The sequence below is a fragment of the Xanthomonas vasicola pv. musacearum NCPPB 4379 genome, from assembly GCF_000277895.2.
GTDB classification, from domain to species: Bacteria; Pseudomonadota; Gammaproteobacteria; order Xanthomonadales; family Xanthomonadaceae; genus Xanthomonas; species Xanthomonas vasicola.
Map to the genome: position 1 here is coordinate 2016897 of NZ_CP034655.1, position 230686 is coordinate 2247582.

Below are 230686 nucleotides of genomic sequence, written 5' to 3' on the forward strand. Positions count from 1 at the left end.
TGGCGTCGGCGACACCGTTACCGTGCGTCGTATCGAAACGCCGGTGGTGCGCATTACTGCGATTCGCGGCACGACCGTGGCGCTGCCACTGGATGCCGAACGCAATACTGCAGGCGCTGCGTTGATGTCGCTGCGTGCCGCCTTGCAGCTGCCTTACGGGTTTGAAATCGAGATCGACAAAGGCATTGCGCTGAGCTCGGGCATGGGGGGATCGGCTGCGTCGTGCGTGGCGGCCTTGGTCGCGGCGAACGCGCTGCTGGCATCGCCGCTGGATCACCACCAGCTCTACCAATACGCGCTCGATGGCGAAGCGGTGGCTAGCGGCAGCCGACATGGCGACAACCTGGGGCCGTTATTTTTAGGCGGTCTGGTGCTGTGCACGCTGGAGCGTCTGGTGCCGATCAGCGTCCCCGCAGCGTGGCATAGCCTGCTGGTGCATCCGGATGCAGTGCTGGAAACGCGACGCGCGCGCGAAGCGTTGGCCGGCAATTATCAGTTGCGCGAATTCGTCGCGCAGAGCACCAATCTGGCATTGGTGTTGGCCGGTTGCCATGCAGGCGATGCAGACCTGGTGCGTGCGGGCTTGCGCGATGTGCTGATCGAACCGCGCCGCGCCCCGTTGATTGCCGGATTTGCCGATGCCAAGCAGGCAGCGCTGGACCATAACGCACTCGGTGCCAGCATTTCCGGCGCAGGGCCCAGCGTGTTTGCCTGGTTCGAATCGCGCGCCGCAGCAGACGCCGCGGCACCGGCAGTGCAGGCCGGGTTTACTGCCGCAGGGTTCGATAGCCAGGCGTGGGTGTCGCCGATCGCAAGTCCTGCGGCACGGTTGCTCGGATGAATCAGCACGCACGCAATGGCAAGGCACCGCAGGCAACGCGCTACATGTATGGCCTGCAGCGCGCCACACGCTGTTTAGTCGACGACGACTTCGCTGATCTGCATCACCGGGGTCAGGTCGGTGTAGTTGGGGATGTCGCCCAGGATCTCCGCCGCGTGCGGGCCGAAGCTGGCGTTGAAGGTTTCCACCGACTCGCAAAAGATATGGCACATGCCGATAAAGGCCGGGGTGCTGCCGGCTTCGCCGCCGCTGATGCCCTTGTCCACGGTGTATTTCAAACAGGCCGCGCCCATGCGCGCGCTCACCAGCGGCATGTGCTTGTCGCGGTAGTAGCTGTGATCGAAGCGGGCGCTGTCGCGGTAGGGGTACATCACGCTGACTTTGATCATCTGCCGACTCCGCGGAAAGGTGCGCGCAGCATAGCCCCGCGCCGCCGACCATGCGCCGCCACTCGGCGGAATATCGTTGCGCCGCGCGCCCCGGCCGCCCCAAGCGCCGCACACTTTTCCACGGGCAACGCCCAGCCTTCGCTTGATCTGGAGTCACGCTGATGTTTATTTCCACCCGTGGCGGTGCGCCCGCCGTAAGCCTGAGCCAGGCCATTGCCGCCGGGCTGGCGCCCGATGGCGGCCTCTACGTGCCGCAGACCCTCCCGTCCGCGCGTGCGCTGGTTGCGGGCGCCAGCCTGGCCGACACCGCCACCGTGCTGCTGCAGCCGTTTTTCGAAGGCGATGCGCTGGCGGCCGAGCTGCCAGCCATCTGCGCTGAAGCCTTCGACTTTCCTGCGCCGTTGGTGGCGCTGGGCACGCCGGGCGACTACGCGCTGGAGCTGTTTCATGGCCCCACCGCCGCGTTCAAGGACTTCGGTGCGCGCTTTCTGGCGGCCTGCCTGACCCGCTTGCGCCGCGCCGAAGACCGCCCGCTCACCATCCTGGTCGCAACCTCCGGCGACACCGGTGCCGCCGTGGCCGCCGCGTTCCATCGCCAGCCCGGTCTGCGCGTGGTGGTGCTGTATCCGGACGGCCGCGTTTCTCCGCGGCAGGCGCATCAGTTGGGGTGTTTCGGCGACAACATCCAGGCCTTACGTGTGGCCGGCTCGTTCGACGACTGCCAGGCGATGGTCAAGCAGGCCTTGAACGATGCCGCGTTGCAAACGCAGGTTCCGCTCAGTTCGGCCAATAGCATCAGCCTGGGCCGGCTGCTGCCGCAGATGAGTTATTACGCGCACGCCGCGCTGCAGCACCGTGCGGCGTCGGCCGACGTGCTCAATCTGGTGGTGCCGGCCGGCAATCTGGGCAACGGGTTGGCAGCGATCATTGCGCGCGCGCTCGGGGTGCCGTTGGGCCGCATTGCGCTGGCGTCCAACGCCAACCATGTGTTGCCGGATTACTTTGCTGGCAACGCGTACGTGCCGCAGCCCAGCGTGGCGACGCTGGCCAATGCGATGGACGTGGGCGCGCCAAGCAATTTCGAACGCTTGCGCTGGCTTTACAACGGCGACGATGCTGCCTTGCGTGAGCAATTCCGTGTGTTGTCGGTGGACGATGCGGCGATTCGCCACACCGTGCAGCAGCGCTTCGCGCGCTATGGCGAGGTGCATTGCCCGCACACCGCCACCGCGGTGCATGTACTCAAACAATTGCGTGCCGAGGGCGCGGAGGGCGGCACTGGCGATTGGGCGGTGGCGGCCACGGCGCATCCGGCCAAGTTCGAGGGCGTGGTGGAACCGTTGATCGGCCGCGCGGTGGAAGTTCCGCCAGCGCTGGCGGAACTGCTGCAGCGTCCGGCGCATGCCGAAGCACTGGCGCCAGACTACGCGGCCTTCCGCCAGCGCCTGCTTGCGGATGCGGCCTGACCCAACGCGTTCAGGCACTCGGGGTTGGAAAGTGGCCCGCATGGGGTTATTTCTAGGTGGGTGCGGCCCCGCTGTGGCGCCGCGTCTGCTGTGGGTTGTTGCATGTCTTATCGAATGATTGCCGTTGCCGCCGCTTTATGCGGGTGGGCAGCGGCTGGTGCGGCCAGTGCGGCCGATACCTTGTCTGCGTCTCCGGTGTCGCCATTGGGCACGCCGCGTGTGGGTCTGGTCGAGGCACTGGCGCGGCAGGCGCCGTCGCTGGACCGTCAGGTGTTGGCCCTGGCCACCGAAGCGCTGCAATGTGCCCGGCAGCGTCAGCAGGTGGATGCCGAGCGCGTGCTCAGCGTCATCGACTACAGCCGCCCCTCGACCGAGCGCCGCTTATGGGTGTTCGACTTGGACAAGCAGCGTCTGTTGTTTCGGGAATGGGTCGCGCACGGACGTAATACCGGGGAGAACCTGGCGGCGAAGTTCTCCAATAACGATGGCAGCTTCCAGTCCAGCCTGGGCGCCTTCACCGCGCAGGAGTCGTACACCGGCCAGAACGGCTACTCGTTGCGGCTCAAGGGCCTGGAGCCGGGTTTCAACGACCACGCGCGCGACCGCGCCATCGTTATCCACGGTGCCCCCTATGTGAGCGAAGCCATTATCCGCACCCAGGGTCGGCTCGGCCGCAGCCTTGGCTGCCCAGCCGTGCGGCCAGCCGTGGCCAAACAGTTGATCGACACCTTGCGCGACGGTGCGTTTGTGTTTGTTTATTACCCAGACCGGGCCTGGTTGCGGCAATCGCAGTTGTTGAGTGGCGGCTGCGGTGGGGCGGTTGCGCGTGCGGTGGCTGGGCGGTGAGTGGTTGCGGGCGAGCGACCCAATCAACTGCTCCGACAAGCACGCACTGACGCATCAATCAATCCACCAATCAACTGCCAAACCTCACACCGTATCGCCGGCCAGTCTGCGTAAAGCGGCGTAATCCAGGATCTGCACCAGGTGCAGTTGCGGCAGCGCAATCAGCTGCTGTTGCCGCAGTTTGGTGAAAGTGCGGCTCACTGTTTCCACGGTCAGCCCCAGATGGTCGGCGATATCGCTGCGGCTCATCGGCAGCGCCACGGTGTCGCCGCTGGCGCCAGGCTGGGTGGAGCGGGTGGCAAGCCGCAGCAGGAAATGCGCCAGCCGTTCGCTGGGTTGCAGGCGTGCCAGCAGCAGGCCGGTGTCCTGGGCGGCGGCCAATTCCATGCTGGCCCGTTGCAGCAGCTTGCGTTCCAGTTGCGGGTAGCGCTCGCGCAGCTGGCGCATTTGCGCCATCGGCGTGCGGCACACGCGGCTGTCGACGATGGCTTCGATATCGTGGCGGTGCTGCGCGGTTTCAGTGAGGCCGACGTAGCCGCCGGGCAGCACGAAGCCGGTGATCTGGCGGCGTCCGTCGGCCAGCGTGCGCACCATGCGCAACGCGCCGGAGGTCACGGTATAGACGTTGTGCCGGGTCTCGCCCGCACGCACCAGGCTGCTACCAGGCGTGTAGGCCGCCGTGTGGGTGACCTGATCCAGCGCGTCCATTTCCTGCGTCGACAGCGCAGCGCAAATAGCCCGGCCGCGCACCGCGCACAGCGCGCAATCGGAGCTTGGCGTGCCCCTGGCGGATGCCGCGCCGGGCGCGGGGCAGGTCACGCTGGGGTCGGAAAGCTGCCGGTACATGGGCCACGCACTGGTGGGACGCATTGAATGATACGCCATGCGGTCAGTGCGGCCGGCAGCCGGTAGAATTGTGCGTTCGCCACATTGCCCTGCAGGAGTTTCGCTCGTGATCAAGCCCCGTACGCCGCCCGGCATCATGGAATTGCTGCCGCGTGAGCAGATCGCGTTCCAGCGCATGCTGGACGTCATCCGCCGCAACTACGAGCGGTTCGGGTTCCTGCCGATTGAAACTCCGGTGTTCGAGCTATCGGATGTGCTGCTGACCAAATCCGGCGGCGAGACAGAGCGCCAGGTGTATTTCGTGCAGTCCACCGGTGCGCTGGCCAATGCTGCTGCGGCCGCCGATGAGGGCGCCGAGAACGGTGGCCTGCCCGAGCTCGCACTGCGCTTCGACCTGACGGTTCCGCTGGCGCGCTACGTCGCCGAGCACGAGCACGATTTGAGCTTCCCGTTCCGTCGCTACCAGATGCAGCGCGTGTATCGTGGCGAGCGCGCGCAGCGTGGGCGCTTCCGCGAGTTCTACCAGTGCGACATCGACGTCATCGGCAAGGATGCACTGAGCATCCGTTACGACGCCGAAGTGCTGGCGGTGATCCATGCCGTGTTCGCGGAGTTGGGCATCGGCGACTTCAGGGTGCAGTTGAACAACCGCAAGTTGCTGCGCGGCTTTTTCGAAAGCCTGGGCGTGGCCGAAGGCGAATTGCAGCTGGCCGTGTTGCGCGAAGTCGACAAGATCGACAAGCGCGGCGCCGATTATGTGCGCGACACGCTGGTGGGCGAGGGCTTCGGCATTGCTGCCGAGCAGGTGGCCAAGATTCTCGCCTTCGTGGCGGTGCGCTCTGAGGGGCATGCCGATGCGCTGGCGCAGTTGCAGGCGTTGGAAGCGTCTGTCGGCGCCAGCGCGACGCTGGGCGAGGGCATCGCCGAGTTGCGCGAAGTACTGGAGCTGGTCAAGGCGCTGGGCGTGCCGGAGAGCGCGTACTGCCTGAATTTCTCCATCGCGCGCGGGCTGGATTACTACACCGGCACCGTCTATGAGACCACGCTGACCGACCACCCGCAGATCGGCTCGATCTGCTCGGGCGGCCGTTACGAGAGCCTGGCCAGCCACTACACCAAGTCCAAATTGCCCGGCGTGGGCATCTCGATCGGCCTGACCCGGCTGTTCTGGCAGCTGCGCGAGGCCGGCCTGATCCAGGGCATTGCCGAAAGCAGCGTGCAGGCGATGGTGGCGCTGATGGACGAGACCCGCCTGGACGATGCGCTGGATATCGCGCGCCGGCTGCGCATCGGCGGCATCAACACCGAAGTGCAGATGGAGCCGAAGAAGGTCGGTAAGCAGTTCCAGTACGCTGCCCGCGCGGGCATCCGCTTCGTGGTGCTGGCCGGCGACGACGAACTGGCGCGCGGCGTGGTGGCGGTGAAGGACTTGGTACGCGAGCAGCAGTTCGACGTCGCTCGCGACGAGCTGGCGAGTACCTTGCAGGTGGAGTTGGAACAGGCCAAGGCGATGCTGGTGGCCGGGGCACCCAAGGGCGTTTGACGCCGCAGGCCGAAGGCGCCTGCAGGTCTGGCGATCATCTGCCGCCGCTAGCCACGCGCCGCCGCGCACAGCGCGCCCACTGACATCTGGATGTCAGTGGGCGTTTTCGTAATGGCACGCGCGCAAACAGTCACCGTATGAATGCTTCGGTTCGGTCAACTTGTCTCCTCGCCGCCGTTGCGCTAATGTACTAACACGCTATTACATTAATGCAATGAAACAACGACCTGCCCCCCGCGAAAGTACCGACGTTACCGCCTCGCTCACGATGCTGGCCGATGCGCTGGCTCGCCTCAACGCGCCCGGCGCGGTCGAGGCGTTTCTGCGCGACCTGTGTACGCCCGCCGAGCTGGAAGCCATGGCCGACCGCTGGCGGGTGGTGCCGCTGCTGGTCAAGGGCGTGCCGTATCGCGAAATTCACGAGCTGACCCAGGTCAGCGTGACCACCATCGGGCGCGTTGCGCGCACCCTGGACCACGGTGCCGGCGGCTACGCCACGGCCCTGCGCGAGCAGTCTTCGCGCCCTGACGAATCCCACTGAGAGAACAAGATGAGTGCTTCCACGGCAGCGCCGGCACGTGACCGGTTGCGTATCGCCATCCAGAAGAGCGGCCGTCTGGCCGAGCCGGCGCGCAGCCTGCTGGCCGCCTGCGGGCTGAGCTGGCGGCAGAGCCGCGACAAGCTGTTCTGCTACGGCGAATCGTTGCCGGTGGACCTGCTGCTGGTGCGCGACGACGACATCCCTGGCCTGATCGCCGATGGCGTTTGCGACCTGGGTATCGTCGGCCAGAACGAACTGGAAGAGCAGGCCGCAGAGCGCCGCCGCAATGGCTTGCCAGCCGCCTATCACGCGCTGCGTGGAGTTGGTTTCGGTCAATGCCGCCTGATGCTGGCAGTGCCGGAAGAATGGGACTGGCAGGGCGTGGCGCAACTGGCCGGCAAGCGCATCGCCACCAGCTACCCGGCGATCCTGGCCGATTGGCTGGAGCGCCAGGGCATCGATGCGGCGGTGGTGGAGTTGTCCGGTTCGGTGGAGATCGCACCGCGCCTGGGCACCGCCGATCTGATCTGCGATCTGGTTTCCAGCGGCGCCACCTTGGCCGCCAACCAGCTCAAGCCGGTTGAACTGGTGATGGAAAGCGAAGCGGTGCTGGCCGGCGCAGTGCGCGCGCCGGCCGATGCGCGCGCCGGCCTGCTGGCAATGCTGCTGCGGCGCATGGACGGCGTGCTCAAGCTGCGCGACAGCAAGCTGCTGATGTTCCGCGCCGAACAGGACGATGTGGATGCGTTGCGGCGCCTGCTGCCGGATGCCGACCCGCTGGTGCAGCTGCCCGACGATGGCAATGGCGCGTTGCGTTTGCAGACGATGTGCCACGGCGCGGTGACCTGGCAACGCTTGGAAGAACTCGAACGCGCAGGTGCGCAAGGCCTGATGGTGTTGACGGTGGAGCGCTCGCTGGCATGAAAATTCTTGATTGGTCCCAACTCGACAGCGCCGCTCGGACCGACGCGTTGACCCGCCCGGTGCAGACCGTGGCCGCACAAACGCGCGATGCGGTCGCCGCGTTGATTGCCGACGTACGCACGCGCGGCGATGCGGCGTTGCGCGAGATCACTGCGCGCTTCGATGGCGTGTCGCTGGAGAGCTTCGCCGTGAGCGAAGCCGACTTCGCCGCCGCCGAAGCCGCTGTGGCGCCGGAATTGCGCCAGGCCATGCAGGATGCGGTGGCACGCATCGACACCTTCCACCGCGCCGGCATGAGTGAAGGTTATGCGGTGGAAACCGCACCGGGCGTGGTGTGCGAAAAGATCGTGCGGCCGATCGGTCGTGTCGGTTTATACGTGCCGGCCGGCAGCGCGCCGCTGCCGTCCACTGCATTGATGCTCGGCGTGCCGGCGCGCCTGGCCGGTTGTCGCGAGGTGGTGTTGTGCACGCCGCCGCGCAAAGACGGCAGCGTGGATCCGGCAGTGCTGGTGGCCGCGCAGCTCACCGGCGTGCGCCGTGTGTTCAAGCTCGGCGGCGCGCAGGCGATTGCGGCGATGGCATATGGCACTGAATCGGTGCCGAGCTGCGACAAGCTGTTTGGCCCGGGCAATAGTTATGTCACCGAAGCCAAGCAGCAGGTGGCGCAATCCGGGGCTGCGGCGATCGACATGCCGGCCGGCCCGTCGGAGGTCTTGGTGATTGCCGATGCTGGCGCACAACCGTCTTTCGTCGCTGCCGACCTGCTGTCGCAGGCCGAACACGGCCCGGATTCGCAGGTGTTGTTGCTTTCCGACAGCGATGCGTTGATCGATGCCGTGCAGGTGCAATTGGAGGTACAGCTGGCGCAACTGTCGCGTGCCGACATCGCGCGCCAGGCGCTGGCGCAATCGCGCTTGATCAAGGTGCAGACGCTGGATAAAGCGTTTGCGATCAGCAACCGCTATGCACCCGAGCACCTGATTCTTGCGCTGCGCGAACCGCGCGCGTGGCTAGCCCAGGTGGAAGCGGCAGGCTCGGTATTTCTCGGCGATTACACGCCGGAAGCACTCGGCGATTACTGCAGCGGCACCAACCACGTGTTGCCGACCAGCGGTGCGGCGCGCGCGTACAGCGGTGTTAGCGTGGCCAGTTTCCAGAACATGGTGAGCGTGCAGGCGGCCAGCAAGGCCGGCATCGATGGCATCGGCGAATGCGCGTTGATTCTTGCGCGGGCAGAAGGGCTAGACGCACACGCCAATGCAGTGGCGCTGCGCATGGGAGTGGCAGCATGAGCACGTCATCGATTCTGGATCTGGTACGCGAAGATCTGCGCGCATTCGCGGGGTATGCGTCGGCGCGCACCAGCGCATTAAAGGGCGATGTGTGGCTCAACGCCAACGAGTCGGCGTGGGGCAATCCGGCCGACCCAAGCGCCAGCACACGGCGCTATCCCGACCCGCAACCCAAGGGCCTGCGCAGTGCGCTGGCGGCGCTGTACGGCTGCGCGCCGGAGCAGCTGCTGATTGGCCGCGGCAGTGACGAGGCGATCGATCTGCTGGTGCGTGGCCTGTGCGTGCCAGAGCGCGACGCGGTGCTGGTCACGCCGCCGGTATTCGGCATGTACGCTGTGTGCGCGCGGCTGCAGAATGCGCCACTGGTGGAGGTGCCGCTGGTCGATGGGCCTGATGGTTTCCACGCGGACATCCCGGCAATTGTGTCAGCGGCCTCGGCGTCGAACGCCAAGCTGGTGTTCCTGTGCTCGCCGTCTAATCCAGCCGGTTCGACGATCGCACTGGACCAGATCGAACACGCGCTGCAGGCATTGCAGGGCAAGGCGCTGGTGGTGGTGGACGAGGCTTACGGTGAATTTTCTGATGTGCCGTCGGCAGTCGGTCTGCTGGCGCGTTACGACAATCTCGCTGTGCTGCGCACGCTTTCCAAGGCGCATGCCTTGGCGGCTGCGCGTATCGGCACGCTGATTGCCAATGCTGAGCTGATTGCCTTGCTGCGCCGCTGCCAAGCGCCGTATCCGGTGCCGACGCCCTGCGCGGCGATGGCCGAGCAGGCGTTGTCTGCGCCAGCGCTGGAGGTGACCCGCCGGCGTATCGCCGAGGTACGCAGTGAACGCGAGCGCGTGCACAAGGCGCTTGTGCAGCTGACCGGTGTGCGACAGGTCTATCGCTCGCAAGGCAACTTCCTGCTGGTGCGTTTCGACGATGCCGAAGCAGCCTTCCAGGCATTGCTGGAGGCCGGTGTGGTGGTGCGCGATCAACGCGCAGTGCCGCGCTTGCCCGACGCCTTGCGCATCACCTTGGGCACACATGAACAGAACGAGCGCGTACTGAGCGCGCTGCAACGCACACAGGAGGCCGCCGCATGACCCCGATTCTCTTCGTCGACCGTGATGGCACGCTGATCACCGAGCCGGCCGACTACCAGATCGATGCGTACGAGAAACTACGCTTCGTCGATCACGTGATTCCGGCGATGCTCAAGCTGCGTGATGCCGGCTACCAGTTCGTCATCGTCAGCAACCAGGATGGGCTGGGCAGCGAGAGCTTCCCACGCGCCTCCTTCGATGGCCCGAATAACCTGATGCTGCAGATCTTCGCCAGCCAGGGCATCGAATTCCGCGAAGTGCTGATCGATTGCAGCTGGCCATCCGACAACGCACCCACGCGCAAGCCCGGCGTCGGCTTGATGGTGCCCTATTTGCAGGACCGCACTATCGACTGGGCGCGCTCAGCGATGGTCGGCGACCGCATGACCGACATCCAGTTCGCGCAGAACCTCAATATCCGCGGTTTTCAACTGCGCACAGACGAGTTCGGCGGCGAGTGGGACTGGCCCGGCATCGCCCACGAGCTGGCCGATGCGCCACGCCGCGCGCTAGTCCAGCGCAACACCAAGGAAACCAAGATCCGCGTCGAACTGGATCTGGATCGTATCGCCGAGCCCAAAACCGCCACCGGCCTGCCGTTCTTCGACCACATGCTGGAACAGATCGGCAAGCATGGCGGTTTTGCGCTGGACATCCGTGCCGAAGGCGATCTGCATATCGATGAGCACCACACCATCGAAGATACCGGCTTGGCCTTAGGTCAGGCGTTGCGCGAAGCGCTGGGCGACAAGCGCGGTATCGGCCGCTACGGGTTCGATCCGGAAAGCAGCCCGTGGCAGGTTGCCGGCGACACGGCGCAACATGGCTTCACGTTGCCGATGGACGAAACCATCGCCAGTGCTGCGCTGGACTTCAGCGGCCGGCCGTATTTCGTCTTCGATGGCGACTTCAAGCGCGAGCGCGTCGGCGACATGCCCACCGAACTGGTGCCGCATTTCTTCCGCTCGATCTGCGATGCGTCGGGTCTGAATCTGCATCTGAGCGTGCGCGGCGAGAACGATCACCACAAGGTGGAGGCCTGCTTCAAGGCGTTGGCGCGTGCATTGCGTCAAGCGATTCGCCGCGAGGGCACCGCGTTGCCCACGACCAAGGGCGCGCTATGACCGATGTTGCGCTGATCGATGCTGGCGGCGCCAATCTGGGCTCGGTGCGCTATGCATTGGAACGGTTGAGCGTTGAGGCACGCGTGGTGCGCGATGCGGCCGGCTTGCAGGGCGCGCAGCGGGTGATACTACCCGGTGTTGGTGCTGCGCCAGAGGCGATGTCGCGTTTACGCGCGCAGGGCTTGGTCGAGCCGTTGCGCGAGCTGCAGGTGCCGTTGATCGGCATCTGCTTAGGGATGCAGTTATTGTTCGAACATTCCGAAGAAGGCGATGTCGAGTGTCTGGGTCTGTTGTCGGGCATCGTGCGCCACATGACGCCCGCGCTTGGCATTCGGGTGCCGCATATGGGCTGGAATCAGCTGGTGACGATGCGCGAATCCGCATTGCTGGCTGGCCTGCCGGAGCGCGCCAGTGCCTACTTCGTGCATGGCTACGCTGCGCCGGTCACGCCCGACACGGTAGCCGCTTGCGATCACGGCGGGTTGTTCACTGCCGTTGTGCAGAACGGCCTGCGCTGCGGCGCTCAATTCCACCCTGAGCGCTCGGCCGACACCGGTGCACGCATCCTGCGCAATTTTCTTGAGATGAGCTTCCCATGAGTTTCACGGTTTACCCGGCGCTGGATATCCGTAACGGCCGCGTGGTGCGCCTGCTGCAAGGCGATTACGCACGCGAAACGCAGTACGGCGACGACGTGCTGCCGCGCGCGCAGGCGTTTGCGGATGCCGGCGCACAGTGGATGCATCTGGTCGATCTGGATGCGGCGAAAGCGGGCGGCTACACACTGGCCACCACACTTGGCGAGATTGCGCGCACCACCGGCTTGCAGGTGCAGACCGGCGGTGGTGTGCGGTCGCGCGACGATGTAGCGCGCATTCTGGGTGCGGGCGCCGCACGCGTGGTGATCGGCTCGCTGGCGGTACGCGACAGCGAGATGGTGATTGGTTGGCTGCGGGAATTTGGTGCGGATCGCCTGACGATTGCACTAGACACGCGCCAGGATGCATCTGGCATCTGGCAATTGCCGGTGCATGGCTGGACCGAAACCGCAGACGCCACGTTGGACCAGTTGGCGGTGCGTTACGCGCGGGCCGGTCTGCAACATCTTCTCTGCACCGACATTGCCCGCGATGGCATGTTGTCCGGCCCCAACATGGCGCTGTACGCGCACTTGCGTTCGCTGACGCCGCAGCTGCAGGTGCAGGTCTCCGGTGGCGCGCGCAATCTGGCCGATGTCGCCGCTGCCAAGGCCGCAGGTTGCGCCGGCATCGTGCTCGGTAAGGCATTGCTCGAAGTGCATCTGAATCTTAACCAGGCACTGGCATGCTGAGCCGTCGCATCATTCCGTGCCTGGACGTGCGCGACGGCCGCGTGGTCAAGGGAGTCAAGTTCCGCGCCCACATCGACATGGGCGATATCGTCGAACTGGCATTGCGCTACCGCGCGCAGGGCGCCGACGAACTGGTGTTCTACGACATTGGCGCCAGCCCTGAGGGGCGTTCGGTCGACTACACCTGGGTCGAGCGGGTGGCGCGCTTGATCGATATCCCGTTCTGTGTCGCCGGAGGTATTGGCGATGTGGAAACGGCGCGTGCGGTGCTACACGCCGGTGCCGACAAGATATCGATCAACTCGCCCGCGTTGGGCCGCGCGCAATTGATCTCCGAACTGGCCGATGCCTTCGGCGTGCAATGCGTGGTGGTCGGCATCGATTCGATTCGCGAGGACGATGGCGAGTGGCGCGTGCGCCGCTACACCGGCGATCCGAGCAAGACCCAGGCGCTGCCGATGCGCACGCTGGATTGGGTGGCCGAAGCGCAGCGGCTGGGCGCAGGCGAAATCGTGCTCAATTGCATGGACAACGACGGCGTGCGCCGCGGATACGACATCGCTCAGCTGCGGCAGGTGCGCGCGTTATGCCGCGTGCCGTTGATCGCTTCCGGCGGTGCTGGCGAGATGCAGCACTTTGCCGATGTGTTCGACCAGGCCGATGTGGATGGCGCACTGGCGGCCAGTGTATTTCATAGCGGTGCGATTCCGATTCCGGAACTCAAGCAATTCTTGCGCGCGCAGCAGATCGAGGTACGCGATGGGCAGTAACGAAGTGGCAACGGGCGACGCGCTCGCTGCGCTGGAGTGGAGCAAGGGCGACGGCCTGTTGCCGGTGATCGTGCAGGACGCCGACAACCTGCGCGTGCTGATGCTGGGCTACATGAATGCCGAAGCGTTGGCAGTGACCCAACAGCGCGGCGAGGTCACCTTTTTCAGCCGCAGCAAGCAGCGCTTGTGGACCAAGGGCGAGAGCTCGGGAAACGTGTTGCGCGTGGTGTCGATCGAGATTGATTGCGATGCCGACACACTGCTGGTGCAGGCGCGCCCGCATGGGCCGACCTGTCATCTGGGCCGCACCAGCTGTTTTGCCAGTGCGCCCGGGCAGTTCCTGGGTAGCCTGGATGCGTTGGTGGCCGAGCGCGAGCGCGAACGCCCGCACGGTAGCTACACCACCAAGCTGTTCGAGCAAGGCATTCGCCGCATCGCGCAGAAGGTGGGCGAGGAGGGCGTGGAAACAGCGCTGGCTGGTGTAGTGCAGGGCGATGGCGATTTGCTCGGCGAATCGGCCGATCTGCTGTATCACCTGATCGTGCTGCTGCACGCACGTGGGCTGGGTCTTGGCGATGCGGTCGCGTTGCTGGAATCGCGGCACAAGTAACTGGGTCGTATAGGAGCGCACCTGGGCGCGACGGGGCGTTCCCAATAACGCCCGTCGCGCCCGGGTGCGATCATACGGATGTGTGTCGCCATGTCTTCCGACCTTCGTACGTGCGCTGTGCGCGATGGCATGTACAATTTCCGCTGGTCTTCGCGCGGGAAAATGCATGCAACCTCGCTTCGTTTTGTTGGCACTGGGCCTGCTCGCGGGAAGCGCATACGCGCGCGACACCACGGTCGATGGCGTCGTCTATGAAGAGCGCGACGGGCGCGCCGGCCGCAGCGCCGATGAGCCGGGCATTGCCGATGTGGCTGTCTCAAATGGCGAGCAAATCGTGCGCACCGATGCGCAGGGCCGCTACCGCCTGCCGGTGCGCGATGGGCAGACGGTATTCGTGATCAAACCGGGCGACCGCCGCTTTGTGCCAGCCGCCGACGGCTTGCCGGCGTTTTGGCGCCACTACGAACCCAGCGGTTCTGCAAAACACAAATACCCCGCTATTGCAGCAACTGGCCGCAGCACGGGTAACTGGGATTTCGCGTTGACGCCGCGCGCCAGCGCCGCGGCCGATGGTTTTCAGATGCTGGTGTTTGCCGACAGCCAGACCGCCAGCCTTGCCGAGGTTGGCTACTACCAGCGCGATATTGTGGCACCGATCATCGGCAAGACCACGGCGCGGCTGGGCACGACGCTGGGCGATATTGTCAGCGACGATCTGAGCCTGTATCCGGCCTTGAACAAGGTCACCACGCAGCTGGGTGTGCCGTGGTTCCATGTGCCGGGCAATCACGATCTCAACCTGGACGCGCACGACGATGCGCAGTCGCTCGACAGCTGGCACGCGGTTTACGGCCCCGATACCTACGCGGTGGAAGAAGCCAACGCCAGCTTCGTGTTTCTGGACGATGTGATCTACACGCCCGGCGGTAAACAGGCCTATATCGGTGGCCTGCGCGACGATCAATTCGCGTTCCTGCAGAATTATCTGGCGCAGCTGCCACGCGACCGGCTATTGGTGCTGGGCATGCATATCCACCTGTTCGATGCAGTGCCGGGGCAGGAAACCTTTCGGCACGTCGATCGCCGCCGCCTGTTCGCATTGCTGAAAGAGTTTCCGCATGTGTTGGTGCTCAGTGGCCATAGCCATACCCAGCGCCAGGTGGAGCATGGTGCGGACGAAGGCTGGCAGGGCGCACGCCCGCTGCACGAATACAACGTGGGCGCGGCTTGCGGTGCGTTCTGGTCGGGTGCCAAGGACGCCGACGGCATTCCGGATGCGACCATGAGCGACGGCACTCCCAATGGCTATGCGGTGCTGCAGGTTGCCCCCAGCGGCGACTACACGCTGGCCTATCACGCCGCGCGCGCGGCCGATGATGCGCAGTTGCTGCTGCATGCGCCCAAGGTGCTGCGCAAAGGTGCGTATGCGGCGTGGGGCATCTACGCCAATGTGTTCATGGGCCAGGCCGACACCGTCGTTGAGATGCGCATCGACAACGGCGCCTGGCAGCCGATGAAGCGCGTAGAGCGCGCCGATCCGCGCGTGCTGGCAGAGAACGTGCGCGACGATGCGGCCGATGCGCTGCGCGGTTACGATCGCTCGCCGGAGGCCACGCCGTCGACGCATCTCTGGCGCGGCGCATTGCCGACCACGCTGGCAGTGGGCGAGCACACCGTCGAGGTGCGTGCGACCCTGCCGACCGGGCAGTACAACGCTAGCAAGGTATATCGCCTGCAAGCTGCTGAGCCGTAAGGCACATAACAGCGATGGTCGCCTAATGCCCTTCTTCCACCGGAAGAAGCTGCCGTGAAGGGGCGGATAAGGGGGCACGCAATGCTGACATCATCCAATCCCTCGGGCACCTCGCGCCAATGAGAATCTAGAGCACGCCAAACGATTGCTCGTTACGTTGTAGCCGCTCTTGTTGCAGCGGCAGTGGGCCGTGTCTTCGTGATATCCAGCACGGGCGGATGCGTTGCTGCGGCCTCGCAGCGTCAAAGCATTACGTCAGCTGCGCCGCTTCCTCCCGATCGCCACACACACAAACGCCTCCACAAGGGAGGCGTTTTGGGATCCGGGCTGGCAGGCGTTGGCGCGCTGGCGAAGATCGGTGCTGGCTGGCGAGTTGCTGGCTGGCCGGGCGAGTCTAGCGATACCGCGCCGATATTGACGAAATGAGAATTAGTCTCATAAATTCACTGTGGTTATCGAGTGGATGCGGCAGGCACGCGTGGCGGCCTGGACGGCGAGCTCTCTGCTTCCGTTGCCTTTGAGCGCTTCGCATCATCTACCGCTGCATCGGTCGGTTGGGTGACTGGATCGACGTCCGGGTCAGCGTCAGCATCCACGTCCACAGGCGGATACGGGTACGCAACCGCCGGCCCGAGATGCACGCCCGCGCGCCAACGTGCCAGTACCGGCGCGATGCGTTTGCCCAGCGACTGCTGCGGCAACGACGGCAACTCGCCTTCCTGTTGCTCGCGTGCGTTGATGGCGGCTTTGGCGATGTCGAATGCGGCCAGCGGGTCGTCGCTCTGGTTCATCGCATCGATCAACCACGCCTGCCCGAAGTAGGTGGCGTTGGACGTGTTGCCGCAGCCAAACGAGGGCCGGTCGGCACGCGCGGCGGTGAGGATCAACGTCTGCGGCGAGCGCAGCGCGGGAATAAAGCCGCCCGAATAGCAGGCCGACAACACGATGATGCGCTTGTCGATGCCTGCATCGTCCAGCGCCGCACGCAGATCCTGCGGGCTGATGAAATCCTCTTCTTTGGTGTCCACCCGCACGTACAGGTTGTGGTCTTCGGTACCGTGGGTGGTGACGAACAGCAGCAGCGCATCTTCCTTGCGATCCATGCGCTTGCCGATCGCAGCCAGCGTGTCGTACAGATTGTCGTAGGTCGCCAACGGCGCGTACGGATGCTCGCCTAGGTTGTCCGGGTTGTTGACCAAGGTGACCACGCGCCCACGCGCATCGAAACGCTGCTCGAACAGCTGCTTGAGGTACAGCGTCTCGTTGCGAAACACATCGTCGCTGGCGTCGCCAGCAAAGCCGACCACGTATAGATCGGTGAGGCCAGGGCGCTGCGGCTGAAGTGCTTTCAATGCGTGCGCAAGCGCGGCCTGATCGACCGGATCCACCGCGTCCTGGCTCGCTGCGGCCTGCGCCGGCAATGCAGCTCCGGCATCCGAATGGCAGCCGGCAATCAGCGCAACGACAACGATCAGCAGCGAGAATCGCCGCAACAAGGCACTCGGTCCAAAGGGAAAATGCAGCGACATGAAAAACGCCGAGAGCTAGGGAGACGGGGTGAGCAGCTGCGCGCGGTGATTGCAACGCAGACCAGCATCCCGTCAGGGAGATGCAGATAACGCGTGTGTCGCCGCAACGTACCACCGGCTCACGTAGCGCCAAGATCAGTTAACACAACGACTAAGCGACCAGTTACGCAGCCGTCATGCGGGCGAGGTCGGCGCTCGCCGCGGCGTACACCACGCGTACGCTGCGGCTTCTCCACGCCGTCCACGTCCACCTGACGACTGCACGCCACGTTTTAGTAACCTAGACAAACATCGACCGCGTTCACCAACAGGGAGCGCGGTCGCCTGGCTAAGCGTGCTTAAAACACCAGCTGGCTAAAGCTTTCCACGCGCTGATGGCTGCCGACATCATCGGCCGAACGCGGGGTGGGGTAGTCCTCCCGGCGGTCCAGCAGCGCGGTGCGCATCCCGGTACGCTTGGCTGCATCGAGCTCTTCGATCACATCTGACAGGAACAGGATCTCCGACGGCGGGACACCGATGCGCTCGGCAATCCGGCGGTAACTGGCGGCTTCGCGCTTGGAGCCAACTTCGGTATCGAACCAGTCGGTTACCAGTCCGCTCAAATCGCCGGCATCGCTGTGTGCGAAAAACAACTTCTGCGCCGGCACCGAGCCGGACGAATACACGTACAGCGGAATGCCCGCCGCGTGCCACGCCTTCAGCTGGATCGCTGCATCGGCATACATATGCGCGGTGAAGTCTGCAGTCTTGTAGCCGTCGCCCCAGATCAAGCCCTGCAAGGCCTTGAGCGCGGTGTGCTTGCGGTCCTCGTCGATCCAGGTCTGCAGCGTGGTGATCAGCACCTCGTCCGGCACGTCCTCGCCGATTTCATCGGCTACCTGGTTGAGCCAGTGGCGCACCTGCGGATGATTGCCGTGCTCGCGCACGTAAGCGGGCACGGCGCGGCGCGCATACGGGAACAACACATCCTTGACGAACGAAATGCTGCTGGTCGTACCTTCGATATCGGTGAGGATCGCTTGCGGTCGTGTCATCGTCAGCTGGCCTTGTGAGGTTTCTCGGGGGCGTAGCGGGGGAATTGTTTGGCGATTTCGGTGCCGGTGAAATGACCGACCCAGCCGTCCGGCTCGGTGAAGAAACGGATCGCCACGAAGTGCGGCTCCGGCCCCATGTCGAACCAATGCAGGGTGCTGTCGGGCACGGCGATCAGATCGTCCTTGACGCATTCGATCTCATAAACCTTGGCGTCCACGTGCAGCGTGAACAGGCCCGAGCCGGCGACGAAGAACCGCACTTCGTCTTCCTTGTGGAAGTGCTCGTCCAGAAACTTGGCGCGCATTTCTTCGCGCTTGGGGTTGTCCGGCGCGATGCTCACCACGTCCACGGTCTTGAAGCCGCGCTCGGCGCTGATGCGGTCGATGTCGGCGCGGTAGGCATCCATCACCTGCTCGGGCGTGGCGCCGGGTTCGACCGGCGCGCTGGCGTGCCAGCGTTCGAAGGTCACGCCAATCTTCTTCAACTCGGTGGCGATCGCATCGCCATCGCGGCTATCGAATTGGGGTGTGGCGGGATTGGTGTCGGCGAAGATACGCAGTCGGCTCATGGCGGTCTGGCTCACGAATGGGGGACAGGCAATACTCAGCGCGTGCCGCGCAGTTTCAGCAGTTCGAGTTCGCAATGCAGCAGGAATTCGAACGCTTCCAGATGACGACGTGCCTCGGCCATGTTGCGGCCCCAGGCATACAGGCCGTGTCCTTCGATGAGATACCCCCACATGCTCCGTTTGTCCAGCAAGGCTTCGACCTGCGCGGCCAGCACCTGCATGTCCTGGGTGTTGGCGAACACCGGCACCTCCACCGCAGTTTCATGGGTGGTGTTGCCTTCGAAGGCCTTGAGCAGTTCGTAGCCTTCCAGCCGGATCACGCCGCTGCCTGCATACAGGCGCGAGGCAACCGTCTGCACCGGCGAGTGCGTATGCAGCACGCAACCGATCTCCGGAAACCGGCGATACAGCTGGGTGTGCAGCAGGGTCTCGGCAGACGGGCGCAACGGGCGGCCAACGGCCAAACCGTCGAAGTCCACCACCATGATGTCTTCTTCGACCAAGCGACCCTTGTCGCGGCCAGAGACGGTAATGGCGGCGTGCTGTTCGTCCAGACGATGAGAAAAGTTGCTGCTGGTCGCAGGTGTCCAGCCGGCATGCGCCAGCTCTCGGATATTGGCGATCAGCACGTGCGCCAGTTCGTGCAGACGCGCGGCGCTATAGGGCAGGGGGGCAGTAGTCGCATTCATGGACCTATTCTACTGCGCCCCCGGTGTACGGGCAGGTGCAGCGCAGCAGGTCGTTTCCTGCCGCGCCTGACCGCAGACCATGCGGCGGCTCAGCGGCCGTCGCGCAGACGGCTGTGGCGGTAGCCGTAGCCGAAGTAGATCACCAGCCCCACCAGCGTCCACAGGCCCATCAGCATCCAGTTGTGCAACGTCATCGCCGACAGCAGCGCAAGACAGCTCAACACGCCAGCACTGCAAATCAACCAGGCGGCCGGCATGCGGAACGGACGCGGCAGTTCCGGGTGGGTGCGACGCAGGATCAACACGCCGGCGCAGACCGCCGCGAAGGCGATCAGCGTGCCCATCGACGTCAGTTCGCCTAGCACATCCAGCGGGAAGACCGCTGCCAGCAGCGCGATGCCCACACCGGTGATGACGGTATTGATATGCGGGGTGCGGTACTTGGGATGGATGCGGGTGAAGATCGACGGCAGCAGCCCGTCGCGCGCGATGATCATGAAGATGCGCGGCTGCCCGATGATCATCACCAGCACCACCGACGACAAGCCGATCAACGCGCCCACTTCCACGATCACGCGCAGCCAGGCCAGCTGCGGATGCGCTGCGACCGCGGTGACCACCGGTTCGTCGGTGCCGAGCAAGGTATACGGCAGCAGCCCGGTCATCACCGCCGCCATGGAGATGTAGAGCACGGTGCAGATCACCAGCGACAGGATCATGCCGATCGGCAGATCGCGTTGCGGGCGGTGCGATTCCTGCGCCGCCACCGACACCGCTTCGAAGCCGATATAGGCAAAGAACACCATCGCCGCGCCGCGCAGCACGCCTTCCATGCCGTATTTGCCGGGGCCTTCGTTGGCCGGAATGAATGGGTGCCAATTGGCCGTGTCCACGTATTTCCAGCCCACTGCGATCACCAGCAGAATCAGGCCGGTCTTGAGGATCACCATGGCCATATTCATCGCCGACGACTTGCGGATGCCGACATAGCAGAGCCAGGTCAGCAGCAGCACGATGCTGGCCGCAGGCAGGTTGGCGATCGCGCCGGTGGGTTGCAGCTTGCCGTCGAGCGGCGCGCTGACGAACGCGGCCGGCAGGTGGATGCCGAAGTGTTCGAGCAGGCTCAGGAAATAGCCGGTCCAGCTCACCGCCACTGCCGAGGCAGACATGCCGTATTCCAGCACCAGCATCCAGCCGATAAACCACGCAGCCAGCTCGCCGAAGGTGGCGTAGGTGTAGCTGTAGGCGCTGCCGGAGACAGGCACCATCGCGGCGAATTCGGCGTAGGCCATTGCGCAGAACGCGCAGCACACAGCCGCAAGCAAAAACGAGAGCATGATCGCCGGGCCGGCATGGTCGGCCGCAGCCTGGCCGGTGATGACGAAAATACCGCCGCCGATCACTGCGCCGATGCCCAGGGCAGTCAGCCCCCAGGGGCCGAGCGCGCGTTGCAGGCCCAGCCCGTCGGCCGCCTCATGGCTGGCGTGCGGGTGTTTGGTGGCCCAAAGTTGTTTGAACATGAAGCGGTTCCGGCTTGGCGCTAAGCGCGATCATTTAACAAGAAGACCAGCGTCGCGCGCCGGTCTTGAGAGAAGGTTAGGCCCGTTTCGCGAGGCGACTGTGGTGGATGCCGTAGCCGAAGTAGATACACAGGCCAATCACGGTCCAGCCCACAAACACCTTCCAGTGTTCCTGGAACGCCTGGAAGAACAGGAATAGGCAGGCCAGCGCGCCCAATGGGCAGATCACCATCGCCAGCGGCACCCGGAACGGGCGCGGCAGATCGGGCTTGGTGAAACGCAGCACCATCACCCCGGCGCACACAGTGGCGAAGGCGAGCAGGGTGCCCATCGAGACGAGTTCGCCCAGCACGTTCAACGGGATCACTCCTGCCAGCAGCGCGGCAACCACGCCGACGAAAAGCGTGCCGACGTATGGCGTACGGAATTTCGGGTGCACCTTGCCGAACAGCTTGGGCATCAACCCATCCTTGGCCATGGTGTAGAAAATGCGTGGCTGCGCCATCAGCATCACCAGCACCACCGAGGACAAACCGGCGATTGCCCCAATTTCCACCGCAGTCTTCAGCCAGGTCAGTTGCGGGTGGGCTTCCAGCGCGGTGGCCACCGGCTTGGCGGTGCCCAACTGGGTGTACGGCAGCAAGCCAGTCAACACCGCGCAGACGATGATGTAGATGACGGTGCAAATGGCCAGCGACACCAGGATGCCAATTGGCATGTTCTTCTGCGGATCCTTGGTTTCGCCGGCGGAGGTCGAGACCGCGTCGAAGCCAATGTAGGAGAAGAACACGATGGACGCGGCACGGAACACCCCGTCCCAGCCGAACTGGCCCGGACCGGTGTTTTCCGGGACGAAGGGGTGCCAATTCGCCGGGTCGATATAGGAAATGCCGAAACCAACGAACAGGCAGATCACCACGACCTTGATCGCTACCACAATCGCATTAGCAAACGCCGACTGGGTGACGCCGATGTAGCACAGGATGCTCACTGCGCCGACGATCAGCACCGCCGGCAGGTTGACCAGATTCCCGGAACTGACGAAGCCATGTCCGTCCCAGGCAAGCGGCGCACCCGCCAACTCTGCGGGGAATGGCAGCCCCAGGGTGCCAGTGATGAAGCTGATCAGGTAGGCAGACCAGCCCACTGCAACACTGGAGCCGGCGAATAGGTATTCCAGCACCAGACACCAGCCGATGAACCAGGCGATGCCTTCGCCCAGCGTGGCGTATGAATACGAATAGGCGCTGCCGGAGACCGGCATCATTGCGGCAAATTCGGCGTAGCACAGGCCCGCAAAGGCGCAGGCGATACCGGCAAACACGAACGACAGCATCACTGCGGGGCCGGCGTGATTGGCCGCAGCCTGGCCGGTCAGCACGAAAATGCCGGCGCCGATCACCGCGCCGATGCCGAGCATGATCAGGTGTTTGGCTGTGAGAGTCCGTTGTAGCGTGGCTTCGCCTCGTAGGCTGCCTTCCACCGGTTCGCCCGCATCGACATGGCCCGCGGTTTCGATCGGTTTGACCCTCAACAGAGACTTCAGCATTCGGTACATCCCTAAGTGGCAAAGCTAGGCGCAGACGCCCGGACGAAGGTGGTGTGGCGCATCCGGCGGGACAGGCAAGCGGCCTACCTTGCCAAAGCTACACGCTCACGACAAGCACGTACGCAGCATGAATGGCGATAATGGCCGCTTGGCCCGCACTGGGCGACCGAGATCGAGAGATGGTGGATGCAACCCTGCGGCAGCAATTGGCCGCGTACCGCCTGCGTTGGCCGGACGAAGCCGCACTGGCCGAGCAGTTCGCGCAATTGCTGGACGATGCCACCGATCCGTTCGTGCGTGAGCGTGTCGAAGGTCATTTCACCGGGTCGGCCTGGGTGGTGAGCGCCGACGGCACACGCACCTTGCTGACCCACCACCGCAAGCTGCAGCGCTGGCTGCAGCTGGGCGGCCATGCCGACGGCGACCGCGATCTGGCGCAGGTGGCGTTACGCGAGGCGGAGGAGGAATCCGGTCTCAGCGGATTGCGGCTGGCTGATGGGGCGTTATTCGATCTGGACCGTCACTGGATTCCGGCACGCGGCGAGGTGGCGGGGCATTGGCACTTTGATGCGCGTTACGTGGTGGTGGCCGGTGCGGACGAGGCCTTCGAAGTTAGTGAGGAATCGCTGGCATTGGCATGGCGTTCGATCAGCGAATTGCTCGCCGAACCTGAGCTGGATCCGTCGCTGCGGCGGATGGCAGAGAAGTGGCTGGAGAGCCGAAAGTAGCGATTCGGGATTTCGGATTGGCAGAAGCGATGGGCCGGCGCCTATCCACATGGCCAGGCCGCACGTTCCCGCCCTTTAGCGCAGCGAACCGGTGAACCCACCGGTTCGCTGCGCTGTTACGAATCCCGATTCCCCAATCCCGGTCAATAAAGAACCCGCGTCCGCAAGGTGCCGGTGATCTGACCCAGGCCGTCTTTCAATATTGCAGCAAGTTCTTCGCTGGCGCTGACATCAATCACCACGTAGCCCACCTTGGGATCGGTGCGCAGGAACTGGCCGTCGATGTTGACGTTATGGCGCGAGAACAGTTCGTTGATCTGCGACAGCACGCCCGGCACGTTGCGATGGATGTGCAGCAGACGCAGGCTGTCGGGGTGCTCGGGCAAGGTGACCTCAGGGAAGTTCACTGCCGACAAGGTGCTGCCGTTGTCGCTGTAGCGCACCAGTTTGGCAGCCACTTCAATGCCGATATTGTCCTGCGCTTCCAGCGTGCTGCCGCCCACGTGTGGGGTCAGGATCACGTTGTCGTGCGCGGTGAGCGGCGATTCGAATGCATCGCCATTGCCCTTGGGCTCGATCGGGAACACATCCACCGCCGCGCCGCCAATCTGGCCGGAGGTGAGCGCTGCATCCAGCGCGTCGATGTCGATGACAGTGCCGCGCGAGGCGTTGATCAGATGCGCGCCGTGCTTCATGCGGGCGATTTCTGCCGCGCCGATCATGTCCTTGGTGGACGGCGTTTCCGGTACGTGCAAGGTCACCACGTCTGCGCGCGCCAGCAGGTCGCCCAGATCGATCGCGGCACGCGCGTTGCCGAGCGACAGCTTGGTTTCGATGTCGTGGAAGATCACCTGCATGCCCAGCGATTCGGCCAGCACGCCGACCTGGGTGCCGATATGGCCGTAGCCGACGATACCCAGCACCTTGCCGCGCGTTTCATGGCTGCCGGCGGCCGATTTGGACCAGCCACCGCGATGGCATTGGGCATTCTTTTGCGGGATGCCACGCAGCAACAGGATCGCTTCGGCGATGACCAGTTCGGCCACGCTGCGGGTATTGGAGTAGGGCGCGTTGAACACCGGAATGCCGGCCAGTTCGGCCGCGTCCAGATCCACTTGGTTGGTGCCGATGCAGAAGCAGCCGACCGCGATCAGACGCTTGGCGTGCGCCAGCACCTCGGCGCTCAGCTGGGTGCGCGAGCGGATGCCCACGATATGCGCGTCGGCGATGCGCGCTTTGAGCTCGTCTTCCGGCAGCGATTTGGCGTGCAGCTCGATCTGCGAATAACCGGCGGCGCGGAACACATCCACGGCGGTCGGGCTGACGCCTTCCAGCAACAGCACGCGGATGTCCTGCTTGGGAAACGAGGTTTTCTTCGGCGACATGGGGGAGCGCAACGCAGCAATCGGGTCGGCAACTATGCCAGATGGGGTGCGCGATTGGGTGGTCGCAACGCAGTGTTCGCACTGGCGAAGCCCTTGCGGCGCAACGGTTTCAGCTGAATCCAACGCTGCGTTGGCCATGATCGCGCGGGCTGGACGGGGCAGGCTGGCGCTGGCACGCTGTGCGGTTCCTACCGCAGCGCCGCGTGCCATGACCGATCCCCGCATCCTTTCGTTGCAACAGGCCGTGCCTGCGTTGCGTTTGAAGACCGAGCCGGCCGACCTGGAGCATTACGGCCGCGACTGGACACGGCGCTGGACGCCCAGCCCGCTCGCAATCGCCTTGCCCGGCTCGGTGGACGAAGTGCAAGCGGTCATGCGTTGGGCAAATGCGCAAGGCGTGGCGGTGGTGCCCTCGGGCGGGCGCACGGGGTTATCGGGCGGCGCAGTGGCGGCCAATGGCGAGCTGGTGCTGAGCCTGGAGCGCTTGAACAAGCCGCTGGATTTCAACGCAGTGGATCGCACGCTCACCGTGCAGGCCGGCATGCCGCTGGAAGCGGTGCACAACGCCGCACGCGAGCATGGCTTGGTATATCCGGTGGATTTTGCGGCGCGGGGTTCGTGTTCGATCGGCGGCAATATCGCCACCAATGCCGGCGGCATTCGGGTGATCCGCTACGGCAATACGCGCGAATGGGTGGCCGGGTTGAAGGTGGTCACTGGTGGCGGCGAGCTGCTCGAACTCAACAACGCGCTGGTGAAGAATTCCAGCGGCTACGACTTCCGCCATCTGCTGATCGGCTCCGAAGGCACGCTCGGCATCGTGGTCGAAGCCACGCTGCGGTTGACCGACCCGCCGCCGCCCAGCAACGTGATGCTGCTGGCGCTGCCCTCGTTTGAAGTGCTCATGCAGGTGTTCGCCGCGTTCCGCGCGCAGCTGCGCCTGGAAGCCTTCGAATTCTTCACCGATCGCGCGTTGCAGCATGTGCTTGCGCACGGCGCGCAGGCGCCGTTCGCCGAGGTTCACCCGTATTACGTGCTCACCGAATTCACTGCCGGCGACGAGGTGCAGGAGGCTGCCGCGATGGCGGCTTTCGAGACCTGCATGGAGCAGGGCTGGGTCAGCGATGGCGTGATCAGCCAGAGCGATGCGCAGGCCGCGCAACTGTGGCGTCTGCGCGAAGGCATCACCGAAGCGCTGGCGCGCTACACGCCGTACAAGAACGATGTGTCTGTGCGTATCTCGGCAATGCCCGCATTCCTGGCCGAAACCCAGGCCTTGCTCAGCGAGGCCTACCCGCACTTCGATGTGGTGTGGTTCGGGCATATCGGCGACGGCAATCTGCACATCAACGTGCTCAAACCCGATGGCACCAGCCAGGCCGATTTCGTTGCAGCCTGCGATCAGGTGACCAAGTTGCTGGCGCAGGCCCTGCAGCGTTTCGACGGCAGCATTTCCGCCGAGCACGGCATCGGTCTGGTCAAGAAGGCGTACCTGTGGAGTACGCGCTCTGCCGAGGAAATCGCCTTGATGCGCGGCATCAAACATGTGCTCGATCCCCATCTTTTGCTGAATCCCGGCAAGCTGTTCGAGATGGGCGAGGTGCCTGCTGCTACGCCCGCCGGTTAGTCTTCTAGTACCTTCACGGAATAGATCAGCCCATGATGCGCTCCCTGGTGTTTTGCGCTTTGACGCTGCTGCCGCTGGCAGCAGCCGCATCCAGTCTGGCCGGTACCTCGGCAGGCGCATCGTCGGCCGGTTCGTCCAATTCCTCCGGCAGCAGTTCCGGCGACGACAAAGTGGTGGCCGACGCCCGCGAAGATGCGGCTGGTTTTGTTGCCAGCGATGGCGTCATCCGCGGTGCGCGTCTGGAAGCGGCGTTGCTGCAGTTGCGTAGCCGTAGCGATGCGGCGCGGCTGTCCAGCGACCTGGAACTGGCGCAGTCCATCCTGGCCCAGTGAGTCTGCGCCGGCGGTGCAGTTGGCTGCTGCTGGCCGCCTTGATCGCACCGCAGGCGCAGGCCGAACTATTGGTTGAGGTTGTTTCGTCGGACTTGCCTTCGCCGGAGATCCAAGCAAGTAACGCGCTGGTGCAGCAGGTCGCACAGCGACTGCCGCAGGGCTGGACGCAGCAGCTGACTGCGCCGATCCAGTTGCAATGGCGCACCGATCTGCCAGCGCGGGTACATGGTCGTGCAATCGGCAATCGCATCCTGCTTGATCGTGCGCTGCTGCAGGCGTGGAGCGCGCAGCCCGAAGACGCACGTGCCGATCGCAACGCAGCTGCTACGCGCGCAGCGATGGCAGCACTGATACACGAACTGGCGCATGTGCTCGACCGCGGCGCACACAGCGCGTTATCGCGCGATCCGCGCCTGCGCGATCTTGCCGGTTGGCAGGTGCGGCCGTGGAGCGTGGGGCGCAGCGAAAACCAGTTCAGCGACCGCAGCCCGGACGATTACGAACGCCGCAGCCCGGCCGAGTTCGTGGCGGTCAATCTTGAGCATTACGTACTGGATGCCGACTATGCCTGCCGACGTCCTGCGCTGGCGGCCTGGTTTGCGCAGCGTATTGGTACGCCGCAGGGCGCTGTGCCATGCGAGACCGCGCTGCCGTATTTGCAGGCCGACAACGACGCCGGTGTGATGTCGTTGCTGACGCTGGAGCCGGCACGCGTGTACGCGGTGGACTATCTGCTCGCCGAGGGCAACGAGCAACCGATGAGCCGCTGGGGCCATAGCATGCTGCGGCTGGTGATCTGTGCCCCCGGCCGTGCACCGGGCCCTGCGTGCCGGCTGGATCTGCAGTACCACCGCGTGCTGTCGTTCCGTGCGTTCGTGGGCGATGTGCAGATTTCCAGCTGGCGTGGGCTTACCGGTTCGTATCCATCGCGGCTGTTCGTGCTGCCGTTGAATCAGGTCGTCGACGAATACACCAAAGTGGAACTGCGCGCCTTGTCGTCGGTGCCGCTGACCCTGAAACCCGATGAGATTTCTGCGCTGCTGACGCGTGCCGCGCAAGTGCACTGGAGTTACGACGGGCGCTATTACTTCATCGGCAACAACTGCGCGGTGGAAACCTACAAGTTGCTGCACGATGGCGTGCCACGTCTGGCTGCAGCCAATTTGTCGTCGATCACCCCGCGCGGGGTGCGGCAACGCCTGCAGCGCGCGGGTGTCGCCGATACGCGGGTGCTGGACGATCCTGCACAGGCGATCCGCCAAGGCTATTACTTCGAATCGGCGGCTGCGCATTACCAGGCCATGTTCGATGTGCTTCGACGCGGCATCGCAGTGCCGCAAACGAGTGTCGCGCAGTGGCTGGATGCTGCGCCTGCTGCACGGGCGCAATGGTTTGATCGTGGTGGTCTGCGCGAAATTGCTGCGGCCTTGTTGCTGGAACAGGCGGCATTGCGCCGTCAGGAATTGCTGGCGCGCGATGCACTCAAGCGCCTGCTGCAACCGGGCATGGTTGCACGCGACACGGTGCAGGGTCAGCTGCAATCGCTGTTTGCGCGGGAAGCGCAACTCAGCCACCCGGCACTACTGTTGGGTAGCGCTGGGTACGGCTTGCCGCAGGCAGACGAGCAGCAGCAGCTAACTGCGCGCGTGGCGCAGGAAAGCGAGGTGCTGGTCGGTGGCTGGAAGCAGCTGCAGGTGCTTGGGCGCCAGCAATTGCCGGCCGATGTGCGCATTGGATTGGAGCGGGGCGAGGCGAATGTGGAGCGTTTGCGCGCGCGCCTGCGTGTGCTTGCGCTAGGTGATGCGGCTGCCGCCAACGTGCAATCGGGTATGCGCGTACCTTTGCGGGTGCAGTAGCGAGCTGGGTTACGCGGATGGCTGCGTGTACGAGCCTCCCTCGCGCCTGGGCGACAAGGCGCTGCTTGCGCGCCACTGGCGCCGCGTGCCCTGGAGCGCCCTCGCTTCTAGTGAGCCGGCGCGCAGGGGATGAGGATACAAGACGAAGCCCTTGTGTCGTTCCAAATGCACGAGGCTTCGCCCGCACCCTCATCCGGCGCTACGCGCCACCTTCTCCCGAGGGAAAAGGTATCCATCCACATGCCTCAGCCGGCTGGTTGCAGATCCGCTTGCTTCGCATACTGACGCAGCCATTGGCTGACATGCGCGTCGTTGCGGTACTGCTGCATTAACTTGGCCAGCCGCGCAGGTGCCGGTGTGCAGAACTGCGCCACCGCCACTTCGATTTCATGACGGCGGTCGGCGTCATAGGGTTCCTCGCCAGCGAAGTGCTCGCAGGTGTCGTAGTCGTCCACGAGCTTGCGCACATCCTCCGGCATGCCGCACAGGCCTGCCAAATGCTGCAGCCATTCGTCTTCCACCTTGGGGTCGGTACAGGCCACCGGCGCAGGCGTTGCGGCCTGCGTTGGTGCCTGTTGCGCGCTGCAAGCCACCAGCACACCCAAGGTCATGACAACGGCGAGTCAATGCATCAGTCGGCGCGGCCGGCAAATTCGCCCGTGGTGGTGTTGACCAGCACGCGTTCGCCGTTGGTGATGTACTCGGGCACCATGATTTCCATGCCGGTGTTGAGCTTGGCCGGCTTGGGCCGCTTGGTAGCGGTGCCGCCCTTCAATTCCGGCGGGGTCTCCACCACTTCCAGCGTCACCGTCTGCGGCAGTTGCACAGCTACCGGCTGGTCGTCGATCACTTGTACATAGATGCCGGTCAGGCCATCGGTGATGTAGCCGGCGTCGGTGCCGATCACGTCCGCATCCAGCGTGTACGGGGTGAAATCTTCGTCGTCCATGAACACGAACGCTTCGCCGTCCTTGTACGAGAACGTCGAGAGCCGGCGCAGCAGTTCGACTTCCGGCAGGTTGTCGTCGGCATCGAAGCTGGCGTCGGTTTTCACCCCGCCTGGCACGCTGTACATGATGAAACGGAAGCGCACATTGCCGCCGCGGCCCTGCGGCGAGCTGCGCTCGATGTCGCGGATCTTGTAAATGCCGCCGTTGTATTCGACGACGTTGCCCTTCTTGATGTCGTTAGCTTTCATGGGAATCGGGAGTTGGGAATGGGGAATTGGAAAAGCCGGGGCCGGGGTAGCAGGAGCGGGGCGCCGTTGCGATTCCGCATTCCCGATTCCCCATTCACCGCTACTTAGGCGCCAGACGCACGCCGCCGTCCAGGCGAATCACTTCGCCGTTGAGATAGCGGTTGCGCAGGATGAAGGCGACGGTGTCGGCGTACTCGTCGGGCTGGCCCAGGCGTGAGGGGAACGGGATGGAGGCGGCCAGCGATTGCTGCACGGTCTCGGGCATGCCGTCGACCATCGGAGTCCAGAACACGCCCGGTGCAATCGTCATTACGCGGATGCCGAAGCGCGCAAGTTCGCGCGCCATCGGCAAGGTCATGCCGACCACGCCGCCCTTGCTGGCGGCGTAGGCCGCCTGGCCGATCTGGCCCTCGAACGCCGCCACCGAGGCGGTGTTGACGATCACACCACGCTCGCCGTCGTCGCCGGCGGCGTTGTGTTGCATCACATCGGCCGCGGCCTTGGCCACATTGAAGCTGCCGACCAGATTCACCAGTACGGTGTTGCGGAAGGTGGCCAACGGCATTGGCGCTTGCTTGCCCAGCACGCGGCCGGCGCCCAGGATGCCGGCGCAATTCACCACCAGGTTGAGCCCGCCCAGCGCCTGTGCAGCCTGCGCCACATTGGCCGCCACCTGCGCTTCGTCGGTGACATCGGTGGCAACGTAATGTGCGTTGCCTGCACCGAGCAGCGCCAGCGCTGCGTCGGCGTTGTCGGCGTTGACGTCGAACAACGCGACCTTGCCGCCGTCGGCAACGAGACGCTGCGCAACAGCTAGACCAAGGCCGGACACGCCGCCGGTAACGATGGCAAGGACAGAAGATGGCTGCATGCGGTAATTCCCTGAAAAGCGTTGAAGGCCGATGGAGACCGGCGAGCGAACGATCGGCGAAGCGGTCGGCAATTCTAGCCGAAGCCCTTGCGTGATCGCGGTTGACGGCAATGCAGCATTGCTAGGACAAGTGAAGCCTCAGCCAGCCGCAGCCAGCGCCTTGCCGACCTTGCTGCCGGTGTCGCGGCCGAGCAGCTGTGCCAGCCAGCGGCCGGTGCGGGCGAGAGCGGGCAGATCGATGCCAGTGGGCATGCCCAACCCCTGCAACAGGTACACCACGTCTTCGCTGGCCACGTTGCCACTGGCGCCCTTGGCATACGGGCAGCCGCCCGCACCGGACACGGCCGCATCGACCACGCGCACGCCTTGCTCCAGACAGGCCGCGATATTGGCCAATGCTTGGCCGTAGGTGTCGTGGAAATGCACTGCCAACGCCTGCATCGGCACTGCCTGCGCCACCGCGGCCAGCATCTGGCGCGCCTTGACCGGCGTGCCCACGCCAATGGTGTCGCCCAGCGAGATTTCATAGCAGCCGAGCGCATGCAGACGTTGCGCGACGTCGACCACGTCGGCCACTGGCACCTCGCCCTGATACGGGCAGCCCAGCACGGTGGACACATAGCCGCGCACGCGCACGCCATCGAGCGCAGCTTGCTGCAGGATCGGCCGAAACCGGTCGATCGATTCATCGATACCGGCATTGGTATTGGTGCGATTAAACGCCTCCGAGGCCGCGGTAAACACCGCCACTTCCTGCGCACCGGCGGCGCGCGCGCGCGCATAGCCCTGCAGGTTCGGCACCAGCACCGGATAGGCGATGCCGGGCGCCTGCGTAATGCCGGCAAACACCTCGGCAGCGTCGGCCAGCTGCGGCACCCAGCGTGGGCTGACGAAGCTGGTCGCCTCGATGGTGCGCAGCCCGCTGGCCGTGAGTTGATCGATCAATCCGATCTTGTCGGCAGTGGCGATCGGTTGTGCTTCGTTCTGCAGGCCATCGCGCGGGCCGACTTCGACAATGCGGACGAAGTCGCTCATGCGCTCACATCACCAGGCGCATCAGTAGGCGCAGCCATTGCCGCAACGCCAAACGCGGCGGCTGCGGCATGCGCGCAGAAAGCAACCAGGGACATTGGACAGGTACTCATGTGGGAAGGTGGCAGACCGCTTCGCAATTGTTGCCGTCGGGGTCGAGCACGAAGGCGCTGTGATAGCTTGCGTGGTAATGCGGGCGCAGGCCGGGTGCGCCGTGATCGCGGCCACCGGCAGCCAGCGCAGCACGATGAAACGCATCCACGCTGGCGCGGTCAGCCGCTGTCAGCGCCACATGGGTGGTGCCTGGCGTCTGCACGTCGGAACCCAGCCATAGAAATGGGCGCTCGGTGCCGAAGCCGGCATGCGCGCGGCCGCCGGTTTGTGCGGCAGTCAGCTCCACTAGCGACGCGATGCCCAGGGGCGCAAGCGCGGCCTGATAGAACGCGGTGCTGGCGCGCAGGTCGCTGCATGCCAGGCCAATGTGGTCGATCGCGCTCATGTCATGCTCTCCGGCACCCAGGCGGCGCTGCGCTTGTCGAGAAATGCACCCAGGCCTTCCTGGCCTTCGGGCGAGACGCGCAAGCGGGCGATCAACGCCGCGTTGGCGGCATCGATGGCATCGCGGTCGGCGGGCGGCAGTACCGAGCGCACCAGCGCTTTGGCACTGCTGGAGGCTAGCGGCGCTGCAGCCAGCAGCAGGCGAACCTGGCGCTCCACGGCGATATCCAACTGATCGGCGCCCACCAGTTGATGCAGCAGTCCCAGCAACTGTGCGGTGCCGGCATCGAAGATCTCGGCGGTGGCAAACCAACGCCGCGCCTGGCGCGCACCAATCGCCGCGACCACATGGGGTGAAATGACCGCCGGCAGCAAGCCCAGCCTGCTCTCGGTCAGGCCGAAGCGCGCCTCGGTGCAGCCGATGGCGATATCGCAACACGCGACCAAACCGACACCGCCGCCGAAGGCTGCGCCGTTGACCCGTGCGATGGTCGGCTTGGGCAATTCATCCAGGATGCGCATCAGCTGCGCCAGCGCCAGCGCATCGGCGGCATTGTCGGCTTCGCTGGCGGTCGCCATGCCACGCATCCAATTCAGGTCTGCACCGGCCGAAAAGGCAGCGCCGTCACCGGTCAGCACGACCACGCGGATCTGTGGTGCCTGGCCAGCCTGGCGTAACGCCTCAGTTAGCGCTGCGATCAGCGCCGCGTCGAACGCGTTGTGCACCGCCGGGCGATGCAATCGCAAGGTGCGGACCGCACCCTGGTCCTCCACGATCAAGCCAGTCTCCTGCATTGCGAAGAAGTCCATGAATGGGATGCGAACCATGATAGCGGGCCGGCCCGCCGGAGCCATGATGCGGTGCGTCGATGCTAGAATTGAGAACCATTCCTAACAATCAGGCCGTCTTTGTGACGCTGTCCGACATGCCTTTGCATCGTGCCGCCATCGTGGACTCCGTGGAGGATCGACTCCCCAACGACACGATTGCCCGGCGCTTGCGGGAGTTGGGGTTTGTTGCAGGCGAGGAAGTGACGGTGCTGGCCACCGGGCCGGTCGGGCGCGAACCGTTGTTGGTGCAGGTCGGCTATACGCGGTTCGCCCTGCGACGCAGCGAGGCCGCGCGCGTGCAGGTGCGCGAAGCGGGAGTGTCGGCATGAGCGCGGCAGCGGTTCCCTTGCGCCTGGCGCTAGTGGGTAACCCCAACAGCGGCAAGACTGCGCTGTTCAATCAGTTGACCGGCAGCCGGCAGAAGGTGGCCAATTACACCGGCGTTACTGTCGAGCGTAAGGAAGGGCACTTCCGTGCGCCGTCGGGGCGCGATTTCGCGGTGCTGGATCTGCCCGGCGCCTACAGCCTGCAACCGGCGAGCCTGGACGAGGCGATCACCCGCGACCTGTGCCGTGGCTTTTATCCAGGCGAGCCGGCACCGGACGTGCTGGTCTACGTGATGGACGCGACCAATCTGCGCCTGCATCTGCGCTTTGCGCTGGAGCTGCGCGAACTCGGCCGGCCGATGATCGTGGCGCTGAATATGATGGACGCCGCACAGCGCCGCGGCATCGTCATCGACCTGTCGGCGCTGGAGCAGGCGCTCGGCGTGCCGGTGATCGAAACGGTGGCGGTGCGTCGCGGCGGTGCCAAAGTGTTGGTTGAACGGCTCGATACGCAGGCCGCACGCCTGGCAGCGCCCACCGCCAGCCCACCAGCCGACGGCAACTACCACGCGTTGGTGCGGCAGATCCTCAGCGCAGCCGTGACCATGCCCACCCGCACCTCGCGCGTGGACGATGCGCTGGACCGCTGGTTGCTGCATCCGCTCTGGGGTTTGGTCACGCTGGCGGTGGTGATGTTCCTGATCTTCCAGGCGGTGTATGCCTGGGCTGCACCAGTGATGGAGATGATCGACGGCGGCACCGCCGCGCTGGGCCAGTGGGTCGGCGCCACCTTGCCAGAAGGTCCGCTCAATAGCCTGCTCAAGGACGGCGTCATCGCTGGCCTTGGCGGGGTAATCGTGTTCCTGCCGCAGATCCTGATCCTGTTCGCCTTCATCCTGGCGTTGGAAGAATCCGGCTACCTGCCGCGCGCCGCCTTCTTGCTCGATCGCATGATGTCTGCGGCCGGCCTGTCGGGGCGCTCGTTCATTCCGCTGCTGTCGAGCTTTGCCTGTGCGGTGCCGGGCATCATGTCAACGCGCAGCATCCAGGACCCGCGCGACCGGCTCGCGACCATCATGGTCGCGCCGTTGATGACCTGTTCGGCGCGGCTGCCGGTGTACGCATTGCTGATCGGTGCCTTCATTCCGCAGAAGACGGTGTGGGGCATCTTCAATCAGCAGGGGTTGGTGCTGTTCGGGTTATATGCCGCGGCCATCCTCAGTGCGCTGCTGGTGTCGTGGACGATGAAGAAGTGGCGGCGCGACAAGAGCGAGCATCCGCTGATGCTGGAACTGCCGTCCTACCGGGTGCCGCAGCTGCGCGATCTGGCGCTCGGCCTGTGGGAGCGTGCGTGGATCTTCCTCAAGCGCGTGGGCGGCATCATCCTGGCGCTGACCATCCTGCTGTGGTTTTTGCTGTCGTTCCCGGCGGCGCCGGCCAATGCCACCTTGCCGCCGATCGACTACAGCTTCGCAGGTCGCATCGGCCATGCAATGGCGGTGTTCTTCGCACCGCTGGGCTTCAACTGGCAGATCTGCATTGCGCTGATTCCCGGCCTGGCCGCACGCGAAGTAGCGGTTGCTTCGCTGGCCACGGTCTACGCGCTGTCGGCTGCTGACGACGATGCGGCGGCACAGGCATTGTCGCCGCTGATCAGCGATGGGTGGTCGCTGGCCACCGCGCTGTCGTTGCTGGTCTGGTACATCTACGCACCGATGTGCATCTCCACATTGGCCACGATCAAGCGCGAAACCAACTCGTGGAAGCAGATGAGCATCAGCGCGGTGTACCTGTTCGCGCTGGCCTACCTGGCCTCGCTGGTGACCTACCAGCTGGCCGTACTGCTGGGAGCCGGCTGAGGTGACGCTTTCGCTCGCACTGCAATACCTGGTGATCGCCATCGCCGTGCTGGTCAGCCTGTGGGTGGTGATGAAGAAGCAGTTTCCAGGCGTGCTGCATCGTTTGCGCGGTGCGCTTGCACTTGGTCTGTTGCGCAGCGGACGACCAGCATGGATGCGGATGATTGGGCGTCGCGTTGCACCGCCCGCCACACAAAATGCATCGGCTTGCGGCGGTTGCGACAGCTGCGGCCCGACACCGCCGCGTCGTCACTGATACTTGTAGCGTCAGCTACACTTGCGCGGCCGCAGGACGCGGCGGAACAGGGGGCGGTGACGCGTTTGTAGGTGTTGTAGGTGCTGTTGGCGGTGCTGGCCACCGTTGCGGGTGTCTATAACCACGGTGGCAAGGCGCTCGACGACAAGCAGGTGCGCGATTTCTATGCCGCGCACGACAAGGCGATGTTGGGTCAGGAAGGCGAGGCGCTGTGCGCCATGGCCGCTCCGGACTTCGAAATGGTTGTGCTGTACCGCATGGATTCGCATCAGAAGCGGGAGACCACCAGTCGCGAGAAATACTGCAACTCCAACGGAGAATGGGCGCAGGTGCTGCGGCAGGTGAGCCGCGTGGCGAATCCGGAAGAGTTGATCGACTAAAAGCAGTCGATCACCAAGATTGACATTGCCGCGGACGAACAATCGGCCATGGTCGAAACGCGCGCCACGCTCGGTCTGCCCGGCTTGCGCGTGACCTTCCGCACCCGCGACAAGGTGATCCGCAAGCGCTGGAAGAGGCTGATAGCCCGTAGCGAAGGCACCGTCTGAGTTGGCCCGGCGTATCAATGAGCAGCAAACAAATCTGTCGGACAGGCTGGTGTAGGCGCAGTTGATGCTGGGTGCGACACGCGTCAGTGGTCCAGTTCGGTTTCCGTATGCTGTCCACGCCAGCCTGACAACCGCTCGCTGCATTGTGTTCGCCGCTCGATATAGCGGCGGTAAGCCAGGCAAGCGGCGTGAAGTCCGTCGCTGCACTGCACAGCGCCGCAGCCACTGGCGTTCGCTATGCTTGTGCCATGACAACCTCCTTTCAGATCTCCCGACGTGCGCAGGCGCTGACCAGTTCGGCGATTCGCGAAATCCTTAAAGTGACCGAGCGGCCGGAGGTGATTTCCTTCGCCGGCGGGTTACCGTCGCCAGCCACGTTCCCGGTGGAGCGCATGCGCGCGGCCAGCGACCAGGTGCTGCGCGATGCGCCACAGGCGGCGCTGCAATACGGCCCCACCGAAGGCTATGCGCCGCTGCGCGAGTGGGTGGCTGCGCGGCTGAGTCGCGATGGCGCCAGCATCCGGCCGAGCCAGGTGCTGATCACCACTGGTTCGCAGCAGGGCCTGGACCTGCTCGGCAAGGTCTTCATCGACGAAGGCAGCAAGGTGCTGGTGGAGACGCCGAGCTATCTGGGTGCATTGCAGGCGTTTTCGTTGTTCCAGCCGGCGTTTGTCGGCATGCCCTCGGACGAGGACGGTGTGGTGGTGGACACGCTGGATGCGGCGCTGCTGGCCGATGCACGGTTTCTGTATTGCCTGCCGAATTTTCAGAACCCCACTGGCCGGCGCTTGCCGGTGGCGCGCCGCCAGGCGTTGGTGGCGCGCGCGGCCGAGGCGGGCGTGCCGATCGTCGAAGATGATCCGTACGGCGAGCTGTACTACAGCGGGCAGCCGTTGCCGAGTTTGCTGTCGATGAACCCGGAAGGCGTCATCTACATGGGCTCGTTTTCCAAGGTGCTCGCCCCCGGTTTGCGGCTGGGCTATGTGGTGGCACCCGAAGCGGTGCTGGGCAAGCTGATCCAGGCCAAGCAGGCGGCCGATCTGCACACACCATCTTTCACGCAGCGCGTGGTGTACCAGACGCTGCAGGACGATTTTCTCGAGACCCATATTCCGCAGATCCGTGCGTTGTATGCGCGCCAATGCAGCCTGATGCTGGAGGCGCTGGATCGGCATTTCCCGGCGCAGGTGCACTGGAATCGCCCGGAAGGCGGCATGTTCCTGTGGGTGACGCTGCCACCTGGGCTGGATGGCACCGCATTGTTGGCGCGGGCCATTGCGCGCAATGTCGCCTTCGTGCCGGGCGCGCCGTTCTACGCGACGTTGCCGCAGGCCAATACGCTGCGCTTGTCGTTTGTCACCGTGCCCGGCGAGAAGATCGATGCCGGTATCCAGGTGCTGGGCGAGCTGCTGCGTGAGGCGCTGGACGAATTGCCAGGGCAGGGCGCGTGACAGTGGCGACGACGGAGCAGGGCGCGCCGATCGCGATCAAGATCGATAGCGTTGCCATCGGCCGTGTGCGCGACTTCACCCGCCCCGGTAGCCGCAGTGCGATCGATAAGCGCGCGCTGCAGGGTGCGGTGCAGGTCGGCATCGAAGGCCTGGAAGGCGACGAGCAAGGCGACCTGCGCGTGCATGGTGGGCCGGACAAGGCCATCCATCATTATCCGCGCGATCACTACGCTGCCTGGCGCAATGAGCTCGGTACGCACGCGTTGCTAGAAGCTGCCGGCGCCTTCGGCGAAAACCTCAGCAGTGTCGGCCTGACCGAAGCCGACGTCTGTCTCGGCGACCGCTTCGCGTTGGGCACCGCCGTGGTGGAAGTGTCGCAGTTGAGGCAACCGTGCTGGAAACTCTCGGACCGCTTCGGTGTGCGCGAACTGGCGCGGCGTGTGCAGGAAACCGGCCGCACCGGTTGGTACTACCGCGTACTGCAGCCGGGCAGCGTTGCGGCCGGCGACCTGCTGGCCCTGCAGGCGCGCCCGCATCCGCAGTGGCCGCTGTCGCGCCTGCAACAGGTGTTGTACGCGCGCCAGGTCGATGTCTCCGCCGTCACTGCAGTGCTGCAGCTGCCGCTGGTGCCATCGTGGCGCACGCTGTTCGAACGCCGCCTGCAGCGCACCGAAGTGGAGGGCTGGAGCAAACGGCCAGATGGCCTCAGCGATTAAGCGCGATCAGCACGCCTGCTGCGTCACCATCGGACGCGTGGTCGTGTTGCAAATCCTCGTGTGCCAGGCTTGCAGTGAGGCTGCTCTTCGGTGATTGCACCCGCTGAGGCCTGTTCGCGCGTTTGATGGACTTTCCAAAGCCAACTGGCACTAAGGCTGTTCCGTTGCCAAGCGCGCGCACTATTGCTCAATGTCGGCATGCGTAACTCGTACGTCTGCGGTTCGCTGCTCCGTCAGCACCCATCCCAGAACCGCTCGCTTCATCTTATTCCCGCTGCGAAAGCCACTAACAACGCAACCCTGCAACGGCGCGTCGCGCGCAGGGCACCACCGCGGCGACGAATCTCCAATCGCAACGCCTCAATCCCGGCTATCGTGTATCACCTACACCGCCAAGCCAGCCTGCCGCCATGACAACCTCTGCTGTGAAAGTTCTGATCCACGGCGCCTCCGGGCGGATGGGCAAGGCGCTGCTGCGATTGGCTGCCGAAGACGAGAGCTTGCAGGTGGTCGGCGCCGTGGTGGGCCGCTCGCCATCGCAACGCGTCATCGATGGGGTACCGTTCTTCGCTGCCAGCGAACTCGGCGGCGCGCCTGCGTTCGATGTGGCCATCGACTTCAGCTTGCCGCAGGGCTTCGCGCCGATCCTGACGCTGTGCGCGCAGCGCGGTAAGCCGCTGGTGTCCGGCACCACCGGGCTGGACGAGGCGCAGCGCGTGGCACTGCGCGATGCGGCCCAACAGATTCCGTTGGTGTGGGCGTCCAACTTCAGTCTCGGCGTGGCCGTGCTGACCGAGCTGGTGGAGCGCGCCGCCGGCACCTTGCCGGGGTGGGATTGCGACATCATCGAGGCACATCACGTGCACAAGCAGGACGCGCCCTCCGGAACCGCGTTGACGCTGGGCGAGGCGGCCACCGGTAGCGGCGCGCAGCCGCGCTATGTGAGCCTGCGTGCCGGCGACATCGTCGGCGAACACACCGTGCAGTTCACCGGGTTGGGGGAGAGGGTCGAACTGGTGCATCGCGCGACCAACCGCGACATCTTCGCGCGCGGTGCCTTGCATGTCGCCAAGCGACTGATCGGCAAGCCGGCCGGCAGTTACCGCGTGCGCGATCTGGTGCTGTAAGCCGTCGCGCCACCGCGCATGAACGGTGGCCGCACGTCGCGGCCTATTCATGCCCCAGCATTGATACCGGTGCTGCATCGAACGCTCTTCAGGCTGGCATGCCGGGGCAGTTGCCTTTACAATTCTCGCTTGCCCGAACCAGCGTCGGACCGGTCCCCAGCACCGCGTCCGCGCTTTGCTGCAACCGGAATTTGGCCGGAAGCGCATCGGAGTCCCAGGCAGCCAGAGCGAGACCCCACGTGACCCAACCCGCAATCCTTGTCCTCGAAGACGGCACCGTGTTCGAGGGCGAATCCGTAGGCGCCAACGGGCTTTCCGTCGGCGAAGTGGTGTTCAACACCGCCATGACCGGCTATCAGGAAGTCCTGACCGATCCCTCCTACGCCCGCCAGATGGTCACGCTGACCTATCCGCATATCGGCAACACCGGCTTCACCGATCAGGACGACGAGGCCCGCAAGATCTGGGCCGCCGGCCTGATCGTGCGTGATGTGCCGCGCCGCCCCAGCAACTGGCGCAGCCAGGTGGCCTTGCCGGAATGGCTGCAGGCCCGCGGTGTGGTCGCCATCTCCGGCATCGACACCCGTAAGCTGACCCGCCTGCTGCGGCAGAAGGGCGCCCAGAACGGTGCGCTGATGGCCGGCGAGATCGACGTCGAAAAAGCACTGGAAGCCGCGCGCAAGTTCCCCGGCCTGAAAGGCATGGATCTGGCTAAGGTGGTCTCGACCGAGAGCACTTACAGCTGGCAGGAAGGCCAGCTGGATCTGAACGCCGATGCGTTCGTGCAGGCCGAGCTGAAATACAAGGTTGTGGCCTATGACTACGGCGTAAAGCTCAACATCCTGCGCATGCTGGCCGAGCGCGGCTGCGACGTCACTGTGGTGCCGGCGCGCACGCCGGTGGCCGAGGTGATGGCGCTGCAACCCGATGGCGTGTTCCTGTCCAACGGCCCGGGTGACCCGGAGCCGTGCGACTACGCGATCGATGCGATCAAGCAACTGATCGCGCAGAAGGTGCCGACCTTCGGCATCTGCCTGGGCCATCAGTTGCTGGCGCTGGCCAGCGGCGCCAAGACGCTCAAGATGGCCACCGGCCATCACGGTGCCAACCATCCGGTGCAGGATCTGGACGGCGGCCGGGTGATGATCACCTCGCAGAACCACGGCTTTGCGGTGGATGAAAGCACGTTGCCGGCCAATGTACGGGTGACCCATCGGTCGCTGTTCGACGGCACCAACCAGGGCATTGCGCTGACCGACGCACCGGCGTTCTCGTTCCAGGGCCATCCGGAAGCCTCGCCAGGCCCGCGCGACGTGGGGCCGTTGTTTGATCGGTTCGTGGCGTTGATGGCCAAGGATGCCAACCGCGCATGAGCGGCCGTCTGATAGGCGTGCTGATCATCCTGGCGGGCGCCGCGCTGGCGTATTGGGGCGTATGGACGCCCCTGGAGCAGGCGCAGGCCGGCGCCGCGTCGATCACCCTGCCTGGCGGCATCAAACTGGCCTTGTTGGTGCCGATGTGTGTGGTGTTCGGCTTCGGCTATGCGATCGGTGGTGGGCGTTTTCATCAGTCCATGCACAACACCGACCCGGACAAGGTGCGCCGCTGGGGCAAGACGTCCGGCTTCGGCTGGGTGCTGATACTGATCAGTTTCGCTGCCGCGTTCGGGCTGCATCAGTGGATGCAGCGCGGCCTGCATGCCTGGGTTATGGGTCAGCGGGATGACCTCGGCATTCGGCTCCGTGGAGTCGAGCAATCCTCATGCTGCGTTGCGATCTGATCGCCGCGGCCACTCTTTACGCACCTGCGGCTTGCCGCATGTATTCAATCGGGTAATGAAATGCCAAAGCGCACCGACCTAAAAACCATCCTGATCATCGGCGCCGGCCCGATCGTCATCGGCCAGGCCTGCGAGTTCGACTACTCGGGCGCGCAGGCGTGCAAGGCGCTGCGTGACGAGGGCTACCGCGTGGTGCTGGTCAACAGCAACCCGGCCACCATCATGACCGACCCGAACATGGCCGATGCCGTGTATATCGAGCCGATCAACTGGCAGACGGTCGAAAAGATCATCGCCAAGGAAAGGCCCGACGCGCTGCTGCCGACCATGGGCGGTCAGACCGCGCTGAACTGCGCGCTGGATCTGGCCGACCACGGCGTGCTGGAGAAGTACAACGTCGAGCTGATCGGCGCCAAGCGCGAAGCGATCCGCATGGCCGAAGACCGCGAGCTGTTCCGCGTGGCGATGGGCGAGATCGGCCTGGATTGCCCCAAGGCCGCGGTGGCCCACACCCTCGAAGAAGCGCTGGAAATCCAGACCCGCGTCGGCTACCCGACCATCATCCGCCCCAGCTTCACCCTCGGCGGTAGCGGGGGCGGCATCGCCTACAACCGCGAAGAGCTGATCGACATCGTGGGCCGCGGCCTGGAACTGTCGCCGACCACCGAAGTGCTGGTGGAAGAATCGGTGTTGGGCTGGAAAGAATTCGAGATGGAAGTGGTGCGCGACACCGCGGACAACTGCATCATCGTGTGCGCGATCGAAAACCTTGACCCGATGGGCGTGCACACCGGCGACTCGATCACCGTGGCACCGGCGCAGACGCTCACCGACAAGGAATATCAGCGCCTGCGCGATGCCTCGATCGCGGTGCTGCGCAAGATCGGTGTGGATACCGGCGGCTCGAACGTGCAGTTCGGCATCAGCCCGACCACCGGCCGCGTCGTGGTCATCGAAATGAATCCGCGCGTGTCGCGTTCGTCGGCGCTGGCCTCCAAGGCCACCGGCTTCCCGATCGCCAAGGTTGCCGCCAAGCTGGCGGTGGGCTACACGCTGGACGAATTGAAGAACGAAATCACCGGTGGTCTGACCCCGGCCTCGTTCGAGCCGTCGATCGATTATGTGGTCACCAAGATTCCGCGCTTTGCGTTCGAAAAGTTCCCGCAGGCCGATGCGCGTCTGACCACGCAGATGAAGTCGGTGGGCGAGGTGATGGCGATGGGCCGCACCTTCCAGGAATCGCTGCAGAAAGCGCTGCGTGGCCTGGAAACCGGCAAGATCGGCCTGGACCCGAGCGGTCTGGATCTGAGCAGCGAAGATGATATCGCCACGCTCAAGCGCGAGCTCAAGGCGCCGGGCCCGGAGCGTCTGTTCTACGTGGCCGATGCGTTCCGCGCCGGCATGACGGTGGCCGATGTGTACGCGCTGTCGTTCATTGACCCCTGGTTCCTGGACCAGATCGAAGAAATCATCAGCCACGAACAGCAGCTGGCCGACGACGGCATGGCCGCGCTGGATGCACCGCGTCTGCGCATGCTCAAGCGTGCCGGTTTCTCCGATGCGCGTCTGGCCGAGCTGATCGGCAGCAACGAAGAGTCTGTGCGCACGTTGCGCCGTGCGCTGAAGGTGCGCCCGGTTTACAAGCGCGTGGATTCGTGCGCTGCCGAATTCGCCACCAGCACCGCCTACATGTATTCGACCTACGAGGACGAATGCGAAGCGCTGCCGACCGATCGCGACAAGATCATGATTCTTGGCGGTGGCCCCAACCGCATCGGCCAGGGCATCGAGTTCGATTACTGCTGTGTGCATGCGGCGCTGGCGCTGCGCGATGATGGTTTTGAAACCATCATGGTCAACTGCAACCCGGAAACCGTCTCCACCGATTACGACACCTCCGACCGTCTGTATTTCGAGCCGCTGACGCTGGAAGACGTGCTGGAAATTGTCGAGCTGGAAAAACCCAAGGGGGTGATCGTGCAGTACGGCGGCCAGACTCCGCTGAAGCTGGCGCGTGCGCTGGAAGCCAACGGTGTGCCGGTGATCGGCACCTCGCCGGATTCGATCGATCTGGCCGAAGACCGCGAGCGATTCCAGCAGCTGGTCGACAAGCTGGGCCTGAAGCAGCCGCCGAACCGCATCGCGCGTAACTCCGAAGAAGCCTTGGTGCTGGCGCGCGAAATCGGCTACCCGCTGGTGGTGCGCCCGAGCTACGTGCTGGGCGGCCGCGCGATGGAAATCGTGTACGGCGAATCCGACCTGGCGCGCTACGTGCGCGATGCGGTGAAGGTCTCCAACGACTCGCCGGTGCTGCTGGACCGCTTCCTAGACAACGCCGTTGAAGTGGACGTGGACATCATTGCCGACAAGGACGGCAACGTGCTGATCGGCGGGGTGATGGAACACATCGAAGAAGCCGGCGTGCATTCGGGCGATTCGTCGTGCTCGCTGCCGCCGTATTCGCTCTCGCCCGAAACCCAGGCCGAGCTGCGCCGTCAGGTGGTGATGCTGGCCGAAGGGTTGAACGTGGTCGGCCTGATGAATACCCAGTTCGCGGTGCAGGTCAACGAGGCCGGCGACGACATCGTGTATCTGCTGGAAGTAAATCCACGTGCCTCGCGCACGGTGCCGTTCGTGTCCAAGGCGATCGGCATCCCGCTGGCCAAGATTGCCGCACGTTGCATGGCCGGCAAGACGCTGGCCGAGCAGGGCGCCACCACGGAAATCGTGCCGGACTATTATTCGGTGAAGGAAGCGATCTTCCCGTTCGCCAAGTTCCAGGGCGTGGACCCGATCCTCGGGCCGGAGATGCGCTCCACCGGTGAAGTGATGGGTGTGGGCCGCAGCTTCAGCGCCGCGTTTGCGCGCGCGCAGGAAGCCGGCGGCATCAAGGCGCCGCCGCTGGGCAAGGCGTTCGTATCGGTGCGTGACCCGGACAAGCAACGCGTGCTGCCGGTGGCGCAGGCGCTGGTGGAGCGCGGCTTTACGCTGGTGGCTACGCGCGGCACCGGTGCCTGGCTGCAGCAGAACGGGCTGAGCTGCGAGATCGTCAACAAGGTGGCCGAAGGCCGCCCGCACATCGTCGATTCGATCAAGAATGGCGAGATCGTCTACATCGTCAATACCACCGAAGGGCGCGCCGCCATCTCCGATTCGTTCTCGATCCGGCGTGAAGCGCTGCAGCACCGCGTGACCTATTCGACAACTGTCGCTGGCGCAAAGGCGCTGGTGCATTCGCTGGAATTCCGCGGCACCGGCCCTGTGTGGTCGCTGCAGGAACTGCACAAGGAGCTGGAAGCATGAGAGCACCCATGACATCGAAGGGCGCGTTGCGCCTGCGCGAAGAGCTGGAACAACTGAAGTCGGTCAAGCGCCCGGAGGTGATCAATGCGATCGCCGAAGCGCGTGCGCACGGCGACCTGAAGGAAAACGCCGAGTATCACGCCGCGCGCGAGCAGCAGAGCTTCATCGAAGGCCGCATCAAGCAGCTCGAAGGCGAGCTTTCGCATGCCGAAATCATCGACATTACCAAGTTGTCGGCAGGCAACAAGATCGTGTTCGGCGCCACGGTGACGCTGGCGGATACCGAGACCGACGAAGAGAAGCGTTACCAAATCGTTGGCGATCTGGAAGCGGACATCAAGATGGGCCTGATCGCGATTTCCTCGCCGCTGGCGCGTGCGCTGATCGGCAAGTTGGAAGGCGATTCGGTCACCATTGATGCACCGGCCGGCCAGCGCGAGTACGAAGTCGTCAGCGTCGCCTACCTGGACTGACCGGCATCACCGCGCGATGACCACTGCAACGCTGCTGCTGCCGGAAAAACGCCGATTGCCTGGAACCCTGGGCGAGACGGCGGTGGCGCGTGCGCTTGCGCGCGCCGACCAGCACACCGCCGATGCCGGCGAAGTGGCGCAATTGCAGCGCCATTTCAGCCTGACGCCATCGCATTGGCCGGTGGCGGCGTTGACCCGGCAACTGGATGCCGGCGATGCCGCCGGCGCCACCTGGGTGCGCGCCGACCCGGCCTATGTGGTGCCGGACATGCAGGGCGCGCGGTTGATGGGCTACGGCGAGGCGCTCGGCCCCAATGCCGAGGATCTGGCGGTGCTGCTGCCGATCCTCAAGCCGATGTTCGGCGATGCGGGATTTCTGCTGGATGCGCCTACGCCATCGCGCTGGTATCTGCGCCTGTCGCCGGATGCGAAATTGCCGGAGTTCGCGCCGCCGGATGTCGCGATCGGCGACGACCTGTTCGAGCATCTGCCGGCCGGCGACAGCGGCCGCCGCTGGCGTGCACTGCTGACCGAAGCGCAGGTGCTGCTGCATCAGCATCCCTGGAACGAAGGTCGCGTGGCCAGCGGCAAGCCGGCGATCAATTCCTTGTGGTTCTGGGGTGGCGGTGTGCTGCCGCATGCGGTGACTTCGCCGCATCGCCAGGTGCGCAGCCGCGAATCGCTGCTGCGTGCGTTGGCGTTGGCGGCAGGTGCCGACGCGCAGGGCGAACAACGCGTCGATGCGCTGGTGGATCTGCGTCATCTGCGTTCGCTGCAGCAGGTCAGCGACGATGCGGTGGCACCGCTTCTTGCGGCGATGGCGCGCGGCGAACTGGATCGGCTGGTGCTGGATTTCCAGGACGGTGAAAGCGTGTCGCTCACGCATGCACAGCGCTGGCGTTTCTGGCGCAAGCCGCGGGTACAGCTGGCGCAATGACGTCGAGTCCACGGATCGTCCGGCGCCCGTCCGGGCAGGCCGGCAGTTGGCCCGATACTATGTTGCCGCTGCTGCGCCGCATCTATGCCGCGCGCGGCGTCACCGACGCACAAGGCGCGCAGCCGCGACTGGGCCAGTTGTTGTCGCCCGAGCTATTGCACAACAGTGGCGTGGCCGCCGAGCTGCTGGCCGATGCGATCGCGCAGCAGCGACGCATTCTGGTGGTCGGCGATTTCGATTGCGATGGTGCAACCGCTTGCGCAGTCGGTGTGCGCGGCTTGCGCATGCTCGGCGCGCTGGACGTCCATCACGCGGTGCCCAATCGCATGGTGCACGGCTATGGCTTGTCGCCTGCGTTGGTCGACGAACTGGCCGCGTTGCAGCCGGACGTGCTGGTCACCGTCGATCACGGCATCGCTTGCCATGCCGGCGTGGCCGCAGCCAAGGCGCGCGGCTGGACAGTGTTGGTCACCGACCACCATCTGCCTGGCGAGGTGTTACCGCCGGCCGACGCGATCGTCGACCCGAATCTGGCCGAAGACACCTTCCCGAGCAAGACGCTGGCCGGGGTCGGGGTGATCTTTTACGTGTTGTTGGCGCTGCGAAAAGCGTTGCGCGCACGCGGTGCGTTTGCAGAACGCGTCGAACCGGATCTGTCGGTGTTGCTGGATCTGGTCGCAGTCGGCACCGTCGCCGATCTGGTGCCGCTGGACACCAATAATCGTGCGCTGGTGTCGGCTGGCCTGCGTCGTCTGCGCGAGGGCAAGGGCTGCATCGGGTTGCGCGCCTTGATCGATGCCAGCGGCCGTGATGTGGCGAGACTGAGCGCCAGCGATATCGGGTTTGCGCTGGGGCCGCGGTTGAACGCGGCCGGCCGGCTCGAAGACATGGCGCTGGGCATCGAACTGTTGCTCAGCGAAGACTGGAGCCAGGCGCGCGAGATCGCCGGCACGCTGGAAGAAATCAATGCCGAGCGCCGCGCGGTGCAGCAGTTGATGACCGACGATGCCGAGCAAGCCGTTACCAAGGTGGTGCTGGATGCGGACGGCGCATTGCCGATGGCTGCATGCCTGTTCGATGCCGAATGGCACCCGGGCGTGATCGGTCTGGTGGCATCCAAACTCAAAGACCGCCTGCATCGTCCGGTGATCGCGCTGGCACCGGCCGAGCCGGGCAGCAGTCAGTTGCGTGGCTCGGCGCGGTCGATTCCTGGCCTGCATATCCGCGATGTGCTGGCGGCCGTGGATGCGCGGCATCCCGGGTTGATCCAGAGGTTCGGCGGCCATGCGATGGCAGCCGGGTTGAGCATCGATCATGCGGCGTTGGCCACGTTCGAGCAGGCCTTCCATGCGCAGGTCATGGCGATGGTGGACGCTTCGCTGCTGCACGCCGAATTGCACAGCGACGGCGAACTGGCCGCGCACGAACTCGATCACGTGCACGCCGAAGCGCTACGCGTGGCCGGGCCGTGGGGGCAGGGTTTTCCCGAGCCGTTATTCGATGGTCAGTTTGAGGTGCTGCAGCACCGGGTGCTCAAGGAGCGCCACCTCAAATTGACCCTGCGGTGCGCCGGACGCGCCGAGCCGCTCAATGCCATCCACTTCAACGGCTGGCGCGGCAGCGAACCCGCGCGCTCGGTGCGGCTGGCGTATCGGCTGGTCGCAGACGACTATCGCGGCGGTACGGCAGTGCAGTTGATCGTCGAGCATTGCGAGCCGGCGACAGTCACGAGTTGACCGCGGGCTTTGTGTAGTCGCTAGTTTTTGTTCCTCGCACTTCGCGCCATCTCGATAATTCCAAGCCGCGTTGGTCGAGTGCGCGATGCCCTCACCGCTCGCGGGACACGCCATAAACCCGTCCCTGGAGGCTCGATGGCGGCATCCATGCCGTCAACGGTCCCGCAATCGGCAAGGACACCGCACCAGGCAGTTGGCTGGTGTCGTGTCGAGACCGGGAACAGCGCGTTGCTGCTTGCTTTATTGAAAGCTCTACACGCCAACCAACTTGACTGCTCTTTTCGCAAAACAGCGCAGGCATGCACTGTCTTCGCTTCGATCAAGGCGACTGTTTGACCTCGGTCACCAAGGTCGGCAGCTCCCACGCGCCGCCGGCAGCCACCAGCCGGCACAGGCCCGAGGTGGATTTGGAGGTCGGCACAAAACGGCGGCCATCCCAGGTCCAACTGGCCGCGCTGTAGCAATCGCCCAGGCTGCGGCCTTTTTGCGACGACAGCAAGGTGGAACCATCGATGTCGCTGGCGTGCGTGGTCACCAGGGTCGGCGCGAATGGCGCGCGTGCATCGACGAGCCAGAAACCGGTGCCGACGTTGTACGCGCCCATCCCGCAATCGGTGGAGACCAGAAGCTTGTCGTTGCCGAGCCGGGCGACGGTCAATGGTTCTTGCGCATCGCCGGCTTGTCCTTTGCATTCCTCATCGGCCGGCAAGCTGGCGCGCAGGGCCTGAAACAGCGCGGGCAATGTGCCAATGCGTGCATCGCTGGCCTGCGCTGCGGGGAGTTTGACCGCGCGCACTTGCGGCGCCGGCACAGCCGGCAACACCTTGGTCTCGTCGCGATCACCTTTGCGCACCAACGCGCTACGCGTGCCCAGCCGGCCCTGGAATTCGTCCATCTTCAGCAGCACTGCCGAAGCGCCGCGGTCGGACAGCTGCCAGCGGCGGCCATCGTTTCCTACCGCCACAATCGTGCTGCTGCCGCGGAGGGCAGTCAGCAGTGCGGCAACCTGCGCGTCACTCAGGGGCGCAGTGCCCTTGCTGCGATCCAGCGCCAGCTTGCCTAGATCGCATTGATCGATCCGCAGCCTCAGCGATGCCGGCATCTTGATCTCGTCGTACTGACCAAGCATCAACTCCGCCGTCACTGCTTGGCCGGCGCCGGCCTTGCGGCTCAGCAGCACCGACACCGGCAAGTGCTCACCTTCATCGGGCTGATATCCGGCGGCGCGGCAGGTGCGGGTGTTGTCGCAGGCGATGGTCCAGTCGTCGTGATCGAAACTGATCCCGGTCACGGGATCGGCGAAGGCGACAAGAGGGGTGAGTAAGGCGGGGCAGCAAGCAGGGCGGGGCGCAGGGTGGTTCCGAAAGCATAGATCCGGCGCGCACTCGCGTTGCTGCTTGATGTGCCGTCCAGTGAATCGCACGTTGGCTAGCCACGTGCGCTCGCAAGCAAGTCATCATGCAGCCGTTGCACCACCGAGCTGGCGCGGCACAGCATGCGTGCGCCCACGCAAGCCGAACAGCGGCCGCAGCCAGCGCACGCGCCGGATCACATACTCATGTAGCGCCAGACAGCCGATCACCGTGGCGGCGATCACCAGCGCCGGTTCCAGCCAGGCGTTCAACTGCAACGGCATCAGCCAGTACAGCGCCACGATGATCAGGCTCTGATGCAGGATGTACCAGGGGAATACCGCTTCGGTGCAATACGGCAGCCAGCGGAACGGGCGGTTCAACCGCTGCTTCGCCCAGCCCAGCAGGGTCAGTAGCGCCAGCCAGGTGTAAGCGGCGCGTGCGGCGTGTTCCAGCGTTTCCCATGGCAGCGCGGCCAGTGCCTGCGGTACCTGCGCGGGTTGCACGTGCATGCCCACATAGCGAATGCCCAATTCGGTCGTGATAGCCAGCACTGCGCTGACCAAGGTGAGCCAGCGCAGTTGCATGGCCAACTGCCAGAAGCGCTCGTTGCGCGCCAAGAGATAGCCCAATAGAAAGAGTGGGAAGGATTCGGCATGCACAAACCAGTCGCCGACCAACGCATGGGTCGGTGGATGACGCGGCATCACCCACATCACGCAGAACGCTTCCCACAGGATCGGCAGCACCAGCAAGGCCGGCACGACCACTGAAGAGGGAAGCCGCGGGAAGACCGGCAGCCGTAGCAGCTTGCTCAGTGATACCAGCGCCATCAAAACGACGGTGTAGGGCAGCAGGTACGCCAGGTACCACAAATGATTCCAGGTGATGCCGTGCTCCCAGCCATCGAAGCTGCCGGCAGGCCATGGGCGCATCTGCCAGTAACGCAGCAGGAAACTGCCGAAGCCGGTGGCGACCTTGCCGTTGCTCACGCCCTGGCAATAGGCCTGTACCGACACCACCACGAACATGCCGAACAGCAATGGCGGCAGCAACCGCCCGCAGCGACGCAACGCGAAGCGCCACGGCGTGGCCTGCGGCTGCGACAAGCCGATCGCGATGCCGGAGATCATGAACAACAACGGCATCCGCCAGCGATTGAGCACGATCATCGGCCACTGCAACCACTCGGCGGTGTGCACACTTTTGAGGTGGAAATCCCAGTCGGCCACATAGGCCATGCCCACGTGGTAGAGGATCAGCAGGGCGAAGGCGAAGACGCGCAAGGCATCGATATCGTGGCGGCGCTCGGTCATGGTCGGCGGCTGGTGGAGGAGTGGATGCATCCTGCCCAGCGGCCCGCTCCACCGGGGGTGTCAGGGGTGGAAACCCCGGCCCGCAGTGACCAGTGGTGCCCGCCCAGGGACGAATGGGGACGGCAGGGATGGCGGTTTCGCCACGTAGCGCAGGCCTCTATGATCGGCATCTGCCAACTGCGGACGTCTGCAATGCAATCGACCGGGTCGCGCCCGCCAACTATCCACGACAGGGCCGGCCGCGCTGCCACACGCTGGGCCGTGGTGATCTGGTCGCTGGTGTTCTACCTGAGTGCACTAGGCAACGTCTGGACTTCCTGGCTTGCCGCGCGCCGCGATGGCCAGCCTATCGTGGTGTGGCAGGTGCTGAGCTGGGAATTGAGTAGCGCCACGGCTGCGCTTCTACTGTTGCCGGCAGTGGTGTGGCTCTGCGCACGCTGGCCGCTGCATGCCGATGCCTGGGTGCGACGCTTGCCAGCGTATGTGGCCGCTGCACTGGGTTGGTGGCTGCTGCATGTCGCCGGCATGGTCGTGCTGCGCATGCTGGTCTACGCACTGGCTGGCGCGCATTACGATTTCGGCGGCTGGCTGCAGTGGGTCTACGAGCTGTCCAATGATCTGCGTACCTTTGCGCTGCTGGTGGCGGTACAGCACACACTGGCCTGGTACGCACGACGCCGTCAGGGCGAGGCGCATCTGCTCGCCGCACCTGACGATGGCCCGCCAGTGGAGCCATTGGATCGCCCGGAGCGATTTCTGGTGCGCAAGTTGGGACGCGATTTCCTGGTCGCCACCGCCGATATCGAGTGGATCCAGGCCTCGGGCAATTACGTCAACCTGCATGTGCGCGGCCACGATTACCCTCTGCGTAGCACCATGGCGACGATCGAGGCCAAGCTGGATCCGGCCGTGTTCGTGCGTATCCACCGCAGCTATCTGGTCAATCTGGGCCAGGTGCAAGCGATTGAACCTGTGGATTCTGGCGATGCACGTGTGCATCTGCGCGACGCTACCGTGCTGCCGTGCAGTCGCAGCCACCTGGCCGGCTTGCGTGCGCATGCAGGGCAGGGTGCGGCTGCGCCTAAGACCGACGCATTCCGTTGCTCTGGCGCTGCCCGCAGTGACCAGCGTCCCGTCCCAAATTCGTCCCAGCCCCTTGCCGGTGGCAGGTCGAAGCTGTTGCGACACCTTCGCGCGATGGTGGGTTGCGTGCGGCGCCAGCGGTCGAGCACGCCAGCCGAGTGCCCGAGCACTAACAGGTGCTACAGCGTGCGCGGCCACAGTTTTGCCGCGTTTCGCCGCCGCCGCCCGCTTGCTAAACTAACCAGCTTGTTTGCCGGAAGTCCGTCATGATCGAAACCAATCCGATCCGCCAGCGCATCACCGATCTCAACGATCGCGTGCTCTCGCTCAGGGGGTATCTTTGACTACGACGTCAAGAAAGAGCGTCTAGAGGAAGTCAGCCGGGAGCTTGAGAGCCCCGATGTGTGGAACGACGCCGAGCGCGCGCAGGCCCTGGGCCGCGAGCGTTCGATGCTGGAAAAGACCGTGATCGGCATTGCCGATGTGCTGTCGGGCCTGGCCGATGCGGGCGATCTGTTGGAGCTGGCCGAGAGCGAACAGGACGAAGACACCGCAGTGGCGGTGATCGCCGATCTGGACAAGTACCAGACCCATGTCGAGAAGCTGGAATTCCAGCGCATGTTCTCCGGCCAGATGGACGGCGCCAATGCGTTCGTCGACATCCAGGCCGGCGCTGGCGGCACCGAGGCGCAGGACTGGGCCGAAATTCTGCTGCGCATGTATCTGCGCTGGGCCGAGTCGCGTGGCTGGAAGACCGAGCTGATGGAAGTCTCCGGCGGCGAAGTGGCGGGCATCAAGTCGGCCACCATCCGCATCGAAGGCGAGTACGCCTACGGCTGGTTGAAGACCGAGATCGGCGTGCACCGGCTGGTGCGCAAGTCGCCGTTCGACTCGGACAACCGCCGACACACCAGTTTCACCTCGGTGTTCGTGTCGCCGGAAGTGGACGACAACATCGAGATCGATATCAATCCAGCCGATCTGCGGACCGACGTGTATCGCTCGTCCGGCGCCGGTGGTCAGCACGTCAACAAGACCGAATCGGCGGTGCGTATCACGCACATCCCGACCAATACGGTCGTCGCATGCCAGACCGGCCGCAGCCAGCACCAGAACCGCGACAACGCGATGAAGATGCTGGCGGCCAAGTTGTACGAACTGGAAGTGCAGAAGCGCAACGTCGAGCGCGATGCGTTGGAAGCCACCAAGTCCGACATCGGCTGGGGCAGCCAGATCCGCAACTACGTGCTTGATCAGAGCCGCATCAAGGATCTGCGCACCGGCATCGAACGCAGCGATACGCAGAAAGTGCTGGACGGCGACCTGGACGAATTCGTCGAGGCCAGCCTGAAGGCCGGTCTGGCAGCGGGCTCCAAACGCCTGGATGCCTGACCGCCGCGCCAGGTGGCCGTCGCGACGGCATCCTGGCGCAGCTCCGCAGTACCCGTGACGCAGCGGTGTTAATGCACTGCAGCTCCCGGAGCCGCGGATAACGCGTACCTTCGTCACACCGTCGTTGTAAAAAGAGGATCGGCGTCGCCGGTTCCGCATTCCCCACCGGGCATTTCGCCCGACCCACAGCAGATCGATTCCCGCCATGACCGAGCAGACCCCCGTGCCGCAGCCCCCCGCCGACGAGAACAGCCTCATCGCCGAGCGTCGCGCGAAACTGGGCGCATTGCGCGGCCAGGGCATCGCCTATCCCAACGACTTCGTGCGCGAACACTTCGCCGGCGACCTGCAGGCCGAATTCGCCGACGCCGACACCTGGACCCCGGAAGCGCTGGAAGCCAGCGGGGGCACGGTCAAGATGGCCGGCCGCCTGATGGCCAAGCGGGTGATGGGCAAGGCCAGCTTTGCGCAGATCCAGGACGAATCCGGGCGCGTGCAGTTGTTCCTGCAAGGCAATGTGCTGGGCGATGCCTACACCGCCTTCAAGGGCTGGGATGTCGGCGATATCGTGGCGGTGGAGGGTTGGCTCACCCGCACCAAGACCGGCGAGCTGTCGGTCAAGGCCAGCGCGCTGCGTCTGCTGACCAAGTCGCTGCGTCCGCTGCCGGACAAGTGGCACGGCCTGTCGGACGTGGAGCAGCGCTACCGCCAGCGTTACGTCGACCTGATAGTGACCCCGGAAGCGCGCGAAGTCTTCATCAAGCGCTCCAAGATCATCCGCGCCATGCGCGCGTGGTTGGATGCGCGGCGCTTCCTGGAAGTGGAAACGCCGATGATGCATTACATCCCCGGCGGCGCCACCGCCAAGCCGTTTACCACCCACCACAACGCGCTGGATCTGGATCTGTACCTGCGCGTGGCGCCGGAGCTGTATCTCAAGCGGCTGGTGGTCGGCGGCCTGGAGCGCGTCTACGAGATCAACCGCAATTTCCGCAACGAAGGCGTGTCGACCCGGCACAACCCCGAGTTCACCATGCTCGAGCTCTACGAGGCCTATGCCACGTACCACGAGATCATGGACCTGACCGAGCAGGTGATCCGCGACACCGCGCAGTCGGTGTTGGGCACCACGCAGGTGAGCTGGGATGGCGCGGACATCGATTTGGCGCCGGCTTTCCGGCGCTGGCGCATGGATGAGGCCGTTCGTCACCACAATCCGGAGATCAGCGCGGCTGACTGTACCGACCGCGATGCGCTGCTGCGCCATTGCGAGCGCCTCAAGATCCGCGTGAAGCCATCCTACGGCTGGGGCAAGCTGCTGCTGGAAATTTTCGAGGCCACCGTCGAACACACGCTGGTGCAGCCGACCTTCATTACCGACCACCCGGTCGAAGTGTCGCCGCTGGCGCGCTCCAGCGACACCGAGCCGGGCTATACCGACCGCTTCGAGCTCTTCATCAATGGCAAGGAGCTGGCCAACGGCTTCTCCGAGCTCAACGACCCCGAAGATCAGGCCGCACGCTTCCAGGCGCAGGTGCAGGCCAAGGATGGTGGCGACGACGAAGCGATGCATTTCGACGCCGATTACATCCGTGCGTTGGAGTACGGCATGGCGCCGACCGGCGGCCTGGGCATCGGTATCGATCGTCTGGTGATGCTGTTGACCGGCAGCACCTCCATCCGCGATGTCCTGCTGTTCCCGTATATGCGTCCGGAAGCCTGACTTTTTTGCGCCTTCGGTGTACCGACGGCACAGATACTGCATATGCTAGGGCGGAGCTTCGAACAAGGTATTGTTCGGGGGAGTCGGCACAGCGCCGGCGTTATCGCTTTTCCGTTCTCGAGATAGAGGAGCAACGGCTATGCAGGATGTTTTAGGGGGTCCGGGCGGCGCGTTGTCGACGGATACATGGGGAAGCTGGGCGGAAAAGGCGGATCTGGGATTGAACATCGTCATTGTCGATGACCAGATGTCTGCGCGGACCATGCTGCGCCACGTCATCGAGGACATTGCGCCGGAGCTCAAGGTCTACGACTTCGGCGATCCGCTCGACGCGTTGGCCTGGTGCGAAGCCGGGCGCGTGGATCTATTGCTGCTCGACTACCGCATGCCGGGCATGGATGGTCTGGAATTCGCACGTCGGCTGCGCCGGCTGCCCAGCCATCGCGATATCCCGATCATCCTGATCACCATCGTCGGCGACGAACCGATTCGTCAGGCGGCGCTGGAAGCCGGCGTGATCGACTTCCTGGTCAAGCCGATCCGCCCGCGCGAGCTGCGCGCGCGTTGCTCCAACCTGCTGCAGTTGCGCCAGCAGAGCGAGAGCGTCAAACAACGCGCCTTGTCGCTGGAACAGCGCCTGCTGGCCAGCATGAATGAGGTAGAAGAGCGCGAGCGCGAAACCTTGTCACGGTTGGCGCGCGCGATCGAGTACCGCGATTCGGGCACCAGTGCGTTTCTGGAACGCATGTCGCATGTGGCCGGCCTGATTGCCGAGCAGCTGGGGTTGTCGGAAGACCAGGTGCGCATCATCGAAATGGCCGCCCCGCTGCACGACATGGGCAAGATCGCCATTCCCGATTCAGTGTTGCTCAAGCCGGGCAAACTCACCGACGACGAGATGAGCGTGATGAAACGCCATCCGCGCATTGGCTACGAGTTGCTCAGCGGCAGCCAGAACCGCTTCATCCAGATCGGCGCTTTGATCGCGCTGCGTCACCACGAACGTTATGACGGCACCGGTTATCCGGATGGCCTGGTCGGTGAGGCAATTCCGCTGGAAGCGCGCATCGTGGCGGTAGCCGACGTGTTCGACGCGCTGCTGTCGCAGCGCCCGTACAAGGAAGCCTGGACCATGGATGCCGCGCTGGCCTATCTGTATGCCCAACGCGGCCGTCTGTTCGACCCGCGCTGCGTGGATGCGCTGTTGCGCGGCCGTGCGCAGCTGGACGAGATCTGTCAGGAATTCTCGACCGCATCGCCGCGTCCGGGCCAAGTGGGATGAGCGCGTTGATAGACGCGCTGCGAATCCGCTTCCGGCAGCGTCCGGATAGCGAGCATCTGCAGCACTATGTGCGTATTGCCATTGCGATCCTGTTGTTTGCTTACGTTTGGACCATGGAGCACCAACCGGGTCGCTCCGGCTATCTGGCCAAGACTGGGTGGGTACTGAGCTGGGAGATTGTGGTGTCTCTCGGCTTGTTGACAGCAATTGCCGTGAAGCCAGGCATTTCGCATGTGCGGCGCTGCATCGGCATGCTGAGCGACTATGCTTGCATCGTCGTGCTGATGCTCGCCACGGCCGATGCGGGCGGAGTTCTGTATGTCGTCTGTCTGTGGGTGACAATCGGCAATGGCCTGCGCTATGGCAGCCGATACCTACTCGCCGCCACTGCGGTGGGAACGCTCAGCCTGATCCTGGTGAGCCTGTTTTCCCCTTATTGGCGCTCGATTCCGACATTGGCCGGCGGATTGCTGCTGGGCCAGATCGCCATTCCGTTGTATTTCCGCGCTTTGCTCACCGCGCTGACCAGAGCGTTGAACGACGCCCGTCACGCCAATGAGGCCAAGAGCAAGTTCCTGGCGAACATGAGTCATGAGTTTCGCACGCCGTTGAATGGGCTGTCCGGGACCGCAGAGCTGCTGGCAGTGACCAAGCTGGATGCCGAGCAAAGCGAATACTTGAAGACGATCCAGGCATCGGCGCTCAACCTGCGTTCGCTGGTAGAGGAGGTGCTTGATATCTCCGCGATCGAGGCTGGCAAGGTCCGCCTGATCCGCACCCATTTCCTGTTGGCCTCGCTTCTGGACTCGGTTGCCTTGATCCTGCGTCCACAGGCTACCAACAAGGGGATTGGCTATCAGGTAGAAGTGGCCGCATATGTACCCGCCAACCTGGTTGGCGATGCAGGACACTTGTCGCAGGTGCTGCTGAATCTGATCGGCAACGCGGTCAAGTTCACCGACGAGGGAAGCGTTGATCTGAAAGTGTCGCGAGTGGCCTCGCTACCTGGCGATCGGATCTGCGTTCGCTTCGAGGTGCGCGACACTGGAATCGGGGTGCCAGTGGCGATGCAGTCGCGGGTGTTCGATGCTTTCCAGCAAGGCGATATGGGCTTGAACCGCCACTATGAGGGAACCGGCCTGGGGACAACCATCGCCAAAGGGCTGGTCGAAAGCATGGGCGGGCGGATCGGGTATCGCGACAATCATCCCTGCGGCAGTGTGTTCTGGTTCGAGGTGCCGATCGGGGTCGAAGCCGAGCTGCCGATGATCGAGAAAGCAGCTCTGCTGGAAGAGCTGCCGGACAAGGTCAGCAATGTGATTGCCTTTTCCAATCCGTTTCTGCGCCATCGCGCTCGCGTGCGTTCGATGCGGATACTGGTTGTCGATGATCACCAGGCAAATCGCATGGTGGTCCAGCGGATGCTGGAAAAGGCTGGGCACACCGTGGTCTGTCTTGCGGGAACGGAGGACGTACTGGACCTTCTGGTTCAGGAGAGCTGCGACGCAGTGATCTCCGATCTGCATATGCCGGGTCTGAGCGGACTGGATCTGCTGCGACAGATGCGCGTGATGCATGCCAGCGGGATGTCCTACGTTCCCGTGGTGATTTTGAGCGCGGATGTGACTGTGGAATCGATTCGGCGCTGCGAAGAAGCTGGCGTACATGCTTTTCTTGGAAAGCCGTTGGAAGCCAGCAAATTACTGGGGGTGCTGGCGGGAATAGCCAGCGGCGGAAGATTCGCTGCCGATGGCCGTGTGCCTGCCCAGGAAACCGGGTTGGATGACGAACTGGCATTCGACCCGCAGGTGCTCGACGAACTTGCCGAGTTAGGCATGGGGCATGCCTTCGAATCCCAGTTCGTCTCGCAATGTCTGGCAGATGCCACTCGCTGCTTGCAAGCGTTACAGCAGGCCGGACAGGCGGGCCAGTCTGAAGAATATCGCGCGCATGCCCACGCGCTGCGCGGTGTGTCCGCCAACCTTGGGTTGGCGCGCCTTGCAGCATTGGCCAGCAAGGCCATGCTGCTGGCCATCCCGTTGCCGCCAGACTGGCAAAGCCAGCTGGCGCAATTGCAGGAAGCCCTGGCTCAGGGCCGTGATGCGTTAGAAGCGCGCCAGCGACAAGACCAGCGCGATGGCGACCAGCAGTCGCCGCTTTCCTGATCAACGGTTTAGAGCAGCTAACAAAACGTAGCGAGCAGTCGTCAGGTGGGTGCGGACGGCGCACAGAAACCGGAGTGTACGAGTGGTACATGCCGATTCCGAGCACAGGCCGCGCCCGCCTGGCGGTTGCGCAGTAGTTTTGTTAGCCGCTCTTAGTCGCGTCGAATGCTGCGACGGTCCTGGGCTCGGAATAGGCGTTCCATTGTGCGTAGTGACTTGTCACCAAGCTGCAGCGCAGTGTCGACCCAGATCTCGGTGATTTTCATCAGCTCGTCCAGAGATGGCGCGCTGCTGGCACGCTTTGCTTGCTGGACTGCCTTCCACGCATGTGGGATACGCCGACCCTCTCGGATGATCTGCTCCACTGCCGCAAATCCTTCGCCGCGCGGTACGACGTGATCCACCACGCCGAGCCGGTGCAGCTCCTCTGCGCTGTGCATATTGCCCTCGAGCATAAGGCGTTCGGCTTGACGCGGAGGCATGCGCTGGCAAAGGAACGAGTAAGCACCCATGCCCGGAAACAGATCGAACAAAACTTCCGGCAAGCCTAGTTGCGCGCCTTCCTCGGCCACGATCGTATGGCAGCTCAAGGCAACTTCGAAGCCGCCACCTAATGCGTTGCCCTGTACAAGGGCAATGCAGTGCATATCCTCATGCAGGCCGGTCGTGAAGGCATGGGCACATTGAATGCAGCGGCGTGCGTAGTCCAGCAACGCATCGCGATCGCGGCGTCGGATCAGGCCGCAAAACAGTTCCAGATCGCCACCCAGGTTAAAGACGTCACTATCCGAGACGAGCACCATAAACGGCGATTCGGCCTGGCTTTTGTTGACCTCGTTGCGAATGATTTGCTGGTGTTCGATCAAGTCATCGAGCAAGTTGGAGGAAAAGCAGGGACGCTCCGAGCTAGTGGCCAAGTGAGCGTGCATGTGCATCCAGTACACATCGCGCGAGGTATCTGCCACGACCTTGACAGTGGAGGCGCGCTGAAGACGGGTAATGGGAAGGACGACTGACATGCGTATTCTCCGAGATGTTCCGTCCAGTCGGCTGCCAGCTGGACGGAGGAATAAGTTGAAATTGCGCCGACTTCCGATCTATGCGCGTAACAACGACGCGCCGCAAGAGAGTAACGTTTGAGTGGGTTGTTTTGCGGGGCGTGGAGGAGGGGGAGATGGATGATCGGCCGATCGTCTGCCTGCGTTGCCGCACCGCTCCCAAGCTTCGTTCTGATAGGTGCCGGGCGTCGGGCGCCCAATACTTGAAGGCGGATATGTCGCCTGACTTATCTCAAGCATGCAAGTTGTCGCTTAGCTAGGAGGAGCGCACTCAACCGTCAATGCCGAGCTGATTAGATGTCATAAAGTCGCCAGTCCACGAGCTTTCGGGTTACAGCCTTGTCGCCACTATTCCAGGGGGTCGACATGGTGTTATTACGAGCCCGGCTTCATCCAGCAGGCTTGATGTGCGTCTTGAGGCGTTTATTCCCGCTGCAGCTCATGAGATTGAGGGTCTTTCTATTTTATCGGTCCAACCGATTTTTCACGTTCAGCTTGCCGGACTCTTTATTTTAGACACGTACAGCTGCGAGGTAGCTGCCGCGCCCTGTCTCTTGCTGCTGCCCGGGCGTGAACAAAAGAGCTCCTGATTAGCACGATCATTCAGCACAGTCGCAGCCAGTGAGAGCCGACCGGTCGATGCTAGAACCGTCGCTCCACCGAGACCAGATCATGGCCATGAACCGTGTGCAGCCCCAAGCTGGGCTGTCGTTGCCGGCGTTCCTCAAGCGCTATGGCAACGAGCAGCAGTGCGAGCACGCGTTGGAGATCTCGCGCTGGCCACAGGGCGTTGTTTGTCCGCATTGCGCCGCTACCGCGCACAGCCGATTCCAGCGTCGCGGCACCCCGTACTGGCAGTGCACGGCCTGCTATCGCCAGACCAGCCTGCGCTCAGGCACGGTGAATGGACAACAGCAAGCTGCCGCTACGCACCTGGCTGCTTGGCATGTACCTGCTGGGCCAGAGCAAGACCAACCTGTCGGCGCTGGAGTTGATGCGACACCTGGGAGTGAGCTACCCGACAGCGTGGCCAATGAAGCACAAGCTGATGCAGGCCATGACCTAAGGAACCTCTGAACAACTCACCACAGATACGCGACACTACCCGCCTCATGTTGAGGAGTGATCCATGCAACTGACGTTCGGTGACGCTGAGGGCCTGGGCAAGCGCAAGCAGACCCGGCGCGAGATCTTCCTGGCCGAGATGGAGCAGGTGATTCCGTGGCAGCAACTGCTCGGGCTGATCGCGCCGCACTATCCGGTGTCGGGGCGGCCCGGGCGGCAGCCGTACGCACTGGCGACGATGTTGCGGATTCATCTGCTGCAGCAGTGGTATGCGTTGAGCGATCCGGCAATGGAAGAAGCGCTGCACGAGATTCCGACCTTACGGCGATTTGCCCAGCTCGGCGGGTTGGACGACATTCCCGACGCGACCACGATTCTCAATTTTCGGCGCCTGCTGGAGACCCATGGTCTTGCCGCGCGGATGCTGGAAGCGGTCAACGCGCATCTGGCGCGCAAGGGCCAGAGCCTGCGGTCGGGCACGATCGTCGATGCGACGCTGATCGCTGCACCCAGTTCGACCAAGAACGCCGATCACGCACGCGACCCTGAAATGCATCAGACCAAGAAAGGCAATCAGTGGTATTTCGGGATGAAGGCGCACATCGGCGTGGATGAGTTTTCCGGGCTGGTGCACCACGTCCATTGCACAGCGGCCAATGTCGCCGATGTCACGGTGATGCACACGTTGCTGCATGGCAAAGAAGACAGCGTGTTCGGCGACAGCGGCGACACCGGTGCAGACAAACGCGAAGAGCTGCAGGACTGCGAAGCTGCATTCTTCATCGCCGCCAGGCCCTCGACGATCCAAGGCATCGGCAACAACCGCGAGCGTGCCCGGCAACAGCGTTGGGAGCACTTCAAGGCCAGCGTGCGCGCGAAGGTGGAGCATCCATTCCGGGTGATCAAACGTCAATTCGGCTACACCAAGGTCCGCTATCGCGGCTTGGCCAAGAACACCGCACACGTGCTGACCTTGTTTGCGCTCTCCAACCTGTGGATGAAGCGAAAGCAGTTGCTGCCGGCTATGGGGAGCGTGCGCCTGTAAACCGGGCAATTCCCCCGGAAAGCGCCAGAAATGGCAAAAATCCGAAGCTCCAAACGCCACTCTTCGGAAACATGCCACCTTCCGCCCTGTCAGGCATCGTTGTTCAGACCTTCCCTAACGCGAGGCGAACCGCAAGTTGGGCGGGATCGTGCAACTGGACGATGCCTATCTGGGCGGAGAACGCAACGGTGGCAAGGCCGGGCGCGGCTCGGAGAACAAGCGCCCTTTCGTGATCGCCGTGGAGACCACTGAAGACGCTCGTCCATTGCGCGCGGTGATGGATCCGGTCCCAGGCTTCACCAAGGCGGCGCTGTCGGAATGGATCGGGCAACGCCTGCATCCTGGAGCAGATGTCGACAGTGATGGACTCGGTGCGTTTCGAGCACTGGACGCCGAGCACGCGCACACGGTGATCGAAGGGGGCGGTCGACGTCGCTGCGAGGCAGAGAACGCACGCTGGGTCAACGTGGTGGTGTCCAACCTAAAGCGTTCGCTGGACACCTATCACGCCCTCAAATTCGCCACATACGCCCAGCGCTACCTGGCAGAGACGATGTGGCGGTTCAACCGCCGTTTCGATCTGACCCGTCTGGTGCCCAGCTTGCTGGCCGCCGCAGCCGCCAGCACACCGTGGTCCGAGCGGGCCCTGCGCGATGTCCCCATGTTCACCGCTGAAAGTGCTTGCTGATCAGTTAAAAATTTAATCGGATTAGGCGGTGTTGAACCAGGACGTCAGCTCATTTCAGCCGCTGATGTAAAACGCCCGCAGCGCTAGTAGGCGATGCGGGCGTCGAAATTTCATATAAGTTAACGATCTTGCAGGGGCTTTATGGCGCGGGCGCATCCCGCAACTCGCGGCGCAGGATCTTGCCGACGTTTGTCTTGGGCAACTCCTTGCGGAATTCGATCACGCGCGGCTGCTTGTAGCCGGTCAGGTTGGCGCGGCAATGCGCCTTCACATCGTCTGCGGTCAGAGCCGGATCCTTCTTTACGATGACCGCCTTGACGATCTCGCCGGATTTCTCGTCCGGCATGCCCACGGCTGCTACTTCCAGCACGCCAGGCATTTCGGCGATCACGTCCTCGATCTCGTTGGGGTACACGTTGAAGCCGGACACCAGAATCATGTCCTTCTTGCGATCGACGATGTAAACGAAGCCTTGCGCGTCCATCCGCGCGATGTCGCCGGTATGCAGCCAACCTTCAGCGTCCATGACCTTGGCGGTTTCGTCGGGCTTCTTCCAGTAGCCCTTCATCACTTGCGGGCCCCTGATGCAGAGCTCGCCGATTTCGCCGAGCGGCAGTTCCGCGCCGGCGTCGTCCTTGAGGCAGGCATCGGTGGACGGAATCGGCAAGCCGATCGAGCCGTTGTAGTCCTTCAAGTCCATCGGGTTGATGCACGCGGCCGGCGAGGTTTCGGTCAGGCCGTAGGCTTCGACCAAGGTGAGGCCGGTGACCTTCTTCCAGCGCTCGGCGACCGAGCGCTGCACGGCCATGCCGCCGCCGAGGGTCATCTTGAGCGAGGAGAAATCGATCTGATCGAAACCGGGCGTGTTGAGCAGACCGTTGAACAGCGTGTTGACGCCAGTGAATGCCGTGAAGCGGGTCTTCTTCAATTCCTTGACGAAGCCTGGCATGTCGCGCGGGTTGCTGATCAAGTGATTGCAGCCGCCGATCTTCATGAAGACCAGGCCGTTCGCGGTCAATGCGAAGATGTGGTACAGCGGCAGCGCGGTGATCACCACTTCGTTGCCTTCTTCCAGCTTGCCGGTGCCCGATAGCCACTGGTGCGCCTGCTGCATGTTGGCGACCAGATTGCGGTGGGTCAGCATCGCGCCCTTGGCCACGCCGGTAGTGCCGCCGGTGTATTGCAGGAAGGCGATGTCGTCGGGCTCGATCTGCAGCGTCGGCACGTTGTGCTTGCGGCCCAGTGCCAACGCATCGCGAAAGCGGATCGCGCCGTTGATGCGGTAATCCGGCACCAACTTCTTGACGTACTTGACCACGAAGTTCACCACCGCCGCTTTCGGGAAGCCCAGCATGTCGCCCAGGCCGGTGGTGATGACTTGCTTGACGGGCGTGTCGGCAATGACCTGCTGCACGGTGGTGCCGAAGTTGTCGATGACCACCAGCACGCTGGCGCCGGAGTCGATCAACTGATGCTTGAGTTCGCGCGGGGTATACAGCGGATTGACGTTTACCACGGTCAGGCCGGCACGCAGTACGCCGAAGGTCGCGATTGGATATTGCAGGCAGTTGGGCATCATCAAGGCGACGCGGTCGCCCTTCTTCAACTGCAGTTCGCCAAGCAGGTAGGCAGCGAATTGCTCGACCAGCTGATTCGCTTCGCGGTAAGTGATGGTTTTGCCGAAGCTGTGATACGCAGGCCGGTCGGCAAAGCGTTTTACCGAGGTGGCGAACACCTCGGCCACCGTGCGGAACTGCTCAAGATCGATTTCGGCGGCAACGCCGGCCGGATAACTTTGCAACCAAGGTCGTGCCTGATTCATCTGCCCCCCTCCAGGGTGTTTTCGACGCGCCGCAGTGTGTTCCACGGCGTTACAACCGCTGGCAGCATACCGTCATGGATGGAAAAGGCGAAGCGTGATGCAGAGCAGCATTCAAGCGCGGTGGCATGTGGTTTGCGTGGGGTTTTGCATGCCGGCCTTGCTCGGGTGCACGCGTGCGGCGCCGGAACAACAGCTGCGCGCAACGCTGGAGCAGATGCATCAGGCGATCGAGGCATGCGAGATTGGCACTGCGATGGCGCCGGTGGCCGAGGACTTTGTCGGCGAAAACGGGCTGGACGCAGCAGGGTTACGGCGCTTGGTGCAGGCGCAGATGCTGGGCAACGCACAGATCGGCGTGACCATGGGGGCCGGTCGATGTGGCGCTTCGCGGCGACACTGCCACGGTGCAGTTCACGGCGCTATTGACCGGCGGCAACGGCCGCTGGGTGCCTGATCAGGCGCAAACCTACCAGGTCACCACCGGCTGGCGATTGCAGGGCAGCGACTGGCAGCTGTATCACGCGCAATGGGCGCCGGCAGGGCGCGGTAAGCGCGTCGACCGGCTGAAAGCGCCGGTCGGAGCTGTGGGGCGCATGGTGGCATTGGTGATCGTGGTCGACCGCGATGGTGATTTCGCTGCTCTCGTCACGTCGCCGATACTCGGCGCCAACACATGTTGGCGTGGAAGAGCATCCGGCCGAAATGCGCAGTGCCTGTAGCGACGCCGATGTGTGGTGTTGGCGTGGAGGTGGAGCGCGTTTGCCGATTTGCAAGGCACGCTATTCGCAATCACCTGGCACCTTCCCGCAAGACGTGTTCGCGATGTGTTGTGATGGACTGAACACGACTCCCGCAGAGTGGCGGGAGTCGTGCTGCATCCTTAGAACGCGATGCAGAGCGCGATGCACAACGCGCGCCGCGATCATGCAGCCTTGCGCGCAGCCAGCTGACGCAGCACGTATTGCAGCAAACCGCCGTGCTTGAAGTACTCGACTTCCTTCGGGGTCAGCAGCAGCACCTTGACCTGGAACTGCTTGACGCTGCCGTCGGACTTCTTTGCATCGACGGTGGCACGGCGGCTGGCGCCGTCCTGCAGGCCGCTGATGTCCAGCACTTCCGAGCCATCCAGCCCAAGCGTCTGTGCGTTCTCGTTTTCCAGGAACTGCAGCGGTAACACGCCCATGCCGACCAGGTTGGAACGGTGGATGCGCTCGAAGCTTTCGGCAATCACTGCCTTGACCCCAAGCAGATTGGTGCCCTTGGCCGCCCAGTCGCGCGAGGAGCCGGTGCCGTATTCCTTGCCGGCCAGCACCACCAGCGGCACGCCGTCGGCCTTGTACTTCATTGCGGCATCGTAGATCGCCAGCTTTTCCGGCTGGCCGCCGTCGGCGGGGTAGTACAGCGTGTTGCCGCCTTCTTCATCGCCGAACATCAGGTTCTTGATGCGGATGTTGGCGAAGGTGCCGCGCACCATCACATCGTCGTTGCCGCGGCGGCTGCCGTAGCTGTTGAAGTCGGCCGGCTGCACGCCGCGTTCCTGCAGGAAGCGGCCCGCCGGTGAGTCCTTCTTGATGTTGCCGGCCGGCGAGATGTGGTCGGTAGTGATCGAGTCGCCGAACAGGCCCATGATGCGTGCGCTATGCACGTCATCCACGTTGCCCACCTGCATGGTCATGCCGTCGAAGTAGGGCGGGTTCTTGATGTAGGTCGAGGCGGCGTCCCACTCGTACAGCGCGCCATCGGGCGAGGCGATGGTGTTCCAGCGCGTGTCGCCCTTGAACACGTCGGCGTAGTTCTGCTTGAACATCTCCGGGCCGACGGTGGCGGCGATGGTGTCGCCGATTTCCTTGTTGCTCGGCCAGATGTCGCGCAGGTATACCGGCTGCCCGTCGCTGCCGGTGCCCAGCGGCTCGGTGGTGAGGTCGATGTCGGTAGTGCCGGCGATGGCATACGCCACCACCAACGGCGGCGAAGCCAGGTAATTCATTTTGACTTCGGGGTGCACGCGGCCTTCGAAGTTGCGGTTGCCCGACAACACCGATGTCACCACCAGATCGTCCTTGGCAATGGCCGCGGACACGTCTTCCGGCAGCGGGCCGGAGTTGCCGATGCAGGTGGTGCAGCCGTAGCCGACCACGTAGAAGCCCAGCTTTTCCAGGTCGGCGAGCACGCCGGCCTTGCTCAGGTAATCGGTGACCACGCGCGAACCCGGCCCGAGCGAGGTCTTGACCCACGGCTGCGCCTTCAAGCCCTTGGCTGCCGCATTACGCGCAAGCAAGCCGGCGCCCAGCATCACTGCCGGGTTGGAGGTGTTGGTGCATGAAGTGATTGCGGCGATGACCACCGAGCCATCGCGCAGCCGCCGACCGGCGCCGCTGGCACTGGCGCTTTCTGCCTGCGAGGCCTTGGCGCCAACGGCGGTGCCGCCGCCACCTTCGTTCTTGAGACGGTCTTCCTGCTTGAGATCGGTGAGTTTCTTGCTGCGGGCGTCGGCGAACGGCTTGAGGCTTTCGCGGTAGTTGGACTGCATGTCTTCCAGCAGCACGCGGTCCTGCGGGCGCTTGGGCCCGGCCAGCGACGGCTTGACCTCAGCCATGTCCAGTTCCAGCGTGGCGCTGTACTGGGCCGGCGGGGTATTGGCGTCGTGCCACAGCCCTTGTGCCTTGGCATAGGCCTCGACCAGGGCAATCTGCTCCTCGCTGCGGCCGGACAGGCGCAGGTAGGTCAGCGATTCTTCGTCGACCGGGAAGATGCCGCAGGTGGCACCGTATTCGGGGGCCATGTTGCCAATGGTGGCGCGGTCGGCCAGCGGCAAGTGTTGCAGGCCTTCACCGTAGAACTCGACGAATTTGCCCACCACGCCGGCCTTGCGCAGCATCTGAGTGACGGTGAGCACCAGGTCGGTCGCGGTCGCGCCTTCGGGTAGCTTGCCACTGAGCTTGAAGCCGACCACCTGCGGAATCAGCATGGAGGAGGGCTGGCCCAGCATCGCGGCCTCTGCCTCGATGCCGCCGACGCCCCAGCCCAGCACGCCGATGCCGTTGATCATGGTGGTATGGCTATCGGTGCCGAACACGGTGTCGGGGTAGGCGACCAGGGTGCCGTCCTTGTCCGCGCTCATCACCACGCGCGCCAGGTTCTCCAGATTCACTTGATGCACGATTCCGGTGTTGGGCGGCACCACCTTGAAATTTTCGAACGCCTTCTGGCCCCAACGCAGGAAGCCGTAACGTTCCTGGTTGCGCTGGAATTCGATCTTACCGTTGAGGTCGAGCGCGTCGGGCTTGCCGAACACGTCTACCTGCACCGAGTGGTCGATGACCAGTTCGGAGGGAATCTGCGGGTTGATCTGGTCGGCGTTGCCGCCCAGCTTGACCACCGCATCGCGCATCGCCGCCAGGTCGACCACGCAGGGCACGCCGGTGAAATCCTGCAGCACCACGCGCGCCGGCATGAAGGCGATTTCGATATCGGGCTCGGCCTTCGGGGCCCACTTGGCGACTGCTTCGATGTGGTCCTTGCCGACGGTGACACCGCCGTCTTCGTGCCGGAGCAGGTTCTCCAGCAGGATCTTCATCGAGTAGGGCAGGTGGCCGATGTCGAAGCGTTCGCCCAGCTTCGGCAGGCTGTAATACTCATAGCGTTTGCCGTGGACCTCAAGCGAGGTGCGAGTGGAAAAGGAATCGCTCATGCGTCACTCCTATGGCGTCGAAGGCTTTAGGTAGGCGCTCATTCTGAGTGATTCAGTGTGTACGCACGGTGTGTCTAAGCCGATCTGCCAACTTGAGTACGACAGTGCAAGTACGTATCATGTGCGCATACTTTCTGGAGCATGCTCATGGAAGCCACAGTTGCCGAACGCGGACAGATCACCCTGCCCAAGGCGGTGCGCGATGCCTTGGGCCTGACCAAGGGCACCACCCTGAAGATCGAGCTTGACGGCGGGCGCATTATCCTGCGTAAGGACGTCAGCGAGGCGCTGCGCAAGGTGCGCGGCAAGTTCAAGCTGGTCGATGGCCTGACCAGCACCGATGCCGCCATGCGCGTCATCCGTGGCCGTGCCCCCGGAGACCCGTTCGACCCATGATTGTCAACCAATGATCGCTTTGGATTCCTCGGTCCTGCTGGACATCCTGATCGGCGACCCGGTCTATGGCGAAGTGTCGGAGATCTGCATCGGCGACGCGTTGGCGCGTGATGAAGTGGTGGTCTGCGACGCCGTGGTGGCCGAAGTGCTGGCCATGCTCGACACCCAGGTCGACCTGATGGAAACCCTGGCCTCGATCGGCGTGCGCTACGAGGCCACCCAGGAAGCGGCGGCAGTGCGCGCCGGCCATATGAACAAGCGCTTCCGCGCACGCGGCGGCAAGCGCGAGCGGGTGGTGGCCGACTTTCTGATCGGCGCCCACGCGATGCTCCAGTGCGACGGCTTGATTACCCGCGACGAGGGCTTCTTCCGCGATTATTTCAAGGGTTTGAAGATCGTCGTTCCCAAACCCGCACCCTGATCCACGTTTCGCGTCTTACCACCTTCACCGCTGTCTTTTTTGGAGAACCCGCATGTTGGAAGCCTATCGCCACCACGTTGCAGAGCGCGCTGCGCTCGGTATCCCGCCGCTGCCGCTGACCGCGCAGCAGACCGCCGAGGTCATCGAGCTGCTCAAGGCCCCGCCTGCGGGTGAAGAGGAGTTCCTGGTCGAACTGCTCAGCCAGCGGGTGCCGGCCGGCGTCGACGATGCCGCCAAGGTCAAGGCCTCGTACCTGGCCGCGGTGGCCTTCGGCACCGAGACCACCGCACTGATCAGCCCCACGCGCGCCACCGAGCTGCTCGGCACCATGCTGGGTGGCTACAACATCCAGCCGTTGATCGACCTGCTGGACAACGCCGAACTGGGCGCCACCGCTGCCGAAGCGCTCAAGCACACCTTGCTGGTGTTCGATGCGTTCCACGACGTGCAGGAAAAGGCCGAAGCCGGTAACGCGCACGCCAAGTCCGTGCTGCAGAGCTGGGCCGATGCCGAGTGGTTCACCAGCAAGCCGGAAGTGCCGCAGAGCATGACCGTCACCGTGTTCAAGGTGCCGGGCGAAACCAATACCGACGACCTGTCGCCGGCACCGGATGCGACCACCCGCCCGGACATCCCGCTGCACGCGCTGGCGATGCTGAAGAACAAGCGCGATGGCGCGGCGTTCGAGCCGGAAGAAGACGGCAAGCGTGGCCCGATCCAGGCCATTGCCGACCTCAAGGACAAGGGCCATCTGGTCGCCTACGTGGGCGACGTGGTCGGTACCGGTTCCTCGCGCAAGTCGGCGACCAACTCGGTGCTGTGGTGGACCGGCGAAGACATTCCGTACATCCCCAACAAGCGCTTCGGCGGCGTCTGCTTGGGTTCGAAGATCGCGCCGATCTTCTACAACACCATGGAAGACGCCGGCGCCCTGCCGATCGAACTGGACGTGTCGCAAATGGAGCACGGCGACGTGGTCGAGCTGCGTCCGTACGACGGCAAGGCACTCAAGAACGGGCAGGTGATCGCCGAGTTCGCGATGAAGTCGGACGTGCTGTTCGATGAAGTGCGCGCCGGTGGCCGCATTCCGCTGATCGTCGGCCGTGGTCTCACCGCCAAGGCGCGCGAATTCCTGGGCCTGCCGGCCTCGGACCTGTTCCGTCTGCCGATGGACCCGCCGGACACCGGTAAGGGCTTCTCACTGGCGCAAAAGATGGTTGGCCGGGCCTGCGGGTTGCCGGAAGGCCAGGGCATGCGCCCAGGCACCTATTGCGAGCCGAAGATGACCTCGGTGGGATCGCAGGACACCACCGGCCCGATGACCCGCGACGAGCTGAAAGATCTGGCCTGCCTGGGCTTCTCGGCCGACCTGGTGATGCAGTCGTTCTGCCACACCGCCGCATACCCGAAGCCGGTCGACGTCAAGACCCACCACACGCTGCCGGAATTCATCTCCACCCGTGGTGGCGTCTCGCTGCGTCCGGGCGACGGCGTGATCCACAGCTGGCTCAATCGCATGCTGCTGCCCGACACCGTCGGCACCGGCGGCGACTCGCACACCCGTTTCCCAATCGGCATCTCGTTTCCGGCCGGCTCCGGCCTGGTCGCCTTCGCAGCCGCCACCGGGGTGATGCCGCTGGACATGCCCGAGAGCGTACTGGTGCGCTTCAAGGGCGAAATGCAGCCGGGCGTGACCTTGCGTGATCTGGTCAATGCGATCCCGCTATACGCGATCAAGGACGGTCTGTTGACCGTGGCCAAACAGGGCAAGAAGAACATCTTCTCCGGCCGCATCCTGGAAATTGAAGGCTTGCCGAATCTGAAGGTGGAGCAGGCGTTCGAACTGTCCGATGCCTCGGCCGAGCGTTCGGCGGCCGGTTGCACCGTGCACCTGGACAAGGCGCCGATCATCGAGTACCTGACCAGCAACATCACCCTGCTGCGCTGGATGATTGCCGAGGGCTATGCCGATGCGCGCACCCTGGGCCGCCGCATCAAGAAGATGGAAGACTGGCTGGCTGACCCGCAGCTGCTGCAGCCCGATGCCGACGCCGAATACGCGGCGGTCATCGAGATCGACCTGGCCGATATCCATGAGCCGATCGTGGCGTGCCCGAACGACCCGGACGACGTGAAGACGCTGTCGGAAGTGGCCGGTGCGGCCATCGACGAAGTGTTCATCGGCTCGTGCATGACCAACATCGGTCACTTCCGTGCTGCCGCCAAGCTGCTGGAAGGCAAGCGCGACATCCCGACCCGCCTGTGGGTGGCACCGCCGACCAAGATGGACGCCTCCGAGCTGACCAAGGAAGGCCATTACGGCACCTTCGGCGCGGCCGGTGCGCGCATGGAAATGCCGGGCTGCTCGCTGTGCATGGGCAACCAGGCGCAGGCACGCGAGGGCGCCACGGTGTTCTCGACCTCCACGCGTAATTTCCCGAACCGGTTGGGCCGCAACACCAACGTGTACCTGGGCTCGGCGGAACTGGCGGCAATCTGCTCGCGCCTGGGCCGCATTCCGACCAAGGACGAGTACATGGCGGATGTCGGCGTGATCAAGACCAGTGGCGATCAGATCTACCGCTACATGAACTTCGATCAGATCCAGGAATATCAGGACGTGGCAGAGACCGTCGCCGCCTGATTCTTCCGGCAGGTTTGCTGTCCCGAAATGCCCGGCACTGCCGGGCGTTTCGCTTTTCGGGCAATGGTTTCGTGTAGTCGTCACGATGCCCGGCGTTAAAGCAAATACCAGCTGACTGGATTGTGGCATTGCAACAAAAATCTGAAGTGCGCAGGTCTAGAGTCCCGCCGCTCTACCACTGCCCGTTGATGCCCATGCCCACTTGCACAATCTCCGGTCAAACCCTGCATTACACGCAACATGGCCGCGGTTTCCCGGTCTTGCTCGGCCACAGTTATCTCTGGGACGCTGCGATGTGGGAGCCGCAGATCCAGGCGCTGTCGCAGCATTACCAGGTCATCGTTCCCGAGCTATGGGGACATGGGCAGTCAGGTCCGTTGCCGCACGGCACGCAGCAGATCGGCGATCTGGCCGGGCACATGCTGGCCCTGCTGGACGCACTGAAGTTGCCGCAGTGCGCGGTGGTCGGCCTGTCGGTGGGCGGCATGTGGGCCGCCGAGCTTGCCCTGATGGCGCCAGAGCGCGTGCGCAGCCTGGTGTTGATGGATACTTTCCTGGGCGCCGAGCCAGCCGCCACGCGTGCGCGCTATTTCGGCCTGCTTGATGCGATCGAGACGGCCGGGCAGGTGACGCCTGCGTTGATCGAGGCGATCGTCCCGATCTTCTTCCGCCCTGGTATCGATCTGAGCTCGGCATTGCCGGCCGCCTTCGCGCAGCGTCTGGCGGCGATGTCGGCCGAGCAGTTGCGCGCATCCATCGTGCCGCTGGGCCGGCTGATCTTCGGCCGAGCCGACCGACTGGATGCCCTGTCCGCGCTGGATCCGGCCAATACCTTCCTGCTCGGTGGCGCCGAGGACATTCCGCGCCCGCCCGAAGAGGTGTGGATGATGGCCGAGGCCATCTGTTGCGATTACGAGCTGATCCCGGACGCAGGCCATATCGCCTCGCTGGAAAACCCGGCCTTCGTCAACGCGCAGTTGCTGGGATGGCTGAAGCGGACGGTGGGTGAGACCGAGGTGGAGCTGATGCGAGTGGGATGAGGGTAAGGACCTCGCCCGACGTGGGATAAGGCGACTGGTTCCTTCTCGCCGCCTCACTTTCTTACGGACAGGAGGCGGGCCTGAAGCGCTCTCTCGTTGGAGATGGCTGAAGCGCCGCAGTTGTCAGGATGATGTTTCCCTTCTCCGGTCGGGACACTGTCCTTCTTTATGGAGGAGAAGGTGCCCGCGGGGCGGATGCGGGTACGGGTACGGCGTCGGCGCGATGCGTGGTTGGCCGTACCCTCACCCCAACCCCCCTCTCCCGCGGGGAGGGGGGCTTAAAGCCCGCTTTCGTAGGGAAGGGCTTGCAGCGCTGCTCTTCTGCAGGAGGAGGCTCATGACTTGCCACGCCATGGCCCGCCTTTCCTGGCTGGAAGGAAGTTCGAAGCGGTGATCGTTCGACGGTTGCGTTATGACGGTTGCGCGCCCAGCCAGGCTTCCAGTGCCTGGGCCGGTAGCGGCCGCGAGAACAGATAGCCCTGCAGCACCTCGCAACCCAGGTCGGCGAGGAACAGGCGCTGCGCTTCGTTTTCCACACCTTCGGCAACCACGTGCTTGCGCAGGTGCTCGCCGATGCGCAGCACCGAGGTGGTGAGCGCGCGCGCGTCTTCGCTGTGTTCGATATCGCGGACGAAGCTCATGTCCAGTTTGAGTTCGTCGATCGGCAGGCGATGCAAGTGGCTCAGGCTGGAATAGCCAGTGCCGAAATCGTCCAGCGACAGCGAGATGCCGGCTTCGCGAATGGCGTGCAGGTTTTCCAGCACGCCCGGTTGCCCGGACAGCATCACGCTTTCGGTCAGTTCCAGGGTGAGATCGGACGGCTGCACGCCCAGCTCGGCGATCAGCTGGAGCAGGTCGGGAAGCATGCGCGGGCTTTCGAAGCCGCTTGCCGACAGATTCACCGACACGCGGGCCACCGGCACGCCACGCTGGCGCCAGTCCGCGACCTGTTCGCAGGCACGTCGCAGTACCCAGGCGTTGAGCTGCGGCATCATGCCTTGCTCTTCAGCCACCGGCAGAAACCGCGCCGGCGATACCGCGCCCAGTTGCGGATGATTCCAGCGCAGCAGCGCTTCCACGCCATACAGGGCATGCGGCGCGGCGCTGTGCATCTGCGGCTGGTAGTGCAGCTGCAATTGATCGCGGCCAATGGCCTGGCGCAGCTCGGCCTCCAAGGCCACGCGTTCCTGCGCCATGCGGTTCATGTCGGAACTGAAAAAGCGGAAGCGCCCACCGCCTTCCTTCTTGGCGCGATTCATCGCCAAGTCGGCATGGCGCAGCAGGATGTTGATGTCGTGGCCATCCTCGGGAAACATCGCCACGCCGATACTGGCCGAGGGATGCACGGTCATATGGCCAACCGGCAGCGGGCTGGCGATGCTGACCAACAAACGCTCGGCGGCGGCACTGGCCTGCTCTGCGCTGCATTGCGGCAGCGCGAGCGCGAACTCGTCGCCGGATAGCCGCGCCAGCATCGCCGTGGCGGTGATCTGGTCGTTGACGCGCAAGGCGATATCGCGCAGCAGGCCATCGCCTGCGGCGTGCCCCTGACTATCGTTGATGAGCTTGAAGCGATCGATGTTGATGAACATCAACGCGGCCGGTTCGCCGGCGTATTCGGCCTGAGTCAGTGCCTGCTCGGCACGCGCGCTGAACATGATGCGGTTGGGAAGGCCCGTGAGCGTGTCGTAGAACGCCAGTTGATGCACGCGCTGGCGGATCTGCTCGCGTTCCAGCGCCAATGTGCACAGCTGCTGGCACAAATCGGTGAGCCGCATATGCCAGGCATCGGCACGTTGCGGCTTGCGGTAATACAGCGCGAAGGTGCCGAGCACGCGCGCGCTGTTGGAGCGGATCGGCGTGCTCCAGCAGGCGCGCAGGCCCCAAGGCAAGAGCGTGTCGCGATACGCCTCGAACAATGGGTCGGTGGCGATGTCTTCCACCATCACCGCGCGACCGCGCCAGGCCGCGGTGCCGCAGGCGCCAGTGCCCGGGCCGATCTTCAAGCCGTTGACTGCGTCGGCGTATTCGGGCGGCAGGCTGGGCGCAGCCAGCGAATGCAGGCGACCTTGATTGTCCGCACTCATCACCGTGGCCAGCACATCCGGTGCGATGCGTTCGACCTCGGTGCAAATCAGCGTCATCACCTCGATCAACGGGCGTTCCTGCACCAGGGCCTCCAGCACGCGGTGCTGCAATACCTCGTGCATCTTGGTGTCGGTGATGTCGGTCAGTACCGCCACGTAATGCGAGGGAGCGTGGTTGGCGTCGTAGATCGGGTTGAAGTTCAGCGAGATCCACAGCGGCGTGCCGTCCTTGCGATAAACCAGCAGGTCGGCACGGGTGTGCTGCAAGGCATCGGCGCGATCGCGAACGCGAGCGACCTCGCTTTGGTCGCTTTGCGCACGGGTCAGGACATCGGAGGGACGCAGACCGACCAGCTCGGCTTCGGTGTAGCCGAACATGCGCTGGAAGCCGTCGTTGGCGTACAGTAGGCGCGATTGCAGGTCGCAGATGAGAATGGCGCTGCTGCTGCCATCCAGGGCCTCGGCGAGCAGACGCGCGCGGCGTTGGTCGGGTTGTTCGCCAGCCTTGGCCATGCCGGCGGTGACCGGGCCGGGCCTGATCTGGCCCGTGCCTGGGGCGTTGGCATGGATCGGCTCAGCCGTCAGCGGCGTGCGGCCCATCGCTGCATCCACGCCAGCGCCCACCGCGCTTCCCGGTGCCGGAGGAAGCGTTGGGTTGGTCGGGTGCGAGGGATGCGCGGCCATGCCGGATCAGCGCGCCTGCGCCGACAATGCGAGCAAGCGCTCGGCCACGCGGTCCAGCGGCACCACTTCCTGCGCGGCGCCAAGTTTGTACGCGGCACCGGGCATGCCCCAGACCACGCTGCTGGCTTCGTCCTGCACCAGCGTAGGCGCGCCGGCCTGCAGCATTTCCAGCAGGCCGCGTGCGCCGTCGTCGCCCATGCCGGTGAGGATGGCGCCCACCGCATTCGGGCCGGCGTTGGCGGCAACGGAACGAAACAGCACGTCCACTGCCGGTTTATGGCGATTGACCGGCGGGCCATCGTCGATGCGGCAGCGCCAGCGCGCACCGTCGCGAATGATGCGCAGATGCTGGCCGCCCGGCGGCAGATACGCATGGCCGGGCAGGATGGCCTCGCCATCGGTGGCTTCGCGTACCGACATGGCCGAGTGGCGGTTGAGGCGCTCGGCGAATGCGGTGCTGAAGCTGGCAGGCAGATGCTGGGTCATCACCACCGCGGGCGCATCGGCGGGCATGTGTTCGAGCACCACGCGCAGCGCTTCGGTACCACCGGCGGAGGCGCCGATGGCGATCAAGCGGTCGGTCGTGCGAAAGCGCAGCGCGCTGCCGGCCACCGGTGCCGACTGCATATCCAGCGTGACTTTGGGCGCGCTCGGACGATTGAGTGCGCTGACCTTGGCTTTGGCGGCCATCTTGACCTTGCTGACGATCTCTTCGGCGTAGCCTTCCAACCCGCGTGCGACGTCGATCTTGGGCTTGGACACGAAGTCCACGGCGCCCAGCGACAGGGCCTGCAAGGTGGTGTCGGCACCGCGCTCGGTCAGCGATGAAATCATCACCACCGGGGTAGGGCGCAGGCGCATCAGGTTTTCCAGAAACACCAGGCCGTCCATGCGCGGCATTTCCACATCCAGCGTGATGACGTCCGGATTGAGGCGCTTGATCTTTTCGCGCGCCAGCAACGGGTCGGCGGCCGAGCCGACCACTTCGATGCCGGCGTCGCGCGATAAAATCTCGGTGAGCATCTGACGCACGACCGCCGAATCGTCGACGATCAATACACGCACAGGGGTTTCCAGCGTCATTCGAACAACTCCACTCCACCGGTAACCGGTGCTTTGGACAGACGGGCGCGCACGGCCGATTCGGTGGCGGCGACTTCGGCTTCGTGTGCGTGCGGCAAGCGCTGCACGACGACGCGGCCAGTGGTCGCGAAGAACCACACCTTGCGCGGATGGATGCCACACAGATCTTCAGCGATGATGGGAATATGTTCGGCCTGCAGGTACTGGCGCACGAACTCGGCGTTGCGGGTGCCGACCGGGTTGCTGGTGAAGCCCTTCAGCACGTTGGCGCCACCGAAGACCTTGGCTTCGATGCGTTTGCGGTGCGCGCCGCGCTTGAGCATGTCGTTGATCAGCAACTCCATGGCATAGCTGCCGTAGCGCGTGGGCGCTCCGTCGCCGACCTGGCCTTCGGGCAACAGAAAATGGTTCATGCCGCCGATCTTGAGCACCGGGTCGCGCAGGCAGGCTGCAACGCACGATCCCAAGGTGGTCGTCAACGCGGTGTCGTCGTCCACCACCAGGTATTGGGTGGGCAGCAGTTTGGCGGCAATGGTCTGGAACCGCGAATCGCGGTAGCGCATGACGTCGTCGACTTGCACGGCAGTACTCATGCTCAGGCTCCTGCGCGCGGAGCGCGCCGATACAGCGTGCGCCCGCACGGCTGGATCAGATCGGCCGCGTGCAGGTAGTTCTCCGAGTGCCCGGTGTAGAGCAGGCCGTCCTCGCCCATGTGGCTGACCAGGCGCGACAGGATGCCGCGCTGGGTGGGCTTGTCGAAGTAGATCATCACGTTGCGGCAGAACAGTGCCGCATACGGACCGCCGACGTCGTAACGCGGTGCCAGCAGATTCAACTGGCGGTATTCGATGAGCTGGCGCAGCGCCGGAATGACCCGGCATTTGCCTTCATTGGGACCACTGCCGCGCTGGAAGTACTTGCGCTTGATCGCTGCATCCAGCGAGGCGACACGGTCGATGGCATAGACACCGCGCGAGGCGGTTTCCAGTACCTGCGTGTCGACGTCGGTGGCGACGATGCTCACCGGCGGGGTCAGCGTGCCGAAGGCTTCGCAGGCGGTGATGGCGATGGAGTAGGGCTCCTCGCCGGTGGAGGCGGCGCACGACCAGATCTTCAACGGCGCCTGCGAGGCGCGCTTTTGCAGTTCTTCGCGCAGCTTGTCGAAATGGTGCGGCTCGCGGAAGAACGAGGTCAGGTTGGTGGTCAGCGCATTGGTGAATGCCTGCCACTCTTCTTCATCGTTGCCGGCTTCGAGCTGGTCGAGGTAGTCGCGGAACGAGCGCAGGCCGAGCACGCGCAGGCGACGCGACAGGCGGCCATACACCATGTCGCGCTTGGCCGGCGCCAGTGCGATGCCGACACGCTGGTAGATCAGGTCGCAGACACGCTTGAAGTCGCGGTCGCCGAAATCAAATTCGCGTGTGTCTGAAGCGGAAGTCGTTGTCGTCATATCCATACGCGTCGTGAGCTATAACTGGATATCGGCCAAGTAGCGGCGCAACTGAAGCACCAATGCGTGGATTGCACGCGGTTGGGTTCGGTCGGCCGTACGGTGGGGTATAGCGGGCGTCTGCTGCCGCTAAGCGCCCAAGGCCGCCCATCAGGCATTCCGTCGCAACGGGCGCGCGGTGACCAACGCAGATTGCAGTGCCCAGATGCACAACGCCCCGGCAGTGCCGGGGCGTTGTGGTGACAGCGGCGAATCAGAACTCTTGCCAGTTACCGTCGGCCAACGCGGCCTGGGATATGGCAGGCCGCGATGCGGTTGCCGCTGCCCGCGCTACCGGCTTGGCGGCGCCTTTCACTGCAACCTGGCGTGAGGCGATCGGCCGCACGCGTGCGGTCTGCGCAACTGGCGCAGCCGATTCGTCCAGCTTGAATACCGACACCGCTTCGGCCAGGTGACCGGCCTGCTCTTCCATCGAGCGGGCGGCGGCGGTGGCTTCTTCCACCAGCGCTGCGTTCTGCTGGGTGGTTTCGTCCATCTGGGTGATGGTCTGGTTGACCTGCTCGATCCCGGACGACTGCTCCTGCGAAGCAGCAGAAATCTCACCCATGATGTCGGTCACGCGCTGCACGCTGGCCACGATCTCGGCCATGGTGGCGCCGGCCTTGCGGACCAGTGCCGAGCCTTCGGCGACCTTGTGCACGGAATCGTCGATCAAACCCTTGATCTCCTTCGCCGCACCGGCCGAACGCTGCGCAAGCGTGCGCACTTCGGATGCGACCACGGCAAAGCCGCGACCCTGTTCGCCGGCACGTGCCGCTTCCACTGCGGCATTCAACGCCAGGATATTGGTCTGGAACGCGATGCCATCGATGACGCTGATGATGTCGGCGATCTTCTTGGACGAGGCTTCGATGCCGGACATGGTGGTAACCACCTGCGACACCACCTCACCGCCTTGCGAGGCCACGCCGGTGGCGCCGATTGCCAGCTGGTTGGCCTGACGGGCGTTCTCGGCATTCTGCTTGACCGTGGAGGTGAGCTCCTCCATCGAGGCAGCGGTTTCTTCCAGGTTGGCGGCCTGCTGTTCGGTGCGGTGCGACAGGTCGCTGTTGCCCGAAGCGATTTCGCCAGCAGCCGAGTTGATCGCACTGGAAGACACTTTGATGCGGCCAACGATGTCAGCCAGTTGCTCTGCGGTGGCATTGGCATCGTCACGCATCTGCGCGAACACGCCGCTGAATTCGCCATGCATGCGCACGGTCAGGTCGCCACGCGACAGCGCGGACAACAGGGCAGAGATCTGCTTCAGGCTGCCGGCATTGGCATCCAGCAAGCCATTGAGCTGCTGCGCCAACTGCAGGAAGAAACCCTGCTTGCCGTCGGTTTCCACGCGGCCGCTCATGTCGCCAGCAGCGGCAGCACGCACGATACGCGCAACTTCTTCTTCGACCTGGACTTCAATGGTGCGGTCGCGCCATTCGCAGACTTCGCCGCTGGTCTCGCCCTGTTCGTTCTTGATGGCGGTGACCGTCTGCGCCAGCACCACTTCGCCGAAGCGCTCTTCGAAGCTGGTGACGCCATCGCGTTCCAACGCGGCAATGGCCTTGCGCACGGTCGCTTCCGACAGACCCAGGTAGCTGATGTGCTGGCCGATGACCTTGCTCGCGTCGAACTCGGGCGATGCCAGGCGGATGCTGCTTTCGTACTGCGCCACGATCTTCCTGAAGGCGTCGTTGGCGTAGATCATGACCCGCTCTGGATCGGTGATGAAGGTGCCGGTCGAGGACTTGTCCAGCGCAGTACGAATACGCAGGTTTTCGTCGGCGATCCTCTGATCGCGTTCGATACGCTCTTTCAGGTCGCGCTGCATGCGCTGCATGGAGCGCATCAACTCGCCCACTTCGTCCTGGCCCCGCACGTTGATCTGGCCGTCCAGCTTGCCGCCGGCGATTTCGGTGGCGGTGGTGACCGCGCCGCGCATGCTCTTGACGATGGAACGGGCGAACAGGAACGCCAGGCCCAGGCCGCCGGCAATGCCGATCAGCAGCACCATCACGGTCAGCGAGACGGAGGTGGCATGGACCTTTTCAGCCTTGGTCTTGGCAGCCTGCGCCAGCATGTTGTCTTCGGTGATCAACGCAGCCAGCGAATCCTTGGCCTTGTTGTGCAGGGTGCGGGTTTCGCCGACGAAGGTATCGACGGCATCGTCGGGCAGATTGAGTTCGATCATTTCATCGACGCTGGCGTAGGAGGCCGAGGCCTTCTTCCAGTCGGCCACGAATACATCGAACAGCTTCTTCTGTTGCGGGCTCTCGATCAGGCGCGGGTAGCCCTTGATGGTGGCTTCGATCTCACCATTGAGTTTCTTGGAGCGAAGCTTTGCTTCCTGCTTGACCGAATCGCTGGCGCGCACCAGGTTCTGGTAAGCCGCATTGCGGTATTCGCCGAGCATGCCGCGCAAATCGCCTGCTTCGCGCACGCTGGACATGGTATTGCCGGCCAGATCGCGGGTGACGTTGTTGAGCGACGCCAGACCCGAATAGGCGATGATGCCTTGAACAAGCATCATCAGCAGCACGATGCCGAACGCCAGCATCAGCTTGGGCATCAATTTCAGACTGTTGATCCATTGCATTGATACGATTCCCCCGTGGAAGTCAGTTCGCATAGCCACAACAGCACATCGCCACGCGCGAGGGCGTGGCGATGTGCGAGGCGATTACTTGATGGTGGCGAGCTTCAGGCTGGCCGGGGAGCTGACTTCGATTTCGGCACGCGAACTGTCGCGCTGGATCTTGCCGAGGACGCAGACGTCCTTACCTTCAAGCGTTTCCGGGGCAAAGCTGAACTTGCCGCGGTTAGCGCCGTCGATGCGTGCGGAGAAGGTGTGGCGCGGGAACATGCCGCCCATGTACAGGAAGGTGGGCTCGCCTTCCGAGCTCTGCGCGTACTTGGCCTTTTCGACCTTGCCGCACACCATGCCGTCCTTGCCGACGAAGCGGGTGGCCATCTCCGGCGGAATCATTTCCTGCGACTGAGCCGACAGCGTGGGCGCAACGATCACGAGAGCAGCAACGGGGAGGAGCGAGAGCAGAAACTTCATAGGGATTCTCCAGAGTCAAAAGTCGAACGGTGACCCGTTGTGTGGACGCGGGCTTCCATTCAGCTATCGGCTAACCGCCGTTCAACTTGAATCCGGTAAACGTGATTTATATCTCACTTCAAGAGGGCGGTGCGTCGCGTGTAGGGAGGCTCCTGACACGCGATGGTTGTAGATACGCTCGCGTGAACGCAGTACCGCCGTCGGAGTGGCGCAGTGGGTGGCAGGTAGCGCCATGTACGCGTTGTACATGACGGTTCCCGCACACCGCCACACCTCTCCGACGACCGTAAGGCGAGGCGAACCAACCGCTTGATCAGGCGGCTTCTTCGACCAGTTGCTGACCCAGCTCGGTGCTGTCCAGCAGGGTTTCGATATCCAGCAGGATCAACATGCGATCGTCCTGGGTGCCGATGCCGGAGATGAAGCGCGTGTCGACCGCGGCGCCAAATTCGGGCGTGGGGCGGATCTGGTCGTCGTTAAGCGGAATCACGTCGGAAACGCTGTCCACGACGATGCCGACCACGCGGTCTTCGACGTTGAGCACGATCATCACGGTGAAGGCGTCGTAGCGCGCTTCTTTCAGGCGCAGCTTCAGACGCAGGTCGATCACCGGCACGATGGTGCCGCGCAGGTTGATCACACCCTTGATGTAGTCGGGCGCGTCGGGCAGACGGGTGACAGAATCGTAGCCGCGGATTTCCTGCACTTTCAGGATATCCACGCCGTAGTGTTCTTCGCCCAAAGCGAAGCTGAGGAATTCACCACCGGTGCCGGTGGCAGTGCTTTTGTCGTTCATGGAAACTCCGGGCGTTGCGGCTAAGTGTCAGGTTGCGGCAGGACTGCGGCAGATACGGATGAGGGATGCCCTAGCAACATCGGCGGGGTGGGCGGCATCTTTAGGTGCCGGCCCCGCGCGGTGCGGGCAGGTTCAGAACATGCCGCTCTTGCGCGCGTTGCGCTGGCGGTCGACGCGGAAGATGTAGCGCTGGATGGTTTCGTCGGCGCCGCGCGGCAGTTCGCTGAACTGCATGCCGACACGTAAGCCTTCGCTGCCGTTGAGCAGCGTCTGCTTGTACTGGCTGCACACGGTGAGCGGCAGCGTAATAGGGGCAGCGTCGGGCAGCTGCAGGATGCAGTTGCGGTAGGTGCGTTGCGGTTCGAGCAAGGGCATGCCATCGGTGAGCGAGACCGCCAGGCCGCCGCTGCTGATGTCGATCACGCGCAGCTGCAGGTTGAGTGCGTCGCCCTGTGCGGCCTCTTGGCGAATCGTGCAGATGGGTGAGTCGGTGATCGGCGCTTCCAGCCGGTACGATTCGCGCCGCTGCATGTGGTACATCCCGTCGGGCAGGTCGGCGCGGAAAGCGACGTGAATGCCGCGCTCGATACGCTCGGCCTTTTCCAGGCGAAAACGGATATTGACCCGTTCCAGTTGGGCGTAACACAGCAGGTATTTGGCGCCCTCGATGGCGCGGTTGGAGGCATCGTTGTGGCTGCCGTCCAGGATCACGCAATCGTCGTCTTCGTCCACTTCCAGCACGGCGGTGGGCACGTCCATGTCGCGGCCGGCCACGTGCATGGTCACGATGGCGCGTTGGTCGAGCAGCTGGCGCAGTAATCCACGGATCTGCCGCTTGTTACGCAGCAGATAGCGCTCGTCACCTTCGGCGAGGTGATCGGCGTCGTGGTCCAGCTCTGGGGTATCGCCTTGGGACATGGGCACAAGCACAGTAGCAACGGGAAGACGCCTGGCGGGTTGTCCCGGCGTCGCCTTGATATCGGCGGCAAAGCCAATTCTTTAAGAGTGGCTGACGAAACGTGGACGCCTATCGCTGGCAAGGACTAGTCGCGATGGTCTGGGTGCAGCGTTTCAACAAGCAACCTGCAGGCCACGGGGCGCGATGCTCGTTCTTCAGTAAAACCACCATCGGACTGTTTGGTGCGGTGTCTTTGCCGATTAAAGAACCAACGGCGGCATGGACCACAGGGACGGCTTCGTGGCGTGACACACAGAGTCGAGGGCACCGCACACTCGACGCTGTGATTTCGCTGCAATGAATCGCCGTTTTCGCCTTAGCTATAGGCGTTGCGTGCGTTGGCCAGCAGGGCGCTTAGGCGATCCTGCGGCTCCAGGCGGAACACCGCCACCGCATCAACAGCTGTGCGGCCTGATCTTCCATCGAGCGCGCTGCGGCAGTGGCTTCTTCCACCAGCGCGGCATTCTGCTGGGTGGTTTCGTCCATCTGGGTGACAGTCTGATTGACCTGGGCAATGCCGGCGGCTTGCTCGCGTGAGGCGCTGGTGATCTCGCCCATGATGTCGGTGACACGCTGCACCGATGTCACCACCTGCTGCATGGTGCTGCCGGCTTCGGAAGCCAATGCAGCGCCGTTACCGATGCGGGTTACCGAGTCTTCGATCAGGTGTTTGATTTCTTTGGCCGCACCGGCAGAGCGCTGTGCCAACGTGCGCACTTCCGAAGCGACGACAGCAAAGCCGCGGCCCCGTTCGCCGGCACGCGCCGCTTCCACTGCCGCGTTCAAGGCCAGGATATTGGTCTGGAACGCAATGCCGTCGATGACGCTGATGATCTCGGCAATCTTCTTCGACGAGGCGTCGATATCGGCCATGGTGGTCACCACGCGGTTCACCACATCGCCGCCCTTTGCGGCCACGCCGGCGGCATCCAGCACCAGGCGATTGGCCTGGTCGGCGTTGTCGGCGTTCTGCTTGACGGTGGCGGTGAGCTCTTCCATCGAAGCAGCGGTTTCTTCCAGCGCGGCCGCTTGTTGTTCGGTGCGACGCGACAGGTCGCCGTTACCGGTGGCGATTTCGGTGGCGGCGGAATTGATCGTCAGCGACGAGTCCTTGATACGGCGCACGATGCCGGCCAACTGATCAGCGGTGGCGTTGGCGTCATCGCGGATGGTGGCGAAAACGCCTTGCAGCTCGCCGTCCATGCGTGCGGTCAAATCGCCTTGCGACAGCGACGAGAGCAGGGCGGAGATGCGCGACAGACCATCGGCGTTGTTATCCAGCAGCGTGTTGAGCTGCTGGGCCAGCAGTAACAGAAAGCCATGCTTGCCCCGGAGGTCGATCCGCTCGCTGAGGTCGCCGGCGGCGGCGGCCTGCACCAGGTGTGCAACTTCCTGTTCCACCTGCACTTCCTGGGTACGGTCGCTCCATTCGACGACATAACCCATGCGCTCGCCGGTGGCGGCCACGACCGGGCTGACCACTTCCTGCGCGATGCGGCCGCCGATTTCGATCTGCGCGGTGTGCGTGCTCTTGAGTTGATCCAGCAGGCGCGCCTGCTCGGGATTGCGATGGAACTGGTCGATACGGGTGTCGCTCAGTGCGGTGGCATCGAAGTTGGGCAGGTCGTGTCGCATCACGTCCTGCATCTCGGAAAGCATGCGCTGCATCGGGCGATTGACGTAAATGATGCGGCGGTCGGCGTCGGCGATCATCACATTGGTGCTGACGTCGTCCAATGCGGTGCGCACGCGCAGTGCTTCGCTGGCGATCAGGTGGTCGCGTTCCAGGCGTGCGCGCAGGTCGTCGCGCATGGTGCGCGCGTTGAGCAACAGGCGGCCGAGTTCGTCGTGACGATCGATGTCGATGGGGTTATCCAGGCGGCCGGCAGCCACATCGCCGAGCACGCGCTCCACTGCCAGCAGCGGGCCGGTGACCATCTTGCGCGCGGCGATGAACACTACTGCGATGCACAGCGCCAACACCACCAGCGAGAACAGCAGCATGCTGCCCATGAGTGCATCCAGCGGGCCGTCGATGGCGCTGCGCGGCTGTGCACCAATCACTGCCCACTGCCACGGCGCGTAGCGCTGTGCTGTGACTTCAAACGTATGGCTGGCGCCCTTGGCATCGCGCAGCTGCACATTGGCGCTGGGCTGCTTGCCGTCCAGTACCGCCTGCAACAGCGCCTGCTGTTCGGCGGGCACCAGCGCCGCCAACGTGGCCGGGGTGCCCGGCGGGGCCGCGATCACCTGGCCCTGGTGCTCGCCCGGCGCCATATCGACGATGACGAAATAGCCGTCCTGGCCCAGCGTGGTGGTGCTGACCTGAGCCTTGAGCGCGGCCAGGCCCTGGGTGTAGTTGCGTCCGACGAACAGCGCACCGATCACCTCGCCGGCGGCATTGCGCAGCGGCTGGTAATGGGTCATGTACTGCTCGCCGAACAGCTGCGCCTGGCCGGTAAAGGCCTTGCCTTGCGACAGTGCGGCATAGGCCTTGCCCTTGCGATCGAGCAAGGTGCCGATGACACGTTCGTTCTGCTTGTTGCGCAGCGAGGTGGTGATGCGCACGAAGTCATCGCCGCTGCGGGCGAAGATCGTGGCGACGCCGCCGGTTGCCTTGGCAAAGCGGTCCACTGCGTCGAAATTGAGATTCAGCGCCTGCTTGCCGGCGCGCAGCGACGGGGTGTTCTGCTCGCCGATAGTGACGGTGCTGCGGCTATCGAGTTCGCGCGTGCCGGTGGGGAGCATGTCGTCGAACACGCTGCCCAGGCGCTGGGTACCTTCGCTCAGGGTGACGTCGTACATCGCCACCGATTGCTGCATCAGCCGGGTGCTGGAGCGCAGCTCGGCCTTGACCTGCGATTCGATATCGCCAGCGGACTGGCGGTAGATGGTCAGGGCCAACAGACCCAGCGAAACGGCGATGACCAGCGTGAGCAGTGCAGAGAGCCGCGTACCGACCGAAAGGCGGTTGAAAAAGTGCATGAGGATCGACCTAGCCCGGGGGAGGGCGTTACAGATGCGTGAAGTCCGTAGCGGCTGGTTGTTCAAAAAATTGATTTTTTCCGTTGAAATCAGCACAACTGTGCGCGTCCCATTCAGCTTTTGGTGCTGAAAGCGGTTTCATGGTCTCCGCCGCATATTACAAATTGTAAGGTTTGAGTGAAATCAGGGGTGCGGAGGGCTCTGTGCGGCTGGCGAATGCATGTCTTGCCGCCTTTCCGCGCCGGGGTGTTAGGCAGCCAACACCTCTTCCAAGCAGCGGCAAGCGGTCTCTAGCCATTGCTCGGAATCGCACGCGTACACATCGGTTCCTGCGCGTCGTCTGACCTGAGGATTGCTTGCTGCGTTGGTCAGTCATTCTTGGGGAACGGCAATAAAAAAAAGGCCGCTTCCCCAGCAAGGGAAGCGGCCCGTAAGATCTGCGGAGCGAGGATCAAAGGCTCTCGAATCGTTCTGTGTTGCTGACAACGGTGTTGCGTGGAACGCATATCGGCAGCTGCGACTGCCTGGGGAAATGGGTACGGTGGAGGATGCGACTGCAAGCAGTCGACTGTTCTGTGCCGGTCGCCGACTGCCGGCGACCGGTGGTGTGCAGTGGAGTCGCTTAAAACTCCTGCCAATTTCCAGCGTCAACGGTCGACGTGGACGCGCTTGCCACAACGCGGCGTGGTGTTGCCGCGGCACGTGCAGCGGGGCGTGTTGCCGGCCGCTGGTTGCCAGCTGCACTGGCGATCGCCGACAACTTGCGTGCCACTGGCGCGTTCGCATCGACCTTGAACACCGCAGCCGCTTCGGTGAGGTGCTGCGCCTGTTCTTCCATTGCGCGCGCAGCGGCGGTGGCTTCTTCTACCAGCGCAGCATTCTGCTGGGTGGCCTCATCCATCTGGGTAACGGTGAGATTGACCTGCTCGATGCCGGCCGATTGCTCCTGCGACGCAGCGGAAATCTCGCCCATGATGTCGGTCACGCGCTGCACCGAAGACACGATGTCGGCCATGGTACGGCCGGCCTGGTCCACCAGCTGCGAGCCATCGGTCACGCGCTGCACCGAATCACCGATCAGGTCCTTGATCTCCTTGGCGGCAGCGGACGAACGCTGCGCCAGCGTGCGCACTTCGCTGGCCACGACGGCAAAGCCACGACCTTGCTCCCCGGCACGCGCCGCTTCCACTGCGGCATTCAATGCCAGGATATTGGTCTGGAACGCGATGCCGTCGATGACGCTGATGATGTCTGCAATCTTCTTCGACGAAGCCTGGATGCCGGCCATGGTGTCGACGACCTTGCCGACCACTTCGCCACCTTGCGAGGCCACGCTGGCCGCGCCGATCGCGAGTTGGTTAGCCTGGCGTGCGCCTTCTGCATTCTGCTTGACGGTGGAGGTGAGCTCTTCCATTGAAGCCGCGGTTTCTTCCAGATTGGCAGCCTGCTGCTCGGTACGTTGCGATAGGTCGTTATTGCCTGCAGCGATCTCGCTGGCGGCCGAATTGATCGACACTGCCGAAGTCTGGATGTGCCCAACAATGCCGGCTAATTGCGTAACCGTGGCATTGGCGTCGTCACGCATTTGTGCGAACACGCCCTGGAAATCGCCGTCCATGCGTGCGGTCAGATCGCCCGCGGCAATCGCCTGCAACATGCCCGACAGCGCTTGCAGGCTGCCATCGGCGGTTGCCATCAGTTGATTGAGGCTGTCGACCATGATGCGGAAGTCGTACTGGAACTGCGCTGCATCGCCACGTGCACTGAAGTCGCCAGCCGCAGCGGCTTGCGCCAGCTGTTTGATCTGCTGATTCATTGCTGCCAAGTTGTGTTTGACCTGCGCCATGGTCTCGGTCAGTTTGGCTTGTTCGCCGGGCAGGGCGTCCATGTCGTCGCTAAGGTCGCCGATCGCGTAGCGGCCCATGATCTGCGCCAGGCGTGCGGTCACCTGGATGTGGCTGTCGATCAGCGCATTGTTGTCGCCGGCCATGCGGCCGTAATCACCTGGGAATGCATCGGCATTCATGCGGAAGCTCACCTGGCCGGCATCGTGGCGCTTGGCCATGTCCAGCTGTGCGGTAATCAGGTTACGCACCTGCGACTGCATCTTGTCCATGGCCTGCAACAGGCGGCCGGTTTCGTCGCTGGCATCGCTGTGCACGGCGTTGTCGAGCTTGCCCTCGGCAATCGCCTCAGCAGCCTGGGTCGCGCGGCTCAGCGGCCGGGTGAGGCTGCGGGTGATCAGCAAGCCCAGGGTGCCGCTCAGCAGCACCACCAGCAGCGAACCGCCGACCAGCAACTTGCGCGAATCGGCCATCGATTGCAGCGCTACATCTGCCGCTTCGGAGGCGAGCTTGTCCTGAAGGGTGATGTTCTCGCCGATCTTGTCCTGCCATTTCTTCAGTGCGGGCGCGGCCTCGGTAAGCAGCAGCGGCAGCGCCTGGTCGCTGTGGCCGGACATCACCAGGTCGATGATCTTGTTGTTCATTTCACGCACTTTCGGTGTGAGACCGTCGATCTCGGCGCGGATGCCGTCGCCCTGTGGCACAGACGGCATCGCATACAACGCATCGTGCGCTTTGGTGTAGTCGGCGCGTGCCTGCTTGATGGATGCGATAAATTTCAGATTGTCTTCGCTGCTGGTCGGCAACACGACATTGCGTAGCTCTGCAGCGATGACGTAATTGGCATTCATCATGTCGTTGGAAAGGCGGATCTTGGTCATGTTGTTGTGCACCAAGTCATCCACCAGATCCTGTGCGGAGTTCAGGCCGCGGTAGCCGATAAAGGCGATGAAACCGGAGAGCAGGATCAACACGGTGAAGGCGGCAGCCAGACGCGGCCCCACATTGAAACGCAGTAAAAGAGAAGTCATGGAATCGCTCGGCTCAAGAGGGTGGGAGGCGGTTACGTCGACAGGCCAGCAAGGCGCGCGGCGCTCGCGTCTGTTTGTCATCACACCCACTAGTAACGGCGTGGCCTGCAGTCAATTGAGCGGGCTAGGCGAGCTGGTAAAGCGGGTTCTCAGGCAAGTGATGGGCGCGTGCTGATAACCGCGGCGGTATTCCGACACTAGGCAAATTTATGCATTTCATCCGTTGAAAATTGCTGTTTTCAGCAATTCGCTTGATGGCAAAAATCAGGCGCGAAATTACTACTCACATGCTCTGCACACGTCACACGCCTCCACTGCGCACCTGAGCGGCATTCGCATCGCCACGGCAGCCGTTTGCGGCGGACTGTCGTGGCGATGCTACCTTCGCAATCGGGCTCCCAGGCGATCAGAACTCCTGCCAATTGCCCGAATCTGCATTCGATGCGGCGCTGCTCATAACACTGTGACGTGGCGCTGCGGCCGCTGGGGTGACGCGTGCAGCCGGGCGCGGTGCGAAGCGGGCATTGGCCGGTGCGCTGGCAATGGCCGACAACTGACGTGCCACCGGTGCATGCGCAGCCACCTTGAACACCGCTACCGCTTCGGTCAGCTGCTGCGCCTGTTCTTCCATCGCACGTGCCGCGGCAGTGGCTTCTTCCACCAAGGCGGCGTTTTGCTGGGTGGCTTCGTCCATCTGCGTGACGGTCTGGTTGACCTGTTCGATACCCGCGTACTGTTCCTGCGAGGCGGACGAAATCTCGCCCATGATGTTGGTCACGCGCTGCACGCTGGCCACGATGTCGGCCATGGTGGTGCCGGCCTGATCGACCAGCGTTGCACCTTGGGTAACCCGTTCGACCGAGTCATCGATGAGGTGCTTGATCTCTTTGGCGGCACCGGCCGAACGCTGCGCCAGCGTGCGCACTTCAGAAGCCACCACCGCAAACCCACGGCCTTGTTCGCCAGCACGCGCTGCCTCCACCGCGGCGTTCAAGGCCAGGATATTGGTCTGGAACGCGATGCCGTCGATGACGCTGATGATCTCGGCAATCTTCTTGGACGAGCCCTGGATGTCGGACATGGTGGTGACCACCTTGGCCACCACATCGCCACCTTGCGAAGCGACTGCAGCGGCGCCAATGGCGAGCTGGTTGGCCTGGTTAGCGTGTTCGGCATTCTGCTTGACGGTGGAGGTGAGCTCTTCCATCGAGGCAGCGGTTTCTTCCAGATTAGCGGCCTGCTGCTCGGTGCGCTGCGACAGATCCTGGTTGCCGGAGGCGATTTCGCCCGACGCCAGACCAATCGCATCGGCTGCGACCTGGATGCGGCCGACGATGCTGGCCAGTTGTTCGGCGGTGGCATTGGCGTCGTCGCGCATCTGCGCAAACACGCCCTGGTACTCGCCGCTCATGCGTGCAGTGAGGTCGCCGGCGGCGATCGACTGCAGCAGGCTGGAGAGCGACTGCAAATTGCCATCGGCGGTGGCCATCAAGGTGTTGAGGCTTTCCACCATGATGCGGAAATCGAACTGGAACTGCTCGGCATTGCCGCGCGCGGTGAAATCACCATTGGCCGCAGCCTGCGCCAGCTGCTTGATCTCGGTATTCATCGTGCCCAGGTTGTGCTTGACCTGATTCATCGCCGCGGTGATGGCGGCTTTTTCGCCGGGCAGTTGCGGCATGTCTTCAGACAGGTCGCCGATGGCGTAACGCTCGATCAGGTGGATGGTCTGCATCTTGACCTTGATGTGCGCGGACACCAGCTCGTTGGTGTCATTAGCCATGCGGCCGAAGTCGCCCGGGAATGCGGCGGCGTCCATACGGAAGCTGATGTGGCCTTCTTCATGGCACTTGGCCATGCCCAGCTGTGCGGAAATCAGATTGCGCAGCTGTCCCTGCATGCCGTCCATGGCGTGCAACAGCCGGCCGGTTTCGTCATTGGACTGCGCGCTGACGTCGTTGTCCAACTTGCCCTGGGCAATGGCTTCTGCAGCGCGGGTGGCACGCGTCAGCGGAACGACCAGGCTGCGGGTGATCAGCCATGCGAGCACGCAGCTGATCAGCACAACCACCAGGCCGCCGCCGATCAACAGGGCACGGCCGCGGGTCATCGCCGTGGTGGCGACTGCATTGGCTTCCTGGGCGCGTTGGCGCTGCAGCGCCGAATATTCCAACAGCGCGTCCTGCCACGCTTGCGTGGCCGGTGCGGCATGCTGCAACAGCAGGGGCATGGCTTGGGCCGTCTTGCCCGCGAGGTCCAGATCGATCACCTGCTGGTTGAGCGCGCGTGCGGTCTTGTTGTTGGCATCGATCTTGTCGCGAATCGCCTGGGCCACAGGCGTTGCCGAGAAGGCGTAGAGCTTGTCGTGTGCGTCTTTGTAGATGCGGCGCTGCTCTTCGATGATCGACACGAAGTGTTGATTTTCGTCGTCTGGCGTCGGCAGCACGACGTTGCGCAGCTGCACCGCGATGACCGACACCGCGTTATTCATTTCCTGCAGGCGCTGCACGATGACCATGTTGCGGTTGGTCAGCGTATCCAGGCTCTGGCGCGCCTGCGCCAGCGTATACAGGCCGGCGACCACCAGGGCGCAGGACAGCAGGATCAGCGTGCCGAAGGCAAAGGTCAGGCGCTTGCCGACGTTGTAGCGTTGAAGAAGAGCGATCATGGTTGAGATCTCGAGAGCGATGGGCAGGAAAGGGGCGATGCGCTCGGCGCGGTGGCGTACTGGGTACGTTGGTGGCGTCGATGCGGGCCTGCTTCGAACCGATCCATCGCGACGTGCGACACAACGGTCGCAACATCAGCGATTGCAGGGCAGGTATGCATGCTTGGAATTGGTAACGGCAGCAAGCATTGCGGCTGAACTCGCCAGGTCCGAAGCGTATGGGTAGGCGTCACCGAGGTGAGGGTGGTGTGCACAACCCCCTCGAAACCCCTGTCAAACGGGCATTTCGGCGGTGCCCGATATGCGCGCACTCACTTCTTCCTCACGCACTCAGAGCAGGACTTTAGGTGTGGGAGATTGCACGCAGCCTGGCGGTTCGTGTGCACCCATGCCATGGCGCAGCGCCTATCGTGCGGCTGCGCACTTGCAGAAGAGTTCTGCTAACTGCACTCGACGACACACGTGCGCCTAGGTGATGTGCCGTGGTGGCGCAACTGCCTGACCGATGCAGGCAGCGGGCAACTCGCCGGTGTGGGACGCCTGCGCTCGCGCAGCGTCCCGATGCACAAGCTGCCAGGAATTGCTTAGGCAGCGCGACCCAAGCCGCTGCGCGCAGGCACGGCCTGCAGCTGGAACACAGAGACCGCATCGCGCAATTGCTGCGCCTGTTCTTCCATCGAGCGGGCGGCGGCAGTAGCTTCTTCCACCAAGGCGGCGTTCTGCTGGGTGGCCTGATCCATCTGCGCGATAGTCTGGCCAACTTGTTCGATGCCTTGCGACTGCTGCTGCGAGGCCTCGCTGATCTCGTGCATGATGGTGGTAACGTTCTGCACCGAATCGACGATCTCCTGCATGGTGCGACCGGCCTGGCCCACCAACTGGTTGCCGTGTTCGACCCGGCTGACCGAATCTTCGATCAGGTGCTTGATCTCTTTCGCCGCACCGGCCGAGCGCTGCGCCAGCGTGCGCACTTCACTGGCTACCACTGCAAAACCACGGCCTTGCTCACCGGCACGTGCGGCTTCCACTGCGGCGTTCAAGGCCAGGATATTGGTCTGGAAGGCGATGCCGTCGATGACGCTGATGATGTCGGCGATCTTCTTGGACGCAGCCTGGATGCCGGCCATGGTGCCCACGACCTCGCCGACTACCGCACCGCCTTGCGAGGCGACCGTGGCTGCGCCCACCACCAACTGGTTTGCACGGCGCGCATGCTCGGCGTTGTTACGCACGGTGGAGGTGAGTTCTTCCATCGAGGCCGCGGTTTCTTCCAGATTGGCCGCTTGCTGTTCGGTGCGCTGCGACAGGTCCTGATTGCCGGTCGCAATTTCGCTGGCGGCGTCGTTGATGGCAGCGGTGGAGTGCTGGATGCGCCCGACAATATCGGCCAGTTGGGTCACGGTGGCATTGGCGTCGTCGCGCATGCGCGCAAACACACCATGGAAATCGCCGTGCATGCGGGTGGTGAGATCGCCTGCGGCAATGGCCTGTAGCACGGTCGAGAGCGACTGCAAGTTCGCATCGGCAGTGGCCATCAATTGATTGAGGCTGTCCACCATCGCGCGGAAGTCGTACTGGAAGCGCTGTGCGTCGCCGCGTACGCTGAAGTCGCCGTTGGCTGCGGCCTGCGCGAGCAGCCTGATCTCGCTGTTCATCGCCGACAGGTTGGCCTTGACGGTATCCATGGTGTCGGTGAGCACGGCTTTTTCGCCGGGCAGACGGTCCATGTCCTGGCTCAGGTCGCCGATGGCGTAGCGCGACATGATCTGCGCGAGTTTCATCTTGACCGCGATGTGCGAGCCAACCAGCGCATTGGTGTCGCGCACCATGGTGGCGTAAGCACCGGGGAAACTGTCTGCCTGCATCCGGAAGCTGATCTGGCCGGCGTCATGGCGCTGCGCCATGTCGCTTTGCGCGCTCAGCACGCGCTGCAGTTGTTCCTGCATGCGGCGCGTGGTGTCGAGCAGTTGCCCGGTTTCGTCGCGGTCGGCTGCGACGACATGATCGTCTAGCTGGCCCTGCGCGATATTGGCTGCGACTGCAGCGGCGCGACGCACGTTACGGGTCAGGCGCGACAAGGTGTACCACCCCAGCGCGGCGATCAGTAGCGCCAGCACCGACAGGCCGGCAATCGCTTGCCACATCGCGTTGCGTGCGTCGACCAGGTGACGTTCGGATTGCCGCTGCAGCGCCTGCAGCGAGACTTTGCTGAGGTCCCGCATGGTCTGGCCAAGCGCACCGAGCGCGGCATTCCACTGTGCGTCTGCCTTGGCATCGCTGCCGTCCAGGGCGGTACCGAGTGCGGCCAGTGCCGCGCTTGCCTGGGTGGTTTCGATCCTGGCGGCATCGGCCAGGGCAGGGTCGGGCTGTTCCAGCAGGCCCATTGCCTTGTCCAGCTCATGGCGGAAACGCACATGGTTGCGGGCAAGTTGATCGAGCTGCTCGCGCAGCATGGCGCGGCTGTCGCCCGCCTGCGACGGGTCGCTGGCGGCGTCCAGACGGGTTAGGGATTCGGTAGCATCGGGGCTGTAGATCAGCGTGGACACCACCAGGTGGTAGCTCTCGATATATGGGGTGTAGACCAACTGGCTGTCGTCGCGCAATGCATCGAGTGCGGCGAAGGCCTGTTCGCTTACAGCGGCATAGCCTTCGGCGGTAGCACCGGCAACGTGGCGCTGTTGCAGTGCGAGCAATTCCTTCTGGCTGCGTTCGAAGCCAGGCAAGGTGGCAGTGGTGGCAAGCAACTGGGTGAGATCGCGCTCGGCGCGCTGTGCCGCGTCGCTGGCCGCGCTGCCGGTGCCCACATGTGCGCCGTGCAGGTCGGTGATCAGGCCCAGCATCTGGCCAAGCGGCGCATAGCTGCGTAATTCGTTGCTGCTGATGGCGACGCTTTCGTTGAGCTTGCCGCTGTAGAGCAGCACCGGGATCACCAGCCCCGCCAACACGAGCACGCCGATGATGCCGAGTTTCCTGGCGATGGCCAGGTCATCCCAGCGGCTGGTCCAGCGACGTTGCGAAGTTGGAACGGTCTGCGGCAACAGCGTGGGTGAGGTGGTCATCAGTACTTCTCTTGGACGTAAGCAGGCTATCGGCTGACGCCTTAAATACCTTTAGCTGGTCGGCATTGCTGCCGACCAGTCCGGTTCATTCAGTGCTGGCGATTTGCTCAGAACTCGTGCCAGCTGCTGTCGTTGCTGGGCGCAGCGACCACTGCGCGCGGCTTGGTTGCCGGGGCGCGACCGCCCGCAACGACGGCCGCCTTGCGCGCGGGCGTCACTGCCGGGCGGGCCGGTGCCGCACGCGAGACAGGCGCTGCGTCATTGCTATCGGTTTTGAAGACCGCCACTGCTTCGGTCAATCCGACCGCTTGTTCTTCCAGTGCGCGTGCGGCAGCCGTGGCTTCTTCCACCAGCGCCGCATTCTGCTGGGTGGTTTCGTCCATCTGGGTCACCGTCTGGTTGACCTGTTCGATGTCCGAGGACTGCTCCTGCGAGGCGGCGGAGATCTCGCCCATGATGTCGGTCACGCGCTGCACGCTGGAGACGATTTCGGCCATGGTGCTGCCGGCCTGATTCACCAGCGCCGAGCCTTCGGCCACCTTGCTCACCGAGTCGTCGATCAGGCCCTTGATCTCTTTTGCTGCACCGGCCGAACGCTGCGCCAGGGTACGCACTTCCGAGGCCACCACCGCGAAGCCGCGGCCCTGATCGCCGGCACGCGCGGCTTCCACTGCGGCATTCAACGCCAGGATATTGGTCTGGAAGGAGATGCCGTCGATGACCGAGATGATGTCGGCGATCTTCTTGGACGAAGCTTCGATTCCGCTCATGGTGTCGACCACCTTGCTGGCGATCTCGCCGCCCTGCGAGGCCACACTGGCGGCGCCGATGGCGAGCTGGTTGGCCTGACGTGCGCTTTCGGCGTTCTGCTTGACGGTGGAGGTGAGCTCTTCCATCGAGGCGGCAGTTTCTTCCAGATTCGCAGCCTGTTGCTCCGTGCGCTGCGACAGATCCTGGTTGCCGGCAGCGATTTCGCTGGTGGCTGCGCTGATGTTGCTCGCTACACTCTGGATCCGCCCGACGATGCGCGTGAGCTGTTCGGTGGTGGCGTTGGCGTCGTCGCGCATTGTGGCGAACACACCGTGGAAATTACCGTTCATGCGTGCGGTGAGATCGCCTGCGGCGATCGACTGCAACAGTGCCGACAACTTGCTCAGGCTGGTGTCGCTGACTTCCATCATCGCGTTGAGGTCCTGCACCATGCGCAGGAAATCGTGCTCGAACCGCTGCGCATCGCCGCGTGCGCTGAAGTCGCCGGCCGCGGCCGCGCTGGCCAGTCGCTTGATCTCGGTATTGATCGCCAGCAGGCTGGCCTTGGCCGCATCCATCGATTGGTGCAGCACTGCGCGGCTACCCGGCAGGCGGCGTGCGTCGCGGCGCAGGTCGCCGTGGGCGTATTCGTTGAGCACTGCGATCGCATCGACGATCGCGTCCAGGTGCTCGAACATCATGGTGTTGATGCCCTTGCTCAGATCGCCGTAGACGCCGGGGAAGTCCTGCGGCATGCGGTGCGCCATATCCTTGTCGGCGTGCAGCTCGATCATCCGTGTGGTTTCGCTGGAAAAACGCTGCAACTGCGCCTGCATCTTGGCCATGGCGCTGAGCAGCCGGCCTGGCTCGTCGGTTGCGGTGGTGTGCACGTCGCTGTCCAGGCGGCCCTCGGCAATAGCCTCGGCGGCACGGGTGGCGCGGCTCAACGGTTGGATCAGGCTGCGGGTGATCAGCCAGGCCAGCAGGCTGCTGACCACAATCACCGCAATGCCGCCGGCGATCAGCAACGCCCGGCCATGATCCATCGCGATATTGGCATCAGCATAGGCAGCTGCGCCACGGGTGCGCTGGCGCACGGCGTACGCATCGAGTGCGGCCTGCCATTGTTGGTTCGCCGGTACAGCCTGCTGCATCAACACCTTGAGTGCCTCATCGGGCTTGTCGTTCATGCTCAGGTCCAGCACCTGCTGATTAGCAACACGCGCTTTTTCACGCGCAAGATCAATCTGCCGGCGCATCTGCGCACCGGCGGCGTTGGACGGCGGGCGTGCGTAGAGCTTGTCGTGGTTCTGGCTGTAATGCTGCCGCTCTTCCTCGATCACCTTGGCAAAACCGACGTTTTCTTCCTGCGTGGTCGGCAGGACGATGTTGCGCAGGTTGATCGCGATGGCCGAGCTGGCGCTGCGCATCTCGCTGACATATTCGAGGATGGTCATGTTGCGCTTGACGATCGAGTCCATCTGCTCGCGCGCTTGCGCCAAGGTCATCAAGCCAGCGACCACCAGGCCGCAGGACAGCAGGATCAGGAAGCCGAACGCGGCGGAAAGGCGGGTGCCGACGTTATAGCGTTGGAGAAAACCGATCATGAAAAATATCTGCCAGGAAGGCGGGAGAAGGAGGCGGTCCGGTGCAACAGCGGCGGCCTCGCGATCACGCTCGGCACCCGCTGCAATCTCGGGACGACCCCGCGACGTCTATCGCTCGCGCTGGTGGCGAGCGTCGGCTCCGTCCCGATTGCAGGGCAGGTAACGGCGACCCCGTCCTATACTTGAGTTCGCTATTTAGCTTTCGTTATAGCTGGCATCGTTCACGGAATGAGCGGGCGACCCTCGACGATGCGGGCCGGCCGTTTGGTGCTGCGAGGGACCACGAAGCGGCGTGGGCAGGGAAGGGCACCTGGCACGCGCGTCGATACAGACCCGAAGCGCTGCTTCGCTGCAGGTGCTTCAAGTGCGTATCGATAAGTGATTGATCTAAAAAGGATCAGCTGGCCGATGAGAGCCGGTTGCATCGGCCGGCGGGCGAGTTCTCTGGCGGCAGGCCAACGCCCGCCAGGCTGCGACCGGCCTGCGGCGCATTGCCGGTCGGGCGATCAATACAAAGCGGGCCCGATAAAACGTCTGCAGATTGCAAACGTTCGATCGGGCCCTGCGGTGTCGCAAAACGCTGTTGTCTGCGCAGCTGACGCCTGGTGCAGTTGGCATCGGTAGGTCTTACCCACCGATGCCGATCTTGCCCGTCAGAACTCCTGCCAGCTAGTCTCGGCATTCGTCGATGCAGCAAACGCGCGTGGCTTGGCGGCAGCAGTGCCGCCGACGGTGGTCAGCTTGGCGCGCACAGCCTGCGCCACCTTGGCCACAGGTGCGGTGCGGGCGTTGCTGGTGGTGCCGTGCTCGGTCTTGAACACTGCCACTGCCTCGGTCAATCCAACCGCCTGTTCTTCCAGCGAACGTGCGGCGGCGGTGGCTTCTTCCACCAACGCGGCGTTCTGCTGGGTGGTTTCGTCCATCTGGGTGACGGTCTGGTTGACCTGTTCGATACCGGCCGACTGTTCCTGCGATGCGGCAGAGATCTCGCCCATGATGTCGGTGACGCGCTGCACGCTGGCCACGATCTCGCCCATGGTGGTGCCGGCGCTATGCACCAACACCGAGCCATCGGTCACGCGTTGCACCGAGTCGTCGATGAGGTCCTTGATCTCCTTGGCGGCGCCCGAAGAGCGCTGTGCCAGAGTGCGGACTTCCGAGGCGACCACCGCGAAGCCACGGCCTTGTTCGCCGGCACGTGCCGCTTCCACCGCCGCGTTCAAGGCCAGGATGTTGGTCTGGAACGCGATGCCGTCGATGACGCTGATGATGTCGGCGATCTTCTTGGACGAGGCTTCGATTCCGCTCATCGTCTGGACCACCTTGCTAACGATCTCGCCGCCTTGCGAGGCCACCTTGGCCGCGCCGATGGCGAGCTGGTTGGCCTGGCGTGCGCTTTCGGCGTTCTGCTTGACGGTGGAGGTGAGCTCTTCCATCGAGGCAGCGGTTTCTTCCAGGCTGGCCGCCTGCTGCTCGGTGCGCTGCGACAGGTCGTTGTTGCCGGCAGCGATTTCGCTGGCAGCGCCCTTGATCGAGACGGCCGACTGCTTGATACCAGTGACGATCTCGGCCAGCTGCGTGGCAGTGGCATTGGCATCGTCACGCATCTGCGCAAACACGCCGTGGAATTCGCCGCTCATACGTGCGGTGAGATCGCCCGCAGCGATCGACTGCAACAGGCCCGAGAGCGACTGCAGGTTGCCATCGGCGGTGGCCATCAAGGTGTTGAGGCTTTCCACCATCACGCGGAAATCGTGCTGGAAGTTGTCGGCATCGCCGCGGGCGCTGAAGTCGCCGTTGGCGGCGCACTGCGAGAGATGCTTGATTTCGCGATTGACCGACGACAGGTTGTCCTTGACCTTGGCCATGGTGTCGCTGAGCACGGCCTTGTCGCCGGGCAGTGCTTCCATATCTTCGCGCAGGTCACCGATCGCGTACTGGCCCATGATCTGGGACAAGCGCATCATCACTGCCACGTGCGAAGCGGCCAAGTCATTGTTGCCGCGCACGATGGTGGCGAAGTCGCCAGGAAACGCTGTCTCGTCCAGGCGGAAGTTCAGCTCGCCCTGATCATGCCGGCGCTTCATTTCCTGCTGGCCATGCAACACCTTCTGCAACTGCTGCTGCATCTTGCTCATGCTGGCGAGCAGGCGGCCGGTTTCGTCGGTGCCAGTGCTGTCCACGTTGATGGACAGGTTGCCGGCGGCGATGGAATCGGCAACGTGCGAGGCGGTGCCAAGGCGATTGATCAGGCGACGACGGATCAACCAACCGCTCACCAGCGCCACCAGCACGGCGATGCCGCTGCCGATGATCATCGACCAACGGCTGCGGGCCTTTGCGGCCTGCAATGTCGCGCTGCGCTTGACCAGCAATTCGTTTTCCTGTGCTTCGAAGTCGACCAGCAGCTGACGGATCTGGCCCATCGCCGCACGTTCATGGCCAGCCTTGAACTGAGTGAGCAATGCAGACAGTTCGGTGTCGCTGCTTTTGCCACGTAGCGCGATCAAGTTGTCTTCAAAGCCCATGAATTGCTCATACGCCGCATGCAGGCGCTGCAGGCGTTCTTGCTGCACCGGGTTGTCGGCGGTCAGCGTCTTGGCACGGGTGAATTCTTCTTCGAACTGCGCCTTGCCCTTGTTGAAGGGCGTGAGATGCGTTTCCTGCCCCGACAGCAGGAAGCCGCGTGCGCCGGTCTCGACATTGACCGTGGCGATGGACATGGCGCGGCCGGTGGCGATGACCTGATAGGTGTGGTCGTTCATGGCCACTGCTTCCGACAGCTCGGACTGCCCGCGTATCCCCACTGTTGCAACGATCAGGAGCACAAGAACAACTGTGCCGAAGCCCAGTGCCAGTTGTGTCGAAAGACTTAGCTGTTTCATCGAATGAGCCTTGAGCTGGTAACAACAGGAGTAGTGGGGCTGCCTTGCGGCGCTCCGGAATCGACGGTGCTGTGGGCACGGTGCAGTGAGGCGTTCTCGCGCTCGCGTGCATGCCCCATCGCTGACCTAAATAGCGGCGATACCGCGAGGTACTGAAGAGCTTCTTCACGAATTGATCATGCAATTTCGAGAGCGTTTATGTTGGAAAAACCGGCCCCTACCGGTGCTGCCGGCAACTGGCAGCCGTTAAGGCTGACACTATCGATGCGAGACCAGGGCAGGACGTCAACGCAGGCGCGGCTGATGGATCGATGAAGTCTGGAAACGCGTCCGCGAGGCTGATGCAGCCTTGCTGCAGCCAACCGCGTGCTGCTTGGCGATGCCTCTGCGCTAACAGCGTTTGCACATAAAAAAACACCGCGTTCGTTGCCGGACGCGGTGTGTGGGTGCACTCGCCTTGGCAGTGTTAGAACTCGGCCCAATTGGACTCGTTGGATGCCACCGGCGTGACAGTGGGACGCGCCGTCGGGCGTGCAACTTGCGGCTTGGTTGCCTGCTTGCTCACCGCAACTAAGCGCTTAGCGGCGATGGGGCGCACCACAGACACAGCGCGGGTGACTGTTTGCGCTTCGTTCGATAGGCGGAACAGCGCCACCGCTTCGGTGAGTTGCTGGGCCTGCTCTTCCATCGCGCGTGCAGCGGCAGTTGCCTCTTCCACCAACGCGGCGTTTTGCTGCGTGGTTTCATCCATATTGGTCACGGTCTGATTCACCTGCTCAATACCGGCCGACTGCTCCTGCGAGGCTGCGGAAATTTCGCCCATGATGTCGGTCACGCGCTGTACACTGGCCACGATCTCGCCCATGGTGGTGCCGGCGCTGTGCACCAGCACCGAGCCTTCGGCCACGCGCTGCACGGAGTCATCGATGAGGTCCTTGATCTCTTTGGCGGCGCCCGAGGAACGCTGCGCCAGGGTACGTACTTCCGAAGCCACCACCGCAAAGCCGCGGCCTTGTTCACCTGCACGTGCGGCTTCCACCGCGGCGTTTAAGGCCAGGATATTGGTCTGGAACGCGATGCCGTCGATGACCGAGATGATGTCGGCGATCTTCTTGGACGAGGCCTCGATACCGCTCATGGTGCCGACCACCTTGCTGACAATCTCGCCACCCTGCGAGGCCACACCGGCCGCGCCAATGGCAAGCTGGTTAGCCTGACGTGCGCTTTCGGCGTTCTGCTTGACGGTGGAGGTGAGCTCTTCCATCGAGGCAGCGGTTTCTTCCAGATTGGCGGCCTGTTGTTCGGTACGCTGCGACAGATCCTGATTGCCGGCGGCAATTTCGCTTGCTGCACCTCTGATCGACGTTGCCGAGACCTTGATGCCACTGACGATCTCGGCCAACTGTGTGGCCGTGGCATTGGCATCGTCGCGCATCTGCGCAAACACGCCATGGAACTCGCCACTCATGCGCGCGGTGAGGTCGCCGGCAGCGATCGACTGCAACAGGCCCGACAGCGATTGCAGGTTACCGTCGGCGTTGGCCATCAAGGTGTTGAGGCTTTCCACCATCACGCGGAAGTCGTACTGAAAGCGCTCGGCATCGCCGCGCGCGGTGAAGTCGCCATTGGCCGCCGATTGCGCAAGATGCTTGATCTCGGTATTCATCGCCGACAGGTTGGATTTGACCTGCGCCATGGTGTCGGTAAACACGGCTTTTTCGCCCGGCAGTACCTGCATGTCTTCGGACAACTCACCAATCGCATAGCGCCCCATGATGCGGGCCAGGTCTGCCTGCACGGCCAGATGTGATGCGACCAACGCATTGGTGTCGTTGGCCATGCGACCGTATTCACCGGGGAACGCGTCGGCAGCGATGCGGAAGCTAATCTGGCCTTCGTCGTGGCGCTTTGCCATATCGGTCTGCGCGGAAATCAGGTTGCGCAACTGCAGCTGCATCTTGCTCATCGCCTTGAGCAGGCGGCCGGTTTCATCGTTGAACTGGGTGTCGACGTCGTTATCGAGCTTGCCGCCGGCGATGGATTCGGCAGCGCGGGTGGCGCGGCTCAACGGCTGGGTGAGGCTGCGGGTAATCAGCAGGCCCAGCGTACCGCTCAGCAATAGCACCAGCAGCGAGCCGCCGATCAGCAGCTTGCGCGAGTTGTCCATCGACTTCAGCGCGTCTATCGAGGCTTCGGCCGCAAGCCGTTCCTGGCGCGTGATGTTTTCGGCGATCTTGTCTTGCCATAACTGCATGGCCGGTGCAGCCTTCTGTAGCAAGAACGTCTGGGCTTGGTCGCTGTTGCCGGATTGCACCAATTCGACGACCTTGTCGTTGAGCGGCTTGACCGCAGCGCGGCGTTCGTCGATCTGTTCGCGAAGTGCTTTACCGGCCGGCGTTGCAGGCATGGCATAAAGCGCTTCGCGTGCCTTGTTGTAATCGGCGCGCGCAGCCTGCACGTTCTGAATGAATTTTTGGTTTTCCGCAGCGCTGGTCGGTAGCACAACATTACGCACCTGCATGGCAATGATGTAGTTGGCATTCATCATGTCGTTACAGAGTCGAATCTTGACCATCTTCTGATGGACGATGTCTTCCAGCAGCGCGCGGGACGATGTCAAACCGCCATAGCCAATCAATGCAATTAGGCCCGACAGTACGATCAAAATAGCGAATGCGGCGGCCAGGCGTGGGCCGACGTTGTAACGTTGAAGAAGTGCGGTCATGACCGGATCCTTGAAAGCGTTGCGTGATGGGAGTGATGCGGTGACGCCAGCTGGTTGCGGGCTGACGTCTTGCTACGCTCTGTAACGGCGCCGGCATGTATTTTCTGAATATCTCGATATTAAAAAAATATAACCCGAGTCAGGCTCGTGAAAGGAAGTGTAACTTTACTGAATGAAGATCAATTTTATTTTAGAAAAATATGCGGGCGCTACAATTCAATATATTGTTCATTTATAAAGTATATCCTGGCAATCCACTTTAAATGTACTGATGGGTTTGTTTAAGCAGGTGACGAAATAAAAAAGCCGCACTTTGGAGAGTGCGGCTTCAACATCAGCGGCTATTTCGATAGCGTGCAAGGTGTTCGGAGCAACTGCGATGGACGTAACGAATCGTCATTGGGCTGCGGATCATGAGTAAAAGCCGCGATGCACGTGTGATCATGTCGCACCTAGTAACTGCCGCGCCCACCTGGCGGTGAGCGCAGTCGCTCTCGGCGCGGTTCTTAGAACTCGGCCCAATCGGACTCGTTGGACGGTGCCAATGCCACTGCGGCACGGCCCGCCGGGCGCGCAACCTGCGGCTTGGCGGCAGGCTTGCTGAGTGCAACCGGACGCTTGGCGGCAATCTGGCGCACCACCGGCGTGGCACGGGTCACCGCTTCCAGCTCGGCCGACAGGCGGAACAGCGCCACTGCTTCAGTGAGCTGCTGCGCCTGCTCTTCCATCGAGCGTGCGGCGGCAGTGGCTTCTTCCACCAACGCGGCGTTCTGCTGGGTGGCTTCGTCCATGTGGGTGACGGTCTGGTTGACCTGCTCGATGCCGGCCGACTGTTCCTGCGAGGCGGCAGAAATTTCGCTCATGATGTCGGTGACGCGCTGTACCGAGGAGACGATCTCGGCCATGGTGCTACCGGCCTGATTCACCAGCGCCGAGCCTTCGGCCACCTTGCTCACCGAGTCGTCGATCAAGCCCTTGATCTCTTTCGCTGCACCGGCCGAACGCTGCGCCAGCGTGCGCACTTCCGAGGCGACCACGGCAAAGCCGCGACCCTGTTCGCCGGCACGTGCGGCTTCCACGGCCGCATTCAAGGCCAGGATATTGGTCTGGAAGGCGATGCCGTCGATGACGCTGATGATCTCGGCAATCTTCTTGGACGAGGTCTCGATGCCGGACATGGTGGTGACCACCTGTCCGACGACGCTGCCGCCGTGCGAGGCCACACCCGCTGCGCCGATGGCGAGCTGGTTAGCCTGGCGGGCGTGCTCGGCGTTCTGCTTGACAGTAGAGGTGAGCTCTTCCATCGAGGCAGCGGTTTCTTCCAGATTGGCCGCCTGCTGCTCAGTGCGTTGCGACAGGTCGTTGTTGCCGGCCGCGATTTCGCCCGCAGCCGTGTTGATCGCCAGGGTGGAATGCTTGATGCGGCCCACGATGTCGGTCAGACGCTGAGTGGTGGCGTTGGCGTCATCGCGCAGACGTGCGAACACGCCATGGAATTGCCCGTCCATGCGTGCGGTGAGGTCGCCTTCGGCCACGGCGCCGAGCAACTGCGATAGCTTGCCCAGGTTACGGTCGCTGACTTCCATCATCGAATTCAGATCCGACACCATCACCGCGAAGTCGTACTTGAAGCGCGTTGCATCGCCGCGTGCGCTGAAATCGCCAGCGGCGGCAGCTTGTGCCAGCTGCTTGATCTCGGTGTTGATCGACAACAGGCTGGCCTTGGCCGCGTCCATCGCCTCGTGCAGGATCGCGCGGCTGGCCGGAAGGCGGCGTGCGTCCTGGGTCAGGTCGCCCTGTGCGTACTGATTGAGGATGCGCACCGAATCGGTGATGGCATCCAGATGCTCGAAGATCATCGTGTTGATGCCGCCAGCCAGCGTGCCGTACACGCCGGGGAAATCTTCCGGCATGCGGTGGGTGATGTCTTCGGCAGCATGCAGGTGCGACATGCGCGCGGTTTCATCGGTAAAGCGACGCAGCATCTGGGTCATGCCACCGGTGGCGTCCAGCATCTGGCCGATCTCATCCTTGCTGGTCTTGCCGACCTGCACGCTCAGATCGCCACGCGACACCGCCTGGATGGCGCCCAATGCCTTGGAGAGCGGGGTGGTGATGCTGCGCGCGATCAACCAACCAAACGTCACCGACAAGGCGGCCATCAGCAAGGTGCCGATCAGCAGCACGGCGCTGGTGAGCTTGAACGAGGCGGCGCTGGCAGCCACCATGTCGTTGAGCGCTTTGGACTGCTGTGCATACAGTTTGTCGACCGAGGCGAAAAGTTCCTTGCGGATCTCGCCCGATTGCTTGCGTGAGAACTCCATCGCGGCGGCGCGGTCGGGTTCTGCATAGAGCTTGCGCAGCTGCTGGTTGGCCGCGAAATAGCGGGCGCTGGCATCGGTCAGCTTGGCGTACTCGGCCTTCAACGGCGAGGCCGGGCCGATCTTGGCATCCAGCTGCTTTTGGGTTTCGGCGTACTTGGCCTGGATTTCGTCCATGCGCTTGAAGAAATACGCATAGCGTTCCGGGTCCTCGAGATTGACGAACTGGCCCACTTCGTACACACGGAATTCGCCAGCGAAGCCACGCAGCTCAGACAGGCGGCTCAACACAGGCACCACGTCCTGATTGATCAGGGTGGTTTCGCTCTGCATCTGCTTCATGCGCGAAAAACCCAGGCCGCCCAGTAATGCGGTGAGCACGGCACTCAGGCAGAACGCAAACATCAGTTTGCGGCGGATCGGCCAGTCGTTGAACTTGTTCATCACTTCCTCCGAAGCATTTGCTAGACACGTTGTCCAGCGAGCTAACGGCTGATAGGTCGGATTCTTTAGTTGTGAAGTATTGGTATCAAAGGAAACCGCCCAGCCAAGGGCGCCCAAACCGCTGTTTCAGCGGCAATAGCGGCCATGAGGATGCGCCGCTGCACGCACAACTGCGCGCTGTGAAGGCGGCAGTTGTGCGCAGACATGGTTCAGAAGTCCTGCCACTGGCTGTCGTTGCCGGCAGTGGCCGCCGGTGTGCTCACTGCTGGTCTGCGTGTGGCCGGCGCTCGTGTGCTGGTTTTGCTTGCCCTGCCAACCGCAGCGATGACGGGTTTTTTGACGGCAGGAATTGCACCCAGCGAACGCGGCGCATCGGCCAGCGTAAAGCGCGACACTGCCTGCGCCAGCTGGCTGGCCTGGTCTTCCATGGTGCGCGCCGCGGCGGTGGCTTCTTCCACCAATGCGGCGTTCTGCTGGGTAGCTTCATCCATCTGGGTGATGGTGAGGTTGACCTGCTCGATGCCGGAGGACTGTTCCTGCGATGCGGCCGCGATCTCGCCCATGATGTCGGTGACACGCTGCACGCTTGCCACGATATCGGCCATGGTGGTGCCGGCCTGATGCACCAACTGCGAGCCTTCGGTGACCTTGCTCACCGAATCGTCGATCAGATGTTTGATCTCTTTTGCCGCACCGGCCGAACGCTGCGCCAGCGTGCGCACTTCCGAGGCGACGACGGCGAAACCACGGCCTTGTTCGCCGGCGCGCGCCGCTTCCACGGCCGCATTCAAGGCCAGGATATTGGTCTGGAACGCGATGCCGTCAATCACGCTGATGATCTCGGCGATCTTCTTCGAGGAGACTTCGATGCCAGACATGGTGGTGACCACTTGCGCCACCACTGCGCCGCCCTGCGATGCCACACCGGCCGCACCGATTGCCAACTGGTTGGCCTGGCGTGCGCTCTCGGCATTCTGTTTGACGGTGGAAGTAAGTTCTTCCATCGACGCGGCGGTTTCTTCCAGATTGGCCGCCTGTTGCTCGGTGCGCTGCGACAGGTCGTTGTTACCGGAGGCAATTTCGCTGGAGGCAGTGTGGATGCTGCCGGCGGCCTGCTGGATACGCCCGATCACCTGCGCCAGTTGCTCGGCGGTGGTATTGGCGTCGTCGCGCATCGTGGCGAAGACACCATGGAAATCGCCCTGCATCCGCGCACTCAAGTCGCCATCGGCCAGTGCGCTGAGCAGGCGCGAGACCTCGGCGATGCTGACCGCGTTGGCATCGAGCAGGGCATTGAGCTGCTGCGCCAGTTGCAGGAAAAAGCCTTGTTTCCCAGCGCTATCGATGCGCTGGGAAAGATCGCCGGCAGCGGCGCTGCGCACCACGTCGGCCACGTCGATTTCGACACGTGCCTCGGCGGTGCGGTCGCGCCATTCGCAAACAAACCCCAGATGCGCACCGGCATCGTCGCGAATGGCCGAGACGTTTTGGGTGATGCAGGTTGCGCGGTAGTGCACCTCGCGTTGGGCAGCGCCCTGGCGATCCAGGCGTTGATAGATCTCGGCGTCCTGTGCATTGCCGACTTCCAGCAGCGAGACCGGTTGGCCGACCAGATTGGCCGTGCGATTGAACGCAGGCGCGCAGGCATGGATATCGTCTGCATAGGTGTGCAGCAAATTCTGCAGTGCGCTATTGGTGTAGATGATGGTGAGGTCGGGGTCGGCGATGTACATGCCGGTGGAGGCGTTATCCAATGCGGTGCGGATGCGCAGGTTTTCGGCCGCGATGCTGCGTTCGCGCTCTAGACGCTCGCGCAGGTCGCGCTGCATGCGCGCCAAGGCGGCCATCAGGCTGCGGCTGTGTTTTGCGGCGACCGGAATCGGTTGGTCCAGGCGGCCTTCGGCGATGTGCTGCGCCGCTGTCATGGCCAGCTGCGGTTCGCCGCCGAGCAGGCCGAACACCGAGCGCAGAATCCAGCCGGCGGCCAGTGCCAGGCACACGAATGCCAGCACCATGGCACCACCTTGCTGCCACATCACGCGGTGGCTGTATTGCTCTGCCTGGTGGCGGCTGGCTTCATTCAAGGCCAGGATGCGCTCGCTGATGGTGCCCATGCGGGTCTGAAGCTGGCCGAACTTCTCGTTGAAATCCGCGTAAGCCGCTGTGCTGTCGGCATGCGTTTCGGCAGCTTTCACCACTTGGTCGGCGGACGCGATATAGGCCTGAAGTGCCGGCGTCACCGCATCCAGATCCTTGCGCAATGCAGGTTCCAGCGGCAGTTTGCTGTTGGCTGCCAGCGACTCGCGGAATTCGCCCGCATGTTCGCCCAATGCGGTGCGCGCGGCCGCAACGGCTTTGTCGTCCTGCGTAGAAGCAGCAAGCAACGCGGCGGTGACATCACCGCGTAGCGCGTCGTGCATCATGTCCGCCTGCATGTGGTTGCGCAGCGCGTCGGATGAGATGACCTGTGCGGCGATCGCATCGAGCAGACCGCGTTGGCCGTTATAGCCAACGCCGCCCAAGGCGAGCAGCGCCAATGCGGCCACCAGCACCAGGACGCCCAACATGTGCATGATTTTCATGGTGCAACTCGTGTCAAAAGCGGAAAGACAGACCCACGCCCAGCGCGTGATCCGGTGAGCGGTCGTTGAGCCCGCGGCTGTAGACCGCGTCCAGTTGTACGTCGTTGCTCAGCAGCCAGGCCGAGCCGACATCAAGCAGTGCCATGGTGCCGCCGTCGTCGCTCTTTGCGATCTGCGGCAGCGCCACTTCCACGAACGAGCGCACGCGATCATTCCAGGCCTTGCCGAGCACTGCACCGAAAATACCGGCGGCGTAGCGGTTTCCTTGGCCGTCGTCGTCCCAGATCACGCCGGGCATCATGCCGGCAGAGACGCTGTCGCTGAGCTCCCATTCGGCCACCAGCCGGAACGATGGGCGCGCACCATGGCCGCGCAATGCCTGCGCGCCGCTGGGCAGATCCACGTGCAGCAACCAGGCCAGCGAGGCCTTGCCGTCGTCGGAGCTTGCCAGGTGATGTTTGATGCCAAGCGAGACATCGGACATGCCGCTCACCTGCGCATCGCCGGGCAGGTCGATGCGCTGCCAACCATCGGTTTCCAACCGCAATTCCCAGGTCTGGCCCAGGCCATAGCGCAGCAGCGTGGGCGTGGAATACGCATCCACTGCATCATCGCGTTCCCACGCAACGCTGGTTTCCACCTGCACGCGGCGATCGCCCACGGTGAGGCTGGATTCGACGAAATCGGGGCGATCGGTCGCGATCGGGTCTTCGGCGCGGGCATGACCCATCACACCCAACAGCGCGAAACAGCTGGCGATAACAGATGACTTCATGGCATCCCTTGCGTGGCAACCTGCGGAACCTAATATCCGGATGCATGGTCTGCCTGCAGTCGCTGCAACAGCTCACATGCATTGCTGGACCGGCTGATGCGGTGGGGCGCAGGCAGTCGATGTCATCCAAACTAACGGCCACGCTGCATGAATCTTGATGCGCGACGGACGGGCGGATGGGGCAGCGCAGTGCGCAGCGAGGCAATCATGCACCGTGCGGGGCTGCAGCGATGGAGTGCGAATAACGCTGCGCATCATGCGGTTGAGGTTGTGTCCTCTTATTGCGCGATGTCCGGCGCGCATGCAGTGCAGCCACGCCGGACATGATGCAGCGCACTCAGTACAGGGCGGTCAGAAATCCTGCCACTGGCTGTCGTTACCGGCCGTGCCAGACGACTTGCTTGCGGGGTGGCGCAGCGGTGTCGCCACGTGCTTGCCGCCGGCAGGCGCGGGCTTGGAGGTGGCTACTGCACGCACCGCTGGTTTGGCAGTCGATGCAGCCAACACGGGTTTGATCGCATGGCTGAGCTTGAAGACTGCAACCGCTTCGGTCAGCTGGCCAGCCTGTTCTTCCATCGCACGCGCGGCAGCGGTGGCTTCTTCCACCAGCGCAGCATTCTGCTGGGTGGCTTCATCCATCTGCGTCACGGTGAGGTTGACCTGCTCGATACCGGATGACTGCTCCTGCGAGGCAGCAGAAATCTCGCCCATGATGTCGGTCACGCGTTGCACGCTGGCCACGATCTCGCTCATGGTGGTGCCGGCCTGATGCACCAGCGACGAGCCTTGCGCCACCTTGCCCACAGAATCGTCGATCAGGTGCTTGATCTCTTTTGCGGCACCGGCCGAGCGCTGCGCCAAGGTGCGGACTTCCGATGCGACCACGGCAAACCCGCGGCCTTGTTCGCCGGCACGCGCCGCTTCCACGGCTGCATTCAAGGCCAGGATATTGGTCTGGAACGCGATGCCGTCGATGACAGAGATGATTTCGGCAATCTTCTTGGACGAGGACTCGATGCCGGACATGGTGGTCACCACCTGTGCCACGACCGAACCGCCGTGCGATGCCACGTCGGCCGCGCCGATGGCCAGCTGATTTGCCTGGCGCGCGTGCTCGGCATTTTGTTTGACGGTGGAGGTGAGTTCCTCCATCGACGCTGCGGTTTCTTCCAGATTGGCTGCTTGTTGTTCGGTGCGCTGGGAGAGATCGTTGTTGCCCGCAGCGATCTCGCTGGCGGCTGATCTGATTTGCGTAGCCGATGTCTGGATGCCGGAGACAATCCCGGTGAGCTGCGCCAAGGTGGCATTGGCATCGTCGCGCATGCGGGCGAACACACCCTGGAAGTCGCCATCCATGCGCACGGTGAGGTCTCCCTCAGCCAAGGCGCTGAGCAGGCTGGAAATCCGTTCCAGGCTCAGCGAGGTGGTTTCCAGCAAGCCGTTGAGCTGACGGCCGAATTCCAGATAGAACCCATGCTTGTCTTCCAATGCCAGGCGTTGGCCGAAGTCGCCCATCAAGGCGGACTGCACCAATTCGGCCACTTCCTGCTGGGTGCTGACTTCGGCGCTGACATTGCGCCACAACAGCATGCTGCCGCTACGGCGGCCATCGGGGGCATACAGCGGGGTCATCGTCAGATCCAGCGTCACCGCCCCGAAGCGGTAGCGCTCCGTTGAGGTGGACTGCAACTGGCGCAGACGTTGCGACCGCGCGGTGCCTTCACTGTCGTTACCGAACACGTATTCCACCGGCTTGCCGACCACCGCATCGGCACTGAAGCCGGTCTGGCCCTTGGCATGGAAGGCGGGCTCGCCCTGCTTGAACGAGGTGTGCAGCGCTTCGGTGATGAACACGGCGTTGTGCTGTTCGTCGGCCAGCAACACTTCCATTTCCGAATGTTCCAGCGCGGTGCGGATGCGCAGGTTTTCGCTGGCAACCTGCGCATCGCGCTCGATGCGCTCGCGCAGATCGGTCTGCATGCGTTGCATGGCGCCCATCAGGCGGCCCACTTCGTCCTGGCGCTGCACCGTGATCTGGTTGTCGAGCTTGCCCGAGGCGATCGCATCGGCCACTTGCGCGGCGGCCTCCAGCGGCTGCACCACCTGGCGACGCAGCAGCGCGAACAACGCGACGCTGAGCACCAGCGCCGAGCCCAGGCCGACGGCAAGAATGGTCCACAGCAAGCGGTGCGCCTGCTGCATGATCGTGGCATACGGCACCACCACGCCGAGGGCGAAGCGCTCCTGCGCCTTGCCGATTTGCAGTGGCACATACGCGCTGACTGCACCATCGGCGTCGGGGGTGAAATTCAGTGCATCCTTGCCGGCCTTGATCGCCTCCAGCATTGTGCGGTGGCGGGCATCGGTGACCTGCTTGCCGATGCGCGCGGTGTCGTGCGAGGCCAGCACCACGCCCGCGGGCGACAGCAGTTCGACATAACCGTCTTGCATCGGGCGCAGGGCGCCCAGGCGCTGCTGCAATGCAGCCAGTGCCACGTCCACGGTCACCGCGCCCAGATACTTGCCGTCCTGCAGGATCGGCGTGGACAAGGTGGTCATCAGCACGGTCTTGCCGCCGATCTTGTAATTGTAGGGTTCGGCCACGGTCTGCCGCAGCAGGGCGCGCGGTTTCAGATTCCAGTCGCCCAGGCCGGGGGTTTCGTAGTCGGTGAGTGGCTCGCGTACCAGGGTCTGGTCGCTGCGTCCCCAGTAGGTCATGAAGCGGCCGGTGGCATCGTGGCCCTTGGCATTGGCGAAAGCGCTGTCTTTGCCGTCGAAGGCCTGCGGCTCCCACAACGTACCCATGCCCACCCACTCGGGGTGATCCTGCAACTGGTCATGCACCATGGCCGCAGCACTGTCGCGGCTGATGCCGCCATTGGCGCGTTGCACCAGCAATGTCGTGGCCACGGATTGACCGGTGGTCAGCGCCTGGCCAAGGTCGCTGCCGATCTGCTCGGCCTGGTAGCGCGCGGCATTTTGCATCGTGGCCTGTGCAGAGCTGCTCAACGCGCGGCTGCTTTGCCAATAGGTAATGGCCGCGGTCAAACCGAAGCACAGCGACGCAATGACCGCGGTACCGAACATCAGGCGGTACGCCAAGCGTCCGCTGAAACGTGAGTATTTGGAGAGCGAAGTCATAGGTGTGGTCACACGGGGAGGAGAGGAGACAAGGGAGCCCCGCCGAAGCGGGGACGTACGATCAGTAAGCAACCAGCGCAAGCCGCGCCGGTACGCGTGCATGGCCGAACGGGTTGGACGTAGCGGCAACGACCCGGAAGCTCGACACCGCTTCATCCAGTTGCTGCGCCTGCTGCTGCATGGCATTGGCCGCCGCGGCGCCGATCGCCAACTGGTTGGCTTGGCGCGCGCTTTCGGCGTTCTGCTTGACGGTGGAAGTGAGCTCTTCCATCGATGCCGCAGTTTCTTCCAGATTGGCGGCCTGCTGTTCGGTGCGCTGCGAGAGGTCGTTGTTGCCGGCGGCGATTTCGCTGGCCGAACCGGTGATGGAACTGGCGGCCTGCTGGATGCGCCCGACGATGCCGGCCAGCTGGGTGGCCGTGGCGTTGGCGTCGTCGCGCATGCGCGCGAACACGCCGTTGTAGTGGCCGTCCAGGCGCGCAGTGAGGTCGCCTTCGGCCAGCGACGCCAGCAGCTCGGACAGCTTGCCCAGGTTGCGGTCGCTGACGTCCATCATCGCGTTGAGGTTGTTGATCATGCGCGCCGAATCGTGCTTGAAGCGCGCTGCATCGCCACGCTGGCTGAAATCGCCGTTGGCTGCAGCTTGCGCCAAGCGCTTGATCTCGGTGTTGATCGCCAGCAGGCTGGCCTTGGCTGCGTCCATCGCTTCATGCAACCTTGCGCTTGAGCGGCACGTTGGCCAGCGTTTTTGCAATCGTGGTCTTCAGCGTCATGGCAGATATCCAGCAAAGGAATATGACGGGGATAAGTCGAATAGCGACCCGGCCCCGAAAATGTTGAGCCGCACGCGACGCTTAGGTGCGGACGCTTTGCGGCGGTGTGATACTGGGATGTTGTGGTTGCTGCGCAGTGCGTTAGCGCGTTGATACGGCGGTTTTGCGCGCGCGTCGCAGTTGCAGCGCGCTGGTCAGGGCATGACGTCGCGCCAGGTAGTGCGTGGATGGCAAAACACGGCGTATCGGCTTAGGACGCTGGCAACGGCGGCACAGACAATGCGGGGCGGGCTTGAAGTCGCTTACCCCGTGACGGTGTCGCCAGTCTGTATGCGTGGTGCGCTCAACATCTCTGTGCATGCGTGGCACATGCTGCATGAAGCGGCAGCACCCAGCGCCCAGCATCCTAGGCCCGGCGGCAGCGCAGGCATTTTGTTAGCCGCTTCACATGGCGAAGACTGTGGTGGTCAGCATGGAGCAAATCGCGCTTGCGTCGATGCTATCCGTTGCTGCGTGGCAACGTCGGCGTTGCCCGCATTCGCTCAGTTGCGCTTGGCACCGCTGACGGTGACGCTGGCAACCGACTGCTGCAGGTCGTGCAGTTCGTTCCACAAGATGTCGCGGGTATCGCCGGTCTGGCCAAGCGACAGGGCTTGTGCGTACTGCAGGTCGCCCTCGTGCAGGGCGCGATTGGCCTGGCGGTGCTGTGCCAGATACTTGCCTAGCTGCTGCTGCACCAAGGCGAACTTGTGCGCCTGTTCGCCTTGCGGAGCGGTGGCCTGGAAGTAGCCGGCATGCCGGGCGATCCGCTGGCGCAGACTGCCCAGACGTTCGTCATAGGCTTCGATACGCGCCGCGTCGTGGCTGGCGGCAAGCTGTGCACGTTGGTCATCGCGTAGCTGTGCCAGATCCAACGCCAGCGACTGCAATGCCGTGACCGGCACATTGTCCAGAAGCACCGAGACCGGCGCGGCCGGCGCGGCGAAGGAGGGCGGCAATGACACGCCCGCAGCCAGCAACGCAACAGCGAACACGGAGCCCAGCACGGTGCGGGCGGAGCGGTTGGACTTGGCGGTGTGCATGCAGACTTCCTTCGATCTAGCGTGGGCAATGCGGCCCTCAGTGATTCCTGTATCGGCCGCAAAAGCCTGCGCTTGATCACCTTTCGACCAACGGCGCGCTTGCCCCGACGCTGCAGTGACTCCCTCTCCCCGCAGGACAAGGTGGCGCAGCGCCGGATGAGGGTATGCGCGCCGCTTCATGCGCCCAACCGCACGCTGTCGACAACCCCCAGCGAAAACACCTCAGCACAGCGTATTTCACAAACAAAAAGCCCCGACATCGCTGTCGGGGCTTGGGGCGCACTCGCCACTGAACCGGCCGGCCGTGCAACTGCTATGCGCTTAGAACTCCTGCCAGCTCGAATCGCCGTTGCCGGCTGCGGCAACCACCGGGCGGGGCACTGTGGTGACGTTGGCGTTGGGTTTTGCGATCGCCCGTGTCGCCGCGCTGGCCGGCTTGGCGGTGGCCGGGCGCAGCGGAGCCGAGCGGGTAACCGCAGGCGACACGGCGGCGACCTGCTGCACCTTGAAGATCGATACCGTATCGGACAGCTGACCGGCTTGCTCTTCCATCGCACGTGCTGCGGCGGTGGCTTCTTCCACCAGCGCAGCGTTCTGCTGGGTGGCTTCGTCCATCTGTGTCACGGTGAGGTTGACCTGCTCGATCCCGGCAGACTGTTCCTGCGAAGCGGCAGAAATCTCGCCCATGATGTCGGTGACGCGCTGCACGCTGGCGACGACATCGGCCATGGTCTTGCCGGCCTGCTTGAATTCCGATAGCGCCAGAGTGGTGGAGCCGCCAAGTAAAACGATCAGCAACGCGAATGCCAACGCCAGGCGTCGCCCGACGGTCATGGAATGCAGGAATTTCATGGTGTTTCTCTGAGGGGAGGGTGGAGAGAGATACACCGGTAGCGTTCTCCAGCTGGATTTCTGAAGCCGCATGTTGCAGTGCAGCATGCTTGCATTCATGGTTCCCTGTCGGGCAGCGCAAGCCGTGGCTGCGCGATGCCTGGTCTGATGGATGCGCGGATGCTTGTGTTCAAGTGCTGATAAGACGCCATGTGCAAACAAGAAGCCCCGACATCGCTGCCGGGGCTTGAACGTATTGCTGCCGTGACGGCGGCTCTACACAGACGCTGCGGTCACAACTCGTGCCAGCTCGAATCGCCATTGGCTGCTGCGGCCACCACCGGGCGCGGCGCTGCAGTCGGCTTGGCCTTGGCGTCGACAACAGCCCGTGTAGGTGGGCGTTTGGCATTAGTCGGTTTAGTAACGTCTGGCTCGGCAGTGGCCAGGCGCGGTGGAGTAGGGCGCTTGGCCGCAGGCGCCACCGCGGCGGTTTGTTGGAACTTAAAGATCGATACCGCATCGGACAGCTGACCGGCTTGCTCTTCCATCGCACGTGCTGCGGCGGTGGCTTCTTCCACCAGCGCAGCGTTCTGCTGGGTGGCTTCGTCCATCTGTGTCACGGTGAGGTTGACCTGCTCGATCCCGGCAGACTGTTCCTGCGAAGCGGCAGAAATCTCGCCCATGATGTCGGTGACGCGCTGCACGCTGGCGACGACATCGGTCATGGTCTTGCCGGCCTGATCCACCAGTAACGAACCTTGCGCGACCTTGCCCACCGAGTCATTGATCAGCTGCTTGATTTCCTTGGCTGCGCCGGCCGAGCGTTGCGCGAGCGTGCGCACTTCGCTGGCCACCACCGCAAATCCGCGGCCTTGGTCGCCGGCACGCGCCGCTTCCACAGCGGCATTCAACGCCAGGATATTGGTCTGGAAGGCAATGCCGTCGATGACACTGATGATATCGGCGATCTTCTTCGATGAGACCTCGATGTCGGCCATGGTCGCCACAACTTTGCCGACCACATCGCCGCCTTGCGACGCGACAGCGGCGGCGCCAATGGCGAGTTGGTTGGCCTGGCACGCGCCTTCGGCGTTCTGGCGCACGGTGGAGGTAAGTTGCTCCATCGAGGCGGCGGTTTCTTCCAGATTGACCGCTTGCTGTTCGGTGCGCTGCGACAAATCGTTATTGCCGGCGGCGATCTCGCTGGCCGCGGTATTGATCGAGAAGGTGGCGTGCTGGATGCGCCCGACAATGCCGGACAGCTGTTCGGTGGTGGCATTGGCATCGTCGCGCATCGTGGCGAATACGCCGCGGAAGTCGCCGTGCATGCGTGCGGTCAGGTCGCCGGCGGCGATGGATTGCAAGAGTTTGGACAAGGCGTTGAGGTTGCCATCGGCGGTGGCCATCAGTTGGTTGAGGCTCTGGACCATTGTGCGGAAGTCGTACTGGAAGCGGTCGGCCTCGCCACGCACGCTGAAGTCGCCCGCGGCGGCGGCGTCGGCGAGATGCTTGATCTCGCGGTTCATCGCGGTCAGGTTCTGCTTGACCTTGTCCATGGTCTCGCTGAGCACGGCCTTTTCGCCGGGCAGCCGATCCATGTCCTCGGAGAGATCGCCGATGGCGTAGCGGCCCATGATCTGCGCAAGGCGCAGCGTGACCGCGATATGCGAGGCGACCAGTGCATTGCTGTCGCGGACCATGCGGCCGTAATCGCCCGGGAAGGCACCTTCTTCCATGCGGTAGCTGGTCTGACCGGCATCATGGCGCTTGGCCATTTCGGTTTGTGCGGTGATGACCGCCTGCAACTGGCTCTGCATCTTGTGCATGCTGACCAGCAGCACGCCAGCCTCGTCCTTGGTCTGGGTATCGATCGGGTTGTCGAGCTTGCCTCCCGCGATGGCATCGGCGACAACGATCGCGGCACCGAACCGCTTCAACAGCCGGCCACGGATCAGGACCGCCAGGGCGATCGCGGCCACGATCACGAACAGACTGCCGAGCATGATGGCCCACTTGCTTTCCGCGCGTACACTGACCAATTGCGCGCTGCGCTTGGTGAGCAGTTCCTGCTCTTCGGCGATGTAATCGGCAAGCATCTTGCGGATCGTGGTCATTGCCGCGCGGTCACGGGCCTCGGCAAACAGGCTCGCGATTTTTTCCTTGTCGTTGGTGCTTTCGCGGACTGCGATGATTTCTTTCTCAACCTCGATGAGTTGTTTGAACGATTTCCCCAACTGTTCCAGACGCGCCTGCTGGCTGGGGTTGTCGGCGGTGAGCTTCACGGCTTCGTCGAACTTTTTCTCGAAAGTCTCCCGGCTGGGTTCGAACGACTGGATGTGCGATTTGTCACCCGAAAGCAGATAGCCACGTGAGCCTGTTTCGATATTGAGTGCGTTGATCTGCATCGCTTCGCCGGTCGCCAGAACCTTGAAGCTATGGTCATTCTTGTCGGTAGCGTTATTGATTGTAGATAGGCTGCTGAGGTTGATCGCGCCGATGACCAGCATCACCAGCACGATGGCAGCGAAGCTCAGTGCGAGCAGGGCGGAAAGGCTTAAATTTCTAAGCTTCATTGTGGAGTTCCTATGACTGTGAGAGTTCGATGCGCATACATGGCGCATCGGCGTCATCTCCCAGGCCTCACTGCGAATGATGGCAAGGTGCTTCTGCGTCGATGCGGTTTGACTGATGCCGTCAAAAAGTAGAGGTCTTCATACGGTGAAGTGGTGCTTGATCGCTGTCTGTGTTGGTGCGTGCTTCAATCTTCATTGAGATTGATGCGCGAAAATCCCATAGCACCTATAGCGGCATCGCGGTGATTTTCTTGAATACTGCGACGCGCTACTTTTCTGTCCCGGCATGCTCGATCTTGAACAGCGCCACCGTATGGGTGACCGACGTTGGGGCGTTGCAAAAAACGAATTCATTGAATGCCATCTGGGGTTCTGTCCGCTTTGGTCGGCAGCGCGACGTCGTAGCCAAGCTAACCCATAAATGCACATGCCCCTGCAGGTGTCGCCGGGGCATGTGAGTGGATCTTGCAGCAGGAGAGGATCTTGTTCAGGCGGCTTGTTGCACACGTAGGGAGCGCACCAGACCACCGATGTCCACGATCAGCGAAACCCGCCCATCGCCGAGGATGGTGGCACCGGAAACGCCCGGAATCCGCCGGTAATTGTTCTCGATGTTCTTGACCACCACCTGCTGCTGGCCAAGCAATTCGTCCACTTCCAGGGCGATCTTCTGCCCGTCGCCTTCGACCACCACCACCAGCGATTCCTTGGAGGACTGTTGCCCGCCGAAGCCGTAGTAATTGGTGAGGGAGAGGATCGGCAGATACTCGCCACGCACCCGCAGCACTCGGCCATCGCCGGCCATCGAGCGGACGTCTTCCTGCGCCGGCTGCAATGCTTCGAGCACGTAGGACAGCGGCAGGATCAGTGTTTCGCCGGCGACCGACACGGTCATGCCGTCGAGGATGGCCAGGGTCAGCGGCAGACGGATCAGCACGCGAGTGCCACTGCCGGCGTTGCTTTCCAGCTGCACTTCGCCACCCAGGCCCTGGATGTTACGGCGCACCACGTCCATGCCCACACCACGACCGGAGAGGTCGGTGACGGCATCGGCGGTGGAGAAGCCCGGTGCGAAGATCAAATCCCACACCTGCGCATCGGTCGGGTTGTCCGGCACGGCAATGCCGCGTTCGGCCGCTTTTTCCAGGATCTTGGCGCGATTGAGGCCACGGCCGTCGTCGCTGACTTCGATCACGATGTGACCGCCCTGATGCGATGCCGCCAGGGTAATGGTGCCGGTCTCGTCCTTGCCGGAGGCGCGGCGCGCATCCGGCATTTCCAGACCATGGTCGATCGAGTTGCGCACCAAGTGCACCAACGGATCGGCAATCTTTTCGATCAGCCCCTTGTCCAACTCGGTGCTTTCGCCAATCGTGCGCAGGCGCACTTGCTTGCCGAGGCGGCTGGAGAGGTCGCGCACCAGGCGCGGGAAGCGGCGGAACACTGCATCGACGGGCAGCATGCGCACGCCGATGACCGCTTCCTGCAGATCACGGGTATTGCGTTCCAGCAGATCCAGACCAGCAAACAGCTGCTCGGCATGCGCCGGGTCCAGGCCGGTGGACACCTGCTTGAGCATGGCCTGCGTAATCACCAACTCGCCAACCAGGTTGATCAAGGCATCGACCTTGTCGACGCTGACGCGGATCGAGTGTTCGGCTTCGGCAGCGGCGGCCTTGGCCGGCGTTGCCGCGGCCGCAGCAGCCGGTTCGCCAGCGGCGCTCGGCGCGGCGGCGACAGCTGCAGCCGGTGCAGCCGCCGCAGCGTCCACGGCCAGGCTCGGCGGCGGGCCGGGCACCGCCATCGGGCGGATGTCCAGTTCGCAATCGTCCACTACCCAGGCAAAGGTGTCTTCGATCTTGCTGCGCGGAATCTTGCCGATCAGGCCCAGATCCCACGCCAGATATGCTTCCAGCGGATCGATGTTTTCAAAGCCCGGCATGCGCTCCAGACGCGCGGCGATCTGCAGCGGGCCCAGGTGCTCGAGCTCGCGGATGATGCGCAGCGGGTCGTTGCCGCTCATGAACAGCGACGGCGCCGGAGTGAAACCGATGTGCCAGGCTTCGGGTTCTTCTTCCTTCGGCTTGGCGACGACCGCAGCCACCGGCGCTTCGCCGGCGAGTACGGCATTCAAACGGGTATGCACGGCCTTGACCGCAGCCGGGTCGGCCGGGGTGCCATGTTCGGCTTCGCGCAACAGGGCGCGCAGCACGTCGACCGAGCCAAGCATGGCATCGACCGCATTGGGTTCGAGCTGGCGCTTGTTGGAGCGCAACTCGTCCAGCAGCGTCTCCAGCACGTGGGTCAGGCCGGCAACGGCATCGAAACCGAAGGTGGCAGCGCCGCCCTTGATCGAATGCGCGGCGCGGAACACCGAGTTGATGATTTCCGGGTCGCGGTTGCCCTCTTCAAGAGACAACAGCCCGGCCTCCATCGCGTCGAGCCCTTCGCGGCTCTCTTCGAAAAAGGTGGCGTGGAAACGTTGCAGGTCCATGCTCATGGGCGTGAAATCCGAAGGTGAAGCGAGAAGGGTTTAACCGAGAACTTTCTGGACGGTGGCGATCAGCTGTTCTGGATTGAACGGCTTGACCAGCCAACCCGTCGCACCCGCCGCTTTGCCTTCGGACTTCTTGTCGGCCGCGGACTCGGTGGTGAGCATGAGCATCGGGGTGAACTTGTAGTCCGGCAGCTGGCGCAGTTCGCGGATGAGCGAGATGCCGTCCATGTTGGGCATGTTCACGTCGGTCACCACCGCATTGAAGCGCTGGCCCTTCGCGCGGCCCAGCGCAACGGCGCCGTCTTCGGCTTCTTCGACGGCAAAGCCGGCAGAGGTGAGGGCGAAAGAGACCATCTGGCGCATCGACGCCGAATCGTCCACCACCAAGATACGTGCGCTCATGCGGCGTTCTCCACAGATTTCAGGTTGTCATTGGATGCGGGAAGTCCGAGCGCGTCGGTGACGCCGAGCAGACGAGCCGCATCTCTAAAAGTGTCGTTGCAGCCATCGAATTCGGTGTGCAGGCCGGCCTGGCGGCGGGTCTGCACAAAGGCGCAGAGCAACTGCACGCTGGCGGTGTGGATGCGTCGGACTTCACCGGCATCAAGCACCAGGTCGCCGTCCTGGGTGAGGAATCCGGCAAGCTTTTGCTTGAGGTCGGCGCTGGTCTCGATACCGAGATCCTCGCCCAATGTCACTGTGCTCATTGTTGCTCCGAACGGCTGGTTCTATGCGTACTAACGGCGGGGTGCGGGAAAGCTTTAACGCTGAATCGTTATGCGTGCAGGTGCGAGCAAGCTACGCGTCTCAATGCAGCAGATGGGTGGCATCGAGCAGGATCATCGGCTGATGGCCCAGACGTGCGACACCGCGGAACAGGTTGTTGTAGATGCGGCACAGACGTGCGTTGTCTGGCGGCTCGATCTGCTGATCTGTCAGGCTGGTGACGTCTTCCACGGCCGACACGCGCAGGCCCATGGTTTCGCCGTTTTCTTCCAGCACCACCACGCGGGTGTGCAGATCCATGTCCACCGGCGAAGAGCCCAGGTGGATGCCCAGATCGATCACCGGCACCACCTGGCCACGCAGATTCATGATGCCGAGCATCGCACTGGCCGTGCCGCGCAACGGCAGTAGCGGGACTGGCAAGACCACTTCCTGCACCTTGAGCAATTCCAGTGCATAGGTCTGCTCTCCGCAGCGCAGACGCAACCAACGCGTGCTGCGCTCGCTGGCGCGGCGTTCGGCATGAATCTTGTCGGCCTGGCCGGGCGCCAGCAAAGCCTGCAGCCCGGTGGGCGCTGGTGCCGCGCGTATCGGTGCAGGGGCTGCACGTAGTGCCGGTTTCGGTGCCGGGGCAGGTGCGGCGACCGGTGCGGCCTCCAGCCCGAAGGCAGGGTCGGCATCCATTTCTGCCAGTAGATCGGCAGTGAGCAGGTCCACCGCCGTGGGTGCGGTACCGAAAGCCGGGTCCGCATCCATTTCAGCGAGGAAATCGGCAGCGATATCGGCAGCGCTGGGCGCGGCTTTGACAGGTGGGCCGAATGCCGGGTCGGCATCCATTTCGGCGAGGAAGTCGGCGGCGATATCCGCAGCGCTGGGTGCGGCGACCACGAGCGGACCGAACGCCGGATCGGCGTCCATTTCGGCGAGGAAATCGGCCGCAATATCCGCAGCGCTGGGCGCGGCAACGACAGGCGGGCCGAACGCCGGATCGGCGTCCATTTCCGCGAGGAAATCGGCGGCGATATCGGCGGCGCTGGGCGCGGCAACCACAGGCGGACCGAACGCCGGATCGGCATCCATTTCCGCCAGGAAATCGGCAGCAATCGCGTCGGCGCTCAGCACCGCGGCAATCGCATTGGAGGTGGCGGCTTCGGAGACAGCGGCAGCTTCGGGAAGCGCAGCAGCCTGCACCGGCGGCTCGGCCAGGGCGACATCTGCGTGTGCAAGCACCGGCGCTTCGACAGCGGCCGCAGCAGGCGGGGCGAGGATCTCGACGCCTGCATCATGCAGCAAGCCCTCCAGATAATCGTCCAGCTCACCGTTGGCGGTGGGGTTACTCATGCGGCTTGCTCCATACGCATCGCATCATCGGCCAGCACCCATTCCAGCGCGCGGCGATACGCGGACAGGCCGCGGCCCTGATAGTCGCCGCCGGTGGCGGGGACGGTCAGCGCAGCGGCGTTGCAAATACGGGTATCCATCGGAACGGCGTCTTCCCAGACGACCGGGCCGTAGGTGGTCTGCATCTCTTTGAGCGTTTCGTTGCCGGCGCGGGTGCGGCGGTCGAACAGCGTGGGCAGGATCGACACCGGCAGCTCGCGGCGACGCGAACGCTGCACCATGTCGGCCGTGCGCACCATGCTGGCCAGACCGTGCAGCGCGAGCGGTTCGGCCTGGGTCGGCACCACCACGCGGTCGCAGGCAGCCAGTGCATTGATCATCAACAGGCCCAGGGTCGGCGGGCAGTCGAGCAGGATGTAGTCGTGCTGGCCGGCATGCCGGGTCATGGCGTTTTGCAGCGCCAGGCCCAGGCCGGGTTGGTTGGCGCTGCGGCGTTCCAGTGTGGCCAGTGCGGCTTGCGCGCATACATAGGACAGGCCGGGAATGCTGCTTTCGTGCGCCAGGCTGGCCAGATCGCTCGGCGGGGTGCCGAACAGGTCCAGCACGCCGCGCGGCGGCGGGTCGACCGCCACGCCGAACGCACGGGTGAGCGAGGAGTGCGGATCGAGATCGATCAACAAGACGCGGTGGCCGAGCGCGGCCAGGCCGCGACCCAATGCCAGCGTCGTGGTGGTCTTGCCGACGCCGCCCTTTTGGTTGGCGATTGCCCAGATACGCATGTCACTGCACTCCTTGAATTACGGCGGGGACGGAATTTGTGCCGCTTTCGGTGGTGGCGGCCGTTTGGCCGCCGTCAGACTTGGGAAGCTTGGGCGCCCCGGCGGCGGTCGCATGCAACTGCGATGGCGGATCGGGTGCGAGTGAGCCAGCCGAGTCAGCGAGGATGATTAACACCACACGCCGGTTCGCATTCCGTCCCGCCTCAGTGCTGTTATCGGCACGTGCGCGGAATTCTCCATAGCCCACCATCGCCAATCGTTGCGGGGCGACGCCGTCGTCGGCGAACAGGTGCACCACGCTGGCCGCACGCGCGGCCGACAGTTCCCAATTGGAGGGAAATTGCGCGGTGGCGATCGGTTGGTTGTCGGTATAGCCCTCCACGCGCACGCCATTGGGCGCGTCGCGCAGCACCGAAGCCAGCGTGGACAAGGTGGTGCGGGCATTGCTGGCCAATGCGGCCGAGCCGGTGCCGAACAGGATGTCGCTGTTGATTTCCACCTCGATCCACAGATCGTTGCGGCGGATGGTGATGAGTTTCTTGTCGATCAGCGGCGCCAGCGTCTTGCTCAGCTGCTGTTCCACCGCATCCATCTGCCGCTGCGCGCGCGCCAGTTGCGCCTGGTTGCGCAGCGACACCGGCATGCGCATCTGCGCGGCCATCGAGGGTAGCAGGGTCGGGTCGGTCGGCCCATTGGATGCCGCCATCGGCGCCCCGGCCTTGATCACGGATGGGCGGTCGTGATCGGCGCCCAGGCTCTGGGTCTTGCCCAGCTGCACCGGGCTGGCCTTGTTCGACGAGCCACCGAAGGCGCTGGTCAGGGCCTGCGCCATGACCTTGTATTTGCCTTCGTTGAGCGAAGAGATGGCGTACATCACCACGAAGAACGCCAGCAGCAGCGTCATCAGATCGGCATACGGAATTGCCCACGCTTCGTGGTTGCCATGTTCTTCGTGGTGTTTGCGACGACGGGCCATAACAAGCTAATGCAAGTAGCCTGCCAATTTCGATTCGATGTTGCGCGGGTTCTCGCCCTGGGCGATCGCGATCAGGCCTTCGATCACCATTTCGCGCTCATTGGTGCTGCAATGGATCACGCTCTTGAGCTTGGCGGCCACCGGCAGGAACAGCAGGTTGGCCGAGGCGATGCCGTAAATGGTGGCGGTGAACGCCGCGGCGATGCCGTGGCCGAGCATGGCCGGGTCGGCCAGATTCTTCATCACTGCCATCAGGCCCAGCACCGCACCGATGATGCCCAGTGTGGGCGCATAGATGCCCATGCCCTCGAATACCTTGGCCGCGGCAAGATCCTGACGCTCCTGGTTGTCCACCTCGATCTCGAGCATGTTGCGCATGGCTTCCGGCTCCACGCCATCGACCAGCATCTGCAGGCCTTTGCGCAGGAAGGCGTCGTCCTGGCGCGGCAATTGGTCTTCCAGGCCCAGCAGGCCTTGGCGACGGGCGATGTTGCTCCACTCGACGATGCGCGCCAGCAGCTGCGGGCGATCGCTGGCCGGCGGCTGGATCACCCAACGCAGAATCTTGAACGCGCGCCGGAAAACTGCCGGCGAGGTGTGCAGCAGGATCGCCGCCACGGTGCCGACGATGACGATCAGGAAGGCAGCCGGCGACCACAGCGACGAAATGCCGGCACCTTTCAACACGCTGCCGCCCACGATCGCCACGATCGCCAGCACCAGTCCGATTACGCTGAGTCTGTCCATGCATGCGGTATCGGCCCAGGCGCGGCGGACTTGATAGGTGCGCCTGGTTGATGCGCCAGAAAGTTGTCGTTCTGGGGGACGGGTCTTTCAATTGCCGACGTCGTTGAGGGCGGGAGTGCGGCCGAGGACCGGTTCCTCGGTCGTGAAAGGTCTATGAGCTCAGTGTGCCTCAGTCAGCCCCTGCGTTACGGAGGTGGACATAACGGAGGCGGATATAGAAGACACGACCGACGCGGCGCTCAAGCCCCTCTCCTGCGGGAGGAGGGGTTGGGGTGAGGGTACGTCCAGGCGCGTACTTTCGGTTGCAGGCTTCGGTAGGGGGCGCCAGCGTGGCCGGGAATGGGCTCTTCTGCGCGGCAGACATCCTGTCTGACGCGCCGTCGCGGCACATCCCTGCCATGGCGATGGCAGCCAAGCAGCGTGTGGCCGGACATGTCCCGGAGCGTGTCAACACACTCATGTCGACCACGTATATCACTGAGCTCGGTTGCAAGTAATGGCGTGTGCAGGCGCTTCGATAGACCGCTTGCGCCTGGAGATGGCGAGAGCGTTTTGCATGCGGGGATCGAGCTGCTGCAGCTAGCGACGTTTGCGGGCTGTACCGTGCTGCCTGCAAACGTGGCGAGCCCGGCCGGTCATCGTGATGCTTACAACGCCGCGCGCCTGTTGCGGGGCAGAATGCGCTGCCGGATAGGCTGTGATACTTAAGTTTTCCGCTGCATTAGAACGATCTAAGGAAACTCTGAACAACTCCCCTTGATCCTGCGACAATCACACAGACGCAACGGGACAACGACGATGCAACTGACCTTCGGCGATGCGGAGTACAACGGCAAGCGCAAGCGGACGCGGCGTGAGGTGTTCTTGGCCGAGATGGACCAGGTCGTGCCGTGGAAGGATCTGCTGGCACTGATCGAACCGCACTACCCGAAGTCGGGGCAGCCGGGGCGACAGCCGTATCGGCTGGAGACGATGCTGCGCATCCACTTTTTGCAGCAGTGGTACGCACTGAGCGATCCATCGGCGGAAGAAGCACTGTACGACACGGTGTCGATGCGCCGTTTTGCGAAGATCGGCGGGCTGGATGAGGTGCCGGATGAAACGACGATTCTCAACTTCCGGCATTTGCTGGAGCGGCATGATTTGGCGCGCAAGCTGTTCAACCGGGTCAACGCGCACCTGTCGCGTAAAGGGCAGAGTCTGCGGGGCGGGACGATCGTGGATGCCACGATCATTGCGGCGCCAAGTTCGACCAAGAACAAGGATGGCGAGCGCGATCCGGACATGCACCAGACCAAGAAGGGCAACCAGTACTTCTTCGGGATGAAGGCGCACATCGGGGTGGACGATGAGTCGGGCCTGGTGCACCACGTGGAATGCACGGCGGCCAACGCAGCGGACATCACGCAGGCGCACAAGCTGCTGCACGGCAAGGAAGACACTGTGAGCGGCGACAGCGGCTACACCGGGCTGGACAAGCGCGATGAGATGAAGGGCAAGCGCACGCTGCGCTACCTGATCGCGGAGAAGCCCTCGAAGCTGAAGCAGATCAAGAATAAGCGCGAACTGAAGTTGGCCAAGCGCTGGGAGCACACCAAAGCCAGCCTGCGTGCGAAGGTGGAACACCCGTTTCGGGTGATCAAGCGTCAGTTTGGTTACGTCAAGGTGCGCTATCGCGGTTTGGCGAAGAACACCGCACAGGTGCTGACGCTGTTTGCACTATCGAATCTGTGGCTGACGCGCAAAGCGTTAATGCCTGCTGCGGGGAAGCTGTGCCTGTAATCCAGGCAACACCCCGCAAACGTGCCGAAACCGGCAAAAAATCGGCGATTTGAGCGCCCTCAGCGCGGCGGATGCGGTTGCTTCGTTTTCCGGTCGCGTTGATCAGACCATCCCTAATCGCATCTGCGCACAAGGGGAGGGGTGAGGAGGAACACCGGGTCGCCGCAAACGGCGCAGGATATTTTTGTGTCACTTCGCGCGGCGTTCTGTCCGATCGTTGGATCGACAGAAAGCCGCCGAAGCCGATCACTATTGGGAGAGCATGATCGAAATGAACTGCATGCCATTCGCACGCAACCGCAGCACGTTGTCCGCCGGTATCGCCATCGTCTTGTTCGCGAGTGCCGCCTCTACCACCGCTGTCGCCCAGCAGGCCGACGGCACGCCGGCGCCCACGGGCCAGGCTGCGGTGCAGGCCACGGACCTGGACGCGGTGACGGTGACCGGCTACCGCTACGCGATCGAAAAAAGTCTGGAGCAGAAGCGCAACGCCAACGCCGTGGTCGATGTGATCACCGCCGAGGACGTGGGCAAGTTCCCCGACAAGAACGTAGCCGATGCGCTGCAGCGCGTGCCCGGCGTGGTCATCAGCCGCGACGGTGGCGAAGGCAAGAACGTCAGTGTGCGCGGCCTGTCTTCGGAGCTGGTGCTGACCGAATTGAACGGCAACTACATCGCCACCGCCGAGTCCAACGGCGACCCGACGCGCTCGTTCAACTACACGCTGCTGCCGTCCAACCTGCTCGGCAGCGCGGAGCTGTACAAGACCCCGGAAGCGCGCATCGACGAAGGCGGCATCGGTGGCACGGTGATCCTGCAGACGCGGCGCCCGCTGGAACTGGAGCCCAATTCCGGCTTCGTCTCCGCCGAGGGTACCTGGTCGGATACCAGCAAAAAGACCGACGGCCAGTTCTCCGGTTCGTACTCGTGGCACGACAAGGACAACCGCTTCGGCGTCTTCGTTGGCTACACGCAGCAGAAGCGCACCGCACGCACGCTCAATGCCAGTACCGAGAGCTGGCAGTGGTACGGTCGCGACGAAGTCGGCCCGGCGGTCGACGTGAACGGAAATCCGTCGGACTTCAACGCCAACTGGTGGGGCGGTACCGGTTTCTGGAACCAGGACGGCAATTACGCCACCGGTTTCATGATGCCGACGGCGGTCAGCCTGGACGCCAAACGCGAGGAGCGCGAGCGCAAGGGCGGGCAACTGACCTTACAGTTCAAGCCGACCGACGACCTGACCCTGACCGCGAACTACTTCCGCTTCGACCTGTCGCAGAACTCGCAGACCAATACCATCAAGATTCCCGAGTGGAACATTGCCCGCTATAACGGCGACGGCAACTGGCGCGGCGGCCGTCTGCTCGACGGACTGCAGTTCGATCCCAGCGGCACGATTGTCACTGGCGCCGCCTACAGCCTGCGTCCGGGCAAGACTTACTATTGCAGCGAGGCCCAGGCCGCCGCAGCCGGATTGCCGCCCGGCGGCTGGGGCTCGGATGACTGCACCGTGCCGACGCCGCAGATCACCGGCAGCTACAACATCGAGAAATCGCAGTCGCAGACGGTGGACCTGGGAGGCGAATGGCGTGGCGAGCAGGTGGACGTGGCGTTCAAGGTCGGCCGCACCTGGGCCAAGGGCGGGCCGGAGCTGCAGTTCTCCTTGCCGATCAAACCGCGCCTCCAGAACGCCGACGGCAGCTGGACCAACGGCAACTTCGCCAGCGCCTGGGACCTGACCGGCACGCCGTCCATGACGTCCTCGCCGGAGCTGATGCAGAACCTGCGCGACGGCATCATGCAAGTCGACCTGGGTTCGACCGGCTCGTCCTGGACCCGCAACACCAATCAGCAGCAGTACGCGCAGATCGATACCACCTGGCATATGGACGGCGGCTTCTTCGACTCGCTGCAGTTCGGCATCAAGCGTCGCGACGGCGGCATCCACCGCAATACAGGCAACAACTACTGGGTGTGCCCAGGCACCGGCCCAAGCGACTACGACAACCGCTACTGGAACGGGCGCTGCAATGCCATCGCCACGCAGTTCTCGCCGGGGCTGCTGTTCGCGCAGGACAATCTGGCCGGTGGAATCAAGGCCAGCGCGTTCCCGGCGATCAACTTCCCGGGCTACATCGGCTACTTGAACCAAACCTACGGCGCGATGCAGACCCGCAGCGAAGACAACTTCGTCTACAACGTCGACGAAGAGATCTATTCCACCTACCTGCAACTCAACTTCCACACCGAGCGGCTGCGGGGCAACGTCGGCGTGCGGGTGGCGCGCACCGGCCAGCGTGCCGATTCCACCGACAAGGTGACCGCCTACAACGACTACTTCTTCGACGGCGCCGACGGCGATCCGCTGGCCTGCCAGCAGGGCGCCGCCATGCCCAGCGGCGCTCCGGCCGACACTTATTGCGGGAGCGAAGGCTACTGGCGTTTGTCCGACAGCGTGCAACGCACCGAGTCGTTCGTGGTCAGCGGGCTGGACCGCAACTACACCGACGTGCTGCCGAGTTTCAACCTGGCCTACGACCTGACCGAGAACCTGCTGCTGCGCGCGGCAGCCGCGAAGGTGATCGCACGCCCAAGCTACAACGACATCGCCGCGCCTGGCAGCCTGGAGTACTACAGCCCCGAGTACGTGGCCGACCGGCGCCTGACCGGCGGTGCCAGCGAGCAGGGCTGGTACGGCTCGGGCAGCAACAAGAACCTGGAGCCGTACAAAGCCAACCAGTTCGACCTGGGGCTGGAATGGTATTTCCAACCGGGTTCGGTCGCCGGTGTGGGGCTGTTCCGCAAGAACGTGGAGAACTTTGCGGTCGATGTGATCAGCGACCTCAACATGATGATCGACGGGCAACAGGTCACCGTGCAGAACTACAGCACCCAGGCCGGCGGCCAGGACGCGGTCTCGCAGGGTGTGGAGCTTTACGCGCAGCATACGCTGCCGTTCGGCCTCGGGGTGCAGTTCAACTACACCTACAACGATGCCAGTAAGGCGGCGGTGCGGCTGGAGGACGGCACCGAGGCCGGCAAGACCTCCATGCCGGGCAGCGCCAGGAACCAGACAAACCTTACCGTGTTCTACGAAGCCGATAGCCTGCTGCTGCGCGCCTCGTACAACCGCCGCGGCGAGTTGGTGCAAGGTCTGGTCAACGGCTTGAACGTCTACGAGGAGCCGTACTACCAGATCGATGTAAACGCGGCCTACAATATCACCCCGGCGCTCAGCCTCACCGCCTCGGTGCTGAATCTGACCAAGCAGGAGTCCCGCTCGCACCTGGGCGACGACACTCGCGCCCGCTTCTATAGCGGCGGATACGCAGGCCGGCTGGCGTACCTGGGATTGACTTACAAGTTCTAGGTCCCGGAGTGTCGTGCCCATGCCTGCCGCGTGGCGGGGTGGGCGCGATGGTTTGGCGATGGCCGGGCTGCGGTGGAAGTGAACCTGGAACCGTTATTTCCTCAGCTCAACAAAAGCTGACCAATAGGTCGGCTTTTGTTGAGCTGCAACGATCCTGCGACTGCGCATAGGGAATCACCTGATCCCGCTAGTCTTCAGACCGTGGATCATCCCGAGCTCGACAAATGAAGAGCCGTGAAAGTCGCTTCCTATGAGACCAGAGCATGCTTGAATACGAAAGATTGACACAAAGGACATAGGCTCGTGAGGAAGTTCCTTCAGGTAGGGCTCTTTGCATCGGCACTTGCACCGGCACTCATTGTGCTTGCCTGCAAAAATTTTTATCAGGTTGGACCAACGCTGGAAGCATTTTGTTGGTTTATTGCCGGCACTGTTGCTTGCATGCTCCCGTTGTTAATAATTGCCGCGGCATCAAATAAATGCGAAGTGATGCCGGCCTCTGTTAAAAAAGTTGAGCAACTCGATTGGCCACTCGTTGTGGCAATTGGCACATATTTCGTGCCGCTATTGCGTGTTGATTTTTCGGCATTGGCAGTGGTGTTGCTGCTTGCAGTTATAGTTCTCTCTGCTGTCGATGCAATTCCCTTCCATCCAGTTTTGAGAGCATTTAAATATCGCCTGTATAAGGCTGAGGTGGGCGGAAATGTATACGTTGTTTTGATTTCGCGTCGTAATATTCGTGATGCAAGTAGTGTGAAAAAGATTCGTGAGTTGACCCCGGGCTTTATCATGGAGGATGTATGATTCTATTTGCGTATACAAAAGAACCTGCAGCGCGTATTGTGCGGTTTGAACTTGATGCCCAGGTGCAAATTGACCTGGCTGTCTACCTGCAGTGGCAAATCAATACTTTCAATTCCGGATGTGAAGAAATTGCATTTGATGGAAAGTATAAGCCCGACAGTGACGAGTGTTTATATATTCCTGAGTTCGATGATATAGACTCCTTAGCGGAGGCCGTCGCGGACCCAAGACGGTTTCCCTCAGTGTCTGAGGATGAAGGTTTACTAGAGTCTATTAAGGCGCTCTTTTTCGGGGTGGAAGAAAACGGTGAGTGGGTGGTTTACCTTCAAGCATTTGACCGCCGACGTATCATTACTACCCGAGGATTCTAAATATTTCATTCTGAGAATGTGTATAAAAAACTTGATGGGACCGGTATTACTATTGATAACCGTGTGGTAGCCAAGTTGGCGGGTAAGCGTTTAAGCTTTCGCAGTTTTTTCTATGCGCGGCAGATCTTTGATTTGTCATCTTACTATCAGGACGCGACTGATACGGACATCGCCGAGTTCGCCCAGTTGGATAAGGTCAGTGTGAGAAACGTTGATCAGCTAAAGCAAATTAGCGACACCTGGGTAAGGCGGCGGCTTTGGCTAGTGCAACAAAGCAAAATCTTAGAAACAGTCGATATTTCTGATCTAATTGCCGCTGCGGCGCAATTCAATTTGACTATCAATCGCGCCGTAGATGCTAATGGAAAAGAACTAATCGTGATTCCGGAAGATAAGAGGGAGCTTAAAAATCTTCTGCGCTTCCTTGATGATGACTACTACACCTCGCCCGTTTCAAAAAATAATTATCGAACAAACTCAAAAGTCCGCCTTTAGATCGGTGCTCCTGAGCTCTTGGGATAAGGGCTCAGGAGTAATACATTCCGCTCAGCGAAGTTTCTCGTGTCACCACTTAGCATTATGTGCCGTTAAAGCTACTTTTCAGAAGTGTTCGGTGATGGCGGGCTTAATCCAGCAATCCAAGCAGACTGTTCCTCCTCGCGTTCCTTCCGCCTCTTTAGCAGTGAAGCATATCGCTCTTCTAGGAACTCTTCGGGCTTCCACTGCCGATCGGTTACCTCCGGTAGCTTGGTCTCGGCACGGAGTTGTTCCGAGAGCGCAGCAACCGCAACCCCGAGACCGGCATACTTCTCCTGGCGCAGAGATATCCACCCACCGTACGGAGGGCCTTCCTGATCGGCCTCGAAAGATAGGAAGGACTCGATCTCAGTAAGCTGGATCGGAATCCGATGGATGGCATACATGGTGTTCGGCGAGATCGAGCGCCATTCAACCTTGAGCTGATCAAGCTCCAGCACCGGCTCTTTATTTTGTGCGGAGTAGTACTCCTCGCCGTTTTCCATTCTTCCGGCGGGATGGCCGTGAGCAGTTCCGTCGTCACCGGCAACCGCGGCGCACTGCGAAATAAATCGATCCAGTTGCGTCAGAACAAGCACTCCCAGGTGCCCAGCGGCTTCCTCCTTTTCGCGCTGCCTCTTCCTCCAGTCGAGGAATGTCGCAGACAGTAATGCGAGTACAGCGCCCAGAATGAGATTGAGTAGCTGAGTCATACTGCTTCTTCCGTAGCACTATTGATGTGGCCAATCTTAAGGTAGTTAAAGGAGGGGGCGTCGCACGCTGAGCAGCGGAGGCAACAATAACGGAAATAACGGTTCCAGGTTCACTTCCACAGCGGCCTGGCTGTCGCCAAACCATCGCGCCCATGCCTGCGCGCGTAGCGACATAGATCGGCAGCGATGCTGGTAGTGAAACGACAGCGGCCGCAGAACGACTGTGGTGGGGTCAGGTGCACTTATCAGGCGACGGCGCTCGGCTTGCGTGGCCCCTATGGAACTGCGCCAGCGGCGCACGCAGCCGCGCGAGACCCGCCACGTGTATTGACACGCCAGACCGAGTACTTGCAATCTAGGAGCAAGGAGCGTCGAAACTCCTCACGTAGCGGTACCCACCTCCGTCAAACCGGTGGGTTTTTTGTGCCTGCATCCTTTAGGTACAAGCCGATGCAATGCCTGCGTCGGGAGGGCGGCTAATACAACACCCGCAAGGGGAATATGCCCGCCGGCTACGTGCGGTTTCGAACCTCCCGACATCCCGTCGCCGTTGGCGGCGGTTCTTGGGTTGTTCCAGGAGGGCGTTGCCATGTCTACCGCACCATCCATGCCGGCATCGGTGCCGGGTTATCTGTTGCCAGCTTCCGCCCCAAGCTTGCTGAGCGAGGTAGGCGAAGTGCGGCGCCGGCTGGCCGCACGCGCGGCCGTTGAGCAGGCCAGCGACGATCTTGCGCAGCAGTTGCTCAACCAGCCCGGCGTGTTGTCGCAGGCCTTGCATCGCCTTTCTGCACGCATCGACGTGGCGTTGCAGCAATGCGTCGCTGCACCCAGCGCTACCCGCCGCCAATCGGAGGCGCCATGACACGCAACCGGCCACCCACCGCATCTGCCAGCGCACGGCCCACGCGCACAGGGACTCGCCCCGCGCCGCCCAAGCGGGTGCAGTGGGTTGTTGTGGAACCCGACCGCAACAAGCTGCCACCGATGCTGCCACCCGACCCGGACGCCTCCCCGCAAGGCCCCGGCACGCTGGGCGCACCCCGCCGCGCCCGCCGCCCGCGCCAATGCACCGTCAGCTACACGCATTACCCCGGCGCTCACGACCACGGCGGTGACCAGCACGTACCCCATGTCCGCCTCAGCGGCCTATGGCTGGAACAACTGGGCTTTGCCATCGGCACCAAGCTGCGCATCACCGCAAGCGAAGGGCAACTGCTGATGGAGGTGTTGCCGCCGGTGCAGGTGCCGGCCAAGGCGCGCAGCGTGCGGCGATGATGGTGCGGCTGCCAGAAGCCTTGCGATTGACCTCGGTGCCGGATGCCACTAGCGTCGCAGCCACACCAGCGCACAACGGACGCTTCATGATCGCGCGCCCCCTCTACGCCTTGCTCGCCACCTTCGCCCTGGGCGCTTGCGCCCACACAGCGGCCACACCAGCCCCGGCAACCGTCACGGAGACATCTGCCATGAGTTCCTCATCCGAATCCCCAGTCACTCCCGCTGGCAGTGAACCCAATGGGCCGATACGAACGGCAGAGGATGCGCTCACCCGCATGCTTGCGTTGATTCAAGCTATTGACGGACTGGACGATCTGACACCCGACTACCTGCAGTCCAAAATGGGGGTTCCGGTGACGCGTGCGGTAGCTGATCCCAAGCGTTACGGTGCCAGTGCTCCGCTTACCAGTGAGTGGGGTTACAGCTTTGGCATGGATCAGACGCCTACTGCGGGGCGTTGGTTCGAGTTCACTTTTATTCCGGCGCAAGCGGGTTCTTCCCCGCCCATGACGGAGATTTGCGGGATCGATTTCGATACGTTTACCAAGAAGCTGGAAAACATCGGATTTGTACGTCAACGCAACATGGTGGAAGACGGGCGATGGATGAGTGACTTCTTCAGCCGCCCAGGCGTGCGCGTGGAGGTGTTTCCACGAGGTGAGGCTGATGCACCGCAGGAGCGGGTGGAGCGCCACTGCGTTGAATGGATCTACATTCGTTAAACCAAGGAACGGTCATGCCATTGAGTCGACAGGCACAAGCCATTGTTGATGACTTCGGGCGCGAGCCAGGCGTCACCCCCGAACATGTCACCAATCTGCAGGGTGTGCTAGCCGCATCGCCCGTTCTGCTTGACCAATTCAATGATGCGGTTGCCAAGCAACGCGTACTCAGTCTAAAACCTCTGACTGATCCGAATGCAGGCGGGACGTTCACGCCGAATGAGAATTCCATCCGGCTGCCGCTGTCCAGGCTTTCCAATGGGCATGGCGGCAAGTTGCTTGATTCCGGTGACATGACGTTTGTGCTGGGGCATGAACTGCAACACGCCATGTACAGCCCAAACGCAGCTGCTTCCCGTAAGACGTTCGAAACCGCTGCGGCGCAAATAGCCAAGACCACGCACGACTAATCGGACGCGGCGGAGAAGGTTCTAGCAAGTAACCGTGTAGATGAAGCAAGTGCAGAAATTGCAGGCTGGAATGCAATCGTCAGCAGGGTAAACCAGTCAAATCCGCATGCCTCCTTGGAAGATATTTATCGGGAAGCACCCGGCCGCATGCACGACTTCATTGATCGAACTGGCGGAATGCCGCAGTTCAATTACGCGCTCAAGTCCAACCTTACCTTGAACGCAGATATGACGATGCCTGTCACTCCTGCCAACGTTGAGGCGATGGGTGCAAACTTCTTCGACAAGGATGCCAAGAGCACTCGCATCGGCTATACGGGTCAGTCCGACTACGCCAACCACTACGGCCCGTGGGTGGTTGGAACGGCTGCCATCTACGAGCGCCACTACAACAAGCCAAAGCCAGGAGACCCGGAGCAACCGATGATCCTGGACATGCAGCGCTTGGGATTGAAGGAAGAAGTACTGGAGCGCAACGGCATCGACCTGGGCAGCGATACGCGCCCCATGCCTTACCTCGACAGCAGCACGCAGCCGCCAACGCCCGGCCTGTTCCAGCACAGCAAGAATACGCACCTGCATGTCTCGCCCATCACTGCACGCGAGTTGGAACAGGAGCTCCGGGAGCGCGATCCCCAGCTGCCAGGCTCATCAGCTCAGCTTCTTCCGTCAGACCCCGGCCACGTGGATCATTCGCTTTACCAACAGATCAGGGATGGAGTGCAAAAGCTCGATGCCCAGCATGGAAGGCAGTGGGATGCATCAAGTCAGCGCATGACCGCCAGCCTGCTTGCGCTGGCAAAAGAGGAAGGGCTGTCACGGGTGGACCATGTAGTGCTCAACACGCCGACACCTCAATTGGCTGGCGGCGAGAAGGTCTTCATTGTCCAGGGTGCGCTTAATGACCCGGCACACCAGCGCGCCCATATGCCGACCCTGGACGCCGTGCAGACACCAGAGGTCCAGTCGTTCGATCGCCTGCAGGCAATAAACCAGACTCAGGCCCAGGCACGCGAACAGCAGCAGGCGCTGGAGCAGTCGCAGCAAGCCGTTACCCAGGCCGGTCCGTCGATGACGCGTTGAGTTCAACAAGGCAGGATGAAGCCCACACGCCAAGCGCGCCAATCCGCCGTCAGCTACCTCATCGCCGCGGGCGCCGGCGACCAGCACGTGCCCCACGTCCGCCTCAGCGGCCTATGGCTGGAACAACTGGGCTTTGCCATCGGCACCAAGCTGCGCATCACCGCCAGCGCGGGGCAGCTGCTGATGGAGGTGCTGCCGCCGACGGAGGTGCCTGCAAAGCACCTTAGGGCGCGTCGGTGAGCGCTGCTCGCCGCATTCAGCTGAATCCTGTCCGCCGCTAGCCGATCTTGCCAACGGAGAACCACGTGAAGTAATTGCTGCCGCCGCCTGATCTGAGGTCATCAACGTGTTAAATTTCAGCGCTACTCTTAGCGCAGGATAAGGGAGATGGCCCTTCACCTTGGGAAATCCCATGGCCGGCAAGTTAACCAAGGACGTAATGCCTTCCCTCAGGCAACGTTGTTATCAATTGCCCTGCTGGCCCTATGCACCCTTCATGCGGGGTGTGCCCCGAGCACTCCACGCGATCAGTTAGCCATAGCGGCTGCAAAGCCCTCCTCTGAAACCAGGAGCAAAGACGTGACGGAGCGCCTCAAACAAGACGTCGATCGTTTGATCGCAACAGACTTCCAGGATGTTGCCGACGTCAGTACTCAGCTCCAAGCTCAATTTGGACCACGGCACTTAGACGGAGAAAGAGAGCTTCGGGTAAGCGAGCAAGGCGTGCTGGCAGGTAAAAAGGTGCGGCATGTTGAGTTCATTAATGCGACAGATGATCCATCGCGTGGGAAGTTGGTTATCGATTTCTCACCACCTGGCCCGATTTTTATGGAGTCTCCCTGGGTAGACGCTATCCCTTACCCACCTCGTCCAGATGCGCGAGATTCCAGGGCCTATTGGGAGATGACAGTTAACGGCACCAAGGTCATCTTTGGTCTGACGGAAGACCAGTCACACCTAAGCTATATCTCGATCAGCAAACTTTGAGATAAAGCTTGATGAATCAAGCAAGGGAAATGCGTGATGGAAAGTAATGAAGAACAAAAAATTCCACAGCCGAAACAGGTAGGTGCACCATCCAATGGCGCGCTGCCGGCTTCTCCGCTGAAAGATCCAGCATTAGCGCCTCTAATTAACTCTTCGCCTACACTCCAAGCAGGCCTTTCTCAGTTCAAGCGCGATGGCATAGGCGTTGATTGGGGCAGTGCGGGTGGAGGCACTTACCTGGATCCAGGTAAAAAAGTAGTGATTGACCAGAACGCAGCTGGCAAAGGCGAGCGGATTGCCAGATCACTATCGCATGAGATTGGACACCATGGGTTTGCCGAGCCTAAAGATTATTCTTCCAAGCAAGCTTATGTGAATAACATGCTGCGCGGCGAAGCAGCTGCAACGCTCAGTAACGCACTAGTCCGACGCGAGATTCTGAATCACCAGGGGCCGGATATCGGTATTTCTGGAAGTGGCACGAGGCCGCAGCAGTACGAGGCAATTGCAGATCAGCAAATGTCAGGTCACATCACACGCGATGCTGCATTTAACCAGATTGCCCAGGTCTTCAAGACGGAACAACCTTCGGTCGCTCCAAGTAAGACATACGAGCAATATTATGGCGATTACTACGACAAACACATCGTCCCTTGGAAGCTTAAACAGGGGCGGCCGGAGCCCGGAACGGTTGGCGACATCACTACTTCTGATGTGAAGCAGGGTGGCCTTGGACCCGAATCACATCCGGCATCACCGAAGACCGCGTTGTTGCCCTCACAGCCAGGCCATACGGACCACGCACTTTACCAGCAAATCAAGGGTGGCGTGACGCAGCTAGATGCCCAGCACGGCAAAGAGTGGGACGGGGCAAGTCAGCGCATGACCGCCAGCCTGCTTGCGCTGGCAAAAGAGGAAGGGCTGTCACGGGTGGACCATGTAGTGCTCAACAAGCCGACACCTCAATTGGCTGGCGGCGACAAGGTCTTCCTTGTCCAGGGTGCGCTCAATGACCCGGCACATCAGCGCGCCCATATGCCGACCCTGGACGCCGTGCAGACACCAGAGGTCCAGTCGTTCGATCGCCTGCAGGCAATAAACCAGACTCAGGCCCAGGCACGCGAACAGCAGCAGGCGCTGGAGCAGTCCCAGCAAGCCGTCAGCCAGGCTGGTCCGTCGATGACGCGCTGAGTGTTTCGCAACGAGATAACGAGGTCCAAATAACGGTTCCGAAATAACGGTTCCAGGTTCACTTCCACGGCAGCCTGACCTTCGCCAAGCCATCGCGCCCATGCCTGCGCGCGTAGCGGCGCAGATCGGCAGCGATGCTGGCAGTGAAACGACAACGGCCGCAGTACGCGGCCGTTGTCGTTAGATCGGGCAGCCAGGATCGTCTTGACGATTCCCGATTCCCGATTCCCGATTCCCAAATTCCGAAAATCAATGACCGCTGGAGCGCAATCCATCCACATCAAGGATCAGTGCCATACGGCCGTCGCCGATCAGGGTGGCGCCGGCGTAGCCAGGCAGGCCGCGCAGGTCGCGGGGCAGGGGCTTGATCACCACTTCCTCGCGGCCGCGGACTTGGTCCACCACCAGGCCGAAGCGGGTTTCGCCGGCCTGCAGCAGCACCACGGTCAGTAGCGGCGGTTGTTCGGCCGGTACGCCCAGCCAGCGGCGCAGGTCGATCAGCGGTAGGGTATGCGAGCGGCGGTCGAGTACTGCGCGGCCGTCGAACCGTAAAGGGGTCAGGTGCACTTATCAGGCGACGGCGCTCGGCTTGCGCGGCCCGTTTGGAACTGCGCCAGCGGCGCACTTGCAATCTAGGCCCAAGGAGCGTCGAAACTCCTTACGCAGCGGTACCCACCTCCGTAAAAACCGGTGGGTTTTTGTGCCTGCATCCTGCAGGGACAAGCCGACGCAATGCTTGCGTCGGGAGGCGGCGCAACAGAACGAAAATCCGCCAGAAACCATAGCGGAACCGGACGGCCGCAATCTCTTCGATCCGTCGAATCAGTGGCGCGTCATCATTATCCCGAGGCTGGTAATACCAAGTCGATCGACTCTGCTTGACGACCCGCGCAGGCTCGACGAACCTCAACGCGATACCGATCAACCATATGGCCCACGCGCGTCTTGCGCTGCGCGGGCCTTAGAACTTTTTTGACAGCACGTCCTGCAACATGACCTTGTCCAGGCTCAGATCGGCGACCAGCTGCTTGAGCTTGCGGTTCTCTTCCTCAAGCTGGCGTAGTCGGCGCAGTTCGGCAATGCCGAGCCCGCCGAACTTCTTGCGCCACGCATAGAACGTGGCTTGGCTGATGCCCATCTTGCGGCAGATCTCCTCGACCGTGGTGCCGGTCTCGGCCTGCTTAAGGGCGAACGCGATCTGCGCTTCGGTGAACTTGGACTTCTTCATGGCGACGGGCCTGCTTGGGCCTGAGTGTCGCCGCATTTTCTAGTTCTGGCTGGTCCAAGTTATAGGGAGGAGGTCACTTTTACGGGCAGGCGACACGACCACCGCAGCCCGTTGGCGAACCCGAAAAGACCATCGCAGCCGGTGCAATGCAAAAAGGCAATTGATCAGCCGTTTGGCGAAAGTTCGGGAATCTCCCACGTCAATGCTTCGTCGTCCCAAACATGCCTTCGGTGAGGCGATGCGAATCGGAGTGTTCCACGCCAAACTACTTCTGCACCCTACACGGGCGGCAAGCTGCCTGTCGACACGCTCTTTAATCAGTTGAGGCTTGCCAGATTATGGGTACAACTAAGTGATAAGTAATAAGTGATAATTTCCAGATGTTTGGCTAAATTTACATTCTTGTACTAATTCACGCCGATACTCCTATTCATATTAATTCAAAGATTGAGGTGCTAGTGATGCGTGTGGCTAAAAATAATGTGGAACCCGTTGTGTCACTGCTAGTGAATCAGTCCAGCAAAAGTGCCACCACTTCGGCCCAAACGATAGGTGGAGCGAATGGTTCAAATGAAATCTTCTCAGGACTGGCATCTTTTCCAAAGAATGCAAATCGCGCATCATCCAGCAGGAACAATCCGCGAGGATTGGCAGGTATTGCAAAGACTGCCATGAAATATATTGCAGGAGCTGCCGGTGCTGCTTATGTCTACGACAACACCGCCAATCGATTCTTTCTTTCGACAACGTCGCTGCATGATGGTAAGCAAGGATTTACCAGTGACGCTCGCCTGCAGGAAGCGGAGAAAAAGGCAGAGGCTAATTATGCCGAATATCATGCGCATGGATGCCCTGAGAACGTTGAGGTGGCGCGCACTTCATTATGGCCAAAGCTTGTTGGAGAAAATTCTTTCGTCACGATGTTGGATTTTCGCTCGGCTACCAAGGTTCACACGAAAGAATTAATCAAAACCAAGGAAGCTCGTGATTCTATTGCGCTGAATATATCATGCATTCTTGGTGAGCGCATAAAGCCCGCCCTACTCACCAAGTATGGAGTCGCTCAAGCTCCCGTTGATTTCGATATAACCAAGGAGGGTGATTTTGAAGTTAAAAACAAATATTCGCTTTCAGGCGTTCCAAACCACGACAGCGGCTCCTACGGTTATGCATCGCGATCTATTTCCAACCCTTTTATTGAGAAGGGCGAAAAACATCACGCCCAAGCAATCACCAGTGACCGGGCGTTGACACCCAAAGCATGCATCGTCGGATTGCAGCCACTGCTGGAAAATTCCGAATCACTTACCTCGGAAGCCCAGTTCCGGGCCGGCCAGGCACTGCTGATTCTTAGGCCATTGTACTGCAGCCCGAAAACCTGGGGTGATGCTCACAAGGTACTGATGCCATTTCTCGAGGAAAAAGGCTTAGCTTCCTCCCGTGAAAATAAGCGTCTTGGTGAAACTAGGCCATTTAATCGCAATGACATGGAAAAAGGAGTTGCCCGGCGTAATACAAGCGTCGCTGGGCCGCTTCTCCATGAGCTTAACATGGCGATACACAAATCGATTTATAAAAAAGACGAAGACTCGATGAACGATCTTAAGTCTAAAAAATTAAGAGAGATGAAGTATATACCAATTTCTCATTTTAAAGTGAGTGATGATTGCTCCGGTTTCGAGGATTCTTCCGGCTTGGCTGATTCGTTTACCGGATACAACGTGTCGGCGTATATCAATCATGCGCGCCTATTAAGTGGCGAAGATAGACTTTCTAAGCAAGACGTTGTTGCCATAGTTGGATGCCTGAACGCCGTTTACGACAACGCCAGTAGCGAGCGTCACACACTCAGAGAAATTGCGCATGGGTGTTTTGTCGGAGCTGGCTACACAGTGGAGGACGCTGAAGCTTTTTACAAAGACGTATGCAAGAATTCCGCGCGGGAGTTTTATGGCGGAGAAGCGCTTAGAGCGGCCAAGAGCAACTTAAGGAGTGATACGCCCAGGGTTCCGTAGACACTCAAGACCCTCGTTGCGCGTAGCGCCGTTCGAACTCTAAGGATGGTCTGATCAACGCGACCGGAAAACGAAGCAACCGCATCCGCCGCGCTGAGGGCGCTCAAATCGCCGATTTTTTGCCGGTTTCGGCACGTTTGCGGGGTGTTGCCTGGATTACAGGCACAGCTTCCCCGCAGCAGGCATTAACGCTTTGCGCGTCAGCCACAGATTCGATAGTGCAAACAGCGTCAGCACCTGTGCGGTGTTCTTCGCCAAACCGCGATAGCGCACCTTGACGTAACCAAACTGACGCTTGATCACCCGAAACGGGTGTTCCACCTTCGCACGCAGGCTGGCTTTGGTGTGCTCCCAGCGCTTGGCCAACTTCAGTTCGCGCTTATTCTTGATCTGCTTCAGCTTCGAGGGCTTCTCCGCGATCAGGTAGCGCAGCGTGCGCTTGCCCTTCATCTCATCGCGCTTGTCCAGCCCGGTGTAGCCGCTGTCGCCGCTCACAGTGTCTTCCTTGCCGTGCAGCAGCTTGTGCGCCTGCGTGATGTCCGCTGCGTTGGCCGCCGTGCATTCCACGTGGTGCACCAGGCCCGACTCATCGTCCACCCCGATGTGCGCCTTCATCCCGAAGAAGTACTGGTTGCCCTTCTTGGTCTGGTGCATGTCCGGATCGCGCTCGCCATCCTTGTTCTTGGTCGAACTTGGCGCCGCAATGATCGTGGCATCCACGATCGTCCCGCCCCGCAGACTCTGCCCTTTACGCGACAGGTGCGCGTTGACCCGGTTGAACAGCTTGCGCGCCAAATCATGCCGCTCCAGCAAATGCCGGAAGTTGAGAATCGTCGTTTCATCCGGCACCTCATCCAGCCCGCCGATCTTCGCAAAACGGCGCATCGACACCGTGTCGTACAGTGCTTCTTCCGCCGATGGATCGCTCAGTGCGTACCACTGCTGCAAAAAGTGGATGCGCAGCATCGTCTCCAGCCGATACGGCTGTCGCCCCGGCTGCCCCGACTTCGGGTAGTGCGGTTCGATCAGTGCCAGCAGATCCTTCCACGGCACGACCTGGTCCATCTCGGCCAAGAACACCTCACGCCGCGTCCGCTTGCGCTTGCCGTTGTACTCCGCATCGCCGAAGGTCAGTTGCATCGTCGTTGTCCCGTTGCGTCTGTGTGATTGTCGCAGGATCAAGGGGAGTTGTTCAGAGTTTCCCTAAAGGTGACAGGTCGCCGGTTGAACCGGTGCATGTCCCGCTAGTTGTGGCTGTCTCACGCGGCTATTTGAGTTTGTGTCGCAGCTGCCACGGCGCTCTTCCTCCAGATTCAAGGCAATCGCGCCGGTCCGCTTTCAGTTTCGGGTCGGCCCGCTCCAGCACGATGGATGCGCCTGGCGGCGTGCTGATACAGCGCATGGCGTGCCTGGAAGAGGGCCACGTCCTGGACGGCATGCCGTTGCGCGGGGCTGACGTACCCGGTGCCGCTATGGCGATGGTGGTGGTTGTACCACTGCACGAAGGCTGCCGCCCAGTGGCGCGCCGCCTCCAGGTTGGCAGAGCCTGTGTTCGGGAACTCGGGACGATAGATACTTGGCCGTGCGAAACAACGATTCGACGAACGCATTGTCATCGCTCACCCGTGGGCGCGAGGACGAGGGCTCGATGCCCAGCCAGTGCAGCATCGCCATCACCGTGGTGGCCTTGAACGAAGCACCGTTGTCCCCGGCCGTCGCCAAACCATCGCGCCCATGCCTGCGCGCGTAGTGGCGCAGATCGGCAGCGAGGCTGGTAGTGAAACGACAGCGGCCGCAGTACGCGGCCGTTGTCGTTAGATCAGGCAACCAGGATCGTCTTGCCGATTCCCAAATCCCGATCCCGAAAATCAATGATCGCTGGAGCGCAATCCATCCACATCCAGAATCAGCGCCATGCGGCCGTCGCCGATCAGGGTGGCGCCGGCGTATCCGGGTAGGCCGCGCAGGGCGCGTGGCAGTGGTTTGATCACCACTTCCTCGCGGCCGCGGACTTGGTCCACCACCAGGCCGAAGCGGGTTTCGCCGGCCTGCAGCAGCACCACGGTCAGTAGCGGCGGTTGTTCGGCCGGTACGCCCAGCCAGCGGCGCAGGTCGATCAGCGGCAGGGTATGCGAGCGGCGGTCGAGCACCGCGCGGCCGTCGAACCAGCCCAGCGAGGTCTGCGGTGCGTGTAGCACTTCGACCACGCGGGCCAGCGGCAGTGCGTAAACCGCTTCGCCGGCCTGCACCAGCAGAGTCGGCAAGATCGCCAGGGTCAGCGGCACGCGGATCATGAAGCGGCTGCCGCGGCCCAGTTCGGACTGGATCTGGATCTGCCCGCTGAGTTCGCGGATGCGCGACTGCACCACATCCATGCCGACGCCGCGGCCGGAGATGTCGGTGACTTCCACCTTGGTCGAAAAACCCGGCATGAAAATGAGGTGCAAGCACTCGTCGGTGCTCAGGCGGGCGGCGGCTTCGGCGTCGATCAAGCCCTTGTTGCGTGCGATTTCGCGCAGGCGTTCCGGGTCGATGCCAGCGCCGTCGTCTTGAATTTCGATGCTGACGTAATCGCCTTCCTGCTGCGCCGAAAGGCGCACATGGCCGCTACGCGGTTTGCCGGTGGCTTCGCGCAGGGCCGGCGATTCGATGCCGTGGTCGATGGCGTTGCGCACCAAGTGCACCAACGGGTCGGCCAGCGCTTCGACCAGGTTGCGGTCCAGTTCTGTTTCGGCGCCGATCAGTTCCAGTTCCACTTCCTTGGACAAGGTGCGCGCCACATCGCGGGCGACCTTGGGGAAGCGGGCGAACACTTTGCTCACCGGTTGCATGCGGGTGCGCATGACCGCGGTCTGCAAGCGTGCGGTGGCGATGTCCAGCGTGCTGACCGCGCGGTCGAGTTCTTCGTCGCGCAGGCGGGTACGCAAGGTCTTCAAACGGTTGCGCGAAAGCACCAGTTCGCCGATCAAGTTGACGATTGCGTCCAGGCGCTTGGTGTCCACGCGCACGGTCTGTTCGGCTTCAGCGCCGCTCTTGGCCGCGGCCTTGCCGGCCGCCTTGGGGGCGGGCGCATGCGCGTCTTCGCCATGGGCGGCAGCCACCGGCTTGGCAGCCGTTGCCTGCGGTGCGGCCTTGACCGCTGGCGGGCCACTTTTGGCATCGAACTGTGCAATCAAACTGGCCGGCGCGTGCGGCACGGTCTCGCCGGAGCCCATGGCATCCAGCATGGCCTGCAGATAATCCAGCGACTGCTGCGCGGCATCGAAGTGATGCGCCTGCAGCACCGCCTGGCCGGAGCGCGCCATGCCGAGGGTTTCTTCAGCGGCGTGGCACAGCTCCACCATGGGCTTGATCGCCAGAAAGCCGGCGCCGCCCTTGAGCGTGTGGAAGCCGCGGAACACCGCGTTGAGCTGGTCGGCTTCTTCTGGCGCCTGTTCCAGCGACACCAGCTGTTCGCCGAGGCGATCCAGGATTTCCTGGGCCTCGACGATGAAATCGGCAGCAATATCGTCTGGAACAGCACTCATGGTTACAGCCCCAATCCGGACAGCAGGTCGTCGGCGTCGTCTTGCGACACCGCATGACGGTCCAGGCCCTTGACTGCAGGACCGGCAAGACCGCCGTCGTCTTTCTTCGGCTCGGTGCTCTTCGGCGGCAGGCCGAGCGCACCGAAGCCCTCATGCACGCGCCGCACGATGCCGGCCACGCGACGGATGATCTGCCCGCTCAGATCCTGGTAGCTCTGCGCCAGCGAGAGTTCGGTCAGGTTATGGCGCATCTTTTCCAACAACGCGCCCTGGTCCTGGTTCAGACCGCCGTCGCGCAACTGGTTGGCCAGTTCGCGGCATTCTTCGACCAGATCCAGCGTGCGATGGCTGGCCTTTTCGGTCATTTCCACCACGTGGTCCAGGCGCGAACAGGCATCGTCCAGCTCGCCGGCTTCTTCAGGCACGGTGGGCAGTTCGCCCAATGCCTGGCCGAGTTCGCGTGCGAGCCGGCTCAGGCCCTGCATCATCGGACGCGTACGCAGAGCGGCGAGGTGATCGACCTCGCGCTTCCACGCTGCTTCGTCACCGCTTTCCAGTGCGTCGAGCGCGCCTTGCAGGCGGTCGATCAACGCGGCGCGTTCGGCATTGGTTTCCACGGTGGCGTTCATCAGGCGGTGGCCGCCAGACGTTCGAACACCTTGCCCAGCTTTTCTTCCAGCGTCTGCGCAGTGAACGGCTTGATGATGTAGCCATTCACGCCGCACTGCGCGGCTTCGATGATCTGCTCGCGCTTGGCTTCGGCAGTCACCATCATCACTGGCAGGTGCTTGAGCTTGGCGTCGGCGCGGATGTTGCGCAGCAGGTCGATGCCGGTCATGCCGGGCATGTTCCAGTCGGTGACCACGAAATCGAACGGGCCAGCACGCAATGCCGCCAGGGCGCTGTTGCCGTCTTCGGCCTCTGCGGTATTGGTGAAGCCGAGATCGCCCAACAGATTCTTGACGATACGTCGCATCGTCGAGAAGTCGTCCACGATCAGGATCCGCATGTTCTTGTTCACATCAAGCTCCTAACACGAAAAATACGCGAAAAAATTATTCGTCAATTTCGACACCGGCGTCGGCCAGTTCGAAGACTTTGAGGCGGCCCCGCAAACGCACCACTGCCTGGCCGTGGATCTGGCAGACGCGCGATTCGCTGACACCGAGCACGGCGCCGATTTCTTTCAGATTCAATTCTTGTTCGTAGTACAGCGACAGCACCAGCTGCTCGCGCTCGGGCAATTGGCCGATGGCCTTGCCCAGTTCGCGGCCGAATTCGCCACGCTCCATCATCTGCTGCGGGTTGGGGCCACCCTTGGCGGTGGTGTCCAGCTCGCCGTGATCTTCGATGCGCGATTCCAGGCTCAGCACCTGGCCACGCGCGGCATCTTCCATCAGACGCAGATAATCGAGCAGCGGCATTTCCATCGCGGCGGCCACTTCGGTGGCGGCGGCGGCGCGGCCGGTGTTCTGTTCGATCTTGCGCACGGCAGCAGCCGCATCGCGGGCGCGGCGATGCACCGAGCGCGGCACCCAGTCGCCACGACGAATTTCGTCGATCATCGAGCCGCGGATACGGATCGAGGCGTAGGTTTCGAACGAAGCGCCCTGTTCGGAGTCGTAACTGCGCGAGGCTTCGATCAGGCCGATCATGCCGGCCTGGATCAGGTCGTCCACTTCCACGCTGGCCGGCAGACGTGCCGCCAGATGGTGAGCGATGCGGCGAACCAGGTCGGCATGCTGGGTCACCACGTCGTTGGCGTTGTTGCGCTGCACGGCGCGGTACTGCGCGCTGGCCGTGGTGGCGGTAGCGGTGCTCATGCGGCCACTCCCCGTTGGATGATGCGTTCGACAAAGAACTCGACGTTGCCGCGCGGCACGGTGGGAGCCTGCCAGCGCGAGGTACGGCGTGCGATTTCTGCGATGGCCTGCGCCGACGGACTGGCGGGGTAGGCTTTGATGACGGGTTGCTGACGTTGCACCGACAGGCGCAACCAGTCGTCCTGCGGCACGTGGCCGAGGTAGTTCAGCGACACATCGCCCAGGAACTTTTCGCACACGCGCGAGAGCTTGTCGTACAGCAGGCGACCTTCGTTGGGGTCGCGCACCATGTTGGCGATGATCTGCAGACGGTCCACGCCGCGTTCGCGGGAGAGCACCTTGATCAGCGCGTAGGCATCGGTGATCGATGCCGGTTCGTCGCAGACCACCACCACGGTGTCCTGGGCGGCCTGACAGAAGGTCAGCACGCTGTCGGTGATGCCGGCGGCGGTGTCGATGACCATCACGTCCAGGTCGCGTTCCAGTTCGGAGAACACATTGACCAGGCCGATGTGCTGGGCCGGGGCCAGTTCGGCCATGTGGCGGCGACCGGACGCAGCCGGTACCACCAGCACGCCGCCGGGGCCTTCGATGATCACTTCATCAAGTGTGCAACGCCCGGCAATCAGGTCGGCCAGGGTGTACTTGGGCGAGAGTCCCAAGACCACATCCAGGTTGGCCAGGCCGAGGTCGGCGTCCAGCAGCAGCGTGCGTTTGCCCATGTCGGCAAGCGCCACGGCCAGGTTGGCGGAGATGTTGGTTTTACCCACGCCACCCTTGCCACCGGTCACGGCAATAGTGCGCACCGGGCCCAAAGGCTCGGGACGGGTCGCCGACAGGGGGAAGGCGTTGGTCAGCTTGGCGTATTCACGCGACTGCATGGTTGTGCTCCGGAGTACAGGGCTTATCGGCAGCGCGCCGCAAATCTTCAAGACGAAGAACGAGACTGGCGGCATTGGCGCGGTGCAGGTCGTCAGGGACCCGCTGTCCGTCAGTCACCCAGGTGATGGGCATTTGGTGGTCGACCACCACCGACAAGGCGCTGCCGAAGCGGCCGGTCTCGTCGAGTTTGGTCAGCACCACGCCTTGAGGTTTGGCGTGGGCGAAGCGGCGTACGACCTCGTCGAGGTCGGAAAAATGGGCGTTGGCAGGCAGCACCAGCAGCGAGGTGACCTGCTGGGCGGCGCGTAGCCAGTTCAGCTGGGCAGCCAGGGCGCGGTCGCGCTGGCCCATGCCGGCGGTGTCGATCAGCACCAGCTTGTAGTCGCGCAGGCGCTCGAGCAGTTCCAGCAGGCTTTCGGCGCTGTCGGCTTCGTGCACCGCGATGCCGAGCTGACGGCCGTAGCTGTGCAGCTGCTCGCGGCCGCCGACACGCTGGGTGTCGGTGGTGACCAGTGCCACGTCGCGCGGGGCGTGCTGGGCAGCGAAGCGCTGGGCCAGCTTGGCAATGGTGGTGGTCTTGCCGGCGCCGGTCGGGCCGACCAGGGCGATCACGCCGCCACGTTCCAGCGGGTCGACCGGGGCTACCGGCAGACGCTTGGACAGCAAGCCCAGCATCAGGCCGCGGCCACGGTGCAATTCGGTATCGGCCGGGATCTGTAGGGCCACGTCGCGGATCAGGCCGGCGTCGAAACCGTAGTCGTCCATCAGCTCCAGAGCTTGGGCACGCACCGGTGAGCCGCGCAGGCGCTCGTCGGTGAGGCGGTTCATTTCGCGCTCGATCATCTGACGCATCAGCGCCAGCTCGCCGCGCAGCTGCTTGAGTTCTTCATCGTTCTGCGGTGCCGGGGCGGCGGCAACCGGCACCGCGGCCAGGGCGACCGGGGCTGTCACGATCGGCGGCAGTGAGGCCGGCGGCAGGATCTGCGGCAGAGCGTCATCCAGATCGAAGTCGGCTTCGTCGTCGCGCTCGTCTTCGTTGTGGCCATAACCGGCATGCACGGCAAGCGCAGCGGCCATGACCGGGCTGGCAGCCTGCGCCGGGGCGGCCTGCACGGCCGGGCGCTGCACCGGAGCGGTGGTCAAAAAGTCGGCGAACAATTGTTCCGGGACGGCCGACAGCGCATGTTCCTGGCGCGGTGCGGTGGTGACGGCAACCGCGTGGGCCAGTGCCTGGGCGGCCGGCGAGGGGATGGAAGCGGTGCGCACCGGGGCGGCGGCCGGCGTCTGGCGCGGCACGTTGACCGGCTGACGCAGCGCCATCGCGGCGATCATGTCTTCAGCGGCGCTGGCAACGCGCTGGCGCTGGCTCACGCTGGCATCGGCAGCCGGGTTGAGCGGCGCATGCACCGGTGCGGCGGGCTTGGCCGGGGCTTGCGCGGCAGGCGCCTGCTGGATCGGGGCCGGCTCTTGATGTGCGGCGACCGGCGTCTCGGAGCGCGCGGTTTCCAGGGCGCGCTGCACGAGTTCTTCGTCGTAGTTGCTGGCAGCGACGATCTCGATGCCTTCAGCGGTACGGCGGTTGGACAGGATCACTGCGTCCGGGCCGTGTTCTTCACGCACCATGCGGAAAGCGGTGCGCATGTCCGGGGCAACGAAGCGTTTGATTTTCATGCGAAGTGCCTCCAGGAACGGGACCCGCCGGACGCCGGACGGGTGCACGATGAATGTGGGTGTGTTGCCAGCGTCATGAGTTGCCTGTCCCGGTCGTTGTTCCAAGTCTTGCGTTCGCTCCGGAGCGGTGCTGCTGCTGCGGTGTCGGCAGAGCTAATGCATGCGGTGTGCCAAAACGCGCCGTGCTGGGTTTCCGGCGCCGGAAGAGGGCGGGTCGCGACAGCGGCGACGCAATGCGTACGGCTCGGCTGGTGGTTCAAGTCACTGGATTGACTAGCTTTTTCCCAGGATATTGAAACGCTGGCGGCAGCGTGCGGGCAGATTTGGCGGGCGAGCCGGTCTTACCCGTATGGCACCTGCAGCCCTCAGGCATGGCCAGCGCCATGCAATCGATTGGAGCGCCAGACCAGTGGCGGCTTTCCGACGCCGGCTGTGGTGGTCGATTGCCGTCCGGTCGCCGGTCCTGGCGGCGTGACGCCTGCCAGGTACCGGCGTGTCGTAGAAGCGCACCCGGGCGCGACGGGTTTTACCGGCAAAGCCCGGTCGCGCCCAGGTGCGCTCCTACGGTGTGCACCAGTCGACGGACACCTTCCAGCATCTCTGGGATGTCTTGGTCATGCCAACATCTCGCCTCATGGCAGGCGAGGGGATGACCCTCGGCGGCAACGCGTCGCTGGATTACCAGCATGTCGTAGGAGCGCGCTTGGGCACGATAGGCCTTGCTGGTAAAACCCGACGCGCCCGGGTGCGCTTCTAAAGCGTGTGTTGCTTGACGGACACGTTTGGACGTCTGCGGGACTCAGCTAATCGTACCGACCAGCTTCAAACGCTTGTCTTCCGGCACTTCGCTATACGCCAGCACCGACAGGCTGGGCACGCTGTGGCGGACCAGACGGGCCAGCGCGGCGCGGACCTGGGCGGGCACCAGCACCACCGCCGGTTCGTTACGGGCTTCTTGTTTGCCCACGCATTCGGCCAGGCTCTGGTGCAGGCGTTCGGCCAGGCCCGGTTCCAGCGCCACGCCATTGCCTTGGGTGGATTCCTGCAGCACGCGTTCCAGCTGCGGGGCCAGGGTGAACACCGGCAGCTCGACCGACATGCCGGCGATTTCCTGCACGATGAAGCGGCCCAGCGAGGTGCGCACAGCGGCGGTAAGAGCGGCCGGGTCCTGGCTGTGCGGGGCGTGCTCGACCAGCGCTTCGACGATCTTGCGCAGCTGGCGCACCGGAATCTTCTCGATCAGCAGGTTCTGCAGCACGCGCACCACCACAGATAGCGGCAGCGCCTTCGGGGTAAGGTCTTCGACCATCTTCGGCGCGGTCTTGGCCAAGGTGGCCAGCAACTGCTGCACTTCCTCGTGGCCGAGCAGTTCCGGGGCGTGTTCGCGGATCAGGTGCGACAGATGGGTGGCGACCACGGTGGCCGGGTCGACCACGGTGTAGCCCATCGATTCGGCATAGGCGCGCTGATGCGGCTGGATCCAGGTGGCGTCCAGGCCGAATGCCGGGTCCTTGCCGGGGATGCCGTCGAGCTGGCCGAGCGCGCCGCCTGGGTCCAGCGCCAGTTCGCGGTCGGAATAGATTTCTGCGGTGGCCACCGGCACGCCGTGCACCAGCAAGCGGTAGGCGTTGGCCGACAGTTCCAGGTTGTCGCGGATGTGTACCGGCGGCACCAGAAAGCCGATGTCCTGGGTGAGCTTGCGGCGCACGCCCTTGATGCGCGCCATCAGCTCGCCGCCCTGGTTCTTGTCCACCAGCGGGATCAGCCGGTAGCCCACTTCCAGGCCCAGCGGGTCGATCGGGCGCAGCTCGTCCCAGCTCAGTTCAGCGCTCGCCTGGGCGGCAGTGGCGGCCGCGGCAGCCTTCGGGTCGGTCGCGGGATCGCCGGTTGGTGCAACCACCAGGCTGCGCTTGTACATTTTCCAGGCGATCACGCCCAGGATCAGGCCGAGCGTCAAAAACGCGACGTTCGGCATGCCCGGCACCAGGCCGACCAGGCCCAGGATGGCCGCCGCCACTGCCAGTGCGCGGTGCTGGCCGAACACCTGGCTCATCATGGCGCCGCGCATGTCCTGCGCACGCGAAGCGCGGGTTACCAGCAAGGCGACCGACGATGACACCAGCAAGGCCGGCAGCTGCGCTACCAAGCCGTCGCCGATCGACAGCAGGGTGTAGGTGGACGCGGCATCCATGAAGCTCATGCCGTGCTGGAGCATGCCCACCGCCATGCCGCCGATGAGGTTGATGAACAGGATCATGATCGCGGCGATGGCGTCGCCGCGGATGAACTTGTTGGCACCGTCCATCGCGCCGTAGAAGTCGGCTTCTTCGCGCACTTCTTCGCGGCGGGCCTTGGCTTCCTCACGCGTCAGCAAACCGGCGTTGAGGTCGGCGTCGATCGCCATCTGCTTGCCGGGCATGGCGTCCAGGATGAAGCGCGCGGTCACTTCCGACACGCGCCCGGCGCCCTTTGTGATGACCACGAAGTTGATGATGGTCAGGATTGCGAACACCACGATACCGACGGCGTAATTGCCGCCGATCACGAACTGGCCGAAAGCCTCGATCACCTTACCGGCTGCGGCGTGGCCGTCCTGGCCGTTGATCAGGATCACGCGGCTGGAGGCGACGTTGAGCGCCAGGCGCAGCATCGTGGTCATCAACAGCACGATGGGGAAAATGGTGAATTCCAGCGGGCGTTGCACGTACACCACCGCCAGCAGCACCATCAGCGAGATGGCGATGTTGAAGGTGAACAACGCATCCAGCACCGGTGCGGCCAGCGGCACCATCAGCATGGCGAGCATGGCCATCAAGGCCAGCGGGGCGCCCAGGCCGTTGCGCAGCAACTCCATGACGCGGCGGGCATTCATCGGGGCGGGGCGGGCGCTCATGCGCCGGCTCCCTTACCGAACTCATCCACTTCAAGCGACGGCAATTCCGGCATCGGGCCGCCGTTCCAGCCACGCAGCTGGTAGACGTAGGAAAGGACCTGGGCCACGACGGAATAGAGTCTCACAGGAATTTCCTTGCCGATTTGCGCTTCCCTATACAAGGCGCGTGCCAAAGGCGGTGCGGTGACGATCGCAACGCGGTGCTGCTCGCCGGTTTCGCGGATGCGGAAGGCCATTTCGTCCACGCCTTTGGCCACCACGATCGGGGCGCGCATCTTGCCGCCTTCGTACTTGAGCGCTACCGCGTAGTGGGTGGGATTCATCAGCACCACGTCGGCCTTGGGCACCGCTTCCATCATCTGGCGCTGCGACATCTGCATCTGCATCTGGCGGATGCGGCCCTTCACTTCGGGGCTGCCCTCGCTTTCCTTCATCTCGCGCTTGATCTCTTCGCGCGTCATCTTCAGCTTCCGCATCCAGTTCCACTTCTGGTACGGCGCATCGACGGCGGCCAGCAGCACCAATGCGCCGGCGGTGTAGAACAGCAGGCTCTTGGTGAAGTCCAGGCCGTTGCCGACCGCCTGTTCCAGCGGCTGGCTCACCAGCGCGCGTAAACCAGGCAGGCTCTTGGAGATGCAGAAACTGGCGGCCAGGCCGACGAACAACAGGCGCAGCACCGACTTGACCAGCTCGGCCAGGCTATTGCTGCCCCACATGCGCTTGATCCCGTTGGCCGGGTTGAGCTTGGTGAGGTCGGGCATGATCGCCTTGCTGGAAAAGTGCAGGCCGCTCATCAGCAGCGGGCCGGCCAGGCCGGCGGCCAGGCAGATGCCGATCAACGGCAGCATCACCCACAGCAACTGCAGCAGCAGATCGCCGAAATGGCCGAACAGCGCCATCGGGTTTGCGCGCATCGTCGGGTCCGGGCTGAGCGCGGTCTTCATCCAGACCGTGGCGCGATCGCCGATACCGCGGGCCAGCGCCATCAACGCGAATACGCCGGCACCGAACACGGCCGCCGTCGACAGTTCCCGCGACTGCGGGATGTTGCCCTGCTCACGGGCTTCGCGCAGGCGTTTTTCGGTGGGAAGCTCTGTACGCTCGCCGCCGTCTTCGGACTCGGACATGAAGGTGCCGGTGGGGGATTAGCCCAGCTGATGCAAGCCGCGTTCCAGTTTGTGGAGCTGGGAATCGGGAATCGGGATTGGGGGAATCGGAAAAGCGATCGCTGCGGTTGGAATTGCGGCGTGTTGGGGCTGCGTAGTGAGGAGGGCAGCGCATCGGAGCTGGTACGTTTCTGCGGCAGTCCAGATCGATGCGTGGCCAGGGCGTCGCTGAGCCTGGAGGCTGGGTGGGCGGTCGCTCGACGCCGTTTGTTGCTCAGCTCGCCAGGTGGCGTGGGCCGTCGCGCTGGGCGACCACGGTGGCGATGAAGCGTTCGGCGTCCATCGGGCGGCCCAGCAGATAGCCCTGCAGCTGGTCGCAGCCCAGCCGTTCCAGGGTATTGCGCTGGGCGGTGGTTTCCACGCCTTCGGCCACCACCTGCAGACGCATGGTGTGGGCCAGCGCCACCACGGCGGCCACGATGGCGATGTCTTCGGCACTGCTGTCCATGGCCTGCACGAAGCTGCGGTCGATCTTGAGCTCGTGCGCCGGCAGCTTGCGCAGGTACAGCAGGTTGGAATAGCCGGTGCCGAAGTCGTCGATGGCGATGTGCACGCCCAGCGCGTTGAGCTGGACCAGGGTGCGCAGGCAGGCCTCGGCGTCGCGCATGGCCATGGTTTCGGTGATTTCCAGGGTGAGCTGGCCCGGTGCCAGCGTGAACTCGCTGAGCGTGGTGGCCACTTCGTCCAGCAAGCTGGGCGAGGCCAGTTGCAGGGCCGACAGGTTGACCGCCACCCGCCAGTCGCCGTGCCCGGCCTGCCGCCAGTCGCGCATCTGGCGGCAGGCTTGCCGCAGCACCCAACTGCCGAGCAGGCCGATCATGCCGCTGCGCTCGGCCAGCGGGATAAAGCTGTCCGGCGGCACCAGGCCGCGTTCGGGGTGCTGCCAGCGGATCAGTGCTTCAGCGCCGATCGGGCGGCCATCCTCGGCGCAGTATTTGGGCTGGTAATGCAGCACGAACTGGCCCAGCTCCAGCGCGCGCGGCAGTTCCTGCAGCAACTGCAGGCGGTCGCGGGTGGTGGCCGTCATCGAGCGTTCGAAAAAGCTGTAGCGGTTGCGGCCGGCGTGCTTGGCGTGGTTCATCGCCGCGTCGGCATGCGTCAGGAGCTGGGGACCGCTGTTGGCGTCTTCAGGGTACAGCGCAATGCCGCTGCTGCTGCTCAGCCGCAACTCGTGGTTGGAGATCAGAAACGGCACCGCCAGGTCTTGTACCACATGCGCAGCGAGCGCGGCGGCATCTTCCGGGTCGGCGATGTCGGCCACCAGTACAAACTCGTCCGCGCCCAGCCGCGCCAGGCTGCCGTTCGCACGCCGGTGCGCGTTCAAGCGTTCGGCCACTACCACCAGCAGGCGGTCGCCCAGCTGATGGCCGTAGCCGTCGTTGATCACTTTGAAGCCGTCCAGGTTGATCAGCATCACCGCAAAGCGCTGCCCGTCGCGCTGGGCGCGTTCGATGTTCTGCAGGAGATGCTCGTGCAGCAGTACGCGGTTGGGCAGGCGGGTGAGTGGGTCGTGAAGCGCCGCCAGAGCGAGGTCGGCATTGGCCTTGGCCAGCGATTGCGCCAGCACGTCGGTCCGCTGCTGAAAGCGGACCGATAGCAACGAGATGATCAGTGCCAGCATCAGCAAGACAAGAGTTACCAGCACCACCGCCACCGCCGGCCACGACAACGGCAGATGCGTATCGGCGACCGCGCCACACATGCTGCCGGGCGCGAACTGGGCGGCGGCCATGCCGGTGTAATGCATGCCCACGATCGCGCCGCCCATGATCAAGGCGGCGATCAGGCGCAAGCTGGAGCGGCGCCCGTGGTGGCGCAGCCGGAACGCGATCCACAACGCGGCGGCAGAGGCGCCGATGCCGATGGAGATCGACAACCCGAACAGCAGCGGGTCATAGCGAATGGACGGCACCATGCGCAGCGCGCCCATGCCCATGTAATGCATCAGCGCAATGCCCAACCCCATCAACAGCGCACCCAGGCCGAGCCGTCGCCACGGCAGATCCGCGCGCGAGCTCAGCCAGAGGGCTAGCGCCGAGGCCAGGATTGCCGCCAGCATCGAGTAGAGCGTCAATGCCAGGTCGTAGCCCACTGGAATCGGCAGGCGGAACGCCAGCATGCCGATAACGTGCATCGACCAGATGCCAATTCCCATGGCAATGGCGCCGCCCACCAGCCACGCGGCTGCGATGCCGCCACGGCTGGCGGTCATATGTGCGGCCAGTTGCAGCGCGGTGAAGGAGGCCACCACGGCCACCACCAGCGACAGCATCACCATGCCAAGGTTGTAGGTTCCGACCACCTATCCAATTCCCACGTCGAAAGACGCGTTGCCCCAGACCTAGCGACCCCTTGCGCAACTTCTTGAGCGCAGGGGAGCGGCCGATGTCATCAACGGTGCGTTGCCACCAGGATACGGCACGCTTGAACCTGCTGCGGCCGACCGGCGTGCGCTGGCGACATGCGCAATCACAGCGCGTTCGCGCGTTTCAACTGCCGGCGTGCCGGGTATCGGCACTGGACGCGTGTGCGCTACATCCTTTGCGCGTGAGCTGGCATGGCGTGGTAGCTGCCTGCGCAGCTCATGCCACCGAACTTTCCGGTTCTTCCGGTTCGATGCGATTACGGCCGGAACGCTTGGCGCGATACAGCGCCTCGTCGGCACGCGCCAGCAACGAAGCGGCAGTGTCGCCGACGCGATACCAGGACACGCCCACCGAGCAGGTCACCTGCAGTGGGCGTGCGGTACCCACCTCGTACGGGGCCAGGCTGAGCGCTTCGTGGATGGCACGCAGCCGGTGCTGGCTCTGTTGGGTCATGCCCGGCAATAACAGCAGCAATTCTTCACCGCCGTAGCGGCCCACCTTGTCCGAATCGCGCAGGCAGGCCGTCAGCCGTGCGCCCACCTTGGCCAGCACCGCATCGCCGACCAGATGCCCGTGTCCATCGTTGACCTGTTTGAAGTGATCCAGATCGATCAGCACCACCGCCAGTGGATGCTCGCCGTGCGCGCAGCCCTGCAGTTCTTCGGCCATCGCTTCCAGGATGCCGGAGCGATTGAGCAGGCCGGTCAACGCGTCGTGGCTGGCCTTCAAGGCCAATGCCGCACGTGCGCTTTCCAGTTCGCGTTTTTCGCGCTCCAGCTGGTAAGTGCGCTCGGCCACCAATTCGGCCAGCATGCGTTCGCGCGCTACCAGATGGCGATGCCGCCAGCGCCACAGGCCGATCAGCAGACCGCTGCCGATCAACACATACAACGCGATCGCCGGCGGGCTGCGCCACCACAGGGGCGCAACCGCAAAGGGTAGATCCGCGATCGGCGATACGGTGCGACGGTAGCGGTCCAGCACCTGGACCTGCAGGCGGAAATGCCCGGAGGGCAGCGGCGGCTGGTCGATGGACAGGTTGTCGCTCTGAATCCATTGGTCGTGCAGGCCAAGCAGGCGATAACGCACGGTCAGGCGGCTGGGGTCGTCGTAGACTTCCATGGTCGACAATTCGATATGCAGGGGTCGATCGCTCCAGCCCAGCAGTTGCCCGCGCTGCACCGGCATGCCGCCGCGGCTGAGGCTGTCGATATGTACGCTCGGCTGGCGCTCGTCGAACAGGCGCGCCGGGTCGCTTAGGTGGCTCACTCCGCGTGCGGTGCCGATCCAGATCGAGCCATCCGGATCTTCGGCAAACGCCGCCTCGGAGACGTCATCCCAAATCAACCCCTGCGACTGCGATAGATGCGCCCATCGCTCACCGTCGTAGACCTCCACGCCGCCCGCATGGCCCACCCAGACCCGGCCGGCGCTGTCGCCACGCAGCAGGTAGACGCTGACATCGCGCAGCGCATCATCGCGGATTTCCTGCAGGTCCAGGCTGCCGCGCAACAACATGCCGTGCCACAGGCCGGGGCGATAGAAGGCCAGCCACACCTCACCGCTGTCGCTGATGTGGAACTTGCTGATCCATGGCTCGGGCGCGCCGCCGTTGACCTTGACCTTGACCTTGGACCATTGCCCATTCTGCAATCGGAACAAGCCGTTGGCGGTAGAGACCCACAGCGTTCCGTCGGCGGTTTGCTGGACATCGGTGCAGGCGATGGCAGGCATGTCGGCCACGGCCTGCATGCTGCCGCCGTCGAGCGGGTGCTCGATCACGAACAGGCCACCGGCACTCAGCATCCACAACCGGCCCTGGCGGTCGATCAGCAGGCGACGCCCAGCGCGAGGCAGTCTGGCGATTTCCGCGCTGTGCCCGTCCGGCCACGTGCGGCGCAGGAAACCGGCCTGAGGGTCCACAGACTGCCGTCCTGGCTGCGCTGCATGCCCACGATCTGGATGCCGGCGTTATGCAGGGCCGGGACGAAGCGTCCATCCGGATCGGTCTGGCGGCCGATGCCGTGCTCATTGCCGACCAGCAGCGCGCCTTGCACGTCGCGGGCGATCGACCAGGTCGGCGCGGCCGGCATGCCTTGCGAGGCGTCCCAGTTTTCGATCCATTCGTAGCCGGCCCAGCGCACCAGACCTTCGCCATCGACGGTCATCCAGACATCGCCGTCGCGGTCCACCACGATCGCATCGCTGCTGCCGGGTGGTAGCCCATTGTCCGCGCCAAAGCTGCGCCAGTGGCCGTCTTCCCAACGCACCAGGCCGTCGTTACGACGCACCAGCACGCGTCCCTCGCGGTCCATCACCAGCGGCGCCGGCCGCCCGACCGTGCTGCCATCCAGCAGCGGGAGCGAGCGAACACTGAAGGTAGTCGCCCCGGGGGCGCGATAGAGCAGGGCGCCGGCACCGCGCACCCATAGCCCGCCGTCGCGGTCGCGCAAAACGCTGTACCAACGGTCGTCCGGCACCCCATGTTCGGGCCCGAACACCTCCACCTTGCGCTGCGCATCGATGGCGCACAGCTTGCGTGCGCAACCCGCCCACAGCGTGTTGCCATCCACCGACAGGGTGAACACCTTGGACAACTCGGGAACGCGCACGCGGGTTGCGGTATCCAGCAACGGTTGGCTCTGCCAGTGGCCGTTGGCGCGGGGCTGCAGGATTTCCAGACCCCCGCCATTGGCCAGCACCGTGCCCCAGGGCAGGCTGGCGAGCTGCATCTCGTCCTGCAGGTGCTGGGCTTCATCCGGCGCCAGTTTGCGGAACCCGTGTTCGTCGCCGACGAACAAGGCTTGGAACCCTGCCACCCACAACCGCCCATCGGCGGTTTCGGTCATCGAAGTGGTGGGCTCGTTGCGCAAGCCATCCAGCTGAATCTGTTGAAAGATGCGCCCGTTATAGCGATACAGCCCGCTCTCGGTGCACACCCACAGCAAGGTGGCGCGGGTCTGCAGCAGGCAGGTGCCTGCAAGCCCGAGCAGGCCTTGGTCGTGGGCATAGCGCCGGATGCTGATGCTCTGCGCGCCAGCCAGATTCGCCACCGCCAGCAACGCCAACAGCAACACCACGGCAAACGGTGCACGCCGGTGCGACGACCTCCATTGGCGCTGCTGAAACCCCACGGACGTTGCAATCTCCCACGCATCGGCGCATGCGGTCCGCGCCCCTCGCGCGGTGTCTCACGCTTGCCATTGGCAGCCCCCAAAAGCAGGCCGCATGGGAACAACTAGCGGCTGCTAACGCGTATTTCTTTAATGCTTCAGCAAGCATGACGGTGTGAGGATCCGGCGAACGCGGCTGTTCGCTGGATGGTGGTGTACGGCGCTGGTCACATGTGTGCGCACGCTTGACCCATACGCAATCCCTGTAGGAGTTTCCAAAAGCGCGTAGCAGTACGATGCGTGGTGAGTGCTGACCTGCCTTAGGCGTTTGCGTTGGGTGGATTGCAACGCACGGCTACGTCACCTGTGGTGCTGCCGGTCCAGCGTCAAGACCTGCCGTCACTCCTGGTCAAAACTATCCAGCGGCACGTGGTCGTAATCGATCCGATTGCGGCCACTGCGCTTGGCGCTGTACAGGGCGGCGTCGGCGCGCGCCAGCAGTTGCTCCAGCGTTTCGCCAGGCTGGAACCAGGCCACGCCGATCGAGCAGGTCACGTGCAGCCAGCCGCCATCGATGGGGTAGTCGCCGCAGATGTCGCGGTGCAGGGCTTCCAGCCGATGCGTGGCATCCAGGTTCAACCCCGGCAGCAGCGCCAGCAATTCTTCGCCGCCGTAACGGCCGATGCGGTCGTCGCCGCGCACCAGCGTATCCACGCGGCGGCCGACCCCGGCCAGCACGGCGTCGCCGGCCAGATGGCCATGTTGATCGTTGACCAGCTTGAAGTGATCCAGATCGATCAGCACCACCGCCAGCGGCCGCCCGCTGCGCGCGGCATGCAGCAGCATCTCGCGCAGCGCGGCCAGGATGCCGGCGCGGTTTAGCAGGCCGGTGAGTTCGTCGTGGGTAGCCTTGAGCGAGAGTTCGGCGCGCGCGGCTTCCAGCTCGCGCTTGTCCTGTTCCAACTCGGCGGTGCGCTCGGCCACCAACTGCTCCAGTTCGCGCTTGCGCCGCAGCAGTTTGGCGGTGCGCCAACGCAGCAGCGCGATCACCGCCAGGATACTCAGCAGCACGTAGCCGACGATGGCCGGCACACCCCGCCACCACGGCGGTGTCAGTTCGAAATCGAAGCGGGTGATCGGGCTGCTGCTGCGCTGATAAGCATCCATTGCCTGCACTTCCAGCGTGTAATTGCCCGGCGGCAGCAGCGGATAGGTGAGGTGGCTGAGCGAGGTGCTGGTCCAACTGGCCTGCTGGCCTTCGACCCGATACCGGAAGCTGACACGGTCTGGGCCGCCTTCTGCGCCCGGGGTGCTGACTTCCACGTCCAGCGGCACCTGCGACCACTCGGTCCGCGCTTGCGGCAGCAGTATCTGGCTGCCACGGCGCACATGCAGAATCTCCGCCCGTAGCGGCGGCGCGGCGAATGCGCGCATCGGGTCGAGCAGGTGGGTGAGGCCACGGCTGCTGCCGAGCCAGATGCTGCCATCGGTATCTTCGAAAAATGCATTGGCCGACACGTCGTCCCACAACAGGCCTTCGGTGTGTGTGATACGCGACCACTTCCCGTTTTGGTACAGATCCAGGCCCTGGCTGCTGCCCAGCCACAGCCGGCCCTTGCTGTCGTGGCGCAGGATGAAGGGCATCACACGCGCCACCAGTGGGTCGGCCACGGCGGCAAGGGTCAACACGCCGTCCGGTTGCAGCCGGCCATGCCATAGCCCGGTATCGCGCAGCGAGAGCCACAGCTCGCCGTCGGCGCTGAAATCGAGCAGGAAGAAATCCTGGCTGGGCAGATCGCCGCGCACCTGCACGCGCTGCCATACGCCGTTTTTTGCCTGCAAATACAGGCCTTCCCGGGTGCTGGCCCACAGCCGCCCTTGGGTGTCCAGGTCGATATCGCCGACGAAGGCGGCCGGCAGTGCCACTTCGCGCTCGGCCTTCAGCGGGCTGCCGCGCTGCACGCGATAGAGCCCATGCGGCGTGGTGATCCACAAGGTGCCGGCGGTATCGAACATCAGCTTGTTGATGGGCAGGTCGAGGTGTAGCACATCGGTGGTCTTGCCGCTGCGCGGGTCGCGCCGCGCCACGGCGCCGGACGAGCGCGCTACCCAGGCCGCGCCGTCTTCCGGCGAGAGCGCAATGGACACGGACTGCAGCAAGGGTTGGCCGTTTTCCAGCGTCCACGGCCGCATGCGTCCGCTGCGCGGATCCAGCACATTCGATCCGGCATCGCTGCCGACCAGCAGCTCACCGCTGGGCAGCCGCTGGCTGGCCCAGGTCGGCGCTTCGGCCAGGCCCTGGCTTTCGTCCCAATGTTCGATGTTGCCGTAGCCCAGCCAGCGCTGCACACCCAGGCCGCGCGTGCCGATCCACAGCTGGCCGGTGCTTTGCATCATCAGCGGGCCGACCATGGGGCTGATCTGCAGCCCCTGGCTTTGGCCGAAGTAGCGCCAGTGGTCGCCTTCCCAACGCACCAGCCCGCGGTCAGAGCGCGTCAGCAGACGGCCCTGCGTATCTTCCGACAGCGTTGTGGCCCCAGAGAGGGTATCGAATCGGGTGCCTGCCGGCGCCGGACGATTGCGAAACACCTGCTCGTCAGCGGCACGTGAGAGCACCAGCCCGCCGCCGCGTAACCACAGAGTGCCCAGGTGATCACGAAAGATGGCGCGCCATTGCCGTTCCGGCACGCCTTCGGCTTCGGACAGCAGGGTAATCTTGCCGTCGGTGTCGATCCGGCAGACGTGCAGGCCGCAACTGGCCCATAACGCGGTTCCGTCAGCCAGTAAGGCCCTGCCGGCCGGCAAGATGCGGCCATCGGCCAGTTGCAGGTGCAGCGGGTGGACCGACCAGCCGCCGCCGGCGCTCGGCGACAGCCGCAGCAGACTGTTTTCGCTGACCACCACCACGCCATCGGCGTAGGCGGCAACAACATTGCCGCTGTCGGCGCGGATCGGCTTGCCATCGCGCAGTACCTGCACGAAGTCATTGCCCTGGCGGACGAACAGGCCATTGGCGCTGGACACCCATAGCCGCCCTGCCGCATCCAGCCCAAGCGCGCGGATATAACGCGCATCCAGCCCGCTTTCCTGGCCGATTGGGGTGAAACGTTCGCGTTCGAAGCGATGCAGCGCCAGCTCGGTGCCCACCCAAACCACGCCCTGGCGGTCTTCAAGCAGGCTGTTGACGGTCATGCCCTGCAGACCATCGGCCTGGGCGTAATCACGGAAGCTATAGGTTTGCGCCCAGCTGCTGCCGCAGATCAACAGTGCCGCCAGCAGCAGCCACGCCCGTACCCGCAGGCGAGCGCCTTGCGAACGCATGGGAGCCAACAGTGGAAACACAGTGAGCATTGGTTCCCGTGGAGTGGGCTTGTGTTGGACGACGATACGCAGCGTCATCGTGCAGGGGCTTTGACGGCTGCGCATTCAGAAACTTGAGGCGATTCACGGTGTTGCGGGTGTAACGATGGAGCGGGGCGATCAACGCATTGCGTGTGCCAGCTAGCTGGCTGGCTTCTTCCGGCCACTGCGGTCGGTACGCAATCAGGCAGTCAGTTCTCTGGCGGCATCGAAGGCGGTATCGAACATGCGTTGCACGGGCGGGGCGAATTCACTGGCGAAGCTCGACAGCAGGAACAGCCCCAGCAACACCGTCAGCGGCAAGCCCAACTGCACCGGATTCAGTGCCGGCGCTGCCTTGGCCAGCGCGCCGAAGGCCAGATTGACCGCGAGCATCGCCACCATCATCGGCAAGGCCAGTGTCAGCCCGCCGCGCAGGATCTGCAGGAACAGAGTCGGCGCCACTTCTGCGAATGCGCCGGCATCGGGCAAGGCAGTGCCGATCGGCAAGGCTTTGTAGCTGTCCACCAGCAGTGCGATCACTGCCAGATGCCCATTGGCCGCGAAGAACAGCAGCCCGAAACCGATATAGAACCACTGCGCGATCACGCCGGAGGTCACGCCGCGCATGGGGTCGGACATCTGTGCGAACGACAAACCCGTGGACTGCGACACCAGTTCGCCGGCCAATGCGCCGGCTTCGAAAATCAGCTTCAACATGAAGCCCATGCTCGCCCCGACCGCCAGCTCGCGCGCAATGCTCAGCACTGACTGCGCGGTAAAACCGTCCCACTCCGGCACCGGCGGCAGGATCGGCGCCAGCACCATCGCCAGCGTGCCTGCCAGCATTACCCGCACCCGGCCGGGCACTGCGCGCGTGCCGATCAACGGCATCGCAGTCAGCAACGCACCGGTGCGCAGCATGGTCCACATGATCGCCCCGACCATCGCAAACGCGCGTTGGCCGTCGATCACCATTTGGGTTGCAGAATCCATCCGCGCTGGCCCGCTAGCCGATCAAATGCGGTATGCGCTGGAACAGCGCAATGGTGAACTCGACCAGATGTCCCAACAGCATGCTGCCGGTGGCAAACAGGGTGGCCGTCAACGCCACGGCCTTGGCCACGAAGGCAATGGTCGGCTCGTTCAATTGGGTGGCGGCTTGCACCACGCCAATCACCACACCAACCACCAGCACGGCCAGCAACATCGGCCCGGCAATCCACAGGACGGTGACCAGGCCACCACGTAATTCAGTCAGGGCGATTTCAGGGCTCATGGGAGTGCTGATGCAAGTGGGATGCCAAAGGGGCGGGGAGTCGAGATTCGTGATTCGGGATCGGTTGGGAAACGGGGTCTGAGTTGCCTCGTGTTGCACTGTCGATCGCTGTCGCTGTCGCTGTCGCTGTCGCTGTCGCTGTCGCTGTCGCTGTCGCTGTCGCTGTCGCTGTCGCTGTCGCTGTCGCTGTGCTCTGGCTTGGCTTTTGCAGTTCGCTTTTCATCCCCCATACCGCAGCGGCAGGCCGCGTGGGTCAACCCCCGAAGGGGCGGCGCGCATGGATGCGCGACGTTTTTCTAAGGGACATGGATGTCCCTTAGAAAAATTCCCACGTGGACTGCGTACCCGTAGCGCCTTGGCGCGTAGGGGCGCGAGGACGGGGTGTGTTTCTTTGGTTACTTTCTTTGCACAAGCAAAGAAAGTGACTCGCCCCCCGAAGGGGGACGAAAGCCTTGCACTCGCTTGTAGCTCTTGCTCGTCCATTTGATCCGGATACAGATCAAATGCTTTCACGCCCTGCGGGCGCGAGTCGCTTTTCTTTGCTTGTGCAAAGAAAAGTAACCAAAAGAAAGCACACCCCGTCCTCGCGCCCTCCGCGCCTGCGGCGCTCCGGGTCCGCAGGCCGTTCGGGAATTTTTCAAAGGGACGTCCATGTCCCTTTGAAAAACGTCGCGCATCCATGCGCGCCGCCCCTGCTGGGTTTGACCCGAATGGCCTGCCGCTGCGGTATGGGGCCCCCGGAGAAGCAAGAACCTAGAACCTAAAAGCAAGACGCAACAAGCAACAAGCAACAAGCAACAAGCAACAAGCAACAAGCAACAAGCAACAAGCAACAAGCAACAAGCAACAAGCAACAAGCAACAAGCAACAAGCAACAAGCAACAAGCAACAAGCAACAAGCAACAAGCAACAAGCAACAAGCAACAAGCAACAAGCAACAACTAAGCACGAGGCCGCAAGCGCCTGAGCACTACAGCTGTGCTGCGGCGGCTTCAACAAGACACACTCAACGAACTGACAAGCGCTACCGCGCGCACCGCGCGTCCACACCTATGACGCATTAAAGCTCGCAGCCAGCGTCCCCACCACCAACACCCATCCATCCACCAGGATGAACAACAGAATCTTGAACGGTGCCGAGATCAGCATCGGCGACAGCATCATCATGCCCATCGACATCAGCACGCTGGCCACCACCAGGTCGATGATCACGAACGGGATGAAAATCAAAAAGCCGATTTCGAAGGCGGTCTTCAGCTCGCTGGTCACGAACGAGGCCACCAGCACCGGGAACGGTACGGCGTCCGGGCCGGCGTATTTGCCGTCGCCGGCCATGCCGGCGAAGGTCATCAGATCGGTCTCGCGGATCTGCGCCAGCATGAAGGCGCGCAGCGGCTGCGTGGTCAGTGTCCAGGCGGTGGAAAAATCGATCTGGTTATTGAGGTAAGGCTGCAAGCCGGCGCCCCACATCTTTTGCCACACCGGCATCATCACCAGCGCGGTCAGGAACATCGACAGGCCCAGCAACACCTGATTGGACGGCGTCTGGCCGGTGCCCAGCGCCTGGCGCAGCAGGCCCAGCACGATGGTGATGCGGGTAAAGGCGGTCAGCACCAGCAGCATCGATGGCAGCAGGGTGATTGCCGTCATCAGCAGCAAGGTCTGCAGCGGCAGGCTCACCGGCTGGTCGCCGATGCGGCCCACGCTCACGTTCGGCAGCGACGGCAACTGGTTGGAACCGGCCTGCACCGCAGGCGCGGCTGCCTGCGCCATTGCCGGCAGCGCGGCCGGGGTGGCCGCGGCCAGCATCGGGCAACTCATCACCAGCAGGACCAGCACCAGGCGCACACTGCGCCCCCAACGATTCCAACGGCTCAACATGTCACGGGTCCTTGCGCAGCTTCTGTGCGAGCAGCTGGGCGAAATTGGGGAGTTGCTTGAAATTGGGCAGAGTGGGGGCCGGCGTGGTCGGCAGCGGCTCGGAGAGGGTGTGCAGGGTGCTGATGCCGCCGGCGGTCACGCCGAGCAACAACTGCTGGCCGTTCACCTCCACCACCACCACACGTTCCTTGGCACCGACTGCCAGGCTGGTCACCACACGCAAGCCCTCGGTGCTGCGGAATCCGCTGCCGGGCATGCGCTTGAGCAACCAACCCAGGCCGACGATCAGCGCGAGCACCAATAGCAATGCAAAGACTGCGCCAAACAGGCTGGGCGAGGGCGGCGCCTGCGTGCCGACCTGGGTGGCCTTGGCCGCCACGGGCGCAACGGTAGCCAGCAGGCCGATCACCGCAGCCTCCGGATTCGTTCGCTGGGGCTGACTACATCGGTCAGGCGAATACCGAAGCGGTCGTTGATGACGACGACTTCGCCGTGTGCGATCAGGGTGCCGTTGACATACACGTCCAGCGGTTCGCCGGCGCCGCGTTCCAGTTCCACCACCGAACCCTGGTTGAGCTGCAGCAGGTTGCGGATCGGAATGCGCGCGCGGCCCACTTCCAGCGACAGGGTCACCGGCACGTCCAGGATGACGTCCAGATTGAGGTCGGCGGCGTTCTGGTCGTGCTCGGCCTGCAGGCTTTCGAAGGTGGCAGGCGAGGCGTCGAGGATGTCGGAATTGATCATTTGCTGGAGTCCTGGGATGGAACGGCGCGTGGGGCTTGCACGCCGGGCGGGCGTACGGCGGTGATCTTGACGGCGTTGTTGCCATTGGAAACGCCGAATTCGCCGGTGAATAACGGGATGTCTTCCACGCACAGCGGCACCTGGGCGGGCAGCTCGATCGGCAGGACGTCGCCGACCTTCAAACCGGTGAGCTGACGCAGGGTCATGCGCTTGCTGGCCAGCACGCTGGACAGGGTCACCTCGGCGGTGTCCAGCTGCTCGCGCAGCATCACGTTCCAGGAGTCGTCGCGGTCGTTGCGGTCGCTCTGGATGCCGGCGTCGAGCAATTCGCGGATCGGCTCCAGCATCGAATACGGCAGGGTGATGTGGATTTCGCCGCCGCCGCCTTCCAGTTCCACATGGAAGCGGCATACCACTACGTACTCGCGCGGGGTGACGATGTTTGCGAAGTGCGGGTTGATCTCCGAGTTGATGTACTCAAAGTCCACGTCCATCACCGGCGCCCAGGCTTCCTTCAAGTCGGCGAAAGTCTGCTTGAGCATCAGCTGCACCACGCGCATCTCGGTGGCGGTGAATTCGCGGCCTTCGATGCGGGTGTGATAGCGGCCGTCGCCGCCGAAGAAGTTGTCCACCACGGTGAACACCAACGTGGGTTCGAACACGATCAGGCCGGTGCCACGCAGCGGTTTGAAGCGGATCAGGTTGAGGTTGGTCGGCACATACAGCGAGTGCATGTACTCGTTGAACTTGACCAGGTCGATGCCGCGCACCGACAGGTCGGCCGAGCGCCGGATCAGGTTGAACAGGCCGATGCGCCACAGCCGCGCGAAGCGCTCGTTGACCATCTCCAGGGTCGGCATGCGCCCACGGATGATGCGGTCCTGGCTGGACAGATCGTATTGACGGGCCTCGCCGGGCAGCGGCTCCGGCTCGGTGTTGACCGCACCCGAATCCACGCCATGCAGCAGGGCATCGATCTCGTCCTGGGAAAGCAGATCACTGACGCTCATGGGGCGGGCCTTACTGAGTAACGAAACTGGTGAACAGCAATTCTTCGACGCACTTCTTGCCGGTCTCGCTGGTCATGACCTTCTGCGCTTCGGCCAATGCGGCCTTCTGCAGCTTCTGCTTGCCGGCCAGGTCGGCAACGTCGGTGGCCTTGGTCTGCGACAGCAGCATCAACAGGTGCGCACGGATGGCCGGGGCGTTCTCGGTAATGAGCTTGAGCTCTTCCGGGTCGCGGGTGACCAGCTGCACTTCGACCTGCAGGTACTGCGGGCCATCGCCGGGATCGGCCAGGTTGACCACGATCGCCGGGTCCATCGGGAAGTACTGCGCCGGCTTGGGCACTTCGGCGACCTTGGGCGCGGCGTGCTTGCCGTCTTTTTCATCGTCCTTGTGGCCGAAGAAGAACCAGGCGCCGCCGCCGGCAGCCGCCAGCACCACCACGCCGATGGCGACCAGCAGAATGGGCTTCTTGCCGCCCTTCTTCTTCTCGCCCTTGTCGTCTTTGTCTTCGGTCTTCTTGGGTTTTTCGGCCGCTGCCACAGTGTGCTCCAGGGGAATGCTCACCCTGTCGATGCAATTGGCATGCCAAAACGGCGTCGGTTTTCTGGCGCAGGCACTGTGGAAACCGAAAAACCCCCGCAAGCCTTGTGCTGCGAGGGTGAAGGGGCGTCATCGGCACTCAGCCGAGGCGCGTTTTTCAACTGCGCCGGGCGTGCCCGGCGCGTAAGCTCAGGCGTAGGCGTCCAGCAATCCACGCTGGCGTAACACCACCGACGGAATTCCGACGGGCGGGCTATCGTCCAGAGTGAGGCCATTGCCGTTGCCATTGCCGCCAGTGCGATTGCCGGACGGGTTCTGCTGTTGCTGGCCAACATCGGCCTGGCCCAGCTGGAAGCCATTTTGGCCGAGCATTTCGCGCAACCGCGGCAGACTTTGTTCCAGCGCCTGGCGGGTATCGGCATTGGCGGCGGTGAAGCTGGCGTTGACCTTGTCGCCGTCCAGATGCAGACGCACCTCGACCGGACCCATCTCGTTCGGGGTGACCTTGATGTGGGCGTGGCCGATCTTCTGGTCCGCCAGCCAACTCATGCGTGCGCCGATGGCATCGTCGAAGTTGTCGCTGCCCAGATCCGGGGTGGGGGTGGGCGAGGCGCTGAAGATCGGTGCGGCATCCTGCAGGCGGGTGAGTGCCGGCGCGGTGGTGGTCGGCAACACGAACGCCGGGGCGTCCGGCGCTGCGGCAGCGGCGCTGTCGTCGGCGGCCGGCTCCAGCGCCTTGGCGGCCATGCTCATCAACGCGGCCGTCTGTGCATCGCCGCTTACGGCGGTGGTCGAGGTGGGCTTGGCGCCGGCAGCAGCGGCCGGCACCAGAGCGCCCAACGTGGACAGGGTGGTGCTAGCGCTCGCAGTGGTATTGGCTGCGGTTGCATCGGTGAGCAGTGCGGTGGCGGTCCCCGCGGCGTTGGCTGCGCCGGCCATGCTGGCGGTCAGCGCTGCGGCTGCGGCAGCCAACACATCGCCGCCCGGCAGTGCCTGCGCCAGCAAGCCCATGCCGAAGCCGCCCAGGCCCGCGGGCGGCCAGCCGGCATCGGTCGCGGAGGCAGTTGCCGCCTCGGCTGGTGCGTCGTCACTTGCCGTGGCGGTGGCGGTCTTGCTGTTCTTGCCGGTCTTGCTGGCAGCGGCCGCAGTGCTCTTGTCGGAAGCTGCCGCGTCCTTGGCGGTGCCGGACTTGGCCGGCTTGGCATCGCCGTCCTGCGCCCGCGGCCGTGCAGTGGCATCGCCGGCCGCATCGTCGTGGTTGTCGTCGTCGTTGCGATTGTTGTCGGACTGATTAGGCTTGGGCGCGGCCTGCTTGGCGGGCACGCGCTCGGGCGCCTGCGGCGGGGCCTGATTCGGCGTGTTGGCCGGATTGAGCATGCGCGCAAACTGGTCCTGGCCTGCGTCCGGTTCGGACGACGGGTCGCTGTAGCTGGATTTCTTGCCGGTGCTGGCAAGCGCGCCGAGGCCGGCGGCGAAGGCGGACAGGGGGTTCATGCGGATTCTCCGTGGGTGTCTTGGCTGCGGGCCAGACGCGAACGACGCGCGCCGAGGTCGTCCATCTCACGCTGGTCGCGGCGTTCGATCACTTTGTTTTCCTGGGCGCGGTAGCTGGCGGCCAATTGCTCCAGCACCTGTTTTTCGCGGCTGGCCAGCAGCAGGCGGGTACGCTCTGCTTCGACCTTGGCGATGTTGCTTTGTACGGTCTGTGCCTGTTGCAGCACGGCGCTGTCCAGGCGGTCCAGAAATGCCCGCCGGTTGGTCAGCGCAACTGCACTGGTGCCGGACATCTGGCTGTTGGCGTATTCCTCGGCGTAGCGGCGCAGCTCTTCCAAACGCGACTGGTGGGTTTCCAGTGTGCGTTGGCGCTCGGCCAGATCGCGGGCGACCTTGTCTTCCTGTTCCTGCGCGCGGCGCAGTAATGGGTCGATCCGTTTGGACTGCATCATGGATTAGTTCTCGGGTTCGACCAGTTGCTGCAGGGCGGACAGGCTGTCGCTCAGCACCGACGCCTTGTGCACGTCCTGGCCCAGGAATTCGACGATCTCCGGCCAGCGTGCCAACGCTTCGTCGGTGGCCGGGTCGCTGCCGCGCTGGTAGGCGCCGATGGCGATCAGGTCGCGGTTGGCGGTGTAGGCGGACAGCAGCCGCTTGAGTTTGCGGATGCGCAGGCGCCAGGTGTCGTCGGCGATGTCCTGCACCACACGGCTGACCGAGGATTCCAGGTCGATGGCCGGGTACAGGCCGCTGTCGGCAACCCGGCGCGAGAGCAGAATGTGGCCGTCCAGAATGGCGCGGGCGGCGTCGGCGATCGGGTCCTGCGGGTCGTCGCCTTCGGTCAGCACGGTGTAGAACGCGGTGATCGAGCCGCGGCCCTTGGCGCCGTTGCCGGCCCGTTCCACCAGCGCCGGCAATTTGGCGAACACCGACGGCGGGTAGCCGCGCGTGGTCGGCGGCTCGCCGACCGACAGGCCGATCTCGCGCTGCGCCTGGGCGAAGCGGGTCAGCGAATCCATCAGCAGCAAGACGTTCAAACCCTGGTCGCGGAACCATTCGGCGATGGCGGTGGCGCGGTAGGCACCATGCAGACGCGCCAACGGTGGGCGGTCGGCCGGGGCGGCCACCACGACGGCGCGACGCAGACCTTCTTCGCCCAGGGTGGTTTCGACGAAATCGCGCACTTCGCGGCCACGTTCGCCGATCAACCCGACCACGATCACGTCGGCCGAGGTGAAGCGGGTCATCATGCCCAGCAGCGTCGATTTACCGACGCCGGAGCCGGCGAACAGGCCCACGCGCTGGCCGCGGCCGATTGGCAGCATGGCGTTGATGGCGCGCACGCCGACGTCCAGCGAGGTGGTGATGGGTTCGCGTGCCAGCGGGTTGATCGACACGCCGGCCATGCCGACGCTGCCTTCGGCGCGGATTGGGCCCTTGCCGTCCAGCGGGGTACCGTCGCTGTCGATGACGCGGCCGAGCAGGCCTTCGCCCACTTCCACACCGCCGCGGCGCCGCGAGGGCACCACGCGCGCATTGGGCAGCAGGCCGTGCAGTTCGGCGCTGGGCATCAAATAGGTCCGTTCGCCGGCGAAACCGACCACTTCGGCATCGACCCAGCCGCCATCCACTTCGACCTTGCAGGTGGCGCCCATCGGCGCTTCGCAGCCGGTGGCTTCCAGGGTCAGGCCGACCGCGCGGCGCAGGATGCCTTCACGGATCAGGGTGCGGCCGGCGGTGGGCTCCAGGCCCAGCGTGCCCAGGCGCGTGGCCAGGCGCAGATTGCGTGCATCCAGCCAATCGGCCGGGGTGGCACCGAACAGGGCGCTCACAGGCCCGCTCCGGATTTGCGCATGACTGTCTCCAGCGCGGCCCGCAGGCGCGCATCCAAAGTGCCGTCGATGCGCACGCTTTCGGCGTGCACACGCAGGTCGCCGCGGCTCAGGCTCATGTCCGGGGCCACGCGGGTGGTGCTGCTGGGCGCCAGATGCGGCAGCAGCGCGGTGATGTCGTCCGGGTGCAGGCGCACTTCGACTTCGCGGCCGGCACCGCCGACGGCATCGACCGCCTCGCCGACCAGTTCGGCCAGTAGCTGCGGGTCGGCCTGATAGGCACGCCCGACCAACTGGCCGGCGATGCGCACGGCCAGCTCGCCGAGCGCACCGACCACTTCGTTTTCCAGCCGCGCGAGCGGACGGGTGAAGTTGTCCAGGATGCCGTCGATCTGCGCGGTCAGGCGGCGCACTTCCGCCTGGCCCTGGGCAAAACCTTCGGCATGCCCGCGCGCGAAGCCTTCCTGCTGGGCGGCGTCTTCGATGGCCTGGATCTCTTCCAGGGTCGGCGGACGCAGTACCGGCTCATAAACGGCTGGTTCGTCGAATTCGGATTCCGGCGCAGCCGGGGCCAGGTGCAGGTCCGGGGCCAGCCAGCGGGTGACCACGTCGTTCATACCATGGCCTCCGCACCGGCGCCGCCCAGGCTGATGGCGCCTTCGTCAGCCAGGCGGCGGACGATGGTGAGGATTTCCTTCTGCGCCGCTTCCACGTCGGCCAGGCGCACCGGGCCGCGCGCTTCCATGTCTTCGAGCAGGATTTCGGCCGCGCGCTGGGACATGTTGCGGGTGATCTTTTCGCGCACCTTGACGTCGGCGCCGCGCAGGGCCAGGCCCAGGCGCTCGCCGGAAACCTCACGCAGCAACGTCTGCAGGCCGCGGTCGTCCAGGTCCACCAGGTTGTCGAACACGAACATCAGGTCCTGGATCTTGCCGGCCAGGTCGGCGTCGATCTTGCCGATCTCGCCGAGCACGCCTTGATCGGCGCCGGTGTCCAGGAAGTTGAGGATGTTGGCCGCCACCTTGATGCCGCCCACGTTGGACGACTTCAGGTTCTGGTTGCCGGCAAACTGACGCTCCATGATGTCGTTGAGCTCGCTCAGTGCGTTCGGCGGAATGCCGTCCAGGGTGGCGATGCGCAGCAGCACGTCGGCGCGGGTGCGCTCGGGCAGCAGCTTCAGTGCCTCGGCGGCCTGGTCGCTGTCCAGATGTGCCATCACAATCGCGATGATCTGCGGGTGTTCGTTGCGCACCAGGTCGGCGACCGCGCGCGGGTCCATCCACTTCAAGGTGTCCAGGCCGGTGGTGTTGCGGCCCAGCAAGATGCGGTCGATCAGGCCACCGGCTTTGTCGGCGCCTAGCGCCTGGATCAGCACGTTGCGGATGTAGTCGTCGGCGCCCACGCCCAGCGAGGTCTTGCCGGCCAGTTCGCCGTTGAAGTCGTCCATCACCTTTTCGACCTGATCGCGCGAGATGCCGGTCATGGTGGCCATGGCGATGCCGATCTTCTGCACCTCCTTGGGATCCATGTGCTTGAGCACTTCGGCGGCGTCGCTTTCCCCAAGCGACAGCAACAACACCGCAGCACGCTGCACGCCACTCATCGGTTCTGCTTCAGGCTTCACTGGCAACCCATCCCTTTACGACTTGTGCAACACGTTTTGAATCGGCTTTGACGGCTTCGCGTGCAACACGCATGCGTTCTTCGTAGGCGTCCGGCAGTGCGATCGCCGGCTTGCGGTCCTGCCCGATGCTGGCGGTGTCTTCGCCCATGTGCGGCAGCAGCGAATCCTCGTCATCGACCATCCGCACGTCGGCGCTCTGTGGAGTGCCATCGTTGCCGCCCTTGCGCTGCTTTTCCTTGATGGCGGTCACGCCGGTGAGCTGACGCAGGGTGGGGCGCACCACACCGAACAGCAGGGCCAGCACCACCACCGCACCGACCAGCAGGCGCAGACCGTTCTGCACGCGCGGGTCTTCCCACCACTTCGGACCTTCTTCACCGGCCACCGCTTCACGCACGAACGGGGCATTCATCACCGACACCGTGTCGCCGCGTGCCGCGTCGAAGCCCACTGCCTGCTTGACCAGGCCTTCGATACGGGTGAGCTCGGCAGCGGTGAGCGGCTGTTCGACCATCTTGCCCTTGGCGCCGGGGCGCGGGACGTTGTCCAGCAGCACCGCCACCGAGACGCGCTTGATGCGACCGGCCGGCTGGCGGGTGTGTTGCAAGGTTCGGTCCAATTCGTAGTTACGGGTGGCGCTCTTGGAACTTTCGGTCGGCGCGGCCGCTGCGGTGGCCTGGCCATTTGCGGCAGCCGGGGTGCCCGGTGCGCCTGCGGCGGCTGGCGCCGGCGGCTGGCCGGGGCTGTTGCTGGTGGCACCCGGAGGACCCTGCGGGCCGGTCGCCGTAGTGCTGGTGTCGTTGACCTGTTCGCTACGCAGCTTGGCCGGCTCGCCGTTGTAGAGCTCGCGGGCTTCTTCGACCACCGAGAAATCCATGTCCACGCTGGTTTCCGGATTGACCCGGCCCGGGCCGGTCATCGGTTCCAGCAATTCGCGGATGCGCTGGTTGTAGGAGCTTTCCTGGCGGCGCACCTGTTCGAACTGGGCGGCGTGCTGGGCAGCGTCGCTATTCGGGTCGGCGATGGAGAGCATGCGGCCGCTCTGGTCGACCACGGTGACGCGCTCGGGGGTCATGTCGGGGATGCTGGAGGCCACCAGATTGACGATGGCATCGACCTGGTTACGCTCCAGGCCTTGGCCACCGCGCAGTTCCAGCACCACCGAGGCGCTGGCCACATCGCGTTGGCGGGTGAAGGCGCTGGGCTTGGGAATAGCCAGGTGCACACGGGCCTCGCGGACCGGGCGCAGGGTGCTGATGGTGCGCGAGAGTTCGGTTTCCAGTGCGTGCTGGTAACGGGCGTTTTCCACGAACTGGCTGACGCCGAAACCCGGGTCCTTTTCCATCAGTTCGAAGCCGCCACCGGTTTCCTTGCCGGTGAGGCCGGAGCCAGCCAGCTTCAGACGGGCGTCGTACAGACGGTCCTGCGGCACCGAAATGGCGCCGGTACCCTGGTCGATCTTGTAGGGGATCTGCGCGGTGCGCAGCAGGTCGGCCGCTTCGGCATTGCCCTTTTCATCCAGGCCGGTGTACAGCGACTGATAGCCCGGCTTCTGCGACCAGAAGAACACCGCCAGACCGGCCGCCACCGCGAGGGCGATCATCGCCATCATGGTCAGCTTGCGGGTGATCTGCAGGCTGCGGACACGGTCGAACCATTGCCCCGCCTTTTCGGCGTTCTGGTTCATGTTTTCCTTGCTGATCGCGAGTGCCATGTGTCGTCAACCTTTACAGCGGCATGTTCATGACGTCCTGATAAGCCTGGACGAGACGGTTGCGGACTTCCACGGTGGCGCGGAAGGCCACCTGGGACTGCTGGGAGGCGACCATGACCCGTGCCAGATCGGCACTGGGGTCGCCCATTTCGAATGCTTTGGAGAGGGCGCCGGCCTTCTGCTGGGCCTCGTTGACGCCGCCGATGGCGCCGCGCAAGGTCTCGCTGAAGCTTGGTGCCTGGGTCGCCGGTGTTCCCTGTGCGCCGGCCAGCCCCTGGATCTGATTGCCGCGCGCCGCATCGCCCACCGCGCCCATCGGGCCTTGGCCCATCTGCGTCTGGTAGCTGCGGATCTGCGAGAGGATGGAGGTAACGGAGTCGCTCATGGGTGCGGTCAGCCAGGGAGGCATCCACACCGATGCAAGCGGCGTGCCGAAATGGCGCCGGGATTCCGGCGTAGGGCGGGGTGGGTTGCTGTGGCTGGGCTGCGAGGAACTACACCGCCGTAGTTTTCTCAGCGCTGGTGAGCTTGGCGCCTACTCACGAGTCGGACATTTGTCGGCAAGGTGCCGTCGACAGGGCGCCGGCCTGTTCAGCCAGCTTGTCTAGCAAGATGCAGGCCTGTCTGGTGGAGAGCGACTGCTCTGCCGCTTATTTGCAGGGTCTTTGCCCGCCCACCATCGCGAGACACGCTGCAAGTACGTCCTTGTAAGTTTCTTGGCGGCATCCATGCCGCCAAGGTCCCGCGCCGGTGAGCGGGCAACCACCAGTCGAGATGGTCGTTGTGTCTTTGCAAGCGATAGGCAACGTTCGCTGGCTATGTGACTAGCTGCGGTCGCCTGCTGCGCCCAAGTGAAGCCGCACCGCGTTCGCACCATGAGCCGCTTTATAGACCTGCCGACCAAGTGTCTGGTGCGGTGTCCTTGCCGCATGGCGAAGTGTTCACGGCGTGTCCCGCGAGCGGCGAGGGCACCGCACACTCGGCCAGCTCAGCTTTCGAATGAAGCTAACTGACGCGACGCCTCGACATCTCTGCTGCTGGGCGAATCAATTGGCCAAGCCTTGCTGGCTTGGATTGCCGATATGTCCCGGCATCCGTGCGTGCATTGCGCGCTGGATGATCAGTCAGTCCGGCAGCCACGCCTTTCGCCAATGCTCCAGATTGCTGCCGCTCAACATCCAGTCGCGCCGCACCACCTCGCGCAGGGCGGCTCCCTTGGCGCGCGCCGCAGCCAGGTCGGCCAGATGCTCGCGGATGGCTCCGATCCAGTCGCGGTAGCGGTTCTTCACCAGCGTGACCGGCAGGGTGCCCTGGTAGCAGCGCACGTCGCTTGCGATGACCGGATACCCGCAGGCACCGTATTCGAGCAGGCGCAAATTGCTCTTGCACTCGTTGAACAGGTTCTGCTCCACCGGTGCCAGCGCCAGATCCAGCTCCAACGCCGCCAGTGCGGCCGGGTAGTGATCGATCTGCACGCCTGGCTGGAAGTGGTGGATATGCTGGCGCAGCGCGAACGGGTACATCCCCATGAACACCCATTCGACTTCGTCGGCCAGCTCGCGCACCACATCGGCGATCAATTCCAGATCGCCGGTATGGCTGGCACCGCCGGCCCAACCGACCCGCGGCTTGCCGCCCTGGCGCTCGGCCCGTGCGGGCAACTGCTCCCACCAATGGGGCGGCAAGCGGTTTTCGGCCACCCGGATATCGCTGTGCAAGCCGGCGAACGCTTCCGCCAGCGCCGGAGTAGACACAACGAAACGGTCCACCATGCCGAGACCGCGCCGCACCGTCTTGAGAATGTCCTTGGGCATGTGGTCGCGGTGCGCATTCTTTAGCGGCAAATTGGGCAGGTAATCGTCCAGCTCGTACACCTTGAACGCGCGCGACAACGCCTTCATCCGCCGCATTGCCTCCAGCCGCGCCTCGCCGACCTGGCGTTGCAGGATCACCACGTCGGGATCCTGACGCGCCAGCTCGCTGATCTCCAGATAGCCGTTGAACAGCACCCCTTCGGCAATTCCGCCCTCACGCAAGGCGCGCAGCGGCTGGATCACCCGATAGTGCCCACAGCCTTCGATGTCGGCCGGCAACGCGATCACGCTCGGCAGCGGCCGCCACGACTGCAACGGACGCCAACTCGCGCGCGGGTCTGCCAGCGAGAAGCCGGCGCCCGGGTCCAATGAAAAGCCCGCGTTGTAGGCCGGGTCGTTGGCCATCACCGGTAGCCACCGTGCGTACATCGCTTCTTCGTCCAGCGCTGTGGCGGGTGTTGCCTCAGGCGGGTCGATCAATAACTGCGCGCGCGCTGCGAAGACATTGAGGTAGCCGGCCTGCTGCAGGCGCAGGCACAGATCGACATCGCTCCACTGCGCCAGCGCCGGCTCCAGTGCGAAGCCACCGGCGCCCATGAAGAGCTGGCGCGGCAGCATCAGGCATTCGCCGCTCAACGCGCTGTAGTTCTGATCCAGCTGCAGACGCTGCAGATAGCCCGACTCATCGAAGGCGGCACCTTCGAACGCGCGCGTTGCCGGTGCCCCCAGACCCAGCAGCATGCCGGCGTGGTGCACGGTGCCATCGCCGCGCAGCAACTTGCCAGCGACCGCACCGACCTCCGGGCGCAGCGCATGGTTGAGCAACTGCTCCAGCCAATCGGCTTTCATCACCGCCGCGCCGGCTGCCAGCCACAGCAGCACGTCCCCACGTGCGTGCTCGGCGGCGGCATTGCAGACCGCTTCGCGCGAGGGCTCGGCATCAAAGCGCAGCACGCGGATCTGCTGCATGCCCAGGGTGTCGATGCCAGCCAGCCAGTCGCGCAGGTCTGGCGCGGTGGTGCCGCGATCCAGCAACAGCACCTCGTAATGCGGGTAGGCCGTGTTGGCCAGGATGCTTTCCAGGCAGCGCTGCACCTGCGGCAGGCGGCCATCGACCAGTACCAGGATGCTCACCAGCGGCTGCTGCGTATGGCGGTACTCCACCGCATGCCGGCCTGGCCCCGCGCTGTGCACCACGGCGTCCACGTAGCCGCGTTCGGCGAGATGACGCGCGATGGCTTGTCGTTCGTCTTCGTCGGCATGCTGCGGCGTGGCCGATGCGATCAGCAAGGGCTCGGCGACATGACGAATGCAGGCCAACCCGTAACGCTCGACCAGGCCGAGCTGGTAATCCAGTTCGAACGCCGCGCTAGGCTCGATAGGGAAGCCGCCATCGGTCAGCAGCGTGCGATGCCGGAACACCCAGTGCCGCGATAGCGTCGTCGGCGCGCTCAACAGCATGTCCAGATACAGCGCCGGCCGTAGCGCAAGCCCGAGCTGGCCGTTGTCCAACGCCATCACCTCGTCGGCGTAGATGGCCTGGCAGTCGTCCGGTAGCGCGAGCATTTCCAGTGCCAGGATCAGCAAGCCGCTGCTGGTGAACCGGCTGCCGGCATCGACAAGCAGCACCCAATCGATCGCCTCCTGTGCGGCGATCACCCGATTGAGTGTTGCCGCCAAGCCGTGCGCGTCGATCAGCACGCCGCGCTCGCCGTATTCGGCAACCTGCTGCGGGGAGCTGCTGATAACCCAGGTGTGATGGCGTTGATAGCAGGCCACCGCGTCCAGGCTGTCCCGCGTTGCTGCCACCCCCGCGGTATCGCCGTGACGGTCGATCAGCAATACCGCGATGCGCGGCCCACCGGCGTGCGCCTGCAAGCGCGCTTCGATCAACGCACGCTGCACCGCATTCGGATGGCGCACGCCCAGCCAGGTGGCCGGCGACACGCGCTCGGCCATACCAGCGCTCTGCATGAGCGCATTGACCAGATCCACCGGCTTGAACACGCGCGCCTTGTGCGGACTGAGCGGAGCCACGCGCACCAGTCGGTTGTCGCCAGTCTCGCGCCGCCAACCAAGTTGACGGATGCCTTGACGCAAGTCTTCATGCCCCTGATCGCCGATGCCTGGCTGATCGCGACCGCCCTGACTGAACTGCGCACTTGAGACACGAAACTGCGTGAGCGGGCTGGCCAGCATCGCCAGATTGCCATGGCGCAGCAGCTTCACGTAGATCGCCAGATCGCCCACCCAGTGAATGGTCTTGCCATTCAACGCCATCAACTCGTTGCCCAACGCCAACAGATCGGCGCGCCGTGCCAGCACGCAACTCGGCTCACCGATAAAATTGATGGTGTGGTCGGCCAGGAACGACACCAACTCCGGCCCGTCGATCAGCACGTCGTCGGCGAACGGAAAGCAGGTGGCCAGGATGTCCGGCAGCGGTTGCCCGTCGTCATCGATGCGTACCCGCCGCGAGGACGCCATCGCCGTGCCCGGGTTGCGCTCGATCGCCTCGACCAATTGCGCAATGCAATCGGGCTGCAGCACATCGTCGTCGTGCAGGAACTTGATGTACTCGCCCTGCGCAAGGCCAATCCCTCTGAGTTTGCTGCCGAGCTCGCCCAGGCGAGCGGGATTGCGGAAATATCGGATCGGGAAAGGGCATTCCAGCGCATGCCGCGCGACGCACTGCTCGATCGACGCATTGGCACTGTCGTCGCAGACGATCAACTCGAGCCTGGGGTAAGACTGCAAAACTACGCTCGTAAGCGCTTCATCTAGATAGCGCAGCTTGTAGGCGGGCATCACGATGCTGACAAGCGCACGCGTGGCCGAACGATCTTCCGGGTGGTGCATCATGGGTCAATGAGCAGTTCGAAAATAAGGGCATGCAGCGGAGTCACTAGCGCAGACAGCTGAAGATCCGGCATCGCTCTATCTTTTCCAATCGTAAATGTTCCTGGGCTTACTCCGCCCAAGGCGGAGGTGCGGCACCGGCGACGGGTGATGCATATAAGACGAGGTCGTAGTAATGGCCGGGAGAATGCTGGCGTAGGCGGAAGTGATAGCCCTCCACCAATTTGTCCAGTTGTTCCACGATATCCAGCAAATCCTGAGCATAGTGGTAGACACAAATAGCCATGCGGGGGCGCTGGGTACGGATAAGGTGAGATGCGCCTTCTAATGCCCTGGCTTCAAACCCTTCAATGTCCAGCTTCAATAGCGTCAGCTTTTCCAATTCGTCGTCCAGGCGTGTCGTCGCTACGGAGATTCCGCCACCCGGCGATACATGGCTGGAGACGGTGCCAGTCTCCTCGAAGCGCAGCGTGGTCTGTTCGTTGGAGATGGCTTTTTTTAGCGCCCTGAAGTTGTGCGGGGGAAGGGGGAAGGCGCTCGCAATGCTCTCCAATTTCTGGAAGTTGATGCGATCCGGTTCAAAGGCGGTGATGCTTTCGTAGCGATGGCGGGATGCTTCGAGAAACTTATGCACGATAGGTCCCTGGAAGGCACCGCCATCGCAGAAATGTTCACGCTGGCCAAGCTGGAACGTGCTGGTATCTGCGTATTCTGAAAAATACTCGTTGATCGGCGTCGCCCAGCAGTCCAATAGGAGGCTGGAATCGTAGGTCAGGCGGAACAACAGGTTGCTGTAGAGCGTAAAAACGCTGAGATCGTCGTCCAGTCGATCCGCAAGACGCAGAAATTCTTCCAGGCGCGCAAGTGTCCGCTGACGGTACACCTGGGCAGGCTCGTATACGGCGGGAAGCCCGCAGTGCGCAACGGCCAGGCAGGCATCGACCCTGTCAATGCCTGCTTGCTCGCAGAGCTTGCGAGCCAAGCCCGATTCTCCGGGGCTGTAAGAAAAATCGATGGCCAATGCCTGGGAATGCTGAGCCGCTTGTTCGATGAACTGGCGCGAACTCCAACGCGGCACCCCATGAACGGTATCGCTGTCGCTTGGCTCGTCATCAATGGCGGCAGTGACATGACTGGAGCGCTGGACGATCTGTGGGCCATAAATGTTGCCAAGGCCCGAGCGCGGCTGAAGCAGAAAAAGGGGGCGCTGCTCGAAACCTGGGATCGGCGGATCCACCGAAGGCGCAACGCTCAGTTGCTCAATACCAGCGCTTGCGCACAGGTCATTTGCAAACGCCCGTCCGCGCGTGCTGCAGGAGAAATCGATAGCGATTGCATCGGCATACTGGCCCGCCTTGGCAAGAAGCTCCTGACTACTCCAGCGCGGCGCGCCGTGGATGTAGTCCAGATGGATGCTTTGGTCATCAATTGCGGCAACAACATGGTGCAGGTGGGCAACGATGCGGGGGCCGTGCACCATGCCTACATGGGACTCGGGAGCGACGAGGAATACAGGGCGGTTGGCAATGGCAGGTAGGCGCGCGATGACATCTTCGAGTGCAGGGCGCTCCTGCTCCGCAATACGTAGAATCCGTTGGCGCAGCTGCTCATTTCTTGAGTTCATGAACGTCACGTCCCGTAGGTATGAATGGGATTGTCGTAGCGGGCGTCGAAATAGGTTTTGGCAGGCACGTCCTCGCGGTAGACACGCGGCCCGCCAAGTTCGCAGCTTCGTCCCACCTTGACGCCCCGGTGCACGATGGCGCCTGTCCGCAGGACGCTATTGCCGCCGATCTCGACGCCCGCGCCGATTTGCACACCATTCTCTATCCAGCATGAAGATTTGACGCGGCATGCCGGTCCGAGGTGCGCGCTGGCATGGATCACCGTGTTGTAGTCGATCTTGCACGCGTGCCCGATGACAGCATTGGCACCCACAAATGCGTTGAGACCGATGACCGCGTCAGTGCCGATCGCTGCGCTGGGGTGGATGAAGGGCTCCAGCTTGAAGCCGCGTTCCATCGCTGCCTGCATCAGTTCTACGCGCTTGAAGTTGCCGAAGCGTTCGTCGAACGCCACGAACATGGCCCCGTCGGTCGGATTCAATCCATCCAGCACGCCAAGATCGAATTCGTGTTCGGAGTCTTGTGGTACCTCAATCCTGACGACCATCTCGTCCTGACGCGCCTGCTTCCATGCGTGAAATGCCAGGTCGAGGTATTCGCTGCGGCCGATGATCCACCTAGATTTCATGTTCGGTCTCCATCAGCAGCGCGTACCAGCGTTCGACCAGCCGATTCATGGATTCATAGGCTCCCTGGGTGGGGAACGGTGCGTCTATGTGCAATGCCGCCTGCACCCGCTCCATGATGTCCACGTCTTCTCCCACAACGACCTTGCTGCCGTGCATCTGTGCCAGTAGCACTTGGCTGGAAGAGCCGTAAGGCTGTTTCTTGCGGGCACTAAACCAATAGATTTCCAGGTCGGTGCGGTCCGGTGCGACGGGAATGTGGTGTTCCAGCGTGAAGGAATACCCGCCATTGGAACTGGCGATGTGCATGTTCGGGAAGACCAACCAATTGAAGTAGGCATCCTGCGTGCCCCAGCGTTCCACTTTCTCGTGCCAGCCAAAGTGTTGAAGGTTGGGTATGGGTGCGTCCGGGCCGCCGTAACTGAAGCGGCGCATCTCGCGTCTCAAGGCAGCGGGCGAGCTGTCTTGCAAGGCTTCCATGGACTCCTTGGCGTGTTCTTGGTTTACCTCGGCAACGAAGCTGACGCTCTTGGCTAAGGTCTTGGGGTGGACGAAGCGCGGGTGATTGGCATCCCGAAGATTTTCGTAAGCGAGTTTCCAGTTGTACCGGCCGCGCCAGGTGGTCACCATGACCTCAGTGTCATAGGCGTTGGAGCTACTTTCCAGCAGGGCGATGAAGTCTGCCGAAAACTGCTCCTCGATTGGCATCGGGTTGGGATCGAGGTTGACGAATAGCAGGTTCCCCACTTCATGCAAGGCGAATTCCCGCAATTTCAGGCCGCGTCTTTCCTCCTCGCCGAAGCCATAAAGGGCATCGCATTCGGGGATATTCTCGACCTGACCGTTGGAGTCGTACTTCCATGCATGGTAAGGGCAGACCAACGGGCGCTTTCCCACCGCAGTGGTCTGCAGCAGCGCGCTGCGGTGCAGGCAGACATTCTCGAACGCGCGCAGCCGGCCCTTGAAGTTCTGGATCAGTACCGGAATGCCAGCGAGCCTGCGAGTGATGAAGCAGTTGTTGTCGAGCAGCAGCGTCTTCAGGCCGGCAAACAGCCACGCCTTGCGGAAGATCTTGCGCTGTTCACGCTCGAATATGTCCGTCGACAGATAGTAGCTGGGGTGCATTCGCGATCGCATCGGCGGGCTTCCTCAGGAATCTTTGTGGTAAATGATTCGGGCTGGGTTGCCGAAGACGCTGGCGCCGGCCGGCACGTCCTTCACCACGACCGAGCCGGCGCCGACCACCGCGCCGTCGCCGATGTGGATGCCGGGCAGGATGGTGGCGTGTGGGTGCACGATCGCGTGCTTACCGATTCGTGCGCCGCCACCGACGAAGGTCATTGCCCCGATCTGCGCGTAGTCGCCGACATGGACATCGTGACCGAGCATGGTGTTTGCCTGCACGTTGACGAAGTCGCCCAGCCACACGTTGGGGCTGAGCTGCACGCGGTGGCACAGGAAGCAGCCCTGGCCGATGTGCACGTACGGGCTCAGGAACGCGCCGGTGACGATGGGGATGAAGTGCGCGCCTTGCTCAAGCAATGGCTGCGCATAGCGCTGGCGCGCATGCGGATCGCCGATCGCGCAGACGAAGCGCTCTTCGTCCTGCGGCTGGTATGAGAGCGGGCTGCCGACAATGGTCAGGTCGCAGTCCAGACCGTCCAGTATCTGCAGGCGCGTGTCGAGAAATCCCACCGGACGCCACTTCGTTCCGCACGCCGGATCACCCTGCATCTGCGCCAAGACCTCGCGCCCCCATCCGCCGGCGCCAATAATCAAAACCGGGTGCGTCATAGGATTGAGCCGCCGTCCATCACCAGGCTGGTCCCAGTGACCCAGCGGCTGGCATCGGCTAGCAGGTAGATCGCGGCGTTGGCCACATCCTGCGGCTCGCCCAGGCCCAGAGGATGCCTTGCCTTCTGTGCATCGAGTTGGTCTGCGCCCCACATCGGCGTCGCTACAGCAGACGGAGAAATGCCGTTGACCCGAATCCTGCGCTTAGCCTGTTCGAGCGCCAGGCATTTGATGATGCCGATGAGGCCTGCTTTCATCGCCGAATACGGCCCTACGCCGCGCGTGCCGAGGTGCGCGGCAGTGGATAGCATGAACACGATCGAGCCCTGAGGGGCGATGGCATTTGCCAGCAGCAGGCGCTGCGTTAGCATCACCGGAGCGAGAAAATTGACCGTGTACATCTCGGTCATCGCCGCCTCGGTCAGCTGCCGGATCGGGCAGTGCTTCTGAATGCCTGCGCAGTGAACCACGCCATGAACCGTCGCACCCGCTGCAGCAGCGAGTGTTTCGCGATCGGCAGCGCTGCTCAGGTCGCCGAGCACGCCAACGTGGCCCGTGCCCTGCAGCTGCGCCTGGGTCTGCGCGAGACGGTCTTTGTCGCGGCCAGCGAGAACGATGCGGGCGCCTCGTTGCGCGCAGGCGATGGCGATTTGACGGCCCAACCCCGACGACGCTCCCGTCACCAGGATTGTCTTGCCATTGAGCGAAAACGCAGTGTGTGCCGGTGTGTTCATGCGTAGATGTCCATCGGCACGGTGAGGCCGCCATCCACCACGAAATAGTTGCGCGTTATCCAGCTGCTTGCATCGGCCAGCAGGAACGCGGCGGCGTAGGCGACGTCCTCCGGCTCGCCCATGCCGAGCGGTGTCAGTTCGAACAGCCCTTCCATATTGCCGCCGCTTTCCTGCAGGCCCTCCAGCAGCGGCGTGCGCACGTAACCCGGGGCAATACAGTTGGCGCGGATGCCATTCTTGGCAACTTCCTGCGCCAACGATCTCACCATGCCGAGTAGCGCGCTTTTGCTGGCCGCATACGCGCTGCTGGCCATTGGTCCGATATGCGAGGCAACTGAAGCGAGGAACACCAACGAGCCGTTTGCGGCGATGCGCTTCTTCGCCAGCAGGCCGCGGGTCAGCAGCATCGGTGCGAATGTGTTGCTGGAGAAGATGTCGTCCAAATGCGCCCGGTTGACCAGGCGCAGCGGAACCAGCCGAGAGATGCCGGCCGCGTGCGCCATCCCATCCAACACGCCAACGTCGGCGACCAGGCGATCGATGTCCTCCTGCCGGTCAAGGTCTGCCGCGATCGCCACGTGTCCTTCGCCTGGCAATGCCTCCAAGGTTGAGGCCAGTCGCGCGCGGTCGCGCCCGCTGATCGCCAGCTGGGCACCGAGCTCGGCGCAGGAAATGGCAATCTGTCGGCCAATACCTGAGGAGGCGCCGGTAACAAGAATGCGTTTGCCGGCAAGCGAGAAGGGGTCAGGGGCAATACTCACGATTCGATCAGATCCGGAAAAACGGCCCCTTCGATGTCGAGCAGACAGGTGCCCCAAGACAAGCCGATGCCGAAGCCGCAAAGCAAGACGCGCTTGGGTCCGGATTCGAGTTCCTTGTTGATGCGCGCGGTCATGGTCACCGGCAGCGAGGCACCGCTAGAGTTGCCGAAGTCGCGCAGCGTCGAAGGCACTTTTTCCACCGGCAGGCCGAGCTTCTTGCGAATGGTCTCGTTGATCATGCGGTTGGCTTGATGGAACACGAAATAATCGATCTCATCCTTGGAAACGCCGGTGTAGTCGAGCAGTTTCTGTACCGCCGGCGGGATGCGTTGCGTTGAGAAGCCCAACACCGCCACGCCGTCCAGGATCAGGTCGGTTGCACACCGCCATGGACCGTCAGGCTCTTCGCGGAACGGGATCAGGTGCTGCAGGGTCACCGGCTCGCGCTGGCCGCCGACCGGCAGGATGATCGCCTTATAGCCACTGCCATCGCTGTTGAGGTCGAAGTACATCGGCGGCGCGTCGGCGCTGAACTCCAGCGCAGTGGCGGTGCCGGAATCGGAAAAAATGGGATCTTCCAGATTGGCACTGCGGTCACCCACCAGCAGCAGGCCTTTCTTGACGCCGCCGGCGGCGATCATCGACCCGAGCAGGTTGATGCCGAACGGGTAGGCCGAGCAGCCCAGGTTGACGTCGAAGGCGACGGTGGCATGCGAAAGCCCCAGCCTGTCTTGCAGGATGATCGCAGTGGCCGGAATCGGATAATCCGGCCACTGGGTCACCACAATCAGTGCATCGATCTCCTCACGCTTCCACTGCAGCTTCTCGAGCAGCACTTCGGTTGCGTCGAAGGCCAGGTCCGAAAAGCACTGCCAAGGCTGAGACATGCGCCGCGTCTCGATGCCGATGTTGCGCACCAGGCGCTCGCGTTCGGAGCGGATCTGCGGCCGGCAATCGGTGAGATTGGACACCACACGCTTTGGCACGCATGTCGCCATGCCGGCAAAGCGGACGTTATGCAGCGTGGAGGTCGGCATGGTGCTTATGCCTCGGTCAGTTTGTAGAGATCGCCGACGGTGATGGCAGCGGTGAGGTCATCGCCGGTAATGGTCTTGCCGTACTCCATGTCGAACATCACGATCACGCCCAGTGCCGCCAGTGAATCCCATTCCGGCAATTCCAGCAGCACGGTGTCCAGCGTGACCTCCACTGGCTCCTGGAAGTCGGTGGCAGCAACAAAGTTCTCGATAAACGTTTCCTGGGTCATGCGGTCTCGCCTGGTTGCCTGTTGAAGATACGGGAAGTGGAAAAGCACGTGGAGCGGGCTGCGGTCATGTCGCCTGTTGGCCGGCGATGAGATCGGCAATGGTATCGACCTGGTCGCTGCTCAGGCCAGGAAAGATCGGCAGGCACAGCACTTGCGCGGCCACCGAGCGCGCCACCGGCAACCATGCCGGCGCCGACGAGGGCAGGGCACGGTACATCGGGAAGTCGCTGATCAACGGATAGAAATAGCGCCGCACCAGAATGCCGTGCTCGCGCATCAATTGGTACAGTGCATCGCGCGACAGGGGGTAGTCGTCCTGCACCAGCACCGGGAAATACGCGTAATTGGGGCTGGAATACGCGGCCCGCACAACACAGCGGATGCCGCGCACATCGCTCAACCGCTGCCGATACTGCACATCGATGGCACTGCGCTGCGCGATGGCGTTGTCGATGTGCTGCAGTTGCAGCAGGCCGAACGCCGCGCTGATCTCATTCATTTTGCCGTTGATGCCCGGTGCCACCACCGTGGTTTCATCGACGAAGCCGAAGTTCTTCAGATGCCCGATGCGCTGATAAGTTTTTTCGTCGGGGCAGACAATCGCGCCGCCTTCGAAGGTATTGAAGACCTTGGTTGCATGAAAGCTCAACACGCTCAGATCGCCATGACGCAGGATCGAGCCGCCGTCATCGCGCACGCCGAAGGCATGTGCGGCGTCGTAGATCACCTTGAGGTTGTAGATGTCGGCGATACGCGTGATGGCCGTCGTGTCGCATGCGGTGCCGTAGCAATGCACCGGCATGATTGCGGTGGTCTGTGGGGTGATGGCCGCTTCGATCTTCGAAGGGTCCATGTTGAGCGTCACCGGGTCGATGTCCACGAACACCGGTGTGATGCTTTTCCACAACAGCGAATGCGCGGTGGCAACGAACGAGTAGGGCGTGGTGATCACTTCGCCGGTGATACGCAGCGCCTGCAGCGCAGTGATCAAGGCGGTTGTGCCGTTGGTGAGCAATGCCAGATGCGGCACGCCCAGGTAATCGCACAGTGCGCGTTCGAGTGCGCGGTGCATCTCGCCACCGTTGCTGACGATGCGGCTGGTCCAGATCCGCTCCAGATAGGGCAGAAATTCTTCCAGCGGCGGCAGCAGCGGACTGGTGACGGGGATGGGCATCAATGCCTCGGCAGGTGCTGGTGAAGGTCGGGATTCCGCTGCAGCCGGTGGCTGCAAACGGAGTGATCCTGCTGAAGCAAGCGCTATGCCAGCGAGCGGAAGCTGAGCGTGTGACCGCTCAGTTGGCCAGCTCGGTCTGCTCGCGATCGATGCCGTACTTGCGCAGCTTCTCCACCAGCGTGGTGCGGCGCAGGCCGAGCAGTTGGGCGGCATGTGCGACCACGCCCTGGGTGCGTTCCAGCGCTTCATTGATCAGCGCCAACTCGATGTTGGCCATGTGGCCACGCAAATCGATACCGTCGTCCGGCAGGCTGGACGCAGCAGCCGGTTCGGCATCGGCCGTCTTGGGCTGTAGCGTCACCACGTTGCTTGGTAGATCGGTGACTTCTACCGGTGCGGCCACCAGTGGCGGTTCCGGTGGCAACTCGACCGGAATGGCCGAGGCGAAATCGCCGCGATACCGTGCCGGCAGATCCTGCACCCGCACCAGCCCACCGGGATGCAGCACCGCCAGGCGCTCCACCAAGTTGGTAAGCTCGCGTACGTTGCCAGGCCAGTCATAGCTGCGCAGCGCCTCCAGAGCCTCCTCTGCAAAGCGCACTTCGCCGCGGCCGGTGCGTGCGAGCTGGCCCGCAATCGTCTGTACAAGCATGGCCAGATCGTCCACGCGCTCGCGCAGCGCCGGCATTTCGATCGGAAACACGTTGAGGCGATAGAACAGGTCCTCGCGAAACTGGCCATCGCTGATGCGGGTTTCCAAATTGCGGTGGGTCGCGGCGATTACGCGCACGTTGCAGCGGATGGTCTGGCCGCCGCCAACGCGCTCGAAGCTGCGCTCCTGCAACACGCGCAGCAGCTTTACCTGCATCGGCAGGCTCATGTCGCCGATTTCGTCCAGCAGCAGCGTGCCGCCTTCGGCCATTTCGAACCGGCCCTTGCGGGTGGTCAGGGCACCGGTGAAGGCGCCTTTTTCGTGGCCGAACAATTCGCTTTCCAGCAGATCCGGCGGGATCGCGCCGCAATTGATTGCGACGAACGGCCCATCGCGCCGCGGCGAATGTTGGTGGATGGCGCGCGCGACAACCTCCTTGCCGGTACCGGATTCGCCCAGCACCAGCACGGTGGTGTCGAATGCGGCCACTTGGTCGATCAGCCGGCGCAGGCGGGTGACCGCCTCGCTGTTGCCGGTGGGACCAGAATCCTGCTGTACGCCGGCCTGATGCTCGGCATCCAACCGTTTGAGGCTTGCGCGGCGCAGCAAGGCTTCCAGCTGCGTATGACGCAGGGGAGTGTCCAATGCCCACACATTGGCTTCGTGCAGGCCATGCGTTTGCGCGAACGCGGTCGGGCTGCCTTCCATCAGCAGCACTGGCGGCGGCAGCTTGGCATCGGCCAGCCAGTCAAAGAATTTGTCGGCCTGTGCAGCATCCTGCGCCGAGCCCACCATCACCGCCATCCACTCATCGTGGCGGTGACGGCCAGGATTGATGTCGGCGCCGTCGGTGACCCAGCGGGGATTGAAGTCCATAAATTCGAGCAGCGACACGGTGCGCTCGGCGCGCACAGCGTCACTGTCGATCAACAGAATGCGGGACTCACTCATTCCTGGCTCCTTCCGTCAGGCCCTCCAGGATTGGCATGACTTCCTGGATGTAAGACAGCTTGCTGACAAAATTGTCAGCTCCTGCGCGAAGAGCGTGTTCACGATGCTCGGCATCATCGAAGTGGCTCGCGATGACAATATACGGCGGATCGTCCTGCGTCTTGATCAGACGCGTGGCCTGCAGCCCGCCCATCTCCGGCATGGCCAGATCCATCAGCACGACATTGGGGCGCAGCGACTCAGAGCGCTCGATCGCTTCCAGCCCATTGGCGGCACTGCCCACGATATTGAGCCACTCGACTTTGCGAAAATGACGCATCGCAGCGTTGATAAAGCCCTCGTGGTCGTCGACCAGCAGCACGGTGAGTTTGCTCATAGTAGTCCTTATCCTGCCCGGGCAAGCAGCGGTTTAGTGGTGCGACGGCGCTCGCGTGCCGGGGCGATATCAAGTTGTTCGCGGTACTTGGCGACGGTGCGGCGCGCAATGTTAACGCCTTGCCGCGACAGCAATCCGGCAATGGCCTCGTCGGCCAGCGGCCGGCCGGCCGGCTCGCTTTCGATCAAGCGACGCACCATCGCCTTGACGGCCTGGCCGGAGACGCTGGCGCCTTCCAGCCGCACGGCGAAGAAGTGCTTGAGCTCGAAGGTGCCGCGCGGGGTCTGGATGTATTTGCCGGTGGTGATGCGCGAGATCGTCGATTCGTGCATGCCGATCTCGTCAGCGATTTCCTTTAGCGTCAGCGGTGCCATTGCTTCTTCGCCACGCGCCAGAAAGGCGGCCTGTCGTTCGACGATGGCGCGCGTTGCGCGCAGCAGGGTCTCGTAGCGCATCGACAACCCGCGGGTCAGCCAGCGCGCTTCCTGCAGCATGTCGCGCAACGGCTGCGCGGCCTCGCCGGCTTCAGCCAGCGCACGTTCGTGCACCGGGTTGATGCTGACGCGATGAGTGGTGGCCGGATTGAGTGCAACACGCCAGCTGCCGTCCGCATGCCAGGCGAGCACATCCGGAATCACGCTGGCGTTGCTCTCCTGCAGCAGGTCGTCGCCCGGGCGCGGTTGCAGCGAGAGGATCAGCCGCACCGCTTCGCGCGCATCGTCCACCTCGGCATCGTGCGCACGCGCCAGTACCGCGTAGTCGTGCGCAGCCAGCAGCTCCAGGTCACCGTCGAGGATGCGCGTCGCCAGATGGCGGGCCGGTACGCGGCCGGGCAGGGCACTCAGCTGCGCTTGCAGACACTCGCGCAGGTCGCAGGCGGCCAGCCCGGCCGGGTCGCCGTGCAGCAGGCGCTGCCGGATCGCCTCCACTGCCTGCACGTTCATGCCCAGACGGGTGGCGCCCAGCTGCTGCAGCGTCGACAACGCTTCGGTCAGATACCCGGCGTCGTCGGTCTGCTCCAGCCAGAACGCAGCGGCCCCCAATGCCGCCTCGTCCAGGTCCAGCGCCAGTTCGCGCAGGATGCGCACATGCGGGTCGGTGGACTCGCCGGCTGCCACGCGCTGCATGCGGTCGTCGTCGCCATCGTTCCAACTGCTGCTCTGCACGTCCCACATCGTGCTTTCCGGCAGCTCGTCGAACGCGGCGATATCGCTGGCGCCATCGTCGTTGGTGGTGGCCGCGTCCCCGTTATCGGCCAGCTCTGCCAACTCCAGCAACGGATTGGTTTCCAGGGCACGACGGATCTCCAGTTCCAACTGCATGCCGTCCAATTGCAACAGACGGATCGACTGCAGCAACTGCGGGGTGAGGTGCAGTTGCTGGCCAAGCTGGGCGGAAATGGTCGTCTTCATGGAAGCGCTTCCGAAGGGCGCTGCACGCAGCAGCGATGGAATGCATCTTGCAGGACAACGCGACGGGTTTCTAATCAGGGAGTCAGGTGAGATGACTCATGATTTTCCTGACAGCGCGTCAGAAACTTCCTGACGTTGCAGGCAGGCTCAAGCATGCCTGCCGGAATTCCGTCACTGTTTTGATCGTCGCTGGCAGACCGCGCTCGCCCAAGTTGGCGCGTCAGACCAACTCGTTGTGATGTTTGGCCGCCAGCAGCACCAGATCGTTGGCGCGACGGCAACCGAGCGATTCCATCATGCGTGCGCGGTGGGTTTCCACCGTTTTCACGCTGATGCCCAAATCGGCGGCAATTTCCTTGTTGCTCTGGCCGCGGCCAATTTCGCGCAGGATCTCGCGCTGACGCGGCGACAGTGCGGCAATGCCGACTGGTTTTTCGCGGCCCAGCATCGGCGCAATCATCTTGGACGAGATCTGCGGGCTCAGGAACACCTGGCCAGCGGCGGCGGCGCGCAACGCCAATTCCAGTTCCAGCGGTGCGGCGTCCTTGACCACAAAGCCGACGGCGCCACGATCAAGCGCATCGCGCACGTGCACCGGGTCGTCATGCATCGACATCATCACCACGTGCGTGCGCGGCGCGGCGCGCAGGACGTCGGTCATGGCATCCAGGCCGCTGCGGCCGGGCAGTGACAGGTCCATCAACACCAGGTCGGGCCGGTGCAGGGATGTCATGTCCAGGGCTTGTTGCGCGTTGCTTGCCTCGCCCACGACATCAATGCCGGCGAAAGTTTGCAGCAGCCTGGACAGGCCGGCACGAACAAGGGTGTGATCGTCGACGATGATGACTCGCACGGCGCAGAAGAGACCTTCTTTTTCAGTAAAGAGCACCTTAGCTGACCCGACGCCCCGCGCCAACCATGGGAATCAGCGCTGGCGGCGGGCGTCGGCGATCTGACGGCGATGCAAACGGAACAGGTGGCGTTCCAGGGCGTCCTGCAGACCGGGTGCGAGCGGGGCAAACCGCAGCCACAGCCAGAAATCATGACCATCGCTTGCGCTTGCCAGCACCGTGGCGGGAAGCTGTACAAGTTCAGGAAGCCAATCGGATGGCTGCAAACAAACGCTGCCGGTGGTGCCCGCTGCGTGGCTGCTTGCGCAACTCAGGCGGATTCCGCGCACCGACCAGTGCACTGGGCCCTGGCTCAGTCCGCTGTCGCCGTGGCGCACCAAGCGGCCGATCAGCGCCAGCATCAAATCGAGTTTGGCGTCCATGCGCTGCACCAGCAACGGCAGTTCGCCGCGGTCTTCGCTGGTTTCCTCGCTACGCAAGTCTTCGACCTGGCCAAGGCTGCGCAACAGTGTTTCTGCGGCGCTCTGCGTGCCAGCTTCGCTTCCGGCGCGGAAGCCGGCCGGCAATTGCAACTCGCAACTGAGCGTGTCGGCAAACAGTTCGGCATCGGCAGATGGCGCAAGTGTGCCGAGCGTGCTCATCAGATCCGACCGACCCGTGCGTAGGCCCGGCTGGCCGACGACGAGGTGCGCTGTGCGCGGATCAGCTCTAGTAGCTTGCGTTGACGCTCGCGCATCATCCGCATCAGGTCCTGATGCATCGTGAGCAAGGTCTGCAGCGCGTCGCGGTCCTGTTCAATATCCACCTGCTGCGCGTATTCGCGCAGGTGCAGGTCGTGGGCGTCCAGCATCGGCGGCATGTCCTCGAACTCCTCTTGCGCCATGGCCAGGCGAAGGTCGGCGATTTCTGCTTGAAGGCTTTGCACGCTATGCATGGCAGGACTCACGAAACGGCGGAAAGGCCGCGTTGTTCGAGGGGGATGGAGTTCCACGCCGAGTCGATTTCGCTGAGCAAATCCAGCGCTTCGGTCAACGCAGTCTCGTCGTTGTGCAGGTTGGCTGCGGTCAGCCGCTGCATCACGTAGTCGTACAGGGCCGAGAGGTTACCAGCGATCTCGCCACCGGCTTCGTGATCGAGCGAGCCGTTCAAGTGACCGACGATTGCGCAGGCCTCACCAATGGCCTTGCCCTTACGCGCCTGGTCGCCCTGCGCCAGGCAGGCCTGGGCCAGACGGATGCGCTGGCAGGCACCGGCAAACAGCAGCGAGACCAGCTTGTGCGGGTCGGCTTCGGTCACGCTGGTGGCCACGCCGACCTTGCGGTATTGCTCGGCATATTGACGATTGGAACCGTACATGGATGACTCCTCAATGGGCTGACCTTCGCTGGTCCCGGAGCGCTGTGCTCCTGCGACGACGCTCCTGCCGGAAGGCAAGGCCGAAATCACGATAGGCCCTACATGTATCGGCAATACCCTGACAGGACTTGAGGATCTTCATCACAGAAATCAGCCTGTCAGCAGGCCGCTGAGCGAGCTGGTGCTGCCTTGCAACTTGCTGATCATGGCGTCCATCGCGGCGAACTGCGCGGTGTAGCGGTCGCTGAGTTTTTCCATGCGCGCATCGAGATCATCCAGGTCCGACTCGTAGCCCTTGATGGTCTTGTTCAAACTGTCCGAGCGCAGGGTCAGCGTGCCGTTGGTGGCATTGACGTTGCTGTCCAGCAGCTTGGTCAGGTTGCTACCAAACTTGCTGTCCTTGCCAAACACATCGGCCGCCGCGCCACCGTCGGAGGCGATGGCGGTGTCGAACTTGCTGCCATCGAAACTCATGACGCCATCCTTGTCGATGGTCAGGCCGAGGGCCTTGAGTTCGGTGACGTTGTCGCTGACCTGGCCGCGCAGCTGTTGTTGCAGGCTGCGCACCAGCGAATCGCCGGTCAGCGCCGAGGCGGTCTTGGTGGTGGCGTCGTAACTGCTGCTTTTCGCCAGCAAGGTGTTGGCGGTGTTGTAGGCCGCAGCGAAGGCGGTGAGGTTGCCCTTGAGTCCGCTGGTGTCGGCTGCCACGCCCAGATTGAACTTGGTGCCTTCAGCGGCCTTGGTGAGGTTGAGCACCACGCCGGGCACGATGTCGCTGATGGTGTTGGAGCTGGAGGTGCGCTCGAAGCCGTCCACGCGCACCAGTGCGTCGGCGGCTGCCACGGTCTGGTTCAGCCCGCCGGTGACGCCGGGGCCGTAGGTGAGGCTGCTCAGGCTGGGGTCGCTGGCGCTAACGGTCAGCGCGCCCTTGGTGCCGGGATCGACCGCATTGAAGACCAGATGCTGGCCATCGTTGGCGGTGACCACGCTGGCAGTCACACCTTTGCCGTCGGCGGCTTTGTTGATGGCTGCAGCGATGTCGGTGAGCTTGTCGGTGCCGCTGATATCCACGGTGACGCTCTTATCGCCGTAGCCGATCGTCAGCGTGCCGCTACCCACCGTGGCATCGGCCGTAAACGCGCCGGAGGCCAGTTTTTGCGAGGTCGCCAGCGACACCACTTCCACCGAATAGTTGCCCGGCGCCGCCGAGCTGGTGGTGGTGGCGGTGAAGCCGGCATCGGTCGGCACCGTGGCCTTGTAGGCGTTGGTGTCGGCGCTGCTGACCACTTTGTCCAGCGCAGACTTGAGCGTGGTCATGCTGCTCTTGATCTGGCTGATTGCCGACAACTGCGTCGACGCGGCGGTGCCGGCCTTGTTGATGCGTGCCTGCTCGGGGTCTCTCTGCCGGGACACCAGGGTAGACACCACGGTAGGGATGTCCAATCCGGAGGCGGAAGTGCTGATCACCGATGCCATGTTGCATTCCTCGTCTGGGCGTCCGAAACAGACGGACGCGTGGGATTACGTGACGGGTATCGGCCGCATCCGCGAGGACTTTAGCGGCAGCGGTACGTCACGCTCACGAAATGTAGCGATGCAAACTCCATGCCCACCGAAGGTGGTGGTTCGCGTCAATAAACTGTCCAGGCATGTGCGGCAGGCCTCGGCCACAAAAAAGCCCCTCCGAAGAGGGGCTTTGGACTTGCTCCGGAGCGCTGCCGTATCGCGGCGGCAGCTCACTGCAGGTTACTGCAGCAGGCTCAGCACGTTATTCGGAACCGTCTTGGCCTGGGCCAGCATCGCAGTACCGGCCTGCTGCAGGATCTGCGTGCGGGTCAGTTCGGCGGTGGTCTTAGCGTAGTCGGTATCGGCGATCCGGCTACGTGAGGCCGACAGGTTTTCCGAGGTTGCGCTCAGGTTGGCGATGGTGGAGGTGAAGCGGTTCTGCACCGCACCCATATCGGCGCGCGAGGAGTTGACTGTGGTCAGCGCCTTGTCGACGATTTCCAGTGCTTGCTGTGCGCCCGAGAACGTGGAGATATCCAGGTTGCCCAAGGTCGAAGCGGTGGAGCCCGAAGCGGCCGAAGCGGTGGTGATGCCGGCGCCGACGGTGATGCCAGCAGCGCTGGAGGTACCAGCCGACAGCGAGGTGAAGTCCTGGCCAGCCTTCAGCGATTCGATCTGCAGCGAGCCATCGGTCTTGATCGAGGCGTACATGCCGGTCTGGTCGAGCTTGTCATTGATCGCCGAGGCAACCCTCTTGTTGACGTCGGCAGCGGTGTCGCCGGCGCCGACCTTGACGTCAGCGATGGTGATGCTCTTGGCCGAACCGCTGGCATCATTGAACGACAGGCTGATGCCGCTGACCGAACCAGACGCGGTGGCGGTGCCGGTGACGCCAGCGCCGGAAACGGCGGCGGCGAAGTTGGCCCTGCCCAGCGTATCGATGTTGGCGTCGGCAATGCTTTTGATGCCAATGGTCTGGCCGGCGTCGGCGCCGACCTGGAACAGCGCGCCAGAGAAGGAGCCGTCAAGCAGCTTGGTGCCGTTGAAGCTGGTCTGATTGGCGACGCGGTCGATTTCGCTGGTCAGCTGCTTGACTTCGGAGTTCAGCGCTTCGCGGTCGGTGGACGAGTTGGTTGCATTTGAGGACTGCACCGACAGCTCGCGGATGCGCTGCAGGTTGTTGCCGATTTCCTGCATCGCGCCTTCGGCGGTCTGGGACAGCGAGATGCCGTCGTTGGCGTTGCGCGAAGCAACGTCCAGGCCGCGGATCTGGGTAGTGAAGCGCTCGGCGATTGCGCCGCCGGCTGCGTCTACGGCAAAGCTGGTGATGCGCTTGCCCGACGAAAGCTGCTGGATGCTCAGCGCCAAGCTGGAGCTGTTGGTGTTGAGGTTACGCTGAGCGTTCAGCGACATTACGTTGGTGTTGATTACCTGTGCCATTTTGATTTCTCCTAAGCGATTTTTCCGGCAAGGGGGACTTGCCCGGAGCCTCCGCAGGGGGGCCATCAAGTTGGCCGTTGCCGCTGCTGAGATGAATAACGGCGTTGCGTTGGGAACCTTTAGCGAAATTCAGTATTTTTTTACTGTTTTTCTGCGTCAGGACGAAATACGTAAGCGTTGTGTATCAAGGGGTTTGGTTTATTCGGCAGCACCCCGCCAATCTTTAGCGCTGGTATAAATCTTCGAAAAATAAACTCCGTCCGCCTGCGCAAATGCCACGCGCAGGAGCAGAGAAAACCCAGGTTTTCTGCGGCAAAATCAGCGGATCAGGTTGAACAACGACGACGACTGCATCTGCTGAAAAATCGTTTGAGCGGCCTGCAACGAGGCCTTCTCGAGCTGGTACTGCCCAATCGCCGAGGCGTAATCCAGATCGCGGATCGACGACAGGGTGGTCTTGAGCGTGACTTCGTTGGATTCGAGCAAGGAGTTGGCGTTGTCGATCGCCGACAACTGCGCGCCACCGGAGGCGCGCGCATCGATCATCTTCGAAGACGCCTGCGCGATGTCGCGCATGGACGACTGCAAGGTATTGGTCATTGATGCTTTCTGCGGGGCGGTCAGCGTGTCTGAGTTCAGCGCGCTGACCATGTCGTCGATGGTGGAAAACACGTCCTTGGTGCCGGAAGCGCCGATCTGGAAACTGTCGCCGACCGCCGGCGCGCCGCTGATGCGCATGCGCACGCCGGCTGCCTTGATGTCTTGGCCTTCCTTATAGGTGCCGGTGCTGACCACCGCATTGGTGCTGTCGCGCACTTCATAGGTGTCGGCGGCGGTGAACTGCACGCTGTAGCTGCTACCGTTCCAAGTGCCTGTGCTGGCATCGCGGCTGAAATCCAGCAGCAGCCCGGTGCCGGTGTTGGCGGCATTGGCGTGTGCGTCCACGGTGCCGTCCCCGGTGCGGATGCGCATGAAGATTTCGCTGCCGGGCAGGGTGTCGCTGACAAAGGTGTCCGGCGCCACTTCCACCTGCTTCTGGGTCTGGTCGCCGTTGTAGGTGACGTTGCCACTGCTCTTGATGAAAGGCGCGCTGCCGTCGGCAGTACCGCCGAACAGGTAGCGCCCGGTGCCATCGGTGCTGTTGGCCAGGCTCAGCATGCTGTCGCGCAGGGCGGTCAGTTCCGAGGCGATCGCCTTGCGGTCGTCGGGGCTGAGCGAGGAATTGTTGGCCTGCACCGCCAATTCGGTGACGCGCGCCATTTTGTCGCCGGCCTGCGACAGCGCATTTTCCTGCAGCCCGAGGCGGTTCTGCACGTTGTTGGCGTTTTCACCAAAGCGCGTGATTGCCGCCAGGGCGCGATCCAGACCGACCGCGGTGCCTGCGGCGACCGGGTCGTCCTTGGCCGTGACCAAGCGCTGCCCGCTGGAGAGCTGGGACTCGATCTGGTTCAGCCGCGCCTGCTTGGCGCCCATCGAGGCGACCGACTGGCTGTACATCATGCTGGTAGAGATACGGTCGGTCATCAGCGTACGGCACCCAGGATGGCTTGGAAGACGGTGTCGGCGGTGGAGATCATCTGTGCGGCGGCCTGGTAGGCCTGCTGCAGTTTCAGCATGTTGGCGGCTTCCTCATCGAGGTTGACGCCGGAAATCGAGTCGCGGCTGGCCTGCGCCTGGTCGTTGATGACCTTCTGCGCATCGGCCGAATAACTGGCTGCGCGCGCGGCCGAACCCACCGACGTGGTCAGGCCCGACAACGCGCCGTTGAGCGTGACCGTGCCACCGCTGAGCGCCTTGGCATCGTCGATCTTGGCCAGCAATTTGGCGTTGCCGTTATCGCTGGAGCCGGCACCCGTCGGGCCGACGCCGAAGGTGTCGCCAGCCTTGGGCGCGCCGTCCAGTGCGAAGCTCCAGCCATTGGCGCTGATGGTCTGGCCGGCGGTGTAGGCGAACGGGCCGGCGCCATCGATGGTGTACTGGTTGGCGTCGATGAACTCGACCGACGACGGGGTCAGCAGCGCAGGGTTCTGCGCATTGGTGACCTTGACGTCGCTGATCTTGCCACTGCCCTGGTTGGCGATCGTCGCGGTGGCCTTGACCGGGGTGGCCGCAGCAATGCGCGAGGGATCGGTGATGGCCACCGACAAGCTACCAGCCAACCCGGCGGTGGGCTGCAGCAGAAACTTGTCGCCGCTGGCCGGGGTGCCACCCACCACCATACTGACGCCATTGAGCACCAGCGGGTTGGACGCCGTGCCGGTGCCGGTCATCGGCACGGCAGACCCTGTGCTGGCGTTGGTGGCCTTCCAATTGGTGCCGTCGAAACTCAGCGTGACGTTCTGACCGTCCACCGCGCTCATGTTGCTGAAACTGGCGCTCAGCGATGCGCTGCCGGTGTTGTTCGGATTGGCGGCGGTGGTTGGCGAACCGATGTTGAAGAAGTTGCCGCCCATCGCGCCATACAGGTCCATACCCTGGCTGTGGCCGGCATTGAACGTGCTGGCCATGCCCACAGCCAGGCGGCCGAGTTCGGCCTGGGTGGGCTCAAGCACGCTGCTGCGGAATTCCAGCAGGCCGCCGATCTGCCCGCCCAGCGAACTGGCGCTGAGGCTGACATTCTGGCCTTGGGTCTGCATCGCCACCTGCAGCTTGGTCGGCTGATACGGGTCGGCAACGGTGGTCAGTTTGGAAGCGGTGGTAGCGACCACCAGCGCTTGGCCGCCGGCGGTGAAAACATTCATGAAGCCGCCGTCCTGGATCACCGCGGTACCCCCGGTGTAGCCCACCAGCTTGGTCACCAATGCATCGCGCTGATCGAGCATGTCCGGCGCTGCGTTCTGCGCACTATTGCCGATGGTGCCATTGAGCTTGGCGATCTGCTGCGTCAAGCGATTGACCTCATCTACCGACGAGGTAAGCCCGCTGTTGACTTCGTTGCTCAGGCTGTCCATCTGCCCGTTGAGCTGCTTGAAGCGCGTCGCCAGCGAGTTGCCGCTGTCGAGCATGCTCTGGCGCTCGGCAGTGGACGAAGCGTTGGACGACACCGCGCTGGTGGAGTCGAAGAAGTTCGACCACAGCCCGGCCACGTTGGTGGCGGTGTTGGAGTACAGCGCATCGACCCGGTTGGACAGCGAGGACAGCTGCTGCAGGCGCGAGAGTTCGCCGCCGCTGTCGAGCAGGCGCGAGATGGCCAGCTGGTCGGCCACCCGGCCCACATCGGTAATCTTGGCGCCATTGCCCACGTACGCGTAGCCCATGTCGGTGGGCGTGCGCGTTGCGAATTCCACACGTTGGCGGCTGTAGCCTTCGGTATTGATGTTGGCGACGTTATGGCTAACGGTCGACAACGCCCGTTGGAAGGCGATGAGCGCGCTGGTCCCGGTGGACATGATGGACATGGGCGTTTACCTCAGCGACGGATGGTGCCGAGCCCGGCCGGCTCGGCGGTACTGGCATAGCGGTTGGACAGATCGGCCGCTGCGTTGCCAATGGCGGCCACCGCACGGTCGATGGTCGGACCGTGAGCGATCGCCGCGATCTTGGCCGCATAGCCCGGATCGGTGGCGTACCCAGCCTGTTGCAAGCCGCGTGCAAAACCCTTGATATCAGTGCCGGCCTGCAGCGCGGACTGGTAACGGCTGTTGTTTTTCAGCAGCCGCACGTAGTCGGCAAAGCTCTCTTCGGCTGAGCCATAGGCGCGGAAATCGGCGGTTTCGGTGGTTTTGACACCGTTGACGTATTCGTGGGTGCCGGTGGTCACCTTGTCGCCGCTCCAGCCGGTGGCCTTGATGCCGAACAGGTTGTTGGAATCGCCCCCATTGCCGATGCCGCGACGGCCCCAACCGGTTTCCAGCGCGGCCTGTGCCACCAGCGCGCGCGGATCCACGCCCAGTTCGCGCGCGGCTTTCTGTGCATGTGTCCAGATCTTGGCGACGAAGCCTTCCGGCGTGCGTTCGCCCAGGCTTGCAGCTGCAGTGCTGGCGGCGCTTGCGTTGACTGCGGCATTGGCGTCGGCTGCGTCGCTGGCAGCGACATCGGCCCAGCGGTCGTTGGCCGACGGCCAGCTCAGTGCCGCGGCATCGTCGCTGCCGGAGTCGCCACCGCCGGTACGCCCGGCAATCAGATCCAGCACCTGGCTCATGCCGATGCCGCTCAGATTGCCTGCGCCCAGGGCCGCCTTCGCAACGCTGCTGGTGGTGATGCCGCTGGCCGCGCCATCGCGGGAAGGCAGCGGCAACGAGGCATCGCGCTTGCCGGCAACCAGGGAATACGCCTTGGCCGCTTCGGCGGTGTTCAACGAGGTGTTCAACGCCGGGCCGCCGGTGTCGCCACTCAGTTGCTTGGAGATCATCGCCGATAGCCCCAGCCCCTTGCCCTCGGTCAACGCCTTGGCCATCTGCTGGTCGTACATTTCGCGGAACATCTGGTTTTGGCCGGGAAACATCGGGTCGCCGGAGCTCGCATTGCGCATGCTCTTGACCAGCATCTGCGCGAACTGGCCTTCGAGCTGACGTGAGACCTTGTCGATCTTTGCGGGATCGGCCTTGGTGCTCGGGTTGAGATCAATGGGCGAGGCTGCGATACGCATGTCAGATCACCTCTAGCTCCGCCGTGAGCGCACCGGCTTGCTTGAGCGCTTCCAGGATAGCCACCAGGTCGCCAGGAGCGGCGCCCACTTCGTTGACTGCGCGCACGATCTGATCAAGCGTGGTGCCGCCTTCAAACTTGAACATGCGGCTGCCTTCGGAGGTGGCCGTGATCGTCGATTGCTGGGTCACCGCGGTGCGGCCGCCACTGAAGGCACCCGGCTGGCTGACATTGGTGTTTTCGCTGATGGTCACGGTGAGCGAACCATGCGCAATCGCCGCCGGCATCACCCGCACCAGCTGGCCGATGACCACGGTGCCGGTACGTGCATTGACCACCACCTTGGCCGGTGCATCGCCCGGCGAGAGTTCGACGTTTTCCAGTCGCGACAACAGGCCGATGCGGGCGCCCGGGTCGGTCGGCGAGCGCACCGCGACGGTCACGCCGTCCACCGCACGCGCGGTGCCGGCGCCGAAGCTGCTGTCGATCGCTGCGACCATGCGCGAGACGGTGGTGAAATCGTTCTGGTGCAGGTTGAGCGTGATCTCGCCGGTGCCGGCGAACACGTCCGGCAATGCCCGTTCGACGGTGGCACCGTTGGGAATGCGGCCGACGCTGGGGATATTGACCGAGACGCGCGAGCCGTCCTTGCCTTGTGCACCGAAGCCGCCAACGACCAGGTTGCCCTGGGCCATCGCGTAGACCTGTCCATCGGCGCCTTTCAGCGGTGCCATCAGCAGCGAGCCGCCGCGCAGCGACACGGCGTTGGCAATCGAAGAGACGGTGATGTCGATCGGCTGGCCGGGCTTGGCGAACGGCGGCAATTCGGCGTGGATGGCCACGGCTGCGACGTTTTTCAGCTGCGGATTGACGTTTGCCGGAACATTGACGCCCAGTTCGCCGAGCAGGTTTTTCAGGCTCTGCACGGTGAAGGGCGCCTGGCTGGTGCGGTCGCCGCTGCCGTCCAGGCCAACCACCAGGCCGTAACCGACCAGTGCGTTGCCGCGCACGCCGCCAACTTGGGCGAGATCCTTGATGCGCTCGGCGCTGGCCGGCGCGGCGATTGCGCACAGTGCAACGGCGGCAGCCAGTAGACGGAAAGGCAGGGAAGACAGATTCATGGTGGCAGGCTCAGTAGAGCGACAGACGGGAATTGAAGAAGCGGCTCAGCCAGCCCATTGCGTTGGACTGCGCAATCGCGCCACGGCCGCCGTAAGCGATGCGGGCGTCGGCCACTCTGCTGGAGGGCACGGTGTTGTCCGGGGCGATGTCGGCGGCGCGCACGATGCCTTGCACCTGCACCAGTTCGTCGCCCTGGGTCAGGCGCAGGTTCTTCTGCCCCTGGATCACCAGATTGCCGTTGGGCAGGCGCTGCATCACGGTGACGGTCACGCTGCCCTGCATGCGGTTGCTCTGCGCGGTGTTGCCCTTGCCGGCAAAGCTGCGGTCGCCGTTGGTGCTGTTTTCCAGCACATTCAAGCCACCGACGGTGAGTGGTGCGCCCAGCAAGGTCGGCGCGCTCATGGTGGTGGCGTCTTTCTTGCTGATGCTGGTGTTGGCGGTGGACGAGGCGGTGGTGCTTTCGACCAGGTTCACCGTCAGCAGATCGCCGACATCGCGGGCACGGCGGTCGCCGTACAGGTTCAGGCCGGGGCCGGCGGCGTAGATCGCGCCGGCAGTCGGCTGCGCCACCGGTGCAACCACCGGAACGATCGGCGCCAGTTCGGCGAACGGGCGTACATCGCCAGCGGCCACGCAGCCACCCAGCAGCGTGCTGCAGGCAATGGCGAGGCACAGGGAGGAGAGGGAAGGCAGGCGTGACATGGCGTTGATTCCTGAGAGGGCGACGAGCGACGAACCGATCAGACGTTGTTGTTCAAGTAACCGAGCATCGAGTCGGTGGTGGAGATGGCCTTGGCGTTCATTTCGTAGGCGCGCTGCGTCTCGATCATGCTCACCAGCTCTTCCACCGTATTGACATTGCTGCCTTCCAGCGCGCCCTGCACGGTGTTGCCCAGGCCGTTGAGGCCAGGGGTGCCGTTCTGCGCGGGGCCGGAAGCGGTGGTCTCGACGAACAGGTTTTCGCCCTTGGCCTGCAGGCCCGAGGGGTTGATGAAGTCGGTGAGCGTGAGCGCGCCGATTTCCTGCGCGGCAGCCTGGCCGGCCAGGGTGACGCTGATGGTGCCGTCGTTACCGATGGTCAGCGACTGCGCGCCTTCCGGCACCTGGATGCCCGGCTGCAGCGGGTAGCCACTGTTGGTGACCAGTTGGCCCTGGGCGTTGATCTGAAAGGTGCCGTCGCGGGTGTAGGCAGAGGTGCCGTCGGGCATCTGCACTTCGAAGAAGCCGCGGCCGTTGACCATCACGTCGAGCGCGCGGCCGGTCTGCTGCTGGCTGCCCTGGTCGAAGCCCTTGAACGTGGACACCACGCGCACGCCGGTACCCAGTTGCAGGCCGGTCGGCAGCTGCGTCTGCGCGGAGGTCGAGCCGCCGGGCGCACGCACTTGTTGATACAACAGGTCTTCGAACGCGGCACGGTCGCGCTTGAAGCCGGTGGTATTGGTATTGGCCAGGTTGTTGGAAATGACCGACATGCGCGTCTGCTGCGCATCCAGTCCGGTTTTGGCGACCCACAAAGCCTGATTCATGACCCGATTCCTCGTTAGACCCGGGGATGTGTTCCGGGCACGGCTGGGTATATGCACGTGCCGTGCCAAACCCGCGTCGGATTTCTGCCGGCTGGTGCGATGGTCATGCGGAGTGGGTATGCAGCAGGCTGCATAGGGCAGAGGCTGCAGCTGGCGGCAGGTGTAACCGGTAGCGGTGGGACTGTGTGACAGATCTGCTTGGAGATCTGTTGCCGGCTGCCGGTTGTAGCGTCCTGCTCACTTGGCGGAGAGCGGGGGGAGTTTGTTAGCCGCTTCTTGTTAGGCGTGGCCCTTGCTCAGGGTAAGCGCTGAGTCGGTCGAGTGCGCGGTGCCCTCACCGCTCGCAGGACACGCCGTAAACCCGCTCCTGGGGGCTCGTTGGCGGCATCCATGCCGCCATCGGTCCCGCAATCGGCGAGGGCACCGCACCAGACGGTTGGCTGGCGACCAATCGAAAGCGGGTCGTTACACGCCTTGGTTTTGCGTGCTGCTACGGATTGCTTGTTTCGTGCAACTCAATGGTGCGATCACAGACGTGTGCGTGACGATCAATACGCACTAACGCACTTCGAGCACTGCTCTCATAGACCACCGATCATCTCGACTGGTCCTTTCCGCTCACCGTCGCGGGACCCTTGGGGGCATGGATGCCGCCACGGAGCTTACAGGGACATACTTGCAACGTGTCCCGCGATGGTGGGCGGGCAAGGGCCCTGCAGCCAAGCCGAAGATCAGCCTCCCCGCCGCGCAGATCCAGCCGGTCGCTCTGCAGCAGACCTGCGTGACGTTGCTTTTATTTGTCACTTTTATGAGTGCGATGGCGGCTCATCGCACTCATAAAAGTGGCCGACAACCATGGATATTAGTCGTCACCAGGGCGCTGATTCTTTACGACACCGCAGTAGCCAGCGCTGTACTGCTTGCGTAAGGCTGAGCTTGAGATTGCGTTTGCTGCGGGCATCGCCGCTGCCGGCGTTGTAGCGGTCGCTGCTGACCAGTCATCGCATTTGGGCTTCTTTTGGCGTCTGAGACGACGTTGCAGCTGGTATCAGCATGCTTGGCACCAACTAACGAGCCTTCGGCGGTCCAATTCGCTTGAACTGTACTTAGCCGCTCACCCGCAACAGCGAATTGGCCGATTGGGCATTGTCGTCGCCGTTCTTGATGATCTTGACCTGCATCTCGAACTGCCGCTGCAGCTGGATCATTTCTACCAGCGCGCCGGCTGCATCCACATTGCTGCCTTCCAACATGCCGCTGTTGATGGTCTTGCCGGTGGCCACGGCAAATGCCTGCGCCGGGTCGGTACTTGTGTTGCGCATCAGCCCGTCCGGGCGCCGCGTCAAACGGTCGGCTGGCGCATCCACCACCTTCATCTTGCCGACGATGGCCATGGTCTGCGGGCCTTCGCCCTGCGGAATGATGGAAATACTGCCGTCGCTGCCGATCTCCATCGCCTGGTGCGGCGGGATCGTCATCGGGGTACCGCCTTCATCCAGCACCGCATGCCCGTTGGCGGTAACCAGCTGGCCATTGGCGGTGAGCGCCAATTCGCCGTTGCGGGTGTAGGCCTCGCTGCCGTCGGGCGACTGCACTGCCAGCCAGCGGTCCTGCTGCAATGACACGTCCAGCGGGTTGCCGGTGACCTTCTGATGGCCCTGGCTGCGATCAAAGCCCTGATCCACGTGCAAGGCATCGATCCGCGACGGGTAGCCCTTGCCCTGGATCTTGAACGCCTCGGTGTTGGCCAGCGCGGCCTTGAACCCCACCGTATCGACGTTGGCGAGATTGTGCGACACGGTGCTCTGCGCCTGCAGGGAGGCGCGGGCACCGGTCATCGCAACGTAGAGGGCTTTATCCATGGGACACCGGGAATCGGGAATGGAGAATCGGGAATCGCAAACGCGGGTTGCGGGAAGCTGGGAGAGCAGGGCGCAGGGCCGGCATCCGATACACGCGATGCCAGCTCTTACGATTCCCTATTCCCCAATCCCGATTCCCAGCCATTAACGAATATTGATGATCGTCTGGGTGACCTGATCCTGGGTCGAGATCATCTGCGAGTTGGCCTGGAAGTTGCGCTGGGCCACGATCATGTTCACCAACTGCTCGGTCAGGTCGACCGTGGATGCTTCCAGCGAGCCGGATTCGACCTGGCCCAGATCCGAAGTGTTTGGCGCGCCGGTGCGGGCGGCACCGGAGGTGTAGCTCTCGGCCCACATGTTGTTGCCCTGCGACTGCAGGCCCTGCGGGTTGACGAAACTGCTCAGTGCGACCTGGCCCAGCGGCTTGTCGGCGCCGTTGGAATAGCGCGCGAACACCACACCGCTGGTATCGATGCTGATCTCGTTGAGCTTGCCGCTGGCGTAGCCGTCCTGGCGTGTATCGCGCAGCGCGAAGGCTTCGCCGTATTGGGTCGAGCCGCTGACATTGAGCTGCATGTTCAGCACGCCCGCGCCGGTGCTTGGGGTGAACGGGTCCATCGCAATGATGCCGTTGGCCGGGGTGGTCAACGCGCCGGTGTCGGAGAACTGCAGCGTGGTTGGGGCACCGACTGCGGCGCCATCCACGTAATTGTGCACCTGCCACTCGTTCGGGTTGGCGGTCTTGACGAAGTAGGAGGTCTGCACGTGGCTGACACCCAGCGAGTCGTAGACGTTGATGCCGCCGGTGGAATGGCTATAGGTCTTGTCGTCGGCCGGGTCGAACGGAGTCACCGTCGGCGCGGTGGCATTGCCGGGCAGGGTGAAGGCCAGGTTGACCGTGGAGGTGGATTTGGGCGGGCTGTCGGTGGTCAGTAGCTGCAGGTCCGACAGGCGGCCCACGTCAAAACCGTTACCGCTCGGGTTGGGGGCAAACACCTGCAGTCGTGCGCCCTGCGGGTTGACCACATAGCCGTTGGCATCGGTCTGGAAGTTACCAGCGCGGGTGTACATCTTGGCGCCGTTGGACGAGACGGTGAAAAAGCCTTCGCCGGAGATTGCCAGGTCCAGGCTGCGCCCGGTCGGGTCGATATTGCCCTGCGAGAACTGCTGCGCCACGTTGCTGACGCGCACGCCCGAACCCACCGCATTGCGCGACAGGCCGTAGCTGGTGCTCTGGAACATGTCGGCAAACTCGGCGCGCGATTCCTTGAACCCGGTCGTGTTGACGTTGGCGATGTTGTTGGAGGTGACGTTCAGATCGGCATTGGCTGCGTTGATGCCGGACAACGAGGTATTGAAGCCCATGGATGAGTTCCTTTAGGTGTTGGTTGCCGGCTCAGCTGACGCGGAGCACGTTGGCGAGCGGGGAAGTGCCTAGCCCGGTCAGGTTGAGATACAGGCCGTCCGAGCCGATCGTGACGCTGTCCACCGGGGCGTCGACATAGGTGGATAACTTGCTTTTGGAGCCAGCGGTGTCGGTCTGGGTCGCGGTGACGCCATATTTGCCGGCCGCCATGCGGTTGCCGTTGGCATCGGTGCCATCCCAGGCGAACGACACCTCACCAGCGGCGCTGGACGGCACGCTGAGTTGTTTGACGAAGGCGCCGTTGGCATCGGTGATTTCAAAATTGACGGTGCCGGCCGAGGTCGCGGCGACCACACCCTTGGCCGAACCGGTGGCATCGATGGCGACCTGCGCCGAGGGCACCAGCACGTTGTGACCCACCAGCGCCGCGCCCTTGAGTACCTGGTCGCTGCTCATCGACGTGGAGAGATTGCTGAACTTGGTATTGAGGTCGCCAATGCCCTGCACGGTGGAGAACTGCGCCAGCTGGCCAAGAAACGCGCTGTTGTCCATCGGTTTGAGCGGGTCTTGGTGCTGCAACTGCTCGGTCATCAATTTGAGGAAGTCGGCCTGGCCGAGTGCATCCTCTTTTTTGGGAGTCTTGCTGCCGGTACTCAGGCCAAGAGTTTTGTAGATATCGCTGGCGATCGTGCTCATCTGGAGGATTCCGCGTGTATGGGGCAGCTAGGAAGGGTCAGCGACCCATGGTGAGGGTCGCGAGCGCCAGTTCCTTGGCGGTATTGAGCATTTCCACGCCTGCCTGGTAATTGCGCGAGGTGGAAATCATGTTGACCATCTGCGAGACCGGGTCCACGTCGGGCGAGAACACATAGCCCTCGGCGTCAGCCAGCGGGTGGCCGGGTTCGTAGCGTCGGATCGGCGGCGCATTGGTGGTGGTGATCTCTTTAACGTTCACCGAGGTCAGGCTGGGGTCCCGGCGGCTTTGCTGGGCCTGGAAGATCGGCTCGATCGGCTTGTAGGTGGCCTCGGCCGAGCCTGCGACCGAGTCCGCATTGGCCAGGTTGGAGGCGATGGTGCTCAGGCGGACCGAGTGCGCGTGCAGCGCCGAGCCGGCCACATCGAAAATGGGAAGGTTGCTCATGACTTATTGGCCCGTGATCGCGGTGAGCATCGAGCGCACCTTGGATTCGAGGAAGCTCAGCGACGCGCGGTATTCCAGCGCGGCGCGGCCGTAGGCGGCGCGTTCGGCATCGGGATCGACGGTATTGCCGTCAAGGCTGGGCTGATCGGATTCGCGAGTGATCTGGAACGGGTTGAGCCCGCTGCCGCCGCCCACTTCGTAGTGCTTGGCGTCAGTGGTTTGCATCAGGCCGCCATCCTGCTCGCCCTGCGCCGATTTCAGCGCCGCCTCGAAGTTCAGGTCCTTGGCCTTGTAGCCAGGCGTGTCCACATTGCTCAGATTGCTGGCAATGAGCTTCATGCGCTGCTCGCGCAGCGCCAACGCGTCGCCATGGACGCCGAGGAACGAAGAGAAGGGACTGGACACGGTGCTCTCCCGCGAAGTGTTGCAAGGGAGAAAGCAATGTTTGTGCCAAATCAAGGTGGTGCGGGAGGCGGAGCTGGCGATGCACGTCGAGCGTCAGACGGGCGGTCTAGGTGCCAGACATCACCCGATGTGTTGCCGCTCGGCTACCTGCGATTGACTGTGCAACTTACAGACCAAGCCAGACTGCCTGGCATTGCTGTCACTCAGCGCGGCGTGTGCCCAACCGCGCGGATGCCTTTAAAAGGCGTGTTCTTTCTGGAAGAACGGGACTGCAGATACCCGGCCGTGCCCGTGGGCAACGCGACCGGGTGAGATCAGGCCGCTTCGGCGACCGCTTTCAAGCGCGTCAGCACGTAATCGGCCAGTTCGTGGGCACTGTACTTGGCCACGAAAGCGTTGGCGCCCACCTGTTCGACCATGGCGTTGTTGAACACGCCCGACAAGGAGGTGTGCAGTAGCACGTACAGGCCTTGCAGGCCCGGTGTGCGCCGGATTTCCGTCGTCAGCGTGTAACCGTCCATTGCCGGCATCTCGATATCGGAGATCACCATGGCGTAGCGGTCGGCCGGGTTTTCGCCCGATGCCGCCACCTGCAGCAGGTGGTCCAGCGCCTGACGACCGTCGGACAGCAGGGTCGCCGAAACGCCCAACTGGTCAAGCACGCTGCGGATCTGCTGACGTGCCACGCGCGAATCGTCCACCACCAACACCTGGAACTGGCGGTCGTAGGCCACCAGCTGCAGCGAGGGATCCAGCTGCACGTCCTTGCTGACCTTGGCGATGTCGGCCAGCACGCTCTCCACGTCGATGACCTGGATGAGTTCGCCCTGGAAGCGCGTTACTGCCGTCAAATAAGTGGCTTCGGCACCAAGTTCCGGCGGCGGATGGATGTCTTCCACCGCAATATTGACGATGCGTTCCACTCCGCTGACCAGGAAGCCCTGGACCGAGCGGTTGAATTCGGCGACCACTAAATAGCCGGGGCCGTTTTCGGAGTGCGAATCGCGTTCCGGGTGGCCGATGGCCACGCCCAGATCCAGCACCGGCACCGAGCGCCCGCGCACGTCGGCAACGCCTGCGAACTCCGTCGGCAGGCCGGGCACCTGAAACAGTTCCGGCCGGCGCAGCACTTCCTGCACTTTGAAGACGTTCACGCCAAAAAGCTGGCGTCCGCCCAGCCGGAACAGCAGCAGGGCCAGTCGATTGTGGCCAGCCAGTCGCGTGCGCTGGTCGATGCGGTTGAGCAGATCGTGGGTCATGCTGCAGGTATCGACAGGGTGGCCGGATAACTTGAGGGGACATTGCAGCCTGCCGAGTGCCACCCCGGGAATGGGGAATAGGGAATGGGGAATCGATTGAGGGCTGAGAGATACCTGATTTAGCGAGGAGCAGCGCTGGCGCCATGCGCCATCTGTCTGGCCCTGACATGTGTCAGACGCCGTTCGCTCTCGCTCTCGCTCTTGCGACTCCCGACTCCCGACTCCCGACTCCCGACTCCCGACTCCCGACTCCCGACTCCCGACTCCCGACTCCCGACTCCCGACTCCCGACTCCCGACTCCCGACTCCCGACTCCCGACTCCCGATTCCCGACTCCCGACTCCCGACTCCCGACTCCCGACTCCCGACTCCCGACTCCCGACTCCCGACTCCCGACTCCCGACTCCCGACTCCCGATTCCCGATTCCCGATTCCCGACTCCCGATTCCCGATTCCCGATTCCCGATTCCCGATTCGCGATTCGCGATTCCCCGGCCAAGAAACGGCACACCCCTTGCATAACAGTTCCCGTCTTCCTCCGGATCTGGTCCCATGCGCCTGCTCCTGCTTGTCATCTTGTTGGCTGCCGCTCCGGCCTGGGCCCAGAGCTATCAGTCTGTCGATTCCATCCGTGCTGCGGCGCTGGCCACCGTTGGCCCGGACGCCGAAGCCGAGGCCACACTCGATCCGGGCCTGCGCATGCCGGCCTGTCCGATCGCATTGCAGGCCCAGCCCACCGGCACCAATACGGTGGAAGTGGCGTGTCCGCAGCCGGCCGGTTGGCGCTTGTTCGTCCCGTTGAAGGTGCGTCGCAACCAAGACGTGCTGGTATTGCGCCGTGGCATCAGCGCTGGAGAAACCATCTCGCTTGCCGATATTAGTATCGAGAAGCGTGACGCCGCGCGCATTGTCGGTGCGGTGCTGGCCGACCCGGTGGCTGCAGTGGGCAAGACCGCCCGCCGCATCCTGCCGGCAGGCTCGCTGCTGTCGGCCAACGATCTGGTGACGCAGCGGCTGGTCCGGCGCGGCGACACCGTGCCGCTGGTCTCGCGCAATGGCGGCTTGGAAGTGCGCATGAGCGGTCGCGCGTTGTCCGATGCTGGCGAGAACGAGCGCGTCTCGGTAGAGAATTCGTCCTCGCGCCGGGTGGTGCAGGGCATTGTTGAAGCGAGCGGAACTGTTGTGGTCTCCCGGTGAAAAATTTCTATAAAGTTTTTTTTCTGGGTGCCGTTATCCCCTACGACCTGTAGAGGAGTTCCTGACATGACCCAGAAAATTGAAGGCAATCTACCGACCGCTGCCACCCTTCGCACCGCAGCCACCAGCAGCAAGATCGCTTCGGCCGGTGAAGATCGCGCGTCCCCAGTAGCCGCAACCCCGCCGACCGACAGCGTCAAGTTGACCGGCGAAGCCACCAACCTGCAGAACCTGCAGCGCGAGCTTTCGCAGTCCTCGGCGATCGACACCGGTCGCGTCCAGGCGGTGAAGGATGCATTGCACAACGGCACCTATTCCATCAACCCGGATGCCATCGCTAGCCGCATGATGGATCTGAATCAGCAACTGGCGGGTTAATCCCCGACTGAAAGGATGAACGTGAACGAGTTCCTGCAACGTCTCAGCGATGCGCTGGCCGGCGAACGCCAGGCATTACTCGAGAACGACATCGATGGGTTGATGCGACACACGCAGGACAAGCTGTCGGCGCTGCATGCGCTAGAAGCGGCGATGCCTGCAGGCGAAGAAGAGCGCCTGCGTGAGCTGGCAGAAGCCAATCGCGCCAATGGCGCGCTGCTGGCTCGCCGACGCCGCGAAGTGAACTGGGCGCTGCGTCATCTGGGCCGCACCGAAAGTGCGCCGTCCTACGACGCCAAGGGGCAATCAAGCGTGTTGCGCGGCGGACGTTCGCTGGCAGTCGCCTGAGTCGCAGTTTGTTTTGCAGCAGATCGGGTTGCAGATAACCCAGCACGCTTACGTGCGCCGGCAGGTGCTGTTGGGTCTGCGACACAGCGCCGGATAAATGCGAAACGGCGATAGGGCGCGTCAACGGTTCGGCGTATATTGAGGCGTCCTCTACGCCGCTTGCTCCCGTGACCGCCAAGTTTTTTCTCAATCAAGCCTTATTGCCGTCCTCAGACATCCTGCGCGCCTTCGGCGACCAGATGCTGGAGGGCGTGCTGCTGTTCCGCGCAGACGGAAAGCTGATTCTGGCCAATGCCATCGCACGCCAAAGCCTGTGCAAGGAAGATCCCGCCGACGATCGCAATCTGGGCGAGCGGATTTCGCAGGTGTTGCCATCGGACGCCCTCAATCAGGCGCGCAGCAAGGGCAGCTGGACCGGCAGCCTGCCGGTGGCCGACCGCGTGGTCATCGCGCACCTGTATTACAACGAAGAGTGCGGCGTCGGGCATTTTCTGGCGTTGTTCCACAACATCGAAGGCCAGCAGGATTACGAGCGCGAGCTGCAACAGCGCCATGCCGAATTACGCCAAGCCTATCTGCGCTTGAACGGTGCGCAGGATAAATTGCTGCAATCTGAAAAGATGGCGTCCATCGGCCAGTTGGCCGCGGGTGTGGCGCACGAAATCAACAATCCGATTGGGTACGTGCACTCCAATCTGGGCAGCCTGCAGGAATATCTGCGCAGCCTGTTCACCCTGATCGAAGCGTATGAGCGCGCGCTGCAGGCGCCGGACCCAAAGGCGCTGATTCCGGAAATCGACGAGATCCGCAACCGCGCCGACATCGACTTCATCAGCCGCGATTTGCCGCAATTGATTGCCGAATCACGCGAAGGCATCGAGCGGGTGACCCGCATCGTGCGCGACCTCAAGGACTTCTCGTACTCGGACCGGTCCGAGTCGTGGAAGATGGTCGATCTGCATGCGGGTCTCGAATCCACCATCAACATCATCTGGAACGAGCTCAAGTACAAGGTCACGCTGGAGCGCAATTACGCCGAGCTGCCGCTGGTGGAATGCCTGCCGTCCGAGCTCAACCAGGTGTACATGAACATGCTGCTCAACGCCGGTCAGGCGATTGTCGAGCGCGGCACGATCGTGGTGACCACCGGTCGCGACGAAGCAGAAAACGTCTGGATCCAATTCCAGGACAGCGGCGCCGGCATCGCCCCGGATCTGCTGCAGCGCATCTTCGACCCGTTTTTCACCACCAAACCGGTGGGCAGCGGCACCGGCCTGGGCCTGTCGATTTCCTACGGCATCATCAACAAGCACCACGGCCGCATCGACGTCGAAAGCGCCCCGGGGCAGGGCGCCAGTTTCAGGATCGTGCTGCCGATCCGGCAGCCGCGGTAGCGCTGACGCGCAGGGAATGGGGAGTTGGGAATCGGGCATGGGTACAAGCGGCTTGGCAGTCGCTTGGTTTTGCTGCAAGCCTGCCAAAGCAAGCAAGCCGCAGAGGTCCGCTCTACCGATTCCTCATTCCCAATTCCCTATTCCCGGCCGTTACGCAACTCATCATGCGTGCGGAATGCCTGGCGAATGTGCTCGCGCAGTTCGTCGTCGTTCCAGGGTTTGGTAAGGAAGCGGTAGATCGCGCCGCGGTTGATCGCTTCAGTGACCGTGGCCAGGTCCGTGTAGCCGGACAGCACCAAGCGCACGGTGTCGGGGTAGAGCATTTTCACCCGGCCCAGGAACTCGGTGCCGCTCATGTCGCTCATGCGCTGATCCGAAAGGATCACCTGCACGTCATTGGTGGCGAGCAGGTCGAAGGCGTCGCGTACGTTGCCAGCCGCCAGAATCCGGTAGCCGTCGCGGCGGAACAGACGCACCAGCGAGCGCAGCACGTTCTCTTCGTCGTCCAGCAGCAGCAAGGTGCGGTCGGGGCGGCTTTCGGCGAACGATTCCGGGCGCAGGTAGCGGCGTCGTAACGCCATGCCGGCCGACTCGGCCGACATCGGCTCGCCGAACAGATAACCCTGGAAGATGTCGCAATCGTTACGACGCAAGAAGCCCAGCTGCGCCTGCGATTCAACGCCATTGGCAATGACCGTCATGCCGAGCTGGTGGCCCATGGCGATGATGGCGCGCGCAATCGCCGCCTCGCGGCTGCCGGCCGGCGCGCTCTTGATGAAGCTGCGGTCGATCTTCAGCCGGTCCACCGGGTAGCGCACCAGCGCGCTCAGGCTGGAATCGCCGGTGCCGAAGTTATCCAGGCTCAGGCTGATGCCTTCGTTGCGCAGGTTGGCCATCGTCTCGTGGACGAAGTTGACGTTGTTGGTCAACGCACTTTCGTTGATCTCCAACGTGACGAACTGCGCCGGCACGCCCGCGGTCTGCAGCATCGCCATCACTTCGTTGAAGAAGCCCGGGCGCAGCAGCTGCAGCGTGGAGACATTCACGGCAATGCTGAAGTCATCGAAGCCCTGGTCGCGCCACAGCCGCGCCTGACGCACCGCGTTCTGCAGCACCCATTCGCCGATCTGCACGATCACGCCCAGGCGCTCGGCGGTGCGCATGAAACGCTCCGGCACCAGCATGCCCAGGGTGGGTGACTGCCAGCGCAGCAGCGCTTCCATGCCGACGATGCGGCCGTCGCGCGCGCTCACCAGCGGCTGGTAACGCAAACGCAATTCGCCGTGCGGAATTGCATCGACAATCTGCCGCGCAATGATGCTTTCGCTATGCGCGTTGGTGGCCGAGTTGCGCGTGTACAGGCGTACCGTGTTGCCACCTTCGCGCGCGGCTTGGTAGCTGGCTTCTTCGGCGTAATCGAGCAATGTGGACAGCGAAGTGGAGTGTTCCGGGCACAGACTGATGCCGACCTTGCCGGTCATGAACAACGTATACGGCAGCACCGACAGTGGCAGCTCCAGTTGCTGACGGATTTCTTCGGCGAAATCTTCCGGCAGCGGCGTGTCTTCACGACGCACTGCCACCACAATCATTTCATCGCTGCCGTGGCGCCATAACTTGCCGCGGTTTCCGAGGAATTCCTGCAGGCGGCGCGCTGCCAGTGTCAGCGCCTGATCGCCGACCTCGCCACTCATGTTCTCGTTGATCGAGGCGAAGTGATCGATGTCGACGTGGAAGATCATCAGCGGCGGGCCCCCGGATGCCGCCGCATCCACCAGATGCAGCAATTCGGCGTTGCCGGCGCCAAGCCGTGTGGGCTTGACGATTTCCAGTCCGGGCGGGATTACGGGGCTCCACATGACTCAACGTCCACAATCGTCGTGAACGGACTCGCCGACCGGGTGATAGGGCAGGCGCAACGTCACGCGCGTGCCTGCTCCGGGTGCTGATTCTATCGCGAGCGTGCCGCCCACGGTTTGCGCACGCTCACGCATCACAATCAGTCCCAGCCCGCGCGGGCCCTCAGGCTCGAAGCCATCGCCATCATCGCTGACCTCAAGACGAAAACTGTCGCTGTCGATCGAATGCAGGCGCAGGCGCACTTCGCCCGCACAGGCGTGCCGCAATGCATTGGTGAGGCTTTCCTGCGCGATCCGGAAGCAGGCTTGCTCGATCTCGTTACCCGGCCGTTCCTCGAGCGCCTGAATGTCCAGCTCCAGCCGCACCTGTGAGGCGCGGAACAGCATCGACGCCTGCCAGCGCAAGGCTGCTTCCAGGCCCAAGGCATCGAGTTGGGGCGGACGCAACAGCATCGACAGATTGCGCAGCTTGGTCACCGTGCTGTCGGCCAGCGACACCACTTCCAGCAGATCCTCGCGGCGCGCATCCGCGTCAAGCTCATCCAGCGCCGCATGTGCCGACAGCTTCATCGCGGTGATCGCCTGCCCGATGTCGTCATGCAGATCACGCGAGATGGCGCGGCGCTCGTCTTCCTGCAACGAGAACAGCCGCTTGGCCATGGCTTGCAACTCGGTATTGCTCTCAGCCAGGGCATCGCGCATGCGCTCGGGTTCGCTCAGGTCGCGCACGACCAACAGCTTGCAGCTGCGGCCGCCATAGCGGATATCGCCGGCCGACAGGCCGGCGTAGAAGGTGCTGCCATCACGCCGGCGCATCGCACGTGCGCTGGAGACCGGCTCGTTGCGATCGCTGCCTGCGCGCAGGTACTCACGCACCACTGGTAGGTCGTTATCGCCAACCAGTGTCTGCAGCGGCTCGCCCAGGATGGTTTCGCCCTGAAAGCCGAACTGCGCAGAGCCGGCCGCATTGGCGTACATCACATGCTCGTCGGCGAGGATCAGCACACCGTCGGGCAGCACGCGCACCAGTTCGCGAAACTGCTCCTCGCGCTCGCGCAGCAGCCGGCGCGATTGCTCGCGTTCGCTCACGTCCTGCAAGGTACCGTGCACATGGCGCACGCCGCTGGGGCTGGTCACGCTTTCGGCGCGCAAATGCACAGTGCGCGGTTGCGAATCGCCGCCGGTCAGCGGTAACAGCACATCGATTTGCACCTCGCCACCGGTACACATGTCTTCGATCATGCGTTCGATGCGCGCCTGGGTGGCACTGTCGGAGGCGGTCAGCAATTCTTCCAGCCGGTGTTCGCGACGGTGCATTGGCACGCTGCGCCCCAGCAGGCGATAGACCGCGGGCGAATAGCGTCCCAGGCCGGTTGTGCGGTCCAGCTGCCAGGAACCCAACCGCGCGATGCTCTGCGCTTCTTCCAGGCGCTCGAGCGCTTCGTCGCGCAGATGCTGCGCCTGGCGCTCTTCGTTACGGTCCACGGTAACCACCAGGCGGGCAAGGCCGCTGGACAGATGCAGCTGGTTGCTACGTACCTCGACATGCCGCGGCCCGCTACGTGTCATCAGATCTTCGTTCAACACGCAGGTGGCATCTCCCTTGCCGCGAATTTGCGCAATGATCTCCTCCAGCCGCTCGCCATCGGCATTGGGCCAGATCGCCTGCAGTGTCTGCTGCAGGAACTCGTCGCGCTCCCAGCCAAAAAAGTCCAGCGCCGCCGGATTGGCATCGAGGATGCGCATCGTGGCAAGGTCGTAAACGAAGGCCGGGCTGGGCAGGGCTAGGAACTTGGCCTGCAGCAAGGCCTCGGACTGCGCCAGCTGTGCGTACTCGTTCACGAGCACTCCCGTGAAGCGGCGAAGCACCAGGTGGATGACGATGCTGGACACCACCAGAAAGCTCGTGTCCGACCAGCGCTCCTGCATGGCGGCGCCGGCCAGGTTGAGCAGCCGGTTGCCCAGTAGCAGCCAGACCGCGCCAATCAGCAGATAAAGGCCGGTCAGGGTCCACAGGCCTTGCTGCAGGCGTTGGCCGAGGCGGAGACAGGAGACGGTAACAGACGAAAACGCGGGCGCGGCGAGGGGCTGTTGCATGGATCCGCGGACGACCTTGGATGCTGACGATGCAGCCATCTTAGCCGTAACTCGGGCCGGTTCGGTCCAGCTCGAAACAGGTGGCTCAACTAATCCGCGGCACGGCCGTTATCCATTGCGACTCCGAAGGCCAGAGTCGATTCTTCGGAGTGTTCCAGAGTGGACTCAGGCGTCATTGCAAGCATGCTGCAGCACCCGCTGACCTCAGCGGTGGTGTTGTTGGATGCGCATGGCCAGCCCCTGGCGGCCAACCGCGTTGCGCAATCGCTTGGATTGCCGGCAACCCTTGGCGCCTATGCCGACGTTTTGGAAAGCAGCCGTGCCCAGCTGGCCGACAGCGGTGGCATGGCGCCTTGCGTATTGCCGGGGCCCGTCGGCGGTCGGCTGGAAGGCTGGTTGCGTGCGGTCTGCGACGAGCAGGGCCAGATCATGGCCTTCACCTTGAGCATTCCCGAGCCGAAGGGTGCCGATGGCACCAGCCGCTGGGAAATGGGCCTGGACAGCGCCGATCACGGCTTGTGGGACTGGGACATTCCGGCCGATGTGGTGTATCGGTCCGAGCGCTGGACGCGCATGCTCGGTTATTCCGAGCCGCCGCTGCCGAACAATCTCACTGCCTTGTCCGGGCTGATTCATCCGGAAGACCACGCGCATGTCAGCGCGGCGGTACAGGCCCATTTGGAAGGCCGCACCGACACCTACGTGGCCGAATTCCGGCTGCGTCAGCACGATGGCCAGTGGCGCTGGATCCTGGATCGCGGCCGCGTGGTATCACGCACCGCCGACGGACGCCCACTGCGCATGGTCGGCACGCATACCGACGTGCACCATCACAAACTGCTCGAGCAGCAGCTGCGCGAGCAGCAGGCCCAGCTCGAAGAAGCCCAACGCATTGCCAGCATGGGTAGCTGGAGTTGGGATTCGCACCAAGACGCACTGTGGGTGTCTCAGGACTTCCTGCAACAACTCGGCATGACCAACGTGCGTCTACACGGCATTCGCGACGTCCTGCGTTTGCTTGGTCGGCCCTCGGTTGCGCAACTGCGCAGCGCCTGGCGCAAGATCAAGCACGAAGGCATGCCGGTGCATTTCGAACTGGAAATCAACGGTCTGCTCGGCGCCAATCCGCATCATCTGCGGGTATGGGCGCAGCCGGTGTTCGACGGCGACGGCAGCATGGTACGCCTACTCGGCCAACTGCAGAACGTCACGGAACAACGCCAGACCGACGCGCTGATCCGCTGGCGCACCGAGTTGCTCAACCGCGTGTCCGCGTTGGGCAAGATCGGCGGCTGCGAGATCGAGGTCGACACCCGGCGTATGCAATGGACCGAGGAGTGCTACCGCATCCACGGCCTGCGCAAGGAAAATATCACCCTGGAACAGGCGTTGTCGCTGTACACCCAGGATTCGCGCGACGCATTCGAAGCGGCGCTGCTGCGTATTTCCGATGGCGGTCTGCCTGAGCAACTGGAGCTGTGTTTTTATCGCAACTCTGGCCAGCGTGTCTGGGTGCAGGTGCTGATCGAGCTGGATCGCCGCGAGGGCTTGCCGCTGCGATTTGTGGCCTTATTCCGCGATATCACCCGCGAACGCGAAGCCAACGAGCGCATCGAACTGCTTGCCCATTACGACCGCCTGACCGGTTTGCCAAACCGTTTCTTGCTGCGCGAGCAGGCAGAGAACGCCATTCGCGAAGCGAACGAGCGTGGTCAGGTGCTGGCGATGCTGTTGATCGATCTGGATGGCTTCAAGAGCATCAACGATTCGTTCGGTCATGCCACCGGCGACAACCTGCTCAAGCTTGCCTCGTCACGCCTGCATCAACATTTGCGCAATAGCGACCTGTTCGGCCGCTTCAGCGACGACGAATTCATTGTCCTGCTACGCGATATGTCCGAGCCGGAAGATGCCGGCCATGTTGCGCGCAAGCTCATCGCTGCGCTTGGCGAGCCGCTGCGCAAGGAACACGTCACCGTCAAGCTCGGCGCCAGCATCGGCATCGCGCTGCAGGGTGAAGGGCTGTCGGATTTCGACAGCTTGCTGCGCGCCGCCGATGCGGCAATGTATGCCGCCAAGGAATCTGGCCGCAACACCTTCCATTACTACAGCCAGGACGTGTTGCTGCGTGCGCAGCGCCGCCTTGAGTTGGAGCATGCGCTGCAGGGCGCGCTCGAGCGCGAAGAATTCACGCTGGTCTATCAGCCGCTGGTCAACACCGTAGGCGATGCATCGCCGGCGATCGAAGCGCTGATGCGCTGGAACCGCCCTGGACACGGTCCGTGCAGCCCGGTCGAATTTATTCCCATTGCCGAAGAATGCGGCGAAATCGTGCGACTGGGCGAATGGGTGATCGGCGAAGCCTGCCGCCAGGCCGTGGTCTGGGATCGCGCCGGCCTGCATTTCAGCCGCGTTGCAGTGAATGTGTCTGCGGTGCAGTTGCGCGAGCGCGGTTTTGCCGAGCGTGTGCTGGAAATCTGTCGCGACAATGGCTGGCCGCCTTCGCGTCTTGAGCTGGAAATGACTGAATCTGCCTTGATTCGCGACTCCGATTCGCTGCGCCGCTGTTTCGAACTGTTCGAACAGAACGGCGTATTGCTGGCGGTGGACGACTTCGGTACCGGCTTCTCGAACCTGCATTACCTCAACCGCTTCCCGGTGCAGCGGCTGAAGATCGACCGCAGCTTCGTGCAAGGCATGCTCGACGACGCCAACACTGCCGAAGTCACTCAGGCCATCGTGCATCTGGGCCATGCCCTGGGCATGCAGGTAGTCGCCGAAGGTGTGGAAACCGTGCAGGAAGATGCACTGCTGCGCCAGCAGGGCTGCGACGAAATTCAGGGTTACTTCTACTCACGCCCGCTGTCGCCACGCGACATGGCGCAGTGGCTACGCGAAGCCGACGCCGGTATGCGGCTGGGTGCGCGCTTGGTCATCGCCAACTGACAGACTGCCTGGCGGTGCGTGAGTTCAAGCCCCAGTCGTCAGCGCTGTGAGTGATCTATTCGCGTGTGCGACAACTCGAGACATCCGAGATGACGAGTCGTAGCGGCGTTTGAATGCAGTTGAACGCTTGCTCGGTCGAGTGCGCGTTTTCCTCACGATCAATGGGCAAGCCGTGAAGCCGCCCTAGAAGCTCCGCGATGGCATCGACGACGCTGGGTTTTCCCGCCAAGTTGCGCGGATCATGCAGCAACCCTCGCGGCTTCGAGTGCGCGGTGTCCTTACCGCTCGCGGGACATGCCGTAAACCCGTCGATGGGGGTTCGAAGGCGGCATCCATGCCGCCAAGGAGCTTACAGGGACGTACTTGCAGCGTGTCCCGCGATGGTGAGCGGGCAAGGGCCCCGCAGCCGAACCGCAAATCAGCAGCTCTCCACCTGGCGCGCCCATTTTCCACTCATGTGACTAAGCCGAAGCGCTTGGGCGACAAGAAGGTGCTTGTAGCGTGTCATGCGACGACGCGCAGGCAATAGCGTTGCAGCCAAGCAGCAGACGCGCGATTGCCGTGCACCATAGCATTCCGCATCAATTGAAGCCTCACGCTCTGTCGTAACCGTCGTCGAGAAGGCGGGCAGGGGAGCAATCACCCTGATGCTGCAATTGATCGGCATCACGAGCGCAGAGCCAGACCTGCTGGCCCGGCTTGATGCAAAAGCGCTGATGGTCGGGCAGTGAGACAAAGCAACGGGGCGCCTGCCGAGGCACGCCCCGCTGTTGACGGCAGTGGCGGCCTATCGCCCCGATCCGTCGACCGCAGCGCCATCCAGACCCATATCCCAGGCCACGGTTGCGAACAAAAGTTCCTCTTCGCTGCAGGCGCGGCGCGGGTTGATCAGTGCCTGCAGCTCTGCACGGGCGCTGCTTTCCAGCCGTTCCAACGCGGCCGGCATGCGGACGCGCCGCAGCGCGGGCTTGGCCGCATCGCTTTGCGCGATGCGCTCGGCATGTGCGGCTGCCAGTGCAGCGGCCTGCAGTGCGGCAGTGGAGGCATCGATGGTCGGAGCTAGAAGCGTCATGAGCGGAACACCAGATGATTACGGAACGACAAATCCCCGGAAGGCCGGGGAATGTCGGGATCAGCAGCTGCGTGACGGCATCGTTCTTAGAACAACTCGACCGTGCCGACACCCATGCCTTGCTGTGCCACCGGCTTGTGCGGCGGGCGTTCCCACTCCACACGCATGTCGCGCAGACGGTTGGACACCTTGGCCAATGCGGCGACCAGGTCGCTGTCGTACACGCCACCATTGCGATGCAGCAGTTCCTGCAGCGCCACCGCTTCGCGGTTGATCGCGGTAAGGCGATCCAGGTGGGTGTGGATACCGCTCAGCGTTTGCGTGGCGATGTCCTCGAACTGCAGGGCACGCACCGCTTCGGCCACGCTGCCATCGATCGACCGTGCGCACTCGGAGATTTCGCGCATGCCATCGCCCAACGAGGCGTTTATCTGAGCGACGTTCTCCAGCATCGCGGCCGATTCATGGCGCGCCTCGCGGGAGCGGTCCATATGACGCGAGGCCAGCTGCGAGACCGTTTCACGTACCTTGGCGATCGATTCCTTGGAGCTGTGTGCCAGCTTGCGGATCTGTTCGTTGAAGGTGGTGGAACGCTCGGACAAATTGCGCACCTCGTCGGCAACCACGGCGAAGCCGCGACCGGCTTCACCGGCACGTGCTGCTTCGATGGCGGCGTTTAAGGCTAGCAGGTTGGTCTGGTCGGCAATCGACTTGACGTCTTCCAACAGCGCGAAGATGCCATCTAGATGCTGTGCCATCTCATCGATGTGATGGACGGTATTGGTGCTTTGGCCGCTCACCTGTTCCAGCGCTTCCACCAATTGCTCCATGCGGGAGCTGGCGTGCTGGGCGAAGCGGGCGACGTCGACGCCGGCACTGCCATCGTCACCGGCACGGTCGACGATGCGGGCCAGTGCCTGGCTTTGCTGGCGCGATTTGCGGTTCATCGCTTCGAAGCTGCCACCAAGACCGGACACGGCCTGGCGGATCAGTTCACGGGCACGCTCAACTTCTGAGCGCGAACCGTCCACTTCGTTGCTGACGAACGTACGTAGTTCGTTGAGCAGTTGGTCCTGCTCGCGCAGGATGCGTGCCTGGTCCGGATTAGACCGGAACTGGGAATAAGTCACCCAGGCAGCGAAACCCAACCAACTGAGGGTCATGGTCGCCAGGATTGCCCAGCGCACCGAAGCGGGCCAGTCGAATCCGACAGCGAAGGGAAACAGCAAGGTCAGAGCCAAAGGAGCGGCTAGACGGATGAGTGGACGTGAATACATGGGCGTTCTCGGCAGAGTCACGGTTGCTGTATCGGCACTCCCCCCATTGTCTTTAGCGGCGATCGCCAGATCGTCTTGTCCATTCAACCGCGGTTGGCGCGCGCCGGCGGCCGCTAGCGTTGCGCCACAAGCTGTTTTTCGCGCTGTTTTAGAGCAGCTAACAATCTACTCCGCAGCCGCCGGCGGGCGCGGCCGGTGCTCGGAATCGGCATGTACGACGGGTACACACCGGCTCCTGCGCGCCGTCCGCACCCACCTGACGACTGCTCGCTACGGTTTTAGCCGCTCTTAGCGCAGCGCGCGGTCCACCGCTTCGATCATGGCGCGTTTGGCAAACAGGAAATCCCACAGGCTGCCGCCCATCTGCCGCCACAGTACCGCCGAGCGCACCGCTGCCAGCAACAGCGCGCGGATCTCGGCGACCACACCGGCCTGGCCCAGGTAGTGCGGGTTGCCTTGCACCATGACCTTGGGTCGCAAGTGGCTGATGGTCTGCGCGTACAGCCCGCCGAGCGAGCTCAGCACATCCGGGTGGTTGCTATCGCCGAGTTGCTGGGCCTGGCGCGCCGCCGCGTCGATTCCACTGGCGACGGTGGCCACGGTGGTGGTGTCGCGCACGAACCGGCGCTCCAACTGCAATACCGCCAGTGCCAGGCGCGGCAGCACCTCGTCCTGGCCCTGGTTGCGGAAATAGTTGTGCAACAGGCGCAGGCCGGGCGCCAGCGCCGCTGCCGAGCCGTAGACGGCCTCCGGCGAGGCGGCGTCCACCCGGAACACGCTGTCCATGGCGGTGCGCACCGTCGCCGCTTCCGAATGCCCGGTTTCGGCGATCCGCCGCACCTGCTGCAGGGCCTGGGCGACACCGGCAAGCGCCAGCACGCGGTGATCCATGGAAACACTCATCAAGCCACTACCTCAGAGGAAAAAGAAGATCCCGCCAACTGGCGTTCCAGCGGCGCGTCGGTGGCGGCAATGACCGCACCGCCCAGGCATTCCTCGCCGTCGTACAGCACCAGCGACTGCCCCGGTGTCACCGCCCGTTGCGGCCGTTCGAAATGCACCTTCACGCTGCCATCGTCCTGCACGTCCACCGTGCAGGGCTCGTCGGGCTGGCGGTAGCGGGTCTGCGCGGTGCAACTGAAGCGGCGCGCTGGCGGCGCACCGGTCACCCAGTGGGCCTGTTCTGACTGCAACCAGCGCGATTGCAGCAGCGGGCTGTCGCGGTCCTGATCCACGTACAGCACATTGCTCGCCACGTCCTTGCCGACCACGTACCACGGCGCTGCAGCACGTCCGCGCACGCCGCCGATGTTCAGCCCCTCGCGCTGACCCAGGGTGAAGTAGAACACCCCGGGGTGCTCGGCAATGCGCTGCCCCCGCGGGTCGCGGATCTCGCCGGTGCGCGCGGGCAGGTAGCGGCCCAGAAACTCGCGGAAATCACGTTCGCCGATGAAGCAGATGCCGGTGGAATCCTTCTTGGCATGGGTCGGCAAGCCGGCGTCCTGGGCAGTCCGGCGCAGCGTGCTTTTTTCCAGATCGCCGATCGGGAACAGTGTCGCAGCCAACTGGGTCTGCCCCAGCTGATGCAGAAAATAGCTCTGATCCTTACCGCGGTCGGCGCCGCGCAGCAGCCGCCACCGCCCGCCGCGATGCGCCACCTGCGCGTAATGACCGGTGGCGATGCGTTCGGCACCCAACGCCTGCGCTGCGTCGAGAAAATGCTTGAACTTCACTTCGCGGTTGCACAACACATCCGGGTTTGGCGTGCGCCCGGCCGCGTATTCGGCCAGGAAATGCTCGAACACGCCGCTCCAGTATTCGCCGGAGAAGTCGCGGAAATGAAACGGGATGCCCAGCACGCCGCAGACGGCGACCGCGTCGCGGCGGTCGTCTTCTGCGCGGCAATCGCCGCTGCCGTCGTCGGCCCAGTTCTGCATGAACAGCCCGGCGATCTGCTCGCCTTGCTGCGCCAGTTTCCATGCGGCCACTGACGAATCCACGCCGCCGGACACGCCCACCACAATGCGCGGCGTGCTCATGCGACGTGCCGCACCACCGACAGTGGGTAACGCTGCCCGGCCAGGTAATCGGCCACCACGTCCCACACCAGGGGGCTGCGCAGGTGCTCGGTCGAGGCGCGCAGCTCTTCCGGGGTCATCCACAGCGCGCGCACCACGCCGGTGTCCAGGCTGCGGTCGGGGTGGTGGGTCACGGCATCGGCAACGAAGGCAAAGCGCAGAAAGCACTGCCCGCTGGGCGCGACCCATTGATAGGTACCAATGAACTGGGTCAGGCGCACATCCCAGGCGGTCTCCTCCAGGGTTTCGCGCACGGCGGCGTCCAGCAGGCTTTCGTTGGGCTCCAGATGCCCGGCGGGCTGGTTCAGCAGCAGGCGGCCGCCAATGGATTCTTCCACCTGCAAAAAGCGCCCGTCGCGCACCACAACCGCGGCCACTGTCACATCAGGATGCCAGCGCTGCTCTTGGGCGCTCATCGCACCTGCTCCTGCGCGACCGAAGGCATGCCTACCGCATCGGCAGCGGGACCGGCATCGCGGTGCCATTCATGTGCACCTGCACCGTCGCTCGCTGCGGGCATGGGGGCATCTGCGGTAGACGACGGCGCCAGCAACAGCGCGGTCATAGAATCGATCATCAAGGGCCAGCCAGAAAGTTGGAGACAAATTGTGCGGGGCGCAGCGTAAATCGTCCAATGCACGCGAGCTTGAACCGTATAATGACTGGATGCCTCGGAATACCTCACACGAACACGACCACGGCCTGATGGTCGAAGCCAGCAAGCCTGAAGTTGCGCCACCGCCGCGCTATCAGGTGCTATTGCTGAACGATGACTACACCCCGATGGACTTTGTGGTGACGGTCCTGGAACAGTTTTTTAACCTGAACTTGGAGCAGGCCACTCAGATCATGTTGCACGTCCACACCCGCGGGCGTGGCGTCTGCGGGGTCTACAGCCGTGAGGTTGCAGAGTCGAAAGTGGCGCAGGTCAACGAGTTTTCGCGCATGAACCAGCACCCGCTGCTGTGCACGATGGAACAGGCCTGAGGCCTCGGCCCGGATCATTTCAGCAGCGCAACAGTGTGGCTGCGATCACGTACTAACGCTGTCTGAACATGCCTATCCGATAGGGTTGTGGAAAATCCAAACAAAAGCCGCATATTGTTGGCAACAGCCGTTCGGAGTCACCAATGTTCAGCAAAGACCTAGAGCAAACAATTGGCCAGTGCTACAAGCGAGCACGCGAGGCGCGTCATGAGTTCATGACCGTCGAGCACCTGCTGCTCTCGCTGCTGGACAACCCTTCCGCACAAGCCGTGCTCAAGGCCTGCGGCGCTGATCAGGTGCGTCTGCACAACGATCTGGAACAGGCGATCGAAGCGTCGGTCTCGCGGCTGGCCGAAGACGATGGGCGCGATACGCAACCCACGCTGGGCTTCCAGCGCGTGCTGCAGCGCGCCGTTTATCACGTACAGTCCTCAGGCAAGAAGGAGGTGACCGGCGCCAACGTGCTGGTCGCGATCTTCGGTGAAAAGGACTCCCATGCGGTGTATTTCCTGAATCAGCAGGACATCACCCGCCTGGATATCGTCAATTATCTCTCGCACGGCATCGCCAAGCTGGGTGAGGACGGCGAGCAGCCGTCCGCGCCGGATGGCGAGTCCAAGAGCGAAGGCGGGGAGGGCGAAGCCAAGGGCGACGCGCTGGCCGAGTTCGCCACCAACCTCAACGAGCAGGCGCGCAACGGCAAAATCGACCCGCTAGTCGGCCGCGCCGATGAGATCGAGCGCACCATCCAGGTCCTGTGCCGCCGGCGCAAGAACAACCCGCTGTACGTGGGTGAGGCGGGCGTGGGCAAGACCGCGATTGCGGAAGGGCTGGCCAAGCGCATCGTCGACAACGATGTGCCGGAAGTGCTCGCCGATGCAGTGATCTACTCACTGGATCTAGGTGCACTGGTGGCTGGTACCAAGTACCGCGGCGATTTCGAAAAGCGCCTCAAGGGCGTGCTGGCCGCGCTGAAGAAGGTGCCCAATGCGGTGCTGTTTATCGACGAGATCCACACCATCATCGGTGCCGGCTCGGCGTCGGGCGGCACCATGGACGCCTCCAACCTGATCAAGCCGGCCCTGTCGTCGGGCGAGCTGCGCTGCATCGGCTCGACCACGTTCCAGGAGTATCGCGGCATTTTTGAGAAGGACCGTGCGCTGGCACGTCGCTTCCAGAAGATCGACATCGTCGAGCCGACCGTGGGCGAAACCTTCGAGATCCTGCAAGGACTCAAGCCCAAGTACGAGGCGCATCACGGCGTCACCTACGCCGATGATGCGTTGCAGGCGGCCGTGGACCTGTCGGTGAAGCATATCGGTGACCGCTTGCTGCCGGACAAGGCGATCGACGTGATCGACGAGGCCGGTGCGCGTCAGCGACTGCTGCCGGAAGGCAAGCGCAAGGAATTGATCGATATCGAAGAGATAGAGACGATCGTCGCCAAGATGGCGCGGATTCCCGCCAAGCAGGTTAGCGCGACCGACAAGGATGTGCTGCAGCATCTGGAGCGCAATCTGAAGATGGTGATCTTCGGGCAGAACCCGGCAATCGAAACGTTGGCCGGTTCGATCAAGTTGGCCCGTTCTGGCCTGGCCAATCCAGAGAAGCCGATCGGCAACTTCCTGTTTGCTGGTCCCACCGGTGTTGGCAAGACCGAGGTCACCAAGCAGCTTGCGCTGCAGCTGGGAATCGAGTTGGTGCGCTTTGATATGTCCGAGTACATGGAAGCGCACTCAATTAGCCGTTTGATCGGTGCGCCTCCTGGCTATGTCGGTTTCGATCAGGGTGGCTTGTTGACCGAGAAAATCGTCAAGACCCCGCACTGCGTGCTGCTGCTGGACGAGGTGGAAAAGGCGCATCCGGACATCTTCAACATCCTGTTGCAGGTCATGGACCGCGGCATCCTCACCGACACCAACGGGCGCGAGGCCAACTTCAAGAACGTGATCCTGGTGATGACGACCAATGCCGGTGCCACGCAGGCGTCGCGTCGGTCGATCGGCTTTACCAAGCAGGATCATTCCACCGATGCGATGGAATCGATTCGTCGCGGCTTCACGCCCGAGTTCCGCAACCGTCTGGATGCGATCGTGCAATTCCAGCCGCTGGGGTTCGACCACATCCTGCGGGTGGTGGACAAGTTCATCATCGAGCTGGAAATGCTGTTGCAGGAAAAGCACGTGTCGTTGTCTGCCACGCCGACCGCGCGCGACTGGCTAGCCCAGCACGGCTTCGATCCGCTGATGGGTGCACGCCCGATGTCGCGGGTGATCCAGGAGAAGATCAAGCGTCCGCTGGCCGACGAATTGCTGTTCGGCAAGTTGGTGGACGGCGGCCGGGTCAATATCGATGTCAAGGATGGCGAACTGATAGTCGAAGCGCATCCGGAGCCGGAGCGTCTGCTGCCTGCCACGGTGGATTGATCGCCACCCGCTGATTTGGCAGATAAGCAAAAGCCGCTCGAAAGAGCGGCTTTTTTACGTCTACAAAGTGGGACAAATGTCTGCGAGGTTGGCCACTTCATCGCTCGCATGGCGTTAGCACCGATGGCCCGGCGCGTCGCTTCTGTACTGGAACTGCCGGTGCCTCCTAGCCAAGGAACTGATCCGGAACAGTACGCGTCAACCATCATTCTGCATTGCGCACTGAAATCGCGGGCACGACAGAAAGCGGCCAGTGGCCGCCTTGCGTCTCAATACCAAAACCGCTTACTTCATGCGGTAGGTAATACGACCCTTGGTCAGGTCGTAAGGAGTCATCTCAACTTTGACCCGGTCGCCGGTCAGGATGCGGATGTAGTTCTTACGCATACGGCCGGAGATATGGGCGATGATCTCGTGCCCGTTCTCCAGCTTGACCCGGAACGTGGTGTTGGGAAGCGTCTCGCTGACGCTGCCTTCGAATTCAATGGAGTCGTCTTTCGACATGTAATCCTGTGCAATCACGGCTGGCCCGGTAGGGCCGTAAGGGACGACATTTTACGCGCCATCTCCCCGTGGTGCAAATTTTATGTTAAGCGGCCTTCACCCAGCGCGCTGGCAGGGCGTTCTCCGTAGCGCTCGGACCAGGCGCCGGGTGCGGCGGGTTGGGCGACCTGGAGTTCCACTTGCTGCAGAAACGGCGCACGCGGCAAACGCTGCGCGCCCAGGCTGAGCAGGTGTGGGTTCTCCACCTGGGCGTCGAGCAACGGCCAACCTTCTGCCTGCAGATACGCAGCCAACGCAGCCAGCGCCACCTTGGAGCCGCCGGTTTGGACGCTGAACATGCTTTCCCCGAAGAACATCTGGCCGATCGCAACGCCGTAGATGCCGCCTATCAGATGCGTGCCATCGAAGACTTCGAACGAGTGTGCATGGCCAAGCCGGTGCAATGCGATGTAGGCCTGCTGCATCGGCGCGGTGATCCAGGTGCCGTCCTGGCCTGGGCGCGGTACCGATGCGCAGGCATTGATCACCTGTTCGAAGGCGGTGTCGGCTCTTATGGTCCAGCTGCTGCTGCGGAGCTGGCGCTTGAAGCGCGACGACAGACGCAGCGCATCGGTGCGAAATACCATGCGCGGGTCAGGGCTCCACCATAGGATTGGCTGCCCGTCCGAAAACCACGGGAAGATGCCGTGCGTGTAGGCATTGAGCAGCCGCTGTGGCGACAGATCGCCGCCGATGGCGAGCAGGCCGTCCGGGTCGCGCAAGGCTTGCGCGGCCGGCGGAAACGGCGCCGCTGGATCGGGATCGAGCAAAAAGGGGAGGTGGCGCGTCATCCGGGCAGTTTAGAGCAGCTGATAAAACGACTGGTTTACCGCTAGGCGCGGCTGAGGACGATCCTCAGCCTCGGCACTTCCACGCACACGCTCCAACTCCTGCTCGCTGTTCGCGCTCATTCGATTACGGCTGGCTGCGATTAGTTGGTGGCGCTGCGTACGTGCGATGCAGCTCGCAGTGATGCGCCGCGCATACACAGGGCGGCGCAATCGTGCGCATTCAATCAGCGCCGCTAATACCCGCTGACTTGAATCAATCGCGAAACGGGCTGTGCTCGGAGAGGTCGCGTGCGTGTCGGGCCACGGCATCACGCTCGTCTGCGCACCACTGTGCCAGCGGTTCGCGAAAACCCGGGTCGGCGATCCAGTGCCGGCTACGCACCAGGGTCGGCAGGAAGCCGCGCGCAATCTTGTGCTCGCCTTGCGCACCCGGTTCGAAGCGAGTGAGGCCTTCGCGCAGGCAGTATTCGATGCCCTGGTAGTAACAGGTTTCGAAATGGAGGCCGGGCAGCGCTTTGCCACCCCAATAGCGGCCGTAAAGTGTGTCCTGCCCGCGAAGGCACAGCGCGCCGGCGATCTGTCGCCCGTCGAGCTCGGCCAGAAACATCACCATCTTGCGCGGCAGATGCTGCGCAAGATGGCGTAGGAACTCGGGCGTCAGCGCGGGCGAGTTGCCGTACTCGTTGAAGGTCTTGAGATAAAAGCCATACATCGCGTCCAGATCGGCGTCGCTGGCTTCATTGCCATGCACCACGCGCAGTTGCACGCCGGCGCGTTGCACCTTGGCGCGCTCCTGGCGGATGTTCTTGCGCCGCTTGTGGTCCATCGCCGCCAGGAATGTCTCGAAGTCGCTCCAGCCGCTGACGTTGTGCCAGTGGTATTGCAGGTCGTTGCGCTCCAGCCAGTCGGCATCGAAGGCGGCGTGTTCATCGGCTGGGTAGAAATTCACGTGTGCCGATGACAGCCCGCTGTGCTCTACCAACTCGCGCATCGCTGCCAGCAGGTAGCCACGCCACTTGGGCGCACCGAGCAGGCGCGGGCCGGTGACGGGCGAGTAGGGCACCCCGCATAGCCACTTGGGGAAGTACTCCTGCCCGTAGCGCGCATATGCATGTGCCCAGGCGTGATCGAACACGAACTCGCCATGCGAGTTGTTCTTCAGATACCCCGGTGCCGCGGCGACCAGAGTGTCGCTTTCCCACAAGGTCAGGTGCAGCGGGTTCCAGCCCCAATCCGGGCGCAGGCAGCCCTCGCGTTCCAGGCCTTGCAGAAATGCGTAGCTGATGAAGGGGTGCGTGCCATCGTGCAGCGCATCCCAGGCGCCAGCCGGAAGTTCGTCCAACTGGCGGCACCAGCGAGCGGACACGGTCATGTGGTCGGCCCGCCGGCGATGCTGGCCGCGTGGCGCGGCCGGCAATCAGGCGCCATCTCAGGCGCTCTTGTCGAGGAAACGCTCGGCGTCCAGCGCGGCCATGCAGCCGAAGCCAGCCGAGGTGATCGCCTGGCGGTAGTGCTGGTCAGCCACGTCGCCGGCGGCAAACACGCCGGCCACCGAGGTTTCGGTCGCCGCACCGTTCAGGCCGGAGCGGATCTCCAGGTAGCCGTTGTTCATCGCCAGCTGGCCATCGAACAACTGCGTGTTCGGGTGATGGCCGATGGCGACGAAGAAGCCGTGCGCATCGATGTCGCGGGTGCTGCCGTCGATGGTGGACTTGACCCGCACGCCGGTGACGCCGGCATCGTTGCCCAGAACCTCGTCGATGGCGTGGTGCCAGACGGTTTCGATCTTGCCGGCGGCCACCTTGGCGAACAGCTTGTCCTGCATGATCTTCTCGGCGCGCAGGGTGTCGCGGCGGTGCACCAGGTAGACCTTGCGGGCGATGTTGGACAGGTACAGCGCCTCTTCGACCGCGGTGTTGCCGCCGCCGACCACGACCACGTCCTGGTCCTTGTAGAAGAACCCGTCGCAGGTGGCACAGGCGGAAACGCCGCGGCCTTTGAAGGCTTCTTCGGTGGGGATGCCCAGGTACTTGGCGGTGGCGCCGGTGGCGATGATCAGCGCGTCGCAGGTGTACTCGGCGCCGTCGCCGATCAGCCGGAACGGGCGTTGCGACAGGTCTGCGGTGTGGATGTGGTCGAAGATGACCTCCGTCTCGAAGCGCTCGGCATGCGCCTGCATGCGGCTCATCAGGTCCGGGCCCATCAGGCCGTGGGGGTCGCCCGGCCAGTTGTCCACTTCGGTCGTGGTCATCAGCTGGCCACCTTGCTGCAAGCCGGTAATGACCACCGGCTTGAGATTGGCGCGGGCGGCGTAGACCGCGGCGGTCCAGCCGGCCGGGCCGGAGCCCAGTATCAGCAGGCGGGAATGCTTGGCGGGACTGGCAGAAGAGGCGCTCATGTATACTCGCGATCTAGGAATTGGTAGGGCAGGCGAAGTAATTCGCGCCCCTGTGGCGGCATAGAGTGGCGGTCCCCACCCGGTGAATCAAGGCGGCGCGATGGAACTGCTTGAACCGCAGATGGCATGGTCCGCCCAATCCACGTGCTCGACGCCGCCTTGTGCGGCGTTTTTCGTTAAGCGTTGTGCAGCTGGGTCATCGGTGCGCATGCAACTGCTGAAACCGTGGCCTCAGTCGTTTATTATCAAACACTAACAGCATTTTTCTAAGGTCTGGCTACAGGTGGCAAAGCAGGTTCCCGAACGCAGCAGCAAGCCCGCAGAGGGCAAACCGTCGGCGCGCAAGGCGGCGGTGGCGGACAATCCGCGGCGGCAGAAGCTCTGGCGCGATCTGGCGTTGATCGCGGTGGCGCCGTTGCTGCTGTATCTGCTGGCCAGCCTGTTCACCTATTCGGCGACCGACCCGGGCTGGTCGCGCACCGGTAATCTGATTGCGCCCATCCACAACATGGGCGGCCGGTTCGGCGCGCTGGCGGCCGACGTGCTGCTGCAGTTGTTCGGCTATGTGGCCTTCCTGCTCCCGGTGCTATTGGGGGCGGTCGCGTGGATCGCCCTGATCGGCGAGCGCGAGGAGCAAAGCCAGAGCGACCTGGGTCCGGCGCTGCGCCTGGTCGGCATGGTGGGCTTCCTGATTTCCTCGACCGGCTTCCTGCACCTGCGCCTGTTCCAGGGCGAAGTGGCCGAGGCCGGCGGTATCCTGGGCAAGTTGGTGGCCGGCTCGCTCAGCTCCGGCTTCGGCGCCTTGGGCGCGAACCTGTTCGTGCTGGTGCTGCTGCTGGTGTCGATCACCCTGGCCACCGGTTTGTCGTGGTTTGCGGTGATGGAGCGCATCGGCAAATGGGTGCTGGCGCTGGGGCCGCTGATGCAGCGCAAGACCCATCAGGCCACCGAGTGGCAGCAGACCCGGGTGATGCGCGAGGAACGCGAGGAAGTGCGCAAGGTCGATGCGGTCAAGCAGGCCAAGCGCGAACCGGTGAAGATCGAGCCGCCGCCGGCACCGGTGGTGGAAAAAAGCGAGCGCGCCAAGCGCGATACCCAGATCCCGATGTTCCAGGGCGTCAGCACCGACGGTTCAGACCTGCCGCCGCTGGCGTTGCTGGACGACCCCAAGCCACAGGCCAAGGGCTATTCGGAAGAAACCCTGGAAACGCTGTCGCGGCAGATCGAGTTCAAGCTCAAGGATTTCCGCATCGAAGCGCAGGTGGTTGGGGCCTATCCGGGCCCGGTGATCACCCGCTTCGAAATCGAACCGGCACCGGGCATCAAGGTCAGCCAGATCAGCTCGCTGGACAAGGACATCGCGCGCGGGTTGTCGGTGAAGTCGGTGCGTGTGGTGGACGTGATTCCCGGCAAGTCGGTGATTGGCCTGGAAATTCCCAACGTCAGCCGCGAGATGATCTTCCTCTCCGAGTTGCTGCGCTCCAAGGAATACGACAAGTCGGCCAGCCCGCTGACGCTGGCCCTGGGCAAGGACATTGCCGGCCGGCCGACCGTGGCCGACCTGGCGCGCATGCCGCATTTGCTGGTCGCCGGTACCACCGGCTCGGGCAAGTCGGTGGCGGTCAATGCGATGGTGCTGAGCCTGTTGTTCAAGGCTTCGCACAAGGAACTGCGCATGCTGATGATCGACCCGAAGATGCTCGAACTGAGCGTCTATCAGGGCATCCCGCATTTGCTGGCGCCCGTGGTCACCGACATGAAGGAGGCCGCCAACGGCCTGCGCTGGTGCGTGGCCGAAATGGAGCGTCGCTACAAACTGATGAGCGCGGTGGGCGTGCGTAACCTTGCCGGCTTCAATAAGAAGATCAAGGACGCCATCGATGCCGGTCAGCCGATGATGGACCCGCTGTTCAAGCCGAACCCGGAGCTGGGCGAAGCGCCACGGCCGTTGGAGACATTGCCGTTCATCGTCATCTTCATCGACGAATTCGCCGACATGATGATGATTGTCGGCAAGAAGGTAGAAGAACTTATTGCCCGCCTGGCGCAGAAGGCACGCGCAGCCGGCATCCATTTGATCCTGGCCACGCAGCGGCCGTCGGTGGACGTGATTACCGGTTTGATCAAGGCCAATATCCCGACCCGCGTGGCGTTCCAGGTCAGTTCCAAGATCGACTCGCGCACCATCCTCGACCAATCCGGGGCCGAGGCGCTGCTGGGTAACGGCGACATGCTGTATCTGCCGCCGGGCACCGCATTGCCGGACCGCGTGCATGGCGCGTTCGTCAGCGACGAAGAAGTGCATCGCGTGGTCGAACATCTCAAGGCCAGCGGGCCGGTGTCCTACGTCGAAGGCGTGCTGGACGAAGTGCAGACCATGGGCGATGGCACCGTGGTTGGTGCGACCGGCTTGCCGGAAAGCAGTGGCGGCGGTGGCGACGAATC

Annotated in this window: 175 protein-coding genes, 3 other RNA genes and 14 pseudogenes (2 of these 192 only partly in view); 68 read left to right on the plus strand and 124 right to left on the minus strand. The window is 63.3% G+C overall.

The features are described from left to right. Positions 1–841, plus strand: the 3' portion of a protein-coding gene (locus tag KWO_RS09485) for a homoserine kinase (RefSeq protein WP_010378548.1). It extends 119 nt beyond the left edge of the window; the window shows 841 of its 960 coding nt (coding positions 120–960); the start codon falls outside the window, past its left edge; its stop codon occupies positions 839–841. Between the two features lie 74 nt (positions 842–915). On the opposite strand, the gene KWO_RS09490 is transcribed toward KWO_RS09485, so the two are convergent. Then, positions 916–1230: an EthD family reductase gene (locus KWO_RS09490; protein ID WP_010367184.1), complete on the minus strand. Its 315-nt coding sequence runs from the start codon at positions 1228–1230 to the stop codon at positions 916–918. A 161-nt stretch (positions 1231–1391) separates the two neighbouring features. Here KWO_RS09490 and thrC point away from each other — a divergent pair, with 161 nt between their 5' ends. Both thrC and KWO_RS09500 read left to right on the plus strand, forming a co-directional pair. Then, complete coding sequence (gene thrC / locus KWO_RS09495; protein ID WP_017113112.1) at positions 1392–2696, plus strand: threonine synthase; 1305 nt, start codon at positions 1392–1394, stop codon at positions 2694–2696. A 102-nt stretch (positions 2697–2798) separates the two neighbouring features. Beyond that, entirely contained in the window at positions 2799–3542 is a 744-nt protein-coding gene (locus KWO_RS09500) for a murein L,D-transpeptidase catalytic domain family protein (protein ID WP_017113113.1), read from the plus strand. A gap of 84 nt (positions 3543–3626) precedes the next feature. On the opposite strand, the gene KWO_RS09505 is transcribed toward KWO_RS09500, so the two are convergent. Continuing rightward, positions 3627–4292: a Crp/Fnr family transcriptional regulator gene (locus KWO_RS09505; protein WP_026112437.1), complete on the minus strand. Its 666-nt coding sequence runs from the start codon at positions 4290–4292 to the stop codon at positions 3627–3629. 202 nt (positions 4293–4494) lie between these two features. Between KWO_RS09505 and hisS the strand changes: the two genes are divergently transcribed. The 11 genes from hisS (at position 4495) to KWO_RS09560 (ending at position 15363) form a co-directional block, all read left to right on the plus strand. Further along, the gene (gene hisS / locus KWO_RS09510; protein ID WP_017113115.1) at positions 4495–5931 is read left to right on the plus strand and encodes a histidine--tRNA ligase; all 1437 of its coding nucleotides are present in this window, start codon (positions 4495–4497) and stop codon (positions 5929–5931) included. A gap of 214 nt (positions 5932–6145) precedes the next feature. Beyond that, complete coding sequence (locus KWO_RS09515; protein WP_017113116.1) at positions 6146–6472, plus strand: YerC/YecD family TrpR-related protein; 327 nt, start codon at positions 6146–6148, stop codon at positions 6470–6472. A 9-nt stretch (positions 6473–6481) separates the two neighbouring features. After that, complete coding sequence (gene hisG / locus KWO_RS09520) at positions 6482–7396, plus strand: ATP phosphoribosyltransferase (protein WP_017113117.1); 915 nt, start codon at positions 6482–6484, stop codon at positions 7394–7396. After that, positions 7393–8688, plus strand: coding sequence for a histidinol dehydrogenase (gene hisD / locus KWO_RS09525; RefSeq protein WP_010378529.1), 1296 nt, complete (start codon positions 7393–7395; stop codon positions 8686–8688). The genes hisG and hisD overlap by 4 nt, the downstream gene beginning before the upstream one ends. After that, a complete protein-coding gene (gene hisC, locus KWO_RS09530; RefSeq protein WP_010378526.1) occupies positions 8685–9776 on the plus strand; it encodes a histidinol-phosphate transaminase in 1092 nt (363 codons plus the stop codon). Before hisD ends, hisC begins: the two co-directional genes overlap by 4 nt. After that, positions 9773–10900 carry a bifunctional histidinol-phosphatase/imidazoleglycerol-phosphate dehydratase HisB gene (gene hisB / locus KWO_RS09535; RefSeq protein WP_010378524.1) on the plus strand — a complete coding sequence of 376 codons (1128 nt, stop codon included), beginning with the start codon at positions 9773–9775 and terminating at the stop codon, positions 10898–10900. Before hisC ends, hisB begins: the two co-directional genes overlap by 4 nt. Continuing rightward, positions 10897–11499 (plus strand): imidazole glycerol phosphate synthase subunit HisH, encoded by a 603-nt coding sequence (hisH, locus tag KWO_RS09540; protein ID WP_010378523.1) that lies wholly within the window; start codon positions 10897–10899, stop codon positions 11497–11499. The genes hisB and hisH overlap by 4 nt, the downstream gene beginning before the upstream one ends. Further along, entirely contained in the window at positions 11496–12230 is a 735-nt protein-coding gene (gene hisA / locus KWO_RS09545; RefSeq protein WP_010378521.1) for a 1-(5-phosphoribosyl)-5-[(5-phosphoribosylamino)methylideneamino]imidazole-4-carboxamide isomerase, read from the plus strand. Before hisH ends, hisA begins: the two co-directional genes overlap by 4 nt. Then, complete coding sequence (gene hisF, locus KWO_RS09550) at positions 12224–13000, plus strand: imidazole glycerol phosphate synthase subunit HisF (protein WP_010378518.1); 777 nt, start codon at positions 12224–12226, stop codon at positions 12998–13000. Before hisA ends, hisF begins: the two co-directional genes overlap by 7 nt. Then, positions 12990–13610 (plus strand): bifunctional phosphoribosyl-AMP cyclohydrolase/phosphoribosyl-ATP diphosphatase HisIE, encoded by a 621-nt coding sequence (gene hisIE / locus KWO_RS09555; protein WP_010378516.1) that lies wholly within the window; start codon positions 12990–12992, stop codon positions 13608–13610. Before hisF ends, hisIE begins: the two co-directional genes overlap by 11 nt. A gap of 166 nt (positions 13611–13776) precedes the next feature. Then, positions 13777–15363, plus strand: a complete 1587-nt coding sequence (locus KWO_RS09560) for a calcineurin-like phosphoesterase C-terminal domain-containing protein (RefSeq protein WP_017113118.1) — start codon at positions 13777–13779, stop codon at positions 15361–15363. A gap of 452 nt (positions 15364–15815) precedes the next feature. On the opposite strand, the gene KWO_RS09570 is transcribed toward KWO_RS09560, so the two are convergent. After that, positions 15816–16892, minus strand: a complete 1077-nt coding sequence (locus KWO_RS09570) for a C13 family peptidase (RefSeq protein WP_010378512.1) — start codon at positions 16890–16892, stop codon at positions 15816–15818. 207 nt (positions 16893–17099) lie between these two features. On the opposite strand from KWO_RS09570, the gene KWO_RS09575 reads away from it, so the two are divergent. After that, positions 17100–17173, plus strand: a non-coding RNA gene (locus KWO_RS09575) — sX9 sRNA. A 57-nt stretch (positions 17174–17230) separates the two neighbouring features. Here the strand turns inward: KWO_RS09575 and mtnC are convergent. From mtnC to KWO_RS09600, 5 genes are all read right to left on the minus strand, one after another. Beyond that, positions 17231–17929 carry an acireductone synthase gene (gene mtnC, locus KWO_RS09580; protein ID WP_010378510.1) on the minus strand — a complete coding sequence of 233 codons (699 nt, stop codon included), beginning with the start codon at positions 17927–17929 and terminating at the stop codon, positions 17231–17233. Positions 17930–17931: 2 nt separating this feature from the next. After that, on the minus strand, positions 17932–18498 hold the full coding sequence (locus tag KWO_RS09585) for a 1,2-dihydroxy-3-keto-5-methylthiopentene dioxygenase (RefSeq protein WP_010367150.1): 567 nt from the start codon (positions 18496–18498) through the stop codon (positions 17932–17934). Positions 18499–18533: 35 nt separating this feature from the next. After that, on the minus strand, positions 18534–19187 hold the full coding sequence (locus KWO_RS09590; protein ID WP_010367148.1) for a methylthioribulose 1-phosphate dehydratase: 654 nt from the start codon (positions 19185–19187) through the stop codon (positions 18534–18536). Positions 19188–19276: 89 nt separating this feature from the next. Beyond that, a complete protein-coding gene (locus KWO_RS09595; protein WP_017113120.1) occupies positions 19277–20707 on the minus strand; it encodes an amino acid permease in 1431 nt (476 codons plus the stop codon). 76 nt (positions 20708–20783) lie between these two features. Further along, on the minus strand, positions 20784–22256 hold the full coding sequence (locus KWO_RS09600) for an amino acid permease (RefSeq protein ID WP_010367144.1): 1473 nt from the start codon (positions 22254–22256) through the stop codon (positions 20784–20786). 140 nt (positions 22257–22396) lie between these two features. Here KWO_RS09600 and KWO_RS09605 point away from each other — a divergent pair, with 140 nt between their 5' ends. After that, positions 22397–22984: an NUDIX hydrolase gene (locus KWO_RS09605; protein ID WP_010367142.1), complete on the plus strand. Its 588-nt coding sequence runs from the start codon at positions 22397–22399 to the stop codon at positions 22982–22984. A gap of 143 nt (positions 22985–23127) precedes the next feature. On the opposite strand, the gene serA is transcribed toward KWO_RS09605, so the two are convergent. Beyond that, complete coding sequence (gene serA, locus KWO_RS09610) at positions 23128–24369, minus strand: phosphoglycerate dehydrogenase (RefSeq protein ID WP_010367140.1); 1242 nt, start codon at positions 24367–24369, stop codon at positions 23128–23130. Positions 24370–24577: 208 nt separating this feature from the next. Between serA and KWO_RS09615 the strand changes: the two genes are divergently transcribed. The 3 genes from KWO_RS09615 to KWO_RS09625 are packed head-to-tail and all read left to right on the plus strand — an operon-like array spanning position 24578 to position 28184. Continuing rightward, the gene (locus tag KWO_RS09615) at positions 24578–25996 is read left to right on the plus strand and encodes an FAD-binding oxidoreductase (protein ID WP_010378501.1); all 1419 of its coding nucleotides are present in this window, start codon (positions 24578–24580) and stop codon (positions 25994–25996) included. Positions 25997–26028: 32 nt separating this feature from the next. Next, entirely contained in the window at positions 26029–26328 is a 300-nt protein-coding gene (locus tag KWO_RS09620) for a DUF2388 domain-containing protein (RefSeq protein WP_010367136.1), read from the plus strand. Then, positions 26325–28184, plus strand: coding sequence for a DUF7844 domain-containing protein (locus KWO_RS09625; protein WP_010378498.1), 1860 nt, complete (start codon positions 26325–26327; stop codon positions 28182–28184). Before KWO_RS09620 ends, KWO_RS09625 begins: the two co-directional genes overlap by 4 nt. Before the next feature lie 245 nt (positions 28185–28429). On the opposite strand, the gene KWO_RS09630 is transcribed toward KWO_RS09625, so the two are convergent. The 6 genes from KWO_RS09630 to KWO_RS09655 all read right to left on the minus strand — a co-directional run bounded on the left by KWO_RS09630 (position 28430) and on the right by KWO_RS09655 (position 32578). Further along, complete coding sequence (locus KWO_RS09630) at positions 28430–28795, minus strand: hypothetical protein (RefSeq protein WP_010367132.1); 366 nt, start codon at positions 28793–28795, stop codon at positions 28430–28432. Positions 28796–28815: 20 nt separating this feature from the next. Next, complete coding sequence (gene yeiP / locus KWO_RS09635; protein ID WP_010378494.1) at positions 28816–29382, minus strand: elongation factor P-like protein YeiP; 567 nt, start codon at positions 29380–29382, stop codon at positions 28816–28818. A gap of 100 nt (positions 29383–29482) precedes the next feature. Further along, positions 29483–30253, minus strand: a complete 771-nt coding sequence (locus KWO_RS09640; protein WP_010367131.1) for an SDR family NAD(P)-dependent oxidoreductase — start codon at positions 30251–30253, stop codon at positions 29483–29485. A gap of 138 nt (positions 30254–30391) precedes the next feature. Continuing rightward, the gene (locus KWO_RS09645; RefSeq protein ID WP_010378492.1) at positions 30392–31288 is read right to left on the minus strand and encodes a hydroxymethylglutaryl-CoA lyase; all 897 of its coding nucleotides are present in this window, start codon (positions 31286–31288) and stop codon (positions 30392–30394) included. A 106-nt stretch (positions 31289–31394) separates the two neighbouring features. Further along, positions 31395–31784 (minus strand): VOC family protein, encoded by a 390-nt coding sequence (locus tag KWO_RS09650; protein ID WP_010378489.1) that lies wholly within the window; start codon positions 31782–31784, stop codon positions 31395–31397. Next, complete coding sequence (locus KWO_RS09655; RefSeq protein ID WP_026113149.1) at positions 31781–32578, minus strand: enoyl-CoA hydratase-related protein; 798 nt, start codon at positions 32576–32578, stop codon at positions 31781–31783. The genes KWO_RS09650 and KWO_RS09655 overlap by 4 nt, the downstream gene beginning before the upstream one ends. 116 nt (positions 32579–32694) lie before the next feature. On the opposite strand from KWO_RS09655, the gene KWO_RS09660 reads away from it, so the two are divergent. From KWO_RS09660 to recJ, 13 genes and pseudogenes are all read left to right on the plus strand, one after another. Next, the gene (locus KWO_RS09660) at positions 32695–32943 is read left to right on the plus strand and encodes a FeoA family protein (RefSeq protein ID WP_010367126.1); all 249 of its coding nucleotides are present in this window, start codon (positions 32695–32697) and stop codon (positions 32941–32943) included. Then, positions 32940–34799: a ferrous iron transporter B gene (feoB, locus tag KWO_RS09665; protein WP_010378482.1), complete on the plus strand. Its 1860-nt coding sequence runs from the start codon at positions 32940–32942 to the stop codon at positions 34797–34799. The genes KWO_RS09660 and feoB overlap by 4 nt, the downstream gene beginning before the upstream one ends. Before the next feature lies 1 nt (position 34800). Next, positions 34801–35055 carry a DUF6587 family protein gene (locus tag KWO_RS09670; RefSeq protein WP_010367122.1) on the plus strand — a complete coding sequence of 85 codons (255 nt, stop codon included), beginning with the start codon at positions 34801–34803 and terminating at the stop codon, positions 35053–35055. 80 nt (positions 35056–35135) lie between these two features. After that, positions 35136–35603: pseudogene (locus tag KWO_RS22975) on the plus strand (nuclear transport factor 2 family protein). A gap of 248 nt (positions 35604–35851) precedes the next feature. Next, the gene (locus KWO_RS09680) at positions 35852–37054 is read left to right on the plus strand and encodes an aminotransferase-like domain-containing protein (protein ID WP_017118607.1); all 1203 of its coding nucleotides are present in this window, start codon (positions 35852–35854) and stop codon (positions 37052–37054) included. Then, a complete protein-coding gene (locus KWO_RS09685) occupies positions 37051–37770 on the plus strand; it encodes an MOSC domain-containing protein (RefSeq protein ID WP_010367117.1) in 720 nt (239 codons plus the stop codon). The genes KWO_RS09680 and KWO_RS09685 overlap by 4 nt, the downstream gene beginning before the upstream one ends. Positions 37771–38180: 410 nt before the next feature. Continuing rightward, positions 38181–38897: a 4-hydroxy-tetrahydrodipicolinate reductase gene (gene dapB / locus KWO_RS09690; RefSeq protein WP_010367114.1), complete on the plus strand. Its 717-nt coding sequence runs from the start codon at positions 38181–38183 to the stop codon at positions 38895–38897. Between the two features lie 239 nt (positions 38898–39136). Further along, positions 39137–40270: a glutamine-hydrolyzing carbamoyl-phosphate synthase small subunit gene (gene carA / locus KWO_RS09695; protein WP_010367112.1), complete on the plus strand. Its 1134-nt coding sequence runs from the start codon at positions 39137–39139 to the stop codon at positions 40268–40270. Then, the gene (locus KWO_RS09700; RefSeq protein WP_010378474.1) at positions 40267–40677 is read left to right on the plus strand and encodes a hypothetical protein; all 411 of its coding nucleotides are present in this window, start codon (positions 40267–40269) and stop codon (positions 40675–40677) included. The genes carA and KWO_RS09700 overlap by 4 nt, the downstream gene beginning before the upstream one ends. Before the next feature lie 60 nt (positions 40678–40737). Next, on the plus strand, positions 40738–43980 hold the full coding sequence (gene carB, locus KWO_RS09705) for a carbamoyl-phosphate synthase large subunit (protein WP_010378472.1): 3243 nt from the start codon (positions 40738–40740) through the stop codon (positions 43978–43980). Positions 43981–43988: 8 nt separating this feature from the next. Beyond that, positions 43989–44453: a transcription elongation factor GreA gene (gene greA, locus KWO_RS09710; protein WP_010367104.1), complete on the plus strand. Its 465-nt coding sequence runs from the start codon at positions 43989–43991 to the stop codon at positions 44451–44453. Between the two features lie 16 nt (positions 44454–44469). After that, complete coding sequence (locus KWO_RS09715; RefSeq protein ID WP_010378470.1) at positions 44470–45390, plus strand: hypothetical protein; 921 nt, start codon at positions 44470–44472, stop codon at positions 45388–45390. Then, complete coding sequence (gene recJ, locus KWO_RS09720; protein ID WP_010378468.1) at positions 45387–47126, plus strand: single-stranded-DNA-specific exonuclease RecJ; 1740 nt, start codon at positions 45387–45389, stop codon at positions 47124–47126. Before KWO_RS09715 ends, recJ begins: the two co-directional genes overlap by 4 nt. A gap of 319 nt (positions 47127–47445) precedes the next feature. Here recJ and KWO_RS09730 read toward each other — a convergent pair whose 3' ends face one another. Together KWO_RS09730 and KWO_RS09735 are read right to left on the minus strand one after the other, a co-directional pair. Continuing rightward, entirely contained in the window at positions 47446–48417 is a 972-nt protein-coding gene (locus KWO_RS09730) for a DUF1176 domain-containing protein (protein WP_010378466.1), read from the minus strand. A gap of 165 nt (positions 48418–48582) precedes the next feature. After that, positions 48583–49794, minus strand: a complete 1212-nt coding sequence (locus KWO_RS09735) for an acyltransferase family protein (RefSeq protein ID WP_017113128.1) — start codon at positions 49792–49794, stop codon at positions 48583–48585. A 159-nt stretch (positions 49795–49953) separates the two neighbouring features. Between KWO_RS09735 and KWO_RS09740 the strand changes: the two are divergent. The 5 genes and pseudogenes from KWO_RS09740 to KWO_RS09760 all read left to right on the plus strand — a co-directional run. Further along, a pseudogene (locus tag KWO_RS09740) lies at positions 49954–50889 on the plus strand (LytTR family DNA-binding domain-containing protein); the annotation flags it as partial. Between the two features lie 254 nt (positions 50890–51143). Beyond that, positions 51144–52269, plus strand: a protein-coding gene (gene prfB / locus KWO_RS09745) for a peptide chain release factor 2 (RefSeq protein WP_097370619.1) whose coding sequence is annotated in 2 segments (ribosomal slippage) — positions 51144–51218 and positions 51220–52269 — 1125 coding nt in all. Because the reading frame shifts where the segments join, the coding sequence is not laid out codon by codon here. Between the two features lie 205 nt (positions 52270–52474). Continuing rightward, positions 52475–53992 (plus strand): lysine--tRNA ligase, encoded by a 1518-nt coding sequence (gene lysS, locus KWO_RS09750; protein WP_010367085.1) that lies wholly within the window; start codon positions 52475–52477, stop codon positions 53990–53992. Between the two features lie 139 nt (positions 53993–54131). Then, the gene (gene rpfG, locus KWO_RS09755) at positions 54132–55274 is read left to right on the plus strand and encodes a cyclic di-GMP phosphodiesterase response regulator RpfG (RefSeq protein ID WP_010378456.1); all 1143 of its coding nucleotides are present in this window, start codon (positions 54132–54134) and stop codon (positions 55272–55274) included. Then, positions 55271–57439 (plus strand): ATP-binding protein, encoded by a 2169-nt coding sequence (locus KWO_RS09760; RefSeq protein ID WP_017113131.1) that lies wholly within the window; start codon positions 55271–55273, stop codon positions 57437–57439. Before rpfG ends, KWO_RS09760 begins: the two co-directional genes overlap by 4 nt. A 15-nt stretch (positions 57440–57454) precedes the next feature. Here the strand turns inward: KWO_RS09760 and KWO_RS09765 are convergent. Continuing rightward, positions 57455–57530, minus strand: a non-coding RNA gene (locus KWO_RS09765) — sX9 sRNA. 61 nt (positions 57531–57591) lie between these two features. Further along, positions 57592–58458, minus strand: coding sequence for a crotonase/enoyl-CoA hydratase family protein (locus KWO_RS09770; protein ID WP_010378449.1), 867 nt, complete (start codon positions 58456–58458; stop codon positions 57592–57594). Positions 58459–59169: 711 nt separating this feature from the next. On the opposite strand from KWO_RS09770, the pseudogene KWO_RS09775 reads away from it, so the two are divergent. The 3 genes and pseudogenes from KWO_RS09775 to KWO_RS09790 all read left to right on the plus strand — a co-directional run. Then, a pseudogene (locus KWO_RS09775) lies at positions 59170–59557 on the plus strand (transposase); the annotation flags it as partial. 69 nt (positions 59558–59626) lie between these two features. Next, complete coding sequence (locus tag KWO_RS09785) at positions 59627–60607, plus strand: IS5 family transposase (protein WP_017114881.1); 981 nt, start codon at positions 59627–59629, stop codon at positions 60605–60607. 118 nt (positions 60608–60725) lie between these two features. Next, positions 60726–61295: pseudogene (locus KWO_RS09790) on the plus strand (IS1595 family transposase); the annotation flags it as partial. A 139-nt stretch (positions 61296–61434) separates the two neighbouring features. Here the strand turns inward: KWO_RS09790 and rpfB are convergent. Further along, the gene (rpfB, locus tag KWO_RS09795; RefSeq protein ID WP_010365297.1) at positions 61435–63117 is read right to left on the minus strand and encodes a fatty acyl-CoA ligase RpfB; all 1683 of its coding nucleotides are present in this window, start codon (positions 63115–63117) and stop codon (positions 61435–61437) included. A gap of 97 nt (positions 63118–63214) precedes the next feature. Here rpfB and KWO_RS09800 point away from each other — a divergent pair. Further along, positions 63215–63662, plus strand: a pseudogene (locus tag KWO_RS09800) (hypothetical protein); the annotation flags it as partial. A 377-nt stretch (positions 63663–64039) separates the two neighbouring features. Here KWO_RS09800 and acnA read toward each other — a convergent pair. Then, on the minus strand, positions 64040–66808 hold the full coding sequence (acnA, locus tag KWO_RS09805; RefSeq protein ID WP_017113380.1) for an aconitate hydratase AcnA: 2769 nt from the start codon (positions 66806–66808) through the stop codon (positions 64040–64042). 147 nt (positions 66809–66955) lie between these two features. Between acnA and KWO_RS09810 the strand changes: the two genes are divergently transcribed. The 4 genes from KWO_RS09810 (at position 66956) to KWO_RS09825 (ending at position 71309) form a co-directional block, all read left to right on the plus strand. After that, positions 66956–67204, plus strand: coding sequence for an AbrB/MazE/SpoVT family DNA-binding domain-containing protein (locus tag KWO_RS09810; RefSeq protein ID WP_003486316.1), 249 nt, complete (start codon positions 66956–66958; stop codon positions 67202–67204). Between the two features lie 10 nt (positions 67205–67214). After that, positions 67215–67625 (plus strand): type II toxin-antitoxin system VapC family toxin, encoded by a 411-nt coding sequence (locus KWO_RS09815; protein ID WP_003486318.1) that lies wholly within the window; start codon positions 67215–67217, stop codon positions 67623–67625. A 52-nt stretch (positions 67626–67677) separates the two neighbouring features. Continuing rightward, positions 67678–70269 carry a bifunctional aconitate hydratase 2/2-methylisocitrate dehydratase gene (acnB, locus tag KWO_RS09820; RefSeq protein WP_010381028.1) on the plus strand — a complete coding sequence of 864 codons (2592 nt, stop codon included), beginning with the start codon at positions 67678–67680 and terminating at the stop codon, positions 70267–70269. A gap of 194 nt (positions 70270–70463) precedes the next feature. After that, entirely contained in the window at positions 70464–71309 is an 846-nt protein-coding gene (locus KWO_RS09825; RefSeq protein WP_014090072.1) for an alpha/beta fold hydrolase, read from the plus strand. A gap of 410 nt (positions 71310–71719) precedes the next feature. Here the strand turns inward: KWO_RS09825 and KWO_RS09830 are convergent, their stop codons facing one another. From KWO_RS09830 to KWO_RS09975, 30 genes and pseudogenes are all read right to left on the minus strand, one after another. Then, entirely contained in the window at positions 71720–74008 is a 2289-nt protein-coding gene (locus tag KWO_RS09830; protein ID WP_026113153.1) for a sensor domain-containing protein, read from the minus strand. Between the two features lie 78 nt (positions 74009–74086). Beyond that, positions 74087–75163: a protein-glutamate methylesterase/protein-glutamine glutaminase gene (locus tag KWO_RS09835; protein WP_003486327.1), complete on the minus strand. Its 1077-nt coding sequence runs from the start codon at positions 75161–75163 to the stop codon at positions 74087–74089. Then, positions 75160–75756 carry a chemoreceptor glutamine deamidase CheD gene (gene cheD / locus KWO_RS09840; protein ID WP_003486330.1) on the minus strand — a complete coding sequence of 199 codons (597 nt, stop codon included), beginning with the start codon at positions 75754–75756 and terminating at the stop codon, positions 75160–75162. Before cheD ends, KWO_RS09835 begins: the two co-directional genes overlap by 4 nt. A 2-nt stretch (positions 75757–75758) precedes the next feature. Beyond that, on the minus strand, positions 75759–76619 hold the full coding sequence (locus KWO_RS09845) for a CheR family methyltransferase (RefSeq protein WP_008571499.1): 861 nt from the start codon (positions 76617–76619) through the stop codon (positions 75759–75761). 247 nt (positions 76620–76866) lie between these two features. Beyond that, positions 76867–79248 (minus strand): methyl-accepting chemotaxis protein, encoded by a 2382-nt coding sequence (locus KWO_RS09850; protein ID WP_017113512.1) that lies wholly within the window; start codon positions 79246–79248, stop codon positions 76867–76869. A gap of 84 nt (positions 79249–79332) precedes the next feature. Then, a complete protein-coding gene (locus KWO_RS09855) occupies positions 79333–79716 on the minus strand; it encodes a hypothetical protein (RefSeq protein ID WP_003486337.1) in 384 nt (127 codons plus the stop codon). Positions 79717–80029: 313 nt separating this feature from the next. Beyond that, a complete protein-coding gene (locus KWO_RS09860) occupies positions 80030–80512 on the minus strand; it encodes a chemotaxis protein CheW (protein ID WP_002806488.1) in 483 nt (160 codons plus the stop codon). Positions 80513–80644: 132 nt separating this feature from the next. Continuing rightward, the gene (locus KWO_RS09865; RefSeq protein ID WP_017113376.1) at positions 80645–81430 is read right to left on the minus strand and encodes a flagellar brake protein; all 786 of its coding nucleotides are present in this window, start codon (positions 81428–81430) and stop codon (positions 80645–80647) included. A gap of 356 nt (positions 81431–81786) precedes the next feature. Further along, a pseudogene (locus KWO_RS09870) lies at positions 81787–84455 on the minus strand (methyl-accepting chemotaxis protein). A 622-nt stretch (positions 84456–85077) separates the two neighbouring features. Then, on the minus strand, positions 85078–87330 hold the full coding sequence (locus tag KWO_RS09875; protein ID WP_017113375.1) for a methyl-accepting chemotaxis protein: 2253 nt from the start codon (positions 87328–87330) through the stop codon (positions 85078–85080). Between the two features lie 406 nt (positions 87331–87736). Beyond that, the gene (locus KWO_RS09880; protein WP_017113374.1) at positions 87737–89998 is read right to left on the minus strand and encodes a methyl-accepting chemotaxis protein; all 2262 of its coding nucleotides are present in this window, start codon (positions 89996–89998) and stop codon (positions 87737–87739) included. A gap of 584 nt (positions 89999–90582) precedes the next feature. Then, positions 90583–93057, minus strand: coding sequence for a methyl-accepting chemotaxis protein (locus KWO_RS09885; protein WP_017113373.1), 2475 nt, complete (start codon positions 93055–93057; stop codon positions 90583–90585). A 107-nt stretch (positions 93058–93164) separates the two neighbouring features. Beyond that, positions 93165–95414 (minus strand): methyl-accepting chemotaxis protein, encoded by a 2250-nt coding sequence (locus tag KWO_RS09890; protein WP_017113917.1) that lies wholly within the window; start codon positions 95412–95414, stop codon positions 93165–93167. A gap of 653 nt (positions 95415–96067) precedes the next feature. Next, a complete protein-coding gene (locus tag KWO_RS09895; protein WP_017113510.1) occupies positions 96068–98179 on the minus strand; it encodes a methyl-accepting chemotaxis protein in 2112 nt (703 codons plus the stop codon). A gap of 586 nt (positions 98180–98765) precedes the next feature. After that, a complete protein-coding gene (locus tag KWO_RS09900; protein WP_017113509.1) occupies positions 98766–101024 on the minus strand; it encodes a methyl-accepting chemotaxis protein in 2259 nt (752 codons plus the stop codon). A gap of 506 nt (positions 101025–101530) precedes the next feature. Further along, on the minus strand, positions 101531–103789 hold the full coding sequence (locus KWO_RS09905; RefSeq protein WP_017113370.1) for a methyl-accepting chemotaxis protein: 2259 nt from the start codon (positions 103787–103789) through the stop codon (positions 101531–101533). 209 nt (positions 103790–103998) lie between these two features. Continuing rightward, on the minus strand, positions 103999–106371 hold the full coding sequence (locus KWO_RS09910) for a methyl-accepting chemotaxis protein (protein ID WP_017113508.1): 2373 nt from the start codon (positions 106369–106371) through the stop codon (positions 103999–104001). A gap of 13 nt (positions 106372–106384) precedes the next feature. After that, positions 106385–107146 (minus strand): transporter, encoded by a 762-nt coding sequence (locus tag KWO_RS09915; RefSeq protein WP_010368390.1) that lies wholly within the window; start codon positions 107144–107146, stop codon positions 106385–106387. Positions 107147–107497: 351 nt separating this feature from the next. Then, a complete protein-coding gene (locus KWO_RS09920) occupies positions 107498–110287 on the minus strand; it encodes a methyl-accepting chemotaxis protein (RefSeq protein WP_017113369.1) in 2790 nt (929 codons plus the stop codon). Between the two features lie 186 nt (positions 110288–110473). Then, positions 110474–111008, minus strand: a pseudogene (locus tag KWO_RS09925) (chemotaxis protein); the annotation flags it as partial. Between the two features lie 594 nt (positions 111009–111602). Beyond that, positions 111603–112142: a hypothetical protein gene (locus KWO_RS09930; protein WP_010368394.1), complete on the minus strand. Its 540-nt coding sequence runs from the start codon at positions 112140–112142 to the stop codon at positions 111603–111605. Positions 112143–112463: 321 nt separating this feature from the next. Next, a pseudogene (locus tag KWO_RS09935) lies at positions 112464–112886 on the minus strand (methyl-accepting chemotaxis protein); the annotation flags it as partial. 380 nt (positions 112887–113266) lie between these two features. Further along, a complete protein-coding gene (locus tag KWO_RS09940) occupies positions 113267–115546 on the minus strand; it encodes a methyl-accepting chemotaxis protein (RefSeq protein WP_113622544.1) in 2280 nt (759 codons plus the stop codon). A 487-nt stretch (positions 115547–116033) separates the two neighbouring features. Then, the gene (locus KWO_RS09945; RefSeq protein ID WP_017113506.1) at positions 116034–118046 is read right to left on the minus strand and encodes a chemotaxis protein CheA; all 2013 of its coding nucleotides are present in this window, start codon (positions 118044–118046) and stop codon (positions 116034–116036) included. A 33-nt stretch (positions 118047–118079) separates the two neighbouring features. Beyond that, the gene (locus KWO_RS09950) at positions 118080–118445 is read right to left on the minus strand and encodes a response regulator (RefSeq protein WP_002806565.1); all 366 of its coding nucleotides are present in this window, start codon (positions 118443–118445) and stop codon (positions 118080–118082) included. After that, the gene (locus KWO_RS09955) at positions 118442–118750 is read right to left on the minus strand and encodes an STAS domain-containing protein (RefSeq protein WP_010375641.1); all 309 of its coding nucleotides are present in this window, start codon (positions 118748–118750) and stop codon (positions 118442–118444) included. The genes KWO_RS09950 and KWO_RS09955 overlap by 4 nt, the downstream gene beginning before the upstream one ends. A gap of 100 nt (positions 118751–118850) precedes the next feature. Beyond that, positions 118851–120110 carry a chemotaxis protein CheW gene (locus KWO_RS09960; protein WP_017112586.1) on the minus strand — a complete coding sequence of 420 codons (1260 nt, stop codon included), beginning with the start codon at positions 120108–120110 and terminating at the stop codon, positions 118851–118853. Further along, positions 120107–120889, minus strand: a complete 783-nt coding sequence (locus tag KWO_RS09965; RefSeq protein WP_010375633.1) for a ParA family protein — start codon at positions 120887–120889, stop codon at positions 120107–120109. Before KWO_RS09965 ends, KWO_RS09960 begins: the two co-directional genes overlap by 4 nt. Position 120890: 1 nt before the next feature. Further along, the gene (gene motD, locus KWO_RS09970; protein WP_010375631.1) at positions 120891–121865 is read right to left on the minus strand and encodes a flagellar motor protein MotD; all 975 of its coding nucleotides are present in this window, start codon (positions 121863–121865) and stop codon (positions 120891–120893) included. A gap of 6 nt (positions 121866–121871) precedes the next feature. Then, positions 121872–122612 (minus strand): flagellar motor protein, encoded by a 741-nt coding sequence (locus KWO_RS09975; protein WP_017112585.1) that lies wholly within the window; start codon positions 122610–122612, stop codon positions 121872–121874. 798 nt (positions 122613–123410) lie between these two features. Between KWO_RS09975 and KWO_RS09985 the strand changes: the two genes are divergently transcribed. The 5 genes from KWO_RS09985 (at position 123411) to KWO_RS10005 (ending at position 129437) form a co-directional block, all read left to right on the plus strand. Continuing rightward, positions 123411–124394, plus strand: coding sequence for an IS5 family transposase (locus tag KWO_RS09985; protein ID WP_017113471.1), 984 nt, complete (start codon positions 123411–123413; stop codon positions 124392–124394). 217 nt (positions 124395–124611) lie between these two features. Next, positions 124612–127767, plus strand: coding sequence for a TonB-dependent receptor (locus tag KWO_RS09990; protein WP_017113312.1), 3156 nt, complete (start codon positions 124612–124614; stop codon positions 127765–127767). 303 nt (positions 127768–128070) lie between these two features. Continuing rightward, positions 128071–128571: a hypothetical protein gene (locus KWO_RS09995; RefSeq protein WP_124944068.1), complete on the plus strand. Its 501-nt coding sequence runs from the start codon at positions 128071–128073 to the stop codon at positions 128569–128571. Beyond that, positions 128568–128942 (plus strand): hypothetical protein, encoded by a 375-nt coding sequence (locus KWO_RS10000; protein ID WP_017113311.1) that lies wholly within the window; start codon positions 128568–128570, stop codon positions 128940–128942. Before KWO_RS09995 ends, KWO_RS10000 begins: the two co-directional genes overlap by 4 nt. Before the next feature lie 18 nt (positions 128943–128960). Continuing rightward, positions 128961–129437: a Kiwa anti-phage protein KwaB-like domain-containing protein gene (locus KWO_RS10005; RefSeq protein WP_017113310.1), complete on the plus strand. Its 477-nt coding sequence runs from the start codon at positions 128961–128963 to the stop codon at positions 129435–129437. Positions 129438–129535: 98 nt separating this feature from the next. On the opposite strand, the gene KWO_RS10010 is transcribed toward KWO_RS10005, so the two are convergent. Next, positions 129536–130171 (minus strand): hypothetical protein, encoded by a 636-nt coding sequence (locus KWO_RS10010; RefSeq protein WP_010380996.1) that lies wholly within the window; start codon positions 130169–130171, stop codon positions 129536–129538. Between the two features lie 589 nt (positions 130172–130760). Here KWO_RS10010 and KWO_RS10020 point away from each other — a divergent pair. From KWO_RS10020 to KWO_RS10055, 7 genes and pseudogenes are all read left to right on the plus strand, one after another. After that, complete coding sequence (locus KWO_RS10020; RefSeq protein ID WP_010380993.1) at positions 130761–131033, plus strand: hypothetical protein; 273 nt, start codon at positions 130761–130763, stop codon at positions 131031–131033. After that, the gene (locus KWO_RS10025) at positions 131030–131446 is read left to right on the plus strand and encodes a SymE family type I addiction module toxin (RefSeq protein ID WP_010364985.1); all 417 of its coding nucleotides are present in this window, start codon (positions 131030–131032) and stop codon (positions 131444–131446) included. The genes KWO_RS10020 and KWO_RS10025 overlap by 4 nt, the downstream gene beginning before the upstream one ends. An 86-nt stretch (positions 131447–131532) precedes the next feature. Beyond that, complete coding sequence (locus KWO_RS10030) at positions 131533–132171, plus strand: hypothetical protein (RefSeq protein ID WP_017117375.1); 639 nt, start codon at positions 131533–131535, stop codon at positions 132169–132171. A 14-nt stretch (positions 132172–132185) separates the two neighbouring features. Then, a pseudogene (locus KWO_RS10040) lies at positions 132186–133664 on the plus strand (XVIPCD domain-containing protein). A gap of 27 nt (positions 133665–133691) precedes the next feature. Beyond that, positions 133692–133904: pseudogene (locus KWO_RS10045) on the plus strand (SymE family type I addiction module toxin); the annotation flags it as partial. A 147-nt stretch (positions 133905–134051) separates the two neighbouring features. Continuing rightward, positions 134052–134651: a hypothetical protein gene (locus KWO_RS10050; protein ID WP_010364976.1), complete on the plus strand. Its 600-nt coding sequence runs from the start codon at positions 134052–134054 to the stop codon at positions 134649–134651. Positions 134652–134687: 36 nt separating this feature from the next. Then, positions 134688–135842, plus strand: coding sequence for an XVIPCD domain-containing protein (locus tag KWO_RS10055; protein WP_227479833.1), 1155 nt, complete (start codon positions 134688–134690; stop codon positions 135840–135842). A gap of 249 nt (positions 135843–136091) precedes the next feature. Here the strand turns inward: KWO_RS10055 and KWO_RS10065 are convergent. Further along, a pseudogene (locus tag KWO_RS10065) lies at positions 136092–136388 on the minus strand (chemotaxis protein CheW); the annotation flags it as partial. A gap of 202 nt (positions 136389–136590) precedes the next feature. Next, positions 136591–137070: pseudogene (locus KWO_RS10070) on the minus strand (transposase); the annotation flags it as partial. A gap of 461 nt (positions 137071–137531) precedes the next feature. On the opposite strand from KWO_RS10070, the gene xopAG reads away from it, so the two are divergent. Continuing rightward, positions 137532–139085, plus strand: a complete 1554-nt coding sequence (xopAG, locus tag KWO_RS10075) for a XopAG/AvrGf1 family type III secretion system effector (RefSeq protein ID WP_100243781.1) — start codon at positions 137532–137534, stop codon at positions 139083–139085. Positions 139086–139241: 156 nt separating this feature from the next. Here xopAG and KWO_RS10080 read toward each other — a convergent pair whose 3' ends face one another. From KWO_RS10080 to KWO_RS10160, 15 genes and pseudogenes are all read right to left on the minus strand, one after another. Further along, a complete protein-coding gene (locus KWO_RS10080; RefSeq protein ID WP_017113471.1) occupies positions 139242–140225 on the minus strand; it encodes an IS5 family transposase in 984 nt (327 codons plus the stop codon). Positions 140226–140426: 201 nt separating this feature from the next. Next, positions 140427–140795: pseudogene (locus KWO_RS10085) on the minus strand (integrase core domain-containing protein); the annotation flags it as partial. 158 nt (positions 140796–140953) lie between these two features. Next, a complete protein-coding gene (locus KWO_RS10095) occupies positions 140954–142612 on the minus strand; it encodes a chemotaxis protein CheA (RefSeq protein ID WP_039432434.1) in 1659 nt (552 codons plus the stop codon). A gap of 2 nt (positions 142613–142614) precedes the next feature. Further along, positions 142615–143241, minus strand: a complete 627-nt coding sequence (locus KWO_RS10100; RefSeq protein ID WP_010374309.1) for a protein phosphatase CheZ — start codon at positions 143239–143241, stop codon at positions 142615–142617. After that, positions 143241–143633, minus strand: coding sequence for a chemotaxis response regulator CheY (gene cheY, locus KWO_RS10105; protein ID WP_002813536.1), 393 nt, complete (start codon positions 143631–143633; stop codon positions 143241–143243). Before cheY ends, KWO_RS10100 begins: the two co-directional genes overlap by 1 nt. A gap of 34 nt (positions 143634–143667) precedes the next feature. Further along, positions 143668–144435 carry an RNA polymerase sigma factor FliA gene (locus KWO_RS10110; RefSeq protein WP_010380978.1) on the minus strand — a complete coding sequence of 256 codons (768 nt, stop codon included), beginning with the start codon at positions 144433–144435 and terminating at the stop codon, positions 143668–143670. Continuing rightward, positions 144432–145316 (minus strand): MinD/ParA family protein, encoded by an 885-nt coding sequence (locus KWO_RS10115; RefSeq protein WP_010374294.1) that lies wholly within the window; start codon positions 145314–145316, stop codon positions 144432–144434. Before KWO_RS10115 ends, KWO_RS10110 begins: the two co-directional genes overlap by 4 nt. Continuing rightward, positions 145303–146988 (minus strand): flagellar biosynthesis GTPase FlhF, encoded by a 1686-nt coding sequence (gene flhF / locus KWO_RS10120; protein ID WP_017113305.1) that lies wholly within the window; start codon positions 146986–146988, stop codon positions 145303–145305. The genes KWO_RS10115 and flhF overlap by 14 nt, the downstream gene beginning before the upstream one ends. 799 nt (positions 146989–147787) lie before the next feature. Beyond that, positions 147788–149860 carry a flagellar biosynthesis protein FlhA gene (gene flhA / locus KWO_RS10130; RefSeq protein ID WP_017113303.1) on the minus strand — a complete coding sequence of 691 codons (2073 nt, stop codon included), beginning with the start codon at positions 149858–149860 and terminating at the stop codon, positions 147788–147790. 17 nt (positions 149861–149877) lie between these two features. After that, positions 149878–151008, minus strand: coding sequence for a flagellar biosynthesis protein FlhB (gene flhB / locus KWO_RS10135; RefSeq protein ID WP_010380961.1), 1131 nt, complete (start codon positions 151006–151008; stop codon positions 149878–149880). Between the two features lie 253 nt (positions 151009–151261). Then, positions 151262–153349, minus strand: coding sequence for a putative bifunctional diguanylate cyclase/phosphodiesterase (locus KWO_RS10140; protein WP_017113302.1), 2088 nt, complete (start codon positions 153347–153349; stop codon positions 151262–151264). Between the two features lie 280 nt (positions 153350–153629). Beyond that, positions 153630–156547: pseudogene (locus KWO_RS10145) on the minus strand (diguanylate cyclase domain-containing protein). A gap of 378 nt (positions 156548–156925) precedes the next feature. Beyond that, positions 156926–159847: a diguanylate cyclase gene (locus KWO_RS10150; protein ID WP_017113300.1), complete on the minus strand. Its 2922-nt coding sequence runs from the start codon at positions 159845–159847 to the stop codon at positions 156926–156928. A 222-nt stretch (positions 159848–160069) separates the two neighbouring features. Then, positions 160070–160861 (minus strand): flagellar biosynthetic protein FliR, encoded by a 792-nt coding sequence (fliR, locus tag KWO_RS10155; protein ID WP_010373757.1) that lies wholly within the window; start codon positions 160859–160861, stop codon positions 160070–160072. Positions 160862–160874: 13 nt separating this feature from the next. Then, positions 160875–161144, minus strand: a complete 270-nt coding sequence (locus tag KWO_RS10160; protein WP_005917968.1) for a flagellar biosynthetic protein FliQ — start codon at positions 161142–161144, stop codon at positions 160875–160877. Between the two features lie 90 nt (positions 161145–161234). Here KWO_RS10160 and KWO_RS10165 point away from each other — a divergent pair, with 90 nt between their 5' ends. Next, on the plus strand, positions 161235–161444 hold the full coding sequence (locus KWO_RS10165) for a hypothetical protein (protein ID WP_182914981.1): 210 nt from the start codon (positions 161235–161237) through the stop codon (positions 161442–161444). A 750-nt stretch (positions 161445–162194) separates the two neighbouring features. Here the strand turns inward: KWO_RS10165 and fliP are convergent. The 43 genes from fliP to KWO_RS10385 form a co-directional block, all read right to left on the minus strand. Next, positions 162195–163025: a flagellar type III secretion system pore protein FliP gene (gene fliP, locus KWO_RS10170; protein ID WP_010380947.1), complete on the minus strand. Its 831-nt coding sequence runs from the start codon at positions 163023–163025 to the stop codon at positions 162195–162197. Position 163026: 1 nt separating this feature from the next. Then, positions 163027–163434, minus strand: coding sequence for a flagellar biosynthetic protein FliO (gene fliO, locus KWO_RS10175; RefSeq protein WP_010380944.1), 408 nt, complete (start codon positions 163432–163434; stop codon positions 163027–163029). Further along, positions 163431–163769, minus strand: a complete 339-nt coding sequence (gene fliN, locus KWO_RS10180; RefSeq protein ID WP_010373746.1) for a flagellar motor switch protein FliN — start codon at positions 163767–163769, stop codon at positions 163431–163433. Before fliN ends, fliO begins: the two co-directional genes overlap by 4 nt. Further along, the gene (gene fliM, locus KWO_RS10185; protein ID WP_010380941.1) at positions 163766–164779 is read right to left on the minus strand and encodes a flagellar motor switch protein FliM; all 1014 of its coding nucleotides are present in this window, start codon (positions 164777–164779) and stop codon (positions 163766–163768) included. The genes fliN and fliM overlap by 4 nt, the downstream gene beginning before the upstream one ends. 10 nt (positions 164780–164789) lie before the next feature. After that, positions 164790–165341 carry a flagellar basal body-associated FliL family protein gene (locus tag KWO_RS10190; protein ID WP_026112238.1) on the minus strand — a complete coding sequence of 184 codons (552 nt, stop codon included), beginning with the start codon at positions 165339–165341 and terminating at the stop codon, positions 164790–164792. A gap of 165 nt (positions 165342–165506) precedes the next feature. Continuing rightward, positions 165507–166811, minus strand: coding sequence for a flagellar hook-length control protein FliK (locus tag KWO_RS10195; protein WP_017113723.1), 1305 nt, complete (start codon positions 166809–166811; stop codon positions 165507–165509). Next, positions 166808–167263, minus strand: a complete 456-nt coding sequence (gene fliJ / locus KWO_RS10200) for a flagellar export protein FliJ (RefSeq protein WP_010380931.1) — start codon at positions 167261–167263, stop codon at positions 166808–166810. Before fliJ ends, KWO_RS10195 begins: the two co-directional genes overlap by 4 nt. Positions 167264–167266: 3 nt before the next feature. Beyond that, entirely contained in the window at positions 167267–168643 is a 1377-nt protein-coding gene (fliI, locus tag KWO_RS10205) for a flagellar protein export ATPase FliI (RefSeq protein WP_017112569.1), read from the minus strand. Beyond that, a complete protein-coding gene (locus KWO_RS10210) occupies positions 168640–169260 on the minus strand; it encodes a FliH/SctL family protein (protein ID WP_017112568.1) in 621 nt (206 codons plus the stop codon). Before KWO_RS10210 ends, fliI begins: the two co-directional genes overlap by 4 nt. After that, positions 169257–170246: a flagellar motor switch protein FliG gene (fliG, locus tag KWO_RS10215; protein ID WP_010373680.1), complete on the minus strand. Its 990-nt coding sequence runs from the start codon at positions 170244–170246 to the stop codon at positions 169257–169259. Before fliG ends, KWO_RS10210 begins: the two co-directional genes overlap by 4 nt. Before the next feature lie 10 nt (positions 170247–170256). Continuing rightward, complete coding sequence (gene fliF, locus KWO_RS10220) at positions 170257–171981, minus strand: flagellar basal-body MS-ring/collar protein FliF (protein ID WP_017112567.1); 1725 nt, start codon at positions 171979–171981, stop codon at positions 170257–170259. A gap of 13 nt (positions 171982–171994) precedes the next feature. Beyond that, positions 171995–172366 (minus strand): flagellar hook-basal body complex protein FliE, encoded by a 372-nt coding sequence (gene fliE, locus KWO_RS10225; protein WP_010373676.1) that lies wholly within the window; start codon positions 172364–172366, stop codon positions 171995–171997. 739 nt (positions 172367–173105) lie between these two features. Further along, positions 173106–176603 (minus strand): glycosyltransferase, encoded by a 3498-nt coding sequence (locus tag KWO_RS10230; RefSeq protein ID WP_026113354.1) that lies wholly within the window; start codon positions 176601–176603, stop codon positions 173106–173108. 160 nt (positions 176604–176763) lie between these two features. Continuing rightward, the gene (locus KWO_RS10235) at positions 176764–178287 is read right to left on the minus strand and encodes an FkbM family methyltransferase (protein WP_017112480.1); all 1524 of its coding nucleotides are present in this window, start codon (positions 178285–178287) and stop codon (positions 176764–176766) included. Next, on the minus strand, positions 178284–178907 hold the full coding sequence (locus KWO_RS10240; RefSeq protein ID WP_010373667.1) for an LbetaH domain-containing protein: 624 nt from the start codon (positions 178905–178907) through the stop codon (positions 178284–178286). Before KWO_RS10240 ends, KWO_RS10235 begins: the two co-directional genes overlap by 4 nt. After that, a complete protein-coding gene (locus tag KWO_RS10245) occupies positions 178897–180042 on the minus strand; it encodes an aromatic ring-hydroxylating oxygenase subunit alpha (protein WP_010380894.1) in 1146 nt (381 codons plus the stop codon). Before KWO_RS10245 ends, KWO_RS10240 begins: the two co-directional genes overlap by 11 nt. Positions 180043–180054: 12 nt before the next feature. Next, entirely contained in the window at positions 180055–180699 is a 645-nt protein-coding gene (locus KWO_RS10250) for a NeuD/PglB/VioB family sugar acetyltransferase (RefSeq protein WP_010373663.1), read from the minus strand. Beyond that, positions 180696–181433: an SDR family NAD(P)-dependent oxidoreductase gene (locus tag KWO_RS10255; RefSeq protein ID WP_010373661.1), complete on the minus strand. Its 738-nt coding sequence runs from the start codon at positions 181431–181433 to the stop codon at positions 180696–180698. The genes KWO_RS10250 and KWO_RS10255 overlap by 4 nt, the downstream gene beginning before the upstream one ends. Beyond that, on the minus strand, positions 181430–182194 hold the full coding sequence (locus KWO_RS10260; protein WP_010373659.1) for an SDR family NAD(P)-dependent oxidoreductase: 765 nt from the start codon (positions 182192–182194) through the stop codon (positions 181430–181432). Before KWO_RS10260 ends, KWO_RS10255 begins: the two co-directional genes overlap by 4 nt. Then, positions 182191–183231, minus strand: a complete 1041-nt coding sequence (locus KWO_RS10265; protein ID WP_010380890.1) for a ketoacyl-ACP synthase III — start codon at positions 183229–183231, stop codon at positions 182191–182193. Before KWO_RS10265 ends, KWO_RS10260 begins: the two co-directional genes overlap by 4 nt. 5 nt (positions 183232–183236) lie before the next feature. Then, positions 183237–183461: an acyl carrier protein gene (locus KWO_RS10270; protein ID WP_010373652.1), complete on the minus strand. Its 225-nt coding sequence runs from the start codon at positions 183459–183461 to the stop codon at positions 183237–183239. A gap of 64 nt (positions 183462–183525) precedes the next feature. Next, positions 183526–184635, minus strand: a complete 1110-nt coding sequence (locus tag KWO_RS10275; RefSeq protein WP_010373650.1) for a DegT/DnrJ/EryC1/StrS family aminotransferase — start codon at positions 184633–184635, stop codon at positions 183526–183528. Positions 184636–184753: 118 nt separating this feature from the next. Beyond that, positions 184754–186238, minus strand: coding sequence for a sigma-54 dependent transcriptional regulator (locus tag KWO_RS10280; protein ID WP_010373648.1), 1485 nt, complete (start codon positions 186236–186238; stop codon positions 184754–184756). Then, on the minus strand, positions 186231–186614 hold the full coding sequence (locus tag KWO_RS10285; RefSeq protein WP_005997154.1) for a response regulator: 384 nt from the start codon (positions 186612–186614) through the stop codon (positions 186231–186233). The genes KWO_RS10280 and KWO_RS10285 overlap by 8 nt, the downstream gene beginning before the upstream one ends. An 8-nt stretch (positions 186615–186622) precedes the next feature. After that, complete coding sequence (rpoN, locus tag KWO_RS10290; protein WP_010380883.1) at positions 186623–188026, minus strand: RNA polymerase factor sigma-54; 1404 nt, start codon at positions 188024–188026, stop codon at positions 186623–186625. A gap of 220 nt (positions 188027–188246) precedes the next feature. Then, positions 188247–188879, minus strand: a complete 633-nt coding sequence (locus tag KWO_RS10295) for a response regulator transcription factor (RefSeq protein WP_003482986.1) — start codon at positions 188877–188879, stop codon at positions 188247–188249. Positions 188880–188951: 72 nt separating this feature from the next. Then, positions 188952–189518, minus strand: coding sequence for a PilZ domain-containing protein (locus KWO_RS10300; protein ID WP_017112475.1), 567 nt, complete (start codon positions 189516–189518; stop codon positions 188952–188954). Continuing rightward, positions 189518–189811, minus strand: a complete 294-nt coding sequence (locus KWO_RS10305; RefSeq protein ID WP_010380877.1) for a hypothetical protein — start codon at positions 189809–189811, stop codon at positions 189518–189520. The genes KWO_RS10300 and KWO_RS10305 overlap by 1 nt, the downstream gene beginning before the upstream one ends. Before the next feature lie 8 nt (positions 189812–189819). After that, complete coding sequence (fliS, locus tag KWO_RS10310) at positions 189820–190233, minus strand: flagellar export chaperone FliS (RefSeq protein ID WP_010380875.1); 414 nt, start codon at positions 190231–190233, stop codon at positions 189820–189822. 150 nt (positions 190234–190383) lie between these two features. Next, positions 190384–191709 carry a flagellar filament capping protein FliD gene (gene fliD / locus KWO_RS10315; protein WP_010380873.1) on the minus strand — a complete coding sequence of 442 codons (1326 nt, stop codon included), beginning with the start codon at positions 191707–191709 and terminating at the stop codon, positions 190384–190386. Between the two features lie 270 nt (positions 191710–191979). Then, the gene (locus KWO_RS10320; protein ID WP_010373629.1) at positions 191980–193179 is read right to left on the minus strand and encodes a flagellin; all 1200 of its coding nucleotides are present in this window, start codon (positions 193177–193179) and stop codon (positions 191980–191982) included. Positions 193180–193497: 318 nt separating this feature from the next. Continuing rightward, complete coding sequence (flgL, locus tag KWO_RS10325; protein WP_010373627.1) at positions 193498–194703, minus strand: flagellar hook-associated protein FlgL; 1206 nt, start codon at positions 194701–194703, stop codon at positions 193498–193500. Next, positions 194703–196577, minus strand: coding sequence for a flagellar hook-associated protein FlgK (gene flgK / locus KWO_RS10330; protein WP_017112474.1), 1875 nt, complete (start codon positions 196575–196577; stop codon positions 194703–194705). Before flgK ends, flgL begins: the two co-directional genes overlap by 1 nt. Positions 196578–196588: 11 nt before the next feature. Further along, entirely contained in the window at positions 196589–197767 is a 1179-nt protein-coding gene (locus tag KWO_RS10335; protein ID WP_010380866.1) for a flagellar assembly peptidoglycan hydrolase FlgJ, read from the minus strand. 1 nt (position 197768) lies between these two features. After that, positions 197769–198887 (minus strand): flagellar basal body P-ring protein FlgI, encoded by a 1119-nt coding sequence (locus KWO_RS10340; RefSeq protein ID WP_017112473.1) that lies wholly within the window; start codon positions 198885–198887, stop codon positions 197769–197771. A 10-nt stretch (positions 198888–198897) separates the two neighbouring features. Further along, positions 198898–199590 (minus strand): flagellar basal body L-ring protein FlgH, encoded by a 693-nt coding sequence (flgH, locus tag KWO_RS10345; RefSeq protein WP_010373617.1) that lies wholly within the window; start codon positions 199588–199590, stop codon positions 198898–198900. Between the two features lie 38 nt (positions 199591–199628). Beyond that, positions 199629–200414, minus strand: a complete 786-nt coding sequence (gene flgG, locus KWO_RS10350; protein ID WP_010373615.1) for a flagellar basal-body rod protein FlgG — start codon at positions 200412–200414, stop codon at positions 199629–199631. 1106 nt (positions 200415–201520) lie between these two features. After that, a complete protein-coding gene (gene flgF, locus KWO_RS10360) occupies positions 201521–202276 on the minus strand; it encodes a flagellar basal-body rod protein FlgF (RefSeq protein ID WP_010373611.1) in 756 nt (251 codons plus the stop codon). Positions 202277–202420: 144 nt separating this feature from the next. Further along, entirely contained in the window at positions 202421–203644 is a 1224-nt protein-coding gene (flgE, locus tag KWO_RS10365; RefSeq protein WP_010373610.1) for a flagellar hook protein FlgE, read from the minus strand. A 31-nt stretch (positions 203645–203675) separates the two neighbouring features. Beyond that, on the minus strand, positions 203676–204341 hold the full coding sequence (locus tag KWO_RS10370) for a flagellar hook assembly protein FlgD (RefSeq protein WP_010373608.1): 666 nt from the start codon (positions 204339–204341) through the stop codon (positions 203676–203678). 37 nt (positions 204342–204378) lie between these two features. Then, complete coding sequence (gene flgC / locus KWO_RS10375) at positions 204379–204786, minus strand: flagellar basal body rod protein FlgC (RefSeq protein ID WP_010380841.1); 408 nt, start codon at positions 204784–204786, stop codon at positions 204379–204381. Positions 204787–204789: 3 nt separating this feature from the next. After that, positions 204790–205191 carry a flagellar basal body rod protein FlgB gene (gene flgB, locus KWO_RS10380; RefSeq protein WP_010373604.1) on the minus strand — a complete coding sequence of 134 codons (402 nt, stop codon included), beginning with the start codon at positions 205189–205191 and terminating at the stop codon, positions 204790–204792. 314 nt (positions 205192–205505) lie between these two features. Further along, on the minus strand, positions 205506–206450 hold the full coding sequence (locus KWO_RS10385) for a chemotaxis protein CheV (RefSeq protein WP_010373602.1): 945 nt from the start codon (positions 206448–206450) through the stop codon (positions 205506–205508). A 552-nt stretch (positions 206451–207002) separates the two neighbouring features. Here KWO_RS10385 and flgA point away from each other — a divergent pair. The 4 genes from flgA to KWO_RS10410 all read left to right on the plus strand — a co-directional run bounded on the left by flgA (position 207003) and on the right by KWO_RS10410 (position 209767). After that, positions 207003–207647, plus strand: a complete 645-nt coding sequence (flgA, locus tag KWO_RS10395; protein WP_010373601.1) for a flagellar basal body P-ring formation chaperone FlgA — start codon at positions 207003–207005, stop codon at positions 207645–207647. Between the two features lie 66 nt (positions 207648–207713). Next, entirely contained in the window at positions 207714–208025 is a 312-nt protein-coding gene (flgM, locus tag KWO_RS10400; RefSeq protein ID WP_010373600.1) for a flagellar biosynthesis anti-sigma factor FlgM, read from the plus strand. A gap of 15 nt (positions 208026–208040) precedes the next feature. Continuing rightward, positions 208041–208373: a hypothetical protein gene (locus KWO_RS10405; RefSeq protein ID WP_010373599.1), complete on the plus strand. Its 333-nt coding sequence runs from the start codon at positions 208041–208043 to the stop codon at positions 208371–208373. A 167-nt stretch (positions 208374–208540) separates the two neighbouring features. Beyond that, positions 208541–209767 (plus strand): ATP-binding protein, encoded by a 1227-nt coding sequence (locus tag KWO_RS10410; RefSeq protein ID WP_010380837.1) that lies wholly within the window; start codon positions 208541–208543, stop codon positions 209765–209767. A gap of 137 nt (positions 209768–209904) precedes the next feature. Here the strand turns inward: KWO_RS10410 and KWO_RS10415 are convergent, their stop codons facing one another. Next, positions 209905–211626 carry an EAL domain-containing protein gene (locus KWO_RS10415; protein ID WP_010380835.1) on the minus strand — a complete coding sequence of 574 codons (1722 nt, stop codon included), beginning with the start codon at positions 211624–211626 and terminating at the stop codon, positions 209905–209907. Positions 211627–211629: 3 nt separating this feature from the next. Continuing rightward, positions 211630–213762, minus strand: a complete 2133-nt coding sequence (locus KWO_RS10420; protein ID WP_026113353.1) for a sensor histidine kinase — start codon at positions 213760–213762, stop codon at positions 211630–211632. A 120-nt stretch (positions 213763–213882) separates the two neighbouring features. On the opposite strand from KWO_RS10420, the gene KWO_RS10425 reads away from it, so the two are divergent. Further along, positions 213883–216669, plus strand: a complete 2787-nt coding sequence (locus KWO_RS10425) for a sensor domain-containing protein (protein WP_026113214.1) — start codon at positions 213883–213885, stop codon at positions 216667–216669. Between the two features lie 787 nt (positions 216670–217456). Here KWO_RS10425 and KWO_RS10430 read toward each other — a convergent pair. Together KWO_RS10430 and KWO_RS10435 are read right to left on the minus strand one after the other, a co-directional pair. Further along, positions 217457–217741, minus strand: coding sequence for a hypothetical protein (locus KWO_RS10430; protein ID WP_010373586.1), 285 nt, complete (start codon positions 217739–217741; stop codon positions 217457–217459). Between the two features lie 86 nt (positions 217742–217827). Continuing rightward, on the minus strand, positions 217828–219105 hold the full coding sequence (locus tag KWO_RS10435) for a methyl-accepting chemotaxis protein (protein WP_026113215.1): 1278 nt from the start codon (positions 219103–219105) through the stop codon (positions 217828–217830). Between the two features lie 123 nt (positions 219106–219228). On the opposite strand from KWO_RS10435, the gene KWO_RS10440 reads away from it, so the two are divergent. After that, a non-coding RNA gene (locus KWO_RS10440) (sX9 sRNA) lies at positions 219229–219302 on the plus strand. Positions 219303–219306: 4 nt separating this feature from the next. Here KWO_RS10440 and hflD read toward each other — a convergent pair. The 4 genes from hflD to KWO_RS22555 are packed head-to-tail and all read right to left on the minus strand — an operon-like array spanning position 219307 to position 221673. Continuing rightward, positions 219307–219921, minus strand: a complete 615-nt coding sequence (hflD, locus tag KWO_RS10445; RefSeq protein WP_026112500.1) for a high frequency lysogenization protein HflD — start codon at positions 219919–219921, stop codon at positions 219307–219309. Further along, a complete protein-coding gene (gene mnmA, locus KWO_RS10450) occupies positions 219921–221057 on the minus strand; it encodes a tRNA 2-thiouridine(34) synthase MnmA (protein WP_017112872.1) in 1137 nt (378 codons plus the stop codon). Before mnmA ends, hflD begins: the two co-directional genes overlap by 1 nt. Further along, a complete protein-coding gene (locus KWO_RS10455) occupies positions 221054–221512 on the minus strand; it encodes an NUDIX hydrolase (RefSeq protein WP_017112871.1) in 459 nt (152 codons plus the stop codon). The genes mnmA and KWO_RS10455 overlap by 4 nt, the downstream gene beginning before the upstream one ends. After that, positions 221509–221673, minus strand: coding sequence for a hypothetical protein (locus KWO_RS22555; protein ID WP_010373577.1), 165 nt, complete (start codon positions 221671–221673; stop codon positions 221509–221511). The genes KWO_RS10455 and KWO_RS22555 overlap by 4 nt, the downstream gene beginning before the upstream one ends. An 89-nt stretch (positions 221674–221762) precedes the next feature. Here KWO_RS22555 and clpS point away from each other — a divergent pair, with 89 nt between their 5' ends. Both clpS and clpA read left to right on the plus strand, forming a co-directional pair. Then, entirely contained in the window at positions 221763–222083 is a 321-nt protein-coding gene (gene clpS / locus KWO_RS10460) for an ATP-dependent Clp protease adapter ClpS (RefSeq protein WP_005914463.1), read from the plus strand. A gap of 143 nt (positions 222084–222226) precedes the next feature. Beyond that, on the plus strand, positions 222227–224509 hold the full coding sequence (gene clpA, locus KWO_RS10465) for an ATP-dependent Clp protease ATP-binding subunit ClpA (RefSeq protein ID WP_010373572.1): 2283 nt from the start codon (positions 222227–222229) through the stop codon (positions 224507–224509). Positions 224510–224794: 285 nt separating this feature from the next. Here the strand turns inward: clpA and infA are convergent, their stop codons facing one another. The 4 genes from infA to trxB all read right to left on the minus strand — a co-directional run bounded on the left by infA (position 224795) and on the right by trxB (position 228241). Beyond that, the gene (infA, locus tag KWO_RS10470) at positions 224795–225013 is read right to left on the minus strand and encodes a translation initiation factor IF-1 (RefSeq protein WP_002813418.1); all 219 of its coding nucleotides are present in this window, start codon (positions 225011–225013) and stop codon (positions 224795–224797) included. Positions 225014–225093: 80 nt separating this feature from the next. Then, on the minus strand, positions 225094–225843 hold the full coding sequence (gene aat, locus KWO_RS10475) for a leucyl/phenylalanyl-tRNA--protein transferase (protein ID WP_010380812.1): 750 nt from the start codon (positions 225841–225843) through the stop codon (positions 225094–225096). Positions 225844–226096: 253 nt separating this feature from the next. Then, positions 226097–227215: a GNAT family N-acetyltransferase gene (locus tag KWO_RS10480; protein WP_010380809.1), complete on the minus strand. Its 1119-nt coding sequence runs from the start codon at positions 227213–227215 to the stop codon at positions 226097–226099. Between the two features lie 57 nt (positions 227216–227272). Beyond that, a complete protein-coding gene (trxB, locus tag KWO_RS10485; protein ID WP_003482910.1) occupies positions 227273–228241 on the minus strand; it encodes a thioredoxin-disulfide reductase in 969 nt (322 codons plus the stop codon). Positions 228242–228524: 283 nt separating this feature from the next. Between trxB and KWO_RS10490 the strand changes: the two genes are divergently transcribed. Further along, positions 228525–230686, plus strand: the 5' portion of a protein-coding gene (locus tag KWO_RS10490) for a DNA translocase FtsK (protein ID WP_010380806.1). It continues 196 nt past the right edge of the window; only the first 2162 of its 2358 coding nucleotides appear in the window; it begins with the start codon at positions 228525–228527; its stop codon lies off the right edge, out of view.

Excerpts from the sequence above, each read along its gene's own strand:
- KWO_RS09490 (WP_010367184.1), bottom strand. The coding sequence starts at position 1,230 with ATGATCAAAGTCAGCGTGATGTACCCCTACCGCGACAGCGCCCGCTTC.
- thrC (WP_017113112.1), top strand. The coding sequence starts at position 1,392 with ATGTTTATTTCCACCCGTGGCGGTGCGCCCGCCGTAAGCCTGAGCCAG.
- KWO_RS09500 (WP_017113113.1), top strand. The coding sequence starts at position 2,799 with ATGTCTTATCGAATGATTGCCGTTGCCGCCGCTTTATGCGGGTGGGCA.
- KWO_RS09515 (WP_017113116.1), top strand. The coding sequence starts at position 6,146 with ATGAAACAACGACCTGCCCCCCGCGAAAGTACCGACGTTACCGCCTCG.
- hisG (WP_017113117.1), top strand. The coding sequence starts at position 6,482 with ATGAGTGCTTCCACGGCAGCGCCGGCACGTGACCGGTTGCGTATCGCC.
- hisD (WP_010378529.1), top strand. The coding sequence starts at position 7,393 with ATGAAAATTCTTGATTGGTCCCAACTCGACAGCGCCGCTCGGACCGAC.
- hisC (WP_010378526.1), top strand. The coding sequence starts at position 8,685 with ATGAGCACGTCATCGATTCTGGATCTGGTACGCGAAGATCTGCGCGCA.
- hisB (WP_010378524.1), top strand. The coding sequence starts at position 9,773 with ATGACCCCGATTCTCTTCGTCGACCGTGATGGCACGCTGATCACCGAG.
- hisH (WP_010378523.1), top strand. The coding sequence starts at position 10,897 with ATGACCGATGTTGCGCTGATCGATGCTGGCGGCGCCAATCTGGGCTCG.
- hisA (WP_010378521.1), top strand. The coding sequence starts at position 11,496 with ATGAGTTTCACGGTTTACCCGGCGCTGGATATCCGTAACGGCCGCGTG.
- hisF (WP_010378518.1), top strand. The coding sequence starts at position 12,224 with ATGCTGAGCCGTCGCATCATTCCGTGCCTGGACGTGCGCGACGGCCGC.
- hisIE (WP_010378516.1), top strand. The coding sequence starts at position 12,990 with ATGGGCAGTAACGAAGTGGCAACGGGCGACGCGCTCGCTGCGCTGGAG.
- KWO_RS09560 (WP_017113118.1), top strand. The coding sequence starts at position 13,777 with ATGCAACCTCGCTTCGTTTTGTTGGCACTGGGCCTGCTCGCGGGAAGC.
- KWO_RS09570 (WP_010378512.1), bottom strand. The coding sequence starts at position 16,892 with ATGTCGCTGCATTTTCCCTTTGGACCGAGTGCCTTGTTGCGGCGATTC.
- mtnC (WP_010378510.1), bottom strand. The coding sequence starts at position 17,929 with ATGACACGACCGCAAGCGATCCTCACCGATATCGAAGGTACGACCAGC.
- KWO_RS09585 (WP_010367150.1), bottom strand. The coding sequence starts at position 18,498 with ATGAGCCGACTGCGTATCTTCGCCGACACCAATCCCGCCACACCCCAA.
- KWO_RS09590 (WP_010367148.1), bottom strand. The coding sequence starts at position 19,187 with ATGAATGCGACTACTGCCCCCCTGCCCTATAGCGCCGCGCGTCTGCAC.
- KWO_RS09595 (WP_017113120.1), bottom strand. The coding sequence starts at position 20,707 with ATGTTCAAACAACTTTGGGCCACCAAACACCCGCACGCCAGCCATGAG.
- KWO_RS09600 (WP_010367144.1), bottom strand. The coding sequence starts at position 22,256 with ATGCTGAAGTCTCTGTTGAGGGTCAAACCGATCGAAACCGCGGGCCAT.
- KWO_RS09605 (WP_010367142.1), top strand. The coding sequence starts at position 22,397 with ATGGCCGCTTGGCCCGCACTGGGCGACCGAGATCGAGAGATGGTGGAT.
- serA (WP_010367140.1), bottom strand. The coding sequence starts at position 24,369 with ATGTCGCCGAAGAAAACCTCGTTTCCCAAGCAGGACATCCGCGTGCTG.
- KWO_RS09615 (WP_010378501.1), top strand. The coding sequence starts at position 24,578 with ATGACCGATCCCCGCATCCTTTCGTTGCAACAGGCCGTGCCTGCGTTG.
- KWO_RS09620 (WP_010367136.1), top strand. The coding sequence starts at position 26,029 with ATGATGCGCTCCCTGGTGTTTTGCGCTTTGACGCTGCTGCCGCTGGCA.
- KWO_RS09630 (WP_010367132.1), bottom strand. The coding sequence starts at position 28,795 with ATGACCTTGGGTGTGCTGGTGGCTTGCAGCGCGCAACAGGCACCAACG.
- yeiP (WP_010378494.1), bottom strand. The coding sequence starts at position 29,382 with ATGAAAGCTAACGACATCAAGAAGGGCAACGTCGTCGAATACAACGGC.
- KWO_RS09640 (WP_010367131.1), bottom strand. The coding sequence starts at position 30,253 with ATGCAGCCATCTTCTGTCCTTGCCATCGTTACCGGCGGCGTGTCCGGC.
- KWO_RS09645 (WP_010378492.1), bottom strand. The coding sequence starts at position 31,288 with ATGAGCGACTTCGTCCGCATTGTCGAAGTCGGCCCGCGCGATGGCCTG.
- KWO_RS09650 (WP_010378489.1), bottom strand. The coding sequence starts at position 31,784 with ATGAGCGCGATCGACCACATTGGCCTGGCATGCAGCGACCTGCGCGCC.
- KWO_RS09655 (WP_026113149.1), bottom strand. The coding sequence starts at position 32,578 with ATGCAGGAGACTGGCTTGATCGTGGAGGACCAGGGTGCGGTCCGCACC.
- feoB (WP_010378482.1), top strand. The coding sequence starts at position 32,940 with ATGAGCGCGGCAGCGGTTCCCTTGCGCCTGGCGCTAGTGGGTAACCCC.
- KWO_RS09680 (WP_017118607.1), top strand. The coding sequence starts at position 35,852 with ATGACAACCTCCTTTCAGATCTCCCGACGTGCGCAGGCGCTGACCAGT.
- dapB (WP_010367114.1), top strand. The coding sequence starts at position 38,181 with ATGACAACCTCTGCTGTGAAAGTTCTGATCCACGGCGCCTCCGGGCGG.
- KWO_RS09700 (WP_010378474.1), top strand. The coding sequence starts at position 40,267 with ATGAGCGGCCGTCTGATAGGCGTGCTGATCATCCTGGCGGGCGCCGCG.
- carB (WP_010378472.1), top strand. The coding sequence starts at position 40,738 with ATGCCAAAGCGCACCGACCTAAAAACCATCCTGATCATCGGCGCCGGC.
- greA (WP_010367104.1), top strand. The coding sequence starts at position 43,989 with ATGACATCGAAGGGCGCGTTGCGCCTGCGCGAAGAGCTGGAACAACTG.
- KWO_RS09715 (WP_010378470.1), top strand. The coding sequence starts at position 44,470 with ATGACCACTGCAACGCTGCTGCTGCCGGAAAAACGCCGATTGCCTGGA.
- recJ (WP_010378468.1), top strand. The coding sequence starts at position 45,387 with ATGACGTCGAGTCCACGGATCGTCCGGCGCCCGTCCGGGCAGGCCGGC.
- KWO_RS09735 (WP_017113128.1), bottom strand. The coding sequence starts at position 49,794 with ATGACCGAGCGCCGCCACGATATCGATGCCTTGCGCGTCTTCGCCTTC.
- lysS (WP_010367085.1), top strand. The coding sequence starts at position 52,475 with ATGACCGAGCAGACCCCCGTGCCGCAGCCCCCCGCCGACGAGAACAGC.
- rpfG (WP_010378456.1), top strand. The coding sequence starts at position 54,132 with ATGCAGGATGTTTTAGGGGGTCCGGGCGGCGCGTTGTCGACGGATACA.
- KWO_RS09760 (WP_017113131.1), top strand. The coding sequence starts at position 55,271 with ATGAGCGCGTTGATAGACGCGCTGCGAATCCGCTTCCGGCAGCGTCCG.
- KWO_RS09770 (WP_010378449.1), bottom strand. The coding sequence starts at position 58,458 with ATGTCAGTCGTCCTTCCCATTACCCGTCTTCAGCGCGCCTCCACTGTC.
- KWO_RS09785 (WP_017114881.1), top strand. The coding sequence starts at position 59,627 with ATGCAACTGACGTTCGGTGACGCTGAGGGCCTGGGCAAGCGCAAGCAG.
- rpfB (WP_010365297.1), bottom strand. The coding sequence starts at position 63,117 with ATGAATCAGGCACGACCTTGGTTGCAAAGTTATCCGGCCGGCGTTGCC.
- acnA (WP_017113380.1), bottom strand. The coding sequence starts at position 66,808 with ATGAGCGATTCCTTTTCCACTCGCACCTCGCTTGAGGTCCACGGCAAA.
- KWO_RS09810 (WP_003486316.1), top strand. The coding sequence starts at position 66,956 with ATGGAAGCCACAGTTGCCGAACGCGGACAGATCACCCTGCCCAAGGCG.
- KWO_RS09815 (WP_003486318.1), top strand. The coding sequence starts at position 67,215 with ATGATCGCTTTGGATTCCTCGGTCCTGCTGGACATCCTGATCGGCGAC.
- acnB (WP_010381028.1), top strand. The coding sequence starts at position 67,678 with ATGTTGGAAGCCTATCGCCACCACGTTGCAGAGCGCGCTGCGCTCGGT.
- KWO_RS09825 (WP_014090072.1), top strand. The coding sequence starts at position 70,464 with ATGCCCACTTGCACAATCTCCGGTCAAACCCTGCATTACACGCAACAT.
- KWO_RS09835 (WP_003486327.1), bottom strand. The coding sequence starts at position 75,163 with ATGACGCTGGAAACCCCTGTGCGTGTATTGATCGTCGACGATTCGGCG.
- cheD (WP_003486330.1), bottom strand. The coding sequence starts at position 75,756 with ATGAGTACTGCCGTGCAAGTCGACGACGTCATGCGCTACCGCGATTCG.
- KWO_RS09845 (WP_008571499.1), bottom strand. The coding sequence starts at position 76,619 with ATGGATATGACGACAACGACTTCCGCTTCAGACACACGCGAATTTGAT.
- KWO_RS09850 (WP_017113512.1), bottom strand. The coding sequence starts at position 79,248 with ATGCAATGGATCAACAGTCTGAAATTGATGCCCAAGCTGATGCTGGCG.
- KWO_RS09855 (WP_003486337.1), bottom strand. The coding sequence starts at position 79,716 with ATGAAGTTTCTGCTCTCGCTCCTCCCCGTTGCTGCTCTCGTGATCGTT.
- KWO_RS09860 (WP_002806488.1), bottom strand. The coding sequence starts at position 80,512 with ATGAACGACAAAAGCACTGCCACCGGCACCGGTGGTGAATTCCTCAGC.
- KWO_RS09865 (WP_017113376.1), bottom strand. The coding sequence starts at position 81,430 with ATGTCCCAAGGCGATACCCCAGAGCTGGACCACGACGCCGATCACCTC.
- KWO_RS09875 (WP_017113375.1), bottom strand. The coding sequence starts at position 87,330 with ATGACTTCTCTTTTACTGCGTTTCAATGTGGGGCCGCGTCTGGCTGCC.
- KWO_RS09880 (WP_017113374.1), bottom strand. The coding sequence starts at position 89,998 with ATGATCGCTCTTCTTCAACGCTACAACGTCGGCAAGCGCCTGACCTTT.
- KWO_RS09885 (WP_017113373.1), bottom strand. The coding sequence starts at position 93,057 with ATGACCACCTCACCCACGCTGTTGCCGCAGACCGTTCCAACTTCGCAA.
- KWO_RS09890 (WP_017113917.1), bottom strand. The coding sequence starts at position 95,414 with ATGATCGGTTTTCTCCAACGCTATAACGTCGGCACCCGCCTTTCCGCC.
- KWO_RS09895 (WP_017113510.1), bottom strand. The coding sequence starts at position 98,179 with ATGAACGACCACACCTATCAGGTCATCGCCACCGGCCGCGCCATGTCC.
- KWO_RS09900 (WP_017113509.1), bottom strand. The coding sequence starts at position 101,024 with ATGACCGCACTTCTTCAACGTTACAACGTCGGCCCACGCCTGGCCGCC.
- KWO_RS09905 (WP_017113370.1), bottom strand. The coding sequence starts at position 103,789 with ATGAACAAGTTCAACGACTGGCCGATCCGCCGCAAACTGATGTTTGCG.
- KWO_RS09910 (WP_017113508.1), bottom strand. The coding sequence starts at position 106,371 with ATGAAAATCATGCACATGTTGGGCGTCCTGGTGCTGGTGGCCGCATTG.
- KWO_RS09915 (WP_010368390.1), bottom strand. The coding sequence starts at position 107,146 with ATGAAGTCATCTGTTATCGCCAGCTGTTTCGCGCTGTTGGGTGTGATG.
- KWO_RS09920 (WP_017113369.1), bottom strand. The coding sequence starts at position 110,287 with ATGACTTCGCTCTCCAAATACTCACGTTTCAGCGGACGCTTGGCGTAC.
- KWO_RS09930 (WP_010368394.1), bottom strand. The coding sequence starts at position 112,142 with ATGCACACCGCCAAGTCCAACCGCTCCGCCCGCACCGTGCTGGGCTCC.
- KWO_RS09940 (WP_113622544.1), bottom strand. The coding sequence starts at position 115,546 with ATGAAGCTTAGAAATTTAAGCCTTTCCGCCCTGCTCGCACTGAGCTTC.
- KWO_RS09945 (WP_017113506.1), bottom strand. The coding sequence starts at position 118,046 with ATGAGCATGGACCTGCAACGTTTCCACGCCACCTTTTTCGAAGAGAGC.
- KWO_RS09950 (WP_002806565.1), bottom strand. The coding sequence starts at position 118,445 with ATGAGCGCACGTATCTTGGTGGTGGACGATTCGGCGTCGATGCGCCAG.
- KWO_RS09955 (WP_010375641.1), bottom strand. The coding sequence starts at position 118,750 with ATGAGCACAGTGACATTGGGCGAGGATCTCGGTATCGAGACCAGCGCC.
- KWO_RS09960 (WP_017112586.1), bottom strand. The coding sequence starts at position 120,110 with ATGAGTAACCCCACCGCCAACGGTGAGCTGGACGATTATCTGGAGGGC.
- KWO_RS09965 (WP_010375633.1), bottom strand. The coding sequence starts at position 120,889 with ATGCGTATCTGGGCAATCGCCAACCAAAAGGGCGGCGTCGGCAAGACC.
- motD (WP_010375631.1), bottom strand. The coding sequence starts at position 121,865 with ATGGCCCGTCGTCGCAAACACCACGAAGAACATGGCAACCACGAAGCG.
- KWO_RS09975 (WP_017112585.1), bottom strand. The coding sequence starts at position 122,612 with ATGGACAGACTCAGCGTAATCGGACTGGTGCTGGCGATCGTGGCGATC.
- KWO_RS09985 (WP_017113471.1), top strand. The coding sequence starts at position 123,411 with ATGCAACTGACCTTCGGCGATGCGGAGTACAACGGCAAGCGCAAGCGG.
- KWO_RS10000 (WP_017113311.1), top strand. The coding sequence starts at position 128,568 with ATGATTCTATTTGCGTATACAAAAGAACCTGCAGCGCGTATTGTGCGG.
- KWO_RS10010 (WP_010380996.1), bottom strand. The coding sequence starts at position 130,171 with ATGACTCAGCTACTCAATCTCATTCTGGGCGCTGTACTCGCATTACTG.
- KWO_RS10020 (WP_010380993.1), top strand. The coding sequence starts at position 130,761 with ATGTCTACCGCACCATCCATGCCGGCATCGGTGCCGGGTTATCTGTTG.
- KWO_RS10025 (WP_010364985.1), top strand. The coding sequence starts at position 131,030 with ATGACACGCAACCGGCCACCCACCGCATCTGCCAGCGCACGGCCCACG.
- KWO_RS10030 (WP_017117375.1), top strand. The coding sequence starts at position 131,533 with ATGATCGCGCGCCCCCTCTACGCCTTGCTCGCCACCTTCGCCCTGGGC.
- KWO_RS10050 (WP_010364976.1), top strand. The coding sequence starts at position 134,052 with ATGGCCCTTCACCTTGGGAAATCCCATGGCCGGCAAGTTAACCAAGGA.
- KWO_RS10055 (WP_227479833.1), top strand. The coding sequence starts at position 134,688 with ATGGAAAGTAATGAAGAACAAAAAATTCCACAGCCGAAACAGGTAGGT.
- xopAG (WP_100243781.1), top strand. The coding sequence starts at position 137,532 with ATGCGTGTGGCTAAAAATAATGTGGAACCCGTTGTGTCACTGCTAGTG.
- KWO_RS10080 (WP_017113471.1), bottom strand. The coding sequence starts at position 140,225 with ATGCAACTGACCTTCGGCGATGCGGAGTACAACGGCAAGCGCAAGCGG.
- KWO_RS10095 (WP_039432434.1), bottom strand. The coding sequence starts at position 142,612 with ATGAGTGCTGTTCCAGACGATATTGCTGCCGATTTCATCGTCGAGGCC.
- KWO_RS10100 (WP_010374309.1), bottom strand. The coding sequence starts at position 143,241 with ATGAACGCCACCGTGGAAACCAATGCCGAACGCGCCGCGTTGATCGAC.
- KWO_RS10110 (WP_010380978.1), bottom strand. The coding sequence starts at position 144,435 with ATGAGCACCGCTACCGCCACCACGGCCAGCGCGCAGTACCGCGCCGTG.
- KWO_RS10115 (WP_010374294.1), bottom strand. The coding sequence starts at position 145,316 with ATGCAGTCGCGTGAATACGCCAAGCTGACCAACGCCTTCCCCCTGTCG.
- flhF (WP_017113305.1), bottom strand. The coding sequence starts at position 146,988 with ATGAAAATCAAACGCTTCGTTGCCCCGGACATGCGCACCGCTTTCCGC.
- flhA (WP_017113303.1), bottom strand. The coding sequence starts at position 149,860 with ATGAATGCCCGCCGCGTCATGGAGTTGCTGCGCAACGGCCTGGGCGCC.
- flhB (WP_010380961.1), bottom strand. The coding sequence starts at position 151,008 with ATGTCCGAGTCCGAAGACGGCGGCGAGCGTACAGAGCTTCCCACCGAA.
- KWO_RS10150 (WP_017113300.1), bottom strand. The coding sequence starts at position 159,847 with ATGCGTTCGCAAGGCGCTCGCCTGCGGGTACGGGCGTGGCTGCTGCTG.
- fliR (WP_010373757.1), bottom strand. The coding sequence starts at position 160,861 with ATGGATTCTGCAACCCAAATGGTGATCGACGGCCAACGCGCGTTTGCG.
- KWO_RS10160 (WP_005917968.1), bottom strand. The coding sequence starts at position 161,144 with ATGAGCCCTGAAATCGCCCTGACTGAATTACGTGGTGGCCTGGTCACC.
- fliP (WP_010380947.1), bottom strand. The coding sequence starts at position 163,025 with ATGTTGAGCCGTTGGAATCGTTGGGGGCGCAGTGTGCGCCTGGTGCTG.
- fliN (WP_010373746.1), bottom strand. The coding sequence starts at position 163,769 with ATGATCAATTCCGACATCCTCGACGCCTCGCCTGCCACCTTCGAAAGC.
- fliM (WP_010380941.1), bottom strand. The coding sequence starts at position 164,779 with ATGAGCGTCAGTGATCTGCTTTCCCAGGACGAGATCGATGCCCTGCTG.
- KWO_RS10195 (WP_017113723.1), bottom strand. The coding sequence starts at position 166,811 with ATGAACCCCCTGTCCGCCTTCGCCGCCGGCCTCGGCGCGCTTGCCAGC.
- fliJ (WP_010380931.1), bottom strand. The coding sequence starts at position 167,263 with ATGATGCAGTCCAAACGGATCGACCCATTACTGCGCCGCGCGCAGGAA.
- KWO_RS10210 (WP_017112568.1), bottom strand. The coding sequence starts at position 169,260 with ATGAACGACGTGGTCACCCGCTGGCTGGCCCCGGACCTGCACCTGGCC.
- fliG (WP_010373680.1), bottom strand. The coding sequence starts at position 170,246 with ATGAGTGGCGTGCAGCGTGCTGCGGTGTTGTTGCTGTCGCTTGGGGAA.
- fliF (WP_017112567.1), bottom strand. The coding sequence starts at position 171,981 with ATGGCACTCGCGATCAGCAAGGAAAACATGAACCAGAACGCCGAAAAG.
- fliE (WP_010373676.1), bottom strand. The coding sequence starts at position 172,366 with ATGAGCGACTCCGTTACCTCCATCCTCTCGCAGATCCGCAGCTACCAG.
- KWO_RS10230 (WP_026113354.1), bottom strand. The coding sequence starts at position 176,603 with ATGCCCGCCTACAAGCTGCGCTATCTAGATGAAGCGCTTACGAGCGTA.
- KWO_RS10240 (WP_010373667.1), bottom strand. The coding sequence starts at position 178,907 with ATGAAATCTAGGTGGATCATCGGCCGCAGCGAATACCTCGACCTGGCA.
- KWO_RS10245 (WP_010380894.1), bottom strand. The coding sequence starts at position 180,042 with ATGCGATCGCGAATGCACCCCAGCTACTATCTGTCGACGGACATATTC.
- KWO_RS10250 (WP_010373663.1), bottom strand. The coding sequence starts at position 180,699 with ATGACGCACCCGGTTTTGATTATTGGCGCCGGCGGATGGGGGCGCGAG.
- KWO_RS10255 (WP_010373661.1), bottom strand. The coding sequence starts at position 181,433 with ATGAACACACCGGCACACACTGCGTTTTCGCTCAATGGCAAGACAATC.
- KWO_RS10265 (WP_010380890.1), bottom strand. The coding sequence starts at position 183,231 with ATGCCGACCTCCACGCTGCATAACGTCCGCTTTGCCGGCATGGCGACA.
- KWO_RS10270 (WP_010373652.1), bottom strand. The coding sequence starts at position 183,461 with ATGACCCAGGAAACGTTTATCGAGAACTTTGTTGCTGCCACCGACTTC.
- KWO_RS10275 (WP_010373650.1), bottom strand. The coding sequence starts at position 184,635 with ATGCCCATCCCCGTCACCAGTCCGCTGCTGCCGCCGCTGGAAGAATTT.
- KWO_RS10280 (WP_010373648.1), bottom strand. The coding sequence starts at position 186,238 with ATGAGTGAGTCCCGCATTCTGTTGATCGACAGTGACGCTGTGCGCGCC.
- KWO_RS10285 (WP_005997154.1), bottom strand. The coding sequence starts at position 186,614 with ATGAGCAAACTCACCGTGCTGCTGGTCGACGACCACGAGGGCTTTATC.
- rpoN (WP_010380883.1), bottom strand. The coding sequence starts at position 188,026 with ATGAAGACGACCATTTCCGCCCAGCTTGGCCAGCAACTGCACCTCACC.
- KWO_RS10300 (WP_017112475.1), bottom strand. The coding sequence starts at position 189,518 with ATGAGCACGCTCGGCACACTTGCGCCATCTGCCGATGCCGAACTGTTT.
- KWO_RS10305 (WP_010380877.1), bottom strand. The coding sequence starts at position 189,811 with ATGCATAGCGTGCAAAGCCTTCAAGCAGAAATCGCCGACCTTCGCCTG.
- fliS (WP_010380875.1), bottom strand. The coding sequence starts at position 190,233 with ATGTACGGTTCCAATCGTCAATATGCCGAGCAATACCGCAAGGTCGGC.
- fliD (WP_010380873.1), bottom strand. The coding sequence starts at position 191,709 with ATGGCATCGGTGATCAGCACTTCCGCCTCCGGATTGGACATCCCTACC.
- KWO_RS10320 (WP_010373629.1), bottom strand. The coding sequence starts at position 193,179 with ATGGCACAGGTAATCAACACCAACGTAATGTCGCTGAACGCTCAGCGT.
- flgL (WP_010373627.1), bottom strand. The coding sequence starts at position 194,703 with ATGACCGACCGTATCTCTACCAGCATGATGTACAGCCAGTCGGTCGCC.
- flgK (WP_017112474.1), bottom strand. The coding sequence starts at position 196,577 with ATGTCCATCATGTCCACCGGGACCAGCGCGCTCATCGCCTTCCAACGG.
- KWO_RS10335 (WP_010380866.1), bottom strand. The coding sequence starts at position 197,767 with ATGCGTATCGCAGCCTCGCCCATTGATCTCAACCCGAGCACCAAGGCC.
- KWO_RS10340 (WP_017112473.1), bottom strand. The coding sequence starts at position 198,887 with ATGAATCTGTCTTCCCTGCCTTTCCGTCTACTGGCTGCCGCCGTTGCA.
- flgH (WP_010373617.1), bottom strand. The coding sequence starts at position 199,590 with ATGTCACGCCTGCCTTCCCTCTCCTCCCTGTGCCTCGCCATTGCCTGC.
- flgG (WP_010373615.1), bottom strand. The coding sequence starts at position 200,414 with ATGAATCAGGCTTTGTGGGTCGCCAAAACCGGACTGGATGCGCAGCAG.
- flgF (WP_010373611.1), bottom strand. The coding sequence starts at position 202,276 with ATGGATAAAGCCCTCTACGTTGCGATGACCGGTGCCCGCGCCTCCCTG.
- flgE (WP_010373610.1), bottom strand. The coding sequence starts at position 203,644 with ATGGGCTTCAATACCTCGTTGTCCGGCATCAACGCAGCCAATGCCGAT.
- KWO_RS10370 (WP_010373608.1), bottom strand. The coding sequence starts at position 204,341 with ATGAGCACGATCGCCAGCGATATCTACAAAACTCTTGGCCTGAGTACC.
- flgC (WP_010380841.1), bottom strand. The coding sequence starts at position 204,786 with ATGAGCAACCTTCCCATTTTCGATGTGGCCGGCTCGGCGCTGCACGCG.
- KWO_RS10385 (WP_010373602.1), bottom strand. The coding sequence starts at position 206,450 with ATGACCCACGATCTGCTCAACCGCATCGACCAGCGCACGCGACTGGCT.
- flgA (WP_010373601.1), top strand. The coding sequence starts at position 207,003 with ATGCGCCTGCTCCTGCTTGTCATCTTGTTGGCTGCCGCTCCGGCCTGG.
- flgM (WP_010373600.1), top strand. The coding sequence starts at position 207,714 with ATGACCCAGAAAATTGAAGGCAATCTACCGACCGCTGCCACCCTTCGC.
- KWO_RS10405 (WP_010373599.1), top strand. The coding sequence starts at position 208,041 with ATGAACGTGAACGAGTTCCTGCAACGTCTCAGCGATGCGCTGGCCGGC.
- KWO_RS10415 (WP_010380835.1), bottom strand. The coding sequence starts at position 211,626 with ATGTGGAGCCCCGTAATCCCGCCCGGACTGGAAATCGTCAAGCCCACA.
- KWO_RS10420 (WP_026113353.1), bottom strand. The coding sequence starts at position 213,762 with ATGGCTGCATCGTCAGCATCCAAGGTCGTCCGCGGATCCATGCAACAG.
- KWO_RS10430 (WP_010373586.1), bottom strand. The coding sequence starts at position 217,741 with ATGACGCTTCTAGCTCCGACCATCGATGCCTCCACTGCCGCACTGCAG.
- hflD (WP_026112500.1), bottom strand. The coding sequence starts at position 219,921 with ATGAGTGTTTCCATGGATCACCGCGTGCTGGCGCTTGCCGGTGTCGCC.
- mnmA (WP_017112872.1), bottom strand. The coding sequence starts at position 221,057 with ATGAGCACGCCGCGCATTGTGGTGGGCGTGTCCGGCGGCGTGGATTCG.
- KWO_RS10455 (WP_017112871.1), bottom strand. The coding sequence starts at position 221,512 with ATGAGCGCCCAAGAGCAGCGCTGGCATCCTGATGTGACAGTGGCCGCG.
- KWO_RS22555 (WP_010373577.1), bottom strand. The coding sequence starts at position 221,673 with ATGATCGATTCTATGACCGCGCTGTTGCTGGCGCCGTCGTCTACCGCA.
- clpS (WP_005914463.1), top strand. The coding sequence starts at position 221,763 with ATGCCTCGGAATACCTCACACGAACACGACCACGGCCTGATGGTCGAA.
- clpA (WP_010373572.1), top strand. The coding sequence starts at position 222,227 with ATGTTCAGCAAAGACCTAGAGCAAACAATTGGCCAGTGCTACAAGCGA.
- infA (WP_002813418.1), bottom strand. The coding sequence starts at position 225,013 with ATGTCGAAAGACGACTCCATTGAATTCGAAGGCAGCGTCAGCGAGACG.
- aat (WP_010380812.1), bottom strand. The coding sequence starts at position 225,843 with ATGACGCGCCACCTCCCCTTTTTGCTCGATCCCGATCCAGCGGCGCCG.
- KWO_RS10480 (WP_010380809.1), bottom strand. The coding sequence starts at position 227,215 with ATGACCGTGTCCGCTCGCTGGTGCCGCCAGTTGGACGAACTTCCGGCT.
- trxB (WP_003482910.1), bottom strand. The coding sequence starts at position 228,241 with ATGAGCGCCTCTTCTGCCAGTCCCGCCAAGCATTCCCGCCTGCTGATA.